Origin of the sequence: Streptomyces sp. NBC_00358, from assembly GCF_036099295.1 — a bacterium.
Classification (GTDB): Bacteria; Actinomycetota; Actinomycetes; order Streptomycetales; family Streptomycetaceae; genus Streptomyces.
Window position 1 is genome coordinate 4,021,472 of sequence record NZ_CP107976.1, and the last position, 230,686, is coordinate 4,252,157.

The window sequence follows — 230,686 nt, forward strand, 5'->3', positions numbered from 1 at the left end:
TCGAAAGCGGCCTGGGTGAAGACCACGTCGTCCGAGACGAGAACGTCGTACGTGTTGAGCTGGCCCGGCTCCAGGATGTGGACCTGGGGCAGGTTGCGCGCGGAAAGCAGCGCGGCCTCGTCGGAGCGCTCGATGACCAGGAGCACGTTCTTACGCTCGCTGACCTTGCCGAGGAAGCTCTTCGCGGCCTTGGTGGAGGGGGTCTCGCCCTCGATCACGCCGGTGATGACGTGGATGCGAGCGTTGCGGGCCCGGTCGGTGAGGGCGTGGCGCAGGGCCGCGGCCTTCATCTTCTTCGGGGTCCGCTGCGAGTAGTCACGCGGGGTGGGGCCGTGGACGACGCCACCGCCGGCGAACTGCGGCGCGCGGGTCGAACCCTGACGGGCGCGGCCGGTGCCCTTCTGGCGGTAAGGCTTGCGGCCACCACCACGGACCTCGCCACGACGCTTGACCTTGTGCGTGCCCTGACGGGCCGCGGCCAGCTGCGCGACGACAACCTGGTGAAGCAGCGGGATGCTGATCTTCTCTACATCGAAGATCTCGGCCGGGAGCTCTACGGTCCCGGCGGTGTCGCCGGAGGGCGACAGAATGTCAATGGTGCTCATGTCCTCAGGCCCCCTTGGCCGCGGTACGGACCAGGACGAGGCCGCCGTTCGGACCGGGGATCGCTCCCTTGATGAGGAGCAGGCCCTTCTCCGCGTCAACGGCGTGAACGGTCAGGTTCTGGGTGGTGACCCGCTCGTTGCCCATGCGGCCCGCCATGCGGACGCCCTTGAACACACGGCCCGGGGTGGCACAGCCACCGATGGAGCCGGGGGAGCGGTGCTTGCGCTGGACACCGTGACCGGCGCCGAGGCCCTTGAAGTTGTGACGCTTCATGACACCGGCGAAGCCCTTGCCCTTGCTCTTGCCGGTCACGTCCACCTTGATGCCGGCCTCGAACACCTCAGCGGTGATCTCCTGGCCGAGGGTGTACTCGCTGGCGTCAGCGGTACGGATCTCGACGAGGTGGCGGCGGGGAGTGACGTCGGCCTTGGCGAAGTGACCCTTGAGGGGCTTGTTCACCTTGCGAGGGTCGATCTCGCCGAAGGCGATCTGGACCGACTCGTAGCCGTCGATGTCGTTCGTACGGACCTGGGTCACGACGTTCGGGCCGGCCTTGACGACGGTGACGGGAACAACACGGTTGTTCTCGTCCCACACCTGCGTCATGCCGAGCTTCTCGCCCAGGATTCCCTTGATCTGCTTAGCCATTCTCAGATCACCGATCCCTAGAGCTTGATCTCGATGTCGACACCGGCCGGGAGGTCGAGTCGCATCAAAGAGTCAACGGTCTTGGGCGTGGGGTCGAGGATGTCGATGAGGCGCTTGTGCGTGCGCATCTCGAAGTGCTCGCGAGAATCCTTGTACTTGTGCGGCGACTTGATGACGCAGTACACGTTCTTCTCAGTGGGCAGCGGCACCGGGCCCGCGACCGACGCACCAGTGCGCGTCACCGTCTCGACGATCTTCTTCGCCGACGAATCGATGACCTCGTGGTCGTAGGCCTTGAGCCGAATGCGGATCTTCTGTCCCGCCATGGCTACTCAGTAGTCCTTTGTCTCGGTTAAAACGCTCTGGTACCCGGGGGTTCGCGTCCTGGCCTCCGACCCACGCGGTCGGGTGTGTCGCGCTCCTGGCGACAGGGATATCCGTCACGGATTTCCCTGCGAGGGACGCGGCTCCGCCCGAAAGCAACCGCAGGACCGGGGGTGAGAACACCCACCGGGTGCCTGGTCTGCACCCCGCTGACACTTCCCGGAAGATTCCCGTACGTCCGCCCCAGCGCTGCCTCACGACAGATTGGGCGACGAGTACTGTGGGACTCGCTTCCAGTCCTCCCGACGGGAGGCGCGCAGCATCGGCACTCGACCGAGCAACCCCGCTAGTCTGCCATACCGGACGGGGGGCTGGCCAATCGAGCCGGAGATCGTACCCCTAAGGTGACGAAGGTCAAACCCCGGCACGACCTGGATCCCGGGACCGGTCCCGCCTGGGCCCCGCACCCGCCCCGAGCCTTTACGGGTGCCGGAGGAACGAGTGCGTGGGGACCCCGCCGCACGAGGTCACCGAGACCGCTGAACATCTCGTCGCCGAACCGGCAGCGCACACCGCCACCCACGGCCGGCTCCCGGCGGGGACTTCCGACTCGCCCTCCACGTCACCGCCGGCGTCCTGCGGATCGAGGTGGCGGGCACGCGCGGTGACGACCTCCCGTGCCCCCCAACTCCCGTCCACCGAGGCTGCATCGGGGCATGGACTCCTCCTGGTCGAGGCTCTCGCCGACCGCTGGGGCGTCGAACGCGGTCCCGTCCCTCGTAAAACCGTCCGGGCCGAACCGGGACTTCAGAAACCGGAGCATGACGAACCGTGCTCCGGTGCGACCAGCGGTCTTTTCCAAGAACGACGGGGAGAAAGAACCCCCACCAAGCCCCACCCCTCCCGCCCGTCGCGGCGGGCCTGTCGCGCCCGTCGCGCACATCACTCCCCCGAGTGAATATGCCCAACTCGACTGGATTTGGGAGGGGTTGCCTGCCCTACGCTCGGCGCGACACAGCACAACCGCAGACCTGCGGCAGAAAAGGCGACGGCCCCCGCCGGGAGTAGCAATCCCTGCGAGGGCCTGACCACCGAGGAAGAGGAAAGCTTCCCGATGGACACCGAAAACCCTAGCGCGCCTCCGCGCGCCCAGTCCCGTATCCCGGGCAAGAACCACCCTCACAGGCGCGCTCATTCCGGCGTCGTGCACGACAACGCCCGCCACACCGCCCGCTTCACGGTGATCGGCAACCACCTCGCACAGCACCCGGAACTCTCCGGACTCGCGATCGGACTCGGCGTCCACATCCAGTCCCTCCCCGCGGGCGCCCCCGTCGACATCAAGACCCTGGCCGCCCGCTTCCCCGAGGGCGCGACCCGTATCGCCGCCGCGCTGCGAGAGCTCGAAGCCCACGGCTACCTGCGCCGCGTCCGCGAGCGCGTCCCAGGCGGCCGGATCGTCACCCGCACGGTCTCCTGCAACCAGCCCGGCCACCGGGCGACGACCCCCGACACCGCCAGGAAACCCGCACGACGGCCCGCCCCGGACGACCGCCCGGCCGCCAAGAAACTCCCGCCGGTCCCCGAGCCCACACACTCCACCCCAGCCCTCCTCCGGACAGCCACCGACCTTCTCGCCGGTCTCCGCCGCGAGGACCCCCGTCTCCTCCTCTCGGCCACCGACGCCGACCGCCTCGCCCCCGGCGTCGCCGCCTGGCTCGAACGCGACCTCACCCCCACCGCCGTACGCGATGCCCTGACCACGGACCTCCCGCGGGGCCCCCTGCGCCGCCCGGCAGCCCTTCTCGCCCACCGCCTCGCAGCCCAGTTGCCGCCACCGCCCCCGTTCCGCGCCCCCGTGTCGCCGCCGCCCGTCCGGCACCCGCTCCGGAACTGCGACGGCTGCGACCGCTCGTTCCGAGGTCCGGAAGGAGCGATCAGGTGCGGCGACTGCCGCCGGGCTTCCGCACGCCCTCCGGCACCTTCGGATTCGAGGTAGCGATGTATGGAGGCGATGTATGGAGGCGATGTATGGAGCATTGGGTACCTTTGTATGAAGCACATCTCAGGGAGGTGTTCCATGTCCGCCACCCAGATCGACATCGACGACGACGCCCTCGCGGAAGCGATGAAGCTGTCCAACGCCAAGACCAAGAAGGAAATGGTCAACCTGGCGCTGCGGGAGTACGCCGAGCGCCGACGGCGCACCGAAGCCCGGCTGCGCCACCTGGAGAGGGCCCAGCAGTGGGACGAGGACGGGTTCTGGGCACGGCACTCGGCGGAAAAGGGCCCCTTGAACGGCGGCCACGCGGACAAGGACACCGCCTGACCGTGATCCGCTACCTTGCCGACTCGACCGCCGTGTGGCGGCTTCAGCGTGATCGCAAGCTCAACGATCTCTGGGCACACGAGATCGACGAGGGAGCCATCGGATCGTGCGCCGCACAGCGGACGGAGTTCCTGCAGTCGGCCCGGAACCTCGACGAGTTCGACCACATGACGGAGATGTTCGCCGACCTGCACCCGGACGTCACGGTCCCGAAGAACGCCTGGCGTTGGATCGAGGCCGCCCAGTACCGGCTCGCGCAACGAGGGCAGCACCAGAGCCTGTCCACCGTCGACTGGCTGGTCTGCGCCACGGCCGCTCACCACGGCGTCACCGTCCTGCACGACGACCAGGACTTCCGAGCCGCCGCCCGCGTCCTCACGGACATGGTGGAACGAAGCGTGTTCGCACCGGCGGGATGACCGCCGGGACAGCATCCGGGCCCTCGCCCGACGAACGCGTTCGCCACATCCGCCGCGAACACGGGCGTGAACACGCTCACGGCGGCGTGGCCTTCGCGGTAAGGCCTCTGCCGGCCGGCAGTTGGCGCCCGGCCCGACAACCGACGTCCAGCTGACGTCTCTTCCCCTCAACGCCGTCGGCGCAGGGCCTTCCGTGCGTCACTGATCGCGTACGAGCACTCCAGCCGCCAGGTCTCCAGCTTGTCCAGCACCTTGGACACGACCTTCCACCACTTGAGCCACAGCGGCAGATCCCGGAACGGCACGTAGTCGAGGGTGTCGGCGACGGCGTTCACGGCGATGCTCATGCGACCGGGGCCTTCCGCCCGCAGCGCCGCGTACAGCTCCGGCGTCAACGCGCCGTTGAGCCGGGCGGCGACACCGGCCGCGGTGAACGCGAACCCGCGCTGAGCCCGGTCAGGCAACCCCGTCGCCCTGATGATCCGAGGCGACGCCTCCTCCAGCGAACAATTGAAGGCCAGCCCGATCACCGCGGTCCCGAGATGCCCCTCACCTCGCTCGAACGCGGCGTCCACCTCAGCGGGGTCGTCGATACCTATCAGACCCTCGCCGGATTCCCAATCATGGCCGGACGTCATACCGATCCTTCACAACTCCCCCTGAAACCGGCACCCGCAGTAATCCTCCGAGCCGCCGATGAATCAATCCCACGGATCACGCACTGGCCTGCGCTTCCACCACTCTGCGAGTTCCGCCTCGGGTCAATGAAAGACGTCGTCCCCGAAGGGCTGGGCGTGTGTGCCCCATTCGAAGCTGTAGCTGTCGCTCCCGGCATGGGGGACAGCACGCAGACCAAGGTCGGGGAGGTTGAATTCGCTCCGAACCCAGCCGTCCATCGCCAGTGCAGCCACTTCCGAACGGAAGTGAGCCAGAGGAAAAGTGAGCGAGCTGACCCGCACGATCAACCCATCAGGGTAACGTGCCGCCAACTCGTATGAATGGACCGCCAATCCGAAGGACAGCCAGGCCGAATCGCGCCAGTTGATCCTGCTCGGCGGCACCATCCACACGTTGCGGTTGACCTGGAGGCAAAAGTCTCCCTCACCGATGTGGGGGCCGTACTCCGCTGCCACTTCAGCGGCCAGACCGCCGGACGGGCTCGCGAGGCGGTATTTGAACGTGCTCATCACTCTCACCCTAGAACTTCAATAGATGGAACACAGATTTGCTGAAGATGTTCTCTGCCTGCCCCATCCCGGTGGGGGCCCGCACATAGTCGTAGTCATGTGGAGCTCCATCTCCCCAGAGTCTGCTGTGCTTGTTCGCGAATTCAGTCGCGGCATCCTCGCCGATTTCGTGCAGGTCTATCTTCTTGAGGTTGGCGAAGTCACCCGCGCTGATCCTGAACGGCATGACCTCCACTTCGGCTCCACGTGATCGAAGCCGCTCAGCGTAGCGGTCGGCGTCTGCGCGCAACTCCCACGAGTAGACACCTTCCCCGTAGTGGCCCCGGTTCTCTGCGGCGGGCCACGGGGTGCCGTCCCCTCGTAGGCGAACTGCGTTCTCGGCATCCTGAACGCTGTAGAACTCGTGGTAATCGGGAGCCAGTCCCAGGCTGTCGGACCGAGTGTGCGGCGTGCTCACGTACGTGACCGGGTTGGGCGCCGGTTCGAGACCGAGTGGATCCGGCGACAGGTACCGTGCCGTTTCGGGGTCGTAGTGCCGGAAGTAGTTGTAGTGCAGGCCGGTTTCCACGTCGAAGTACTGACCCGGAAAGCGCAGCGGGGTATACGCCGTGCAGTCGGCCGACCAGGCCGTCCGTCCCCACAGGGTGCTTCGTGTCCGCCACGCGACCTCGCCCTCCTCGTCGACAAGCTCGCTCGGCGTACCGACGAGATCCGTGACGATGGCGAAGAAGCGCGAATCGATCTCCTTCTGCGGGACCTCCGCGGCACGGATACGTTCCGTCTGTGCAATCGGGTGAAGACCCTGGTGGTCCCAAGTGAGAGTGACCGAGTTCGGCAGCCCCTCACCGGCGGTGGTCTGCTCGCAGAGGGTGGTGCCGTCCCAGGTGAAGTCGGTTCGCTCGACAACCGTTTCACCGTCATCGGCCATGCGGAGTTTGGTCGTGCGGCGACCCATCGGGTCGTAGGTATAGCGCCACAACGTGCCGTCCGGGGTAAGGACGGACGTCAGGCGGTCTTCAGCGTCCCAGGTGTAGCGCCAGGTGTCCGGCTTGCGGGACAGTCGGGGTTTCTGGCGCAGCGTGATACGCCCCAGCCGGTCGTGCTCGTAACGAACCTGCCCCGCCCGTGTGACCTGCGTACCGGAGTATTCACGCGATCCTGTCGCCTCGTGGCTGGGGTGGGTGGCGGGCCATGCTGCATCTGTTTGATTGCCGACCTCGTCGTAGGCGTACGACTCCGTCCAGTTCTTCGCGTGCACCGAGGTCACCCGGCCTGTCACGTCCAGGTCGAAACTGCGGGGGCCGGCCAGCTGGTCGTCGATGCCGAGGAGATGACCGTCCTCGCGGTAGCCGTACGTCCGACGTTGCACCGACCGGCCGTCCGCCGCCGTGACGGACTGCGCCGTGAGCCGGCCCATGACGTCGAAGGAATGCAGAAGAGTGGCGAAGCCGCCGGTTCGACGCGTCAGTTCACGCCCCACCGCGTCATAGCCGAACTCAACGGTGCGGCCCGAGGTGATCAAGTCGGTGCGCCGCCCAGCAGCGTCGTACGCCCAGCTGCTAACGGCTCCCGTAGGCGTTTTCCGTCCGATGCGGCGGCCGAGGTCGTCGTACGAGTAGGTGAGGGTGCGGGCACCCACGGTCTCGGACTTCAGCCGACCGAGGTCGTCGCGGAGGAGCGTCACGGCTATGTCGGGGCCCGCGGCCCGGGCCAGTTGCCCGGTCTGGTCATAGACGAAGGTCGTCACGTGACCGTTCACGTCCTTGCGGGTGATCTGACCGAGGGAATTCCGCTCGTACTCGATCGTCTGACCGAGAGCATTCGTGCGCGAGCGGAGCTGGCCTGCCGCGTCGTGGCGGTAGGTCAACGTCCGGTCGTCGAAGTCCGTCTCGGATATCAGGCGGCCCGCAGGGTCGTAGGTGTAGCTCCATTTCAGGCCTTGCGGATTGATGACCTGAGCGAGGCGCAGTTCGGTGTCGTACTCGAATGCGTGGCGTACCCCGTCCGGACCGATGCGCGCGGACAGCAGGTCGAAATGGGTGTATTCGTAGCGAGAGACGGCACCTGCCGCGTCGGTGTAAGTGGTGCGGTTGCCCTCACCGTCGTAGGTCCAGGACTCCTGCGTTCCGTCAGCGCCGACGCGATGTGCGAGATACCCCTCGGTCGTCCACTTCAGACGGGTGGTGGCTCCCATACCGTCCATGACCTCAGCGGGTCTCCCAAAGGCGTCTCGTTCACAACGAGTCACCGCACCGAGTGGATCGGTGACCGTGAGAGGGAGTCCGAGCGCGTTGCAGGTGACCGTCGTGACGTTGCCCAACGGATCTGTGACCGAGGCGAGATTCCCGGCGTCGCTGTACGTGTAGCGAGTTCTGAGGCCGTGCCGATCGGTGACCGACAGGCGGTTGCCCCGTTCGTCGTACCCGTGACGGCGGACTTCGCCGTCGGGGCTCACCACCTCGACCGGAAGCGCGAGTTCGTTGTACATGACCCGGGCCTTGCCGCCGTCCGGGCGAGTGATCTCGGTGGGTTGGCCGTTCGCGTTGCGCGCTACATACGTGGTGCGACCGAGTTCATCGGTGTGCGACACCACGTGATGGCGGGCGTCGTACGTGGTGCGGACCATGCCGTCCAGGGCATCGATCTCGGCGACGACTTGGCATTCGGCATTGACCACGAATCGCGAGTCGTTGCCTTTGGCGTCGGTGAGGGTGGTGATGTGGCAGTCGGGCCAGGCGGGGTCGGTTCCGTCGTAGTCGAGGGTGACAGTGAGGTGGCCGCCCTCACCGCCCTCCGCGACGCACCGGTCTTGGTCGTCGTAGCTGTAGGAGTAGCTCCGCTGGTTGCTGTCTGTCCATGAGGTCACGCGGAGGCGCTCGTCGCACGTGAAGTTGAGCGAGTACCCGGTTGCGTTGGTGACGGTGGTCAGGGCTCCGTCTGTATAGCCGTACGTCCTGATGACCATGTCGGAGCCGTCCTCGGCAGCACCCGCCAGGCTGAGAGCAGTGAGGCGCCCGGCATCCGTCGCGAACTTGAGGTGATAGCCACCGGAGTGGCGAATGGCGAGCGGGGTGCCCTGCTCGTTGTAGTCGAAGTTGATCGTGTTGTGGTTGCGGTCGACGATGCGTGCAAGCAGGGCGATGCCGTCGGCACGGCGGGTGAAGTGGCGAGCTTCGCCGGTCAACGGGTCATCGATGCGGTAGCCGCCGTCCTCCAGGAGAGTCAGCGGTCGGCAGGGGCCGGTCTCGGGCAGGACGGAGCTGTTCACGTCCACGGGGTGGGAGTAGACCAGCAACAGGCCGTCCTCGGTGACGAAGACGACGCCGTCCTGATCGATTTCAAGGCGTTGGTCGATGGTGGAGGCCCACGTGGGACCGAACCACCAGCCGCAGCGATAGTCGGAGGCGACCCGGCGGGTGAAGGCCAAGGGGAGCGCGCCGGGCAGAGTGACGTCGTTCTGGGGCAGGAACATCGTGCCGGTGGCCATGTCCACTGGGTCACTGCCCTTGGAGCGCACCACGTTCTTGAGCCGGTTGTAGGCGCCCTTCGCACCGTCCGCGAGCATGCCGCGGGCGTTCTTGCCCAGGCCGCGCACAGCGAGCCCCATGCCTTTGAGGCCGAACTTCAGCCCCTTCATCGCGGCAAGGCCGCCCTTCAGGCCCTTGGCCAGCCCGCCGAGGGTGGTGATCCCCTTCATCATGGGTATGCAGTCCAGCGCCGCGAAGCCCACATCCCATAGGGACGCCTGGCCCTTCGCGTATTTGTTCAGCGTGTCGGCGAGAACGACGAGGGCGGCGACCAGCACGATCGCGCCGAGGATCGGCCCTCCGATGATCATCGCGATGATCCCGACCACGGCGACGACGACCTTGCAGACCGCGACGATGGTGTCCCAGTTGTCGGAGAACCAGTCCCCGACCTCTTCCCACCACTTCCGGTTGTGAATACCGGCGTCCGACGCCTCGTCGATCTTCGACTTCGCGTCCCGCGCCGCCTCCTCCCGCATCTTGCGGGCGTCCGCGGCCATCTTCTTCGCCGCGTCCAGCGCACTGTTCGCGTTCGTCACATCCGACTGAGCCGAGGTCTGCGCCGACTTCGCGTGCTGGGCGTCCCGGGTCGCGGCCCGCACCTTCGCCTCGTCCGGCTTCTCGGTGTCCTTGCTGCCGGTCGGATCGTCCTTGTACTTGTCCGCTTCCTTGCCGGCCTTCGTCACCCACGAATCGGCCGACGACAGACGGGACTTGGCGGAGGTCAGGTCGGACTGGGCCTCGCGGCCCTTGGCGAGGGCCTTGTCCGCCAGCGTCTGGGCGCGCTCCAGTTTCGGCCAGTAGTCGGCGAGCGCGTCCCCCGCCATCTCGTACGACTTCTTCAGCTTCCTGAGCTGCTTCGGCACAGCCGAGAACTCGTCCTGGAACGCCTTCGCCGACTTCCCCGCCCACTGCAGGACGGTGTCCTCGGCCGCCATCCCCTTGATCAGACGCAACGCGTCCGAGACGTCGTCCGCGAAGTCGTGCAGGTTCTTGGCCAGGTGGCGCACCCGGTCCGGGTCCCCGGGAGTGGGGTCCTTGTCCAGGTCCAGGACATGCCAATCCGTCGGCCGATTCCCCGCCACGCCGCAACCCCCGTCACGTTCGCCTCAGTAACTCTCGTACGCATCAGCGAATTTACCCGAGGACGAGGACAGGGCGTGGATCAAGACCTCACCGGGCCGGGCAACCAAATCAGCTGCCCCGTACACCACTTCAGCGTGCAGCCGACCCGCGCTGTGCGCGGTCGCAGCCGAGCCGCATCGTCCACGGAGGGCAACCGGACCTCTGGAGCCCTTGTCTAACGGATCCCCTCGACGAGCTTCTCCAGCGCCCGGTCCGCGGTTTCCGCCAGCAGCGTGACGGTGTCCATGCCGATGTAGACCGCACCGTTCGGGGCGACGCCCAGGTAGCTGTTGCGGCGGTCGGACTCCCCGATGGGGTAGAGATCGACGCCGGCCTCTTCGCTGAGCACGTCGAAGACTTCGGCGTCCCACTCGGCCACGGTCGGGTCGAACCTGAACCCCATCCGGGCCATGGTTCTTCCAGGTCCTCGCTCGTCGCTCTCCAGCCCACCGAACTCGGCGAGAAACCTCCGAGCACCCTCGTGCATCTCGAAGCCCCCGCGCTCGCCGAGACTGCGGCCCCACGCGTCGGTGGGCACCGAGCGGCCCGGAAACCAGCCAGCCCTCCGCAAAACGCGATCCGTCTCCGCAGACCACCGCGAGCTGATCTCCGGACTCACGCCTGCGTGGCGTACGGGAGGAAGGCTGCCCATGCGGTGGGAGCGAAGGTGAGGTGCGGGCCCTGGGGGTTCTTGGAGTCGCGGAGGTGGATCGTGGTGGGGGTGGGGGCTATCTCGACGCAGTCGTTTCCGTTGCTGCTGTCGCTGTAGCTGCTCTTGAACCACTCCAACGCGACTTCGACGCAGTCACCAGCCTCGCTGCTGCTGCTGTAGCTGCTCTTGAACCACTCCAGCTCGGAAGCTGCCTCGACCGAGGTCCCGTGGGTCATGTCTCTCCCAACATTTGCTCGATGAAGGCCAGCGACTCCCTCGGGGTGAGAGCTTGGGCCCGGATCATGCCATACCGCAGTTCGAGGATCCGCAGGTCTTTCGGGTCCGAGACAGGGCGGCCGTTGAACGCGCCGTCGGAACGCCCGACTGCCGTACCGTCGCCGAACTTCAGTACCTCGATCAGCCCCTGCATCCCGGCATGATCCTCTCGGTCGGTCGGCATGACTTGAAGGGAGACACTCCTCAACTCGCCTACTTCCAGAAGGTGTTCGAGCTGTCGGCGCAGCTTCATCTTCCCTCCGATCGGGCGTCGAAGCGTCACCTCTTCCTGAATGAAGCTGAACGCTGGGGCAGGCGACCGCTCGTAGATCACCTTCCGGCTCATGCGCGCGACGGTCTCACGTTCCACCACTTCCGGCGGGTACGTGGGCTGGCGCGTCTCGAACAGCGCCTGCGCATACTCCGCCGTCTGCAACAACCCATGGATGTTGTGGTTGCTGTACAGCAGCAGCTCGACCGCCCGCTCCTCCAGCATCTTCAGCTCGCGCACCTTCTTCGGGTAGCGGGCCTTCTCCATGTCCTCCTTGAACGCCTTGAGACGGCCGCCGGCGTTCAGGACCTCGTCCGCCCGGTCCAGGAAGTCCGCCCGCGGAATCCGCGCCCCGCGCTCCACCTTGCGGACCAGGTCCTCCCCGTACCCGATCGCCCGCCCGAACTCGACCACCCGCAACCCTGCGGCCTCGCGCCAGAGCCTGACCTGGCGGCCGGTCGACTCCACCACCGCAGCGATCTCGTCCTCGGGGCTGACGTCCCACCCTGGCTCGTCCGCGCTCTCGCCGTTCATGCCCACCCACCTCCAACGCCCACCGTTCCCGTACGGCACTCGGGACAGCCGGGACAGAGCAGGACAGCGACCGGACAATCCCTGTACGCACAGGCGTCATCGCAGCTCACGGTAGCCAGAGTTCGCCACGCTGAGTGACATGAACCGAGAAACCGGCCACTCCGGCGAACAACTCGTCGAGCCCGTCCGGAACTTCAGTGTGCTGCTGTCCCCCACGCCACGCGGCGCCCGTCTGGCCCGGCTGCTCGCCGTCGAGCAACTCCGTTCTTGGGAGCTCCCATTGAGCCCGGCCGATCAGATCGTCGCCGAGCTCGCGGCCAACGCGGCGACCCACGGGCACGTGCCGGGGCGGGACTTCCGGCTGACCCTGTACGTCGTCGGCGACACCCTCCGTGTCGAGGTGACCGACACGCGGGGCGACCGGCTTCCCCGGGCCCGCGCGACAGACCCCGGCGCCGAACGCGGCCGTGGTCTGCTCCTCGTGGCGGCCCTCGCCGGACGATGGGGCGCGACGCCCGGACCCGCCCCTCGCAAGACCGTCTGGGCCGAACTCGCCCTCCCCGCCGCCGGATCGCGGATCCCAACGTCCCGGTGATCGGCGTCCCGGCCCCGCGCGACATCAAAAGCTTGTAAATCCGGGGGAAGAAAAACCCTCCCAACCCAACCTGTCCACCTGCGGATAGCGCATCACTCGCAAAGGTGAGGATTGCTGACTGAGCTGGATTTTGCGCCCGTCGAGGGGCATATGCTCGCCGCGACAGCGTACGAGTGCCCCAGGGCATCACGGCGTCACTCCAGCGCGCTGTCACCACAGCAATCGCAGACATGCGACGGCCCCCGGCCGGGACTGGCATCCCGATCGAGGGCCTGACCAACGAGGAAGAAAGAGCTTCCCGATGGGTTCCCAAAACCTTAGCGCGCCCTCGTGCGCCCAGCACCGCGTTCCACGGGGTGTCACCCACGTCAACGTCCGCCATTCCGCCCGTTTCACAGTGGTCGGCAACCACCTCGCCCAGCACCGCGAGCTGACCCTCACGGCGATCGGGCTCGCCCTGCACATCCAGTCGCTGGCCGAGGGCGCCCGCGTGGACATCAAGTCGCTCGCCGCGCGTCTGCCCGAGGGAGAGGTGCGGATCGCGGCGGCCCTGCGGGAGTTGGAGGCGCACGGCTACCTTTCCCGCAGGCGGGAGCGGCTACCGAGCGGGCGGATCGTCACGTACACGGTGTCGTACAACCAGCCCCGCGGGCTCGTCGAGCCGGCGGTGCGGTCGCCTGCGTCCGGCCCCGTGCACGTGCCCGAACTCCCGCCCGGCCCCGGACCGGTTCATGAGTCGGCCCCCGTCCAGGCTCCCTCTCCCGGCCCGGAGCCAGGACCAGCGCCCGCGCCGAACTCCGCCACCGTGAGCCCCGTCCCGCAGGCGCCCCCATCCGAGGCCGCGCCCACACCCCAATCCACGCCAGGACGGGCACCGGCACCGGCACCGGCACCGGCACCGGCACGTCGTCTCCCCACCCCCGACACCGACAACCCGGACCGGGACCGCGCGGCCACCGCCCTCCTCGCGGGCCTGCACCGCGAGGACCCGCGCCTGCTGCTCGCGGAACGCGATGTGCACCGTCTCGCCCCAGCCGTAGTCGCCTGGCTGGAACGCGGCGCCGCCCCCGAGGCCGTACGCCTCACCCTGACGGGCGGGCTCCCCCGCGAACGCCTGCACCACCCGGCGTCCCTCCTGGCCCACCGACTCACCAAACTGCTCCCACCGCGCCTGCCCGCCATCGCCCCACCTAGCGCGCGATCACACCCACAGCGCTCGCAGCCGCAGCCGCTCCAGAACTGCGACGGCTGCGACCGCGCCTTCCGCGCCCCGGACCCCGGCCGCTGCCGCGACTGCCGATCCGTTCCCCTGGAGGCCGCCTAGCATGAAGGTGACGATCCTTGCCCCCGGGCACAGACGAGGAGCGAGCGCCATGACCATCGCCCCGGACGACGCGCAGCAGGGCGCCTCCCACCTGTACCGGACCATGAGGGGCTTCGTTCAGTCCATGGATGACACCCTCCCCGGCAAATTCGAGATCACCAGGGAAGGGATCGTCCACGACATGATGTCGCCGGGAGGGCCGCACGAGGTCACGGCAGCGCATATCAGCCGTCGGCTGGAGAAGGTCATGCCGGACGAGCTACTGGCCCACAACGGCACCCCGGACGTGGAGAACGAACCCGAAGGCATCATGCGCCACCCCGACGTCATGGTGATCGCCTGGACCGATCTGGACACCGAGGCCTCGATCGATCCACGCGCCGTTATCGCCGCCGTCGAGGTCGTCTCCCGTTCCAACCCGGACAACGACTGGGTCGGCAAGATGCGTGACTACCCGCTGATCGGCATCCCCGTCTACGCCGTCTTCGACCCCCGCACCGGCACGGGCGCCGTCCTCGGCGACATCCACGCCACTCCCGAGGGCCCGCGTTACGCGACCCGCAAGGACTTCGTCTACGGCGAGGACGTCACCATCGCCGAGTGGACCATCTCGACCCGGAACCTGCCGCGCTACAGGAGCTAGCCCGGCCGACGAACGGCACGCCCCCGGCCTGGCGGCCGTACCTCCGGGAAGCCCCCTTCGGCAGGTGGGCGACCTCTCCCCCGTAACCTCACCCCATGGCCCGCACCACTCCACCCCGCCCCCTCGAAGTCGCCGTCCTCTTCCCCGAGTTGGTGCCGCTGGCCCGTACCGCGGTCCGACTGCATCCTCGTCCTGGCGCGCCCGCCGTCGCCGACAGTTCGATCGGTGGCCCCCTGCTGTGGCCCGCCGACGAGCCCTGGCCCACGTGCCCGGATCACGCCGGACCCCGGCACCGCGGTGTCGCCCCCGACGACGTACTGCTGAGCCGGCGTATCCTCGCCGAGGCCTGGGCCCGGCCGCGGGCCGAGGGCACCGACCTGCTCACCCCCGACGAGCAGGTGATCGTCGACCGTGGTTCCGACTCCGGCTCCACGCGCATCGCGCAGGACGGCCCGGTCCCACTGGTCCCCGTGGTCCAGCTCTACGCCGCCGACGTCCCGGAACTGCCCCGTCCCGCCGGTACCGACCTGCTCCAGCTCCTGTGGTGTCCCTACAACCACGCCCCGGACTACCTCCCCGCGGTCCAACTGCTCTGGCGGGCCTCCGCCGATGTCACCGAGCCCCTCGCCGTCGTCCCTCGACCGTCGGTCATCGGCCGCGCCGACTACCTCCCCGCGCCCTGCGTCCTGCACCCGGAGGCGGTCACGGAGTACCCGGCCCCGCACGAACTGCCGGAGGACCTGGCCGAACGGATCGAGGAGTGGGAGGTGGGACAGAACCCGCAGGAGCGGGAGGACATCGACGTCGTGGACTACCAGTACGACCTCAGCCTCGCCCCCGGCTGCAAACTCGGGGGCCACGCGCCCTGGAGCTTCAGCGATCCGTTCCCGATGGCCTGTTCCGAGTGCGGCGCGGACGTACGCCCGCTGCTCACGATCGACGGCGCCGAATGGGACGGCGGCGCCGGGAGCTGGCGCCCGGTCGAGGACGCCGGCTACGACGGTCTGCACTTCCTCGGGCCGGCCTGTGCCACCCAGTTGACCATCGGACGCGGCTACGACCTGCAGATCTACGGGTGCACGGCGTCGTACGACCACCCCCATCTGCAGAACATGCAGTGACGGCCCCCGCCGCGCGCCCCATCGGCGCCGGCGAGTGACGGGCACGACGAAAGGGCCCGTACGACCGAAGTCGTACGGGCCCTCTCTGGAGCTCTGGAAGGAGCTACCAGGTCATGCGGTCAACAATTACTTGTTGATCTTGATGACCTGGCCGGCGCCCACGGTCCGGCCACCCTCACGGATGGCGAACTTCAGGCCCTCTTCCATGGCGACGGGCTGGATGAGCGTAACGGTCATCTCAGTGTTGTCGCCCGGCATGACCATCTCCGTGCCCTCGGGGAGGGTCACAACACCGGTCACGTCAGTCGTACGGAAGTAGAACTGCGGACGGTAGTTGTTGAAGAACGGCGTGTGGCGGCCACCCTCGTCCTTGGACAGGATGTAGGCCTGGGCCTCGAACTCGGTGTGCGGCGTGACCGAACCGGGCTTGATGATGACCTGGCCGCGCTCGACGTCCTCGCGCTTGATGCCACGGAGGAGCAGACCGACGTTCTCACCGGCCTGGCCCTCGTCGAGCAGCTTGCGGAACATCTCGATGCCGGTGACCGTGGTGGTGGTCTTGTCCTGCTTGATGCCGATGATGTCAACGGTCTCGTTGACCTTCAGGACACCACGCTCGATACGGCCGGTGACGACCGTACCGCGACCGGTGATCGTGAAGACGTCCTCGACGGGCATGAGGAACGGCTTCTCGGTGTCACGCGGCGGGGTCGGGATCGCCTCGTCGACGGCGGCCATGAGGTCCAGAACGGTCTGGCCCCACTCCTTGTCGCCCTCGAGCGCCTTGAGCGCCGAGACCTTGACGACCGGAAGGTCGTCGCCCGGGAACTCGTACTCGGAGAGGAGCTCACGGACCTCGAGCTCGACGAGCTCCAGGATCTCCTCGTCGTCCACCATGTCGGCCTTGTTCAGGGCGACGACGATGTACGGAACGCCGACCTGGCGGGCCAGGAGCACGTGCTCCTTGGTCTGCGGCATCGGGCCGTCGGTCGCGGCGACGACGAGGATGGCGCCGTCCATCTGCGCCGCACCCGTGATCATGTTCTTGATGTAGTCCGCGTGACCGGGGCAGTCGACGTGGGCGTAGTGACGGCCCTCCGTCTGGTACTCGACGTGCGCGATCGAGATCGTGATACCGCGCTGGCGCTCTTCGGGAGCCTTGTCGATCTGGTCGAAGGCCGAGGCCTCGTTCAGGTCCGGGTACGCGTCGTGCAGCACCTTGGTAATGGCGGCCGTGAGGGTCGTCTTACCGTGGTCGATGTGACCGATGGTGCCGATGTTGACGTGCGGCTTAGTCCGCTCGAACTTTGCCTTCGCCACTGGGGTCCTCCTGCGGAGTGGTTCTGGTACGCCTTACTCATCGGCGCCAGGTGATCTTTGCTGGGATGCCGCCCGCCGGGGTTTTCCCTCCCGGGTCAGCCCCGGCGGTCGGTGTCAAGCCTAAAGCGTGCAAACGGGGTGTGTTACTCGCCCTTGGCCTTCGCGATGATCTCCTCGGCGACGTTCCTGGGAACCTCGGCGTAGGAGTCGAACTGCATCGAGTAGCTTGCGCGACCCGACGTCTTGCTGCGGAGGTCTCCGACGTAGCCGAACATCTCCGAGAGGGGCACGAGGCCCTTCACGACGCGAGCGCCGCTGCGCTCCTCCATGGCCTGGATCTGGCCACGGCGGGAGTTGAGGTCGCCGATGACATCACCCATCGACTCCTCGGGCGTGGTGACCTCGACGGCCATCATCGGCTCAAGAAGCACGGGGGACGCCTTGCGCGCGGCCTCCTTGAAGGCCTGCGAACCGGCGATCTTGAAGGCGAGCTCGGAGGAGTCGACCTCGTGGTAGCCACCGTCGAGAAGAATGACGCGGACGCCCGTCATCTCGTAGCCGGCCAGGATGCCGAACTGCATGGCCTCCTGCGCACCGGCGTCCACCGACGGGATGTACTCCCGCGGGATACGGCCACCGGTGACCTTGTTCACGAACTCGTACGCCGGACCATCGGTCTCGGTGATGGGCTCGATCGCGATCTGCACCTTGGCGAACTGACCGGTACCACCGGTCTGCTTCTTGTGGGTGTAGTCGTGACGCTCGACGGTCTTGCGGATCGTCTCGCGGTACGCGACCTGCGGCTTGCCGACGTTGGCTTCGACCCTGAACTCGCGCTTCATACGGTCGACCAGCACCTCGAGGTGCAGCTCGCCCATACCGCCGAGGATGGTCTGGCCCGTCTCCTCGTCCGAGTGAACGTGGAAGGAGGGGTCCTCCTCCGCGAGACGCTGGATGGCTACACCCAGCTTCTCCTGGTCACCCTTGGACTTGGGCTCGATGGCGACCTGAATGACCGGCGCCGGGAAGTCCATGGACTCCAGGATGACCGGGTTCTTGTCGTCACACAGCGTCTCACCGGTGGTGGTCTGCTTCAGGCCCATGACGGCGACGATGTCGCCGGCGCCCACCGCCTCGATCTCCTCACGCTTGTTCGCGTGCATGCGGTAGATCTTGCCGATGCGCTCCTTCTTGCCCTTGACGGAGTTCAGCACCGCGGTGCCAGTCTCCAGGCGGCCCGAGTAGACCCGGACGAAGGTGAGCTTGCCCAGGTGCGGGTCGCTCATGATCTTGAACGCGAGCGCGGACAGCGGCTCGTCGACGGACGGCTTGCGCTTGACGACGACCTCGGGGTCCTTCACGTCGTGGCCCTCGATGGCCTCGACGTCAAGCGGGGTCGGCAGGTAGCGCACGACCGCGTCGAGCAGGGGCTGGACGCCCTTGTTCTTGAACGCGGTGCCACAGAACACCGGGGTGACCGTGACGTCCTTGGACTTGCCGGACGCGATGGTGACGCGACGGATCGCGGCGTACAGCTGCTCCTCGGTGGGCTCCTGGCCCTCCAGGAACATCTCCATGATCTCGTCGTCGTGCTCCGCGACGGTCTCGACCAGCTGACCGCGGTACAGCTCAGCGGCCTCGACGTGCGTGGCCGGGATGTCGACGACGTCGTACATCTCGCCCTTGGCCGCCTCGGCGGACCACACGAGCGCCTTCATGCGGACCAGGTCCACAACGCCCTTGAAGTCCATCTCGGCACCGATCGGGAGCTGCATGATGATCGGGACAGCGCCGAGGCGGTCCTTGATCATGTCCACGCAGCGGTGGAACTCGGCGCCGGTACGGTCCAGCTTGTTCACGAAGCAGATGCGCGGCACGCCGTAACGGTCGGCCTGACGCCACACCGTCTCGGACTGCGGCTCGACACCGGCGACACCGTCGAACACCGTGACGGCACCGTCGAGGACGCGGAGCGAACGCTCCACCTCGACCGTGAAGTCGACGTGCCCCGGGGTGTCGATGATGTTGATCGTGTAGTCGTTGTCCTCAAGCGGCCAGTGACAGGTGGTGGCAGCAGAGGTGATCGTGATGCCACGCTCCTGCTCCTGCTCCATCCAGTCCATGGTGGCGGCGCCGTCGTGGACTTCACCGATCTTGTAGCTGACGCCGGTGTAGAAGAGGATCCGCTCAGTGGTGGTCGTCTTGCCCGCGTCGATGTGAGCCATGATCCCAATGTTGCGGACCCTGGCCAGGTCAAGTGAAGTGGTAGCCATAAGGCTTCAGTCTTCTCTCGGTCTCGATGTGGGTAACGACTACCAGCGGTAGTGCGCGAAGGCCTTGTTGGACTCGGCCATCTTGTGGGTGTCCTCACGCTTCTTCACAGCGGCACCAAGGCCGTTGGAGGCGTCGAGAAGCTCGTTGAGCAGACGCTCGGTCATGGTCTTCTCGCGACGGGCGCGGGAGTAACCGACGAGCCAGCGCAGCGCGAGCGTGTTGGCGCGACCGGGCTTGACCTCGATCGGAACCTGGTACGTCGCACCACCGACACGGCGGGACTTGACTTCGAGCGTGGGCTTGATGTTCTCCAGCGCGCGCTTCAGCGTGATGATCGGGTCGTTGCCCGTCTTCTCACGCAGACCCTCCATGGCGCCGTAGACGATGCGCTCGGCGGTGGAGCGCTTGCCGTTCATCAGCACCTTGTTGATGAGGGAGGTCACCAGAGGGGAACCGTAGACCGGGTCGATGATGACCGGGCGCTTCGGGGCGGGGCCCTTACGAGGCATTTTCTACTTCTCCTTCTTGGCGCCGTAGCGGCTGCGGGCCTGCTTGCGGTTCTTGACACCCTGGGTGTCAAGCGATCCTCGGATGATCTTGTAGCGAACACCCGGCAGGTCCTTCACACGGCCGCCGCGCACGAGCACAATGGAGTGCTCCTGCAGGTTGTGTCCCTCACCCGGAATGTAAGCCGTGACCTCGATCCCGCTGGTCAGACGCACACGCGCGACCTTACGCAGGGCCGAGTTCGGCTTCTTCGGGGTGGTCGTGAACACACGCGTGCAGACGCCACGACGCTGGGGCGAACCCTCGAGTGCGGGCGTCTTGTTCTTCTCGACCTTGTCCTGCCGGCCCTTCCGGACCAGCTGCTGGATCGTAGGCACTACTTCTCCGGTTTCTGTGTGCCGAATGGTGAAGCTAACCTGGAACGCCACCGACCCACGCGGTCGGGTGTGTCGAACACTGCAGACTCTCGCCGTAAGGCGAAAAGGGCGCAGATTGCGGTGGCCGCTTACGGCTCTCCTTGCGGTCTGAAGGCACGCACGAGAGCCAGGGCACACCCCAGGCACAAGGTAGGAGCTTACCTACCTCACGGACGTCGGTCAAAACAAATGCCGTGGTGCCCGACACGCCGGACTTCTCCCGGTCCATTCTCGGGGCTCTTCACGCCTTGCGCAGCTTCTTGCCGGATCGGCGGCGAAAGTCCCGATTCCGAGCGCGCCGCGCACACAGGGTGAGTACGTTGACCGGTTGCTGCGCATCGGTCACTGTGCGTCGGCCGCGGGGCCGATCGGGGGACGGGGGATGGACTCATGGCGGCTGCACCCTCGGCCGGGGACGAGAGCCTGGACGACCGGGTGCCGTTCCTGGCACGTCTGGAGAGCGAGGACCGCTCGGCGCTGCTGTCGCTGGGGCGCGAGCTGTCCTTCACGCCCCGGATGGTCCTCCTGCACCAGAGCGAGCCCTCCTCGCACGTCCTGATCGTGACGCACGGCTGGACGAAGGTGACGGCGTCCGCCGCCAACGGCTACGAGGCGCTGCTCGCGCTGCGGGGCCCCGGCGACATCGTCGGCGAGTCCGCCGCGCTCACCGGCCGGCCGCGTTCCGCGACGGTGACGGCCCTGGAACCCGTCCGCACGGTCGCGGTGGTACGTGACCACTTCACCGGCTTCCTCGCCCGCTCCCCCGCGGTCTCCCTCGCCCTCCTCGGCCTCACCTCGGACCGCACGCGCGCGGCCGACCGGCGCCGCCTGGAGTTCGCCTCCATGAGCGTCCGCGAGCGCTTCGCGGCCCTCCTCCTCGACCTGGCCCGCACGAACGGCCGCCGTACGGAGGAGGGCATCGAACTCTCCGTCCCGCTGAGCAAGCAGGAGCTGGCGGGCTCGGTGGGGGCGTCGCGGGAGATGGTCCAGCGCCTCCTGAAGGAACTCCGGGAACGGGACGCGGTACTGACGGGCCGGCGGACGATGGTGATCCTGCGGATGGACGTCCTGCGCCGCATCGCCCGCGGCTGACCCCCGCCCCGGACGAACGCCGGCCCCTTGTGGGGCGTCGCGGACCTCCGGGCCCTTCGCCCCGGACACCTGGGGCTCCCGTGACCGGGGATCGCTTCTGTGCACACGGTCACACTTTGAGTGGGACATCCGCCCTCACACCCGGCCCACCGGTGACGCCAGCCTGCTTGCCAGGCGAGGCCCCCACCGAAAGGCGACCATGACCGACCCCGTGAGCCGGACGATCCTCCTGCTCGACATCGAGAAGTACAGCGACCGGGACGACGTCGAGCAGGCCTACCTGCGCAGGATGCTGTACGACATCACGGACCGCGCGCTGGAGAGCGCCGGCATCGACGAACGGCTGCGCCTGCGGGCGGACCGCGGCGACTCGGTGATGGAACTGATCGACGCCAACGCCCCGGTCACGGCCCTGCTGCGCGCCCTGCTCACCGAGGTGCCCGCCCAGCTCCGCGCGGTCAACCGGGCAGCGTCCAGTTCCGCCCAGATCCGGCTGCGCGGCGTCGTCGCCACCGGATACGTAGCGGTCGACGCGTACGACGGCTGGGTCGGCTCCGACCTCAACCACGCCTGCCGGCTCCTCGACGCCCGGTTGCTGCGCGCGGCCCTGCGGGAGCGGCCGGACGACTTCGCCCTGTGCGTCTCGGAGAGCGTGCACGCCGGGATCGTGCGGCACGGCCACCCGGGCATCCCGGCGACCGGCTTCCACCCGGTGACGGTGGACAGCAAGAACGGCCCCCTGCGGGCCTGGCTGCACGGCCCGGTGCCGCACGGGGCGGACGACCACGGCGAAAGAGGGGAAGCCCAGGCGCCGGGCGGCTCGGGGGAGCGCCCGGCGCCGGGGGCCGGGGCCTCCGGCGCGCCCGAAGAGCCCGGCGCGGCTCCCGGGAACGTCGTCTTCAACTTCGGCGGGGGCTCCCCCAGCTTCGGCGGCAGCCTGGTCGCGGGGGATCAGCACGGGGTGTCCGGCGGCCAGGTCACCGGGGACGTCCACCTGGGCAGGAACGGGGGTGAGCCCGCGTGACCGTGCCGCCGCCCACGACACGGGGCGCCTTCGACGACGTACGACCGCCGGAGCGGCAGTGGGCCGACGGGCCGCACCCGGACTCCGGGACGGGCACCGACCCGGACGAGCCCGAGGAGCGGACCCAGGAGGCCAGGGCCGCGCAGCGCGAACTCGTCGCGCACACTCCGGGATTCATCTTCAGCGAGGCCGCGTCCTTCGGCGGCAGCCTGGTCGGCGGGGCCCAGCACGGGGTGTCGGCGGGCGGCTCGGCCCGTGATGTGTTCCTGGGCGGCAAGACGGAGATCCACCACCACGGGACGGCGTCCGCCTCGGCGGCGTACGTCTCCGGGGAGATCCCCGGCCCGCTGCTCGACGCGCTCGCCGGAGTGTTCGCCGAGGGCCCCGCCTTCGCCGCCGCCCTGGCCCGGCTGCGCGAGGAACGCGTCCTCGTCCTGGCCGGCGCCCACTCCACCGGCCGCTACGCCGCCGCGCTGATGCTCCTGCACCGCCTGGGCGTTCCCGCCGTGCACGCCCTGTCCGCCGAGACCGGCCCGGCGAACCTGGCCGGCCGGCTCACCGCGCCCGGCGGCCACGTGCTGCGGGATCTGCCGCTGAGCCGCAACCGCCCGCTGCGGGACACCCACCTGTACGCGGCCCGCGACCGGCTGGGGAGGACGGACGGGTACCTGGTGGTGACCGTCGAGAACTCCCCGTTCCTGCCGGGGGTCACCCCCTGTGCCTGGGAACCGCCGGACGCGGCCGTGGTGCTGGCCGCCCACCTGGCCGACCTGCGGGAAGAACCGGAAGACATCGCCGGCCTGCTCGCCCTCGGCCCCGTCCGCGACTTCCTCGCGCGGGGCGCCCACCGACCCGCCGAGGTGGCCCGGTTCGCCGCGGAGGTCGCCCGGTACGACGGCGGAGAGGAGGCGGCGGCCCGCCTGTCCGACTTCGGGCACGCGGCCGTCGAGCAGCAGTGCCGGGAGTGGCTCAGCGACCCCGAGGCCACCCTGCGCGACAAGGCGTTCCTCATCTCGCTCGCCGTCTTCGACCAGGCCCCGTACGTGCTCGCCGCCGAACTCGCCGACCGGCTGTACGTGCACTTCCAGCGGCTCCAGCATCCCGAACAGCCGCCGGAGATCCCGGTCTTCGGACTGTCCGCCGAGACCCGGCTGGAGCGGGCACGGGCCGGTGGCGAGGTCCGGGAGGAGGCCACCGAATGGGGCTCGGTGCCGCAGTTCACGGCCTCCTTCAAGAAGGAGAACACCCCTCGGCTGCTGCTCGGCGAGGTCTGGACGGGCCATCCGTCGGCACGCCCCGCGCTGGTCTCCTGGCTGAAGGAGCTGGCCCGCGACAGACGTCCGGTCGTACGGACCCGGGCGTCCGCCGCCGCAGCCCTGCTGGCCCGCGCCGACCTGCCCTCGGCGATGGCACTGCTGATCGACGGCTGGGCGGTGTCGAAGGCCTTCGGCTCCCGGGTCACCGCCGCGAACACGCTCACGCTCGCCCAGCTCCTCGACGCGCCCGTCGTCCTGCGCCTGCTCACCCAGTGGTGCACGGACACCCACTGGGCCCGCCGCTGGACCGCGATCCGCGCCTTCGGCCTGCTCGCCCCGCTGCGCCCGGACCTCGCGGCCCCGGCGCTGAGCGCGCTCGCCGCCCGCGCCCGCGCCGGGAGCAGCAGCAAGACCGAGGTGAACAACCTGATCGACTCGACGGCCCTGCTGCTCTCGGTGGGTGCCCGGCGCGGCGAGATGCTCTCCGAGCTGGTGCGCCTGCTCCACCACGACACGGCCTCGCTCCGGGCGCTCGCGCTGGCCGCGTTCGTGCGCGCCTGCGACAACGCCGAGGAGGGCGCGCTCGTCGAGTGGTACGCGGACACCGGCATGTACGAGCAGGACTCGGCCCGTGACCTGGCCGCCCTGTGGCGGACCGCGCTCGGCGACCGCGGGCACACCCGGGGCGCCCTGGACGCCCTGCACACCTGGGTGCGGCTGGCCGAGCGCCGCGCGGACGTCGCGCTGGCCCTGGAGCTGCTGCTGCCCGCGCTGGTCGTCACGGCGGACGACCGCAAACGCCTGAGGTACGAGCTGGTCAACCTGCGCGCCCCCGACGACGGCCCGCGCCCACCGGTGGCCGACCGCCTGCTCGGCCTCCTGATCCCCTCCTGATCCCCTCCACCCCAGATCCATCGAGGAGTTGAACCATGGCGGAGTTCCGCCGTCAGCCGGAGTGGCAGCAGGACGCCAACCGGCACACCGCGCTGATCGACCCGGTGCTCACCGTGCGGCCGATCGCGCGCTTCGACTACACCGTCCGCCGCGCGGTCAACGCGATCGACCACGCGCTGGTCTTCGTCACCGCGAAGGGCGAGTACGACGTCTACACCCCGCCGCACCGGCCCAGCCGCGCGGACGCGGCCACCCGCCGCTACACCTCCGTGTACGAGGTGGACATGGGCAGCCACCCCGTCCAGCTCGTCCTGGAGATGCCGAGCGACGACGACGCCTTCTCCTTCGGCGCCACGGCCGATCTGACCTGGCGGGTCGCGGACCCGGTCGCCTACGTGGCGAGCGGCGAGCGGGACGTGCCGACCCGGCTCACCCGTGAACTGCACCAGCTCGCGCGGCCGGTGAGCCGCGCCTTCTCCATCGAGGACAGTCCGGCCGCCGAGCGCGCGGTCCAGCGGGCCGTGGAGAGCGGCGGTTTCGCGGCGGGCATCGGGCTCGCCGTGACCTGTGCCGTACGGCTGCGGCTGGACGACGAGGCGATCGCGCACCGGCGAAGGCAGCGGAGCCTGCGCTACGAGTCCGACATGCTCGACCCCGAGCACGAGTTCCGGCTGCGGCTGGCCCGGCAGCAGCACGAACTGGAGATCCTGCGCCAGCAACAGGACCACCGCCTGATCACCGAGAAGATCAACTTCTACCAGTACCACCTCCAGCACGGAGGCGTCGCCGCCTGGGCCCTGCACCTCTCCCAGCACCCCGAGGACACCAAGATGGTCATCGGGTCCATCCAGAAGGACCAGTTGTCCCTCATCAGGGGCCAGCTCCAGGTCCTCGCCGGGGACACGCTGGAGGACTTCCAGAAGGCGGAGTCGGCCCGATCGACCCTGCGGGCCGTCGACGAGCTGATCCAGCAGCAGACGCCTCCGGCGCCGCCCGGCGGGCAGGGGGCACTGCCCGCCGGGGCGACGCCCGGAGCCCCGCAGACGCCGCCCCAGCCGCCTTATCCGGGCCAGTCTCCGTACCCCGGCCCCTCACCCGAGCCGCCGTACTCCGGACAGACACCGTACGGCGACCGGCCTCCGTACGATTCCGGCCGTCCTCCGTACGCCGGCGACCGGCCCCCGTACGCCGGGCAGCCCCCGCACGCGGAGGGTCAGCCGTTCTCCGCGGGACCTCCGTCGTACGCGGGACAGCCGTCCCACACCGGCGGTCACGTGCCGTACGCCGGGCAGCCCCCTCACGCGGGCGCTCAGCTGCCGTACACCGGCGGCCCGGACACGGGGCCCGGCACCGCTCCGCCGCCGTACGACGGCGCCACCTCGTACGGACCAGCGCCCTCCGCGTCGCCCTACGCCACCCCCGGACCGGCTCCCGCCGTGCCTCCGGTGCCGGGCGGCCCCGACGGCACCCGGGCCGTCGTACCGTCCGCCGCACCCTCACCGGACGCTCCGCGGGGCGAGCCCGCGTGACCACACCCGGCCCGGCGCCATCGGCACCCGCCGTCCCACCGCCGAAGGCCGCCGCTCACCGGCCGGCGTCCCCGCACAGCCACCAGCCACACCCGGCCCTCCCGGGCCGCCTGACAACTCACGGAGCCCGCATGTCCCAGCCCCCAGGCCCGTCCCCCGAGCCCCCGTACCCGGGAGCCGCCGATCCGCCCCCCTACCCGTACCTGGGGTCCTCCGCTCCCCCACCGCAGTACCCCGGAGGGCCGGGGCCGGGCGGGCCGGGACCCCAGTACCCGGGATCGGGAGGCCCCGCGCCGCACTACCCCGGAGGGCCGGGGTCCGGCGGACCAGGACCGCTGTATCCGGGAGCGGAAGGTCCCGCGCCCCAGTACCCGGGGGCGGCCGGACAGCCCCCTCAGTACCCCGGCGGGCCGGGGCCGCAGTACCCGGGGACGGCGGGACACCCGCCCCAGTACCCGGGTGCCGGAAGTCCGGGTCCCCGGTACCCGGACCCCGGTGCGTCGCCCTCGGGGCATCAGCAGGCGGCCCACCAGCAGACGGCGGCTCCCCCGCAGTACCCGGGGGCCGACCCGCGGTACCCGGGTCAGCCGCAGCCCCAGCCCCAGCCCCAACCGGCGGCGTTCGTCCCGCGGCCCGCCGTCGCGCCCGACGACCTCGACTACCGCCACCAGGGCTCCCGCGTTCATCTGGCGAGCCATCAGCGGGGTGCCGACGCCACCGCCATCGGGCAGCTCGCGACGCAGGTCCCGGGGGCCCTCGTGAGCCTCGCCGTGGTGTCGGCCCTCGCGCTGGGGCTGCTCGGCACGGTCATGGGCTGGCTCGCCGTGGTCGCCTGGCTGGCCTCCGGCGCGCTCGTCTTCCACCGGCCCACCGAGCTGCGCTTCGCCCGGTACGTGCTCAAGCTGCGGACGCCGCTGGCCGAGGAGCGGAACCGGCTGGAGCCGATCTGGCGCGAGGTCACCGCCCGGGCGGGGATCGAGGCGGACACCTACGAGCTGATGGTGGAGAACAGCGACGACCTGAACGCGGTCGCCGTCGCCGGCCATGTCGTCGGCGTCACCACCTACTCCCTCAACCGGATTCCCAGCAGCAACCTCGCCGCCGTACTCGCCCATGAGCTCGGCCACCACACCGGGGGTCACGCCTGGGCCGGTCTCCTCGGCTACTGGTACTCGCTGCCCGGCCGGCTCGCCTGGGCGTTCACCCGCGGGATGGCCAGGGTCGCGCTCGCCGTCGCCGGGGTCTTCTCGGCGGCCGCGACCGGGCTGCTGGTCCTCTTCATGGGCATGTTCGTGATCACCGGGTTCCTCGTCGCCTGGTACATCACCATCCCGCTGGTCATCGCGCCGTACCTCCTCGCCTACGCGGGGCGCCTCGGCGAACTGCGGGCCGATCAGCAGGCCGCGGCCCTCGGCTTCGCGCCCGAGATGGCCCAGGTCCTGCAGCACTTCCAGGCCGAGGAGGACGCCGCGAAGGCCGCTGCCGTCAGCCGGGGCAAGAAGCTCCAGGAGCCCGGCGGCCTCGCCAAGCTGCTCTCCACCCACCCCGACAACTACACGCGACTGCGCGCCCTGGAGCCGTACCTCCGGCTCCCGCGCTAGGTCGAGATCCCGCGCGGTCCGGGACCCGGGAACGCCGAAGGGCGGTCACCCCCAGTGGGGATGACCGCCCTTCGTACTACTGCCTACTGCCTACTGCCTACTGGTTGTACGGACCGTAGTCGTAGTCCTCCAGCGGGACGGCCTGGCCGGAGCCGGTGCCGAACGGCGAGTAGTCGATGTCGTCGTAGCCGACGGCCGAGTACATCGCGGCCTTGGCTTCCTCGGTCGGCTCGACCCGGATGTTGCGGTAGCGGGACAGACCCGTACCGGCCGGGATGAGCTTACCGATGATGACGTTCTCCTTGAGGCCGATCAGGGAGTCGGACTTGGCGTTGATCGCCGCGTCCGTCAGAACCCTGGTCGTCTCCTGGAAGGACGCCGCCGACAGCCACGACTCGGTCGCCAGCGAGGCCTTGGTGATACCCATCAGCTGCGGACGGCCGGAGGCCGGGTGGCCGCCTTCCTGGACCACACGACGGTTCTCGGTCTCGAACTTCGAACGCTCGACCAGCTCGCCGGGCAGCAGCTCCGCGTCGCCCGACTCGATGATCGTCACACGGCGCAGCATCTGCCGGATGATGATCTCGATGTGCTTGTCGTGGATCGACACACCCTGCGAGTTGTAGACCTTCTGGACCTCGCCGACCAGGTGGACCTGGACGGCACGCTGACCCAGGATGCGCAGCACGTCGTGCGGGTTGGTGGCACCCACGGTGAGCTTCTGGCCCACCTCGACGTGCTCGCCCTCGGACACCAGGACCCGGGCACGCTTGGAGATCGGGAACGCCGTCTCCTCGCTGCCGTCGTCCGGGGTGACCACGAGCTTCTTGGTCTTCTCGGTCTCCTCGATCCGCACGCGGCCGGAGGCCTCGGAGATCGGGGCGACACCCTTCGGCGTACGAGCCTCGAAGAGCTCGACGACACGGGGCAGACCCTGGGTGATGTCGTCACCGGCCACACCACCGGTGTGGAAGGTACGCATCGTCAGCTGGGTACCGGGCTCACCGATGGACTGGGCGGCGATGATGCCGACCGCCTCACCGATGTCGACCAGCTTGCCGGTGGCCAGCGAGCGGCCGTAGCACATGGCGCAGGTGCCGACGGCGGACTCACAGGTCAGGACCGAACGGGTCTTGACCTCCTCGATGCCGTGCTTGACGAGCTCGTCGATGAGGACGTCGCCGAGGTCGGTGTTGGCCGGGGCCAGCACCTTGCCGTCGACGGTGATGTCCTCGGCCAGCGCACGTGCGTACACGCTGGTCTCGACGTTCTCCGTCTTGCGCAGCACGCCGTCCTCGCCGCGCTGGGCGATGGCCAGACGCAGACCACGGTCGGTGCCGCAGTCCTCCTCGCGGATGATGACGTCCTGCGAGACGTCGACCAGACGACGGGTGAGGTAACCCGAGTCGGCGGTACGCAGGGCGGTGTCGGCCAGACCCTTACGGGCACCGTGGGTGGAGATGAAGTACTCCAGCACGGACAGACCTTCACGGAAGGACGCCTTGATGGGACGCGGGATCGTCTCGTTCTTGGCGTTGGACACCAGACCACGCATACCGGCGATCTGACGCATCTGCATCATGTTGCCTCGGGCGCCCGAGTTCACCATCATCGAGACCGGGTTGGTCTTCGGGAAGTTCGCGTTCATCGCCTCGGCAACCTCGTTGGTCGCCTTGGTCCAGATCGCGATGAGCTCCTGCGTGCGCTCTTCCTTGGTGATCAGACCGCGCTCGTACTGCTTCTGGACCTTCTCGTCCAGGTCCTCGTAGCCCTTGACGATCGCGCGCTTCGCATCCGGAACGACGATGTCGGAGATGGCCACGGTGACGCCGGAGCGGGTCGCCCAGAAGAAGCCGGCCGCCTTCAGGTTGTCGAGCGTCGCCGCCACGATGACCTTGGGGTAGCGCTCGGCGAGGTCGTTGACGATCTCGGAGAGCTGCTTCTTGCCGACCTCGTAGTCGACGAACGGGTAGTCCTCGGGCAGCAGCTCGTTGAAGAGCGCGCGGCCCAGAGTCGTCCGCAGGCGGAAGGTGTCACCCTGCTGCCACTCCGGGTCGCCCTCCTCCTGCGCCGGCGGGGTCCAGCCGCGCGGCGGGATGGTGCCCACCGGGAAGCGGATGTCCACGCGCGACTGGAGCGAGAGCTCCTTGGCGTCGAACGCCATGATCGCCTCGGCCACGGAGGCGAAGGAGCGGTCCTCGCCCTTCACGTTCCGCAGGTCGCCGTCGGTGGTCAGGAAGAACAGACCGAGGACCATGTCCTGGGTCGGCATCGTGACCGGGCGGCCGTCGGCCGGCTTGAGGATGTTGTTCGAGGACAGCATCAGGATGCGGGCCTCGGCCTGCGCCTCCGCGGAGAGCGGAAGGTGCACGGCCATCTGGTCACCGTCGAAGTCCGCGTTGAACGCGGTGCAGACGAGCGGGTGGATCTGGATGGCCTTGCCCTCGACCAGCTGGGGCTCGAAGGCCTGGATGCCGAGGCGGTGCAGCGTGGGCGCACGGTTCAGCAGAACCGGGTGCTCGGCGATGACCTCTTCGAGGACGTCGTACACGACCGTGCGGCCGCGCTCGACCATCCGCTTGGCGCTCTTGATGTTCTGCGCGTGGTTCAGGTCGACCAGGCGCTTCATCACGAACGGCTTGAAGAGCTCCAGCGCCATGGCCTTGGGCAGACCACACTGGTGCAGCTTCAGCTGCGGACCGACGACGATCACGGAACGCGCGGAGTAGTCCACACGCTTGCCGAGCAGGTTCTGACGGAATCGACCCTGCTTGCCCTTGAGCATGTCGGACAGCGACTTCAGCGGACGGTTGCCGGGGCCCGTCACCGGGCGGCCACGACGGCCGTTGTCGAAGAGCGCGTCGACGGCCTCCTGGAGCATGCGCTTCTCGTTGTTCACGATGATCTCGGGGGCACCGAGGTCGAGAAGGCGCTTCAGGCGGTTGTTGCGGTTGATCACACGGCGGTACAGGTCGTTCAGGTCGGAGGTCGCGAAGCGGCCACCGTCGAGCTGCACCATCGGGCGAAGGTCCGGCGGGATGACCGGGACGCAGTCGAGCACCATGCCCTTGGGGCTGTTGCTGGTCTGCAGGAACGCGGAGACGACCTTGAGGCGCTTGAGCGCACGGGTCTTCTTCTGGCCCTTGCCGGTCCGGATGATCTCGCGGAGGCGCTCGGCCTCCTCGTCCAGGTCGAAGGACTCCAGGCGCTTCTGCAGCGCCGCGGCACCCATCGAACCGTCGAAGTACGTGCCGAAGCGGTCACGCAGCTCGCGGTAGAGGAGCTCGTCGCCCTCCAGGTCCTGGACCTTGAGGTTCTTGAAGCGGGTCCACACCTCGTCGAGACGGTCGATCTCGCGCTGCGCACGGTCGCGCAGCTGCTTCATCTCACGCTCGGCACCCTCGCGCACCTTGCGGCGCACGTCGGCCTTGGCGCCCTCGGCCTCCAGCTCGGCCAGGTCGGTCTCGAGCTTCTTGGCGCGGGCTTCGAGGTCGGCGTCGCGGCGGTTCTCGACCTGCTGGCGCTCGACGGAGACGTGGGCCTCCAGCGAGGGCAGGTCGCGGGTGCGGCGCTCCTCGTCGACGTACGTGATCATGTACGCGGCGAAGTAGATGACCTTCTCAAGGTCCTTCGGGGCGAGGTCGAGCAGGTAGCCCAGCCGCGACGGAACGCCCTTGAAGTACCAGATGTGGGTGACGGGAGCGGCCAGCTCGATGTGGCCCATCCGCTCACGACGCACCTTGGCGCGAGTGACCTCGACGCCGCAGCGCTCACAGATGATGCCCTTGAAGCGGACACGCTTGTACTTACCGCAGTAGCACTCCCAGTCCCGGGTCGGACCGAAGATCTTCTCGCAGAAGAGTCCGTCCTTTTCGGGCTTGAGCGTGCGGTAGTTGATGGTCTCGGGCTTCTTGACCTCGCCGTGGCTCCACTGACGGATGTCGTCAGCGGTGGCCAGACCGATCCGGAGCTCATCGAAGAAGTTGACGTCGAGCACTATGCGTCAATCCCTCTCAGGGTTGTAAGTCTTAGGGGTCTGATACGGGGGTCCTGGGGCCGGCAGGCCTTCTTCACCTTTTCCACAGGTGGCAGAAGGCCCGCCGAACTCCCGTCAGACCTCTTCGACGCTGCTCGGCTCGCGCCGGGACAGGTCGATGCCGAGCTCCTCCGCCGCGCGGAAGACGTCCTCGTCGGTGTCACGCATTTCGATGGACATACCGTCGCTGGACAGCACCTCCACGTTGAGGCAGAGAGACTGCATCTCCTTGATGAGCACCTTGAAGGACTCGGGGATGCCGGGCTCGGGGATGTTCTCGCCCTTGACGATGGCCTCGTAGACCTTCACGCGGCCGGTGACGTCGTCGGACTTGATCGTCAGCAGCTCCTGGAGGGCGTAAGCGGCGCCGTACGCCTCCAGCGCCCACACCTCCATCTCACCGAAGCGCTGGCCACCGAACTGAGCCTTACCACCCAGCGGCTGCTGGGTGATCATCGAGTACGGACCGGTCGAGCGGGCGTGGAGCTTGTCGTCGACCAGGTGGTGGAGCTTGAGGATGTACATGTACCCGATCGAAACCGGGTCCGGGAACGGCTCACCGGAGCGGCCGTCGAACAGCCTCGCCTTGCCGGACGGGAGGACCAGACGGTCACCGTCGCGGTTGGGCAGGGTGTGCTCGAAGAGACCCGCGAGCTCGTCCTCACGCGCACCGTCGAACACCGGGGTGGCGACGTTGGTGCCCGGGGCGACCTGGTCGGCACCGATGGCCTGCAGGCGCTGGGCCCAGTCGTCCGCGAGACCGGAGACGTCCCAGCCGCGGCTGGCGAGCCAGCCGAGGTGGATCTCCAGGACCTGTCCCGGGTTCATTCGGGACGGGACACCGAGCGGGTTGAGGATGATGTCGACCGGGGTGCCGTCCTCCAGGAACGGCATGTCCTCGATCGGCAGGATCTTCGAGATGACACCCTTGTTGCCGTGGCGGCCGGCGAGCTTGTCACCGTCCGTGATCTTGCGCTTCTGCGCCACGTAGACACGAACCAGCTGGTTCACGCCCGGCGGCAGCTCGTCGCCCTCTTCACGGTCGAAGACGCGGACACCGATGACCTTGCCGATCTCGCCGTGCGGGACCTTCAGGGAGGTGTCGCGGACCTCACGGGCCTTCTCACCGAAGATCGCGCGCAGCAGGCGCTCCTCCGGCGTCAGCTCGGTCTCGCCCTTGGGCGTGACCTTGCCGACGAGGATGTCGCCGGCGACGACCTCGGCACCGATACGGATGATGCCGCGCTCGTCGAGGTCGGCGAGGACCTCCTCGGAGACGTTCGGGATGTCCCGGGTGATCTCCTCGGGGCCGAGCTTGGTGTCACGGGCGTCGACCTCGTGCTCCTCGATGTGGATCGAGGAGAGGACGTCGTCCTGCACGAGGCGCTGCGACAGGATGATCGCGTCCTCGTAGTTGTGACCCTCCCACGGCATGAACGCCACGAGCAGGTTCTTGCCGAGCGCCATCTCGCCGTCCTCGGTCGCGGGACCGTCGGCCAGGACCTGGCCTTCGATCACGCGGGCGCCCTCGTCCACGACAACCTTCTGGTTGACGGAGGTGCCCTGGTTCGACCGGGAGAACTTGTGCAGGCGGTACGTGGTGTACGTGCCGTCGTCGTTGGCGGTGGTGATGTAGTCCGCGGAGACCTCCTGGACCACACCGTCCTTCTCCGACTTCAGGACGTCACCGGCGTCGACCGCGCAGCGGTACTCCATGCCGGTGCCGACCAGCGGCGCCTCGGACTTGATGAGCGGAACGGCCTGGCGCATCATGTTCGCGCCCATGAGGGCACGGTTGGCGTCGTCGTGCTCCAGGAACGGGATCATCGCGGTCGCGACCGACACCATCTGGCGCGGGGAGACGTCCATGTAGTCGACGTCGTCACCGGGGACGTAGTCGACCTCTCCGCCACGACGGCGGACCAGGACGCGGGACTCCTCGAAGCGGAACTCGTCCGTCAGCGGCGCGTTGGCCTGCGCGATGACGAACCGGTCCTCTTCGTCGGCCGTCAGGTAGTCGACCTCGTCGGTGACGAAGCCGCCCGTGACCCTGCGGTACGGGGTCTCGACGAAACCGAACGCGTTGACCCGGCCGTAGGAGGCGAGCGAGCCGATCAGGCCGATGTTCGGGCCTTCAGGGGTCTCGATCGGGCACATGCGGCCGTAGTGCGACGGGTGCACGTCACGGACCTCGAAGCCGGCCCGCTCACGGGACAGACCACCCGGGCCAAGAGCCGACAGGCGGCGCTTGTGGGTGAGACCCGACAGCGGGTTGTTCTGGTCCATGAACTGCGACAGCTGGCTGGTGCCGAAGAACTCCTTGATGGAGGCGACGACCGGCCGGATGTTGATCAGGGTCTGCGGCGTGATCGCCTCGACGTCCTGAGTCGTCATGCGCTCGCGGACGACGCGCTCCATACGAGCCAGACCCGTGCGGACCTGGTTCTGGATGAGCTCGCCGACGTTGCGCAGACGACGGTTGCCGAAGTGGTCGATGTCGTCGGTCTCGACGACGATCGAGGTGCCGTTGTCACCAACGGTCTCGGTCTCACCGGCGTGCAGCTTCACCAGGTACTTGATCGACGAGATGATGTCCTCGACGGTCAGGATCCCGGCGTCGAGCGGGGCGGTGCCGGCCAGCTTCTTGTTGACCTTGTACCGGCCGACCTTGGCGAGGTCGTAGCGCTTCGGGTTGAAGTAGAGGTTCTCCAGAAGCGTCTGCGCGGCCTCACGGGTCGGCGGCTCGCCCGGACGCAGCTTGCGGTAGATGTCCAGCAGCGCGTCGTCCTGGCCCTGGGTGTGGTCCTTCTCCAGGGTGGCGCGCATGGACTCGTACTCGCCGAACTCCTCGAGGATCTGCTCGGTGGTCCAGCCGAGAGCCTTCAGGAGAACGGTGACGGACTGCTTGCGCTTGCGGTCGATGCGGACACCGACCATGTCGCGCTTGTCGATCTCCATCTCCAGCCAGGCACCCCGGGACGGGATGACCTTGGCGGAGAAGATGTCCTTGTCGGACGTCTTGTCGATGGAGGAGTCGAAGTAGACACCCGGCGAGCGGACCAGCTGCGACACGACGACACGCTCGGTGCCGTTGATGACGAAGGTGCCCTTGTTGGTCATGAGCGGGAAGTCGCCCATGAAGACCGTCTGGGACTTGATCTCGCCGGTCTCGTTGTTGGTGAACTCGGCGGTGACGAAGAGCGGGGCCGCGTACGTGAAGTCGCGGTCCTTGCACTCGTCGATGGAGTTCTTCGGGGGCTCGAAGCGGTGGTCGCGGAACGTCAGGGACATCGACCCGCTGAAGTCCTCGATCGGGGAGATCTCCTCGAAGATCTCCTCCAGACCGGACTTGGTGGGGACGTCCTGTCCGCTGTCCAGAGCCGCCTCGACACGAGCCTTCCACGCGTCGTTGCCGAGCAGCCAGTCGAAGCTCTCGGTTTGCAGCGCAAGAAGGTTCGGAACCTCGAGGGGCTCCTTGATCTTTGCAAAGGAGATGCGCAGCGGGGCGGTGCTGGCGCCGTTGTTCATATTCGCGGTCGAGGCAGTGCGCGAGGCGGCCAAGAGGGGGTCCTTCCGAGGGCTCGGACTCACTACGCGCGTACCGGTCCCATGTCGGACAAAGCGTCGGGCCGATCCCGATCCAGCCGAATAAAGGCCAGGTCAGGGTCAATCCAACCGTCGATGCTCACACACGGGTATGCCCCTGGTGACGGGCAGGAGGCAGCTAACAGGCAGCGCAAAGGGTCAGTGTAGCCACTAGGCCCACTGATGTCCAGTCCCGGTTTCGGGAGACCCTCATTGTTGTCAACACCTGCGGCAAGCCACGCCCTCAATGCACATCGATACTGCCCTCTTCGTCAGCGATCCATGCCTCGGATACGGATCGTTGTGACGACGCGTCCTGAGAATTGCGCGCTGCGTGCCGTTCGTCAAGGCCCCCCAAGCCCAAAGCAAGTGCCGCGATCGTCACGTGCGGCCCGTCTTGCAACCCGTCCCTCTGCCTGTCACAGGGTGGCCGGAGGCACAACGAAGATCACCATACTCGTCGCGGCCTGCAGCGCAAGGCTGCCGCTTCGGGGACCCCCAGGAACGCCGAAGAGCGACCACCCAGTTGGGTGATCGCTCTTCGGTGCGTCAGCGTTACAGCGCTACTTGAGCGACTGTCACAGCTTCACAGGAGTCCTCGGGGGACTCGTCGAGTTACTTGACCTCGACGGAGGCGCCGGCGCCCTTGAGGGACTCGGCAGCCTTCTCGGCGGCCTCCTTGGCGACCTTCTCGAGGACGGGCTTCGGAGCGCCGTCGACGAGGTCCTTGGCCTCCTTCAGGCCCAGCGAGGTGAGCTCACGCACGACCTTGATGACCTGGATCTTCTTCTCGCCGGCACCCGTGAGGATGACGTCGAACTCGTCCTGCTCCTCGACGGCCTCGACGGCGGCGGGGCCGACCGGGGCAGCGGCGACCGCGGCGGCGGCGGTGACGTCGAACTTCTCCTCGAAGGCCTTCACGAACTCGGAGAGCTCGATGAGGGTGAGGTTCTCGAACTGCGCGAGCAGCTCTTCCTGGGACAGCTTCGCCATGATGGCGTCCTTCCACTAATTCGGCAGGTGCCGGGATGTACTGGTGAGGCGGGCGTACGTTCGGCCCGCTACGACCGTCGCCTCAGGCGGCGGTCAATGCGCGAGCCGAATTACTCGGCACCGCCCTGCTCGGCCTGCTTGACACGAAGCGCCTCCGCGGTGCGGACGAACTTCGAGGGGAGCGCCTGGAAGAGACGAGCAGTCTGCGTCTGCTTGCCCTTGAAGGCACCCGCCAGCTTGGCGAGCAGAACCTCGCGGGACTCGAGGTCCGCAAGCTTCTTGATCTCGTCGGCGGACAGCGCCTTGCCGTCAAGGACACCGCCCTTGATGACGAGGTTCGGGTTGTCCTTGGCGAAGTCACGAAGACCCTTCGCCGACGTCACCGGGTCACCGGTGATGAAGGCGACCGCCGTCGGACCGTTGAACAGGTCGTCGAGCGTAGAGATCCCGGCCTCGTTGGCCGCAATCTTGGTCAGCGTGTTCTTCACCACGGCGTACTGGGCGTCTTCACCGAGCGAACGGCGCAGCGTCTTGAGCTGCGCCACGGTGAGACCCCGGTACTCGGTCAGCACGGCGGCGTTCGAGCTGCGGAACTGGTCCGCGAGCTCGGCTACCGCGGCAGCCTTGTCGGGCCTTGCCATAGAGCGTCGGCCTCCTTCCGGGTGATGAGGACCGCTCAGAAGGGACTGACAAAACGAAACGCCCCGGCGCAGGCGCACGGGGCGTAGCTCAACCGGATTCCTCCGCACGCTGGGCGTGCGAACTCCGGGAACACATCCACGAACACCTACGCGGGTCGTCCGCAGTTTCAGCGGATCCTTCGGTCACCACGCCCTCTTACGAGCACGAGGCAACGACCAGCGGTCTTTGGCTTCTTGAGGAGACTACGTGAAGTGGACGTCGCCAAGCAAATCCGCCCGGAGGGGGCAGCCCAGGGGGCACCGCGCGGGTCAGTTCTCCTTGAGGCCCTTCATCATCTCGGCGAGGTCTGCGGTGTCCTTGGCGGGCGGGGCCTGCACGGTCACAGGCTTGTTGTAGTCGAGGAAGGTGACGGTCATGTCGAGCGGACCCTTGTCGGCGGTCCCGCGCATACGGAACTGCTTGGTGTGGTCGGCTCCGTCGATCCACATGTCCATCGTCAGCGAGTCGACGCCCATCTTCGCGTACTGGTCCAGGCTCTTCTCGCGCGCCTCGCGCGTGGTGCCGTTCTCGCCCTTGAGGGACTTGCGGAAGTCGTCGAGGGCGACCGTCCCCTTGTAGTGCGTGGTCCGCACACCGCCCACGGTCTCGGCCCCGATCTTCTTCACGTCCTTGGAGCCGGTGAGGAAGGCGGACTCGGCGGCCGGGTTCCTGTCGGCCGTGCCGGCGCCCAACTGGTCGGCGTTCAACTCCTTGTCCGCGCCCATCGCGGACATGTCGAACTTGATCCAGTGCTTGCCGCCCATGTCCTTGGCGGCCTCGGCTCCCCCGCCTATGTACATCGCCTTGCCCACGAGCCGGATCTCGACCGGGCCGTCGGCGGCCTGGTCCCCGCTGGTCATCTTCATGCTCATGGCGAGCGGCTTCATGCTCATCGCCACCTCACCGCCGACCTTGCCCTGCTCGGGGACCTTGCCGGTCATCCGGTAGCGCAGGGAGGTGATGCCCTCGGTCTTCTTCGCCGCCTTCGCCACGGCCGCGGCGGGTGTGAGCGCGGGTGACTCCTCCGGAGCGCCCTTCGTACAGCCCACCGCGCCCCCGCCGAGCACCAGCGCCGCGAGTGCCGCGCCGGCCGCCCGGTGCCTCACCGAGTCGTTCACAGAAAGTCTCAAGATTCCCCCCAAGGAACAGATGAGCGATACACAGGTGCGACGCGAGCGTATCCAAAAGGGCTCAAGTGATCATCCGAGTTTCCCGGGGTGCGAGTGAGTACGGCGGCGAGCGCCGGAACGGGGGCCGGAGCGGGCGTAGGCGGGAACCGGCGCGGGCGTCGCGGAGCTCAGGAGCTAGGAGCTCGTGCCGGAACCGGTCGACGTGTCGCCGCTGCCGGGCGTCACGCCCTGCTTCTTCAGGAGGTCCGTGAAGTCCTCGGTGTCACCGGCCGGTGGCGCCGCGGCGGAGACCTTCACCCCGTAGTCGCTGTAGTACGTCGTGGCGGACATCGTGCCGCCCGTCATCTCGGCCTTGGAGACCGCCTTGACGAGCAGGTCCTTGCCGTCGACCCAGATGTCGACGGTCTCCGTGGTGATGCCGGCCGTGGTGAACTGCTTCTTCATGTCCGCGAGTTGACGCGCGGTGAGATGAGAGCTCCGGGCCGCGAAGTCGGCGACGTCCACCGTGCCCGCGTAGTGCGTGGTCCTCGCGCCGCGGACCGTCTCCTCGCCGACCTTCCTGACGTCGCCGGACGCCAGCAGGAGCTTCACCGACTGGTTCGGCGAGCTGTTCTGCGCCTGGTCCTTCAGGAGCGCTCCGGAGCCGCCCCCGAACTTCGCCAGGTCGTCGTACCCGTACCTGAGCCAGTGCTTGCCGCCCGCCTGCCGGGCGAACGTGTCGCCCATCCTGGCGTAGTAGGCGTCGGGCAGATAGCGGGCCTCCATGGAGGTGCTGCCCATCTTGCGCATCGTGTCGGCCATCGTGCCGCCGGTGTACGTGATCGTCAGGTCGCCGGTCAGACCGTTGCCCCAGCCCATGACGCCACCCGACTTCATGGACATCAGCGAGCCCATGGTCGTCGTGGACTCGACCCGGGCGGAGTCCGCCCCGTCGGTGGACCTCTCGGCGGACCGCAGCGCCGCGATGGGGCTCACCCGTGTCGCGCTCTTGTGGCCGGCCTTGTCGTTCTTGCCCGAACTCCCGGAAGAACCTGAGGAGTTGCAGGCCGTCACCCCCGCCAGCGCCGCCGTCAGCGCGATCGAGAGGGTCACGCGGCGCACCATGGTGCTGTTCATTCGTCCCACCCCTATGCGAATTCTGTGGACTGCACGCTAGCGCGGCCCACTGACACCCGTATCCGGATTCGGCCCCGGGACGATCGCCCCGGAAATCCCTCCGGACATGAGGACGGGCCCCGCACCTCGAAAGGTTGCGGGGCCCGTTCAGATACGCGTGCGCGACGCGGTCACCGGGGTGAGCTGGAGGCTCAGACGGCGGCCGGGTCCTCCTCGACGAGGAGGTTGCGGGTGCGGTTGGGGTCGACAAGGATGCCGGGGCCGATCGTCGAGCTGATCGCGGCCTTCTTGATGTAGCGACCCTTGGCGGCCGACGGCTTCAGACGAAGGATCTCGTCGAGCGCGGCGCCGTAGTTCTCCACCAGCTTGGTGTCGTCGAAGGACACCTTGCCGATGATGAAGTGCAGGTTCGAGTGCTTGTCGACGCGGAACTCGATCTTGCCACCCTTGATCTCGGTGACAGCCTTGGCGACGTCGGGGGTCACGGTGCCGGTCTTGGGGTTCGGCATGAGACCACGGGGACCGAGCACGCGGCCGAGGCGGCCGACCTTGCCCATGAGGTCCGGGGTGGCGACGACGGCGTCGAAGTCCAGACGGCCCTTCGCGACCTCGTCGATCAGTTCGTCGGAGCCGACGATGTCGGCGCCCGCGGCCTCCGCGGCCGCAGCACGGTCACCGGTCGCGAAGACCAGGACCCGGGCGGTCTTGCCGGTGCCGTGCGGCAGGTTCACGGTGCCACGGACCATCTGGTCGGCCTTGCGCGGGTCGACACCCAGGCGGAAGGCGACCTCGACGGTGCCGTCGAACTTGCTCGTGGAGGTCTCCTTGGCGAGACGGACGGCCTCGAGCGGGGCGTAGAGCTTCTCCCGGTCGACCTTGGCGTCCGCAGCGCGGAGAGACTTGCTGCGCTTGCTCACTACTGCTCCTGATGTGTTCTGAGGAGTCGTGGTACGGGCCGAGCAGGCCCTGCCACGTGCGGCCGAGGCCGCATGGTTCCTACGAAGGTGGGTGTCAGCCCTCGACCGTGATGCCCATGGAACGGGCGGTGCCGGCGATGATCTTCGCGGCGGCGTCCAGGTCGTTGGCGTTGAGGTCGGGCATCTTGGTCGTGGCGATCTCGCGGACCTGCGCCTGGGTGATCTTGGCGACCTTGGTCTTGTGCGGCTCGCCGGAGCCCTTCTCGACACCCGCGGCCTTGAGGATCATCTTCGCGGCCGGCGGAGTCTTGGTCACGAAGGTGAAGGAGCGGTCTTCGTAGACCGTGATCTCCACCGGGATGACCCAGCCACGCTGCGACTCGGTCGCGGCGTTGTAGGCCTTGCAGAACTCCATGATGTTGACGCCGTGCTGACCGAGCGCGGGGCCGACCGGCGGGGCCGGGTTCGCCGCACCGGCGTTGATCTGGAGCTTGATAAGCCCCGTGACCTTCTTCTTCTTGGGAGGCATTCCGGGTCCTCTTTCGTTTTCGCCTTCCTACGTCCGAGTCGCCCCGGACGGCTGCCTTCAACCGAGGTGATGATCCGGATGGAGGCATACCGCACAACGATAACGGGTATCTGTGCGCGGCTAAAAACCGAGCAGGTCAGACAGGCTGTGACAGCCCGTCTGACCTGTTCGGAAGACGTACGTCCAGAAGGTGCTAGTTCTTCTGGATCTGGTCGAAGGAAAGCTCGACCGGAGTCTCGCGGCCGAAGATCTCGACGAGGCCCTTGACCTTCTTCGAGTCGGCGTTGATCTCGTTGATGGTGGCCTGCAGCGTGGCGAACGGGCCGTCCGTGACGGTGACCGAGTCGCCGACCTCGAAGTCCAGCACCTGGACCTCGACCTTGCGCTGCGGAGCGGGCCTGCCCTCGGCCTCTGCGGCCTCGCGGGCGGCCTTCTCCTCGGCCTCCGGGGCGAGCATCTTGACGATCTCGTCCAGGGTCAGCGGGTACGGGTCGTAGGCGTTGCCCACGAAGCCGGTGACGCCGGGAGTGTTGCGGACGACACCCCAGGACTCGTTCGTCAGGTCCATGCGGACCAGGACGTAGCCCGGGAGCTTGTTCTGCTTGATCGTCTTGCGCTCGCCGTTCTTGATCTGCGCGACCTCTTCCTGCGGCACCTCGGCCTGGAAGATGAAGTCCTCGACGTTCAGCGAAACGGCACGCTGTTCGAGGTTGGTCTTCACGCGGTTCTCGTAACCGGCGTACGTGTGGATGACGTACCACTCGCCGGGGAGCATGCGCAGTTCGTCGCGCAGGGCGGTCACGGGGTCGACGGGCTCGGCCACTTCTTCGGCCTCGGCCTCGTCGGCCTGGTCGTCGGTCTCGTCGTCGGTCTCGTCGGCGGTCTCGTCGGCGAGCGCCTCAGTGGGCTCGTCCTCGTCCTCGACGTCCGCACCGGACTCGTCCTCGACGTGCAGGGCCGCGTCCTCGGCGGGCTCGCCGGCGGCGGCATCGGCAGCCTCGAACTCGTCCACGACGTCCGCTCCCTCGACGATCTCGAGCTCGTCGTCAACGGACTCGACCGACTCGGTGGCGTCGTTCAGGTTCGGGTCAGACACGGTGGCTGCTTCTTCCTGGATACATGGGGGTGGAACACGCGAAAGGGGCGCCGGTGACGGCGCCCTTCGCTCTCGGCTCAGCCGAAGACGTACTTGGCGGCGTGGTTGAGCCCATAGTCAATCACGGTCACCAGGCCGATCATGATGACGACGAACACAATCACCACTGTGGTGTAAGTCGTCAGCTGATTGCGAGTCGGCCAGACAACCTTGCGGAGTTCCGCGATGATCTGGCGGTAGAAAGTGCCAAGGCGCTTCAGCGGGCCCTTCTTGGCGCGCTTACCACCCTTGCGGGCCTTCTTTTTGGACTCCGGCGCCTCGGCATCAGGCATGTCGATGGAGCCCACGGCGTCCGTCACTCGTCCTCACCTGATTCCCGGGTCGTGACCGTGCCGCGCCCGGTTGAGCCGCACGGCGGTGCATTGCAGTACGTACATGCGCACACATCCTGGCGAAAGGTGTGTGTAGCAGGGCCGGAGGGACTTGAACCCCCAACCGCTGGTTTTGGAGACCAGTGCTCTACCAATTGAGCTACGACCCTTTGATTTCCCCCAACGTACCGCATCCGACCGGGTGCTCGGTGTGCACCGGTTGAGTGCGGCCGGTGAAGGCCAACGAGGTGAGAGTGTACGTGGTCCGGAGCCGGTCGTCGAACAGAAAGTGTCCGTACGGGCTTCCTCCGCTGAAGATCGACTGGTGGGGCGCGCGGATCCGGACGGATGTTCTGCCGTTGTTCAGTCTGTGAAACCCGCGTGCCGGGGGCGTTTCCAGTCTGAAACGATGGGTCCCATGAGCCCTGCAACCCCTCCCACCGAGCGCCGGGTCTCCGCCCGAGTCGGCGCGATCTCCGAGTCCGCCACCCTCGCCGTGGACGCCAAGGCCAAGGCACTCAAGGCCGCCGGACGTCCGGTGATCGGTTTCGGCGCCGGTGAGCCCGACTTCCCCACCCCGGACTACATCGTCCAGGCCGCCATCGAGGCCTGCTCGAACCCCAAGTACCACCGCTACACGCCGGCCGGCGGGCTCCCCGAGCTGAAGGCCGCGATCGCCGCGAAGACGCTGCGCGACTCCGGCTACGAGGTGGAGGCCGCCCAGGTCCTCGTCACCAACGGCGGCAAGCAGGCCATCTACGAGGCCTTCGCCGCGATCCTCGACCCGGGCGACGAGGTCATCGTCCCGGCGCCGTACTGGACGACCTACCCGGAGTCCATCCGTCTCGCGGGCGGTGTCCCGGTGGACGTCGTCGCCGACGAGACCACCGGCTACCGCGTCTCGGTCGAGCAGCTGGAGGCCGCCCGCACCGAGAACACCAAGGTGCTGCTCTTCGTCTCCCCGTCCAACCCGACGGGCGCGGTCTACACCCGCGAGCAGATCGAGGAGATCGGCCGCTGGGCCGCCGAGAAGGGCCTGTGGGTCCTGACCGACGAGATCTACGAGCACCTGGTCTACGGGGACGCGGAGTTCCACTCCCTGCCCGTGGTGGTGCCCGAGCTGCGCGACAAGTGCATCGTCGTCAACGGCGTCGCGAAGACGTACGCGATGACCGGCTGGCGCGTGGGCTGGGTCATCGGCCCGAAGGACGTCATCAAGGCCGCGACCAACCTGCAGTCGCACGCCACGTCCAACGTCTCGAACGTGGCCCAGGTCGCCGCGCTCGCCGCCGTCTCCGGCGACCTCACGGCCGTCGCGGAGATGCGCGAGGCCTTCGACCGCCGTCGCAAGACCATCGTGCGCATGCTGAACGAGATCGACGGCGTGCTCTGCCCCGAGCCCGAGGGCGCCTTCTACGCGTACCCCTCGGTGAAGGCACTGCTCGGCAAGGAGATCCGCGGCAAGCGCCCCGCGGACACGGTCGAGCTGGCCGCGCTCATCCTGGAGGAGTCCGAGGTCGCGGTCGTCCCGGGCGAGGCCTTCGGCACCCCCGGCTACCTGCGGCTGTCGTACGCCCTCGGTGACGAGGACCTCGTCGAGGGCGTCAGCCGGATCCAGAAGCTGCTGGCCGAGGCGACGGACTGACCTTCCCCGTCCTCCGGCGCCCCCGGGCACCGGTGACCTGATCAGGCTCCACGCGCGCGTGCGGGGGCCGGCCACTCTCAGGAGTGGCCGGCCCCCGCTCGTTCGTTCGGACAAGCCCCCGATCGGCGAAAGCGCTACCGGCACGACATCCCCGTACGGCAAGATCCTCGGATGGAGCGTGTACGTGATGTGAGTGAACTGCCGAAGGCCCATCTGCACCTGCACTTCACCGGGTCGATGCGGTCCACGACCCTGCTGGAACTGGCCGACAAGTACGGCGTACGGCTGCCGGACGCGCTGACCAGCGGGGAACCGCCGAAACTGCGGGCGACCGACGAGCGCGGCTGGTTCCGCTTCCAGCGCCTGTACGACGCCGCGCGGGCGTGTCTGAGAGAGCCCGAGGACATCCAGCGCCTGGTGCGTGAGGCCGCCGAGGAGGACCTGAAGGACGGCTCGGGGTGGCTGGAGATCCAGGTCGACCCGACGTCGTACGCCCCGCGCCTGGGCGGTCTGATCGCGGCCCTGGAGGTCATCCTGGACGCGGTCGACTCGGCCGTGCGGGAGACCGGACTCGGGATGCGCGTCCTGGTGGCCGCCAACCGGATGAAGCACCCGCTGGACGCCCGCACGCTGGCCCGGCTCGCCGTCCGGTACGCGGACCGGGGGATCGTCGGTTTCGGGCTCTCCAACGACGAGCGACGGGGCATGGCGCGGGACTTCGACCGGGCCTTCGCCATCGCCCGCGAGGGCGGGCTGCTGTCCGCGCCGCACGGCGGCGAGCTGACCGGCCCCGCCTCGGTCCGCGACTGCCTGGACGATCTGCACGCCTCACGGATCGGCCACGGGGTGCGGGCCGCCGAGGACCCGCGGCTGCTGAAGCGTCTCGCGGACCGCGGGGTGACCTGTGAGGTCTGTCCCGCCTCGAACGTCGCCCTCGGCGTCTACGAGAAGCACGCCGATGTACCCCTGCGAACTCTGTTCGACGCCGGTGTGCCGATGGCCCTCGGCGCGGACGACCCGCTGCTCTTCGGATCCCGGCTCGCCGCCCAGTACGAGATCGCCCGCCGTCACCACGGCTTCACCGACCCGGAACTGGCCGAGCTGGCCCGCCAGTCCATCCGCGCCTCGGCCGCGCCGGAGGACGTCCGGGCGAAGCTGCTGGCCGGCGTCGACGCCTGGCTGGCCTCCTAGACCCGCCCTAGCCGGCCTGAGGGTCCGTCGGGCCGGCCCCGCTCCTGGGCGCGATCCCGGCGAGCAGGGTGCGGGCGAGCGCCGGGGCGAAGGTGTCCAGGGGCGGCGGCGTGCCCTCCTGGGTGGCGTCGTAGGCGAACGCCCGCTGCGCGCAGGCCCCGAGGAGGAGGGACGCGGCGGCGTAGGTGTCGGTGTCCTGCTGGATGCGCCCCGCCCGCTGCTCCGCCAGCAGATACGCGGCGACGCCCCGGATGGGCATGTGCGGGCCCGCGCCCATCGCCCGCATGGCGTCGTCGTGGCGGCGCTTGAGCTGCGTCTCCGCGTACAAGGAGGCGGCGATCGGGAAACTCTGCTCGTAGAAGAGAGCCGCCTGGCGGGCGATCGCGGTGAGGTTCTCCTCCAGGGAGTGCTCCCCCGGCTCGGCCGTCAGCCGGTCCAGGAGGGGACCCAGCCGGGGCAGCCTCTCCTGGAGGACCCGGATGAACAGCTCTTCCTTGCTCGCGAAGTACTTGTAGAGAGCGGCCTCGGAGCAGCCGGCCGCCCTGGCGATCTCCTTGGTGGTGGCGCGGGAGAGGCCGAGGGTGAGCATGAGCTCGTGCGCCGCGTCGAGGATGCGGATCCTGGCCGGCTTCGACGGCGTGGGCTCCGTGGCGGATTTCTGCTGCATGGGGCCCAAGGATTCCATGGCGCATCCTCACGGGGTTGACGGGTGGGTGAGTACTTACTCACTCTAGAAGAAGCACAGGTGAGTGAACACTCACCCACCCCATCTCCCTCTCATGCGGAGCACGTCATGAAACTCACCGTTCTCGGTGCCACCGGAGGCATCGGCCAGGAGATCGTCCGCCAGGCCCTGGGCGTCGGCCACCAGGTCACGGCCGTCGTACGGGATCCCGCGCGGCTCACCGTCACGGGCGCGGGTCTGGAGGTGTTCCGCGCGGATCTCACCGACCCGAAGGCACTGCGGCCCGCCGTCGCGGGCCGGGACGCGGTCCTGTCCGGTCTCGGCGCGCGCAGCCGCAAGGACGCCGGGGTCGCGGCCCGGCTCACCCGTACGGTGCTGGGCGCACTGGAGGCGGAGCAGGTGCGGCGGCTGCTGGTGGTCAGCGCGAGTCCGGTCGGCCCCGGCGCCGCGGACGACACCCGCGTCGACCGCGCCATGCGGCGGCTGATCTCCAGCATCCTGAAGGACGTCTACGCCGACTTGAGGGAGATGGAGGGCGAACTGGCGGCCAGTGCCACGGACTGGACCGTGGTCCGTCCGCCCCGGCTCCAGAACAAGCCGCTGACCGGCTCGTATCGCACGGTCGTCGGCGGCTTCCCGCCCAAGGGCCGCTTCATCGCGCGCGCCGACGTGGCGCACGCGATGCTGGCGATGATCGACGACCCCGCGACCGTGAAGCAGGGCGTGGGCGTCGCCTACTAGGGCGCGCCTTCAACGGCCCCGCGGCCCCCTAGAGGCCGGCGTTCACCGTCACCGGCTCGTTGACCAGGGTGACCCCGAAGGCGTCGTGGACACCGGCGACGACTTCCCGGGCCAGTGCGAGAAGGTCCTCCGTGGTGGCCCCGCCCCGGTTGGTCAGGGCCAGCGTGTGCTTGGTGGAGATGCGGGCGGGCCCGGTTCCGTAGCCCTTGGTGAAGCCGGACTTGTCGATCAGCCAGGCCGCGGAGGTCTTGGTGTGGCCCTCGCCGGCCGGGTACGCCGGAGGCGCGGCGTCGGCGCCGAGCCGCTCCTTCACGCGCGCGTGGAACGCGGCGAACGCCTCGTCCGTGAGGATCGGGTTGGTGAAGAACGACCCGGCGGACCAGGTGTCGTGGTCCTCGGGGTCGAGCACCATGCCTTTGCCCGCACGCAGCTTCAGGACGGTCTCGCGGGCGGCGCCCAGGGGAACCCGGTCGCCGGGCTCCACACCGAGCGTGCGGGCCGTCTCGGCGTACTTGACCGGCGCCGACAGCCCCTGCGCGTCCTCCAGCTCGAAGCGCACCCGCAGCACCACATGGCGCTCGGGGTCGGCCTTGAAGCGGCTGTGGCGGTACGAGAAGGAACAGTCGGCGTTGGTCAGCGTGACCGTCTCGCGCGTCTTCCGGTCGTAGGCGATCACCTCGGTGATCGTCGACGACACCTCCTGGCCGTACGCGCCCACGTTCTGGATCGGGGTCGCGCCCGCGGACCCGGGGATGCCGGCGAGGCACTCGATCCCGGCGAGCCCGGCCTCGACGGTGCGGGCGACCGCGTCGGTCCACACCTCGCCCGCGGCCAGCTCCAGCCTCGTACCGTCGAGCGAGAAGCCCTTCGTGGCGATGCGCAGGGCTGTCCCGGCGAAGCCCTTGTCGCCGATGACCAGGTTCGATCCACCGCCGATGAGCAGCAGCGGCGTACCGGCGTCGTCGGCCTCGCGCACGGCGGCGATCACCTCGGCGTCGGTCGTGGCGGTGATCAGCCGGGCGGCCGGGCCACCGAGCCGGAAGGTGGTCAGCGGGGCGAGCGGGGCATCGTGGAGTTCCTGCACGGGCCCAAGACTACGAGAAGGGGCGGGGACGCCCGTCCACCGGTGCGCCGCGGACACGGGAACGGCCCCGCCGACGGGCGGGGCCGTTCCTGTCCGGGGGACCGGACCGAGGCGTCTTTCCTGAGGGTTCGACCGGGAGATCGGGAGAGCGGCCTTCTCTCTCGCTCCCCGTGTCAGCGGGAGGCGGTTTCGAGGGAGGCGCTCTCGGGAGAGGCGGCCACGGGCCGGCCGGCCCGAGGAGAGCCGCCTTCGGGCGAGCCGCCGTCGAACGGGTCCGACTCGGGCGAGTCGCCTTCGAGGGCGTGCGCCGGGGTCTCCCCCGGCTCGGTGCGCGCCGCCCGCCGGGCGGTCGGGATGACCAGGGCCGCGACACCCGCGAGGGCGACGACCGAGGCACCGACCACGAGTGCGGGCCGCAGTCCGTCGATGAAGGTCTGGGCGGTCGCGTATCCGCCCTGGGCCGAGAAGATCGAGGACATCACCGCGATGCCGAGCGCCCCGCCCACCTCGCGCAGCGCGTTGTTGGCACCGGAGGCGATGCCCTGCTCCTGCGGCCGGACGCTGGACATGACCAGGTTGGAGGCCGGGGCGAAGTAGAGGGACATCCCGATACCGCTGATGATCAGCGCGGGCAGCTGGGAGGCGTACGAGGCGTCGGCGGCGACCACGGAGGCGTAGTACGCGAGCCCGGCGGCCTGCAGGAAGAGCCCGGTGGCCACGACGGGGCGTCCGCCGACGCGGTCCGACAGGTAGCCCGCGATGGGCGCGACGAGCATCGGCATACCGGTCCAGGGGAGCATCCGCAGCCCCGCCTCGGTCGGCGAGTAGCCGAGCACGCCCTGCATGTACTGGCTGAGCAGGAAGATCGAGCCGAACATCCCGAGGAACATCAGCAGGCTGGCCGCGTTGATCCCGGCGAAGGCGCGGGAGCGGAAGAGCCGCATGGGGAGCATCGGGTTCTTGGCCCGGGTGCCGTGGATGACGAAGCCGGCGAGCAGGGCCGCGCCGGCGAACAGGCCGGTCAGGACGAACGGGCTGGTCCAGCCGTCGGCGGGCCCGCGGACCAGACCGTAGACGATTCCGAAGAGGCCGCCGCTGGCGAGCAGCGTCCCCGGGAAGTCGAGGCGTGCGCCGGCGCCGAACGACTCGGACAGCCGCAGCCGGGCGAGCGGGAGCACGGCGAGACCCAGCGGCACGTTCAGCCAGAAGATCCAGTGCCAGGAGACGTGTTCGGTGAGGCTGCCGCCGATGAGGGGCCCGGAAGCGACCGCGAGTCCGTTGACGGCGCCCCAGATCCCGTACGCCATCCCGCGCTTGGCGACGGGGACCGCGGCGGTCAGCAGAGTCAGGGTCAGCGGCATCATGATCGCCGCACCGACGCCCTGGACCGCGCGGGCGGCGATCAGCGAGTCGATACCCGGCGCCATGGCCGCGGCGGCGGAGGCACCCGTGAAGACGCTCAGACCGACGAGGAAGAGCCGACGGCGGCCGAACCGGTCACCGAGCGCCGCGCCGAACATCAGCAGGACGGCGAAGGTGAGCGTGTAGGCGCTCACGGTCCATTCCAGGTCGCCCAGCGCTCCCCCGAGGTCCTTGCGGATGGAGGGCAGGGCGGTGGTGACGACGAGGTTGTCGAGGGCCGCCATGAATCCGGCGACGCTGGTGATGACGAGGGCCCATCCGGCTCCACCGCGCCGCTTGTCCGGCGCCCCGGCCGACTTCGCGGTCGACACCCCGGCCGGGTCGACCGGTCCCACCAGTTCCACCGGCGCCTCCTGTGCCACCGGTCGGTCCTGCTCTGCCGGTCCGTTCTGCTGTGTCCGTGCCGTCCGCTGTGTCATCGCTCCCCCAGAGGATGATGTGGTCATTGGTTAGTTATTAATGACTAACTTTCGCGGGCAGGGAAAGGCACGGAACTCCGCCCTCCCGCCGCCCTACTTCTCCAGCCGGCCCGTGACCCGCGCCGACGGATAGAGCCCTTCCCAGACCCGGTGCTCGGGCGGGAACCCCATCGACACCAGGCAGTTGATGAGCATGCCGTACGCCATGAAGGTCGCCGTGTCGTCGACCTGCGCGCCGAGCGGCACGTGCACCGTGTCCCAGAGCCGCATCCAGCCGGCCCGCACCGCTTCGCCGAGCTCGTGGTCGCCCGCCTCCTCGGCCGCAGCCACCGCGACGTACATCTGCATCTGCATGAGCAGCCGCTCCGGGTGCTCCGCGATGACCTTCACGTAGGCGTTCGCCATGGAGTGCAGGGCCTCCTCGCCCTCCAGTCCGTCGGAGGCGTCCTCCATCGTGCGCCGCGCGAGCTCCATGCAGTGCTCGGCGGCCGCCAGGAAGATCGCCTTCTTGCCCGGGAAGAGCCGGAAGAGGTACGGCTGCGAGACACCCACACGCTTGGCGATCGCCTCGGTGGACGTGCCGTAGTAGCCGCCCCGGGCGAACTCGCTCATCGCCGCGCGGATGACGCTCTCGCGCCGCTCCTCTGCGCTCATCCTGACCATGCGACTAAGTTAGTGCTCAATCACTAACTAAGTCAAGGAGTGCAGAACGTCGGCCGCCGGAGACGGGTAAGGGGCGTCCGCAATGGGCGGACGCCCCTTACCCGAGCCCTCGAAGCAGGCCTCGACCGGTGCTGCGAACGGCCGCTCAGGCCAGCCGTACGACCGCCCGCGACATCCCCAGCACCTTCTGTCCGGCGCTGGTGGCCGTGAGGTCGACGCGGACGGTGTTGTCGTCGAGCTTGGCCGCGACCTTGCCGCTGACCTCGATCGTGGCGCCCTTGTCGTCGTTCGGGACGACGACGGGCTTGGTGAAGCGGACGCTGTACTCGACGACGGAGCCCGGGTCGCCCGCCCAGTCGGTCACCACGCGGATCGCCTCGGCCATGGTGAACATTCCGTGCGCGATGACGTCGGGAAGGCCCACCTCGACCGCGAACTTCTCGTTCCAGTGGATCGGGTTGAAGTCCCCGGAGGCCCCCGCGTACTGCACGAGCGTGGCACGCGTCACGGAGAACGTCTGCGCCGGCAGCTCGGTGCCGACCTCGACGTCCGCGTAAGAGATCTTCGCCGCCATGTCAGGCCACCTCCGCCGCGCGGGACACGAGCTTCGTGACGGCCGTCACGACGTGCTCACCCGCCTCGTCGTGGACCTCGCCACGGATGTCCAGGATGTCGTTGCCCGCCAGGGACTTGATCGACTCGATGGTCGAGGTGACCGTGAGCCGGTCGCCCGCGCGTACCGGGCGCGTGTAGGCGAACTTCTGGTCGCCGTGCACGACCCGGCTGTAGTCGAGGCCCAGTTGCGGGTCCTGGACGACCTGGCCGGCGGCCTTGAACGTGATGGCGAACACAAAGGTGGGCGGGGCGATCACGTCGGGGTGACCGAGAGCACGTGCGGCCTCGGGGTCCGTGTACGCAGGGTTGCTGTCCCCCACGGCCTCCGCGAACTCGCGGATCTTCTCCCGGCCGACCTCATAGGGGTCGGTGGGCGGGTAGGACCGCCCTACGAAGGACTGGTCGAGCGCCATGGGCTCGGCACCTCCTGGTTGTCGTCGCACTGGTTGTCACAGCTGGAGCGACCTTCTTAGCCGGACGGCCTATCTTCGCTCTACGTCACGGGGTCCACGCATGACGCCTGGCCCGCGCCGGACATCGGTTCCACAACGACGCGAGGCCGCCCCCCGTGAAGGGGACGGCCTCGTGTACGAGCCTGAAAACTACTATCGCGTTTCGCGGTGCGCGGTGTGCGCGTTGCAACGCGGGCAGTGCTTCTTCATCTCCAGTCGGTCCGGGTCGTTACGCCGGTTCTTCTTGGTGATGTAGTTCCGCTCCTTGCACTCCACGCAGGCCAGCGTGATCTTGGGGCGGACGTCGGTGGCAGCCACAGGAGTGCTCCTTGACGAACGGATGGGACATTAACGCATAGAAGAGTAGCCGATCGAAGGACCGACCCCGCAATCGGCTACTGTCAGTAGCGGTGACCGGACTTGAACCGGTGACACAGCGATTATGAGCCGCTTGCTCTACCGACTGAGCTACACCGCTGAGATGCGATCGGCCCCGTCTTGCGACGGGAACCTCTCACACCAGAGCCCCAATACGGAATCGAACCGTAGACCTTCTCCTTACCATGGAGACGCTCTACCGACTGAGCTATTGGGGCGAGCGATGAAGACATTACACGGTCCGCCACCGATCGCCCAAATCCGTTTCGCGGCACCCGCCCCGGCCTGACCCCAGGCCTTTCCCCGGGCGTTCCCAGGCCCCTCACAGGCCCCTCGGACCTCCTGGATCACACGGGGTGACGGGCCGCGGCCGGCCGACCGCGGGCGAGTCGGCGGCCGTGTCTGTGAGTGGCCGACGGCCCCCGCCCGCCCGCGGACCACACCGGTACGACTATTGCGCTCCTCCCCGACGTCGACGGGTCGCCGCCCTAGGCTCGACCCACGCTGCGTGATCTTGTGTCCCCACGCTCCGCAGTCGTCCCTCCCGCAGCCGCCCCCGAGCCCCAGGAGCGCGATGCCCGACAGTCAGCAGCAGCCGCCCCACTCCTCGTCGGGACGGACCGACACGGCCGCTCTCCTGCTGTGCGGGGCGCGGCTCACCGACGGCCGGACCGTGGACGTACGACTGGGCGGCGGGCGGATCGAAGCGGTCGGTACCGCCGGAAGCCTGGCGGCGGGTGCCTCGGGGGTTCTCGCCGCCAGGGTGGACCTCGACGGTTACCTGCTGTTGCCGGCCCCCGCCGAGGCCCACGCGCACTGCGACACGGCCCTGACCGCCGACGGCGACGGCCCGCTCACCTACGACGACCAGGAGATCCAGCGCCGGGCCACCGAGGCGGCTCTGCTGCAACTCGGGCACGGCGCCACGGCGTTGCGGTCCCATGTGCGCGTCGGCGACGTGCAGGGGCTGGACGCGCTGGCCGCGGTGCTCCAGGTCCGCCGGTCGTTGCGGGGGCTCGCCGAACTGACGACGGTGGCCATGCCACGGGTACTGACCGGGGCGGCCGGCGTCGACGGGCTCGCGATGCTGCGGGACGCCCTGAAGATGGGCGCTTCCGTGGTGGGCGGCTGCCCGGACGCCGACCCCGATCCGACGGGATACGTGGAGGCGGTCCTGGAGATCGCCTCCGAGCACGGCTGTCCGGTCGACCTGCACACGGACGCCTCCGATCCAGCCCGGCTCGCCCGGCTCGCCGCGGTGGCGGGCGGGCTGCGGCCCGGGGTGACGCTCGGCCCGTGTGGTGGGCTCGGCCGGCTGCCCACCGAGGTGGCCTCCCGCGCCGCGGACCAACTCGCCGCGGCCGGAGTGACGGTGGTGTGTCTGCCGCAGGGTGGCTGCGGCTCGGCCGACCGGCGCGGCACCGCCCCCGTACGGCTGCTGCGGGCGGCCGGCGTACGGGTGGTGGCGGGCAGTGGTGCCCTGCGCGACGTGTCCAACCCGGTGGGGCGCGGGGACCCGCTGGAGGCCGCCTACTTGCTGGCCTCACGATGGGGCCTGCGTCCCGAGGACGCGTACGACATGGTGAGTTGTGGCGCCCGAGCGGCTCTGGGGCTGCCCGAGGTACGCGTGGAGGCGGGATTCCCGGCCGAGTTGCTCGCTGTCCGAGGAGACCGGCTCGCGGGGGCGCTGTCCCTCGCGTACAGCCGGATCGTGGTCCACCGCGGGCGGGTGGTCGCACGGACCAGCGCGGTGCGTGAGTACTGCAACTCGGCGGCCGAGTCCGGGCTGGAACTGCCTCGGCAGGGACGGGGAGAGCTGTCGTAAGGACTCCGGGCGCGACGGTGCTTCACGGCTCCACGCGCGCGTGGAGCACCGTCGTACGGGCTCCACGCACCTCCGACGAGCGCGAGCTTGCCGTGGGCGTCCGTGCGGTACCCGGTCACGGTCGAGTTGCCGGTGTTCCCGCCGGTCGCACCGCCGATTCCGGCCCCGACCCCGGCCCGGCCCCGGGAGGGGAGCCTGCCTTGGTCGGACAGGACGGCCTCCCCCGGGGGCCCGGAGGGTTCCGCACGGGCCTGGAAGGGTTCCGCAGCGGCCTGGAAGGCTTCCCCGAGGGTTTGGCGGCTCTCTAGAACCCGACGCCGCCCAGGAGGCCACCGCCCAGCGGGCTGCCGCCGGGAACCTTGCCTGCCGGGATCTCGGTGGCTCCGGACGGCGCGCTGACGTCGCCGGCCTTCGAGAACTTCAGGACAAGAGGCAGCTTGGCCTTCTTCGGATTGTCGGCGAGGACGGCCAGGTCGACCCTGATCTGCCGGAGGTCGCCGTTCTTCAGGGTGAAGTCGACGGCGATCTTCTTGTTCGGAGCGTCCTTGAGCTCCTTCGCCGAGGGGAAGTCCGCACCCGCCGGAAGGTCGCCCCGCAGCGGACGGAGCTTGTCGAAGACACCGGTGAGCAGGCGGCGGACATTGCCCGTGGCGACGACGTGCTCGGCGCCGCCGGCGCCGTCCCTCGTCCGGAAGGTGACCTCGCGGCCGACGACATCCCGTACGGCGTCGAGAACCTTCTTCTGGGTCTTGGCGTCGAGGTCACCGGCCCCCTTCGAGGCACCGCCGACCGCCTTGCGCGAACCCTCCAGCTCCTTGGTGTCGATCTTCACCCAGTCGCCTTCGAGGACCTGCTTCATCTCCTTCGCGCTCGGGGGGAGCTCGTCGGCCGACGGCATGGGAACGCCCATCGCCTCACCGAAGGCCTTCATGTCGGCGCGGTAGTAAGTGAAGTCGCCGATGATCCGGTACTCGGCCAGAACGCCGCCGGTCCCCGTGATCTTCATGCTCGTCCCGACGAGGTCCTTCTGGCCCGAATCCGCCAGCGGCTTCCTGGACTTGACGGAGACGTCGACGCGCAGCCCGCTGACGACCTTCGCGAACTCCGGCGGAAGGGACTCGTCGGGACCGGCTCCGCCCGCCAGTGCGCCGATCGTGTCGGCATCGGCGTCGAGGTCCAACTGGAAGGCGAGGGACTTCTGTTCGCCGAGCCGGTCGACGGCGTGGTCCACCTTCTGGCCGGCCGTGAGGTTCTGGACCGTTCCGCAGGCGGCCGCCCCGGCCAGGAGGACAGTGGTGCAGCCGACCGCGGTGACGGTGTTGCGTATGGCGGTGATGATGGTCTCCTCATACGACGCCGTACGGACCCGTACGGCGTTGCTTCGCTCTGGTGTTCACTCGGTTTCACCCGCTCTTCAGGCGTTCTCGCGGGCAATCGCCTGTACGTCCACAGTGATCACCCAGGTGACTCATGAGTCGTCCACAGGGTTGTGCGGCGAACGCGGTCATCCGGGCGTACGGTCGGAAACATGCGCATTGTCATCGCTGGTGGTCATGGTCAGATCGCGCTGCGGCTGGAGCGGCTGCTCTCCGCGCGAGGGGACGAGGTCGCGGGGATCATCCGCCGCGCCGAGCAGGGCGACGATCTGCGGGCGGCCGGCGCCGAGCCGGTCCTGTGCGATCTGGAGTCGGCGTCGGTGGAGGAGGTCGCCGCGCACCTGCAGGGCGCGGACGCGGCCGTCTTCGCGGCGGGCGCGGGACCGGGCAGCGGGGTCGACCGCAAGCAGACGGTGGACAAGGGCGCCGCGATCCTGTTCGCGGACGCCGCGGAGCGCGCGGGCGTACGCCGGCACGTGGTCGTCTCCTCCATGGGCGCGGACCCGGCCCACCCGGGCGACGACATCTTCGACGCCTATCTGCGCGCCAAGGGCGAGGCCGACGAGTACGTGCGCGGCCGTACGGGCCTGGACTGGACGATCGTGCGTCCCGGCAGCCTGATCGACGACGCCGGGACCGGCCTCGTGCGCCTGGAGGCCTCCACCGGCCGCGGCATGATCCCCCGCGACGACGTCGCCGCGGTCCTCGCCGAACTGGTCGACACCCCGGCCACCGCCGGTCTGACCCTGGAGGCGGTCAGCGGCTCGACCCCGGTCTCCGTAGCAGTGAAGTCGGTGGCGGGGAACTAGAGGCTGCCTCTTGGGAGAGCCGGGGGCTGCCGCCGCGAGAGACCGGAGGCCGCTCGGGGCGGTTCAGAACAGCGGGAGCTGGCCGGGGAATTCCGGGACGACGTAACCGTCCAGCGCGGGCTGGGCGGCTCCGAGCTGCGCCTGGCGGCGCGAACCGGGGCACGAGACCAGTTCCCCGCTCCCCCGCACGCCGGGCGGATCGTGCCGAGCGAACCGTCCCGCGACGACGGCGATCTCCCGGCGGCACTCCGGGCAGTTCCTGCGACGCGATGACATGGGATCAGTGTGCACCGGGGTCCGCGACGGACGGCCGACGTGCCCCCGAGGCCGACGCGGCCGGCTTCGGGACGACCGGCGAACCGCCCGTTTCGCACCCTCCGTCCCCCCGCAAAGCGGAGGACGAAAGGTCGCAGGTGACGTTTGTATGTACCCCGTATGGAATCCCAGCCTCCAGAAGGTAAGGTCCGACCACCCTTTCTTAAGAGAACGTCAAGAGAACATCCCTGCGCACCCGACTCCGCCCCTCCGATCTCGCCGGGCAGCGAGTCCGTGCCCGGGGATGTTCGAGTTGTTGGAGCCCACGAATGTCAGCATCGCCTCGGGCCGGTCGGTTGCGCACCGCAGCGGCACGCCTTCTTCTCCCCACGGTGCTCGCCCTGTCGTTCGCCGTACAGGCAGTAGCTGCTCTTCTTCCCAGCGTTCCCCTGCTCGTGGCCGCCACCGTTGTCGGGCTTGCGGCGGACGCCGCCCTGCACCGGTGGCAGCGGAACACGGCCAGCGCTCTCGGGAAGCTGCACGCGACCGTGTTCGTGCGTCAAGTCGTCCGGGACTTCCTGCTGGTGGCCGCCCTGATCCGCGTCGAGGACCAGGACTACGAGACCAGGTACCTGGCTCTCGTCTGCGGTCTGCTGCTCTGCTACGCCCTGCATTTCGCGTGCCAGGCACTGGCGATCGCCGTACGCCGGACCCGCACCCTGCCCGTGGTGACCCGGAACATCGACGCCTCGCCGCTGCGGCTGAGCCCCGCTCTCCCGGACCTGCTGATGCAGCGCGCCGGACAGCGGCTCCTCTTCTTCGGCCTGCCCTCGATGGCCGGTCTGCTGACCACCGCGGTGACCGGCTCGGCCCGGTGGGCCGCCGCGGGAATCGGCCTGTCCGCCGTCTTCGGGACGGTGGCGCTCGGCATGCTGCTGCTCCGGCTGCTGCCGGCACGCAGGCCGGTGGACAGCGAGCAGGCGCTGGAGTGGTTCGAATCCTGGCTCGCGGAGTACCAGCCGACGGTGGGCATGTACTTCTCCGGCGGCACCAGCTCCGCCTACCAGGCGAACATGTGGCTGGAGCCGCTGGCCCGGATCGAGGGCCGTCCGCTGATCGTGCTGCGCGAGCGCTTCATGGTGAAGCACATCGCGTCCACCGACATCCCGATCGTGTGCCTGCCGAAGGTCGCCGACCTGATGAGGCTGGAGCACTCCGAGCTGAAGATGCTGATCCACCCGTCGAACTCGGGGAAGACCTCGCAGGTGCTGCGGATCCCCAGCATCAAGCACGCGTTCGTCAACCACGGCGAGAGCGACAAGCTGTCGAGCTGCAATCCGTACGCGAAGGCGTACGACGAGGTGTGGGTGGCCGGTCCCGCGGCACGCGAGCGGTACGCCCTGGCGGACGTGGGCATCGACGACAGGGACGTCGTGGAGATCGGACGCCCGCAGCTCGAGACGATCCAGCCCTACGCCGGTGCGCCCACGGGCCTCTACACCACGGTTCTCTACGCCCCCACGTGGGAGGGCTGGGACGGCAACCCGGGCAACACCTCGATCATCGAGGCCGGCGAGAACATGGTCCGCACCCTGCTGGCCGATCCGGGCGTCCGACTCCTCTACAAGCCGCACCCGTTGACCGGCTCGGTCGAACCCCGCGCGGGAGCCGCGGACGTCCGCATCCAGGAGATGATCCGCGCCGCGAACCTTCGCCGTGCCCAGGAACACTCCACGGAGGGACCCGCGCCCTCCGCGGCCGCGGAACTGGCCCGCTGCACCGCCGAACTCGACCGGCTGACCACGTCCTCGTTCCGTTCGGGCGCGGACGACGTGGAGCGGATGATGCTGCAGACGGTCTCCGAACCCGACCGGGCCGCGGCCGTGGCCGCCGCGACCGCCGCTTGGGAGGCCGCGTACTGGGCCTCGTTCCCCGCATGGGAGCACCAGATCGTCGTCGGGGCGCGGCCGACCGTCTACGCCTGCTTCAACGCGGCCGATCTGCTGGTCAGCGATGTCTCCAGCGTCATCTCCGACTACCTGGCGAGCGAGAAGCCGTACGCCGTCGCCAACACCAGCGGTCTTGCCGAGCAGGACTTCCGTGACGCCTTCCCCACCGTGCGGGCGGGCGCCGTCCTCGCGTCGGACGGCTCCGGCATAGCGGCCCTTCTGGAGTCCGTGCGCCACCCCGAGAAGGACACCTACGCCGAGGACCGCAGCGAGCTCAAGCTGCACCTGCTGGGCCCCTCGGACCCGCCCTCGGCGGTCCGCTTCAACGAGGCCGCCCGTGCGCTGTGCGCGGCGGCCGACAAACACCGGGCGGGCATGGCGCTGCGAGCGCTCCCGGCCATCCCGGCACAGCGAGCCGAGACGGTGCTGGACAGCGAACCCGTCAAGGGCTGATCCCTCGGACCGTGTTCGCCGGAGTTCCCGGAACGGGCGGCCGCCGCACAGCGTGTGTGCGGCGGCCGCCCGTTCCACGGGACAGTCCGCACCTCGCCCCGAAGTCCCGTTCCGTCCCCGTATCCGGACGCCACAGCGTGAATCAAGTCACCGCTTTTCGACCCCGGACACACCACCGCCCCAAACACGAAAAGACCCCCTCCGATCTACGTTTCCGCAGATCGGAGGGGGTCACTTTCATGTGGCGGCGCCAGGGTTCGAACCTGGGTAGGCTAAGCCGGCAGATTTACAGTCTGCTCCCTTTGGCCACTCGGGCACACCGCCGGGGTTGCTGCCGGTGAGTTCCGCTTTTGTGCGGTGCTCCTTGGCAACGACGTAAACGATACCCGATGCCCGGGGATGCTTCGCCACCCAATTGATCGACGCTTGGGGGGAAGGGGGTGGCTAGGCTTATGCGGATGCGGCCGGATGCCTACGCCGGGCTCGACGGCCGTCCCTACGCACCCGATACAAGGAGCCACAGGACATGGCCGACTCCAGTTTCGACATCGTCTCGAAGGTCGAGCGGCAGGAGGTCGACAACGCCCTCAACCAGACCGCCAAGGAGATCTCGCAGCGCTACGACTTCAAGAACGTCGGCGCCTCCATCTCCTGGTCCGGCGAGAAGATCCTCATGGAGGCGAACGCCGAGGAGCGGGTGAAGGCCATCCTCGACGTGTTCGAGACCAAGCTGATCAAGCGGGGCATCTCGCTGAAGGCGCTGGACGCCGGTGAGCCCCAGCTCTCCGGCAAGGAGTACAAGATCTTCGCGACGATCGAGGAGGGCATCTCCCAGGACAACGCGAAGAAGGTGGCGAAGATCATTCGCGACGAGGGCCCCAAGGGTGTGAAGGCCCAGGTGCAGGGCGACGAGCTGCGTGTCAGCTCGAAGAGCCGTGACGACCTGCAGGCCGTACAGGCTCTCCTCAAGGGCAAGGACTTCGACTTCGCCCTGCAGTACGTGAACTACCGGTAGAACACCTGGTAAGCGCGGCACGACGAGCGCCGGCCGGCGAGCCGCGTGCTTCGCCCGATCCGCTTCGGGCGGCGGGTGTCGCGGCCGGTTTCGTCGCGGGGCGGGCGGTTGCCCGGGTCGCCCCGCACGCACCCACGACGGGCCGAAGCCGTCGCCGAAGGAACGAGGAAAGGTGGGCACCTCGCAGTGCCCGCCCTTCTCGGCCGTCGGCCGCGGTCCCGGGGGTACGCGCTCAGCGGCGCGAGTCGCCGAACAGGACGCGGTAGAGGATCAGCAGCACGAGCGAACCTCCGATGGCGGCGGCCCAAGTGGCCCCGTCGTAGAAGTGCTTGCTGATGGGGTGGTCCAGCCAGCGGGCCGATATCCAGCCGCCGACGAACGCGCCCACCACGCCGATGACGGTCGTTCCGATGAAGCCTCCCGGGTCGCGCCCGGGGAGCAGGAACTTGGCGATGGCGCCGGCCAGCAGCCCCAGAATGATCCAGCTGATGATGCCCATGTCCTGAGCCTGCCCCTCCGTGGTGTCTCCACGCTGTCCCGACCCTGTGATTTCGGCCGGGGCGGGCCCTGCCCGAGCTGTCCGTCTCCGGTGCGGGGCCACGCGTGGATCGGTGTGGTGTCGATGCCGTGTCGATGAACAGGACGTCCCCGCGGCTCCCGTCGGTTGCGCTGATCAGTAGGGTGCGGCCCATGACACAGCCCGGTCCCGCGTTGCGCCGCACCCTGGGGGTGGGAGACGCCGTGCTCATCGGGCTCGGCTCGATGATCGGTGCCGGGATCTTCGTCGCGCTCGGCCCCGCGGCGCGGGCCGCCGGGTCCGGGCTCCTGCTCGGACTCGCGGTCGCCGCCGTCGTCGCCTACTGCAACGCGATGTCCTCGGCACGGCTCGCCGCCCTGTACCCCGCGTCCGGCGGTACGTACGTCTACGGGCGTGAGCGGCTCGGCGCCTTCTGGGGCTGTCTGGCGGGATGGTCGTTCGTCGTCGGCAAGACAGCCTCCTGCGCGGCCATGGCGCTCACCGTGGGGGTGTACGTATGGCCTGCGCAGGCCCACGCGGTGGCGGTCGCGGCCGTGGTGGCGCTGACCGCCGTGAACTACGGCGGCCTGCAGAAATCGGCCCGGCTGACTCGGGCGATCGTGGCGGTGGTGCTGGCGGTCCTCGCTTCCGTGGTCGTCGGCTGTCTCGGCTCGGACGTCTCCGACGCCGGGCGGCTGGGCATCGGGCTGTCGTCCGGCGCGGGCGGCGTGCTTCAGGCGGCCGGTCTGCTGTTCTTCGCGTTCGCCGGGTACGCGCGGATCGCGACACTCGCCGAGGAGGTAAGGGATCCGGCGCGCACCATTCCGCGCGCGATCCAGTCGGCTCTGGGCATCACGCTCGTGGTGTACGTGATCGTCGCTGTCGCCGTCCTCTCGGTGCTCGGAGCGGCCGGGCTGGGGGCGGCCCCGGCGCCGTTGGCCCTCGCTGTCCGGGCGGCCGGGCTGCCGGAGCTCGTTCCCCTGGTGCGGGTGGGGGCCGCGGTGGCCGCGCTCGGTTCTCTGCTCGCCCTGATCCTGGGTGTCTCCCGGACCACGCTGGCCATGGCCCGCGACCGTCATCTGCCGGGTGCCCTGGCCGCCGTGCATCCGCGCTCCCGCGTCCCGCACCGGGCCGAACTGGCCGTGGGCGTGCTGGTCGCCGCGCTGGCCGCGACCGTCGATGTGCGGGGCGCGATCGGCTTCTCCTCCTTCGGTGTACTGGCGTACTACGCGGTCGCCAACGCCGCCGCCTGGACATTGGATTCGGCCGCGGTGGCGCGGGTCCTGCCGGCGCTGGGACTCCTCGGCTGCGTGACGCTGGCGTTCTCCCTGCCGGCGATTTCCGTGCTGGTCGGCGCGGCGGTCCTGGCGGTGGGGGCCGCGGCCTACGGCGTACGGCTGCGGGCGGCTTCGCGCTAGCGGGTCAGGAGGCGCGCGTCACCGTCGTACGGATCCGGAAGGCGGGCCAAAGAGGAAGGTCCGCGCCGTCGTTGGACTCTTCGTACCAGCCCGTGCCGTCGAGCCAGACCCGCAGCCAGGTCGCGAGGTCGGGTGCGTCCACGTACCAGGCGTGGCCGGCCTCGTCGGCGTTCGGCTCGTAGAGGAGGACGGTGCCGTCGGGACTCTGGCAGTCCACGCACGCGTACATCCCGCAGCCCCAGTGGGATATCGGCAGGACGCCCTCGGGCCACGGCCACTCGGGGTCCTTGCGCCCGCTCTCGCGGCTGGCGAGATACTGCGGAACGACCGCGGGCTCGCCCGACGGCGGGCCGTCGAGCAGGGGCAGCAGGCCGTATTCCGGACCGAATCCGCCGTCCCCTATCCGCAGGTAGAGCGAGGCGAGCAGTGCGGGCAGCGGGAAGCCCAGGACGGCCTCGGCGCGGGCGACCTCAGCCGTGCCCACGGGCGCGGGCAGCGAAGGCCAGCCCCACGGGCGGGTGTTACGGGCCTCCGTGGCGACCCGCACCAGCAACTGCTCGATTCCGGTCATGGGTTCATCATGCAGCGCCCCACCGACAATCGGGGAGCCTGTGGACAACCCTCACGCCGCCCTACCGGCCCGACGCGACTAGCGCGACGCGAACGGCTCGTCCGTGCGCACGATTTCGCGACCCAGCGGGAACAGCGAGACCGGGATGAGCTTGAAGTTGGCGATGCCGAACGGGATGCCGATGATCGTGATGCACATGGCGATCCCGGTGACGATGTGGGTCAGCGCGAGCCACCAGCCCGCGAGGACCAGCCACAGGACGTTGCCGACACAGGACGGCGCGCCTGCGTCGTGGCGCTCCACCGTCGTATAGCCGAACGGCCACAGGGCGTAGACGCCGATACGGAACGCGGCGATCCCGAACGGGATGCCGATGATGGTGATGCACAGGAGAAGACCCGCGGCCAGGTATCCGAGGAACAGCCAGAAGCCGCTCAGGACGAGCCAAATGACGTTCAGGATTGTCTTCATTGCTGACGGCCTGCCATCTGCTCGAGCCGGGCGATGCGCTCCGCCATCGGCGGATGCGTAGAGAACATCTTCGACATTCCCTGTCCCGGGCGGAAAGGGTTCGCGATCATCATGTGGCTCGCGGTCTCGATGCGCGGCTCGGGAGGCAGCGGCAGCTGCTTCGTACCGGCGTCGAGTTTGCGGAGCGCGCTCGCGAGGGCGAGGGGATCGCCGGTGAGCTGGGCACCGGACGCGTCCGCCTCGTACTCCCTGGAGCGGCTGATGGCGAGCTGGATGAGGGAAGCGGCGAGCGGGCCCAGAATCATGACCAGGAGCATCCCGAGAATGCCGGGACCGTCGTCGTCGTTGGACCGGCCGACCGGGATCAGCCAGGCGAAGTTGACCAGGAACATGATCACGGAGGCGAGGGCGCCGGCCACCGACGAGATCAGGATGTCGCGGTTGTAGACGTGACTGAGTTCGTGGCCGATGACACCGCGCAGCTCGCGCTCGTCCAGGATGCGCAGGATCCCCTCGGTGCAGCACACGGCCGCGTTGCGCGGGTTGCGGCCCGTCGCGAACGCGTTCGGCGCCACCGTCGGTGAGATGTACAGGCGCGGCATGGGCTGGCGGGCCTGGGTGGAGAGGTCGCGGACCATGCGGTACAGGGCCGGGGCCTCGAACTCACTCACCGGGCGGGCACGCATCGCGCGTAGAGCCAGTTTGTCGCTGTTCCAGTACGCGTACGCGTTCGTCGCGATCGCGATGAACAGGGCGACGATCAGGCCGGTACGCCCGAAGAAGCTGCCGATGACGATGATGAGTGCGGACAGTCCCCCGAGGAGTACGGCTGTCCTGAGCCCATTGTGCCGGCGGTGCACGGTAGCCCTCCAAGTCGTGCGGCAGGGGAACCCTTTGCTTGCTGATGCTCTGCTTCCACTCTTCAGTGGACCCTTCCGTACTGGTCAACGCCAGACGGAGGGCACTAGTTCCCTTGTGCGCACTGCCCGGCGCGTGGGCCGTCCGGGTGATTCGAGCGGTGGTCCGCACGCGCGCGTGCCCCTCGTGACAGACACGCACGTGTGCCGCCGGACGGGCGAGGGGACCGGTTGGACCGGGCGGAGGAGCCGGTTCGGTCCGGGTGACGGCACCGGCGTCCGGGTGGCTGAACCGTCGTCGGTTCAGAAGAGAACGGTCTCCGAGAAGCGGAGGATCAACTGGGGTGCCCCGGACAGGACGACACCGAGGACGGCCGTCAGCGCGATGGCCGCGGTGAGCGGCACCGGCGTGCGGTGCGTGCCCGGCTCGCCTTCGGGTGCGCGGAAGAGCAGGGTCGTCCACTGGAGGTAGTAGAAGAGCGCGATCACCACGTTGACGGCCATGACGACGGCCAGCCAGCCGAGCCCGGCGCCGACGGCCGCGGAGAAGACGGTCACCTTGGCGAACAGGCCGATGATGCCCGGCGGCAGACCGGCGAGGCAGAGCAGGAAGAAGCCGAGAACCAGCGCGGAGAGGGGGCTCTCGGCGTACAGGCCCCGGTAGTCGCTGATGCGGTTCAGGGGGCTTCTGCGGGCCACGAGCGCGGCCACGGCGAAGGCGCCGAGGTTCACGGCCGCGTACATGAGGGCGTACGCGACGGTGGAGCCGATGGCTTTCCCGGCGTCCTTGGAGTAGGCGGCGGCCGCGATCGGGACGAGGAGGTAGCCGGCCTGTCCGACGGAGGACCAGGCGAGCAGCCGTACCGCGCTGTACGCGCGCGTGGACCGCTGCCGCAGCGCGCCGACGTTCCCGACCGTCATGGTGAGAGCCGCCAGCGCCGCCAGCGCCGGGCCCCAGACGTCCGCGTACGAGGGAAAGGCGATGACGGTGACGAGGATCAGCCCGGAGAAGCCGACCGCCTTGCCGACCACCGACAGGTAGGCGGCGATCGGCAGGGGCGCCCCTACGTAGGTGTCGGGAACCCAGAAGTGGAAGGGCACGGCGGCCGTCTTGAAGGCGAAGCCGACGAGGGTGAGGACGACACCCGTCTGGGCGAGGGTGTGGAACTGGCCGTCGACGTGCTGGATCCGGTCCGCGACCTGGGTGAGGTAGAGGGTGCCGGTGGTCGCGTAGACGAAGCTGATGCCCATCAGGCTCACCGCGGTCGCGGTGACGGAGGACAGGAAGAACTTCAGGGCCGCTTCCGATGACTTCTTGTCGCCGCGTTTGATGCCGACGAGCGCGAAGGCGGGCAGTGAGGCCACTTCCAGGGCGACGATGAGCGTCGCGAGGTCGCGGGAGGCGGGCAGCAGCGCGGCGCCTGCTGCCGAGGAGAGCAGTAGGAACCAGTACTCCCCTTCGGGGAGTTGCCTGTCTGCGTCCTTCAGGGCGGTGACCGAGAGGAGGGCGACGAGGAGCGCGCCGCCGAGGACGAGGAGCTGGATGACCAGGGTGAAGCGGTCCGCCACGTAACTGCAGGTGTCCGCCTCGCCCGTCAGGCAGAACGTGGACCGGTCGCCGTCCATGAGGGGCAGCAGCAACAGCGCGGACGCGGCGAGGCCCGCCACGGAGACCCAGCCGAGCACGGCCTTCCTCGTGTCGCCGATGAAGAGGTCCGCGACGAGCACGACGAGTCCGACGACGGCCGCGAGGGTCGGCGGCGCGATGGCGAGCCAGTCGACGGACTGGACCAGGGAACTCATCGGGTGCCTCCTGCGAGGAGCTGCTGTACGGCCGGGTCGGTCAGGCCGAGCAGGGCCCGGGGCCACAGACCGGCGATGACGGTGAGGGCGACGAGCGGCGACCAGGCGGCGAACTCGTAGGTCTGGACGTCGGCGAGCTTCGGCGACTCCTGCGGTGCCGCGCCCATGCAGACGCGGCGGACCACGATGAGCATGTACGCGGCGGTGAGCAGGGTGCCGAACGCGGCGATCGTCATGAAGGTCAGATAGGCGGGACGGCTGAGGCCGGCGGCGGGCTCGAACGCGCCGAACATCGCCAGCATCTCGCCCCAGAACCCGGCGAGCCCGGGCAGCCCGAGCGAGGCGACCGCGGCGAAGGCCAGCAGGCCGCCGAGGCGCGGGGCCTTGCCGTACAGCGCGGCGCCCGTCTCCTCGGCGAGGGTGTCGAGGCCGGTGGTGCCCGTGCGGTCCTTCAGCGCTCCGACGAGGAAGAAGAGGAGGCCGGTGATGAGGCCGTGGGCGATGTTGGCGAACAGCGCGCCGTTCACGCCGGTCGGGGTCATCGTCGAGATGCCGAGCAGGACGAAGCCCATGTGACCGACGGAGGAGTAGGCGATGAGCCGCTTGAGGTCGCCCTTCGCGCCCTGTTTGGCGAGGGCCAGGCAGGCCAGGGAGCCGTAGATGATCCCGACCACGGCGAAGGCGGCGAGGTAGGGCGCGAAGGTCCGGAAGCCGTCCGGTGCGACGGGCAGCAGGATCCGGACGAACCCGTACGTTCCCATCTTCAGCATGACGCCGGCGAGCAGGACGGAGCCGACGGTCGGCGCGGCGGTGTGGGCATCGGGCAGCCAGCTGTGCAGCGGCCACATCGGCGTCTTGACCGCGAGCCCGATCCCGATCGCCAGAACGGCGATGACCTGCACGGATGTGCTCAGCGACCGGCCGTTGTCAGTGGCGAGTGCCACCATGTCGAATGTGCCCGCCTTGATTCCGATCAGGAGCAGGCCGAGCAGCATGACGACCGAACCGAGCAGGGTGTAGAGGATGAACTTCCAGGCCGCGGCCTGGCGTTGGGCACCACCCCAGCGGGCGATGAGGAAGTACATCGGGATCAGGACGGTCTCGAACGCGAGGAAGAACAGCAGCAGATCGAGGACGGCGAAGGTCGCGAGCGTGCCGGACTCGAGGACGAGCAGCAGCGCGACGAATGCCTTCGGGGTCGGGCCCGCGGGCATCTTGAAGTAGGAGTACAGCGCGCAGAGGAAGGTCAGCAGCGCGGTCAGGACCAGAAGGGGGAGGGAAATGCCGTCGACGCCGAGGTGGATCCGCACGTGGAGTGCGGGGATCCAGCTGATGTCCGTCGTGGCCTGCATCTTCGACGGGTGGTCGTGGTCGAAGCCGAGCGCGAGGACGATCGCGGCGATGAGGACCACGCCCGTGACGATCACGCCGTGCCGCAGCACCGCCTGCTCGGGCGACTTCCCCTTCAGTCCGGGCGGGGCCGGCAGAAGGGCGGCGGCGGCCCCGATGAGCGGTCCGACGACGATCAACGCGAGAAGAATCTGCATCACGGATTCACTGATATCGATCACGCCTGCTCACGCTCCCGTGGCGACGAGGAGGGCGGCGACCACCAGGACGACGGTGCCGGCGAGCAGCGCGCTCACATAGGTCTGCGCATTGCCGGTCTGGGCACGCCGTACTGCCGTGCCGAGCCAGCGGGGTAGGGCGCCCGCGCCGCGTACGTAGGTGTCGACGACCTCTCGGTCGAGGAACCGGACGAGCGAGGCTCCGGCCTGGACCGGGCGGACGAACAGCACGGTGTACACGGCGTCGAGGTGGAAGCCGACGGCCGCGTGGCGGTGCAGCGGGCCGAGCAGCAGTCGGCCCGGGTCCGCGGGGTCGGGGGCGTAGGCCACGTCTCCGAAGGCGGGTTCGTGACCGGCGATTGCCTCGGCCTCGACCTGTCCGGCATCGGCGCCGGGATGGGCCGCGACCGCGCCCATCGGGACGCGGGTCGCCAGGACCGTGGTGTGCCGCCAGGCTCCGTAGGTGACGATCCCGCCGACCAGGGCGAGTCCTGTGCCGAGTACCGAGGTGGTGAGCACCGGTGTCAGGTCGCGGCCGTCGAACCAGTCGGGCAGCGGGCCGAAGGCCAGACCGAACGCGAGCGAGGGGATGGCGAGCACCCACAGCACGGCCGTCATGGTGATCGGCTGCCTGCCGTGGTCGGGGGCCTGGGTTCCGTGGCCCCGGAAGGCCAGCAGCCACAGCCGGGTCGCGTACGCGGCGGTGAGGACGGCGGTGACCAGGCCGGTGACCAGGACGATCCAGCCCGCGGCGCCGGGGGCCTGCTCGGTGTGACCGGTGGCGACGTGCTCCGCGGCGCCGAGGACGGCTTCCTTGGAGAAGAAGCCGCTGAAGGGAGGGATCGCGGCGAGCGCGAGCAGCGCCACGGTCATCGTCCAGTAGGCGTCGGGAACACGGTGGCGCAGGTCCTTCATCCGGGACATGACGGCCAGCGAGTTGGTGCCGGAGGCGTGGATGATCACGCCGGCGGCGAGGAACAGCAGCGCCTTGAAGGCGCCGTGCGCGAGGAGGTGGAAGACGGCGGCACCGCGGTCGCCGACGGCGAGGGCGCCGGCCATGTAGCCGAGCTGACCGATCGTCGAGTAGGCGAGGACGCGCTTGATGTCGTCCTGGGCGAGCGCCGCGAGTCCCGAACCGACCATCGTGACACCGGCCATGACGGCGAGGACGACCATCGCGGCCGCGGAGGCCTGGAAGACGGGGAGGAGCCGGGCGACGAAGTAGATGCCGGCGGCGACCATCGTCGCGGCGTGGATCAGCGCGGAGACGGGTGTGGGGCCCGCCATCGCGTCGGGCAGCCAGGTGTGGAGCGGGAACAGCGCCGACTTGCCCGCCACTCCGGCGAGCAGCAGCAGGGCGACCAGGGTCGGGTGGTGGAGTCCGCCGCCCGCCACGGTGCCGAGGACCCTGGTGATCCGGAAGGAGTCGGCGTCGGTCGCCAGCGCGAACAGGCCGATGAGGAAGGGGACGTCGCCGAGTTTGGTGACCAGGAAGGCCTTGAGCGAGGCGGCGCGGGCCTCGGGTGTCTCCCAGTAGTGGCCGACCAGGAAGTACGAGCAGATGCCCATGACCTCCCAGCCGACCAGGAGCACCATCAGGTCGCCCGAGTAGACGACGAGCAGCATCGCGGAGGTGAACAGCGAGACGAGAGCGGCGTACGAGGGGTAGCGCGGGTCGTCGCGCAGGTAGCCCGTCGAGTAGATCTGCACGCAGGTGGCGACGACCCCGACGAGTACGGCGACGAGGGCGGCGAAGCCGTCGATGTGCAGGCCGAGTTCGATGGGGACCGAGCCGGTCGGGGTGAGTTCGGTGTGCGAGTCGATGGCCTGGCCGCCGCCCTGGTGCACCGCGACCGTCACGGCGAGGACGAGCGAGGCGAGGGTCGGCAGGACGGCGAGCGGGCGGACGAAGCCCGGGGCCGTGCGGCCGAGGAGGAGTCCGGCGGCGGCGGCGAGGAACGGGAGGAGGGGGACGAGGACGGCGAGGGTGGTCGTGGTCACGCGGTGGCCTCAGCCTTCTCGGCCGCGGGGGCGTCGGGGTCGTCGGGGCCGTGGCCCTCGGCGGTGTCGCGGAGCTTGTCGATGTCGGAGGTGCCGCGGTTGCGGTACACGGCGAGGACGATCGCCAGGCCGATGCCGATCTCGGCGGCGGCGATGGCGATGGTGAACAGGGTCAGTGCCTGGCCGGAGTGCAGGGTGTCGCGGGCGGCCCTGGAGAGCCAGACGTCGAAGGCGACGAGGTTCAGGTTGACGGCGTTGAGCATCAGCTCGACCGACATCAGGACGAGGATCGCGTTGCGGCGCGCGAGGACTCCGTACAGGCCCGTGCAGAACAGGAGGGCGGCGAGCACGGCGGGATAGGCGAGGTGCATCAGCGGGCACCTTCCGTGTCGTCCGTGGCTCGCTTGCCGTCACGGCTTCCGGGGACGCGCGGGGTGGTGGCCGTGGTCACGGCGGATGCGTCCGCGTTGGCCTTACGGGAGAGGACGATCGCGCCGACCAGTGCGGCGAGGAGGAGGACGGAGAGCGCTTCGAAGGGGAGGACCCAGTTCTGGAAGAGGCTCGCTCCGGTCACCTCGGTGGAACCGGCGGCGGTGCCGTTCAGATCGACCCAGGTCGTCCGGAAGGCGTCGACGACGACCCAGACCAAGGCGCCGGCCGAGGCGACGGCGACCGTCAGGGCTGCCCAGCGGTTGCCGGAGTCGGCGTCCGGGGAGCGGCCGATCGGGGCCCTGGTGAGCATCAGACCGAACAGAAGGAGGACGACGACGGAACCGACGTAGATGAGGACCTGCACCCAGGCGATGAACTCGGCCGTCAGCAGCAGGTATTCGACGGCGAGGCCGCCGAGGGCCACCACCAGCCACAGTGCGGCGTGCACCAGTTGCTTGGTGGTGACGGTGACGATCGCGGCGCCGAAGGTGGCCAGGCCGACGAGGAGGAACGCGATCTCGACGCCGGTCGGGGACAGGAAGCCGTGGTGGTCGGCGGCGCCGGTGGCGGCCGCGCGGGCGGCCGTGGCCGTGGCTGCTGCGAAGGTCACGACTGGCCCTCCTTCGGACCGGAGGGGGGCGTGGCCGGGGGCTCCGGCTCCCCGGACGGAACAGCCTGTTCGCCCGGCGCGGAGTCGGACCGCGGCGCCTGAGTCCTACCGGCGGGCGCTGTCTCGTCCCGAGCGGCCTGGGCCGCCTCGGCCTGGGCCGCCTCGGCCTGTGCTGCCTCGGCCTTGGCTGTCTGCTCGGCGGCGAGTTTGTCGGCGGTCTTGCGGGCGGCGGCGATCTCCTTGGGTTCCTCGGCGCCGGGGTCCAGGGCGGGCGGGGCCGGGACGGTCCACATCCACTCGCGGAGCTTGTCGCGTTCGTGGGTGAGTTCGTGGATGTCGGTCTCCGCGTACTCGAACTCCGGGGTCCAGAACAGCGCGTCGAACGGACAGACCTCGATGCAGATACCGCAGTACATGCACAGGGAGAAGTCGATGGCGAAGCGGTCGAGGACGTTGCGGCTGCGCTCGCGGCCGCCCGGGGCGGCGGGCGGGACCGTCTCCTTGTGGGAGTCGATGTAGATGCACCAGTCCGGGCACTCGCGGGCGCACAGCATGCAGACCGTGCAGTTCTCCTCGAAGAGGGCGATGACTCCGCGGGTGCGGGGCGGGAGTTCGGGCTGGACGTCCGGGTACTGCGCGGTGACGGTCTTCTTCGTCATCGTGCGGAGGGTGACGGCCAGGCCCTTGGCGAGGCCGGAGCCAGGAATGGGGGCCATGGTTACGCGATCACCACCTTGACGATGCCGGTGAGGGCGATCTGGGCGAGGGAGAGGGGGACGAGGAGGGTCCAGGAGAGTCTCTGGAGCTGGTCCTCGCGCAGGCGGGGATAGGTGACACGGAGCCAGATGACGACGAAGGCGAGGATCGCGCTCTTCAGGAGGGTCCAGACCCAGCCGAGGCCGTCGGCGCCCCAGGGGCCGTGCCAGCCGCCCAGGAAGAGGACGGTGGTCAGACCGCACAGGACGACGATTCCGGCGTACTCGGCGAGCAGGAACAGGGCGAAACGCAGTCCCGTGTACTCGGTGTACGCGCCGAAGATGATCTCGGAGTCGGCGACGGGCATGTCGAAGGGGGGCCGTTGGAGTTCGGCGAGGCCGGCGGTGAAGAACACGACGGCGCCGACGATCTGCCAGGGCAGCCACCACCACTGGAAGGCGTCCACGATGCCCGGGAGCGAGACCGTTCCGGCGGCCATCGCGACCGAGGCCGCGGTCAGGAGCATCGGGAGCTCGTACGCGAGGAGTTGGGCTGCGGTGCGCAGGCCTCCGAGGAGGGAGAACTTGTTGGCCGACGCCCAGCCCGCCATGAGCGAGCCGAGGACGCCCACGCCCATGACGGCGAGGACGAAGAAGATGCCCGCGTCGACGACCTCGCCGACCGCGCCCTCACCCGGGCCGATCGGGATGACAAGGAGCACGAGGAGATAAGGGAGGAGCGCCACGGCGGGGGCGAGCTGGAAGATGCGCCGGTCCGCGCCCGTGGGGACGATGTCTTCCTTCTGGGCGAACTTGACGCCGTCCGCGACGAGTTGGGCCCAGCCGTGGAAGCCGCCCGCGTACATCGGGCCGAGCCGGCCCTGCATGTGGGCCATCACCTTGTGCTCGGTCTGACCGACGATCAGGGGGAATGTCAGGAACACGACGAAGACGACGAGGAGGCGGAGGGCGACGTCGAGAGCGTCGTTCACTGCGTACCTCCGGAGGGGTCGTCGGGCGCGGGGGCGGTGTTCGGGTCGGGCGGGGAGTCCGGGTCGGGAGTGGGGTCGGACTCCGGGGCTGCGGACTCCGTGTCGGCGCCGGACTTCGAGTCGCCGCCGGACTTCGCCCTCGCCTCTCGGTCCGGCTCCGACTCCGACTCCGACTCCGGCTCCGGCTCCGGCTCCGGCTCGTCGAACGCGGGCTTCGCCTGGTGCCAAGGAGCGTCGGAGTCGCGCGCTGCGGTCGGCCTCCCGGCGGACCTCGTCGCCGAGTCGGACCGAGCTGCCTGAGCTGCCTGAGCTGAACTCGCCGGAGCGGTCGGTTCGGACGGGACCGTCGGCTCGGAGGGAGCCGTCGGTTCCGAAGCCGGCGTCGGTCGCGAGGCGGGCGTCGCTTCCGTTGAAGGGGCCGGGTCCGTTGAAGGGGTCGGGTCCGGCGGGGTCGGCGGCTGGGCCCGTTGGGTCGCGGAGCCCTGGCTCGCGCTGCGGGCTCGGCGTGCGGGCCGCGCGGCCTCCGTGCCGGAGGGGGCACCCGCCGTGTCGGAGGGCGCACCCGGGCCCGTAACGCCCGTGCCCGCGGCCGCTGGTGCGGCAGACGCCTGGCTGGCGGAACCCTCCCCCGCCGTGCGGGCCCTGCGTACCGGGCGGTCGCCGGCCGGACGGGCCGCACCGCGGGCGGGGCGGGACGGGGCCGGGGGGAGCTGGCCCTTGAGGGGGCCCCACTCGTTGGGGTCGGGGACGCCGGGCGGAAGCATCTGGCGGCGCTTCGGGCCGCCGTGCTCGGACTCGCCGGGTTCCTTCGCACCGGGCCAGGCCTTGGCGACACGGGCGGCCAGGACGAAGTCCTTGCGGAGGGGGTGGCCCTCGAAGCCCTCCGGCAGGAGCAGGGGGTCGAGGCCGGGGTGTCCCTCGAACGTCACCCCGAACATCTCGTGGGTCTCGCGCTCGTGCCAGGCGGCGCCCGCGTACACGGAGACGGCCGAGGGGAGGACCGGGGCCGTGTGCGGGACGGTCGTACGGACGAGGAGGCGGCGTACCGGGGACAGGGCCACGACGTGGGCCGAGACGAGGAAGCCCGATCCGGGTTCGTCGACGGCGCTCAGCCAGTCGAAGTAGGTGCAGCCCAGTGTGTCGCGTGCCGTTTCCAGGGCCGCGATCCAGGAGGCCGGCGGTACGTCGACCGTGAGGACCTCGTACGACTCCTCGGCCGTGGCGTCGGGGCCGAACAGGTCTTCGGCGGGGCCGGGAAGCCAGCCGACGGTCATCGGTCCTCCCCACCGGGGGTGGAGTCCGCCTCGGGAGCGGTGGATTCGTTCCCGGGGGCGGTGGATTCGTTCCCGGGAGCGGTGGATTCGTTCCCGGGGGCGGCCGTAGCCGCTTCGGACGCGGCCGGCTGCTCAGTGGGTGACGCCGGTGACTGCTCCGTGGCGGACGCCGGTGGCTTCACCAGGCCGCTCTGGAGCGCGGCGGCCGACGGGCGCGGCGCGTCGGACCCGTACCGCTCCCCCAGCGATTCCCGGGCGATCTTCTCCTGGAGCTTGAGGATGCCCTGGAGCAGAGCCTCGGGGCGGGGCGGGCAGCCGGGGACGTAGACGTCGACGGGGATGATCTGGTCGACGCCCTTGGTGACCGAGTAGGAGTCCCAGTAGGGGCCGCCGCAGTTGGAGCAGGCGCCGAAGGAGATGACGTACTTCGGTTCGGGCATCTGCTCGTACAGGCGCTTGACGGCGGGTGCCATCTTGTCCGTGACCGTGCCCGACACGACCATCAGGTCGGCCTGGCGGGGGCCTGGAGCGAACGGGATCACACCGAGGCGGATGAAGTCGTGGCGGGCCATCGACGCGGCGATGAACTCGATCGCGCAGCAGGCGAGGCCGAAGTTGAAGACCCAGAGCGAGTAGCGGCGGCCCCAGTTCAGGACCACCTTCATGGGCTCGGGTGCGAGGCGGGCGAGCGCGCCGAGCCTCTTCGGCTCGGGCAGCGGCACCGGCTGTTGCGGGGCGGAGGGGTTCACGTCCATGTCAGGACGCCCTTCTTGTATGCGTACAGCAGGCCCACGGCCAGGAAGCCGAGGAAGATGAACATCTCGACGAGCGTCGCCGCGCCGTAGCCGGGAGCGGCGAAGACCGTGGCCCAGGGGAAGAGGAAGATCGAGTCGACGGCGAAGATGACGTAGAGGAAGGCGTACACGTAGTAGCGGACCTGGGTGTGGGCCCAGCCCTCGCCGACGGGGTCGACGCCGCACTCGTACGTCAGGAGTTTCTCGGGGGTGGGGACCACGGGCCGCAGCAGGCGGCCGGCCCCGAAGGCGACGGCGACGAACAGCACGCCCACGACGGCGAGCAGCCCGACGACCGAGTAGGACTGGAAGTAGTCCGCCGCGACGACGGTTCCGGTCGCCGTGACAACGGTCGGTTCCGGCACGTCAGCCCCTCACTCCCTGACCTCGTTGCACCCCGTCGTACGCCGTCGCGCACTCTGTGATGCGCCATGTTCGACGATCTGTACGGACGGGAGTCTAGGGCCTGCTAAAGAGAGCGTAAGCAGCCCGTCACGCCTCGACCATCCCTCGACCACCGGTGACGCGTTCACGTCTCACGGTGTGAACGCGCCAGCGGCGCCGCCTCGCCGACACGTCCGGCTCCGCCGCGCCGACACGTCCGCCATCACTTCGCCGCCGCGCCCGGTCCTCAATCTCGCCGCCACGTCCGGTCCTCGCCTCGCCGCCACGCGCCCGTCCCCTCCGGGGGTGGGGTTTTCCCCAGTGCATCGCGGCGGCCCACCTCATGGCGCGGCGGCGCGCCGCCGGGCAGGCTAGCGGATATGACCGAACGCATCGCGCCCAGCAGTCCGCCGGACGAACCGTCCGACGGTGACCGGCCGCCCCCCGCGGGGCTCGCATTCGACCGGCGGACCTGGCTGGAGATCGCCCATCTCCTGGCGAACCTGCCGGCTTCGATCATCGGATTCGTGTACGTGGTGACGATGCTCGCCACGGGCGCGGGGCTCGCGGTGACGGTCGTCGGGCTGCCGCTGCTCGCGGCCGGGCTGCGGGGTTCGCGGCAACTGGGCAAGGCGGAGCGGGGGCGGGCGCGGCGGCTGTTGGGGCTGCGGATCGACGAGCCGAGCCCGTTGCCGGTGCGCCGGACCGGCTTCTTCGGCTGGCTGTGGTCGAGCCTGAAGGACCCGGTGGGCTGGCGGGCGGTGCTGTACGACTTGATACGGCTGCCGTGGGGCATCGCCACCTTCGTGGTGACGCTCGTGTCGCTGTTCGTGCTGTGGCCCGTACTGCCGTTCATCGCGCGGGGTCTGACGAACGTGGACCGGGCGATGGTGCGCGGACTGCTGTCGCCCTCGGACGAGTTGGAGCGGCGCATCGCCGAACTGGAGTCGGACCGCGGGGTCGTGGTCGACACGGCCGCCGCCGACCTGCGCCGTATCGAGCGCGATCTGCACGACGGGGCGCAGGCCCGGCTCGTCAATCTCGCGATGGGGCTCGGCCTGGCGAAGGAGAAGCTCCTGGAGGACCCCGAAGTCGCGGCGTCGATGGTCGACGAGGCGCACGGCGAGGTGAAGCTCGCCCTTCAGGAGCTGCGCGATCTGGCCCGCGGCATCCACCCGGCGGTCCTCACCGACCGGGGGCTGGACGCCGCCCTGTCCGCGATCGCCTCGCGGTGCACCGTCCCGGTGAAGGTGACCTCCGAACTGGAGACACGGCCGGCCGCCGCCATCGAGGGCATCGCGTACTTCACCGTCTCCGAGCTGCTCCAGAACGTCAGCAAGCACAGCGGGGCGAGGTCCGCGGCCGTCGACGTCTGGCGGTCTGACGAGCGCTTGCTCATCCAGGTCCGGGACGACGGCCGCGGCGGGGCCGGTCTCGACGGCGGTACGGGTATGGCGGGGCTCGCCGACCGGCTCGGCGCGGTGGACGGCCTGTTCGTCGTCGACTCCCCGGAGGGCGGCCCGACGGTCATCACGGCCGAACTGCCTTGGCGGGACCGGCAGAACGAGCCCGCGCGGTAGCCGCTCAACGAGCCCCCAACATCAGGACAGCGAGCAGAGATAGAGATACAGAGGGCAGAGGGCGGAGCACATAGGGCAACGGGCCGCGCAGGTCGGAGAGCCGAGCAGACAGAGGGCCGGGCAGGGCGGTACGGACGGCCGGGGACCACAGCGGTCAGGGCCGCGCGCCCGGTTCACTCGATGGAGACCTCCGACTGGACGCTCCCGCCCTGGAGACCTCCGGCTGAGCACCTCGGCCGGAGGTCTTCAATGGAGCCCCGGGCCGAGGTCCCCGGGGCGAAGATCCCCAGGGCGGGGGTCCCGGGGCCGAGGCCCCCGGGGCGAAGATCCCGGCATGCGGCCCGGTCCAGCAGTCCCTGCCCGGGTCCGCGGTGTGAGGCTGGTAGGGAAAACCCCCCGTTCAAGACGCCGATCCGCTCCATGTCAGGCCGGCGTCCCGGGCGGCAGGCTTGAGGGAGCAGCCGACGCGCGGAACGAGTCGAGGCACGGAACCGGTCGAGGCGCGGAACGCGACGGTCGAGGCGCGGGACGAGACGAGAGAACGGACGAACCGATGGCCACGGAGTACGGACACGGATACGGGCACCGGAGCGGGCCCGGATTCGACGGGGCGGGTGCCGGCGAGCGGCGGCACCGCCTTCCGGCCGCGCTGCGGGCGCCGATCGAGGCCCGTAGCTGGCGCGAGTTCGGCTATGTGATGCTGGGCCTGCCGCTCGGGATCATGATGTTCACGTTCGCCGTCACGATGGTCTCGCTCGGCGCCGGCCTGCTGATCACCTTCCTGGGCGTCCCGGTGCTCGCCGCCGCGCTCGCCGGGTGCCGCGGCTTCGGCTCGTTGGAGCGGGCGCGGGCGCGCGGCCTGCTCGGTGTCGAGACGGCCGAGCCCGAGCCGCTGCGGATGAAGAAGCACGGGCCGATGGCGTGGATGGGTGCCGTGCTCAAGAGCGGCACGTCCTGGCGGCACCTGTTGTACGCGGTCGTCCAGTTCCCGTGGTCGGTGTTCTCCTTCGTCGTGGCCCTGACCTTCTGGACGTACGGGTGGGCGCTGCTGACGTATCCGCTGTGGTTCTGGGTCTTCCCGGTGTACGCCGGGCAGGGCGGCCTCCAGCTGTACGGCGACGGGTCGCACTCGGTGTATCTGGACAACCCGTTCGAGATCACGGTGACCGCGCTGGTGGGACTGCTCTTCACGCTGGCGACCCCGTGGATCGTGCGGGCGCTGACGACCGTGGACCGGCTGATGGTGCACGGCCTGCTCGGCCCCTCGCGGCTGGCCACGCGGGTGGTGGAGCTGGAGTCCGACCGGGGGGTCGTGGTCGACACGGCCGCCGCCGACCTGCGCCGTATCGAGCGCGATCTGCACGACGGGGCGCAGGCCCGGCTCGTCGCGCTGGCGATGGATCTGGGGCTCGCCAAGGAGAAGCTGGCCGAGGACCCCGAGGCCGCGGCTCGGATGGTGGGTGAGGCGCACGGCGAGGTCAAGACGGCGTTGCAGGAGCTGCGGGACCTCGCGCGCGGTATCCATCCGGCGGTGCTGACCGACCGCGGGCTCGACGCCGCGCTGTCCTCGGTGGCCTCGCGGTGCACCGTGCCGGTGATGGTGGAGGTGGATCTGCCGGCGAGGCCGGCGCCCGCGATCGAGGGGATCGCCTACTTCACCGTCTCCGAGCTGCTGCAGAACATCAGCAAGCACTCGCGGGCGACGCGGGCGACCGTGGATGTGTGGCGGGTCGAGAACCGGCTGATGATCCAGGTCGGCGACAACGGGATCGGCGGCGCCGACGCGTCCGAGGGGTCGGGCCTGGCGGGGCTCGCCGAACGGCTCGACGCGGTGGACGGAATTCTGGTGGTCGACTCTCCGGTGGCCGGACCCACCCGGATCACGGCGGAGCTGCCCTGGCGACGCTGAGACCCCCGGCACCGCCGGTACCCCGCCGGGGCACACCCCGGCAGGCCTGGTCAGCGACCGGACCGCCCGCAGACCGCCTGCGGCCCGGTCCGGCCCGGTCGCTGCCCGGTCCGGCCGGGGTACCGGGGCTCCCGGCCCACGCGCCCCAGCCGGCGGCGGCACGGCCCCGAGTGACCGCGTCCCTGTCGGGACCCGCCCCGGCCTGGAACACCCAGGGGCAGGACGCCCGCCACACGTACCCCCGTGGGATGCCCCCTTGCCCCGGCACCCGGTGCGCGGCACCCGGTGCGCGGCACGCGCCCAGGACCCGGGGTCTGCCGGCGCCCCGGAGCAGGGAACTCCGCTCGCCGAGCGGGTCCCCTCTTCACGTCGCTCGGGCGCGTCACGGTCCGAATGCTGGAATGCTGGGGTCTGTCGTACGAGCGGGAACGAACCCGGCGCGGTCGGGGACGCCCGGGGTGGGTTCTGGGGGGCCGAGGAATCGTGGAGGACAGGGTGCGGGTCGTCATCGCCGAGGATTCAGTGCTGCTCAGGGAGGGCCTGACCCGGTTGCTGACCGACCGAGGGCACGACGTCGTGGCGGGGGTCGGGGACGGCGAGGCGCTGATCAAGACCATCACCGAGTTCGCGGCGCAGGACGCGCTGCCGGACGTCGTGGTCGCGGACGTACGGATGCCGCCGACGCACACCGACGAAGGGGTGCGGGCGGCCGTGCAACTGCGCAAGGCCCATCCGGGACTCGGTGTGCTCGTGCTGTCACAGTACGTCGAGGAGCGCTACGCCACCGAACTGCTGGCCGGTTCGAGTCGCGGCGTCGGCTATCTGCTCAAGGACCGGGTCGCCGACGTGCGCGAGTTCGTGGACGCGGTGGTGCGGGTGGCCCAGGGGGGTACCGCGCTCGACCCGGAGGTCGTGGCGCAGTTGCTCGGCCGCAGCCGCAAGCAGGACGTGCTGGCCGGACTGACGCCGAGGGAGCGGGAGGTCCTCGGGCTCATGGCCGAGGGCCGGACCAACTCGGCCGTCGCCCGTCAGCTCGTGGTCAGCGACGGCGCCGTCGAAAAGCACGTCAGCAACATCTTCCAGAAGCTGGGGCTGTCACAAAGTGACGGGGATCACCGGCGTGTTCTGGCCGTCCTCACATACCTGAACTCATGACGAACTGACAGTGTGTCAGTTGTCGGACAGAACCGAGGGGTGGGCCGGGAGCGTCATTCGGAGAAAGGACCGGGGGCGGGAAAAATCGTGACAAGTCATGGTGTCAGGGCGTCTCAAAACGGTGTCCATCATACGAATGGCCGAAGGAAGGCGACCCTTACCGACGTAGGGTTGAAAAAGGAAGGGTCTGCGGGAAGACCACTCCCGGACAGCCGCCTCAAAGGAGGTCCAGTTCAGTGACGAGCAAGGTCAGCAGCCCAACGGAACAGGCCGACGAAGCCGTCGTAGGAGAACAGCGCAAACCGCCGGGGGCGAAGGACGTCCGTCGGCTCGACCGGGTCATCATCCGGTTCGCGGGGGACTCCGGCGACGGTATGCAACTCACCGGCGACCGCTTCACATCGGAGACTGCCTCCTTCGGCAACGACCTCTCGACCCTGCCGAACTTCCCTGCCGAGATCCGCGCGCCCGCAGGCACCCTGCCGGGCGTTTCGTCTTTCCAACTGCACTTCGCCGACCACGACATCCTCACGCCGGGCGACGCGCCCAACGTCCTCGTGGCCATGAACCCGGCGGCCCTGAAGGCGAACATCGCCGATGTGCCGCGCGGTGCCGAGATCATCGTCAACACCGACGAGTTCACCAAACGGGCGATGCAGAAGGTCGGCTACGCGGCCAACCCGCTGGAGGACGGCTCGCTGGACGGCTACAACGTCCATCCCGTCCCGCTCACGACGATGACCGTCGAGGCGCTCAAGGAGTTCGAGCTCTCCCGCAAGGAGGCCGAGCGCTCCAAGAACATGTTCGCGCTGGGTCTGCTGTCGTGGATGTACCACCGTCCGACCGAGGGCACCGAGAAGTTCCTGCGGACCAAGTTCGCCAAGAAGCCCGAGATCGCCGCCGCCAACCTCGCCGCGTTCCGCGCCGGCTGGAACTTCGGTGAGACGACCGAGGACTTCGCCGTCTCCTACGAGGTGGCGCCGGCGTCGCAGACCTTCCCGACCGGCACGTACCGGAACATCTCCGGGAACCTCGCCCTGTCGTACGGCCTGATCGCCGCCTCCCAGCAGGCCGATCTGCCGCTCTACCTGGGCTCCTATCCCATCACCCCGGCCTCCGACATCCTGCATGAGCTGAGCAAGCACAAGAACTTCGGAGTGCGCACCTTCCAGGCCGAGGACGAGATCGCGGGCATCGGCGCGGCACTCGGGGCGGCGTTCGGCGGCTCGCTCGCGGTGACGACGACGTCCGGTCCCGGTGTGGCGCTGAAGTCGGAGACGATCGGACTCGCCGTCTCCCTCGAACTGCCCCTGCTCGTCATCGACATCCAGCGCGGCGGACCGTCGACCGGTCTGCCGACCAAGACCGAGCAGGCCGACCTGCTCCAGGCGATGTACGGGCGCAACGGCGAGGCCCCGGTCCCGATCGTCGCCCCGCGCACCCCGGCCGACTGCTTCGAGGCGGCGATGGAGGCGGCCCGGATCGCGCTGACGTACCGGACACCCGTCCTGCTGCTGTCCGACGGCTACCTGGCCAACGGCTCCGAGCCGTGGCGCGTCCCGGAGACCGACGAACTCCCTGATCTGCGCGTGCAGTTCGCCCAGGGACCCAACCACACCCTGGACGACGGCACCGAGGTCTTCTGGCCCTACAAGCGCGACCCGGGGACCCTCGCCCGCCCCTGGGCCGTCCCCGGAACGCCCGGCCTCGAACACCGCATCGGCGGTATCGAGAAGCAGGACGGCAGCGGGAACATCTCGTACGACCCGGCCAACCACGACTTCATGGTCCGCACCCGCCAGGCCAAGATCGACGGCATCGACGTCCCCGACCTGGAGGTCGACGACCCCACCGCGGGCACCGACGCCGCGGCCGACACCCTTGTCCTCGGCTGGGGTTCGACGTACGGGCCGATCACCGCGGCGGTCCGCCGGCTGCGCACCGCCGGGGAGCACATCGCGCAGGCCCATCTGCGTCACCTCAACCCCTTCCCGCGGAATCTGGGCGCGGTGCTGAGGCGTTACGACAAGGTGGTGATCCCCGAGATGAACCTCGGTCAGCTCGCCACCCTCGTCCGGGCGAGGTATCTGGTGGACGCGCACTCGTACAACCAGGTCAACGGCATGCCGTTCAAGGCTGAGCAGCTCGCCACGGCTCTCAAGGAGGCCATCGATGGCTGACACGTCAACGGAAGGCTCGGGCACGATCGAGGCGCTCACCCTGGTCCCCAAGGCCGAGGCCAGGCAGTCCATGAAGGACTTCAAGTCCGACCAGGAAGTGCGCTGGTGCCCCGGCTGCGGTGACTACGCGATCCTCGCCGCCGTCCAGGGCTTCATGCCCGAACTCGGCCTGGCGAAGGAGAACATCGTCTTCGTCTCGGGCATCGGCTGCTCGTCCCGCTTCCCGTACTACATGAACACCTACGGGATGCACTCCATCCACGGCCGCGCCCCGGCCATCGCGACCGGGCTCGCCTCCTCGCGCCGCGACCTGTCCGTGTGGGTCGTCACCGGTGACGGCGACGCGCTGTCCATCGGCGGCAACCACCTGATCCACGCCCTGCGCCGCAATGTGAACCTGAAGATCCTGCTCTTCAACAACCGCATCTACGGCCTGACCAAGGGCCAGTACTCCCCGACCTCCGAGGTCGGCAAGATCACCAAGTCGACCCCGATGGGCTCCCTGGACGCGCCCTTCAACCCGGTGTCGCTGGCGATCGGCGCCGAGGCGTCCTTCGTGGCCCGGACCGTGGACTCGGACCGCAAGCACCTCACCGACGTGCTGCGCCAGGCCGCCGCCCACCCCGGCACGGCGCTGGTGGAGATCTACCAGAACTGCAACATCTTCAACGACGGCGCCTTCGAGGTCCTCAAGGACAGGCAGCAGGCCGAGGAAGCCGTCATCCGCCTCGAACACGGACAGCCCATCCGCTTCGGCACCGACGGCGCCCGCGGCGTGGTCCGCGACCAGCGCACCGGCGACCTCGAAGTGGTCACCGTGACCCCCGACAACGTCTCCCGGATCCTCGTCCACGACGCGCACACCGCGTCCCCGACGACGGCGTTCGCGCTGTCCCGGCTCGCCGACCCCGACACCCTGCACCACACGCCCATCGGGGTGTTCCGCTCGGTGGACCGGCCGGTCTACGACACACAGATGGCCGACCAGCTCGACGCCGCCATCGTGCAGAACGGCAAGGGCGACCTCGCCGCGCTCCTCGCCGGCGGCGACACCTGGACGGTCGTCGGCTGAGACCGTCCGGGGCGGATTCCGTCTGCGGGCGGTCACCGTCCGGGGGCGGTCTCCGTCTGCGGGCAGCTTCCGTCCAGGACGGCTTCCGCCTACGGGCGGCTTCCGCAGAGGTTTCTACGAGGCCCGGGCCCTGAGTGCCCGGGCCTCGTCGTACGCGCCGCGGGCGCGGTCGACGTCGGCCATGCGCTCATTGGTCCACAGTGCCAGCGACCGCACCTGCTCGGCGGCCTCGCGGCCCAGCTCGGTGAGGGAGTAGTCGACGCGCGGCGGGATGACCGGCTTGGCGTCGCGATGGACGAGCCCGTCACGCTCCAGGGTCTGCAGGGTCTGGGTGAGCATCTTCTCGCTGACCCCTCTCCCGAAGCTGTCGATCGCCCGGCGCAGCTCGCCGAAGCGGTACGAACGCTCCAGGAGCTCGATCAGGACGAGGACACCCCAGCGGCTGGTGACGTGTTCCAGGACCAGTCGGTACGGACACATCGCCTCGGCGGCTTCGTACCCGTCCGCTGCCTTGTTGCTTACGGTCATGCCAGTATCTTACTTCAAGGTGGGTACTTTCCATTAGTTAGTGCAGCTCCTAGGGTGAGTGACAACCGCACCCCACAAGGAGATGTACGTCATGAGCATCGTCGTCACCGGAGCCACCGGACACCTCGGCCGCCACGTCGTCGAGCAACTGCTGGAGAAGGTCCCCGCCGAGCAGATCACCGCCGTCGTGCGGGACGAGTCCAAGGCCGCCGACCTCGCGGCCCGCGGCGTCCGGCTCTCGGTCGCCGACTACAACACGCCGGAGACCTTCGACGGACTGTTCGCGGCCGGCGACAAGGTGCTGCTGATCTCGGGCAACGAGTTCGACAAGGGCCGCGTCGAGCAGCACCGGGTCGTCATCGACGCGGCCGGGGCGGCCGGCGTCTCCCTGCTCGCCTACACCAGCGCCCCCGGCAGCCTGACGGCCGCGCTGGCCGACGACCACCGTGCCACCGAGGAGGTCCTGCTCGCCTCCGGACTGCCCTACACGCTGCTGCGCAACGGCTGGTACCACGAGAACTACACCGAGAACCTCGCCCCCGTCCTCGCGCACAGCGCCGTCGTCCAGGCCGCCGGCGAGGGCCGCGTCGCCTCCGCCTCGCGCGCCGACTACGCGGCCGCCGCGGTCGCGGTGCTGACCGGCGAGGGGCACGAGAACGCCACGTACGAGCTGAGTGGCGACGAGGCGTGGGGCTTCGCCGAGTACGCCGCCGAGCTGAGCCGGCAGACCGGCAGGGAGATCGCCTACACCTCCGTCCCCCTGGAGACCTTCACCGGCATCCTCGTCGGCGCCGGGCTGCCCGAGGCCTTCGCCGGGATCCTCGCGGGCGTCGACGCGTCCATCGAGAAGGGCGAGCTGGCCGTCACCACCGGCGACCTATCCCGCCTGACCGGCCGTCCGACCACGCCGATCGCCGAGTCCGTCGCGGTGGCGCTGAAGGGCTGACGCCCGCGCGGACACCGGGTGCCGGTCCCACGCGCCTCACCTGTCATGACCGTATGACGGTACGGACATGACAGGCGAGGGTGTGCGGAGCTACCTTCTTTCATGCTGCACGGATTTCCCCCGCACGGGGCCCGGAACGCAGGGGCGCGATGGGCGTCCGAGGTCGTGGAAGAAGGAGACGCAGGTGGCCGGGAAGTCGAGAAGCGAGCAGCGCACAGGTCTGCTGAACGGCTTCGCGGCGTACGGGATGTGGGGGCTCGTCCCCCTCTTCTGGCCGCTGATGAAGCCCGCCGGGGCGGTCGAGATCCTCGCCCACCGGATGGTGTGGTCGCTGGCGGTCGTCGGGGTCGCCCTGCTGGTCATGCGGCGCTGGGCCTGGGCGGGCGAACTGCTGCGGCAGCCGCGCAAGCTGGCGCTGATCACGGTCGCGGCGGCGGTCATCACCGTCAACTGGGGCGTCTACATCTGGGCGGTCAACTCCGAGCACGTGGTGGAGGCCTCGCTCGGCTACTTCATCAACCCCCTGGTCACCATCGCGATGGGCGTGCTGCTCCTCAAGGAGCGGCTGCGTCCGGTGCAGTGGGTCGCGGTGGGCGTCGGCCTGTCGGCCGTCCTCGTCCTGACGATCGGCGCCGGCCGGCCGCCGTGGATCTCCCTCTGCCTCGCCTTCTCCTTCGCCACGTACGGCCTGGTGAAGAAGAAGGTCAACCTCGGCGGCCTGGAGTCGCTCGCCGCCGAGAGCGCGATCCAGTTCCTGCCGGCGCTGGCGTACCTGGTCTGGCTGGGCTCGCGGGGCGACGCCACGTTCACCACGCAGGGGCCGGGGCACGCCTCACTGCTCGCGGCGACCGGCGTGGTGACGGCGGTCCCCCTGATCTGCTTCGGCGCCGCCGCGATCCGCGTGCCGCTGTCCACCCTGGGCCTGCTCCAGTACATGGCCCCCGTCTTCCAGTTCCTCCTCGGCATCTTCTACTTCCACGAGGCCATGCCGGTCGAGCGGTGGGCCGGGTTCGCGCTGGTGTGGCTGGCGCTGTCGCTCCTGACGTTCGACGCGCTGCGCGCCGCGCGGCGAGGTGCGCGGGCCCTGAGGGCATCGGCCCTCGCGAGCGGGTCCGTGACCGCGACCGCGGCTGACGCCGTGGGCAGCACCGCTGTCGTCGGCACCACCACCGACGCCGCGGTGGTCGCTGTCGACGCCGTGGGCTCCGCCGCCGAGGCGGCCGGAATCACCTCCCTCGCCCCGGGCGGCACCCCGACCGGTTCGCACAGCACCTCGTAACGGGCGGCCTCGTACGAACAGCAGCGTCGTACGAACGGAGGGGCGGCCCGGCGATTCCGTTGGCCGTCCGGTCGCGGAGCCACTATGAGTGACTCCATGACGCCGACTCCCGCGCCCGCACCCGTCCACTGGAAACTCGTCATCGACTCCGCCGATCCGCACGCGCAGGCCGACTTCTGGTCCGCCGCGCTCGGTTACGAGGTCGAGGACAACAGCGCCTTCATCGAGCGGCTGCTGAGCGTGGGCGCCCTGCCCTCCGAGGCCGCCGTCGACTTCCACGGCCGCCCGGCCTTCCGGGACCTGATCGCCGTACGGCACCCCGACGACCCGTACGACGAGGAACGCGGCACGGGTCTCGGGCGGCGCCTGCTCTTCCAGCGGGTTCCGGAGCCCAAGACCGGCAAGAACCGGCTCCACCTGGACCTGCACCCGGGCGAGGGACGGCGCGCCGAGGAGGTCGGGCGCCTGACGTCGCTGGGGGCGAGCGTGCTGCGGGAGGTGAAGGAACCGGCGGGCGAGTGGGTGGTGATGGCGGACCCCGAGGGGAACGAGTTCTGCGTCAACTGACGCGGGTGCTCCCGCTTCCCCGCCCTGTACCCGCACCATCGCTCGGCCTCTCGCCTTCGCCGGCTCCGTTCTCCTCCTCCGCGCCCCCGGCTCCGCTCGTCACTCGCCCTGGGCGCGGGGAGGCCGGGCGTAGGGGGTGTCCGCGGCCACGCGGGCGCGTTCCGCGAGGCGGCCCATACGGGTGCGGGCCGATTCGAGCTGTTCGAGGTCGTCGGCGGCGGGACCGCCCTCGGCCGTGAGCTCGGTCCACACGCCGATCAGATCGCGCCCGAGGTGCAGCCCCTGGATGGGGTCGCGGACGGCGCGCCAGGCGGCAGCCGCGCTCTGGACGTTGCCGTAGGCGGCCCCCGTGTCCCGGTGGCGTCGGCGGACCCTCGCGAGATCGAGGGACAGATGGAACGACCTCAGTGCGTCACCGGCCAAGTAGGCGATGTACGCGGTCAGTTCGCGCAGTTTCAGTACCTCGGGGTGCTCCTGGCCGAGCGACTGCGCCGCCTCCGCGACGGCTCGCTCCGCCATCCCCGCGGCGGCCTCGATGCGGCCCATCTTCACGGCCTCGTTGATCCGGGCGACCGGCTCCGCGAGGAACGCCGACGCGGCGTCACGTTCCGGGGCGGGCTCCTGTCCACTCGGCGCGAGCACCGCCTCGGCGACGGCGTCGAAGCCGCGCACCGGAGTCGGCTTCGGATCCGGTTCCCGGTCCGCGGCCAGCAGCGACAGGGCGTCCATCGCGGAAGCCGGCTTCCGCTCGAAAGCGGCCGCCTTCGGCTCGGGCACGGGCTGCCACTCGGGAGCGGCGGCCTCGGGCCCCGGTGCGGGCACCGGATCGGGGGCAGGAATCGGGTCGGGGACGGGCTTCCGTCCGGGCGCGGGCTTCTGCTCAGCGGCAGGACCGGACAGCGGCAGGACCGGCCCGAACTCTCCGGTCGGGGCGGGCGTCGCGGTGCCCGCCGACTCCGGTACCGCCCGCAGCACATGCGTCGGCGCGGCCCCGGGCAACGGCCTCGGTTCCGGTACCGCCCGGAGCACGAAGGTGGACGGCGTGGGCGTACCGGGCGCGGCGGACTCGGCCGCGGGCACCGGGTCCGGGCCGGGAGCGGTGCCGGGCGGTGCCGTGGGCGGGAGCGCCGGTGCCGCTTCAGACCCGCGCACGGGGGCCGACGGCCTCCCGCTCTCCGTTCCCGGGATCGGCCGCGCCTGCGGCTGCGGCTGCGGTTCCGGGATCGGCCGCGGCTGCGGCTGCGGTTCCGGGATCGGCCGCGACTGTGGCTGCGGTTCCGGGATCGGCCGCGCCTGTAGCTGCGGTTCCGGGATCAGCCGCGACTGTGCCTGCGGTTCCGGGATCAGCCGCGGCTGCGGTTCCGGGATCGGCTGCGGCTGTACTTCGGGGATCGGCTGCGGTTCCGGCACCGCGCGCAGGACGTACGTCGCCTTGTCCCGGCGCGGGGCACCCGGCGTCTCCGGAGCCTGCGCCGACACCTCGGCGGACGGCGGGGCGGGCGGAAGCGGCGGAGCCGGCGGCTGTGGGCGGTGTTCCTGGGGCGGGGACTGGGCGAAGTCGCGGGAGGAGCGTTCGGACCGGGCGTCGGCCGAGGGGTGCCCGTGTTCCCGGGCAGAAAGGTGCGGGCGGCGGTCGACCCTCTGCTCGTGCGACTGCACGGGCAGTCGCACCGCCTGCTGCACGGGCGGTGCGGGCGGTGCCACCTGTACGGGTTCCGCCGTGTACTGGCTGGAGCCGTCGACGTACACCTGGAGCGGCACGACGTAGCCGATGCGCTCGTCGTGGATGGTGGCGAGGACCGGATGGCCGGTGGCCAGGGCGAGACGGTGGAGGTAGTTCAGGATCGCGCCCTGGACCGTCTGACCGGGCGTGGCCACGACCGGCATCCCGCCGACCGTGGCACCGCTCTGGGCCCCGGTGGCGTGGACCGCGTCCGCCGACGCCGGTACGTGGACCTCGATCGGCGTCATCCCGGTGGTCGGCTGCCCCCCGGCACCGGCCGCCGAGCGCTGCCGCTTGAGTTCCCGCTTCTGTTCGCGGCTGAGTCGAGACATCGGTTCCCTCACGAAGGGGTGGACGGGTACGAGGACAGGGACGGGGACGGCGACAAGGACGAAGGCGAGGGCGAGGACGGTGCCGGGAGGGTCGGCGGGGCCGCCGCCTCCACGGTCGTCGCCTCGGAGATGTGCCAGGGACGGCCGCCACCCGCCCGGGTGAGTCTGAGATAGACGTTCGCTCGGGGGCCCGTACCCGTCCAGCCGTCGCGGCCGTGGGCCGTGCCCTCCACGAAGAGGGCGCGGTAGGCCAGGACGGCCGTGTCGGCGGGGCCGTCGGCGTCGTCGTCCGCGGTCACGTCCACCGTGGTCCATGCCCGGTGGCCGGCCCAGGTGTTCCACTCCTCGCCCGGCCCGCTCGCGGGGTGGTACGACCGCTCGGCCGCGGCCTTGGACGCGGTGAACCAGCGGGCGGAGCGCAGCACGGCGTCGTGCGGACCGTAGTCGTACTTCGTGTCATAGCCGTACGCCACCTCCGCCCACGCCTCCGATACTTCCGTCGCGTCCGTCCCGTCGACACCCGACGGGCTCGGCACATGCGCGTCCGCGCCCAGCGGCCTGCCCGACGGGATGGGTGCCTTCGGTGCCACGGACGGCACCGCGGAGGGCGACGAACCCGGCGCACCCACGACATCACGATGGTCCCGCAGGCCACAGCCCGTCAACGCCAGTACCCCGGTCGCGGACACGACCGCCAGCGCGGCGAACGTCCTCATCCTCGCCTCCCTCCTCATTTCAGCCCCAGCCAGGGTGCCGGATCCACGTACTTGCCGTTCACCTGGACCTCGAAGTGCGCGTGCGGTCCGGTCGAGAGGCCGGTGGAACCCACCTCGCCGACCTTCTGTCCGACCCGCACGTGCTGGCCGACGCTCACGCTGAGGCTGCGCATGTGGTTGTAGGTGGTCGAGACGCGGTCGCCGCCGATGGTCCCGTGGGAGATGACCACCCGGTTGCCGTAACCGTTGGACCAGCCCGCGAAGGTGACCGTGCCGTCCCGGGCCGCCCTGAAGGGCGTACCCAACGCGGCCCCGAAGTCGATGCCGGTGTGCAGCTTGTAGACGTGCAGGATCGGGTGCATGCGCATGCCGAACGGCGAGGTGACGGGCGGGTTGCCGGCGATCGGCATCGCCATCCGCTGCCCGTCGGGGATCCTGCCCGGCGGATCGTCCACCGACTCGTACTTGGGGATCAGGGACTTGATACGGGCGACGTAGTTCTGGGTCTCGGTGTACGGGGGCATGCCGTGGTACTGGTGCACCGCGCCCGGCCCCGCGTTGTAGGCCGCGAGGGCGAGGTCGAGGGTCTCGCCGCTCGCCTCGCCGCGGTTCTTGTATCCCTCGACCGTCTTGGCGAGGGCACAGTCGTAACGGCCCTGGGCCATGATCGCGTCACCGGGATCGAATGGTGAGGCCCGGCCGTTGCCGTCGTCGTCCCTGCCCCAGTTCGGCCAGGTCCCCGGCATGAACTGCGACAGCCCTTCGGCGCCGACCGGAGACCGGGCGTCGGGGTTCCAGCCCGACTCCGCCTCGATCTGCGCGGCGATGACCGCCGGCTTGATGACATCGCACAGGGCCCCCGCCTTGAGCACCCAGGGCACGTAACTCTGAGGTACGGCACCGTCCTTCAGCCCGCCGCCCCCACCCGGCCCCGGATCCTCCTCGCTCGACGCCCCGCTCACCGCGACCATCATGACCAGCGGCATGATCACCGCGGCGAGACAGCCGCCGACCACCCAGGTCATGGTGGATCCACCCCCGTTGGACATCGGCTCCCCTCAGCCTCAGGTTCCGGTCGTGTACATGCAGTCGAGTCTCTCGGCTCCCACCCGATTCCCGCGTCACCACGGCGTCACAGACTCGTCCCAGGAACTCACGCCCCGTTACCCAACTCGGCCGGGCGCCGGGAGGATCGGGGCACCGACGAGGGAAGAGAGCACCCATGCAGGGGATCGAGGGGGTGGCGATGCGAGCGAACCAGGGGGTGGCCGTGCGCGCGGACGAAGGAACTCCGGCGCCCGGGAACGACGGCGCGGCGCCGCGCGGAAGCGAGCCGCGGGGACCGGGCGGGCCCGAGATATGGATACGCGGACCGGTCCGCGAACCGGAACAGCCGCGGCAGCAGCACGAGGCGAGTCATCAACTCGTCGCGAGTCCACGGCAGTTCTCCTGGGTCGCCACTCACGGCGGAGCCGGCGCCTCCACGCTCGCCACCGTTTTCGGCGGTCATGACGCGGGCCGGGACTGGCCCCGTCCGGACCGGGGCGATCCCGCCTCGGTGCTCCTCGTCGGGCGTACGCACGCGGCGGGCCTGGACGCCGTCTCGCACACCCTCGACATCTTCCGGCGGGGCGACGCGCCGCCCGGACTCGACCTCGACGCCATCGTCCTGGTCGCGGACGCCCCGGGCCGGCTGCCGCGTCAACTCACCCAGCGCGTCAAGGTGATCAACTCGGTCATCGACGTCTACCGCGTGCCGTGGATGCCTGCCTGGCGCACCGGTGACCTCGCCGGACCGCTGCCGCGCGAGGCCGCCCCGCTGGCCCGGCTGACCGGGAGGACCGCGCCGTGACCGCCCTGCACGCATTCGCCGCCGGAGCACTGGCCGAGGGGCCGCCCGCCGGTGTCGCCGCCCAGCTCGACTTCGTCCTCGGCATCATCGCGTGGCTCGTCACCGCCGCCGGTGTGGCGGGCCTGATGATCGTGGGCTCGCGAATGGCTCTCGCCGTCAAGACCGGTGACGTGGAAGAGCACTTGAGCCAGTTCCTGATGGTCATGGGAGCCTGCGTCATCGGCGCCACGGCAGGACCGATCGTCGGCTTCGTACTCTGAACGACCCACCGTCCGCCACCCGTTGATCGCCGAAGATCCCTCCGAGGCACCCTCACACCTGAGGGTGCCTCAGTCGTTTTCCCGGGCCTCTCACCTCGTCCTTTATGACGGTCTCTTCCCGTCTGTCACGGACACGTCACCGACAGGTGCTGGATTCCCACATCACTTGGCTCCAGCTCACAGAAGTCGCCAAGCTCACTGTGCGACCAGGAACCCGGGGTGTCCCACGGTCCTCCGTCGCCCTCAAGTACCGCTCACAGCAAGCACGTACCGCACGCACCGCACGTACCGCTCGCACCGAGCAAGTGCCGCTCGCAGGAGGCCTGTTCCGCACGCGTTCAGCGCGTGTCCGCGGGCAGCCGACCACATCGGGGAGAAGCAATGTTCAAGGCGATAGCAGCCCAGGCCCACCAGTACGTCTACCTGGCGGACGGAAAGATCCCCGACCCCAACCGCGACGCGCCGGGCGCGCTGACCGGCAAGGTCGACACCGTCCTCGGCATCCTCGCCTGGGCCGGCACCGCGGCGGGTGTCGCGGGCGTGCTCATCACCGGCGCCATGATGGCGATCTCGATGCGCCGCGGCGAGGGCTCGGAGCACATGGGCCGCCTCGGCATGGTGCTCGGCGGCTGTGTCCTGGTGGCCACCGCGGGCCCCGTCGTCACCTTCGTCTTCGCCTGACCACACCTCGTCAGAACCTGAAGCGAAGGGAGCGCAACCATGCTGAACTCCGGTCGCCCCCAAGGGGGCAGCGGGGAGTGGGAACAGCCGTTCTGGCAGCAGCGGGGCTGGATCCTGTCGGCCGGGTTCCTGCTGGTGCTGCTCGTGCTCGCCGGTTTCACGATGGTCAGCGGAGGCGGCGGGCGGCCGGCCGCCGCGTCGGGCGGCCCCGGTCACGGCCCCACCCCGTCCGCCGACGCGGACCGCGGCGGTGGCAGGCCGGACGCCCGCCCCGCCGGCTGCCGCACCGACGACAGCGACCAGGCCAAGCCCACCCGGGCCCCGAAGGACTTCACCTGGAAGGCCGACGGCACGGGCCTGGTCCCGGTGTCGAGGACCGTGGGCCCGCTCACCTTCCACGGACCCGTCTGGTCCTGCTACGCCCGCACGCCGATGGGCTCCGTCATGGCCGCCCACGCCATCACCGACCACCTGAGCTACCCGGGCTGGCGCGAGGTCGTCGACCGGCAGGTCGTCCCCGGCGCGGGCCGCGACGCGCTCGTCGAGAGCCGTGCCGCGGCGGGCGACAAGCCCACCTCGGGCGCGCCCGACGGAGGCGGCTACGCGGGCTTCACGGTCCTGTCGTACGACAAGGAGAAGTCGACGGTGATGTTCGTGGTGCGGGTCCCCGGCAAGGACGCCTACGGCACCGCCTCGGTGACCCTGCGCTGGCTGGACGGCGACTGGAAGCTCGCGCCCGACGCCGACGGGACCGTCTATTCGGGCATGTCGCAGATCAGCGGCACCAAGGGCTTCGTCACCTGGGAGGCGTGAGATGGCTTGTTCCTGGCGGGTGTACGACTGTGTGATCGACGAGGTCGGGACACAGTTCACCGACGGTGCCGTGGTGGCCTTCGCCAAGGCGATCGGCGACGCGGCCTCGGAAGTGCTCAAGGCGCTCAACGGCGTCTGGATGAACGTCGACGTGAACGACCCCTCCAAGCCCATCGGTCTGATCGACCAGCAGGTCGACTGGATCGTCGGATACGTGGCCGTGGCCTCGCTGCTGGTGGCGGCGATCCGTATGGCGCTGGAACGCAAGGGCCAGCCGATGAAGCAGGCGTTCCTCGGGATGTGGAAGGTCATCCTCGTCGGCGCGGTCGCGGTGCCGGTCGTCCAGGCGCTCACCAAGGCCTCCGACCTGTACGCACAGCATGTGTACGAGAAGTCCGACCTCGGCGACACCGCGTCGACGATGCTCGGTGTGCTGACCCTCAACCAGCCGGGCCTCGTCCTCATCTTCGGCCTGCTCGTGATGCTGTCGAGCTTCGTGCAGATCTGTCTGATGTACATCCGCATCGGCGTCATGATCATGCTCGTCGGCACGCTGCCGCTGGCCGCCGTCTCCTCGATGACCGGGTGGGGCGAGGGCTGGTGGAAGAAGCACGTCGGCTGGCTCGCGGCCTGGCTCCTGTACAAACCGGCGGCGGCCCTCATCATCTACTCGGCCACGTCGATGACCCAGGACACCAAGAACCTCGACCAGACCATCGCCGGTCTGGGCATGCTGATCATGGCGGTGTTCGCCCTGCCGGCCCTGCTCAAACTGATCGTTCCGGCGACCGCGGCACTGGGCGGCACCTCGGGCGGCACGGTCGCCCTCAACGCGACCAACAACGTCGCGACCGGCGCCGTCAGCATCGCCGCGGGCGGCGGCGGAGGCGGGGGCGGCGCGGCCGGTCCGCAGGGCTCGCCCTCCGCGGGCGCCGGAGCTCCGGTGGGCGGTGGCGCGGGCGGTGCCGGTGCCACCGGCGGATCGGGAGCCGCGGGCGGGGCGGGAGCCGCGGCGGCCGGGGGTGGTGCCGTGGCAGCGGGCGCGGCCACGGGCGGCGCGACCCTCGCCGTACAGGCCGCCGCGGTCGCCGTGCAGACCGGTGTCGCCGCGGCGAGCGAGGTGGCCAACTCCCTCGGCGACAACGACGGGATGAAGGGCCACAACCAATAGGCCACCAGGCCGTGAGCCCAGGACCCCGGGAGCCCTGGAGCCCTGGAGCCCGGGACGCAACCTCCTCGGCCCGCCGGGCCCGTCCGCGGACGTCCGCGAACAGCGGTGAGCAACCGCGAACAGCCGCCGCGGCACAGCGGTCCGGAACCACGGCGGCACAGCGGTCCGGAACCACGGCGGTCCGGACCCGCCGCGGCTCCGCGGGCCGCCGCCGCCCCGGACTCCGACCCCCACGACGTACGTATCCAGCGCTTCGAGCCGGAAGAAGGAACCCCATGTCCACCGACGCCATGACGCGTCCCACGTACGGGAACTGGCGCAGGCCCCGCCGTCCCGGGCTCGGTCCGCTGGGTCTGCTCGGTACCGTCGTCGCCTTCGGCGGACTGCTGGTGGCGCTGCTGGCGTCGCTGGTCTCGCTGTCCGCCGCGATCGTCGTCCTGGTGCCGGTCGGGCTCTTCCTCGCCCCGCTGGCGCTGCGCACGGTCGACGGCCGCAACGTCTACCAGGTCCTCGCGATCCGCGTCGGCTGGACGCGGCGCAAGGCCAACGGCTCGCACACCTACCTCTCCGGGCCGCTGTCCCGGCGCCCCGGCGGCCGCTACCAGCCGCCAGGGCTGCTGGCGCGCACCCGGATGTACGAGGGCCGCGACGCCTACAACCGTTCCTTCGGCGTGCTGCACCACCCGGGCCGCGGCCTGTACACCGTGGTGCTGGCCTGTGAGCCGGACGGCGGTTCGCTGGTCGACCCCGCCCAGGTCGACATCTGGGTGGCCTCCTGGGGCGACTGGCTGGCGCGGCTCTCGCACGAGCCCGGCCTGCGCGGCGCCCAGGTGGTCGTGGAGACCGCCCCCGACACCGGGACCCGGCTCGCGGCCGAGGTGCTCCCCCGGATCGCGCCGGACGCGCCGGCCGCCGCGCGGGCCGTGATGGAGGAGGTCGTCGAGCGCTATCCGTCGGCGTCCTCCGAGATGCACACGTACATCGCCCTGACCTACGGACCGACGGGCGGGCCCAAGCGCGGCACGGACGAGATCGTCACCGATCTGTCGATGCGGCTGCCCGGACTGCTGTCCGGGCTGGTCGCGGCGGGCGGCGGCAGCGCCTATCCGCTGGCCGCCGACCGGCTCGCCGAGATCGTCCGGGTGGCGTACGACCCCGCCATCGCGCCCGCCGTGCTCAGCGCCCGCGCCGAGCACGCCGAGACCGGGGTGGAGTGGGGCGACGCGGGTCCGGCCGCGGCCGTCGAGACCGTCACCGCGTACAAGCACGACTCGGGTGTCTCGCGCACCTGGATGCTGACGCTCGCGCCGCGCGGCACGGTCCGCTCCAGTGTCCTGCGCGGACTCCTGGAGCCGGCCCCGGGCACCCGGCGCAAGCGGGTCTCCCTGATCTACCGTCCCATCGACCCGGCGACCTCCGCGCGCATCGTCGAGTCCGACCGGCGCACCGCGCACTTCATGGCGGGCTCACGGCGCGGTCTCGTCCAGGCGCGGGCCAGTTCGGAGATGCAGGCCGCCGAGCAGACCGCGGCCGAGGAGGCGGCGGGTGCCGGGCTGGTGGAGTTCTCGCTGATGGTGACGGTCACCGTGGACGACGAGGAGCACTTGCAGGACGCGGGCATCACCGTGCGCAACCTCCAGGCCTCGTCCCGCATCCTGATGCGCCCCGCGGACCGGATGCAGGCCTCGGCCTTCACCTGCACGCTGCCGGTCGGCCTGCTCCCGTGGGAGCACACGCTCGTTCCGTACCAGATCAGGGAGGCGCTGTGAGCAGGCAGTCGACGCGGAGGGTTCCGGGGATTCCGGCCACCGCCCCGCCCCGCGGCTGGTACGGCCCCGCGGGCGGCCAGGTCGGGCATGTCGACCCGCCCGCGCTGTGGCGCGCGACCACCGTGCAGGCCTGCGGGCTCTGGCCGTTCGCGGCCGGCTCCGGCGCGCCGATGACCGGAGTGCCGCTCGGCCAGCACCTGCACACCGGGGCGACGGTCTGCGGCGACCCCATCTCCTGGTTCACCAGGGCCCGTTACATCTCCAACCCGTCGCTCTTCATGCTGGGCATGCCCGGCCTCGGCAAGTCGACCCTGGTCAACCGCATGCTGATCGGGATGTCCGCGACCGGCATCACACCGCTGGTCCTCGGCGACCTGAAGCCCGACTACGCCGACACCGTACGGGCGTTGGGCGGCCAGGTGATCTCCATCGGGCGCGGGGTCGGCGGCATCAACGTCCTCGACCCGGGCGCGATGGGTGAGGCGGCGGCCCGGATCGGGGGCGAGCGCGGCCGGATCCTCGCGGCGGAGGCGCACGGCCGGGTGCTGAACATGGTCGCGGCGCTGATCACCATCGTGCGCGGGCGGCCGATGGACGACCACGAGCAGTCGGTGCTGTCCGCCTGTCTGCACCATCTCGCGGAGCGTACGAAGCCGGGGCGGGCGCCGATCCTGCCGGATCTGCTGAACGTGCTGGACGAGGGCCCGGACCGGGTCCGCGCGGTGACCCTGGACCGCGGCGACGTGGCCCGCTACCAGGAGGCCGTCGACCCGCTGCACCGCTCGCTGCTCGGCGTGCTCGACGGGCCGCTCGGCGACACCTTCGCCACCGAGACGTCGACCCGGATCGACCCCGACGCGCCCGCCGTGTGCGTGGACATCTCCCGGATCGGCGAGGCGGACACCCAGCTCACGGCCGCCGCGATGCTCGCGGCCTGGTCGGACGGACTCGGCACGGTGGCCGCCGCGCACGCGCTCGCGGACGCCGGGCTCGCCCCGCAGCGCTGGTTCTTCACCGTCCTCGACGAACTGTGGCGCCCGCTGCGGGCCGCCTCGGGCATCGTGGAACGGATCGACGCGCTGACCCGGCTGAACCGTTCGCTGGGGCTCGGCGACGCGAAGATCACCCACACCCTGAAGGACGCCGAGGCCCTCGGCAGCGAGTCCGACCGCGCCAAGGCGCGCGGCTTCGTGGAGCGGGCGGGCATGGTCGTCTGCGCCGGTCTCCCCCGCTCGGAGATGCGGGAACTCGGCGAGATCGTCGGCATGTCGGAACGCGAGATCGAGCTCGTGTCGTCCTGGTCGTCGCCGCCCGGCTGGGCCAGCAGCGGCGGCAACGAGGAGCCGCCCGGACGCGGACGCTTCCTGATCAAGGTGGGCGGGCGCCCCGGCATCCCGATCAAGGTGTCCATCACCGACACCGAACGCGCCCTGCACAACACGAACACCCGCTGGTCGGAGGCGGGCAAGCCGTCTCTGCACAAGAATCCCGGCGCACATTCCAGCCAGTTCGGGGGAAGTTCCAGCCCGTCCGGCGTTTGAGGACCCGCGCGGAGCGCGGCGGGGGGCCGGGGGCGCCGCCCCGGGATGGGACGGGCAGGGGCGGCGGGGGCGAGAAACATCCAACGGGGGGAGCAGAGATGAGCAGCACACGCGGGACAGGACCCGGAACCGGGGAGGACCTCCTCCCCTGGATCGTGCCGGGCGCGGCCTTCCTCGTAGGCATCACCTTCTTCGGCGCGTGGCTGGGCGGAACCCTGGGCGCGGCGGTGAGCGGCGCCGGCTGGCACCCGCCGCCGTTCGCCCTGTCCACCCTCGCCACCCTGGTGAAGAAGGGTCCCGGCCCGGTGTGGCCGACGGCCTCACCGACCGCGCTCACCGCGGGCATGGCCACGGTCTTCGGCACCGTCGTGGCCGTGATCGTCGTACTGATCACGCTCGTACGGCGCCGGTTCACCGCGCCCACCGGTCTCGCCGGCCGCAAGGAACTGGCCGGCCTCCTGCCCAAGGGCGCCGCGCGGCGGGCACGCCGGCTCCGGCCGGGGCTGGCCAAACTGGGGAAGGTCACCCCGGACGACACCGGGAACCTGATCGGCGACCTGGCACCCCGCGGCCCCGAACTCCGTTCCAGCTACGAGGACGTCGAGCTCGACCTGATGGCGCCCCGCGCGGGCAAGTCCACCGGTATCGCCGTGCCGCGCGTCCTGCGGGCCCGCGGCAGCGTGCTGCTGACCTCGAACAAGGCGGACGTGTACAGCGTGACCCGCGCGGAACGTGAACGCGTGGGCCGGGTCTGGACGTTCGACCCCCAGGGCATCGCCCACACCCCGCGCGCCCTGTGGTGGGACATGCTCGCCGACGCCGCCACGATCGAGGGCGCCCGCCGGCTGGCCGGGCACTTCGTCGGCGCGGTCAACGACGACGCGTCCCGCCGGGACTTCTGGATCTCGGCCGCCCAGAACACCCTCACCGCCCTCTTCCACGCGGCCCACCTCGGCGAGCGGCGGATCGCCGAGGTGCTCGGCTGGCTGGCCGACCCCGCCGACCGCACCCCTGTCGACCTGCTGCGCGACGCCGGGATGACGGCCCTCGCGGACCAGTTGCAGGGCACGGTGCAGGGCGCGGTGGAGACCCGGGACGGCATCTACGAGACCGCCCGGCAGTGTGCGGCCTGTCTGCTCGACCCCTCGATCGCGGCGTGGGTGACCCCGGACCCGGCGCTGCCGCAGTTCTTCCCCGACCGGCACGTCCTGTCCCGCGACACGCTCTATCTGCTCTCCAAGGACGGCGGCGGCTCGGCGGCCGGTGTCGTCGCGGCGGCCGCGGACTCCGTGCTGCGCGCGGGGGTCGTCGCCGCCGAACGGATGGGCGGACGCCTCGAACCGCCGATGACGGCGGTCCTCGACGAGGCGGCGAACGTCTGCCGGATCTCCGATCTCCCCGACCTGTACTCGCACTTCGGCTCCCGGGGCATCAACATCGCGACGCTGCTCCAGAGTTACCGGCAGGGCTCGCGGGTGTGGGGTGAGGCCGGCATGGACGCGCTCTGGTCGGCCGCCACCATCAAGCTGCTCGGCGCGGGCCTGGACGACGCCGACTTCGTGGAGAAGGTCTCCCGGCTGGTCGGCGACCACGACGTGTCGACGGTCAGCTGGTCCAAGGGCAGGGACGGGCGGTCCCGGTCGACCTCGTACCGCCTGGAACGCATCCTGCCCGCCGACCGCATTCGCGCGCTGCCCAAGGGCACCGCCCTGCTCCTGGCCACCGGCATCAGGCCCGCCCTGGTCCGGCTCCGCCCCTGGTACGCCGAACCGGGCGCCGACCGTATCGCGACGGCGGCCCAGGCCGAGGTGAGGGCCATCACCACCCGCGCCGCCGAGCGGATCACGACGCGATGACTTCCCGCCGCCGCGGACGACCGCGACTCCATCGACTCCATGACATCCGCCGCAGCGAACGCGACTCCATGGCGTCCGCCGCGGCAGCGAACGCGACCCGATGACGACCGCCGCAGAAGAGAGCGTGCCCCAGTGACATCCGCCGCCGAAAGGAAGTCCCCTCGATGACGACCGCCGCAGCCGAGCGGGAGCCCGCCGCCGGTCCTCCTTTCATCCTGTGTCTCGACGGCCCCGAGTACGCCGAGGAGATGAGTCGACTGGCCATCTGGGTCAGCGACCTGCTCCTCCCCGTCTACGGCCGTGAGGTCACCTCGCAACAGCCCTGGTGCCCCCGCTGGTGGGAACACCCGGAGGCCGTCGCCCGACTGCACGGACTGTGGCTGGCCTGGCAGGAGCACACCGACCCGGCGGCGGGCGGATCCGCACCCGCCGTCTGGCACCGCGACCACCTCGGCGCCGTGCTGGCGGAACTCCGGGCCCCCGGTGGTCCGTTCGCGGGATGCAAGGCGGGCAGCCACCGCCCGAAGACGCCGCCCGCGGTCGAGTCGTACGAGGACGCGGTCGCCGCGTCCCGGCAGCCCGACCCGGACCCCGACCAGGACCCCGACCCGTACGAGACCAGTCTCTGGTAGACGAGAAGGAATCCGCCCATGAACGACACCCCCGCACCCGGCGCCCGCGCCGCCGACTCGGCCCCCTCCCTGCGCGCCTACCTCGGTCTCTACGCCGCCGGCTTCGTGGAGCGCGAGCGGATGATCGCGACCGTCGCCGACTGGCCCTTCGAGGCGGAGGAAGGCCTGGACGAGGGCCATCCCGAGCCGACCCACCAGGACAACACCCTCTCGGTGCTCGCCGCGGCGCGACTGCTCGGGCAGGTCACCCGCGAGGACGTGGAGGAGATCCAGCGCAGGATCGACGGCCGGCCGGACGGCCCGGCGGAGGAGGCCGAGCGGCGGCCATGACCACGGGCGAGCGGCCGGAGGCGGGGCTGAGACCTGAATACCGCGCGCTGTACCGGGAGTTGCAGACCCGGATGTCACCCGGCGGCGATCTCGCGCCGGGCGACGGGGACACGTTCGGGCAGTTCCGGCACGGTGCGCTGTGGACACCGGAGCGCGAGCGGATGCACGCCGCCGTCCTGGAGGAGTTCACGGCCCGCTGCGCGGGCCTGCCGCGCGACGGGCACGCCGCGCTGCTCACCGCCGGAGCGCCCGGCGCCGGAAAGGGCGGCGCGCTGCGCGGACTCGCCCGGTGGCAGGGGCAGGACGACGAACTGGGCCGCGCCCTGAACCGGGTGCACGGCATCGACGTACGCGACTATGTGGTCCTGGACCCGGACGACTTCAAGGTGGCGCTCTTCGAGCACGGCGGACTGCCTCGACTTCCGCCGCATGCGCTTGAGTTGTCGGGCGGGCGAAGGCTCTCGCCGTCCGAGACGGCCTCGCTCACGCACCGCGAGTCGGCGTTTCTGCAAGGGGCCTTCGAGCAGTGGGCGCGCGCCGAGGGCTACAACCTCCTCTACGACGCGACCCTGCGCGACCAGCGCTGGAACGAGAAGCTCCTCGGTGATCTGCGCGCCGACGGCTACACCAGGCGCGTCCTGCTCTCGGTCGAGGTCCCCGTCGGGCAGTGCCTCGCGCAGAACGCCGGCCGCTGGCAGCACGGCCGCACGGAGTTCGACGCGGGGCGCGACCGGTACGGCGGCCGGATGGCCCCCGAGGCCATGATCGAGGACCTGTACGCGCGGAGCACGTCGGGGCGGGGCTTCTCCGTCGGCCGCGAGAACGCGGAGAAGCTGGTCGGGAACGGACTGGCCACCGCGCTGATCACCTCCGAGCGGGGCACGTTCACCGCCGGACGCGGATCGGGCACGACGGCGGCCCCGGTGTCCGGGCTCGGCGCCTCACCCGAGCACCGGCAGGGCGACGCCACCGTCCGGGTCACCACCGCGGCACGCCTGCGGTCGGGCGGCGGGAGCTCCGCCCCGGCCGCCGGACGGACGCCGGCCAACCGCGGTACGCCGACCGCACCCGGCACCGCGCCCCCGGCCGCTCCGGCCGTGCCGGGCGCCGCGCCCCGGCCCCCTCGGACACCGTGAGGCGCCCCGGGCAGGCCCTATGCGCCGGGCGGCGGCCCGAACTGGTCGACGCCCTCCAGGATGCGGCGCTTGCGCTCGATGTTCTCCAGGAGTCCGGCCCGCTCGAAGCGGCGCGGGTTCCTGTCGTACACCTCGCGGCCGCGCTCCGAGGTGAACAGCTCCTCGGGGACGCGATCGGCGTCCGCCGGAAGGAACTTGAGGACCTCCTCCACCGCGGCGAGCGCGAAGGCGGAGCCCTCGCGGTGCCCGCGGTGCTCGGCGGGCGGTGTGTGCAGCAGCCGCAGCCCCGCCTCCGTGGCGACCTGGTCGCTGACCCACAGGAACTCCCCGGGGTCGATGATCCGCGAGGGCTCGGCGCCGCCGAACACCGGTGGCGCGGGCGGGAGTTCGTCGGTGAGCCGGAACGCGAAGGAGCGGGTGCGACCGCACCGGGGACAGACTCCCTCGTACACCGCGACCAGGACACCGTCCCGCTCGTCGAGACGGTGCCCGCGCTCGAAGCTCTCCGCTCCGCACGCGCACGCGTGCAGGTCCATGTAGAGGTGCGCTTCCTGCGTCGAACGGGCGATCAGCATGCCGAGATCCTACGTGCCACGAGGCCGGTCAAGGGGGAAAGTGTCAGTGGACCAGGAACCGCTCGACCGCGGGGACGCCGGACGCTCCGACCGGGCGGAAGCCCGGACAGACGCCGGGCGGGACGCCCGTCCGGACACTCCGGCCGCTGGTCCGGTGCCGGGTGCCGAGCGGGGTACGGAGGGGGGTGGGGAGCGGGGTGGGGAGCCGATCGTCATCACCGCGACCGACATCGCGGGCAGCCGTTTCGTGTCGGGCACCGGCACCGCGCCCGATCCCGGACGGCAGGCGGCCGTCGTCGCGCAGGCGGAGAGCACCCTGCCGATGGTGGTGCGGAGTCTCTACGGGGAGCGGCTGCGCTCGGTCGAGCTGCGGCCCGGCTCCGCGGGCGACCGCTTCTTCGCGCTCACCGACGACCGGGGCAGGGATCTCACCCTGCGCCTGGACGCCGTTCCGCTGCCCTCCGGCACGGTCGCCCGGACGCACGTCAACACCACCTCGGACCAGCACGTCGTCCAGCTCTCCGACCGGATGGACCCGCGCCAGGTCGGCCGGGCGCTGAGCCACGAGGTCGGTGAACTGCTCGCGGTGCGCGACCGGGCGACGCGTGCCGCCGCCGGTGATCCCGAGGTGGCGGGCATCGCGCCGAACCACGACGACCTGCTGGCCCGCGGCCGGTTCGGGAGCACGGAGCGACGACCGGGCCTCACCGAGGAGGACCTCGGCCGGGTCGGTGAGCTGAACTACCTGGCCGCCCGCATGAACGACCCGACCCTCGACGCCACTCAACGGGCGGAAACGCGTGGGGAGTTGTCCGCGCTCATCGACCACAGCGGACTACGGCCGCAGGCTCCGGCCGGATCGGAGCGGTACGCCCCGGAACTCCGGGCCGCCGACATCCGGCGCGATGTCATCGACCAGCACCTGACCCCGATGGCGACCGACGCGCTGCGTGAACTGGCCGTCCCCGTCGAGCGGTTGGGCGCCGCGGACAGGGCCGAGCTGCGGGAGTTCCGGTCGCGGGCCGACCATGCCCAGCCCCTCGGGGCGTCCGCCGGCACTCCTCCCCTTCCCGGGTTTCGGCCCGACGGCTCCCCCGTCCCCCGCGAGGAACTCGCCGCGGCCGCCGCCCGGGCGGCCGAGCTGCGCACCCGGACCGCCGCCGCCACCCTGGACCAGTTGCGCGCGGAGATCGCCACGACCGGCGCGTGGCCCACCCGCCAGGTCGTCATCGGCGGTGGTGCCAGCCTCGTCGGACGCGACCCCCAGTCCCTGCTCGTCGACGCGCGCGGCCGCTGGCACCTGGACCCGGGCCAGGGCATCGTCCAGTCCCCCGACCAGGTACGGGACATGCGTACGACCGGGCTCGGCGACGCCCACCAGTTCGCCGATCCGACCGCGCGGGTGCCGCGCGACGCGGTACGCCTGTGGGAGGACCAGCTCGCCGTACGCGGACCGGTCGTCGACGGGACCGCGCGGCTGGTCCCGGCGGGAGACGGCCATCTGTACGCGCACATCCGGCCGGGCGACGGCTCCCCGGACCTCTATGTGAAGGTCCGGGGCACCCCGACCGTCGCCACCGGACTGCCGCCGGAGATGGTGCCGGGCGTCGACCGCCGGGACGTGGTGAACCTGTCGGAGGCCCTGGACGCCGTACGCGGGCAACTGCCCGCCGACTCCCCCGCGCACGCCCGCCTGACCGGGACGGCCGGCGCGCGGGAGACCCTCCGGATCCTGCGGGAGGAGGGTGTGCTGGACGGGCTGCGCTCGGGCAGCGGGGCACGCGCCGCGCTCCGGACGCTCGACGCGACCGCCCAGTGGGAGCACGCGCGGGCCACCGCGCCCGGACGGGTCTTCATCGGGGACGAGGTCGCGGAGAACCGTTTCGACGCGAGCGCGGCGGGCGGTCCGAAGACCTGGCTGATCGCCGGCGCCGGCGGCACGGGGGTGGCCAACGCCGAGATCATCCTGGAGGCCGACCCGGAGGCCCGGGTCACCGTCTACGGACCGAATCTTCCGCCGGCGCTGGAGAACCAGGTGCAGTTCACCGCGATGCGCGAGCGGTTCGTCGAGGCGTACGGGGGTGACGGCCGGCTGACCATCGACATCCACCCCGACAACCGGGTCGGTGCCGTGCGGATGGACACCGGGCCCGACGGGAAACCGCGGTTCCGGGAGGGGCAGGTGGAGGCGGAGGCGTACGTGGCCAGCCTCGGGCGGACCGCTCCGATGCCGGAGGCCCTCCAGGAACTGAGCGAGCGGACCCGGGCCGGGGGCGGGCGGGTGCGCGGGGACCTGATGTTCGACCAGGACCGGCAGTACCTGGGCTACGGCGTCACCTTCGAGACGGAGGGCGGGCAGCGCCGTGTCGAGGTGACCGGCGCTGCCTCGCAGCTACTGCCCCGCGATGTCTTCCCCCGCGACACCCAGGCCGCGCTGGGCGCCATGGCCGCCCGCCAGGTTCCGTCCCAGAGCGGCAACGCGGCCCCGGGCTTCGCTCCTACGGCCCAGCAGGCCGCCCGGCTGGCCGAGGCCCGCCGTGACGGGACGGTGGAACGGCACGCTTCGGTTCCGGAGAGCTGGCGCAGGCCGGCGGTGGCGGCGGCGACCGGTACGGCGGCGACGTCCCCGGGGGCCGTCTCGGGGCCGGCCACAGGTGCGGCCGGTGCGGCCGTCAACCCCGCCGCTGACGCCGCGCGGCTGCGGTCCGGACGCCGTTCGGGCTCTCCGGGCGGACCCGTTCCCGGTGCGGCGCCGGGTACCGGTGCTGTGCCCGGGCCCGGCTCGCGGGGGCAGGTTCCTCGCCGGCCGCGGCCTCCGCGACCTGGGCGGTGAGCAGGCGGCCCGGGGGGGGTGCCGGGTGCGTGGTGGGTCGGGGCCGTACTAAGTAGTGGTCGGTGGTCGGGCCGTGCTGGTGGTGGTCGGGCCCGTGCCGCTCGACGCCACGCTCGCGGCGACCGACATCGCCCGCCTACGCGGTGATGTCCTTGGCCGTGAACCTCGCCCAGGCCGCCGACCCGAACACGGCGACGTACAGCCCTTGAAGGCCGAGGTTGTGGACCAGGTCGTCCCAGTAGACGGGGTCGCGCATGAGGTCGGCGAAGGACAGCCAGTAGTGGGAGAAGAAATAGGGCTGGAGCGCGTGCAGTTGGGGGATCTGGTCGAGGATCTGGACGGTGATGAGGAGGCCGACCGTCGTCGCCATGGCCGCGATGCCGCTGTTGGTGAGAGTGGAGACGAACAGGCCGAGCGCGGCGACGCCGGTCAGTGACGCGGCGACGACGAGGGCGATGAGCAGCGCGCGGCCGAGTCCCTCCGTGAAGGTGATGCGGGTTCCGGAGATGGTGGTCAGCTCACCCAGCGGGAACAGCAGGGCGCCGACGGTCAGCGCCGATACCGCCACCACCAGGGTCGCGACCAGACAGAACGTCATCGTCGTCGCGTATTTCGTGAGCAGCAGCCGGGTGCGCCCGGCGGGCGCGACGAGGAGATAGCGCAGGGTGCCGGAGTTGGCCTCGCCGGCGATCGCGTCGCCCGCGATGACGCCGATCGCCATCGGCAGGAAGAACGGGAGGGTCGCGGCCAGCGCGGTGAACACCATGAACAGGCCGTTGTTGGTGATCTGCGCGATGAACGCGGGGCCCCCGCCGCCATCGCGGCCCCCGTCCGGGCCGCCTCCCGTCTCGATCCTGACGGCGATGCCGATGAGGACCGGCACGGCCGCCAGCACACCGAGCAGGGCGATCGTCCGCCAGCGGCGGAAGGTGGTGACGAGTTCGTTGCGGAAGAGTCCCAGTGTCCAGAACGGGCTCGGCACCCGCTCTGGCCTCTGCTCCGCCGTCGCTCCCGCACGCATCGTCGTCCGGTCCACCCGTTCGCCTCCCGGCCCGGCTGCCGTCGCAGTCGACGTCGACGCTGCCGCTGCCGCTGCCGCTGCCGCTGCCGTTCCGGCGTACGCCCCCGACCGGGTCCCGGCGCCGGTGTCCGCCTCCGCGCCCGTGCCGACGCCTGCGTCCGTGCCGGTGCCGGTGTCCGTGCCGGGGCCGGTGCCTGCCTCCGCGCCCGTGCCCGTGCCCGTGCCCGCGCCCGTGCCGGTGCCTGTGCCGGTGCCTGTGCCGGGGCCGGGGCCCGTGCCGGTGTCTGCCTCCACGTCCGTCGCCGTGTCCGTCGCCGAGTTCGGCAGATCCTCAGCCCGCGACATCGAAACCTTCCCCTGTCAGTGCCACGAACGCGTCCTCCAGCGAGGCGCGTTCGACCCCGAAGCCGCGGACCCGGACGCCCGCCGTGACCAACGCGGCGTTCAGTTCGGCCAGTTCGCGGTCGGGCGGCTCCGCGGTCACTCCCGTCTCGGTCATGACGAGATCGGCGACCCCCTGCTCCTTGAGGACCCGCGCCGCGTCCCCCGCGTCCGGCGTGGTCACCACCAGTCGGCCCCGCGCGCCCGCCGCGAGGTCGGCCACCGGGCCCTGGACGATGAGCCGTCCCTGGGCCATCACGGCCGCATGGGTGCAGACCTGCTCGATCTCGTCGAGGAGGTGCGAGGAGAGGAAGACGGTCGTGCCGTCGGAGGCCAACTCCCGCACCAGCGAGCGGATCTCGCGCATGCCCTGGGGATCGAGACCGTTGGTCGGCTCGTCCAGGACGAGCAGCCGCCGGGGCTGGAGCAGTGCGGCCGCGAGACCGAGCCGCTGCTTCATGCCCAGGGAGTACGCCTTCGCCCTCTTGCCCGCCGCGGCGGTCAGCCCGACCCGGTCGAGGGCGTGCGCGACGCGTGTCCGCCGGGTACGGGGATCTGCCGTCGGGTCGGCGGCGTCGTACCGGACGAGGTTGTCCCGCCCGGAGAGGAAGCCGTAGAGCGCGGGCCCCTCGATCAGCGCCCCTACGTGCGGGAGCACGGCCCGCGCGGACCGGGGCATGGGCCGCCCCAGCACACGGGCCGTGCCCGAGGTCGGCTCGATCAGGCCCATCAGCATGCGGATGGTGGTGGTCTTGCCCGAGCCGTTCGGCCCCAGGAAGCCGAAGACGCTGCCCGTCGGCACGGTCAGGTCCAGGCCGTCGACGGCGAGCTGTCCGCCGCGGTACCGCTTGCTCAGCGCGCGGGTGGCGATCGCCGCGTCCTCGGCGGACACGGCGCCCACACCTCCCGCTCCACGCGCGGACAGCTCCTCCATGGGCTCCCTCGGTTCGGCTCTCCTGGGGTCTACCGGGCCGCGTCGGCCGCCTTGACCAGCGCGGCCTTGGTGACGGCACCGGCGTACACCTTGCCGTCGTCCGTGATCAGCGCGTTGACCAGGCGGGTCGAGAAGACCGTACCCGAGCCGAACTTGCCGGTGACGTGGTCGCCGAGGGAGTTCAGGAAGCCGTCGACGTTGCTGTTGCCGGTCTTGCCGGACGCGCCGGACGGCATGCCCTTGCCACCGGTGCTGAACACGGCGATGGAGTTCCAGCCCTTGCCGATGGTCTTCAGACCGTCGAGGCCCTTGGCCGTTCCCTCGTGGCCCTTCGGCAGCGTCTTGTCCAGGCGCTTCGGTCCGTCGCCCTTCGCTCCCTTCGACTCGCCGCTCTTCGCGCCCTTCGACTCGCCGCCCTCGGTGACCTTCGCGCCCTTCGGCGGGGTGAAGGCGAACGTGGACGCGGCCGGCCGTGCGAAGTCCACCTGGGTGAAGCCCGCGTCCACGACGGCCGCGCCACCGCTCGCCGGGGTCAGCGTGAACTTCAGCGGCAGCCCCGTCTTCGCGTCCACCGCGATGCTGATCGCGCCGACCGTGGAACCGGACTGCCTGGGCTTGATGAGCAGCTTGTAGGCGTCGCGGCCCGCGACATGGGCGGTGCCGTCGACGGTCACGGAGGTCGTGTCGTCCACGGACTTGAGGGCCTCGTCGGCGAAGTCCTTGGGAGTGGCCGGGACATCCCGCGGCGCCTTCCCCTTGGTGCCCTCGTCGGCACGCCCGGACTCGGCGGACGTCGCGTGGTAGACCTCGTTCGACTTGCTGTCGTACCCCCACACGTCCTTGCCGTCGTGGATGACGCTGTACTCGGCGGCGTTGTCCAGCAGGGAGACCTTGCCCTTGTCCGGGCCGTCGGCCGCGACCCGCAGCGTATGCGTGCCCGAGGCCAGTTCGAGCAGCTTGGACTGCGGGTCGGCGGAGGAGCCGCCGTGGCTCCCGGCGGCTCCGGACAGGAGGCCGCTCTCCAGGCCGCCCAGGTCGGGCAGTCCGAGGTCGGTGCTGATCTTCACGGTGCCGGACAGCTGCTGGACGTCCGACTTGGCGATCTTCTCGATGAGTTGCTGAGCGGTGATCTTCGGCAGGTCGGGGTCCCCGGAGTCGGCGAGCGCCGGGACGAGCCCGATCGTCACCGCCGCGACCCCCACCACCGCGACCGGAACGACGTACCGTGCGGCCTTGCGTCGCCCGGCCCGCAGGTCGTCGGCGTCGTCGGCCTCTGCGGCCCTCACGCTGTCGTCGGATTCGTACGGTGCCATGTGTGCCTTACCTCCGTCGTCGGCGGCGGCCCTGCCCTCGTTTCCCGCTCCACCCCTAAGCCGCCATTCTCACCCGAACCGGTGAGGAGTGGTGTTCTCCATCTGACCAAAAAGACCGGATGGAATCGTCAACCCCCGGGCTCAACTCCGCGTAGTCCTGCGGTATGACGCGAGAGGGCGGTACCTCCCCCGACCCGTAGGGGTCGCCCCTTTCCTGGCCCGTGTCACCCGGAAGACATCAAATACCTCGGTCATTCGAGTAAAAACCGGTGCGAATGCGTACTTACGGGTGGCAGCGATCGGATCGCACAGCTCTCCAGGGATCGAAGGATCGAGGGATCGCCATGGTTGCCATGAGGCACGTCACGGGATACGCCGCCACGGGCGCCGCCGTCCTGGCGCTCACGCTCGCCGGATGCGGCGGAGGGGGCGGCGGAAGCGGGAGCAGTAGCAGCAGCAGCGGGACCAGCACCCCACAGAGCAGCGGCTCGGCGCAGCACGCCGGCACGGGATCGGCGACATCGATGCTGACCACCGCCAATGTCGCGAAACTGGGCACGGTCGTGACCGACGGCAAGGGGTACGTCCTGTACCGCTTCGACGCGGACTCGGTGAACCCGACCAAGGTGAGCTGTTACAGCACCTGCGCCGCGCTCTGGCCCGCGGCCACGACCACCAGCCAGAGCTCGGTGACCACGAAGGGCATCGACAAGAGCCTGGTCTCCACGGTGAAGCGCAACGACGGAAGCACCCAGATCACCCTCGCCGGCTGGCCCCTCTACCGGTACGCCAAGGACGACGCGCCGAAGGAACCGTACGGTCAGGGAGTGGACGGAACATGGTGGGCCGTCACCCCCAGCGGAGCGAAGATCACCACCCCCGCCTCGACGTCATCGACACCGGCTCCGGCCACCACGAGCACGGGAGGCGGCGGAGGGTACTGACAGCCGCTCCGGCCACCACGGGCACGGGAGGCCTCGGAGGCCCGCGCCGACAGCTCGGACCGGCCCGGCGAACCACATGACCGGTCTCGGTCGTCTGCCGGAATCCACGGGACGGCCGAGGCCGGCCCGTGCGGCCGGTGATCCACTTGCCGGGCTCCCACCCGGGCCGCGTCCGGTGATCCGCACGTAGGACTTCCACCCGGGCCGCGTCCGGTGATCCGCGAGTCGGCGTCTCAGCCGGCCCGGTGAACCACCGCGTCCACCAGCTCGACCAGCGCGGCCTTCGCGTCGCACTCGCGCAGCGGGGCCAGCGCGGCCCGCGCCTCCTCCGCGTAGCGCACGGTGTCCCGGCGCGCCTGCTCCAGCGCCGGGTGCTCCCGCAGCCGGGCCAGCGCCTCCGCGTGCCGCGCGTCGTCCGTCAGGTCGGAGTCCAGCAGCTCGCACAGCGCGATGTCCTCGGCGAGCCCCAGCCGCTCCGCGCGCTCCCGCAGCCTCAGCACCGGCAGCGTGGCGATGCCCTCGCGCAGATCCGTCCCCGGCGTCTTGCCGGACTCGTGCGAGTCGGACGCGATGTCGAGGACGTCGTCCGCGAGCTGGAAGGCGACGCCCAGCCGCTCGCCGTACTGCGTCAGCACGTCCACGACCGTCTCGTCGGCCCCGGACATCATCGCGCCGAACCGGCACGCGACGGCGACCAGGGACCCGGTCTTGCCGCCGAGCACATCGAGGTAGTGGTCGACCGGGTCGCGGCCGTCGCGCGGCCCCGCGGTCTCCAGGATCTGGCCGGTCACGAGCCGCTCGAACGCCTCGGCCTGGATCCGGACGGCCTCGGGCCCGAGATCGGCCAGGATGTAGGAGGCTCGGGCGAACAGGAAGTCACCGGTCAGGACGGCCAGCGAGTTGCCCCAGCGCACGTTGGCGCTGTCCACCCCGCGCCGGACCTCGGCCTCGTCCATGACGTCGTCGTGGTACAGCGTGGCGAGGTGGGTCAGCTCGACGACGACGGCCGAGGGCACGACACCCGGCGCGTAGGGGTCACCGAACTGTGCGGCGAGCATCACGAGCAGCGGCCGGAACCGCTTCCCGCCGGCCCGCACGAGATGCTGGGCGGCTTCCGTGATGAAGGGGACCTCGCTCTTGGTGGCTTCGAGCAAACCCTCCTCGACAGCCGCCAATCCGGCCTGGACATCGGCTTCGAGAGCCTGGTCCCGCACGCTCAGCCCGAACGGCCCGACGACGGTCACGAGAGGTTCTCCTGTCTGCTGACGATCACATGGCGAACTCGGTCGATCATTCGGTCGATGACACGGTTTGTCGATGTGTCGCTGCCATCACTCAAGTCAGCGTATCCGGTCACGTTTCGATCACCACGAGCGCCCACCGTCCCCCGGCCGACTTCGCTCCGCCAGCAGGTATGCGGGAGTACACCCGGAAGGCACACGGGAAGCACCTGCGTGCCCCAACGGCGGGTACCCCGACTCACGGGTGCCATCCGATCACCGGCGGTATGTTCATGATCAGGCGATGTGGGCCGAGATGGATCGATATGAATTGATGTGCGGCTATATATACCGAAGGGGTGATCGTGTCCCACAGCTCCGCCGAGCCCGAGCCGGGGCCGGTCGCGACCGTCCCCGTCCCCCCTGTCGTACCCGCGCCGCACGATGCACCCGTCCCCTGAGGTGACGCTCATGCACATCCGTACGTCCTTCCCCCACGAAACCACTCATGAGGACGTCCTCGTCCCCCTCTCGGACGGCACACGTCTGTACGCCCGGATCTGGCGCCCGCTGACCGAGGAGCCCGTACCGGCGCTCCTGGAGTACCTCCCGTACGGCCTGACCGACTGGACGGCCCCCCGCGACCGCCAGCGCCACCCCTGGTACGCCGGCCACGGCTACGCCTCCGTCCGCGTGGACGTGCGCGGACACGGAAACTCGGAGGGCACGCCGAGGGACGAGCACGCCGGGACCGAGCCCGCCGACGGGGTGGAAGTGGTCGAGTGGCTGGCCGCCCAGCCGTGGTGCACCGGCAGGATCGGCATGTTCGGGACCGCGTGGGGAGGCTTCAACGCGCTTCGGATCGCGGCCCGCGCGCCCGAGCCGCTCAAGGCCGTCGTCACGGTCTGCTCGACGGACGACCGCTATGACAACGACGCGCACTACGCCGGAGGTTCCGTCCTGGCCGCCGGTATGCACGCCTCGGCGGCCACCCTGCTCGCCTTCGCCGCCCGCCCGCCGGACCCGGTCCACGTGGGCGAGGTGATGTGGCGCGACATGTGGGTGAAGCGGCTCGAAGCCGTCGACCCCTCTGTCCACACCTGGCTCGCCCACCAGACCTGGGACGCGTACTGGCGCCACGACAGCGCCCGGGAGGACCTCGGCGCCGTCCGCGCGGCGGTCCTCGCGGTCGGCGGCTGGCACGACCCGTACCGCGACACGGTGCTGCGCCTGGTCGAGCACCTGCCACCGGATCGCGTACGAGGTCTCATCGGTCCCTGGTCGCACCAGTACCCGGACCGGGGCCTGCCGCCCGGACCGGCGATCGGCTTCCTCCAGGAGACGCTGCGCTGGTGGGACCACTGGCTCCGGGACGAGAAGACGGACGCGCTCTCCGTCCCCCTTCTGCGCTCGTACGTGATGGACGCACACCCTCCGGCGACCGTGTACGGAGAGATCCCCGGCCGCTGGGTGGGCGACCCGGGCTGGCCCTCACCCTCGGTGACCCCGGTCGCGTACGCGCTCCAGGGCGCCCCCGTGCCGGTGCGGTCCCCTCAGCACACGGGGGTCGACGCGGGCCGTTTCCTGCCCTCCGGCCATGACGCCGACCTCCCGCCGGACCAGCGGGAGGAGGACGCCAGGTCGGCCTGCTTCGAGTTCGAGGTCGCGGAGGAGACCTGGGTGCTGGGCCACCCTCGGGTCAATCTGCGACTGACGTCCGGGTCACCCCGGGGCCAGGTGATCGCCCGGCTGTGCGACGTGGGCCCGGACGGAGCGTCCACGCTCGTCTCCCGAGGCGCCCTGAACCTGTCCGCGCGCCAGGGCCTCGACCGGACCGTTCCCTGGAAACCCGGCACCGCGGAGAACGTCGCGTTCGACCTGAACGCCATCGGCTACGCCTTCCCGGCGGGTCACCGCATCCGCCTCGGCGTCTCCTCCGCGTACTGGCCGTGGATCTGGCCCCAGCCGGGCTCGGAGGCGGGCTTCACCCTGGACGCGATCGGCAGCACGCTCGAACTCCCCGTACGGGCACGGGAGTCGGACCCTTCGATCGCGTTCGGCGAACCGGAGGAGTCCGAACCTCTCGGCGCGACCGTCTCCGCGACCCTGGACGAACCCCGCCCGGAACGCCTGGTGCTGCGTGACGTGGCCGCGGGCACCTGGCGCCTGGAGGTGGACCCGGGCCACGGCGGTACCCGGGTGTACCCCGACGGCCTCGAATGCACGGAGGACGCGCTGGAGACGTACACGATCGACGAGTCGGACCCGTTGTCCGCCCGTGCCCGCTCGACCTGGTCGATCCGACTGCACCGCCCCGACCTGCCGTGGGACGCCCGCGTCGAGACGGCCTCCGCCATCACCTGCGACGCACAGGACTTCATCACGACCGACGAGGTCGTCTGCAAGGACGGCGACGAGGTCGTCTTCCACCGGACCTGGGAGAAGCGGATCCCGCGCACGGCCGGCTGACGGGCCCGCCGACAGTACTGCCGACAGGACTGGCGACAGGGGTGCCGACAGGGGGCCGACAAGGCCTACGGGGGCGGGAGTTCGCCCTCGCGGGCCTCCTGCGCGCCGCGCATTCCCATGCCCGCGCGTCACGCGCGCACACCGAACCCCCTTACCCCGGGCGGCACTTCAACACGCGCCCGGCCGACACCCCGGCTCGGAACCGGCCGCACCCCTGACGCCTGCCGTACCCCGCATCCCCGCACACCCCCGCACATCACGCGCATCCCGCGCCGAATCCTCTGCCGATTCCCTGCGCGAAGAGCCGTCCGACGCCCGCCCGGGGGCCCGGCACCCACCCGCCACCGGAAGATCGAATGCCCGAATTACCCGGCATGCCGCCTTGATGACCCTTGGTCTCGTGAATTGAGTCACCAGCGAACCGGGGAGCCCTCGCCCGCCGCCTTCCGGCCAACCCGTTCGCCAAAGGCAAGTTGAGGATCCAATTCCGGCGCAATCGGACTTATTCCCCGTGCCCTAACCAGGCGAAAGCGATCTTCGCAGCCAAATCTGGCCTTGTTCCGGACATGTGCTCTCGCATACGTTCTCGTCGATCCCGGGCGGATCGCCGAATCCTGCCGCCGCCCGGAAACCCACCCACCCACGCACGGCAGGAGCGGGGGAACCACAGGTAAGCCGCCGATCCGGACACACCGGACCGGCTAGGGGTGAAGCCGCGCCCAGAACGCGGCCGGGCATCTCCCGCCCGAACCCGACAGCTCACCTCGCAGGCGTCGGAGAGGAAATTCGTCATGCCCGTACGAGGCAAGCACCGCCGCACGAAGACCAACGTCATCACCCGGGGCATGATCGCCGCCGGAACGGGCGGCATCGCCCTCGCCCTCCCGCTCGTGAGCGCCACCGGCGCCCAGGCCGCGACCCCGGCGCAGGCTCCCCAGCTCACGAAGGCCGCCCACACCGCGGTCGTCCCCAACGTCCAGCTCCTCACCTACAAGGTGGTCGCGGGCGACACCCTTTCGAAGGTTGCGCAGAAGCACCCGACGAGCGGTGGCTGGAAGAAGCTGTACACGGCGAACCGCGCGGTCATCGGCGACAACCCCTCCCTGATCCGCCCCGGTCTGAAGCTGACCGTGGGCACGAAGACGCTGAAGTCGACCGTCGTGCGCACGACCGCGAACGCGACCCCGGCCGTCGCCAAGTCCACGGTGACCACCGCCACGCAGGCCTCCGCCAAGACGTACGCCAACAACCTCGACGGCTGGATCAAGCAGTCCCTGGACGTCATGGCCAAGGCGGGCATACCGGGCAGCTACGACGGCATCCACCGCAACGTGATGCGCGAGTCCTCCGGCAACCCCAACGCCATCAACAACTGGGACTCCAACGCCGCCGCTGGCATCCCCTCCAAGGGTCTGCTCCAGGTCATCGACCCCACGTTCCAGGCCTTCCACGTCCCGGGCACGTCGATGAACATCTACGACCCGGTCGCGAACATCACCGCGGCCTGCAACTACGCGGCCAAGACCTACGGCTCCATCGACAACGTCAACGGCGCCTACTGATCGCACCCCCGCTTCCCCCTCGCCCGCCGGCGGCACCTTTCGAGGTCCGCCGGCGGGCGCGTTGCCGCCGCTAGAAACCGAAGAGACGCTCCAGGACCACCGCGATGCCGTCGTCCTCGTTCGACAGGGTGACCTCGTCGGCCACCGCCTTCAGTTCCGGGTGGGCGTTGGCCATCGCCACGCCGCGCGCGGCCCAGTCGAACATCGGGATGTCATTGGGCATGTCACCGAAGGCGAGCGTCCCCGCCGGGGTGAGTCCGAGGTGCGTGGCGGCGAGAGCGAGTCCCGTCGCCTTGGTCACACCACATGGCTGGAGTTCGACGGTGCCGGGCCCGGACATGGTGACCGTCGCCAGTGAACCGACCACACCCCGCGCCGCGGACGCCAACTCGTCGTCCGACAACGACGGGTGGCGGAGCAGGACCTTGCTGATCGGCTCCGTCCAGAGGTCGTCCCGGCGCGGCACCCGCACCGCCGGCAGCGTCGGATGCGGCATCACGTACCCCGGCTCGATGAGCGTCAGGCCGTCCACACCGTCCTGGTCCACCGCCGCGTAGAGCAGTCCGACCTCCGCCTCGATCTTGCCGAGCGCCGTCTCCGCCAGTTCCCTGTCCAGGGTCACCGACCAGAGCATGCGGTCCGCCCCGGCGTCGTACAGCTGCGCCCCCTGTCCGCACACCGCCAGTCCCTCACCGCCGAGTTCGTCGAGGAGCGGTCGCACGCGCGGGGCGGGGCGGCCCGTCACCACGAGATGCTGGGCACCCGCCTGGATCACCTTCGCCAACGCGGCCCGGGACCGGTCGGAGAGTGTGTCGTCGCCGCGCAGCAGCGTTCCGTCCAGGTCAGTGGCGATGAGTGAATATGCAGTCGGAGCGGCCATGATCCGAAGAATACGGATCGAACGACTCATCGGCCCGGCGTGAACCGGACGACGTCCGGTATCCCGTCAGCAACGCCGTTCACCGTACGGTGGCAAGCGCGTTGCGACCGCTTCGGATCACGCAGGGTCCGCTTCCGCCCACACCGACTTTCCCGCACACGACCGACCACAACACCCCAACACGCCCGGCGGCAAGGAGACTCGGTGTCCGGCCGCCTCGAAGTCGGCTCGCACCACGACGGTGGCCGCCGACGAGTACGGACCCGCCCGACACCAAGTCAGAGGAGACACATGCCCGTTGAGCCGATCGAGTCCGCCGGGCCCGCTGAGTCCCTCGGGTCCGCCGGGTCTGCCGAGTCCGCCGTCTCGGCCTGGTCCGCTGTTCAGCCTCCTGGACCGTCCCACCCGGTGACCCCGTTCCGCCAACACCTGCGCACCGCAGGCGAAGCCGTGATCCGGCGCTTCCCGGACTCCCTGCGGTCCGAGATCTACGCCCTCTCCTTCCGCATCTGGCGGATCGACGGCGACGAGCGCCATCCGTATGTGGCCATCGGCTACAACACCGAGACCCAGTACGGCCGGGAGACCTACCCGGAGGACCCGGGCGAGGCTCGCTGGAACTACGCCCTGTGGCTGCTGGACGGTTTCGAGATGCTGGGCAACGTCCCCGAGGACCCGGCCGGCAGCCCGCTGTACGTCGACGAGGTCAAGGAGTTGGGGATCTGGTTCGACGGTGACTACGACTTCTACGCGATGGATCTGCCGGAGGAAGCCGAAGCCGAACTGGACGCCAAGTCCGACCTTCTCCAACTGCACTTCCACGACTGCGTCATCGACCTCACCCGGCACCTCCACACCGACGGCATCCTCACGGAGATCTTCGGCCGCGATCTCCCCGTCGTGGTCTTCGACATGGACTTCCCCGGGTGGGAGATCGAGGCCACGGAGGCCGCCAACCCACCCGCTTCGATCGTGGACTTCATGGCCTGGCAGCGGGAAGCAGCCGACGAAGGCGCGACGAGGACCGAGGAGTTCCTCGCCGAAGAACTCTGACTACCGAGGCGACCCCCGCGGCTGCGGCTGCGGCTGCGGCTGCGGCTGCGGCTGCGGCTGCGGCTGCGGCAACCGTGGCGACCGGCCAGACAGCCGGCCAGACAGCGAGCCAGCCGGCTGGCATGCCACGTCATGCCACGCTGCTCCCCGAACCTGCCCAGACAGCCGGGTGCGCCACCGAGAGGCAGGGAGGGGAGCGGACTCAAGCCCAGCCATCCCCTCCCCCCGGTCTCAGCCCGAACCCCCGAACCCGGACGCCCAGTCCCCTCGGAAGGCAGGCCGGAGCCGCCCACCGGGCGAGGCACCACGCCCCCGAGGCAGGACCGAACCGACCTACCTCCGAGACGCCGGCTTCCGAAGGACCGATGGCCGGAGAGCCAGGGCCGGAGACCCGAGGGCGCGGCCGAGAGGTCGGCGTCGGAGGGCCGGGACCGGGGCCGTAGCCCCGGGTCGGACGCCTGGGCGGCCACGCCCTGTCGGCCCGGCCCTGCCACGGCTCACCCGTGCGCGGCCACCAGGTGCCCGGCCAGCCGTGGCGAGGCGAACTCGGTCCCGCACACGAACCGCATCACCGGCCCGTACGAAGCGGCCGCCGGCAGACCCGTGAAGTACAGCCCGGGAACCGAGGACCGGTACCCCGCGCCCAGCTTCGGTGTACCGCGGCTCACCGCCAGCTCCGCGCGGAGCTCGTGCCCGAGGAAGTCCATCGCGGCGATGTCGACGCGATAGCCCGTCGCGGCGATCACATGATCGGCGGAGAGCTCGTCCACCCGCCCGCCATGGGTCTGCACCGTGAGAACGGGGCTCCCCTCGGGGGCCGCGGCGCCGACGATCCACTGGACCTCGCGGACCGTGACCTTTCCCTCGAAACGGTCCCGGAGCCACCAGGCACCGAGCGGACCGAGCACCCGTCGGACCAGGTAGTGCCGGGCCTGGGCGGGCAGATAGCGGTAGGGCTGCGGGTAGTAGCTCAGGGCCCACAGGGACCAGGCACGCCCGAACGGCGACTCGGGGCGCAGCGCGGGCTGCTTCCACGGCGGCGCGCCGAAATCGACGGCACCCTTGCCCCGGGACACCACCAGCACCTGCGCGCCGACCTCGGCCGCGAGCGCCGCCGTCTCCAGAGCGGACTGGCCCGCGCCGACGACTATCAGTTCCTTGCCGGAGAAGCGGCTCAGGTCGTGCTGCTGCGAGCTGTGCGAGAGCGGGCCGGTCGGTGCGGGACCGTCGGGCGCCGCACCCGCGAGCTCGGGAGGCAGATGGGCCAGACCGGACAGGCCGGTGGCCACCACGACCGCCCGCGCCGTGAACGACTCCCCCGAGTCCAGCTTGAGTTCGAACCCGTCGGACGGGCCCGCCCCCTCCCGGCCGCCCTTGCGGTCGATCGACACGACCCGCACCCGCTCCAGGTCGGGCAGCAGCTTCTGCTGGAACCACTCCCCGTACGCGATGAACGTATCGACCGGGATGATGTCCTCGTCCGTGACCAGGCGCGGTATCCCCGCCGCGCCGCAGTAGTCGGCGAGCGTGTGTCCGGGCTGCGGGGCGTCGATGCTGGAGGCCGCCGGCGTCGACTTGAGGAGCATTCCCTCGGGCATGTGGTCGCGCCAGCTGACCATGGGCTCGCCGAAGACACGTACGGGCACACCACGCGCCCGCAGATGGGCTGCGGTGGACAGGCCGAACGGGCCCGCACCGATGACTGCTACCGGATGAATCACGAAGTCCCTCCCCAGGACGTATGACGCCTACTTCGCGGTGGAACTGCTGTTACTGCCACGGCGGTTGGTCCGCCACAGCTGATAGAGATGCTTCGCGCCCGGCCGCACGAAGCGTGCCAGCATCGTGAAGAACGGCCGCAGGTCGTCACCCGCGAGCCACGCCAGTTCCGTACCGCTCGCGCGGGTCGGCGCGTGCGGGGTCGTATAGCCGCTGCGCCGGTACGCGAGCAGAGCCGGCAGGTCGATGTTCTCCACGATGTACCGGTGACCGGCCCGCTGTTCCCCTTCGGGAACGGCACGCCCGGTCAGGTCCAAGTGCATGGCACGGACGACGTCCACCCCCGACTCGCTCTCGAAGAGCCGGAATTGCGCGCCCATGCGCGGGTTGAAATCGAGAAGCTTGTACTGACCGTCGCGACGGTCGAATCGCAGGTCGAGGTCGATGATTCCGCTGAAGCCGATCTGTTTTATGAAACGCGCGGCGAGGTCCGCGAGTTCCGGATTGTCGACGACGTACGCGTTCGCCGTCATGCCCGCGTGCGGCGGCCAGGAGCGGACCTTCACACCCGTGAACATCGCGAGCGGCGCGGAGTCCGCGTCGAAGTACGCGTGCACGATCCAGTCCTCCGCCTCCTCCCTCGGCAGGTACTCCTGGAGGATCACTCCGGGCCTCGGACCCCAGTCCCGGGCGAGGGCGAGCAGCCCGTCACGGGTGGCGATCCTCGTCGTGCCGTTCACCGCGGGACGGCTTCGGCGCACGAACGCCTCGCGGTTCTTGGCGACGACGGGGAAGCGGGCCTTCTCGGCGAACTCCTCGATCTCGTCGTACGACTGCGGAAAGGCGGCCTCCGGGCTGGGGATGCCGTGCTCCACGCACAGTTCGTGGAGCCCCTGCTTGCTGGCCAGCCGACGTGGCAGTTCGGCGTCCACACGCGGGAAGAGAAAGCGGTCGGCCAGTTCATCCTGGTTCTCGGCGATCAGCACGGCGGCCTCCTCGTCCGTCGGGACGAGGACCGTGGGACGGCCGATCCGCCGGCCGATCCGCAGCAACCCCTCGACAAGCCGCCCGGGTTCCTCCGTCCCCGTGGTCGGCCAGACGAAGGCGCGTCGCAGATAGCGTGAGCTCGCCGCCGGTGTGTAACGGTCCTCTGTGATCGCGTACATCGGAATGCCGAGTCGGCCCAGACTCCGTATGGCGCCCACACCGCCGTGATGCAGCGGGTAGTCGCCGAACTTCACGATGAGGCCCGGCACTTCCCGGTCGGCGTCGACAGGCACACCCCTGGAACTCCTGGCCATGGGTCCCCCCACATGTCCCCCCTACGGACCGGACCCACCCCGTCCGTGTCCCCCAAAGGACGCTAAGCCGGAATTACCGCGTCCGACAAGGCTAATTCGGACATTGCAAACTCTTTAGGCCCTGCCACAGCATGGTCACTCCCCCGTAACGTGTGCCCCGACCACATGAAACGCGTGGATCGCATGGATCACATGGCGAGTACGAATCCGAAAGCGAGGCACCCACCGATGCCCCCCTTCGATGTCCCCGAGGGCGATCCCTTCGGCCCGCACAACCTGCCGTACGGCGTGTTCTCCCCGACCGACCCGGCCGGCGCCCCCGAACGACGTGTCGGCGTAAGGCTGGGCGACCACGTCCTCGACGCGGGCGCCGCAGCCCGAGCGCTCGGCTCCCCGTACGCCGGGCTGCTCGCGCAGCCGACCCTCGACCCGCTGCTCGCCGCGGGCCGCACCGCCTGGTCGGACGTCCGGCGTGCGCTCACGGCCTGGGTGACCGTCCCGGCCCACCGGGAGACCCTCGCCCCCCATCTCCATCCGCTCTCCGACGTGACGCTGCACCTCCCGTTCACCGTCGCGGACTACGTGGACTTCTACGCCTCCGAGAACCACGCCCGGAACGTCGGCCAGATCTTCCGCCCCGACGCCGAGGACTCCCTCACGCCCAACTGGAAGCATCTGCCGATCGGCTATCACGGCCGCGCCGGCACGGTCGTCGTCTCCGGCACGGATGTCGTACGCCCGTCGGGCCAGCGCAAGGCCCCGGCGGACGCCGCCCCGGTCTTCGGCCCCTCGGTCCGCCTGGACATCGAGGCGGAGGTCGGCTTCGTGGTCGGCACCCCCTCGGAGCAGGGCCGGCCCGTGCGGCTGAGCGACTACCGCGATCACGTCTTCGGCGTCTGCCTCCTCAACGACTGGTCGGCACGCGACATCCAGGCCTGGGAGTACGTCCCCCTCGGCCCCTTCCTCGGCAAGTCGTTCGCCACGTCCGTGTCGGCGTGGATCACCCCGCTCGACGCCCTCGACGAGGCCCGCGTCGTGTCTCCCGCCCGCACGCACCCCCTCCTCCCCTACCTCGACGACGCCACCGAGGACCCGGGCGGCTACGACCTCCGGATCTCCGTCGCCATCAACGGTCATGTCGTCTCCGAACCACCCTTCTCGACCATGTACTGGACGGCCGCCCAGCAGCTCGCCCACATGACGGTCAACGGCGCTTCCCTGCGCACCGGCGACCTGTACGGATCCGGCACCGTCAGCGGTCCCTCCGAGGGCGAGCGCGGCTCCCTGCTCGAACTCACCTGGAACGGGCGCGACGCCCTCGAACTCCCCGACGGCAAGCGCACGTTCCTGGAGGACGGTGACGAGGTCACCCTGACGGCCTGGGCCCCCGGGCCGAGCGGGACCCGGGTGGGCCTCGGCGAGGTCCGGGGCCGCATCACGCAGGCCGTCCCTCAGTAGGAGTCCCACGACGGGGACGAGGTCCGTGTCACGGTGGCCAGGATCCTGGCCACCGTGCCCGCGCCGAAGCAGCCGCGAACACCCACGGGGACCGGCCGCCCTGCACTCTCCCCCGAACCACTGGGCCGCCCGCCGTCCCACGCCACACGGACGAGGGCACCCGGACGAGGGCACCCGGTTCACTGCCCGGTACCGCTCGGCCGCCCGGTGTCCCCTCCTCCGCGCCGATGGGCCGCCGATGGGCAGATGGGCCGCCCTCTCCGCCACCCGGTACGGACGGGCCGCCCGCTTCCCGTCCGGTACCGATCGGCCGCCCTCAACCGTCCGGCCCCCGCCGTCCGGTACGACCCGACCGTTCGGTGCCGCTACATCCAGTCCTCGGGCTCCGGCTCCTGGTCCAGCTCGGGCCAGTCCGGGTCCGGGCCCTGATCGGCCGCCGGAGCCGACGCGGCCGCGGGTCCGCCGTCGGCCGGCGGTGCCGCGGGCGTGCCGCCGCCCAGCGAGGCGAGCACCGCGACGACGCCCTCCCCGTAGGTCGCCAGCTTCTTCTCGCCCACCCCGCTGATGCCGCCCAGGTCCTTCACCGAGGTGGGCCACACCGTGGCGATCTCCCGCAGCGTGGCGTCGTGGAAGATGACGTACGCCGGGACGCCCTGCTCACGCGCCTGCTCGCCACGCCAGGAACGCAGCGCCTCGAACGCGGGGACGAGCTCGGCGGGCAGCTCGGCCGCGGCCGCCTTGGCCTTGCGCTCACCCCTGGGAGCCGACGACCGGGAAGCGGCCGGCTTCGGCGCCTCCTTGCGCAGCGGCACATCGCGCTCGCGCCGCAGCACGGTCCCGCTGCCCTCGGTCAACGCCAGCGTGCCGTACTCGCCCTCGACCGCGATCAGCCCCTGGGCCAGCAACTGCCGTACGACACCACGCCATTCGGACTCCGCCAGCTCCTCGCCGATCCCGAACACGGAAAGCTGGTCGTGGTCGAACTGGATGACCTTGGCGGTCTTCCGGCCCAGCAGGATGTCGACGATCTGCCCCGCGCCGAACTTCTGCCCCCGCTCACGCTGCAGGCGCACCACCGTGGACAGCAGCTTCTGCGCCGCGACCGTGCCGTCCCAGGTCTCCGGGGGCGTCAGGCAGGTGTCGCAGTTGCCGCAGGCCGGGGTGTTCGGGTCCTGGCCGAAGTAGGCGAGGAGCTGGGAGCGCCGGCACTGGGCCGTCTCGCACAGGGCGAGCATCGAGTCCAGATGGGCGGCGGCCCGGCGTCTGAACGCCTCGTCGCCCTCCGAGCCCTGGATCATCTTGCGCTGCTGGACCACGTCCTGAAGGCCGTACGCCATCCACGCCGTGGACGGGAGTCCGTCACGGCCTGCGCGGCCCGTCTCCTGGTAGTAGCCCTCGACCGACTTCGGCAGGTCGAGGTGGGCGACGAACCGGACGTCCGGCTTGTCGATACCCATGCCGAAGGCGATCGTGGCGACCACGACCAGGCCCTCCTCCCGCAGGAAGCGGGACTGGTGCGCCGCACGCGTGCCCGAGTCCAGACCCGCGTGGTACGGCACCGCCTCGATGCCGTTGCGGGAGAGGAACTCGGCCGTCTTGTCCACCGAGTTGCGCGAGAGGCAGTACACGATCCCCGCGTCGCCCGCGTGCTCCTCGCGCAGGAAGGACAGCAACTGCTTCTTCGGGTCGGCCTTGGGAACGATCCGGTACTGGATGTTGGGCCGGTCGAAGCTCGCCTCGAAGTGGCGGGCCGTGGGCATGCCCAGACGCTGGGTGATCTCCTTGTGCGTCGCGCGCGTGGCCGTGGCCGTCAGCGCGATGCGCGGGACGTCCGGCCAGCGCTCACCGAGCAGCGAGAGCGCCAGATAGTCGGGACGGAAGTCATGGCCCCACTGGGCCACACAGTGCGCCTCGTCGATCGCGAAGACGGAGATCTTCGCGCGGGAGAGCAGGTCCAGCGTGTTGTCCAGACGCAGCCGCTCCGGTGCCAGATAGAGCAGGTCGAGTTCCCCGGCCAGGAACTCCGCCTCGACCACGCGCCGCTCGTCGAAGTCCTGCGTGGAGTTCATGAACCCGGCGCGCACGCCCAGCGCACGCAGCGCGTCCACCTGGTCCTGCATGAGCGCGATGAGCGGCGAGACCACAATGCCCGTACCCGGTCTGACCAGGGACGGAATCTGGTAGCAGAGAGACTTTCCGCCACCGGTCGGCATCAGGACGACGGCGTCTCCGCCCGCCACCACATGCTCGATGATCGCTTCCTGTTCGCCGCGGAAGGCGTCGTACCCGAAGACCCGGTGGAGAGCGGCCAGTGCCTCGCTCCCGCCCAGCGTCTCCGTCGCGTCCGCTTCGGTCATCACACCCGTCCCGCCCATCGTTCTGTCCCCCGTACGTCGCGCCTCGACCACTGCGTCCCACGATAGGGGTCCGCACCGACAGTCCGAGAGTTGTCCACAGGCTGCGGGGGACCGGCTTCCCTACGCACCGGCGCCCGGCCCGGCTCACTCCCCTGCGCGGCGCGCCCCACCCGTGTTCAACCCGTTGGCCCCGCTTGCATGGCGGGGCTCCGTGGCCGAGGCCCATGCTGCTCGGGCGGGAGGAGGGGGCCCGCCACCCACGGACCCATGTCGTCCGTACGCCTCTCTCGCGTCTCTAGGAGCCCTCGCATGTCCCAGCGTCCCCTCAGGACCGTCATCACCCTCGTGACAGCCGCCGCCGCGTCGCTCGCCCTGTCCGCCGTCCCCGCCCCGGCCGCGGACGGCCCGGCCGACTCGAAGACCGTCCGGGACCTGACCACGGCGTACCTGGCCAGCGTCAAGTACCTCGACGAGAAGGTCGCCCTCGCCGACGGATACGTCCCCCATCAGTGCTCCTCGGATCCCGCGGGGCACGGCAGCATGGGCTACCACTACTTCAACGAGTCCCGCTACGGCTCGCTCGACCCGGCCAAGCCCTCGGCCCTCCTCTTCGAGGACGGCAAGGACGGGAAGCGCAAGCTGGCCGGGGTGGAGTGGATCGTGCTGGACTCGGACCAGAACATGAAGACCACGAAGGACCGGCCCTCCATGTTCGGCGGCCATAAGTTCGACGGTCCGATGCCGGGCCACTACCCCGGCATGCCGATCCACTACGACCTGCACGTCTGGCTCTGGAAGCACAACCCCAGCGGGCTGTTCAACCGGTGGAACCCCCGGGTGAAGTGCCCGGCCGCCCCGACCCACCCCGGCTCGACCGCCCCGACCCACCCGGGCTCGACCAGCGCCGCTCACTCCGGCTCGACCGGTACAACCCACTCCGGTTCGTCGGGCACGGTCCGTCCCACCCACTGAGAACGGCTCGGGCCCCGCTCCCGTGAAGGGAGCGGGGCCCGAGCCGCGCAAGGGCCGGCGAGGCCCGCTCAGCGCACGAAGACCCCGGCCTGGCTCGCCAGGTTCAGGAAGTACTGCGGCGCCACACCGAGCACCAGGGTGACCGCCACGCCCACCGCGATGGCGGTCGTGGTCAGCGCCGACGGCACGGCCACCGTCGGCCCCTCGGGCTTCGGCTCACTGAAGAACATCAGCACGATCACGCGGATGTAGAAGAACGCCGCGATCGCCGACGAGATCACACCGACCACGACCAGTGTTCCCGCGCCGCCCTCGGCCGCCGCCTTGAACACGGCGAACTTTCCGGCGAATCCCGAGGTCAGCGGGATGCCCGCGAAGGACAGCAGGAAGACCGCGAACACCGCGGCCACCAGCGGGGACCTGCGTCCGAGACCCGCCCACTTGGAGAGGTGCGTGGCCTCGCCGCCCGCGTCCCGGACCAGCGTGACGACCGCGAAGGCACCGATCGTGACGAAGGAGTACGCGGCCAGGTAGAAGAGGACCGACGAGACGCCGTCCGGCGAGGTCGCGATGACACCCGCGAGGATGAACCCCGCGTGCGCGATCGACGAGTACGCCAGGAGCCGCTTGATGTCGGTCTGGGTGATCGCGACGATCGCGCCGCCCAGCATGGTGACGATCGCCACGGCCCACATGACCGGCCGCCAGTCCCAGCGCAGCCCCGGCAGGACGACGTAGAGCAGGCGCAGCAGCGCTCCGAACGCGGCCACCTTCGTCGCCGCCGCCATGAAGCCGGTGACCGGGGTCGGCGCGCCCTGGTAGACGTCCGGTGTCCACATGTGGAAGGGCACAGCGCCGACCTTGAAGAGCAGGCCCATGACGATCAGGGCCATTCCGATGAGCAGCAGTACGTCGTTGCCCATGGTGCCGGCGAGCGCCGGGTCGACGTTCGTGACCGTGCCGTCGACGACGTGCGCGATCGTCGCGTACGACACCGAGCCCGCGTAGCCGTACAGCAGGGCGATGCCGAAGAGGGTGAACGCGGAGGCGAAGGCGCCGAGCAGGAAGTACTTGACCGCCGCCTCCTGCGACATGAGCCGCTTGCGGCGGGCCACGGCGCACAGGAGGTACAGCGGGAGCGAGAAGACCTCCAGCGCGATGAACAGGGTCAGCAGGTCGTTGGCCGACGGGAAGACCAGCATGCCGCTGATGGCGAAGAGCAGCAGCGGGAACACCTCGGTGGTGGTGAACCCGGCCTTCACGGCGGCCTTCTCGCTGTCGCTGCCGGGCACCGAGGCGGCCTGGGCCGCGAAGGAGTCGACCCGGTTTCCGTGTGCCTCCGGATCGAGGCGCCGCTCGGCGAAGGTGAAGACGCCGAGGATGCCGGCCAGCAGGATCGTGCCCTGGAGGAACAGGGACGGTCCGTCGACCGCGATCGCGCCCATCGCCGCGATGTGCGCCTTTGTCGTGCCGTATCCGCCCGCCGCGAGCGCGACGACCGCGGCGAACGCCGCGACCAGCGCGACGACGGCGACGAACACCTGTGCGTAGTAACGGGACTTGCGCGGCACGAAGGCCTCGACCAGGACTCCGATGACCGCCGCGCCGATAACGATCAAGGTGGGCGACAATTGCCCGTATTCGATCTTCGGCGCGTTGATCTTGGAGATGGGCTCGGCTGCGGTTGCCGCCGTTGTCCACAGGCTGTGGACGGCTGATGCGCTCACTTGGCCGCCTCCACCGCGGGCTGGGGGTCCGTCTTGTGTACATCTGACATGGTCTGCTTGACCGCCGGGTTGACGATGTCGGTGACCGGCTTCGGGTAGACGCCCAGGAAGATCAGCAGAGCGATCAGCGGGGCGACCACCAGGAGCTCGCGCACCCTGAGGTCAGGCATCTCGGCCACCTCCGCCTTGACCGGGCCCGTCATCGTCCGCTGGTACAGGACGAGGGTGTAGAGCGCGGCGAGGACGATGCCGAAGGTGGCGACGATGCCGACGGCCGGGTAGCGCTCGAACGCGCCCACCAGGACCAGGAATTCACTCACGAAGGGCGCGAGACCGGGGAGCGACAGCGTCGCGAGGCCGCCGATCAGGAAGGTGCCCGCGAGCACCGGGGCGACTTTCTGCACCCCTCCGTAGTCGGCGATCAGACGCGAGCCGCGCCGCGAGATCAGGAAGCCCGCCACCAGCATCAGGGCGGCTGTCGAGATCCCGTGGTTGACCATGTACAGCGTCGCGCCCGACTGGCCCTGACTGGTCATCGCGAAGATGCCCAGGATGATGAACCCGAAGTGCGAGATCGACGCGTAGGCGACCAGTCGCTTGATGTCCCGCTGTCCGACCGCCAGCAGCGCCCCGTAGATGATGCTGATCAGGGCCAGGACGAGGATCACGGGCGTCGCCCACTTGCTGGCCTCCGGGAAGAGCTGGAGGCAGAAGCGGAGCATCGCGAAGGTGCCGACCTTGTCGACGACCGCCGTGATCAGCACGGCGACCGGGGCAGTGGCCTCACCCATGGCGTTGGGCAGCCAGGTGTGCAGCGGCCACAGGGGCGCCTTCACGGCGAAGGCGAAGAAGAAGCCGAGGAAGAGCCACCGCTCGGTGCTGGTCGCCATGTGCAGCGATCCGTTGGCCCGCGCCTGGACGATCTCCTGGAGCGAGAAGCTCCCGGCCACCACATAGAGGCCGATCACGGCGGCCAGCATGATCAGGCCGCCGACCAGGTTGTAGAGAAGGAACTTCACCGCGGCGTACGAGCGTTGGGTCGCCGCCGCCTCGTCCCCGTGTTCGTGGGCACGGTCCCCGAAGCCGCCGATGAGGAAGTACATCGGGATCAGCATGGCTTCGAAGAAGATGTAGAAGAGGAAGACGTCGGTGGCCTCGAAGGAGATGATCACCATCGCCTCGACGGCCAGGATCAGGGCGAAGAAGCCCTGGGTCGGACGCCAGCGCTTGCTGCCGGTCTCGTGCGGGTCGGCGTCGTGCCAGCCCGCCAGGATCACGAACGGCATCAGCAGCGCGGTGAGCGCGACGAGCGCCACCCCGATGCCGTCGACGCCCAACTGGTAGCGCACCCCGAAGTCCGCGATCCAGGCGTGGGACTCGGTGAGCTGGTAGCGGGCGCCACCGGGGTCGAACCGCACCAGGGTGACCGCGGCGAGCACCAGGGTGCCTAGGGAGACGAACAGCGCCAGCCATTTGGCGGCGACGCGCTGCGCGGCCGGCACGGCGGCCGTGGCGATCGCCCCGAGGGCCGGGAGCGCCGCCGTCGCTGTCAGCAGAGGAAAGGACATCGGTATCAGACCGCCCTCATCAGCAGGGTCGCGGCGACGAGGATCGCCGCACCGCCGAACATCGAGACCGCGTAACTGCGCGCATAGCCGTTCTGCAGCTTGCGCAGCCGCCCGGAGAGGCCGCCCACCGAGGCAGCCGTCCCGTTGACGACTCCGTCGACCAGGGTGTGGTCGACGTACACCAGGGAGCGGGTGAGGTGCTCACCGCCGCGTACCAGCACGACATGGTTGAAGTCGTCCTGGAGCAGGTCGCGCCGGGCGGCGCGGGTGAGCAGGGAGCCACGCGGGGCGACGACCGGTACGGAGCTGCGGCCGTACTGGAGGTAGGCGATGCCGGCGCCGACGACCAGGAGCACCATCGTGGCCAGGGTGACCGTGAGGGCGCTCACGGGCGAGTCGCCTTCCGAGTGCCCGGTCACCGGCTCCAGCCAGTGCAGGAAGCGGTCGCCGATGCTGAAGTAGGCACCCGCGAAGACCGAGCCGAAGGCCAGCACGATCATCGGGATCGTCATGGACCGGGGAGACTCGTGCGGGTGCGGCTCATGGCCCTCCGCATCGGGCTGCCAGCGCTTCTCCCCGAAGAAGGTCATGATCATCACGCGCGTCATGTAGTACGCGGTGATCGCGGCGCCCAGCAGGGCCACGCCGCCGAGGATCCAGCCCTCGGTGCCGCCCTTGGCGAAGGCCGCCTCGATGATCTTGTCCTTGGAGAAGAAGCCGGACAGGAAGGGGAAGCCGATGATCGCGAGATAGCCGAGACCGAAGGTCACGAACGTGATCGGCATGTACTTCCTGAGGCCGCCGAACTTCCTCATGTCGACCTCGTCGTTCATGCCGTGCATGACCGAACCGGCGCCGAGGAAGAGCCCGGCCTTGAAGAAGCCGTGCGTCACCAGGTGCATGATCGCCCAGACGTAGCCGATGGGGCCGAGACCCGCAGCCAGCACCATGTAGCCGATCTGCGACATGGTCGAGCCGGCGAGCGCCTTCTTGATGTCGTCCTTCGCGCAACCGACGATCGCACCGAACAGGAGCGTGACCCCGCCCACGACGGTGACGACGAGCTGTGCGTCGGGTGCCGCGTTGAAGACGGCGGCCGAACGCACGATCAGGTACACACCCGCGGTCACCATGGTGGCGGCGTGAATGAGGGCCGAGACCGGGGTCGGGCCCTCCATCGCGTCCCCGAGCCAGGACTGCAGCGGCACCTGGGCGGACTTGCCGCAGGCGGCGAGCAGCAGCATCAGCGCGATGGCCGTGAGCTTGCCCTGGGTGGCGTCCCCGGCGATCCCCGCGTGCCCCTCGGTGCCGAGCAGGGGCCCGAAGGCGAAGGTCCCGAAGGTCGTGAACATCAGCATGATGCCGATGGACAGGCCCATGTCGCCCACGCGGTTGACCAGGAACGCCTTCTTGGCGGCGGTGGCCGCGCTGGGCTTGTGCTGCCAGAAGCCGATCAGCAGGTACGAGGCGAGACCGACGCCCTCCCAGCCGACGTACAGCAGGAGGTAGTTGTCGGCGAGGACGAGCAGCAGCATCGCCGCCAGGAACAGGTTCAGATAGCCGAAGAAGCGGCGGCGGCGCTCGTCGTGCTCCATGTACCCGATCGAGTACAGGTGGATCAGCGAGCCGACGCCGGTGATCAGCAGGACGAACGTCATCGACAACTGGTCGAGCTGGAAGCCGACGTCCGCGCGGAAGTTTCCGACGGCGATCCAGCTGTACAGATGCTGCGTGAAGGTCCGGTCGTCCGGACTCTTCCCCAGCATGTCGGCGAAGAGCACGGCGGCGATCACGAAGGAGCCGGCCGCGAACGCGGTGCCGATCCACTGGCCGACGGCGTCGAGCCGACGCCCGCCGCACAGCAGGACGACCGCTCCGAGCAGAGGCGCCGCTACCAGCAGCGCAATCAGGTTCTCCACGATTCAGCGACCCCTTACAGCTTCATCAGGCTGGCGTCGTCGACCGAGGCCGAGTGGCGGGAACGGAACAGCGACACGATGATCGCGAGCCCGACCACGACCTCCGCGGCGGCGACGACCATCGTGAAGAAGGCGATGATCTGGCCGTCGAGATTGCCGTGCATCCGGGAGAAGGCGACGAAGGTGAGGTTGCAGGCGTTGAGCATGAGCTCGATGCACATGAACACCACGATCGCGTTCCGCCTGATCAGCACACCGGTGGCGCCGATCGTGAACAACAGAGCGGCGAGATAGAGGTAGTTGACCGGATTCACTTGGACGCCTCCTCCGTCTTCGTGCGCTCCAGGCGCTCCTCGGCACGCTGCTCCAGCGCCTTCAGATCGCTCAGCGCCTCGGCCGACACGTCACGGATCTGCCCGCGGTCGCGCAGCGTCTTGCTGACGGTCAGCTCGGACGGAGTGCCGTCGGGGAGCAGGCCCGCGATGTCCACCGCGTTGTGCCGGGCGTAGACGCCGGGCGCCGGCAGCGGCGGTACGTGCTTGCCCTCGCGCACGCGCTGCTCGGAGAGCTCGCGCTGGGTCTTGGGCCGCTCGGTGCGCTCGCGGTGCGTCAGCACCATGGCGCCGACGGCGGCCGTGATGAGCAGGGCGCCGGTGATCTCGAAGGCGAACACGTACTTCGTGAAGATGAGGGCGGCGAGGCCCTCCACGTTGCCGTTCGCGTTCGCCTTCGCCAGGCCGTCGAAGTCCTTGATGGACGCGTTGCCGATTCCGGCGAACAGCAGGACCCCGAAGCCGAGCCCGCAGACCAGGGCCAGCCAGCGCTGCCCCTTGATGGTCTCCTTCAGCGAGTCCGCCGCGGTGACACCGACGAGCATGACGACGAAGAGGAAGAGCATCATGATCGCGCCGGTGTAGACGACGATCTGGACGATGCCCAGGAAGTACGCGCCGTTGGCGAGGTAGAACACCGCCAGGATGATCATGGTCCCGGCGAGGCACAGCGCGCTGTGCACGGCCTTCCTCATGAAGACGGTGCACAGGGCGCCGATCACCGCGACGGTGCCGAGGACCCAGAACTGGAAGGCCTCTCCGGTGGAGGTGGAGTAAGCGGCCAGGCCGGTCATGCCTCCGCCCCCTCTCCGGAAGCCGTGCCCGACGGACTCGCCGAGGGGTGCGACTCGCCCTTGGAGACCGCCACCTGGCGTTCGGTGCCGGGCGCGGCCTCGGTCACCAGACCCCGGTAGTAGTCCTGCTCGTCCGTGCCCGGGAAGATCGAGTGCGGCGTCTCGACCATGCCTTCCTCGAGTCCGGCGAGCAGTTGCTCCTTGGTGTAGATGAGGTTGGCGCGGCTGCTGTCGGCGAGCTCGAACTCGTTCGTCATCGTCAGCGCGCGCGTGGGGCACGCCTCGATGCACAGACCGCACAGGATGCAGCGGGCGTAGTTGATCTGGTAGACGCGGCCGTACCGCTCGCCCGGGGAGTAGCGCTCCTCCTCGGTGTTGTCCGCGCCCTCCACATAGATGGCGTCCGCGGGGCAGGCCCAGGCGCACAGCTCGCAGCCGACGCACTTCTCCAGGCCGTCCGGATGGCGGTTGAGCTGATGCCGGCCGTGGAACCGCGGCGCGGTGGTCTTCTGCTGCTCCGGGTACTGCTCGGTCAGCCGCTTCTTGAACATGGCCTTGAAGGTCACGCCGAAACCGGCGACGGGGTTCTGGAAACCCGGTTTGGTCTCCTTCGGCTCCTCAGCCATCGGACCCCTCCTTTCCGTCACGAGATCCGGCAACAGAACCGTCACTCGCAGTATCGGACCCGCCACTGACAATCAGCTCCCGCTCACGGCGCGGGCGGCGCCGCGGTACCGGCGGCAACTCCTGGCCGGGCAGCGGGGGCACGGGGAATCCACCGGCCATCGGGTCGAAGGCGGCGGGCTCGGCGGGCGTCTCCTGGGCTCCCTGCTTGTCGCGGAAGATGTCCGCCACGAACGAAAGCAACAGGAGGACCAGGACTCCTCCGCCGACGTACAGGGCGATGTTCGCGAAGGCGACGTGCTCGTTGCGCAGCGTCCGTACCGTCGCGACGAGCATCAGCCAGACCACGGAGACCGGGATGAGGACCTTCCAGCCGAGCTTCATCAGCTGGTCGTAGCGGACACGCGGCAGCGTGCCGCGCAGCCAGATGAAGAAGAACAGCAGCAACTGCACCTTCACCACGAACCAGAGCATCGGCCACCAGCCGTGGTTGGCGCCCTCCCAGAAGCTGCTGATCGGCCACGGGGCCCGCCAGCCGCCCAGGAAGAGCGTCGTCGCCACGGCCGAGACCGTCACCATGTTCACGTACTCGGCGAGCATGAACAGCGCGAACTTGATCGACGAGTACTCGGTGTTGAAGCCGCCGACGAGGTCGCCCTCGGACTCCGGCATGTCGAAGGGGGCCCGGTTGGTCTCACCGATCATCGTCACGATGTAGATGAGGAACGAGACCGGCAGCAGGACGATGTACCAGCGGTCGTGCTGCTGCTCGACGATCGTCGAGGTCGACATCGACCCGGAGTAGAGGAACACCGAGGCGAACGCGGCACCCATGGCGATCTCGTACGAGATCATCTGCGCGCAGGACCGCAGTCCGCCGAGCAGCGGATAGGTGGATCCGGAACTCCAGCCGGCGAGCACGATTCCGTAGATGCCCACCGAGGCCACGGCGAGGATGTAAAGCATCGCGATCGGCAGGTCGGTGAGCTGCATCGTGGTGCGCTGGCCGAAGATCGAGACCTCGTCGTCCGCGGGCCCGAAGGGGATCACGGCGATCGCCATGAAGGCCGGGATGGCCGCGACGATCGGTGCGAGGACGTAGACCACCTTGTCCGCGCGCTTGACGATGAGGTCTTCCTTGAGCATCAGCTTCACGCCGTCGGCGAGCGACTGGAGCATTCCCCAGGGCCCGTGCCGGTTGGGGCCGATGCGCAACTGCATCCAGGCGACGACCTTGCGCTCCCACACGATGGAGAAGAGCACGGTCACCATGAGGAAGGCGAAGCAGAACACCGCCTTGACGACGACCAGCCACCAGGGGTCGTGGCCGAACATCGAGAGGTCTTCGGCTGCGAGGTACGGCGTCATGCCTCCACCTCCTTGGGGGCCTCGGCGGCGATCGTCGCCGGGCCGATGCGGACGAGTGCGCCGGGCAGCGCCCCGGTGTCGGAGGCGATGCCCCCGCCGGTCGAGTTCAGCGGGAGCCAGACCACGCGGTCGGGCATCTCGGTGATCCGCAGGGGGAGTTCGGCCACTCCGGTGGGACCCGTCACGGCGAGGACGTCGCCGTCCTTGACCCCGGCCTCGGCGGCCGTGGCGGCCGACACGCGCGCGTGTGCGGCGTGCCGGGTCCCGGCGAGCGCGTCGTCACCCTCCTGGAGACGCCCCTGGTCGAGCAGCAGCCGGTGTCCGGCCAGTACGGCCTCGCCGGCGGCCGGGCGGGGCAACTGCACCCCGGTCTCCAGGGGTTCGGTGGCATGCGGCCCGTCCCAGGCGCCGAGCCGGTCGAGTTCCCCGCGCGTGGTACGCAGATCCGGCAGCCCCAGGTGTACGTCCATGGCGTCGGCCAGCATCTGCAGGACGCGCGCGTCGGTGGGGGCCAGGCGCCGGGTCATCTGGTCGGGCTTGAGCGCCGCCTCGAAGGGGCGGACCCTGCCTTCCCAGTTGAGGAAGCTTCCGGCCTTCTCGGCGACCGCCGCGACCGGCAGCACGACGTCCGCCTGCTCGGTGACCTCACTGGGCCGCAGTTCGAGCGACACCAGGAAGCCCACCTCGGACAGTGCCGCACGCGCGCGTGCCGGGTCGGGAAGGTCCGCGACCTCCACGCCCGCGACGACGAGTGCCCGCAGTTCACCGCCGGCGGCCGCCTCCACGATCTGGCCGGTGTCGCGGCCGTGGCGGTGCGGGAGTTCGGAGACGCCCCAGGCGACCGCGACCTCGTCCCGCGCGCGCGGGTCGGTGGCCGGGCGTCCACCCGGCAGCAGCGACGGAAGCGCGCCCGCCTCGATCGCGCCGCGCTCCCCGGCCCGGCGCGGGATCCACACCAGTCGGGCGCCGGTGGCGGTGGCGGCCCGCACGGCGGCGGTCAGCCCGCCCGCCACGGCGGCCAGCCGCTCGCCGACGGCGATCACCGCGCCCTCGGCGCGCAGTGCCTCGGCCGCCTTGGCGCCGTCACCCTCCAGGCCGACGCCGCTCGCGAGCGCGTCCAGCCACTCGGTCTCGGTGCCGGGCGCGGCAGGCAACAGCGTGCCACCCGCCTTCTCCAGGCCGCGTGTGGCGTGCGTGGCGAGGGCGAAGGTCTTCTGACCGTGCCCACGCCACGCCTTGCGGAGCCGCAGGAAGACGCCGGGAGCCTCCTCCTCGGACTCGAAGCCCGCCAGCAGGACGGCGGGCGCCTTCTCCAGAGAGGTGTACGTGACACCCGTACCGTCGAGGTCCCGGCCGCGTCCGGCGACCCGGGCGGCCAGGAAGTCGGCCTCCTCGGAGCTGTGCACGCGCGCGCGGAAGTCGATGTCGTTCGTCTCGAGGGCCACGCGCGCGAACTTGCTGTACGCGTAGGCGTCCTCGACGGTGAGCCGGCCACCGGTGAGGACACCGGCCCGGCCGCGGGCCGCCGTCAGCCCCTGCGCGGCTGCCTCCAGGGCCTCCGGCCAGGAAGCGGGTTCCAGGACGCCTTCGGCGTTGCGTACCAGGGGCGTGTCGAGGCGGTCGCGCTGCTGCGCGTACCGGAACCCGAACCGCCCCTTGTCGCAGAGCCACTCCTCGTTGACCTCGGGGTCCGGCGCCGCGAGGCGTCGCATCACCTTGCCGCGCCGGTGGTCGGTTCGCGTCGCGCAGCCGCCGGAGCAGTGTTCGCACACGGAGTGCGAGGAGATGAGGTCGAAGGGGCGCGAGCGGAAGCGATACGCCGCCGAGGTGAGCGCGCCCACCGGACAGATCTGGATCGTGTTGCCGGAGAAGTACGACTCGAACTTGTCGCCGTCACCGGTGCCGACCTGCTGGAGCGCGCCCCGCTCGATCAGCTCGATCATGGGGTCGCCCGCGATCTGGTTGGAGAAGCGGGTGCAGCGGGCGCACAGCACGCAGCGCTCGCGGTCGAGCAGCACCTGCGTTGAGATCGGGACCGGCTTCTCGTACGTCCTCTTCCTGCCCTCGAACCGGGACTCGGCCTGGCCGTGCGACATCGCCTGGTTCTGCAGGGGGCACTCGCCGCCCTTGTCGCAGACCGGGCAGTCCAGCGGGTGGTTGATGAGCAGCAGCTCCATCACACCGTGCTGGGCCTTCTCGGCGACCGGCGAGGTGAGATGAGTCTTGACGACCATCCCGTCCGTACAGGTGATCGTGCAGGACGCCATGGGCTTGCGCTGGCCCTCGACCTCGACGATGCACTGGCGGCAGGCGCCGGCCGGGTCGAGGAGCGGGTGGTCGCAGAACCGGGGGATCTCGATGCCGAGTTGTTCGGCGGCCCGGATGACCAGGGTGCCCTTGGGCACGCTCATCTCGACGCCGTCGATCGTCAGCGAGACGAGATCCTCCGGCGGGACCGCCGCTTCCCCGCCTCCGGAGGGAGCGCTGGTGGTCACTGTCATGCGTTCACCTCCGTGTGCTTGTCCGCCCAGGCCGTGGAGCGGGCGGGGTCGAAGGGGCAGCCGCGGCCCGTGATGTGCTGCTCGTACTCCTCGCGGAAGTACTTGAGCGAGGAGAAGATCGGCGAGGCGGCACCGTCGCCGAGGGCGCAGAAGGACTTGCCGTTGATGTTGTCGGCGATGTCGTTGAGCTTGTCGAGGTCCGCCATGGCGCCCTTGCCGGCCTCGATGTCACGCAGCAACTGCACGAGCCAGTACGTTCCTTCACGGCATGGCGTGCACTTGCCGCAGGACTCGTGGGCGTAGAACTCGGTCCAGCGGGTCACGGCGCGGACGACGCAGGTCGTCTCGTCGAAGCACTGGAGTGCTTTCGTGCCGAGCATGGAACCCGCGGCGCCCACTCCTTCGTAGTCAAGAGGGACGTCGAGATGCTCGTCGGTGAACATCGGGGTCGAGGAGCCGCCCGGCGTCCAGAACTTCAGCCGGTGACCGGGGCGCATCCCGCCGCTCATGTCGAGGAGTTGGCGCAGCGTGATGCCGAGCGGTGCCTCGTACTGGCCGGGGCTGGCGACATGGCCGCTGAGCGAGTAGAGCGTGAAGCCCGGAGACTTCTCGCTGCCCATCGACCTGAACCATTCCTTGCCTTTTTGGAGAATGGCGGGAACTGACGCGATCGACTCGACGTTATTTACAACAGTTGGACACGCATAGAGGCCCGCGACAGCAGGGAAAGGGGGACGGAGCCGCGGTTGGCCACGGCGGCCTTCGAGCGAGTCGAGCAGCGCGGTCTCCTCACCGCAGATGTACGCGCCGGCGCCCGCGTGCACGGTGAGCTGGAGGTCGAGCCCGCTGCCCAGGATGTTCTCGCCGAGGTAGCCCGCCGCGTAGGCCTCACGTACGGCCTCGTGCAACCGCCGCAATACGGGGACCACTTCACCGCGAAGATAGATGAAGGCATGCGAAGACCTGATGGCATAGCACGCGATCACAATGCCCTCGATGAGGCTGTGCGGGTTCGCGAAGAGGAGCGGGATGTCCTTACAGGTTCCCGGCTCCGATTCGTCGGCGTTGACAACTAGATAGTGAGGTTTGCCATCTCCCTGAGGAATGAACTGCCATTTCATTCCCGTCGGGAAGCCGGCTCCGCCCCGGCCCCGCAGTCCGGAGTCCTTGACGTACGCGATCAGGTCGTCCGGCGACATGGCGAGTGCCTTGCGCAGGCCCTCGTACCCCTCGTGCCTTCGGTAGACGTCCAGCGACCAGGACCTGTCCTCGTCCCAGAAGGCCGACAGCACGGGTGCGAGCAGCTTTTCGGGACTTGTTTCGTTGATCTCGGCTGCCAAGGTCATCACTCCCCCTCCTCTGCGACAGGACCCGCCGGGTGGGACGGGTCGGAGGCCGACGTGTCCTGCGGCGCGTCGTGCGAGCTCGGGTGCTCGGCGGGCCGCTGCTTGTGCGGCGCTCCTCCGCCGCGCGGATGCACCACGCGCGCGGGAGCACTCTCGCCCTTGGCCAGGCGCAGCCCCACCAGTGACGCGTGGCCCGCGCTCCCACCGGCTTCCACCGCGCCCTCGCGCTCGTCGGGGAAGCCCGCGAGGATCCGGGCGGTGTCCTTGAAGGTGCACAGACGGGCACCTCGGGTCGGGTCGACGTCGGCGCCCGCGCGCAGGTCGTCGACGAGACGCTTCGCCGAGTCCACGGTCTGGTTGTCGAAGAACTCCCAGTTGACCATCACGACCGGCGCGAAGTCGCAGGCCGCGTTGCACTCGATGTGCTCCAGGGTGACCTTGCCGTCACCGGTGGTCTCTCCGTTGCCGACGCCCAGGTGGTCCTGGAGGGCCTCGAAGATGGCGTCGCCGCCCATGACGGCGCACAGGGTGTTGGTGCAGACACCCACCTGGTAGTCACCGCTCGGCTTGCGCCGGTACATCGAGTAGAAGGTCGCGACCGCGGTGACCTCGGCCGTCGTCAGACCCAGTACCTCCGCGCAGAACCGCTGTCCCGTGCGCGTGACGTGGCCCTCCTGCGACTGCACGAGATGCAGCAACGGAAGGAGTGCCGAGCGGGAGTCGGGGTAGCGGGCGATGATCTCGCGCGCGTCCGCCTCCAGTCGGGCCCGGACATCGGCCGGGTAGTCGGGCGCGGGCAGTTGGGGCATGCCCAGACTGACGCCCTCGGGGGTGGTGGTCATCGGTCGACGCCTCCCATCACGGGGTCGATGGACGCGACGGCCACGATGACGTCGGCGACCTGGCCGCCCTCGCACATGGCCGCCATGGCCTGCAGGTTGGTGAAGGACGGGTCCCGGAAGTGGACCCGGTAAGGGCGGGTGCCTCCGTCGGAGACGACGTGCACCCCGAGCTCGCCCTTGGGCGACTCGACCGCCGCGTACGCCTGTCCCGGCGGCACGCGGAATCCCTCGGTCACCAGCTTGAAGTGGTGGATCAGGGCCTCCATGGAGGTGCCCATGATCTTCTTGATGTGGTCGAGCGAGTTGCCGAGACCGTCGGGGCCGAGCGAGAGCTGGGCGGGCCAGGCGATCTTCTTGTCGGCGACCATGACCGGGCCGGGCTGCAGCCGGTCCAGACACTGCTCGATGATCCGCAGCGACTGGCGCATCTCCTCCAGGCGGATCAGGAAGCGCCCGTAGGAGTCGCAGGTGTCGGCTGTCGGGACCTCGAAGTCATAGGTCTCGTAGCCGCAGTACGGCTGCGCCTTCCGCAGGTCGTGCGGCAGGCCCGCCGAGCGCAGGATCGGACCGGTGGCGCCGAGGGCCATGGAGCCGGCCAGGTCGAGGTAGCCGACGTCCTGCATGCGGGCCTTGAAGATGGGGTTCCCGGTGGCGAGCTTGTCGTACTCGGGGAGGTTCTTCGTCATCTTCTTCACGAACTCGCGGATCTGGTCCACCGCGCCCGGGGGCAGGTCCTGGGCGAGTCCGCCGGGGCGGATGTACGCGTGGTTCATCCGCAGGCCGGTGATCAGTTCGTAGATGTCGAGGATGAGCTCACGGTCGCGGAACCCGTAGATCATGATCGTGGTCGCGCCCAGCTCCATGCCTCCGGTGGCGATGCACACCAAATGGGAGGAGAGTCGGTTCAGCTCCATCAGGAGCACGCGGATGATCGTGGCACGGTCGGTGATCTGGTCAGTGATGCCGAGGAGTTTCTCGACGGCGAGGCAGTACGCGGTCTCGTTGAAGAACGGCGTCAGGTAGTCCATGCGCGTCACGAACGTGGTGCCCTGCGTCCACGTGCGGAACTCGAGGTTCTTCTCGATGCCGGTGTGGAGGTAGCCGATGCCGCAGCGGGCCTCGGTGACCGTCTCGCCGTCGATCTCCAGGATGAGCCGGAGCACGCCGTGGGTGGACGGGTGCTGCGGGCCCATGTTGACGATGATGCGCTCGTCGTCGGACTTGGCCGCCGACTGCGCGATCTCGTCCCAGTCGCCGCCGGTGACCGTATATACGGTGCCCTCGGTCGTCTCGCGGGGCGAAGCGGCTGATGCCCCGGAAGGGGTCTGCGTGCTCATGAGTACGACCTCCGCTGGTCCGGAGCCGGGATCTGGGCGCCCTTGTACTCGACGGGGATGCCGCCGAGGGGGTAGTCCTTGCGCTGCGGGAAGCCTTGCCAGTCGTCCGGCATCATGATCCGCGTCAGCGCCGGGTGGCCGTCGAAGATCAGCCCGAAGAAGTCGTACGTCTCGCGCTCGTGCCAGTCGTTCGTCGGATAGACCGTGACGAGCGAGGGAACGTGCGGGTCCGCGTCGGGAGCGCTGACCTCCAGGCGGATCAGCCGGTTGTGGGTGATCGAGCGCAGGTGGTAGACGGCGTGCAGCTCGCGGCCCTTGTCGTGCAGGTAGTGGACACCGGAGACGCCGGTGCACAGCTCGAACCGGAGGGCCGGGTCGTCCCGCAGGGTCTGGGCGACGCGGAGCAGGTACTCGCGTTCGATGTGGAAGGTGATCTCGTCGCGGTCGACGACCGTCTTGTCGATCACGTTCTCCGGGACGAGTCCCTGTTCCTCCAGGGCGCCCTCCAGCTCGTCGGCCACCTCGTCGAACCAGCCGCCGTAGGGGCGGGAGGCCGCGCCGGGCAGTCGGATCGAGCGGACCAGGCCGCCGTATCCGGAGGTGTCGCCGCCGTTCTGGGCGCCGAACATGCCGCGCTGGACGCGGATCTCCTCGCCCTTGTCGCCTCGCTGACCGGGAAGGTTGGAGGCGCCGAGGTCTTTCTCGGGGTTGACCCCGTTGCCGTTCGCGTCGCTCACCGCAGCAGGCCCTTCATCTCGATGATGGGAAGCGCCTTGAGCGCCGCTTCCTCCGCCTCGCGGGCCGCTTCCTCGGCGTTCACGCCGAGCTTGGAGGTCTGGATCTTCTGGTGGAGCTTGAGAATCGCGTCCATCAGCATCTCGGGCCGCGGCGGACATCCGGGCAAATAGATGTCGACCGGGACGATGTGGTCGACGCCCTGCACAATGGCGTAGTTGTTGAACATTCCGCCCGATGAAGCACAAACCCCCATGGAAATGACCCACTTGGGGTTGGGCATCTGGTCATAGACCTGTCGCAGCACCGGCGCCATCTTCTGGCTCACCCGGCCGGCCACGATCATCAGGTCGGCCTGGCGGGGTGATCCGCGGAAGACCTCCATACCGAAGCGCGCCAGGTCGTAGCGCCCGGCGCCGGTCGTCATCATCTCGATGGCGCAGCAGGCGAGTCCGAATGTCGCGGGGAAGACGGACGCCTTGCGCACCCAGCCCGCGGCCTGCTCGACGGTGGTCAGCAGGAATCCGCTCGGCAGCTTTTCTTCGAGTCCCATGTCTTAAAGGCCCCTCAGTCCCATTCCAGGCCGCCGCGCCGCCATACGTACGCGTACGCCACGAAGACGGTGAGCACGAAGAGCAGCATCTCCACGAGCCCGAAAACACCCAGGGCGTCGAAGGTGACGGCCCAGGGGTAGAGGAAGACGATCTCGATGTCGAAGACGATGAAGAGCATCGCCGTCAGGTAGTACTTGATGGGAAAACGCCCGCCGCCAACCGGCGTGGGGGTCGGCTCGATGCCGCACTCGTACGCATCGAGCTTGGCGCGGTTGTACCGCTTCGGACCGATCAGCGTGGCCATGACCACGGAGAAGATCGCAAAGCCTGCCCCGAGGGCTCCCAGTACGAGGATCGGCGCATACGCGTTCACGCTCCTCGCTCCTCTCAGTCGGCACTGACTGGTGGCGGTTCGACGAGCCTGCGCCCCTGCCTCACCAGCACCGCGAACCTCACCCGTCCCGGCGAAGATCGCGGACATGTGAAGCAGGTCACAAGCCCAACTGCCTCGCATCTTATGCCCGGCGGTCTGTGATCTGCGACACGGGGTATTGCACAAGCTTTGTGATCTCCACCACCTGACGAACGATCATGAAGTCGGATGAGCAGTGATCTTCATACGCGAAGCGTCAGGTCGATCACCAGACGTGACATTTTCGCTCATCGCCGCAGGCCCGGAGGGGCGTCTCAATATCAAGAGACTTCCGCTGCATGCAAATTGGCGCTGGGCACACCCCCTTGATAGAGGACCGCGTTCACACTTCAGAGGGCATCCGAGGACGGATGTGGACACGTGCACGCGTTCACGAGCGGGGGCGACCGCCCGGCGGCCTGGCTCCACGCGCGGGACGCGACCGCCCGGGTGACCGTTCCGTGACCTGCGCCACATCTACCTATGGGTCAGATAAGCCGGGCTTGGCCATCCGCTTCAACCGGTGGTAGGTGGCGGGCAATTCGGACGTAATGCTGAAAGGCCATGATCACGGCCCTGGTGGACAGTGTCCGCAATGCCCGTTACGGCGTCAATAAAGAGTGACGCGCGGCCAATTCGGCCGTGGATTGAACAACTGTGGCGCACCACACGTTTCTTGAAGGTATGGAGGAGCCCCTGGTACCGCTAGTACCCATGTCCCACACCGCACACATACGAAGCCACCGGAAGCCCCGTCGCAACGCTCCGTCGCTCGCGATGCGCGCCGGAGTCGCCGGTGGCGTCCTCAGCACCCTGGCAGTGGCCGGGGCAGCGGGTTCGGCGAACGCTGCCGAGCCCGTGACACAGACCCTCGAACTGCCGACCCTGACGGCCGACCTGGCCACCCAGGTCGCGCAGTCCGCGGACGCCACGCAGCAGACCGCGGCCAACTACGAGCTGCAGGCGGAGCGCGACGCGGCCGCCGCCAAGGCCGCCAAGCAGGCCAAGGCCGACCTGGCCGACGCCAAGAAGAAGGCGGAGGCCAAGACGAAGGCCGAGGCCGCACGGAAGGCCGCCGCGGCCCAGGCCGTCTCGCGCTCCTCGGCGCGGACCACCCTGTCCGCGAGCACCTCCACGAACGTCGCCGCCCCCGCCAGCGGCAGCGTCGCGACCGTGATCGCGTTCCTCAAGGCCCAGGTCGGCGACGCGTACGTCATGGGCGGCACCGGGCCCAACGCGTGGGACTGCTCCGGGCTCGTGCAGGCCGCGTTCAAGCAGGTCGGCGTCGACCTGCCGCGCGTCTCCCAGGACCAGTCGGTGTCCGGTACGCCGGTTTCGCTGTCCAATGTCCAGGTCGGCGACATCCTGTACTGGGGTTCGGCCGGTTCGGCGTACCACGTCGGTGTGTACATCGGTAACGGGCAGTACCTGGACGCGGCCAACCCCGGCAAGGGCGTCGTGATTCAGGACCTTTCGGGCTACCCGGCGACGGGCGCGGTGCGCGTGCTCTGACCCGCGGGTGTCTTCCGGAGGGCCGCTTCCTGTGCGGGGAGCGGTCCTTCGGGCTGTTCGGAAGCCGGTTCTCCGGGCCGTTCCGGCCCGCCGGGCGACGGCATGCGCAAGGGTGGGAGCCGGCGCCGGAGGACGGCGGACCGCCGTCGGCCGCGGTGCCCGCGCATCCGAAGGAGACAGCGATGCCCCGTGTGTTCGTACAGGGAAGCCCCGTCGACGCGTACCCGCGCCTCGGTCCGGAGGCCCGACGCGGAACGGTCCGGCGGATCACCGAGGTCGGGGAAGAGGTCCTGCACCGGCCCTGCCGCGATGTGACCGAGTTCGGTCCCGACCTCGCCGCGCTCATCGACGACATGTTCCTGACCATGTACGTCGCCGACGGTGCCGGACTCGCCGCGAACCAGGTCGGCGTGGATCTGCGGCTCTTCGTCTACGACTGCCCGGACGACGACGGCGTCCGGCACGTCGGCCACATCGCCAATCCGGTCCTGGAGCGACTCGCGCCCGCGGGCCGGCGCCTCCTGGACGAGGGCGAGGGGTGTCTGTCCGTCCCAGGGGCCGTCGTGGACGTACCCCGCCCCGACCGGGCCGTCGTACGGGGCGTGGACAAGGACGGGAACCCGTTCGTCATCGAGGGGACGGGGTACTTCGCGCGCTGTCTGGAGCACGAGAGCGACCACCTCGACGGACACGTCTACCTGGACCGGCTCTCCCGGCGGGAGCGGAAGGACGCGCTGCGGCAGGTGGCCGAGCGGCGCGAGCGGGTGGTGGCCCGTCGCGCCGCCAAGGAGTCGGAGCTGTCCCGGTGACCGCTCGGGCGGTCCGTCCGGTCAGGCCTTCGGGGCCACCTTCGACAGACCGTTGATGATGCGGTCCATCGCGTCGCCGCCCGTCGGGTCGGTGAGGTTCGCGAGCATCTTCAGCGTGAACTTCATCAGCATCGGGTGGCTCAGACCACGCTGGGTGGCGATCTTCATGACCTTCGGGTTGCCGATGAGCTTCACGAAGGCGCGGCCGAGGGTGTAGTAGCCGCCGTAGGTGTCCTTGAGAACGCGCGGGTAGCGCTGCAGGGCGAGTTCACGCTGGCCGGGCGTGGCCCGCGCGTGGGCCTGGACGATGACGTCGGCGACGATCTGGCCGGACTCCATGGCGTAGGCGATGCCCTCGCCGTTGAAGGGGTTCACCAGACCGCCGGCGTCACCCACCAGCAGCAGGCCCTTGGTGTAGTGGGGTTGACGGTTGAAGGCCATCGGGAGGGCGGCACCACGGATCGGGCCGGTCATGTTCTCCGGGGTGTAGCCCCAGTCCTCCGGCATCGAGGCGCACCAGGCCTTCAGGACCTCGCGCCAGTCCAGCTCCTTGAAGGAGCCGGAGGTGTTGAGGACACCGAGGCCGACGTTCGAGGTGCCGTCGCCCATACCGAAGATCCACCCGTAGCCGGGCAGCAGACGGTCCTCGGCTCCCCGGCGGTCCCACAGCTCCAGCCACGACTCCAGGTAGTCGTCCTCGTGACGCGGCGAGGTGAAGTACGTACGGACGGCGACGCCCATCGGACGGTCCTCGCGGCGGTGCAGGCCCATCGCGAGGGAGAGGCGGCTGGAGTTGCCGTCCGCCGCCACCACCAGCGGGGCGTGGAAGGTCACCTCCCGCTTCTCCTTGGAGTCGGCGTCGCCCAGCTTCGCGTGCACGCCGGTGATCCGTCCGGTGCGGTCGTCGACGATCGGTGCGCCGACATTGCAGCGCTCGTGCAGCCGGGCGCCCGCCTTCTGCGCCTGCCGCGCCAGTTGCTCGTCGAAGTCGTCCCGCTTGCGGACGAGCCCGTAGTCGGGGAAGGAGGCGAGATCCGGCCAGTCGAGCTGGAGACGTACACCGCCGCCGATGATGCGCAGGCCCTTGTTGCGGAGCCAGCCGGCTTCCTCGGAGATGTCGATGCCCATCGACACCAACTGCTTGGTGGCGCGCGGGGTCAGCCCGTCACCGCAGACCTTCTCGCGCGGGAAGGCGGTCTTCTCCAGGAGCAGGACGTCGAGCCCCGCCTTCGCCAGGTAGTAGGCGGTGGTGGAACCGGCTGGCCCGGCCCCGACGACGATGACGTCGGCGGTGTTTTCGGAGAGGGGTTGGGGCTCGGTCACGGCGGGGTCTCCCCAAGACTCGAAATCAACGTGCCGACGGGCACTGGACATGGGCAGTCTATGCAGCGGTACCGATCACCTGGCTGAAGGGCTGCCCCGTGAACCGAGCTCTCCCCGCTGTACGACTGCGCGTTCCCACCGACGAGGACGCTCTCGCCTGGCACCGGGTCTTCGACGACCCGGAGGTCATGGAGTTCCACGGGGGCCGCGCGGCGGAGCGGTCCGTCTACGAGGAGCTGACGGCACGCCAGCGGCGGCACGACGCTGAGCGCGGGTTCTGCCTGTGGACGATGGTCGGCCCCGGGGACGAGGTACTGGGCTTCACGGGCGCGCAGCCGTGGCCGCACGCCTGGGGGCCGGCCGGGCAGATCGAGATCGGCTGGCGGCTGGGGCGGGCGCACTGGGGCAAGGGATATGTCACGGCGGCGGCGCGGACCACCCTGGAGCGGGTCCGCGCGGCGGGCGTCACGGACGTCGTCGCGATGGTCGACGCGGCCAACACCCGTTCCATCGCGGTGACACAACGGCTCGGCATGGAGCTCGCCGAGCGGTTCACGCTGCCCTCCTCGGCGCAGGAGGGCCACCGCTACCGGCTGGCTCTCTGAAGAAGTCCGGGACCGGCCCGCCGTGCGGAGTCCGCCGGATCCCCGCACGGCTTCCGGAAGCACCCGGCCCAGGCTTACGCTTCCGGTACCGCTGGGGGTGACGTCTGTGCGCATGACACCCAAGACACCCGAAGTGCGCGTACCGCGGCTCGTCGGTCTGATGGCCGTGGACGCGCGTGAGACGGCAGAGGCGCGCGGTGTGCTGCTCGCCGCGCCCGACCGGCCCGACTTCCATCGGACGGTCGTCGACTACGTCGTACGGCAGTTTCCGCAGCCCGGGGCCGAAGTGCCGCGCGGAGCGGTCGTCACCGTGTGGTTCGACCTCGGCGACGCGGAGGGCGGTGCCCGAGTGCGCGAACCGCGGCCGCCCCGCCCGCCGTCGGGCGGACTGCGCCGCGAACTCGACGAGCCCGGCGACCCGTTCGAGTTGCTCAGGTAGCCAGGCTTCCGGCAGAGAGGCGGGCGGGAACCCACGACGGCGCACAGCCCTGGCCCCCGGGGCCTCCGGGAGCCACGAGGATCGGGCCGCCGGGCGCGAGGATCGGGCCGGGGGCTCAGGCCTGCTTGTAGCCCCGGTGGAGGGCGACGATGCCGCCCGTCAGGTTGCGCCAGGCCACCTTCGACCAGCCGGCCTTCTGCAGCCGCTCGGCCAGTTCCGCCTGGGTCGGCCACGCTCGGATGGACTCGGCGAGATAGACGTACGCGTCGGGGTTGGAGGAGGCGGCACGGGCGACCGGGGGCAGCGCGCGCATCAGGTACTCGGTGTAGACCGTGCGGAACGGCGCCCAGGTGGGGTGCGAGAACTCGCAGATCACGACGCGCCCGCCGGGCTTCGTCACCCGGTACAGCTCGCGGAGCGCGGTGTCGGTGTCCTGCACGTTGCGCAGCCCGAAGGAGATCGTCACGGCGTCGAACGTGTCGTCCTTGAACGGCAGTCTGGTCGCGTCACCGGCCGTCAGCGGCAGCCAGGGGTGGTTCCGCTTGCCGACGCGGAGCATCCCGAGCGAGAAGTCGCAGGGGACGACGTACGCGCCGGTGCGGGCGAAGGGGAGGGACGAGGTCGCGGTACCGGCGGCGAGGTCCAGGACCTTCTGTGCGGGGCGCGCGTCGACCGCCTTCGCGACCTCCTTGCGCCACACCCGGTCCTGGCCGAGCGACAGCAGGTCGTTCGTCAGGTCGTACCGTTCCGCCACGTCGTCGAACATCGAGGCGACTTCGTGCGGCTGCTTGTCCAGGGATGCGCGGGTCACGGTCCCATTGTGGCAGTACGGGCCGGAGGACTCTCCGGCGCCCGGCCGCAGAATCGGGCGCGGTCGCGGGCGCCCGCCCCGGGCCTGGTTCCTCGCGCGGGTCGAAGGCCGCCTTCCGCACACGTGGAAGAGCGCCGCACCCGTCCCCGTGAACCGTGGGGAGGGTGCGGCGCTGCCCGGCGGCGCGGGTGTCCACCGCCCGCCGATCGGGGTCCGCGGCCGGCCGTGGGCCACCGCGGGCACTACGACGGACTACGGCGTACTACGACGGGCTACGGGGTCTCGGTGAACAGCGCGACGACCCTGTGGTCGGCGTTCATGGTGATCCGGTAGCTCGGCGTGGTGACGTTCTGGAGTACGCCGTCGACCTCCCAGCCGGCGAACTGGAATCCGCCGTTGGGGGTGGCGGTGACGGTGACCACCGAACCGGGGTCGTACGGGCCGTACTCGCTGGGCTTGACGCTGCCTCCGGCGACGGGGCTGGTGGCCAGGTCGAGAGAGACACGGTTGGTGACGGTCGAGGCGCGGTAGCCGGCCAGGAACTCGGCGGCCTGTGTCGCGACGGCGGCGTTGTTGTTGTCCGCGTCACCGAGGGCCTGGCCGTTGAGCAGGTTCTCCGTGTTGGAGTACTGGTTGACGACCTGGCACCGCAGGGTGCAGGCGCTGGAGTAGGCCATGATCGTGTGGTGCCGCTGGTCGGGGGTGACCCAGCCGTAGTTGAAGGTGCCCACGGGAGTCGTTCCCCCCTGGTTCACCACCGTCTTGCGGTCGTGCATCAGACCGAAGTTGTGGCCGATCTCGTGCGCGAGGTTCTCCCACCCGGTGATGGAGTAGGCGCTGGTGACCGAGAAGGCGTCGTTGTCGGTCGCCGGGCCCGCCGGGTTGGGCAGGTCGGCCTGCCCGGAGCTGTCCTCCGGGGGGATGGCGGCGACGAGCGCCACCAGGTCGGCGCCGAATGCCTCCCGCTGGGCGGCGGCCGTGGCGCCGAGGGTCAGGTTCGCGGGGTTGCTGATCCTGCTCAGCAGGGTTCCGGCGTTCTCGCGGGGCACGCCCGTGGCCTGGGTCTGGTACGAGTGGACGACGTGGACGCTGGCAGGCACCCCGCTCGTCGCGAGCGCCCTGTTGAGCTGGTTCACGCCGTAGTTGATCCGGCCCTGGACCGCCCCGACGCTGCCGAGTTCGGTGACGGTGGCCGGGGTGTAGGCGACGACGATGTCGATGGCCGCGGGGTTGTCGGGGGTGGCGACCCGCAGACCCGGCTTGTGGGGCTTGTGGGACCTGCTCGGCGGCAGGGTCACCGTGTCGACACCCTGTCCGCTCGGGGGCAGCTTCAGGGTGTCGATCTCCTGGAGCAGGTATCGGCCCGGACGCTTGGCCAACGGCGAGTACTGGTACTCGAGAGAGCCGACCTCGATCTCGCCGGAGAGGGTGACCGGCCCGGCGGTGCAGGCTCCGATGACGGACACGGCGATGGTGTTCTCGGGATGTCCGGGGTCGTGACCGGCCCAGAACACCGTGCCGTCCGCCTCCAGGCTCTTGAAGTCCTCGACCGCCGTGAAGCCCTTGCCGTGGGCGAAGAGGGGGAACGTGCGGCGCTCGGGCTTCCCGTCCTGCTCCTCACGGCACAGCGAACGGAACTCCCGGGGATCCGTTCGCTGCACGGCGCTGCGCTTCACCCAGGGCTCGTGGCCGTGTCCTCCGACGGCTCCGGCTGCGGCAGGGGTGTTCACGGCCAGTGCGAGGGCGGCGGTGAGGGCGGTCGCCGCGGTGGAGGCGGCGAACAGGGAACGACGCATGAGAAACGTCAGCCTCTCTGTGGGGGTTTCTCCCCATGCTCCGTAACCAAGATCGCGGCCGGGATGTTGTACACGTCCCCGCGCGGCCAACCGGGGCCAGGTTCACTCGGATACCGGCCCGGCCGGGCCCGGTCGGCCCCTCCCGGCATGCGGCCGCCGGGGCCGGCCCGCGTCGGCGGCGCGTCGGGCCGTCGTCACGGCAGAAGCCTGGGCTTCTTACGGGCGGCCACGTCCTCCACCCAGCCGAACAGCGGGATCGCGATCCAGATCAGCACCCAGCCGATGGCGAACATGAACCACTGGCTCTCCAGCGGCAGCCACTTCTCGAAGGCCGGCACCTTCCAGAACTGGTCGATCAGCGGGACCGCCAGAACCAGCGCGATCTCGTGCCAGAGGTAGATCGTCACCGCCCGCCCATTGAAGATCGTCACCGTCCGGTCGAGCCGCTTGAAGCGGGCGAGCCAGGCGAAGTCGACGTCGTAGTACGCCTTGAAATACATGAGCAGCGCCACGAAGCCCGCCGACCAGAAGGCCTGCGCGAGCGGGACCTCGTCCAGGTCGTAGGTGCCGAACTCCGCCTGGTGCGCGAGGGCGTACCAGCCGCCGTACGCGAGGGCGGCCAGGGCTGCGAGGACCACCGCGGCCGGCTTCAGCCGCTGGAGAACGCCCTCGCGGTGCGCGAAGCCGACGAGCCAGCAGAAGAGGTAGGTGGCGAGGTCCGTCAGGGCGCTGCCGAAGCGGTCGTACGACGGCTGCCAGCCGTACTGGAAGACCACGATCGGGACGAGGGAGAGGAGCAGGACCGGAATCGGGGCCTTGCGGAAGACCTTCAGGAGCAGGGGGGAGAGCAGGACGAACCAGAGGTACGTGCGCAGGTACCAGAGGATCTCCCAGGCCTCTACGCCCCATTGGTTGCCCGGCGGATCGCCGACCGGGACGATCCAGAACACGATCTGCCAGCCCGGCATCCAGCCGTGGATCATCATCGCCACCACGACGAAGACGCCCCAGAACCAGAACGGCGGCAGCAGTCGCCTCATCCGGCTTCCGACCACCTTGAGCGCGGGGCGTTCCAGGGACTTGGCCATCAGCGTGCCGGCGAGCGCGAACATCACGCCCATCGACGGGAAGACCATGCCCGCCCAGGCCCAGCCGAAGGTGTGGTAGGTGACCACGCGGACCAGGGCGACGGCGCGCAGGGCGTCGAAATAGCGGTCGCGGCTCCCCGATCTCCCCTTCGGGGCAGGCTCGGCCGTCCCGACCCGCTCGGCCGCCTCAGGCGGACCGGGGACCGAGGTACCTGAATCGGCCCGAGAGGCCGCCTCAGGCTCCCCGCCATCGACAGCCGGGCGCACCGCCGTCGTGAACGCCCCCGGCTCCTCGGGCACGTACGGCCACTGATCCTCGTACGGAGTCGGCTGCGGGTACGGAGTCGGCTGCGCGTAGTGCTGCGGGTACCCGGAGTCCTCCCCACCGTACTCCGGATAGCCCTGGTATCCCTGGTGTCCCCCGTACCCCTGGTTTCCCGGGTGGGCCTCATATCCCGGATACGCCTGCTGTCCGTACTGTCCCTGCTGTTCCGCGCCCCAGGTCATCTAGCTCACTCCTGCCGGGGTTCCGACCTCGCCCGTGCGTTTGAGCTTCTGCCAGCGGAGGCGACCGCCGGTCAGGGCCGTGACGCAGGAGTGGATCAGAACCAGATACATCATCTGGCGGTACGCGAGTTGCTGCAGCGGCAGCATCGCGAGGTAGCGGTACTTCTCCCGGTCGAGCCGGAACGCGTAGGCGGCGCAGATCAGTTGGACCGCGAGGACGGCCAGCCAGGCGAGGAGCGCGGCCCGGAAGTCGACGAAGATCATCGAGTAGGCGGTGAACACGTCGATGAGCGGCGCGAACACCGGCGTGACGATCTGGAAGAGCACCACCAGCGGCATGCCCACCCGGCCGAAGCGGCCCGAAGGACCGCTGTCCGTCAGGGACTTGCGGTGCTTCCACAGCGCCTGCATGGTTCCGTAGCTCCAGCGGTAGCGCTGCGACCAAAGCTGCTTGAGCGAACCGGGCGCCTCCGTCCATGCCTTGGCGTGCTCCTGGTAGACGACCCGCCACCCCGCCCGGTGCAGGGCGATGGTGATGTCGGTGTCCTCGGCGAGCGTGTCCTCGCTCATTCCGCCGGCCTCCAGCACCGCGTCCCGGCGGAACCCGCCGATCGCGCCGGGGATGGTGGGCATGCAGCGCAGCAGGTCGTACATGCGGCGGTCGAGGTTGAAGCCCATCACGTACTCGATGTGCTGCCAGGCGCCGATCAGGGTGTCGCGATTGCCGACCTTGGCGTTGCCCGCGACCGCTCCGATCCCCGGGTCGGCGAAGGGCTGCACGAGCTGGTGCACGGCGTCCGGCTCGAAGACGGTGTCGCCGTCCATCATCACGACGATGTCGTGACGGGCTTCGCGGACACCGTTGTTGAGCGCGGCGGGCTTGCCCGCGTTCTCCTGCCGGATGACGCGGACGTTCGGCATCCCGAGCGACTCGGCGATCTCGGACGTGTTGTCCTCGGAACCGTCGTCGACCACGATGATCTCGATCGGATGCGTGCTTCTCGCCAGCGACTTCAGGGTGTTGGCGATGCACTCCTTCTCGTTGTACGCGGGCACGATCACGGTCACCGGCCGGGTGACCGTGGGCCCCCAGCTGAACTTCCCGCCCCGGCTGCTTCTGCGGTCGCGGTTGCGGTTGCGGTTTCGCTGCCGGTAGTGACGGCGGGCGAGGACCAGCATCATCCCGAACCGGCCCATGACGGCGACGCCGACGACGACGAGGAACCAGGACAGCGCCGGTACGACCCACTCGGCGACCGCCACGGCGTAGACGAGCGCCTTGCCCTCGTAGAGGGTCGCGCCGGTGGCCTTCCGCTGGGCGGCCTGCGCGGCTCCGCCCGTGGTGCCGTTCGTGGTGCCGCCGGCCGCCGAACCGGGTGCCGTCTGCCGCCCGTTCGCCCGTTGCCCGCTCCCCTGCTGCCCGTTCCCCTGCTGCCCGTTCCCCTGCTGCCCTGGAGGCAGGGTCGAGCCGGTGGCTGAACCGGTGGCCGAACCCGTGGCCGTTCCGGTGCCGCCGGTCCGGGACCCGGCCTGGGCGGCGGCCCGGCCCAGTTCGGCCTGGGCGCCGCTGACCGTGGTGAAGGTGTAGCCCTTCGCCTTCATCTTCTTGATGTAGGCGCCGAGCGCCGCGACCGTCTGCGAGCGGTCGCCGCCCGCGTCGTGCATGAGGACGATGGCGCCCTTGTTCTTCTTCGGCGTCGCCCACTGGACGATCTTCGAGACGCCCGGCTTCTTCCAGTCGTCGCTGTCGGTGTCGACGAAGACGCTGGTGTAGCCGAGGCCGCCGAGCTCCTTGTAGACGGGCCAGCTGTAGTTGTCGACGGCGCTGATCTCCGACGAGTACGGGGCACGGAACAGCGTGGTGGTGATGCCGGCCGCGCCCGCGAGGGCCAACTGTGTCTGCTTCAGCTCGCGTTGGAGGCGTGCGGTGCTCTGGTACGAGAGGTCGACATGGGTGAACGTGTGGATGCCGACCTCGTTGCCCTGGTCCACCAGGGTCTTCACCACGTCCGGGTAGCGGGAGACCATCGAGCCGACCAGGAAGAAGGTGGCCTCGACGTCGTTCTCCTCCAGGACCTTGAGGACTTCGGGCGTCCAGTTCGCGGTGGGCCCGTCGTCGAAGGTCAGCACGATGGTCTTCTTCGGCACGGACTGCGTCTTCGCGACCCCGCCGGAGAAGCTCAGGATGGGCCCGCCGTCGAGGATCTTCTGGGGGACCTTGTCGTAGGCCGCGCCGTCGCGCACCCGTGCGTCGTTGCCGATCTCGGAGCGCAGATAGCCGTCGAGCAGCATCACACTGGTGAGCGCCAGCAGGAGGAGCAGGGCGAGGATGACACGTGGTTTCTGCAGCGCCGCGGCCTTGCCGGCGGCCCGCTCCATAGTGGAGGGGGCACGCCTGCGGCCACGCGTGGGCGTCGTCGTCATGAGTGTGGGCACCTCCCCGTCAGTTGGCGCCGGTGGAGGCGGACGCCCCCGCGGTTGTCGCGGCCCCGGAGGAGCGCGCGGACCCGGTGGGCCGGCCCGACCGCGGGGTGCCGGTGGGCGCTCCGTCCGGGGCCCCGCCGGGGATGCCGCTGGGAGCGATGCCGCCCTGCTGCAGGCCGTAGCCACCGCCGGGTACGGAACCGGCCCGGCCGCCGTCGAAGGGGAGGAGCGAGGACGGCGTCAGCGAGGTGCCCCAGCCCATGAAGGCCATACCGAGCACGACGGCGTAGCCGAGGCAGACGACGCCGACGAGCATGCCGATTCTGCTGAGCAGGCGGGCGCGGCGCCCGGAGTTGTCAACGAACACGGGGCCGTCCACGGCCCCGCTACCGCGTTTGCGGCGGTGGCCGCGCACCTGGGCTTGGTTTTCGATGGCGGACTCGGATTGCATTCCCCAGACGGTAGGACGCGTTTATGTGTCAAAAACTCTGCTTACCGTGTGAACGGCCCATGAGGGATGCCTCAGACTGTATTTTCACTATGAGAATCAAAGAACGCCCGCACAGCTCAGCCCTGATGGATATGGAAGTTATGCACCATTTCAAAGCCCGAAACATCCCCTTTGTCGCCACTCTCCCTCTCGTTTCTCATGCGTGATCCTCATTCGGCATTCCGGTCGGGATGTGACACATTTCCAGTCGGGAAACGACCGTTTGTTTCCGTGCTGAGACAGAAATCACGAGAGCTCACGAGAGCGGGTGCGTGCACAATGCGGAGTTTCCTGAAGCCGGCCGCCGGGGTCGCCTTCCTGGTGTCGCTGGCCTGTGCGGGGTGCTCCGCGGGCAGCGGTGACGCCCCGGACACGGCGTCCGGGGGGCCCGGCGGGACGACGGCCGCGGCGGCGGCACCGAACGCGGGCGCGGCGAAGTCCTCGGGCACCGCGTACGCCCCGTACGTCAGTGCCACGACCCCCGTCGGCACCGACTCGGCGGGATCGCCGGCCACCTACAACCTGGCCTTCGTGATCTCCGACGGGAGCGGTTGCGTACCGAAGTGGGACGGGATGTACGCCATCGGCGACGCGGCCGTGAAGTCCCGGATCTCGGCCCTCAGGAAGTCCGGCGCGAGTGTCCGGGTGTCGTTCGGCGGCGCGGACGGCAAGGAACTGGCGTCGACGTGCGACAACGCGACCGACCTCGCGGCGGCCTACGGCGCGGCGCTGGACGCGGCCGGCTCCGCACAGGCGGACTTCGACGTCGAGGGCGTCCAGTTGAGCGACTCCGGTTCGGTCGCGCTGCGTTCCGAGGCCATCGCGCTGCTCCAGAAGAAGCGCCCCGGCCTGACGGTGTCCTTCACCCTGCCGGTGATGCCGTCCGGCCTCGACGCCGACGGCCTGGCCTTGCTGGAATCCGCCAACGACCACTCCGTGGACGTCTCCACCGTCAACATCATGACCATGAACTACGGCAGTTCGTTCACGGACGACATGGGCGGCTACGCGATCACGTCCGCCGAGGCGACCCACGACCAGTTGAAGAAGGTGTTCGGACTGTCGAGCGGCGGCGCCTGGCGGGGGCTCGCGCTCACCTCGATGATCGGCGTGAACGACGTGCACAACGAGACGTTCGGCCTCTCGGACGCGGCGCGGGTAAGGGCGTTCGCCGAGAAGAAGGGGGTGGCCTGGGTGTCGATGTGGGCGTCGTTCCGGGACCAGCAGTGCGAGAAGGGCAGCGCCACGGCCGGTGACGCGTCGACCGACTGCAGTGGCGTGAAGCAGAGTTCGGGGGCGTTCGCGAAGGCGTTGGCCGGCTGATCCGACGGCACGTGCCGTGATCAGCGGGCGCGGTACACCAGTCGCCCGCCGATCACGGTCGCCACGCAGGTCCCCGCACCGCGCCGGACCAGTTCGTCGCGGTCCGCCACGTCGAACACGGCGAACCGGGCGGGGCCGCCCGGCACCAGCCCCGGCAGCAGGATCAGCGGGGTCGGGGACAGCGACGCCGGCCCCACGAGCGGGTCCGGCCGCCGCCCCACCGCGAGACCGACCCTGCGCACCGCGTCGACCACGACTCGCGACCGCAGGTCACCGGCCACCGCCACCGTGCCGTGCGCCAGCAACCGCTGGATCCCGCGCCGCGCGCTCGCGCCGACGCGTGCGGGATCGGCGCGGAAGATCCGCTTGGCCCGCTCCCCGCCGATGGGCTCCGTGCCGAAGCCTTCGGCCTCGCGCGGGTCCGGGTGGTACACGGCCTCCAGGAGCTCCGGGCCGTACGGGTTGAGCAGTCCCGGCGTCAGGATGCCGGGCCAGCGGCGCACCCTCGCATCCGGGTGGGCGGCGGCCAGTTCCTCGTACGGGCCGACGGCGGCGACGGCTGCCCCGTCGACCAGGACCGAGGTCCCGGCCGACTGCTCGGCTACGTGAAGTGTCAGCACAGTGGGATCAGTTGGACGCGAGCAGCTTCAGCTCGGGGTGGGCCGTGCCACCCTCGATCGCCGTCGAGGAGATGTGGGACATGACGCGCTCGTCGACCGGGTCGTCCGCCGGGTCGTCGTGGACGACGATGTGCTCGTACGTCGTGGTCCGCTGGGCCGGGACACGGCCCGCCTTGCGGATCAGGTCGATGATCTCCATGCGGTTGGAGCGGTGCTTCGCGCCGGCGGAGGAGACGACGTTCTCCTCCAGCATGATCGAGCCGAGGTCGTCCGCGCCGTAGTGCAGGGAGAGCTGGCCGACCTCCTTGCCGGTGGTCAGCCAGGAGCCCTGGATGTGGGCGACGTTGTCGAGGAACAGGCGGGCGATCGCGATCATCCGCAGGTACTCGAAGAGGGTCGCCTGCGTACGGCCCTTCAGGTGGTTGTTCTCGGGCTGGTAGGTGTACGGGATGAAGGCGCGGAAGCCGCCCGTCCGGTCCTGTACGTCACGGATCATCCGCAGGTGCTCGATGCGCTCGGCGTTGGTCTCGCCGGTGCCCATCAGCATGGTGGACGTCGACTCGACGCCCAGTCCGTGCGAGATCTCCATGATCTCCAGCCACCGCTCGCCGGACTCCTTGAGGGGGGCGATCGCCTTGCGGGGGCGGGCCGGGAGGAGTTCGGCGCCGGCGCCCGCGAAGGAGTCGAGGCCGGCGGTGTGGATCCGCTGGATGGCCTCCTCCACCGACACCTTGGAGATGCGGGCCATGTGCTCGACCTCGGACGCGCCGAGGGAGTGGATGACCAGCTCGGGGTAGGCGGCCTTGATCGCGGCGAAGTGCTTCTCGTAGTACTCGACGCCGTAGTCCGGGTGGTGTCCGCCCTGGAACATGATCTGGGTGCCGCCCAGCTCGACGGTCTCCGCGCAGCGGCGCAGGATGTCGTCGAGGTCGCGCGTCCAGCCCTTGGCGGTGTCCTTGGGGGCCGCGTAGAACGCGCAGAACTTGCACGCCGTGACGCACACGTTCGTGTAGTTGATGTTGCGCTCGATGATGTACGTCGCGATGTGCTCGGTACCCGCGTACCTGCGGCGGCGCACGGCGTCGGCGGCTGCGCCGAGCGCGTGCAGCGGGGCGTCGCGGTAGAGGACGAGCGCCTCTTCCGGAGTGATCCGCCCACCCTCGGCGGCGCGGTCCAGCACGGACTGAAGGTCGGCCTTCTCGGTCACCGGGAGCGTCCCTTTCGTAAGGGTTGTGGACAGACTCGACCACCCTACGCCAGCCCGTCGCGCGGGCCGACGTCAGGCCGCGTAAGCCCCGATCAGAATTCCCACGTACGCCCCCGCGATCAGGAACGGGCCGAAGGGGATCGACGTCTTGCGCCCCGCGCGCCGCATGACGACCAGCCCCAGCCCGTACAGCCCGCCGAACAGGAACCCGGCGAAGGTCCCCAGGACCACCACGCTCCACCCGTACCAGCCGAGCACCGCGCCGAGACCGAGGGCCAGTTTCACATCGCCGAACCCCATGCCGTTCGGGTTGACGAGGAACAGCACGAAGTAGCCGCCGCCCAGGGCGAGCGACCCGAACAGCGCCGTCGCCCACTCCCCCGCGTGCTCGGGCAGGACGGCGGCCACCCCGAGCAGCACGAGCGCGGCCGCCGCGAGCGGCAGGGTCAGCGCGTCCGGCAGTCGCTGCACCCGGAAGTCCACGACCGCGAGCAGGACGCCGAGCGGCGCGAGCAGCAGCCAGACGGCCAGCTCCGGACGCGTACCGGTCGCGAGGGCGAGCCCGGCACAGAGCAGGGCGGTGACCGGCGACACGAGGAGGACGCCGGGGCCGTACCGGGTACCTCCGGGCGATCGGGCGGGGCCGAGCCACCCGCGCGCGGCCCCGGTGATCGGCAGCCCCTCGGGACAGCGGTCCCGCCACGGCTCGTCCGGCTCCACGGCGAACCGGTACGCGGGCCGGGGCACCAGCAGCCCGGCCGCCGCGCCCCAGAGGGCACCGGCGACGACGAGCCAGAGGTCGAGATCCACGCGTTCCCCCAGGAAGGTCCAGTACGACGACCGCGAAGGCCGCGCCACCACCAACCGGCCGGTGACCGGCCCCGGAAGGGGTCCGGCCGCCGAGCCGGTGACGTCAGCCCAGCGCTGCCGTGCCGCTTCGCCAGGCCGGCAGCAGTTCGTCGAGCAGCGCCTCCGTCCGGGGCGGCAGCCCGCGCGCCCCGCTGCGGGCGACCAGATCGGCGGCGAGCCGCTTCAACCGGTCGTCGTCCCCCGTCGCGTGCGTCGCGCGCAGCAGTTCGTTCCACAGCCGCTCGTCCCGCGGCGCCGAGTTCATCGAGGCGTTCAACGCCTCGATCGCCCTCTCCGCCCGGTCCTTCTCCAGGTGGAACGCGCAGAGGGCCAGACCGATGTCCGCGACGAGCAGCGGCAGTTGGGCGTCGATGATCTCGTGGGTGAGCCAGCCGTAGCGCCCCTCGGGGCGGTCGGCGAGCAGCGGACCGCGGACCAGGACGAGCGCGTCGGTGAGCAACCGCCCGCGCACCACACGGCTGTTGACGCCCTTGCCCTGCGTCGCCTCGTGGTAGAGGGAGCGCAGTACGTCCAGGTCGGAGACGACGGACTTGGCGAGCGTGAGCCGCCCGGTCCCGTCGGTGCCGAGGCGGGGTGTGCCGTCGGGGTCGTTGCCGAGCCAGCCGCGCAACCGCTCGACGAGCGCGTCGCGCACGTCCTCGGTGACACCCCGAGGCCACAGCGCGGAGGACAGCACGCGCGGGTGCACCCCTTCACGGTGCAGCAGGAGCAGCGCGAGGGCCTCGTGCAGCAGCGGACTGCGTTCGCCGTCGGGCGTCTCCAGGCCGATGATCTCGTACGGGCCGACAAGCCGCGCGTAGACGGCGGGCCGCCCCTGCTCGCTGACGTCGACGAGGAACGGCGGGGAGTTCGTCGGCCCGTCGGGGCCGCGGTCCGGGTCCGACTCCACGAAGAGCTCCACGACCGCCTGCTGCTGCGCGACGGGCAACATCTGCGCGTCGAGTTCGAGGCCGAGCAGCGGCGCGAGCAGTTTGCCCTCCCGAGTGATCTCCATCTCCCAGGCGGCGCCGGGCAGTTCACCGGACTCGGTTCCGACGAGGTAGCCGATCCCCAACCGTCCCGCGTCCGCGGCCAGTTCGGCGAGCCTGACGGCATCCTCGGCGGACGGTTCGACGGCGAGGAGGACCAGGTGCGGGGCCCAACGGGTGTGCTGGGCGGGCCCGGTGCGGCCGGTGAGCACGGAGTCGTGACCGGCGGCGCCCAGCGCGCCCCGGCGCTGCCGTGTCTCCGCCTCCATCGTCTCGACGAGCGCCTCGACGTCGTCGAGATGGCGCAGCCGGTTGGGCGCGAGCGGGGTCAGGTCCTCGCCGAAGCCGACGAGCGTGATCGTCATCCGGTCCGACCAGCCGTTGGTGGCCAGCTCGGCGGCGACGGAGGCGAAGACCCCGGCCCGGTCGGCCGCGCTTCCGCTCAGCGAGACGATGCCGGGCACCGCTTCCAGGTTGAGCAGCAGCCGCGAGTCGTCCATGGTGCCGAGGCTCACGAGACCGGGGTACGGAGCGGCGGTGTCGACCTCTTCGTACCGCTCGGCGTCCGCCCGTGCCAGCATCCAGAATGTCTGGTCCTGGCCGAGCTGCCACGGCGCGGGCGGCTTTCCGGCCGGCTGGGCGAGCTGGAGGTGCAGATCGCCGTTGCCGCCGAGCCAGGCCGCGTAGACCGTCGGCAGCGGGCGGGACTCGGCGGCGAGAGCGCCCGCGAGTCCGCGCAGCGACAGATCGAGGAGGCGTACGCCCTCGGGGTCGGCGCCGACGAGCAGCGCGTCCTGGGCGTCCGCGGCGGACCCGGTCGGAACCGGCGGCTCCATACCGCGCCGCCCGCCGACCGCGCCGAGCGCCGACTGCCACAGGGCCTGCCGCCGGCGTCGGCCGAGAGCGCCGAGGAGGCCGGCGGCGAGCAGGGGCGCGCCGACGAGTGCCTCGGGCAGCCCGAACCCGCTCTGCCCGGAGGCCTGCGAGCCCTGCCCGTCCCCCTGGTCGTGTCCGCCCTGTCCGTTCCGCTCGCCCTGTTCGTTCTGTCCGTTCCGGGCGTCCGATCCGGCTTCGGAGGTGGCGTGTTCCCCCTGCGGGCTGCCGTCGGCACCGCGCTCGGCGCCGGACCGCTGCTGGGGCACGTGAAGGTGCGCGGTGTCCCGATCGCCCTGGCCGCTCCGCCGGTCGGTGCCACCGGCCTGCTTGCCGCTGTTCTGCGTGCCGCCGGCCTGCTGGTGGTCACCGGTCCTGGAGTAGTCGTGGATCTGCTGCTGGACCTGCTGCGGAACCCGGGGCGTCGCGTCGGGCATCTCGACGAGTTCGCCGCCGTGGGCGTCGCCCGGCATCTCCATGATCCAGCCGGGCCGGATCAGACTGGCCTCGGACAGCTTCGACCCGTCGGGCTGCGTCCGGTCCTTGTTGAGCTGGTAGATCTCCTTGTACCGGCGCCCGTCACCGAGGTGCCGCTGGGCGATCTCCCAGAGGGAGTCGTGGTGCCGGCCCTCGGGGGGCTGGATGCGGTAGTACTTCGTGTCGCCGTGCTGGGCGGACGCGCCGCCGTCCGGCGAGGACGCCGCCTGGGACGCGGCGTTGGCGGCCTGCTCGGCGACCGCGGCGGCCACACCGGCGGCGGCCTGCTCCCGCTGCTGCCCGAACAGTCCGCCGGGCGTCTGCTGGGCGGTCGCGACGGAACCGTGCTGGTTGCCATCCAGGCTCTGGCCGAGCTGCGACAGGCCCGGCGTGAAGCTCGCGGCGGCGGCACCGACGAGCAGGAGCGCCGCGACGAGCTGACGGGCCAGCAACTGGCTCGGCCCGGCGCCCGGTACGCGGTTCGGCAGCCCGACACCGGACAGCGCGGCCTTCATCTCGACGAGCACGCACGCGGTGAACTGCGCCCACGCGAACCACACGAGGACCGTCAGCACATGGATGAACGTGCCGACGGTGATCTCCTGCTGGAGCCAGTCCCACGAGGGCGCTCCGTGCGGCAGCGGCCATCCCACCTCGACGACCAGCGCGCCGGGCACACCGACGAGCAGCACCAGCAGGGCGACGAGCGCCCCGAACGCCTTCACGAAGTCCCCGAACGTCCGGCGGCGCCGGGGCAGGGGCTGCGGCGTCCGATTCCTCGGAGCCGGCGAACCGCCCGTCGAACTGGAAGTGGTGCGTCGCGCCATGGCGGGTGTCCTGGGGTCGTGGGCCGTGTGGGAAAAGCGTGAGTTCGGGGGTGAACCGAGCCTACTGAGAGTTTAAGGAGGGTGTCGAAGACCGGGCAGGGGGCAAGGACCGACGGCCGCCCGATTCGTCACCGACCGCCCCGTAGAGCCGAGTTGCGGCCTCGCCCGACGTTCCCCCCAGCCCGCCGCCCTTCACACGTTCACAACACTCGCGGGACCTCCCTCACGATCCCTGCACAATCGCCCTGTCGGCTCCTGAGACAGCCTTGAACGGGCCCCTGATGGCTTCGCTCTTCCTGACCGCATGGCGTACACGCCTCGCTCACCACAACGGCGTCTCTGCCACGGGGAATCCATCTGCATGGCAATCGACTACGACCTCGACATCGCGACGCGATCGTCCTCGGCCGAAGTTGCGGCCCACCTCGCCGAGATCGGCCGGGAAGCCGGCCTGTTCGACGAATCGATCACGGGCGAACGGTTGGCGGACAAGGGGACGTTCGACCACACGGGGCTGGGGACCTGCTTCGCCTGGGGATCGACGAGGCCCGAGTCGACGAACTGTGCGTAGACCGCCGCGCTTTCGGAATCGACGGTCCGCCGGGCGGTAGCCAGCCCTTCTGTCCGTCGTGATCAACGACTAGGCCGCGGCCAGGTCGCACCACACGTACTTGCCGATGTCGCCGCCCTGCCGCAGGGGATGCCAGCCCCAGTCGTCGGCGCAGGCTCGCACGAGGACGAGACCCCGGCCCGCTTCCTCATCGCCGGAGGCCATCGCCACGTCGTACGGCGGCGGCACCGGGCTCGCGTCCCACGCACCGATCCGCAGCACCCCGCCCCGCCAGTGCAGCCGCAGGGCAGCCGGGCCCTTCGTATGCCGTACCGCGTTGGAGACCAGCTCCGCCGCCAGCAACTCGGCGACGTCCGCGAGGCGGATCAGCCCGTGAAGGGTGAGGATCAGACGGACGGTACGGCGGCAGACGGTCACCGCGCGGGCGTCCTGGGGGATGTGCAGGGCGTAGGTCCAGGGTTCGGTTTCGGGCATGCGTGAACTCCGTTCGTGACATGAGGAGTTGATGGCAGTCGTCGATTCCGGGCGGTGGCAGTGCCACAGCCGTCACAGCCGGACGGAGTGGTGCGCTTCCGAGGTCCCGGGGTATCGCAGCGTGTGCGTTGCGTCACCGACGGTAGACTTATTTATTTAGGTTCCACAAGGCGATCGCGTAATCTGCCTCCGAACGGGTCGCGCTCGCAGGCGCATTGAGAGGGGAACCCGATGGCATTGAGGCGCGACGCAACGGCACGCCAGACGCGCCTGGCGGCCGAACTGCGCAGACTCCGCGAGGCGGCAGGCCTCGCGTCACGAGAAGCGGCAACCCTGCTCGGCGTAAGTCCCGCGCAGATCAGTCAGATCGAGACGGCCCTCGCCGGCGTGAGCGAGAAGCGGCTACGCCGACTTGCGGCGCACTACGTCTGCACGGACGAGGAGTTCGTGGACGCCTTGGCCGCCATGGCGACTGACCGGACGCACGGCTGGTGGGAGCAGTATCGCGGCCTGCTGCCCACGCCGTTCCTCGACCTCGCCGAACTGGAACATCACGCGACCTTTCTGCGGGAGGCCCAGTTCCTGTACATCCCCGGACTCCTCCAGACGGAGGACTACGCTCGCGCGGTCTTCTCCTATCGGGTACCCGAACTTCCCGCTGAAGAGATCGAGTTGCGCGTGCGGCACCGGATACAACGCAAGGTGATCCTCAAAGGCCGGGCACCGACGCGGTACGACGGTGTCGTCCACGAGGCGGCGCTGCGCATCATGGTCGGCGACCGCGCGACCGCCCGGGCCCAACTCGCCCACCTGCTCGAACTCTCCGAAGCTGACCACATCACCGTGCGTGTCATCCCCTTCGACCTGGAGGGGTTCGGCGGCGCCACGAGTGCCATGGCGTACGCGGGAGGTTCCGTGTCGAAGCTGGACACCGTGGTACGCGACGCCCCCCAGGGCGCGGCCTTCATCGACTCCGAAGCCCAACTCAACGCCTATCGCACGCTCTTCCGTAAGGTGGTGGCTGTGTCGCTGGGCGCCGACCGGACTCGCGACTTCATCCACAGGTTGACGAAGGAGCTGTGAGAGCCCCGTGAGCACCCCCGCCGACTGGCAGAAGTCGTCCTATTCAGGCCCCGGTGACGGGGACTCCTGCGTCGAACTCGCCTCCACCCCCGCCACCCTCCACCTCCGCGAGTCCGACGACCCCGCCACCGTCCTCTCCATCACCCCGGCCTCCGTCGGCCACCTCCTCAAGGCCATACGCACCGGGGCGGTCGCCGCGCCCCGGACGACGTAACAGCTCTTCGTCAGAGCCCCGTTCGGCGTTCCACCACCGCCGATCAACGCGGCACCTTCACACGTACGCTCCAGCGGAAGCTCACACGTCCTACGCCCACGCAGGCGACGCGCCGACCTCGCACGGCAACCTGGCGGCCGTAAAACATGTCATGTACGCTCCACGACCACTCAGAGTTGATCATCTGTTTGAGTATTCAGGGGGCAGTACATGGGGACGCGTGTGTTCAGATCGGGCGCCAAGGCGCTGCTCGCGGTGGTCGCGGCTTGCGGGATGCTGCTGGCCGCCAACGGGCCGGCGATGGCGGCCGACGTCTGGAAGTACTACCCGGACGGCGACGGCTGGGACATCGAGCTGGTGCGCAACGGCACCACCAGCGGATACGGGAACTTCAATGCCGACCCGCAGGGTGTTGTGAACCCCATCCCCGGTGACGCGTTCAGGGCCTGCGACACCAATGCCGATGGCAAGGGGATCGAGACCCAGCGGAAGCTCAGTGGTGGGTCGTGGACCGTCATGGCCAGCACGCGGGGCCACAGCGTGGTGGGCGACAGCTACTGCACGATCTGGGAGACGGACAACATGAAGGAGGAGACTCTGCTGCAGGTCCGGGTGTGCATCGTGGAGGGGGACGCCTCGACGTGCTCGGAGGCGCGGTACTCCTACGCCTGACTGGTGTCCAGGAACCCTGGCAGGAACGAGGCAGGCCCACGGCGCTTCACAGTGGCGAGGGCCTGCCTCAGGCAGGTGCCCTTACGGCAGGAGTGACAGAGGGCCTGTGGGCACGGTCACGATCGTCGCCCTTCCCGAAATCGGCTCCTCCGCCCGGACGTTCGGCATCGAGGACGTACCCGTCGCCCAGGGCGACACCCGTACGCTTCGTATGACCCGGACATCAGAGCTCCAGGAGGGGGAACCGACATGGGCGGTGGCGGCAAGAGCGACCTCGCGCTCCCGCTGAGCGAGCTGGAGGACTACGGCAGCCGGCTGCGGGACATCAAGACCCGGCTGAACCACACGAAGAAGCTCTTCGCGTCGTATCAGGACGACCTGGGCGACCACACCGTCTACGACGCGCTCGACGACTTCGAGTCCGGCTGGGAGGACGGCCGCGAGGACATCGGCCAGGCCCTCGACGCCCTCGCGAAGATGTCCGACGCCGTGGTCCGCGAGTTCAAGAAGCTCGACGACGACCTGGCCAAGCAAGTGCGGGACGGCGTGAAGCAGGAGGACCCCAAGGGGGGTCAGGCGGGCGCGGCCAAGTAGCGGCCGCCTTCAGCCAACCCCGTCTCCGGCAGGGCCCCGTTCTCAGCCCACCTCGTTCTGAGCCACCGCACTGCCGTGGACGACCACGTCACCGCCGTAGAACATGCCGGTGAAGACCGGCGAGTAGGTGAGCTGGACCTCGACCTCCACCTGTTCCGCGTCGGCGGTCACACAGTGGGTGGCGGCGATGTCGGCGCCGGACATGCCCATCTCGCGGGCGAACGCCTTCACGCGGGCGCCGCAGTTCTCGAAGTTGATGGGCGCCGGGCCGTTCCGGTTCTCGTAGAGGGATTCGAGGTCGATGTCCTGGGCGGCGTAACGGGCCGCCTGCTCGGCGATGTCCGCGGCCCGCTCCCGCTTGGAGATCGACATGCCGCCGTCGATGACGAAGGCCGAGAGCGACAGGAACACGAGCGCGAAGATGATGACCGCGCCGGCGCCCGAGCCCCGGTCGTCCAGGCGTGCGCGGCGCACCGCGGCCCAGCCGCTTACCGCAGAGGGCATCCTCATGCCGTCCTCCGGAACGGGTCGAGCGGTGAACTGAAGCTGGCCTGCAGCGTGGTGGGCACGTCGAGGCCGAGCATCGCGAGACCGCGCACCTCACAGCTCACCTCGACGGTGAAGAGCGTGTCCGCCACGAAGCCCGCGCTGGTCTGTGTCACGGTCACCGGGCCCGAGCAGATGTCTCCGAGGTCGGCCTCGGCGGCCTTCCTCGCCTCGGCCATGGCGGTCGCGTGGTCCTTCTGGATCGACCCGGCCCGCGCGGCGTCCCTGGCGGCTCCGTCCAACGCGCCCCGCCCGTCCACCAGTTGCCCGAAGGCAACCAGCACCAGGATGAAGAGGATCATCACCGGGGCGAGGATGACCACCTCGATGGTGGACAGCCCCCGGTCGCGCCGACGGCCGGACACGCGATGCCGGAGGGCGGCGAACAGGGCTTCTCCTCCCATCAGTTCTTCTCCTTCACGAACCGCTCCACGGGGCCCGACGACTGCGCGTGCACCTTCAGATCCAGCCCCGGAAAGACCGCGGGGACCCTCGCCGTGATCTCGACGCCCACCGTGTTCGGCTCCGGCTGGAGCATCTTCACGTCCGGGGACAGCACCAGCTTCGGGCCGAGCTGGCGGATGTAGCTGTCGACGACGTCACCCGCCTCGCCGCGCCAGGCGCCGGGCTGCGCGTCGGCCGTGGCGCGGGCCTTGCGGGCGCCCGCCTGGGCCGCCGCCTGGGCCACATGGTCCGCGAAGAAGTACAGCGCGAACTGCACCGTCGCGAAGATCATGAAGAAGAGCACCGGAGTGAGCAGCACGAACTCGATCGCGGTCATGCCGGAGTCACCGCGGGCGGAGGCTGCCTCCACCCTGCGGCGCACCCAACGACGTACCCCTCGGTGTTCGCGCACTCGCATCCCCGTACGTACTCAGCAGGTCTTGCCGGCGTCGGTGCCCCTGATGCAGTTGCCGACCTTGTTGGCGCCGTCGCTCAGCGCGGCGTTGATGATCGCGGCGACCACGCCGACGATGGCCACGACGACGGCGGAGATGATGACCCACTCGACCGCGGACGCACCCCGGTCGAGTTCTCCGGAGCGGGCACGCTGCACCCGGCCCTGGAGGAAGGTGATCAGGAAGTCCACCCCCGGGATCCCGGTGCTGAAGTTCCGTCCGTTCATGGTGAGTTGTCCTCTCGAAGGATAGTGGTTGTCGGCCTGAGGCACTTCTGGCACTTCTGCGACTTCTGCGACTTCTGGCACTGCGGGCGATCAGACCTGGAACACGCGCATCGCCGCCGGGAAGATCAGGAACACCAGGAAGCCCGCGCACAGCAGCAGTTGGGCGACCAGCATCGACTGCGACTTCTCGCCCGCGCTGCCCTCGATCTCGGAGAGTTCGCGGTGGCGCATCGTCTCGGCGCGCGAGGCGAGCGACTCGCGCACCTTCGCGCCGTCGTCGGCGACCAGCGCCAAGGAGGCCGACAGGTCCTTGAGCTCCTCGACGCCGAGTTCCTCGCCGAGCGAGCCGAGCGCCTGCCACTGGCTGATGCCGGTGATGCGGGCGTCGTTGAGTGCGTTGCGGATGCGCTGCGTGGCCCAGCCGTCGGAGATCTCGGCGGCCGCCATCAACGCCTCGGGCAGCCCGCGGCCGCCGGCCAGGCTCATCGACACCAGGTCCAGATAGGCGCCGATCACGCGCCGCAGGTCGCGCCGCCTGTCGACCGCGTCCCGGCGCACCTCCACATCGGGGAGGAAGAAGAAGACGATCGCGAAGAGCAGCGCCAGCCAGACCGGGATGATCGGACTGCGGCCGACGCCCAGCGTCCAGACGACGGCGAAGAGGAACGGCCCGAAGAAGACACCGGCCGCGGCCAGCAGCACCTTCGTCGCGAGAAACCTCTCCCAACTCCGGTCCAGGACCGCCAGATCGGCCCGGAGCGAGCGCTGCTCCCAGCCCTGCTGGAGATAGAACTCGGCGACACGGGCGCCCACTTGGGCACGCAGGCCGCCGAACCGCCCGGTGTCCTGCTGTCCGCGGTGCGCGGACTCGTACGCCGCCCCGCGGGCCCGCATCGCGTCGATGCGGGCGACCTGCGCGACCGCGCTGCGCTTCGACGGCATGAGCGCGCGGACGAGCGCGTAGACACCCAGGCCGAGGACTGCGCCGATCAGGATCGGCATGGTCAGGTTCATCGGTGTACCGCCTCATCCCCGGAAGCCGGCGTACGGGGGCGTACGAACCGCACGGACGATTCGTCCCGCACCAGGAACCGTTCCGGTGTCTCGATCGTGGACAGCTTGCGCAGCCACCAGAACCCGAGGCCGAACAGACCGCAGACACCGGCGAGTACGAGCTGTCCGACCGCCGTGCCGTACGGCTCGACGAACTGACGGTTGAAGACCGACAGTCCGAGGACGAACGCGATGGACACCGCGACGACGATCTGCACGGAACGGCGGGTGGAGGCTCGCTGGGCCATCACCCGCTGCCGCATGTCGACCTCCTCGCGCGCCGACTTGGCCAGCGCGCCCAGCACTTGGCGCAGACCGGGGCCGCGGAGGCGCGCGTTGAGGATCAGCGCGGCCACGATGATGTCCGCGGACGCGTCGTCGATCTCGTCGGCCAACTGCTGCAGGGCGTCGGGCAGCGGTGTCCGGGACCGCAGCCGGTCCACCAGCGCGTCGAGATGCGGCCGCAGTACGGGGGCGGAGGCGCGCGCCGAGGCGGGGATGGCCTGCTCCAGGCCGACCGCGCCGGCGATGGTGTCGCGCAGCGACTCGGTCCAGGACGCCAGCGCCTCCACCCGGCGCATCGCTGCCCGCTCCTCCGAGGCGCCGCCGAAGAGCTTGTCCCAGAAGAAGACGAGGATGCCGGCCGCGATTCCGGCTACGGCCCAGCGGGTGAGGAGGAGGACGACAAGACCGGCGATGGCGGCGATCGAACCGCGTTGCCCGGCGAACCGGATCAGCTCACCCGCGCGCTCGCTCGCCTTCTGCTTCTCGTGCTCGGGCTTCGCCGGCAGTCCGCGCACGGCGACGGCGAACAGTGCCAGGCCGCCGCCGACGGCGATGCCGCACGCGAGGGCGTAGAGCACCGGCAGGGAGAACAGTCCGCCCATGGAGCCCAGCGAGTCGAGCGCCGCGAGCGAGGTCCTGCCCGTTCCGGTCTCCCCCGTCATTCCGGACGCCGGGCCGGAGCCGAGGCCCGTTGCCAGGTGGGGCAGCCCGCCCGACGCCATGCCCGATGCCAGGTCGGACGTGACGTCGGACGTGAGGCCCGAGGCCCCCGGCGTCATCCCGGATGTCATGTGCTGGGTCATCGTCGTCACCAATTCCCGCTGCCGGGCAGCCGGTAGCCCTGCACGACGAGTTCGTCGAGGCAGGCGATGGGCGCGTGCGGGACGATCCGGCCGTCCGGGGCCTCGGCGAAGACCTCGCTGGACAGCACCCGCCCGTCGACGCCGTTGACCTCGCGCACGGAGGTCACCATGCGCTGGAGCCGGCCACCGGACTCGTAGTCGTTGCGCCGCTGGATGAAGACCACGAAGTTCACCGCGCCCGCGATGAGCATTTGGCTGGCCTCGATGGGCAGCCGCTCGGTCGCCTGGAGCGCGTACGTGGAGATGCGGTTGAAGACCTCGCTGGAACTGTTCGCGTGGATCGTGGAGAGCGAGCCGTCGTTGCCCTGCGACATGGCGTTGAGCATCGTCACGATCTCGTCGCCGAGGACCTCGCCGACGATGACGCGCGAGGGGTTCATGCGCAGCGACCGGCGGACCAACTCAGCCATGGTGATGGCGCCTTGGTCCTCCGAGTTGGGCAGGCGCTCCTCGAAGGCCACCACGTTCGGGTGCAGGTCGGCGAAGGCGTCGAGGCCGAGTTCCAGGGCACGTTCGACGGTGATGAGCCGCTCGTGCGGCGGGATCTCGTTGGCGAGGGCGCGCAGCAGTGTCGTCTTGCCCGCGTTGGTGGCGCCCGCGATCATGATGTTCTTGCGGGCCCGGACGGCGCAGGCGAGGAAGTGCGCGACCTCGGGGGTCAGCGTCCCGTTGCCCACCAGGTCGGACATGAAGACCTTGCCCATCCGCGCGCGGCGGATCGACAGGGCCGGCCGGCGGGTCACGTCCATGACGGCGGAGAGCCGGGAACCGTCGGGCAGCCGCAGGTCGAGCTGCGGGTTGGCGGAGTCGAAGGGCCGCGACGACAGACCGGAGTACGCGCCGAGTACCTGGATCAGTTCGACGAGTTCCTCGTCGGTCTCGGCGACGGGGTCGCCCTTGGCCTCCCGGCCGTCCGCGTAGCCGATGAAGACCTGGTCGTACCCGTTGATGTCGATGTTCTCGACTTCCGGGTCGTCGAGCAGCGGCTGGAGCCGGCCGACGCCGAACAGCGCGGCGTGCACGGCGGCCGCGTACTGCTCCTCGGTCTCGGCGTCGAGCGGGGTGCGGCCGAGGTTGATCTCGGTGCGCGCGTGGTCCTCGAGTATCTGGGCGATGACGGCGCGGGCGTAGTGCCGCTCGTCCTCGTTGGACATCGGGGTGACACCGCGGACCTGGTCCTCGCGGCGCTGTTCGGAGATGCGGTCGCCGGCGTCCTGCCGGAACCGCTTGACCAACTGGTGGTCGACGGCGGTCATCGGCCGGCTCCGGCAGCGGGCTGCCCGTGTGCCCCGTGGGGTCCGTGGGGTCCGTCGGCGGGTACGGACCAGGTGGCGCCGTACTGCTGGTACAGATCCGCGGTCACCTTGCGGGCCGAGCGGATGAGCAGCGACTTGTCGAGTCGGCCGCGTCTGCGTCCGGCCAACTGGGCGGCGCCCGCCGGGTCGTCGGCGAGCGTGCCGACGACGCGGGCACCGGTCCGGGCGGCCACGAGCATGTCGTTGACCTGGTGGACGAGCCTGGCGGAGTCACCCGGGTCGGCGACGAGTACGACGCCGATGAAGGGTGTGGCCAGTCCGCCGGCACCGCGCGGGCCGCCGTGCAGCTTGGCGGAGAGCGCGGCGGCGCGGTCGCGGACCCGCGCGATGGCCTCGGGCTCGGTGCGCGAGAGCAGGAGCACCAGGGCGGCGTGCGGGAAGAGTTCGACGGCCGGGGTGTCCCCGCTGATCCGTCCGCAGTCTGCGATGACGTCGGCGGGCGCGTTCGGGGAGTCGGCGAGCTGGGCGAACGCCCGGCCGAGGGTGGGCCAGAGTCCGGCGAGTCCGGCGGCCTGCTCGGCGATCCCGAGGCCGACGAGGACTTCGAGTCCGCCGCTCAACGGCTGTACGTGGTCCCAGAGTTGGTCGGGAACGAGGCCGCGCCGGGCGGTCGCCGCGATCGACAGCATGCCGGTGTTGGGGTTCAGCGGGCCGCCGTGGGCCGCCGCGCTGCGGTACACGAGGTCGCCGCCGGCCGGGTCGGTCTCGGCGAGCAGGACCCGCCGGGGCCAGACCGCGGAGAGCGCCACCGCTGCGGTGGTGACGCCGGGGGAACCCTTGTCTGCGGCGAGGGCGATGAGCGCCATGTCCGTCTACTCACTCGCCTCTAGTTGCCGGGGACGATGACGAGGGCGACCTGACCGGCCGAGGCGGCATCGGCGACGGACGCGGCCTGACTGCTGTCCAGGATGAGGGTGACCGGCAGATTGGTGCTGCTGATCGTGCTGTCCTGCTGATTCTGGACGTAACTGACCTTCGCCCGCTCGACGATGAGGCCGCTGCCCGCGCTCGAAGAGCTCGACCCCGAGGAGTTCGTCGCACCGCGACCGCCGCTGGAGGTGCTGTCGCCGACGCGGTAGACGGCCACCGTGTCACCGGCCTTGATGCGCGCGGGGTACTGACCCTCCTTGAGGGAGACGCCCACGGAGGCCTTGCCGGCGGGCAGGGCGGCGCCATGGGCGAACATCTCGCCGACGATCACGGTCCCCTTGTAGATCGGGGACCTGGCCTTGAGCTTCTTGAGCTCTTCGCGCTGGTCCCACTTGACGTAGTCGATGGAGGGGTCGTCCGCGACCAGCACCGAGGCCACGTGATCTCCAACCGAGTCACCGGCCTGGACGTCACTCGTCACCTTGACGACCTCGATACGGTCCCCGGCGCGCAGCACCAGCATCGTGGCGCCGAGCGCGCCGACGAGGATGAGGAGCACGGCGAGAGCGGCCAGCGCGGGTTTGCGCTCGCGAGGCGGCGTGGGAAGACGCTCACCCATCGCCGGGTGAGCCGACGTGGCGGAACGGTTGTTACCCGGCCCCGTACGCTCTTGGATCTTCACGCAACCGCTCCCCGTACACCCAAGAAAATGTCTGTCAATTCACTCGCCAAGCAGGACACTTCACCCCCACGCCCCTTTCCGGGACGTACCGCCCGACCTGGCCGAACAGTCGACGCCGGAGCGAGTGTCAAGCCATGGCACCGTATCAGCCGCACATAAGCCCCTCAAGGCGCGCCAAGGCCCCTGAAGCGCACCCGACTCGACGTTATCGACGCGCAACGGGAGGCGCCCGGTTCCCTGTTGGGCCCGGCGATCCGCGGACCCACCGATCTGTGCGGCAGCGAATCTCTGACGTGCACATTCCCGACACTCCGTCACCGGGTGTGCACGATGCCTGCACGAGGTGCTTACGGGTGGGGCGCGAGAGGTGTGATCTTTCAGCCACACGGGGGACCCGCACCACACGCCGACGACGACGCCGCCGAGACCCCGCACGGTGCGCGCCCACCAGTGCGGGCGCCCCGCGGGCCGCATCGATCCGATGACTCGGGCCGACCCTCGCGGACGGAACGGGTCCGGTCAGCCGGCGAAGCGGAACGTCGAGGTGACGGCGTCGAAGATGTCGAAGAAGGAGTCGGCGAGGTCGAGGATCTGGCTGCTGCCGGATACCAGGGCGACCTTGCCCGCCTGACTGGGCACGGGGATGAACGTCTGCATGAGCACGGCCCGGATCGTGCGCTGGAGGCTGTCGTCGGGTACGACGATGTCCTCGATGCCGTACGTCCGCGCGGCGGGACCGACGCCGGGTATCTCCACGGTGGTCACCTTGCGCCAGGCGTCCCCCTCCTTCTTCGCCTCCCGCTCGGCCAGTTGGCCCGCGATGGCCTGAGGGTCGGTGGCGAGCGGCTCGCCGGTCTGCGAACGGCCGCCGACGATCGAGACGGTGACCGAGCCGGTGATCGGGGTCTCACCGCCGAAGGACTCCGCCATGCAGCCGCAGTACAGGGCACCGGACTTCCAGGCGTGGGCCGCGGCCTTGCGCAGGAAGGCGGTATACGTGTCGCGGTACTGGGCCAACTCCGGGTGCCGTTCGACCCGTTCACTCACCATCCGCCGGATCGAGTCGTCCCGCGACTCCGGCCGCACGTCGAACTCCCACCACGATTCCGGCACCTTGATACGGAACCCGCCGCGCTCGACGGTGAGTGTCTCCATGTAGCGGGCCATGCTGTGTCCCCCGGGTTCGTCGTTCGCCGTTCGTCCGCACGTACGGCCCGAACCGGTCTGTTCGACACGTTCGGCCCGGGTCAGCCTACGAGGTGGGGGTGCGCCGGGGGCAGGAGGAGCGGGACGGGTACGGCGGGCGTTGGGGGGCGACCGGGGGGACGGTCGTGCGGGCGGCCCGGTGCGGGCGACCGCGGCGTAACTCGCGCGAAGAGGACGCCCTCTTGATCCGTAGGAGGGCTGCTCACGACGGACGCACGCCTCGCGGCGAACAGTCAGGCAGGGGAAGCCGGTTGACGTGAGCGACGACACGATCGAGCCAGAGGGGACGCGGACTTTCCCACCCTTCACCCCAGAACATCCACATTCCCGGAGAGCTCCCTCCTGGCGAAACCAGGAGCCCCACGGATACCGTCATTGCCCTTGACCGACCTCGCTCAACCGATGTCCCACGGGGAGTCCACTGTGAAGCGCCGCTCTTTGCCCGTTGCTGCCGCGTTCGCCGCGACAACAGCCCTGCTGCTCACGGCCTGCGGCGGCGGAGGTGACAACTCGAAGGGGAACGACAAGATTGCGGGGGCGGACACGGGGGGTACGAAGCCGTCGGTTTCGCCTGGCGCGAGCGCGTCGGACAACATCACACGTCCCGATATCACGCTTCCGGGTGACGTCATCGACGATTTCCAGAGCTGGAAGACGGGGGACTCGACCAAGGACACCGTCCTCGCCGACGCCGGCCGTGCGCAGACGGCCACCAACTACGCGATCATCAAGGGGAATCCGGACGAGCCGGCCCTTGCCTACTACCGGCAGGGCGATGCCCTCGTCAGCGGAGCCCGGTGGGTCAAGTCGTACGTGGACGCCGGAATCACCTACACCGGCACCGTGCGGTACTTCGATCCGAAAGTGACTCTCTACGGCGGCACATCGGCGGGCGTCACGTTCTGCACCGACGAGACCAAGGCGTTCAACAAGAACCGCAAGACGAAGAAGGTCGACAGAACACCTGCTGACAACGACGCTTACGTCTACTACAACACGCACCTGAAGAAGGCCAAGAACGGTGTCTGGCAGACCACCGAGCTCGTCTCCGACAGGGGGAACTCCAAGTGCACGCCGTGAAGTCCCTCCGGAGGGGGCTGATCACCGGCACCCTTACGACTGCCTGCGTTCTCATTTCCGGTCCGGCGTTCGCTACACGTGGTCCCGGAGGTTCCGACGGAGATGTGAGGACGTCCGCCAAACAGTCCGGGCACACCCTGGAATCACGCATCACCTACTCCGGCGATACAGGCGGGCGCAGTGGCGCGTCTTCCGGGAACGTCACGCCCGTGGGTAATTGGACGCCTCCGGCCTGCTGGTACGAGCCGGTCTCAGCGGCGGAGTTCCAGAAGAAGGTCGAAGGCGAATACGACGAGGTCGTCAACGACCCTCAGCAACCCAACTACGCCAAGTCGGCGACGGGCCAGTTCCGCGACATCTACAAGGACGGCAAGTACAAGGACTACAACCTCGACAAGGCGGATGAGGGCAACTGGTGGGTATCCGTCCAGAATCCGAACCGGCTGGATGATCCTGCTGCTTTCACCTGCAGCGAGCTGCCCTTCTGGGTCGTGAACGGTGAAACTCCTGCGGTGAAGAACGCGGTCACCCCGCAGGTCCTGGCAGAGCTCGCCTACAACAGGATCACGCTCCCCGACACCAAAGTCACCCTCGCTCCCGAAGACATCACCAAGGTCAACCTCCCGACCTGGGCATGGCTCGACAAGGCCACGTTCAAGAAGGTGTCCGTTACCGCGGCACTCGACGTCGCCGGGCTCAACATCTCGGCGACGACCACCGCGAAGCCCGTCTCGCTCAGACTGGAGCCGGGTACGAGCGACGCCGAGACCTATCCGGCCTCGGGCGAATGTCAGTTGAACGGCGACGACTCGATCGGGGCGCCCTACGCCAAGGGCAAGGCCGGGCAGACACCGCCGTGCGGGATCAAGTACCTGCGCTCGTCGGGCGACGGAACGTACAAGCTCCGGGCGACCATCACCTGGGCCGTCAGCTGGACCGGCACCGGCGGAACCGGCGGCGACCTCCCCGACGGCACCTTCGGAACCACCCAGGACATCACCGTCCAGGAGATCCAGGCCGTCAACCGGTAGCGGCACCACCAATTCCGCCACCGTACAACGAAGATCGGTACCGATGACGACCTGGCGACCTGATGCGAAAGAGACCCTGATCGCACGGTCCGCGGTGAGCTTCGCCACGGGCGCCGCCACCCCCGTGGCGAACATGCGCTGGTTCCGGGACACCGAGCGGACGGACATCCAGGCGGAGCTGTCCGGCTGGCCCGAAGGCTCCCGCTTCACCGTCCGCGGCAAGGCCGAACGCCGACTGCGCAGCGGGGCGAAGTTCGGAGCGAGCGCGCTGCTCGTGGCGACGCTGGGCGTCCTCGAATCCCTGGCCGGCTCGGGCAGCACGGGCAACGTCGCGACACTCGGAAGTCCGGAGGAGCCGGAGAACGAGGTCGAGGACTTCCCGGTCATCTGGGCGGCGCCCGGCACCCTCGCTCGTACGCTCCCGTGGCAACTCGACCCGGCGCGCCGCCCCGAGACGGACCGCACGCATCTCGTCGTCACGGACCAGCGCGTCCTCGTCCTGGGACTGCTGAACGACAAGAACGATCCGTTCGACGAGGTCCTGTGGGAGACCGAACGGTCGAACATCGCAGGCGCCGCCCGCAAGAAGTTCAGCCGGCACGACACGGACTTCACCATGACCTTCGCCGATGGATCCTGGTGTCGGCTGGCGGCATGGAGCGGCAACGGCCGCGACGCCGTCACCCGTGCCCTGGAGAATCCACTTCCCTTGATGGACCCGGACGACCTCACACCGGGGCAGAGTCGAGCCGTACGGAAGCTCCTCGAAGGCTCGGGCCCTGGAGGAACCCTGCTGATATATCGGCGCCCGAGCGGCAACGTCTACGTCACCTACCGGCTCGACGACCGCGTCGATCCCACGTACGGAATCGGCAGTGCCGCCTTCAAGCTGATGGACGCGGACGGCGAGAACGCCCGATTCCAAGCAGGCGACATGTGACCGAAGTGGACCTGCCCGACGGTCCCGCGGTGTCATCGGACTCTCTCCTTCGCCGATCCGGCCGCCGAATCACGACGCCTGAAGGGTCCCGCGCAGCGACTTCGGCCGTCCTGTTCGCCCCAGCGCCACGGCGCCGGCCGGAGCCAGCGCCAGAAGAGCCGCGGCGCTCAGGGCCACGACGGCGCCCGCCGTACCCCCGATCTCGGACCCGGTGCCGAGAAACGGCCGGTAATGCCCGGCCGGATCGACTACGGCGGTGTCCCTGAGGCCGACGCGGTCAACGCAGTCCTTCCTGTCGCCGAGCACTCGGTGGACGGAACCGTCCCGCAGTCGGACCCGGCAGTACGTCTCCTGGGTTCCGTGGGCCCACTGATGGAGCGGCGTGGCGATCGTCACCGGCTGCTCGACCCCGCGAAGCCTCAAATACCACTGCTGGGTACCGAAGGAGCCGGCGATCACCAGGGCGACGTACGCCGCCACCGTGGTCCACCGCAGGGCGAGCCCGCCGCGGGACTCCCGCGTTCTGAACGCCGCGAACAGGACGGCGAGCCCCCAGACCGCTCCCACCAGCAACGCCGTCTCGTGGAGCACCAGGGTGGAGAGCTCGGTCAGGACCACTCCCGCGACCGCCGCCACGAACAGCAGCACCCACGGCCGTACGGCGGCCCGCTCCGCCGGACCCTCGTCGTCCCCGGGCCGCCGCGGGCTCGGATCGACGTTGAACTCGGACAGCACGCCGCGCACTTGCCGCATGCCGCCGTCCCGGGCGGCCATCCGGCGCAGCTCCGGGAGCCCCATGCCGATCTGCTCCAGCGTCCGCCGCCCGTCCTCGGGAAGCCGCGCGAACAGGTCGCCGACGGACTCCTCTTCGTCGTTCACCATTTGGTCCTTTGTCCCACGGAGCGGCCCGCATTGTTCCTGCCACTGTTGGTGGCCCCCTTGCTCAAATCAACCACCTTCGGGCCAAGTCCAGTTGCCGCTCCGAAGACATGGATCACATGATCCAGCGCAGTGAACCCGCGATCGAGGTGCACAGCCTCTCCATGGGACCGACGACGCCGGTGAGGGGTACGACGAACCCGAGGACCAGACATCCCGTTGTTCCCGGCATCTGGATGTACAGATCCAGGGTGGTCCGCGTGCGGATTCGGACGGTTTCACCGGCCGGGAGAGAGACGAGCGAGACCTCGGCACCGCGCCCGTTCCGGTGCTCCATCTCGGCGAACGAGGCCAGGAGATCCTTGGGTGTCGGTGAGCCGGGACGGGGCAGCAACGCCACGATGAGCGATACGGGCATGAGGCTGCCGTCGTCCAACTCCGGCCGCAGAAAGAACTCCAGGGCGCCACTCGCCACCGCGCACTCAGCAGTGTTGCGCAGGCTGGCCCAGGCCTCCTGTTTGACCTCCGCCGGTACGTTCCTGCCCTCCGCCTGACGGTCCACGAACGTCTTCAGCTGTCCGCGCCAGCGGTCCTGGCCCAGATCGACCCTGAACCAGTCACGGGGAACGAGCAGTCGGTAGTCCTTGGGAACAGCCGATACGTCCGGTCCGGTCGTCATCCTGGCACCACCACCGGCTCGCCCTCGGTGTCGAACAGGCGCAAGCTCTTCACGACACCGGCGAACATGGACGAAAACACGTCCCACCCATCGGGCGTGGGGGTCCCCATCTCCAGTACCACAGCAGTCCCGTTCGTCAGCGGTACCTGGACCTGGATGAAGGAGGTCCGGACCGTCTCGTCCTGGCCCGACGCCGTGAGGCTGCCGTCCAGACTTCCCTTCCGGTCTCCGATGCAGCAGACAGCCGGGCCGCAGGGCAGCTCAATCTCACTGACCTGCCCGATACCGAGGTGACGCAGTGAAGACCCCATGAATCCGGCCGGGTCCGGTCCTGCCTGAGTGTCGAGGTCGATCATGCTCACGGTCACCGTGGCCGTGCACCGAGCGCCCTCCACTTCGGTCAGAACGAAGCCCGCGTACTGAACTCCGGCTTCCACGAAGGAGTCGTAGTGAGCGGCGCACATGACGGCCCACTGCAGTTGCACGTCGAAGTCCGCTTCCGGCATCGCGCTGCGCGCGAGTTCCATCAACTGTTCGGCGGTCGCGTCCAGATCCTCGGCATCCAGCGGGATCTCGAAGAAGCCGTCAGGCATGATCCACCGGATGTCGATGCCGTTCTCGTCGACCGAACCCCGGAGTTCACCCTCAACTGACATCTCGGTCACGACCTGCCTTCCCCATCAGGAAAACGCACTTCATCAGCGTCTGGACGGTACGTGGCGGCGAAGGGGTACGGACCGTAGTGCGGATAGTGCGCCGGAATGTCCGCTCCCCCTTTGCGGGCGACATGGGCCACGTCACGGTATTTCCGAGCCCTCGCCCGCAGATTCTGCCGCGCGGGGTCTCCCCAATGCGTGGCCGCGGCTCGAATCCACAGAGCCAGCAAAGCAATCACCGCCGCTCCGGCCACAGCAAGATAGACCAGCTGAGATCTGCTCGACTCCCAGTACTGCGCCACGCCGCCCCAGTACACAGCGGCGCCGAAGCCGACGCATGCGAGCGGAACCCCGGTTCGGAGGCCGGCGTTGAACATCTCCCGCTCGTCCTGATGCCGAAGCCGTAGCATCTGGAGAACAGCCCCGTCGTCCAGAAGGTCGAAGGCAACCTCCCGGCTCGCGTCCTCCGCCAGCCTCCGTGCCTCGGGAACCGCGGCTATGACGTCGCCCGGCACGAGCCGAGCCGGCTCCCCGCCTCTGCGGCCGATGAACTCCCACTCCCCCAGATCACTTGAGTCACTCACGTGTGCCGTGCTCCTCTCGTACGGTGCCCACTGCGGACACAGGGCTATGCGGCCAGCGCGGCATGGAAGGGCTTCGGCGAGGGGCCGGGGGAAGGTCTCGGTGTGGGCATGGGCGCCGGTGAGGGGTTCTGGGCAGGTGGCTGATATCCCGTCGCCCCGCCGTTCTCCCCGCTGAACATCCGGTGCAGCGCGCTCGCGAGGCCCGTTCCCTTGATTGCGGCCGTGATCTCCTTGCCACCCATGGGGACGAACTTCTCCGGAAGCCCCGAAATGCCCAGCTTCTGGCCCAGCTTGAGCCCACTGGCCAAGGTCTTGTTCGTCAACGTCACGCTCAGGCCATTGAGGAAATTGTGGCCGATCCCGTCCACAGCGGCGACGCCTCTGAACGACCCAAAGGTGCCGAGTTTTCCGAACGCCCGCAATTTCGCGACGCCCTTGAGGCCCACCAGGGCCCGGAAGCCCTTGAGGGACCCAAGTCCAGGAAGGATGCCCAGCGCGTCGGTCCCCAGCTTCAACCAGTTGACCTTCCCGCCCCTCACGGACATGTCGTATGCGTGGCCGGCCAGAGCTGCGGCGCTGGAGAGGACGGCGAGCGTCGCGAAGATCGGTACCAGGAACTCCAGGGGCGGGACGAACGCGCAGACGACCGCCAGCACCGAGAGAATCGCCGAGAGATTGGAGAACGTGTCCGCCCAGTCGGCGAGCCAGTTCATGAATCCGCCGGGATCCCGGACGGCATCGTGGTGGACGACGTTCCTGATGTGCCGCGCCGCACGATCCCCGGCATCGTCGAAGATGTCGCGGGCGTCCTTCACTTCCTTCCGCGCCCGGCCGATCCTGCCCAGCGCTTCGTTCTGCTTCTTCTTCCAGCGTTCGTACTCCGGCCTGTCCGCCTCCGGGATCTCTGTGACCAGGTACTTCTCCGTGAACTTCTTCACCTCCCGCTCCGCCATGTCGTGGTCGCCCTTGGCATCCCGGTAGTCCGCGAGCGCCTTGTCGGCCTTCTGCTGCGCTCGGTGCAGCTCTCCGGCGAACTCCGCCGACTCTCCGTCGACGACCTTCTCACCGAGCGCGTTCGCAGCCTCGTCATACCGTTCGAACGCCTTCTTCAGCCGGTCACCCGCGCCGTCGGCCACTTCGTTGAAGGCCCGTCCGGCATCGCTGTCCCACCCCTCCACGGACGACAACGCCTTGATGACTCTCGCCTGTTCATCGATCATGTCGGCCGTCTTGCGCAACTTGCGGCCAAGCGCGGCCACTTCATGAGGGTCGCCCGGCGTCGGGTCCTCGTCCCACAGGGGCGGCCAGTCACTCGATCGCCTGCTCACTGCTTTCCGCTCCCTTTCGCTCCCGAAATGGCCTTCGCCAGTTCGTGGTCGATCTCCTCGTATTTCTGAGCCGCGACCGATGTCGCTTCGGCGAGTTTCTTTATTTCCTTCATGAGCGCCTTGCGCGTCTTCTTCCAAGTGCTGCCGAAATCATCGAAGGCATCCTTCAAACCACCGTGTCCGAGTGCGTCGTTGTAGCCGTCCGCCGGATTTCCGTGCTGCTCGAATTCACGGTGGATCTTGCCCAGTGAACGTGAACAGTCCTTGATCAGGTCCAGGTCGTAGGCGGTTCTGTCGCCCATGGATGAATTCCCCCATCGTGAACATGAGACACTGCTGCGAAACTTCGCCCCGCAGTCAGCGAGGAAGGTGAGGCGCGTTGTCCAGGAGCAGCGACCGCACAGCACGCGACCGCCTCGGCGTAGCTCCGGACGCCGGTGCGTGGTGCGCGATAGGCCGGATTCCAGAGCCTCCCCGGGACGTACACCAGGCCGCCGGTGGCGGCCCCTTGCGGCCTGCGTTCCTGCGACCGCTCGGGATGCTCGGCGCGGTACTCGTCGCGCCGTTCATGCCCATCGCCATGCTGTTCAGCCTTCTCGCCTCCGGCGAGGAGGCCCTCAAGCGCCTCCTGTCGACGAAGGAGGAACGCGACCGTGCCCGCGCCGGGGACCTGGACATCGACAGGCGGGACGCGGCCATCGCCGAGCAGGGTCTCGACACCACCTTCGACGGCGACTGGAACAAGGCCGCCGGCCAGTTCTTGTTGCGCTGGTACGGCCATTCCTCCCACCATCAACGTTTCGTCGTGGTGGCGGAGGGCCGCATCGTGCTGGCGGCCCCACCCAAGCGCGTGTCCGTCCGGAGAGAGGACCGCATGCGTGTCGTCGCCGAGATCCCCGCGGGTACGGCGGTCATCGAGGACCCCTTGCCCTCGCACGACAACCGCAAGTTGCGTATCCGCTTCATGGACGGCTCCTGGCTGATGCTGACCACTGAAGAGCAGCGCAGCGAACTTCACATGCACCTGATGCGGCAGTCGCGGGCCGGGGAGTCCGGAGTCTCCGACGTCTGAAACGACGGTGCGATGGGACACGGCCTGTGCCCCATCGCACTCAAGCGGCACGCCGACCGCGAACCGCCCTAGCCCTTGACACCCTTGGCCAGCTGGTCATCAAGGTCCTCGTACGCCTTCGCGGCGTCCTCCAGGAACTTGGCCATGCCCTTGAGGCCCTCAAGGGTGTCCTTCATGCCCTTGGTGAACTCCTTGAAGGAGTCGTCGAAGGCCTGGGAGCCCTTGGACGTCGTGTAGCCGTCGGCGACGAGGCCGTCGATGTAGGTGTCGAGGCCGTGGAGCTTGTCCTCCATCTTCTCCTTCTCGTGGCCGAGTCGCTTAGCAGCGTGCCGCATCTTCTCGTAAGTGATGTCCGCGTCTTTGCCGCCGGCCATGTGGCGTCCTCCATGCTTCAACTCGCCGCAGGGCCAACCCCCGTGGCTCCTGATGCGGATGGTGCGATCGTCCGCATCGAGCAAGCAGCTTACTTACGGCGCTTGCAGCAGCACACCCCGGTTCTGTCACGAGCCCGCACCAAGGGCGGTGCACGGGACGGGCCTTCGTGGTTCCCTCACACGGGCCGTTGCCTGCGGGAAGCGGTGAGCGGCTATCGTCGAGAACACTGTGGCCCGCGTTCCGGAAGCGGCCTCGGGTGTCTGGGGGAGGACGAGCGTGCGGTTGACTCTGACCGTCGTCGACCCGCTCGGCGGCGCGACCGCCGACGTGGTTCTCGATGCGGATCCCGAGTCCTCGGTGGGGGACATCGCCAAGGAACTGGCGGAGCACGTCGGTCACGGCGGTGGCGCGCAGATCATCCCCCTGGGGCATCACCAGGGGGCCGCCGGCGGTGGCGCGCCCGTCGCGTACGTCGACGGGTATCCCGTCGATCCGGCCGCCACCATCGGCACCTCACCGCTGCGCGAGGGCGCCGTCGTCAGCCTGCACGATCCCGCCGGCTGCCTGCCCGGCGAGCCGACCGGGCTCGTCGAACTGCGGGTGGCCGGCGGTCCCGCGGCCGGTTCCGTGCACCGGCTCGGGATCGGGCGGTACGACATCGGCGCCGGGGCGTCGGCGTACATCCGCGTCGATGATCCCGAACTCCCGGACAGAGCCCTGACGTTGTCAGTTGCAACGGACGGAACATGCCGGCTCTCCGTGCACGGGAAGAAGCCGGAGAGGGGGGACAAGGGCGAGAAGGGGACTAAGGGGGGCGTCACTCTCGACGGCGAGTCCTTCGCGGAGCGCGAGGACGACGAGTGGCCGCTCGGCAGTCAGGTCGGCGTCGGCAACACCCTTTTCCAGTTGGACCGTTACAGCGCTCCCGACGCCGCACTCAAGTGGTCGGACGACGGCGCCGGGCTGGACTACAACCGGCCGCCGCGGCTGCATCCGCCGGAGCGGGAGACGAAGTTCCGGCTGCCGAACCCCGTACGGGACTACGAAGCCCGGCCGCTGCCCTGGCTGATGGCGCTGACGCCGCTGGTCAGTGCCGTCGTGATGGCGCTGGTCTTCGGCCGCTGGTACTACATGATCATGGCTCTGCTGAGCCCGCTCATCATGTTCGGCAACTTCTTCATGGACAAGAAGCAGGGGCGCAAGTCCCATGCCAAGCAGGTGAAGGAGTACAACGAGCACAAGGCGCGGATCGAGACGGACGCCCAGGAGGCGCTGCTCGCCGAGCGCCTCGACCGGCGCCGGGCGATCCCCGATCCGGCGACCGTGCTGTCGCTGGGCACCGGACCGCGCACCCGGCTGTGGGAGCGGCGGCGCACCGACGCGGACCATCTGCTGCTGCGGGTCGGCACGGGACAACTGCCCTCCGAGGTCGTGCTCGACGACCCTGAGCAGGACGACCACAAGCGCCAGGTCACCTGGACCATCGAGGACGCCCCGGTCGCCCTCCCGCTGGGGGAGCGCGGCGTCATCGGCATCGCGGGGCCCGGTGACTCGGCCCAAGCCCTTGGCCGTTGGGCCGTCGCGCAGACCGCGGTGCTGCACAGCCCGCTGGACGTCCAGTTCTACGTCCTGACGGAGAACAGCGGCCAGGACGACTGGGACTGGGTGCGCTGGCTGCCGCACAGCAGGCCCGCCGGCGCCCAGGACACGAACGTTCTCATCGGCACGGACGCCGAGACCGTCGGCGCCCGTATCGGCGAGCTGACCCAACTCCTCGACGCCCGGCAGAAGTCGGCCAAGCAGAACGGCAACAAGGCCTCCTTCGGCGACCCGGACATCGTCGTCGTCTGGGACGGCTCCCGGCGGCTGCGGTCCATGCCGGGGGTGGTGCGGCTGCTGCGCGAAGGCCCGGCCATGTCCATGTACGCGATCTGTCTGGACGCCGAGGAGCGGTTCCTGCCCGGCGAGTGCCAGGCCATCGTCATCGCGGAACCCAGGCCCGAGGAGCACGCGAGTACGCGGGAACCGGTACGGATCGCTCCGGCCGCACCGGGCGGCTTCCCCTCCTTCCACGCCTGGCACGCCACCGAGGCCGACGACTCCGCCACCGGTGCGCGCGACGCGCTCGAACTGCGGCTGCGCGTCCAGCAGACGGGCATCGCGCGCGTACGGGACGTACGGCCCGACTTCGTGTCGGCGGCCTGGTGCTCCCGGCTCGCCCGTGCCCTGTCCGCGCTGCGCGACATCAGCGGCGAGACCGAGGACTCGGCGCTCCCGGGTGCCAGCCGGCTGCTCGACGTGCTGCAACTGGAGCCGCCGACCGGCGACGCGATCTCCGCGCGCTGGCGGATGGGCGGCCAGTCCACGACGGCCGTCATCGGTGAGTCGTACGACGGCCCGTTCGGCATAGACATGCGGCGCGACGGCCCGCACGGTCTGATCGCCGGTACGACGGGTTCCGGCAAGTCGGAGCTGCTCCAGACCATCGTGGCGTCGCTCGCCGTGGCCAACACCCCCGAGAACATGACGTTCGTCCTCGTCGACTACAAGGGCGGCTCGGCGTTCAAGGACTGCGTCCAACTCCCGCACACCGTCGGGATGGTGACCGACCTCGACGCCCATCTCGTCGAGCGCGCACTGGAGTCGCTGGGCGCGGAGCTCAAGCGGCGCGAGCACATCCTCGCCGCGGCCGACGCCAAGGACATCGAGGACTACCAGGACCTCGTACGCCGTGACCCCGCGCACGCGTCCGTGCCCCGACTCCTCATCGTCATCGACGAGTTCGCCTCCATGGTGCGCGACCTGCCCGACTTCGTGACCGGTCTGGTGAACATCGCCCAGCGAGGCCGGTCCCTCGGCATCCACCTGCTGCTCGCCACCCAGCGCCCCAGCGGTGTCGTCTCGCCGGAGATCCGGGCCAACACCAACCTCCGTATCGCCCTGCGGGTGACCGACGGCGGCGAGTCGAGCGATGTCATCGACTCCCCCGAGGCCGGGCACATCTCCAAGAACACACCGGGCCGCGCGTACGTCCGTCTCGGGCACGCCTCGCTCGTCCCGTTCCAGTCCGGACGCGTCGGCGGCCGCCGGCCCGGTGCCGCCGATCCCGCGGCGCTCGCGCCCTGGGCCGGACCGCTGGGCTGGGCGGACCTCGGGCGGGCCGCCCTGGTCAAGCCCAAGGCCGAGCAGCGCGAGGAGGAGGAGATCACCGACCTCAAGGTGCTGGTCGACGCGGTGCGCGAGGCCAACCGGGCCCTCGGGATCCCGCCCCAGCACAGCCCCTGGCTGCCCGCCCTCTCCGAGACCCTGCTGCTCGACGAGATCCAGGTGCCCGCGTTCGCGGGCGGGCCCGGGAAGCTGCAGCCTGCCCCGTACGGCGTCGAGGACCTGCCCGCCGACCAGGCCCGCCGCCCGGTCGTGGTGGACTTCGCCTCCTTCGGGCATCTGCTCATCGGCGGTGCGCCGCGCAGTGGCCGCTCGCAGATCCTGCGGACGATCGCGGGCTCGCTGGCCCGTACGCACTCGGCGGCCGACGTCCATCTGTACGGCATCGACTGCGGCAACGGCGCGCTCAACGCGCTGACCCGGCTGCCGCACTGCGGCGCCGTCGTCAGCCGCAACCAGACCGAACGCGTGGTCCGCCTCATCGCCCGCCTCAAGGGTGAACTCGGCAGGCGCCAGGACCTGTTGGCCGACAAGGGTTTCGCGGACATCGGCGAGCAGCGGGCCGCGGAGCCGGAGAGCGAGCGGCTCCCGCACATCGTGGTGCTGCTCGACCGGTGGGAGGGCTGGCTGCCGACGCTCGGCGAGTACGACCACGGCGATCTGACCGACCAGCTCACCGCGATGATGCGGGAGGGCGCGAGCGTCGGCCTGCACATGGTGATGACGGGTGACCGCCAGATCCTCTCCACCCGGATCGGCTCGCTCACCGAGGACAAGTACGCCCTGCGGCTCGCCGACCGCTCCGACTTCTCGCTGATCGGCGTCAACGCCCGCAAGATCCCCGAGGAGATCCCGCCCGGCCGCGGCTACCGCAACGAGCACGGCACCGAGACCCAGTTCGCCCTGCTCACCGAGGACTCCACCGGACAGGGCCAGGCCGCCGCGCTGGCCGCGATCGGCGAGGCGGCCGCGCTCCGCGACGCCGGACTCCCGCGCGCCCGGCGCCCGTTCAGGGTCGACGTGCTGCCCACCCGGATCGGCTTCACCGACGCGTGGGAGATGCGCGACCCGGACGCCTCCCGCTCCAGGCTGTGGAGCCTGGTGGGCATCGGCGGTGACGACATCATGGGCTTCGGCCCCGACCTCTCCAAGGGCGTGCCGACGTTCGTCGTCGCGGGCCCGGCCAAGTCCGGCCGCAGCACCACCCTGTTGAACATGGCCCGGTCGTATCTGGCCCAGGGCGTACGGCTGGTGATCGCGGCGCCACGCCCGTCGCCGCTGCGTGAACTGGACGGCCAGGAGGGCGTGTTGAAGGTCTTCGACGAGGACGACATCGAGAGCGACGAGTTGCGCGAGGCCATCGACTCGGCGACGCCCGAGGAGCCGATCGTGGTGCTGGTCGACGACGGCGAGGTCCTGGAGGACTGCGACGCCGAGACGGTCTTCAAGCGGATCGTGCAGCGCGGTGCCGAACGCGGCCTCGGACTGGTCATCGCCGGTGACGAGGAGGACGTGTGCAGCGGGTTCTCCGGCTGGCAGGTCGAGATGAAGAAGGGCCGCCGGGGCATCCTGCTCTCTCCGCAGGACTCCTCCGCGGGTGAGCTGATCGGCATCCGTACGAACCGGAGCATGGTCGGCGGACCGGTCGCCCCCGGCAAGGGCCTGCTGCACCTCGGCGACGGGGAGCCACTGACGGTGACGACACCGGTGTGAGCCGTCGGGGCAACCCGGCTGAAGAACTGCGAGAGAAGGAGAGAGCGGGCGGGTGAGCGGATCGGCGAAGCCCGGACGGCGGAAGGCCGCCGGGGCGGCCCTGCGCTACGAGCATGTGCGGCAGCGGCCGTCGGCGTGGGCGCAGGCGAGGGGGAAGGTGTCCGGAAGGGAGTCGCGGGGCGGCTGTCTCATCCTTCTGGCCGCGGCGGCCGCGATCATCGGGTTCGCGCTCACGGTCATGACCTTGGGGACCGAACTCTGGGGCTCCGCGGCCCCGGCCTGGCCGGGCCGGGGCTACGGCTTCGCGGCCGTCGTCGGGGCCGCCGGTCCCCTCGGTCTGGCCGCCGGGATCGCGGCCCTCGGCCGGACGCGGTGGAGGACGAACCCGCTGCGCTCGCTCGGCTGGGTGCTCGCCTCGCTGCCCGGAGCCGCCGCCTCCTTCGTGTGGGTGGTGGTCGCCTTCGCGGGCCTCCGCCCCAAGCACAGGCGCAACTGGGACTCCGACTGCTACAGCCGGGGCAACCCCTGCTGGGTGCATGTCGAGTACCCCTGGGTCTGGGCCGTCGGCCTGCTCTCGACGGTGCTCGTCTCCGCCGTGCTGATGACCGTCCTTTTCAGGATCGACAAGGCCCGCCGGAACACGGCGGCCGGCTGAACCGGAGGCCCGGCCGGACACCGTCCGGTCAGCCCACCTTCGTCATCCTGGCCACCGGATCCCCCGCCTCGGCGTTGTCCGTGTCGTAGGTGAGGTCACCGCCGACGGGTGTCAGCCGGACCTCGTGCCTGCCCTTGGTGCAGACGTCCCGGTTGGCCTCCGAGGCCACGCTCGTGGCGACGAGCTGCTTCCTCGTGACCTTCTTGAGGATGAGGACGTCGTCGCAGATGCCGCCGATCTGGTCGGTCTGCCGGAAGGTGCCCAACTCCTGTCCGACGGCCGCCTGATGGACGGTGACCCGGAAGGTTCCCATGGGCAGGGCGCCGTTGAGGGCGAGGCCGTCGCCCTCCCACGTGCCGAGGTAGGACGCCGGGATCGTGGACGACTGCCCGCCCGGACCGGAGGCGCTCACGGTCGGGGCCGGTTCGGGGGCGCTCGCCGTGGAACCCGGTTCCGGAGTGCTCGCGCCCACCGACGGCCCGGTGGCGGGGGCACTCCGGCTCCCGCTCGCGGACGGACGCCCGCCCGCCGCGCCGCCCTCGTCGGTCGTGCCGCCGCCCGGCAGCAGGTCGAAGAGGAACGCGGAGCCCACCGTCGCCGCCGCCAGCGCCCCGGCGACCGCCAGCGCGAGCGTGCAACTCAGCCTGCGGCCACGCCCGTCGGCCCCGGGCGCGGAGGTCGCCGCCACGCTGACGGAGACCTTGCCGGGACGGTCGTACGGCCGCTGTTCCGGCGCCCCTTCACGGTGTACGACGTCCTGGGGCCCGGCGGTGGCCCCGCTCTCGCGTTGCCCGGGTACGTACGGGGGCATCTGAGGCGGCGGCCCGAAGCCCTGCGGAGGCGGGCCGAAGCCCCCGCCCGTCCCGGACACCCCGGCGGCCCCAATCACCCCACCAGAGACCGCCCCGCCGAAGGCCGCCGCACCGGACCCCGGCTCGCCTGACGTCACCTCTCCGGACGTCACTTCTGCGGACCCGGTGCCGCTCCCGGTCGCCCGGCCGGCGTCCACCGAGGCGCTGCTGAACCCCACCGGGCCGGAGTGCGGAGCCTCCCCCGCTCCCGTCGCCTCAAGATTCAGCAGTTGTACGGCACTTCGGCTCACCCGCTCGACCAGGGAGCCCGGCAGCCAGCCGGCCGACACCAGCCGGGCGGCGCCCTGCGGCGCGAGCCGGACGGCGACCTCGCCCGGAGTGGGCCGCGCCGAGGGCTCCTTGGCCAGGCAGGCCGCCACCAGCTCACGCAACTCGCCTTCCAGCAGGTCGAGTCGTGGTTCCTCGTGCACCACCTTGTAGAGGAGGGAGGCGGAGGAGTCGCCGGGGAACGGAGGCTCCCCGGTGGCGCCGTACGCGAGGACCGCGCCGAGCGAGAAGACGTCCGCGGCTCCCGTGGCGCCCCTGCCGAGGATCTGCTCGGGGGACATGTATCCGGGGGAGCCGACCGAGACGCCGGTCGAGGTCAGGGAGGCGGTGCCGTCCGTGGCCCGCGCGATGCCGAAGTCGATCAGGAGCGGGCCGTCGAGGGTGAGCAGCACGTTGGAGGGTTTGACGTCGCGGTGGACGAGGCCCAGCGCGTGGACCGCGGTGAGCGCCTCGGCGAGTCCGGCGCCGAGGACGCGTACGCAGTGGCCCGGAAGCGGTCCGCCGTCCGCGACGGCGGCCGTCAGCGAGGGACCGGCCGCGTAACCGGTGGCGACCCAGGGGACCGGCGCCTCGGGGTCCGCGTCCAGGACGGGGGCCGTCCACGCGCCGCCCACCCGCCGCGCGGCCTCGACCTCACGGCGGAAGCGGGCACGGAACTCCTCGTCCAGCGCGAAGTGCGGATGCACGATCTTGACCGCGACCGTACGCCCGCCCGCGCTGCGTCCCAGATACACGCGCCCCATGCCGCCGGACCCCAGTCGGCCGAGCAGCCGGTAGGGCCCCACGACCGTGGGTTCGTCGGCTCCGAGCGGCTGCATGGCACTCACGGCTCACCCCTCCCCCGTACACACTGCCCAGCAGCGTAGTGCCGTGCGCGCCCGGAGCCGCGTGACTGTCGTCCCTGTCTGCCGGCCCGTACCCCCGGCCCCGTGCCGCAGGGGGTCTCAGGGCTGGAGGAGCCGTACGTCGACGTCCGACGGGAACCCGGTGGTCGAGCCGACCCGGCGCGCGAACTCCCGTACGGCCGCCAGTTGCGGGCCTCCGAAACGGAAGTCGAGTGTCGTGAAGTACTGCTCCAGGACGGCCTCGTCGAAGGCCTCCCACCGGGCCGCCTGCTCGGCGACCTTGGAGACCTCGTCGAGGGAGAGGTCGCGGGAGGCGAGGAAGGCCTGGTGCACCTTGCGGGTGACGAGAGGCTCGCGCTCCAGGTAGTCGCGCCGGGCCGCCCACACGGCGAAGACGAACGGCAGGCCCGTCCACTCCTTCCACAGCGCGCCGAGGTCGTGCACCTGGAGACCGAACTTCGGACCGTCGAGCAGATTGGCGCGCAGCGCCGCGTCACCGATGAGGACGGCGGCGTCGGCCTCCTGCATCATCAGGCTGAGGTCGGGCGGGCAGGTGTAGTACGAGGGCTGGACCCCGACCTTCTCGGCCAGCAGCAACTGGGCGAGCCGCACGGAGGTGCGCGAGGTCGAACCGAGGGCGACGCGGGCGCCGTCCAGTTGGTCGAGGGGAACCTGAGAGACGATCACGCAGGACATCACGGGGCCGTCGCAGCCGACCGCGATGTCCGGGAAGGCGACGAGGTCGTCGGCGTGCTTGAGGAACTCGACGAGCGTGATGGGCCCGATGTCGAGGTCCCCTCGCACCAACTGCTCGCTGAGCTTCTCAGGGGTGTCCTTGGTGAGCTCGAAGTCGAGGAGAGTGCCCGTTCTCGCGAGCCCCCAGTACAGGGGCAGGCAGTTCAGGAACTGGATGTGGCCGACGCGCGGCCGGGTGCGAGAATTGTCCACATCGCGAGGCTAGCCCCCAGGCGCCGCGGCGCCCGCTCCAGGGTCGGCGTGTGCTGGTGGAAACCGTCCCGACGCCTCATGTCAACGGATGTGACACCTCGGAGTCGGCGCACGTCAGACCCCCCGCCCGCGGCGGGCCACCCGTCCGGATGACGTGATCTTCGCCTCTATTGCTTTCGGGTGCCTGCGTGCTAGGCTCGCCGCAAGTTGCAGTTTGGTTTCCCTTGCAGTACAGAGCCTGCGGAGCATGTGACCGCGGGCTCTCGTCGTTTTCAGACGTATGCAGTTGTTTACACAATCGCAGGTTCTGGAGCAGGGCAACCCTTTGGGCCCAAGGAGGGCTTATGGCTACCGGAACCGTGAAGTGGTTCAACGCCGAAAAGGGCTTTGGTTTCATTGCCCAGGAAGGCGGCGGCCCGGACGTCTTCGTCCACTACTCCGCGATCAACGCGAACGGTTTCCGTTCGCTCGAAGAGAACCAGTCGGTTTCCTTCGACGTCACGCAGGGTCCGAAGGGCCCGCAGGCGGAGAACGTCACCCCGCTCTAAGCCTTCGGCTCCATGAGCCCAATGCTTTGATCCGGAACGGATAGCAGCACCCAAGGAGCCCCGCGCCAGCCGGTCGCGGGGCTCCTGCCTTTTCCCCTTCTCCGCGCGGGCCCGCCTACGTCGCGTACAGGGCCTCTATCTCCCTGCTGAAGTCCTTCTCGATCGCCGCGCGCCGCAGCTTCATGGAGGGCGTCAGGTGGCCCGCCTCCTCGGTGAAGTCGACGGGCAGGACGGTGAAGCGGCGGATGGATTCGGGGCGCGAGACGAGTTTGTTGGCCTCGTCGACGGCGCGTTGCAGGATGGCCAGCAACTCGGGGTCGTCCATGACGAGTTCGGCGGGTACGGGGTGCCTGCCGTTCATCCGGCGCCAGTGGGTGATGCCGTCGGGGTCGAGGGTGAAGAGGGCGGAGACGAACGGGCGCCGGTCACCCAGGACCATGCACTGGGCGATCAGCGGATGGGAGCGGAGCCAGTCCTGCAGGGGCGCCGGGGCGACGTTCTTGCCGCCCGCGGTGATCAGGATCTCCTTCTTGCGGCCGGTGATGGCGAGGTAGCCGTCGGCGTCCAGTTCGCCGATGTCACCGGTCGCGAACCAGCCGTCCGGGGCCGCGTCGACGACACCGCCCGCGTGCGGGTCCCAGTAGCCGCGGAAGACCTGTCCGCCGCACAGCAGCACCTCCCCGTCGGCGGCGATCCGCACCCGGGTGCCGGGCAGGGGCCGGCCCACCGTGCCGAGGCGCGGCTTCTGCGGGGGTGTGACGGTCGCGGCGGCCGTGGTCTCCGTCAGGCCGTACCCCTCGAAGATCTCGATTCCGGCTCCCGCGTAGAAGGCGGCGAGCCGCCGGCCGAGCGGGGAGCCGCCGCAGATGGCGTGCCGGACCCTGCCGCCGAGGGCATTGCGGATACGGCGGTAGACCAGGGGGTCGTAGAGGGCGCGGGCCGCGCGCAGGCCCCGGCCCGGACCGGGGCCGGTGCCGTGCTGCTTGGCCTCGACGGCCTCGCCGTACTTCTGGGCGATCCGCGCCGCCCGGTCGAAGGACGAGCCGCGGCCCATCCGTTCGGCGGTGGCGCGGCCGGTGTTGAAGACCTTCTCCAGGACGTACGGGATGGCGAGCAGGAAGGTCGGTTTGAAGGAGGCCAGGTCCGCGAGGAGTTCCTCGGTCTGGAGGCTCGGGGCATGGCCGAGCTTGACCCGTGCGCGCAGACAGGCCACGGCCACCATGCGGCCGAAGACGTGCGAGAGGGGGAGGAAGAGAAGGGTGGAGGCGGGGTCCTGGGTGCGGGCCTTGAAGATGGGGTAGAGCAGTTCCACGGCGTTGTCGACCTCGGCGAAGAAGTTGCCGTGGGTCAGGACGCAGCCCTTGGGGCGGCCGGTGGTGCCCGAGGTGTAGATGATGGTGGCGAGCGTGTCCGGGCCCAGTACCCCGCGGCGTACGGAGACTTCCTGTTCCGGGACGTCACGGCCGAGTTCCGCGAGGCGCTCCACATGGCCCTTCTCGAAGACCCACATGTGCCGCAGATCGGGGATGTGCTCCCGTTCGGGCCCGAGCGAGGCGGCCTGCGCGACGGACTCCACGGCGAGCGCGACGGCCCCCGAGTCCTGGAGGATCCAGCGGGTCTGGAAGACGGAGGAGGTCGGGTAGACCGGCACGGTGACCAGGCCCGCGGCCCAGGCGGCGAAGTCGAGGAGGGTCCACTCGTACGTCGTCCGGGACATGATGGCGATCCGGTCGCCCGGCACGAGCCCTTCCGCGATCAGCCCCTTGGCCACCGCCAGGACCTGTTCGGCGAACTCGGCGGCGGTCACGTCCGTCCAGCCCTCCCCGTCCGGCGTCCTCCGGCTGAGGACCGGCTCCAGCGGGGCGGCGACCGCGTTGTCGAACGGGATGTCCGCGAGGGAGCCGTGCGTCACCTGGCCCACGATCGGCGGCACCGCGACCTCGCGCACGACACCGTCCAGCCGCCTGATCTCGGGCTCCGGGAGGGGAGGGACGGAGTCGGGGGAGTACGGGCTGGACACGGGGCGGCTCCTTGTCGGCCGGAGGCCGGGGCGGGTGCAAGGCGTGCTCGGGCGCAGGAGCGCGGGGCGCGCATCCTCATACGGCCCTGAGGTGAGGGGAGTTCAGGGGTCTGTGCAACCCGGTGAAACGGGGATCCTACGGTGCCGAAGTGTGGGGTTTGTAGCGCTTTGAGGCAGGCAAAGTGCGGGTTACCGGGGGTAGCTGTGGCCTCCCGGGCCGGTCGGCCCGAGGGCCCGCACCCGGACCGATCCACCCGGCCACCCGGGGCGGCCCCGGCACCTCCTACGGGTGATTGCGGTGACTCGCCTCGACCCGCCCCTCGCTCTGACATACCCTTACCCCGGGTAACTTACTCCCGAGTAAATTCGTGTCCGAGCCGGGACACCGAGAGCCGCACCCTCCCCACCCGCCTGGAGACGCCGATGCGCACGCAGCCTCCCGTCCGCCCCGAGCCCCGGACCCGCACCCTCGCCGCCCCTCCCTCCCTCACCCCGCTGCTGGCCCGCGGCGCCCTGCTCTCCCCCCTCAAGCGCCCGCGCCCGGACGCCTCCGCCCCCGCCACCCGGCTCGCCCTCTCCGGCGTACGGGTCGACCTCGCCCACCTCGCCACCTACGAGCGGGTGTGCGGGTTCGCGACCGGCGCGGACGCCCTGCCGGTCACCTATCCCCATGTGCTCGCCTTTCCGCTGGCGATGCGGATCATGGCGGGGCGCGCCTTCCCGCTGCCGCTGCTCGGACTGGTGCACACGTCGATCGAGATCACCCGGTACGAGGAGACCGCCGCCACCTCGGAGTACGAACTCGGGGTCCAGGTGGAGAAGCTGGCGCCGCATCGACGGGGTACGCAGGCGACCGTACTGACCGAGGCGCGGGCCCACGGCGAACTCGTATGGGAGTCGAGAAGCACGTACCTCGCCCGGCACCGACCCCGGGACCGGAACCCGGGCCAGGACGAGAACCGGGGCCAGGACGAAGACCGGGTCCGGGACCCACAGCACGCGCCGCCGGCCGACCCGGCGACCACCCCGGCGGCCCCCTCGCCCGAGGGGCCGAAGCCGCTGCCGGCCGTCGCCGACTGGTGTCTCGCCCGGGACGTCGGCCGTCGCTACGGCGCCGTCTCCGGCGATCGCAACCCCATCCATCTGCACCCGCTGACCGCCCGCCTCTTCGGCTTCCCGCGCGCCATCGCGCACGGCATGTGGACCGTCGCCCGCTGCCTCGCGGAGTACGGGCCGCGGCAATCGGTGCGAGTCCGGGCCGAGTTCAGGGCGCCGGTGCTGCTCCCGGGGACGGTGACCTACGCGGCGCGCGGCTCGTCGTTCGAACTCCGCTCGGGCGACCGGGTCCATCTGACGGGCGACGTACGGCCGCAAGGCCCGCGAGGCGCGTGAACTTCGGGCGAACACCGTATGGCGGAAGTCCCCGCCGCAGGCCTCGGCTTTCTTCAACTCCCAGGTGGGAAAGCCGCGTTGACAAAGCTCTCACAGTCGGCACCCAGCGACCCAAGGTGCTTTCAAGCGGCCCCTCATCCCACGCTCAGACGCCCTTCCTAGCCTCGGTCCACTCCCCCGGACCTCCGCCAGGAAGGGCCCCTGAACCATGCCCCCCAGACGTATCGCCGTACTCGCCGACTCCGACACCCGCTGGAAGTGGGGCGCGTCCGTCGCCCGGCAGATCGCGCCCGGACACGCCCTCGACGCGGTCTTCCTGCGCACCCGGGCCACCCCGACGGAACGCCAGCTGACGGAGATCGGGATCGTGCCGGACACCCGGCGCGAGGTCACGGCGGCCGAACTGGTCGACGACGAGGAACTCGCGGCGGCCGACGTGCTCGTCCTCGCCACCGCGGGTGGTACGACACTCGCGCTCACCCACAGCCTGGGGATCGCGTGGGAGGGCCGGGAGCGCCGGCCGGTCACGGTCACGGGGTACGTCGGGGTCGTGTACGAGAAGATGATCGACGGGCTGATGACCCGGGCCGGCACCGATCTCGTGCTCGCCAACAGCGCGTACGACGCGGACCGGTTCCGTTCCGCCTTCGCGAGTGTCGGCGTCGATCCGGACTCGGTGGTGGAGTGCGCGCTGCCCTTCCTGGGCGGGGAACCGTACGCGCCGTCCACGGAACGGCCCTTCACCCTCACGTTCGCCGTCCAGCCGTCGGTGCCCAAGGGCCGGGAGTCCCGGCTCGGGCTGCTGGAACGGGCGGCGGGTCACGCGCGACGGCATCCCGACCGGCTGGTGCTGATGAAACTGCGCAGCCTGCCGGGCGAGCACACCACACACGTCGAGGCCGATCCGTACCAGGTGCTCGTCGGGAGACTGGCCGAGCCGGCCCCGGCCAACCTGCGGCTGGTCTACGGCAACATGGGCGAAGTCCTCGACAGCACCGACCTGTTGGTGACCGTCAGCTCGACGGCCGCCCTGGAGTCGATGCACCGCGGCATCCCGACCGCGATCCTCACCGACTTCGGGGTCCGCGAGGCCCACGGCAACCACTACTTCGTGCACTCCGGCTGCCTGGCGTCCTGGGACGACCTGGACGCGGGCGCGCTGCCCCGTGTCGACCCGGCGTGGGCGGCCCGGCAGGGCATCGGCAAGAGCGACCCGTACGGCGCGGCCCGCGCCCGGATCGCCGCGCTGGACGCGGCGGGACGGCTGCCCGCGCTGCGCCCGTACTACTCGCCGCGCCGCGCGGGGACGTATCTCGGCGGCATCCTGGAGCGCAACGGCCTCGACGAGAAGGGCAGGCCGCTGGCGCCCGCGCAGGACCGGGGCGGAGCGGGCCCGCTGCGGACGGTGGTCCGCAGGGCCGCACGCGGCGGCGCCAGGTCCCTCTACCGTGTGGGCCGCGAGCGGGTCGCCCCGGCGCTTCGCCGCTGGGGCCGACCCTGACCCCACCCGGCCACCGCGGACGATCTCCCGGACCCGCCAGGCGCCGAACCCGGCCGACGGCCGACGGCCGGGTGCGCGGTGCGGGGTGCGGGGTGCCGGGTGCCGGACCCCAGTACAAAACGGGTGCCATGCCCCCGAGCCGGCCCCGGTCAGACCTCCGCGGTGGTCTGGGGCGGGATCGCCGCGGCCGGCGGGGACCACGGGCGGCCCTGCATGAGGGTGCCGAGTCCCGCCCAGGCGAAGTTCATCAGGGTGGCGGCGGCCTGCCGGGCCGAGACTCCCGGAGTGGCATTGGCCCAGGCGGCCAGCGACTCGGCGGCGCCGACCAGCGCCTCCGCGAGCCCGGCGACCTCCCGGGCGGGCAACGACGGGTCGCGGTGCGCCTCCCGGGCGGCGACGACGATCAACTGCGTGACGAACTGGACCAGTTCCTCGCGCATCGCGAAGACCTCGGCCGCGAAGGGCTCGCCGTGCGTACGGGCCTGGAGGTGCAGGACCGCCCAGCCGTCCGGGTTCTCCGCGGTGTGCGAGAAGAACGCCCGCAGCCCTTCCCAGAGTTGCCGGTCCGCAGGCAGTCCGGGCCGGACACCGGCACGGACGGCGGCGGTGAGCGCCTTGGCCTCACGCCGGATGCACGCGGTGAACAGGTCTTCCTTCGAGTTCAGGTACAGGTACACCAACGGCTTGGACACGCCCGCGAGTTCGGCGATCTCGTCCATCGACGCGGCCCGGTACCCACGCTGCCCGAAGGTCCGTACGGCCGCGTCCAGCATCTGCTGTTCGCGTACCGCACGCGGCATCCGCTTGTTCTTCACAGCACCCATGCGCCCAGCCTACGAGGGGCCGGGGCGCGGCCGGGCGCGCAGGAGTGTCAGGAGGCCTGGTTCGGGGCCCCTTGGGGGGTCTCGCCCAGGACGTCGTCCTCCTGGCTGCGGTTGCGCTCCAGGTTGGCCCTGGCACGGTCGACCCGGGCGACGACCTGGGCGGAGGCGCGGTCGCGCTCTCCCCGCAGGACGACGAAACTGATCGGCGCGGAGATCACCAGGGCGAGCAGGACGACCCACATGTAGTTGGAGTCGCCGAGGCCGCGCGGGGCGATGCCCGAGTAGACGAGGCCCCAGACGACCCCGAGGCAGCCCACGAAGATCCCGAGGCGCATCAGTGTGTAGCGGAACATCTCAATCCACTCTTCCCGTTCCGAACGTTCCCAAAGAACTCCGTCCAGTGAAGCACGCCAGGACGGCGATCTTGCAGGGGGGCCTCAGTCGCGGGGCGCCGCGGTTCCTGGGTCGCGGAGGGCCAGCGGCAGCAGCATCGTGATGTCGTCCCGCTCGTCGCCGGGCGCGACGCGGATCGCCGCGGGCACCCTGCCGACCTCCTTGTAGCCGCAGGAGGCGTAGAAGCGTTCCAGGCCCTCCCCGCCGCGGCAGGTCAGCCGGATCGCCTCGATGCCGTCGAGCGAGCCCGCGGCCTCCTCGGCCGCCGCGAGCAGGTCCCGGCCGTACCCCTTGCCCTGGTGACGGGGGTGCACCATCACGGTGTAGAGCCACACCCAGTGCTTCATCAGCCGGTGGGTGTTGTACGTGAGGAAGGCGGTCGCGGCGACGCCGCCCTCCTCGTCCCGGCCGACCAGCAGCCGGGTGCGGCCCTCCGCCATCGCGGCGAAGTGCTTCACGAGTTCGGGGCGGACGTCACCGGCGGCCACCGGCGGCACGAAGCCGACCGAGCCGCCCGTGTTCGAGACGTCCACCCAGAGGGCGACCACCCCGTCCCGCAGGACAGGGGTGACCGCCGGGTCCAGCTCGAAGCGCAGCGCCACGTCAGACCCGCATGGCCTGCGGCGACTCGCGGCGCTCCGGGTCCGGGCCGTCGTACTCGCGGATGATCTCGTAGCGCGTGTTCCGCTCGACGGGCCGGAAGCCGGCGTCCCGGATCAGGTCGAGGAGGTCGTCGCGGGTCAGCTTGTTCGGGGTGCCGTAGTTGTCGGCGTCGTGCGTGATCTTGTACTCGACGACCGAGCCGTCCATGTCGTCCGCGCCGTGCTGGAGGGCGAGCTGGGCGGTCTGCACACCGTGCATGACCCAGAAGACCTTGACGTGCGGGACGTTGTCGAACAGCAGCCGGGAGACCGCGAAGGTCTTCAGCGCCTCGGCGCCGGTCGCCATCTGGGTGCGGGCCTGGAGACGGTTCCTGACCTTGCCGTCCTTCATGTCCACGAAGTCGTGCTGGTAGCGCAGCGGGATGAAGACCTGGAAGCCGCCGGTCTCGTCCTGGAGCTCACGCAGCCGCAGCACGTGGTCGACGCGGTGGCGGGGCTCCTCGATGTGCCCGTACAGCATCGTGCACGGGGTCTTGAGACCCTTCTCGTGCGCGAGGCGGTGGATGCGCGACCAGTCCTCCCAGTGGGTGCGGTGGTCGACGATGTGCTGCCGGACCTCCCAGTCGAAGATCTCCGCGCCGCCGCCGGTCAGCGACTCCAGACCGGCCTCGATCAGCTCGTCGAGGATCTCCGAGGCCGACAGCCCCGAGATGGTCTCGAAGTGATGGATCTCGGTGGCGGTGAACGCCTTGAGCGAGACCTCCGGGAGCGCCTTCTTCAGCTCGCTGAGCGAACGCGGGTAGTAGCGCCACGGCAGGTTCGGGTGCAGTCCGTTGACGATGTGCAGCTCGGTGAGGTTCTCGCCCTCCATCGTCTTGGCGAGCCGGACGGCCTCCTCGATGCGCATCGTGTACGCGTCCTTCTCGCCCGGCTTGCGCTGGAACGAGCAGTACGCGCAGGACGCGGTGCACACGTTCGTCATGTTGAGGTGACGGTTGACGTTGAAGTGGACGACGTCGCCGTTCTTCCGCGTGCGCACCTCGTGCGCGAGTCCGCCGAGCCACGCCAGGTCGTCCGACTCGTACAGCGCGATGCCGTCCTCGCGGCTGAGCCGCTCACCGGCCCGGACCTTGTCCTCCAGCTCGCGCTTGAGCCCGACATCCATGCGATTACCTCTCCCTGTGACGAAACGCTGCCAACCGTACTCCCCCGCCTTCCGGCGGAAGGCCCCCCATCAGGGCCTTCGCGTCCGGGGTGTCCCTACTCCTCCTCGGGCAGCTCTCCGACCCGGTTCTCCCACTTCGTGGAGAGCACGATCGTCGTACGGGTACGGGAGACGCCCTTGGTCCCGGACAGACGCCGGATGGTCTTCTCCAGTCCGTCGACATCGCTCGACCGCACCTTGAGCATGAACGAGTCGTCGCCCGCGATGAACCAGCAGTCCTCGATCTCGCTGAGGTCGCGCAGCCGCCGGGCCACGTCCTCGTGGTCGGCCGCGTCGGAGAGCGAGATGCCGATCAGGGCGGTGACGCCGAGGCCGAGCGAGGCCGAGTCGACCGTCGCGCGGTACCCGATGATGACGCCGGCCGCCTCCAGCCGGTTGATGCGGTCGGTGACACTGGGTCCCGACAGACCGACGAGGCGCCCCAGCTCCGCGTAGGAGGCCCGGCCGTTCTCCCTGAGGGCCTGGATGAGCTGCCTGTCCACCGCGTCCATGCGATCGAAGCCTTCCGCTGAAAAGGTCTTGAGACGTCTGAGCCGTCTTGAAGATGTCGAGATGTCGTGAAGTCTTGAGATGTCGTGAAGTCTTGAGGTGTCCGAACGGTCCGCGCGTTCTGAAGTGCCTGCGACGCCCGGTGTGTGCCGGGTGCTTCCGTCAGGTGGTGTCGCCCCGGGAGCCGCTCCCGAGCTCACCCTTCCAGCGGCGGTACAGGGCGTGTTCGACGCCCGCCGCGTCGAGGACCCGCCCGGCGACGAAGTCCACCAGGTCCTGGATGTGCGTGGCTCCCGCGTAGAACGCCGGCGAGGCGGGCAGCACGGTCGCGCCCGCGTCGTCCAGGGAGACCAGGTGACGCAGCGTCTGCCCGTTCAGGGGGGTCTCCCGTACGGCGACGACCAGTCTGCGCCCCTCCTTGAGCGTGACGCTCGCGGCCCGCTGGAGCAGGTCCTTGGAGAGGCCGAGGGCGACTCCGGCCACACACGCGGTGGACGCGGGCACGATGAGCATGCCCTGGGCCGGGTACGAGCCCGACGAGGGCCCCGCCGCCAGGTCGCCCGCGCTCCAGTGCCGTACGCCGTCGAGATGTTCCCCGGGGACGTCGAAGGTGCCGGGCTTGCCGTCGGCGCCCCGCTCCAGCCACGCGCGCAGATCGTCCCGCCAGTGGGCGTCGCGGAACGGGAGGCCGGTCTCGTCGAGCAGCGTGAGCCGTGAGGCCCGGCTGACGACCAGGTCGACGCTCTCCCCCGCTTCCAGCAGCGAACGCAGCACCGCGGCCGCGTACGGCGTACCGGACGCGCCGGACACCCCCACGATCCAAGGCCGGCGCTGCGTCTGTCCTGGCTTCATGATGTCGAGCCTATCCGGCCACCGCCCATGTTCAGACCGTGAGCCCGCGCACCAGCAGATCGAGCAGGGCACACACGAACAGGGCGATGCCGATGAAGCCGTTGACCTGGAAGAACGCCCGGTTCAGCCGGGTCAGGTCGTGCGGCTTCACGATCGAGTGCTCGTAGAGGAACGCGCCCGTGACGATGACCAGGCCCAGCCAGAAGAACGCGCCCGCGCCGGTCGCCGCCCCGTACCAGACGAAGAGCGCTGTCGTCACCGCGTGGCAGCCTCGCGCACCCCGGATCGCCGCCGGGATGCCGAACCGCGCCGGCACCGACATCACACCGATCTCGCGGTCGGTCTCGACGTCCTGGCAGGCGTAGATCAGGTCGAAGCCGCCGATCCACACGCCCACCGCGAGACCGAGGACGACGGCGTCCCAGGACCAGGTGCCGGTGACCGCGATCCAGGCGCCGATCGGGCCCATCGCCTGGGCGAGACCCAGGATGGCCTGCGGGAAGTTCGTGAACCGCTTGCCGTACGGGTAGACGACCATCGGGATGACCGCGATGGGCGCCAGCGCCAGGCAGAGCGGGTTGAGCAGGGCGGCGGCCGCCAGGAAGACGACCAGGGCCACCAGCGCGCCCGTCCAGGCGTGCTTGACGCTCATCGCCCCGGTGACCAGTTCACGATGGGCCGTACGGGGGTTGCGGGCGTCGATCTCGCGGTCGATGATCCGGTTCGCCGCCATGGCGAAGGTGCGCAGGCCCACCATCGCGATGGTGACCAGGAGCAGCTTTCCCCAGTGGATGTTCTTGTCTGCCTCGAACATCGCCGTGAGCGCCGCGATGTAGGCGAAGGGCAGCGCGAACACCGAGTGCTCGATCATGACGAGGCGCAGGAACGCCTTGGTGCGGCCCGGCTGCGGAAGCGCCGCGGAAGCTGAACTCACAGCCCGTACTCCTTCCAGCGGCGGTCGACCTTCGCCGCCGTCTCCGGGTCGGACAGCACCATCTCGGGCCAGCCGCCGTCCCGGGTGTAGCCCTCCTCGGGCCACTTCCTCGTCGCGTCGATGCCCGCCTTGCCGCCCCAGAACTGCTGGTACGAGGCGTGGTCGAGGTGGTCGACCGGGCCTTCGACGACGGTGAGGTCACGCCCGTAGTCCGTGTTGCCCAGCGCCCGCCAGGCCACCTCGTGCAGATCGTGGACGTCGCAGTCCGCGTCGACGACGATGATGAGCTTCGTCAGGGACATCATGTGCGCGCCCCAGACGGCGTGCATCACCTTCTGGGCGTGCTTCGGGTACTTCTTGTCGATCGCGACGATCGCACAGTTGTGGAAACCGCCCGCTTCGGGCAGGTGGTAGTCCACGATGTCCGGCACGATGATCTTCAGCAGGGGCAGGAAGAACCGTTCCGTCGCCCGGCCGAGGGGTCCGTCCTCCGTGGGGGGCCGGCCCACCACGATGGACTGGAGCAGCGGCCGCTTGCGCATCGTCACGCAGTCGATGGTCAGCGCCGGGAACGGCTCCTGCGGGGTGTAGAACCCGGTGTGGTCGCCGAACGGCCCCTCGGGCAGCATCTCGCCCGGCTCCAGCCAGCCTTCGAGGACGACCTCGGCGTTCGCGGGCACCTGGAGCGGCACGGTCTTGCAGTCGACCATCTCGATCCGCTTGCCCTGGAGGAACCCGGCGAAGAGGTACTCGTCGATGTCACCGGGCAGCGGGGCGGTGGAGGCGTACGTCACGGCGGGCGGACACCCGAAGGCGATCGCGACGGGCAGCCGCTCACCCCTGCGGGCGGCGACCTGGTAGTGGTTGCGGCTGTCCTTGTGGATCTGCCAGTGCATGCCGATGGTGCGCTTGTCGTGGCGCTGGAGCCGGTAGAGGCCGAGATTGCGGATGCCGGACTCGGGGTCCTTGGTGTGGGTGAGTCCGAGGTTGAAGAAGGAGCCGCCGTCCTCGGGCCAGGTGAACAGGGCGGGCAGGGCGTCGAGGTCGACGTCGTCGCCCCGCAGCACCACCTCCTGCACCGGCGCGTCCTTGACCTTCTTCGGCGGCACGTGTGCCATCGCGCCGAGCTTGCCGAAGGCCTCGCGCACCCCGACGAAGCCGTGCGGCAGCTCAGGCCGGAGCAGTCCGCCGATCTTCTCGGAGATCTCGGCGTACGACTTCAGGCCGAGCGCCTTCAGCAGTCGCCGGTCGGTGCCGAAGACGTTCATCGCGAGCGGCATCGCCGACCCGCGCACGTTCTCGAAGAGCAGCGCGGGGCCGCCCGCCTTCTGCACCCGGTCGACGATCTCTCCGACCTCCAGGTACGGATCCACCTCGGCCTTGATGCGCTTGAGGTCACCCTCGCGCTCCAGCGCCCTCAGCAGGGAGCGAAGATCGTCGTAAGCCATGTGTTCAAGTATCGGCCACCCGCTACCCTGTGCCCGTCACCGGGGGCCCGTGCCGCCCCGTCGTCGCTCACCGGGGGATCGTTCGGCCATGATCAGATATGTATGGGTCCTGCTGGTTCTCGGGCTGTGGATCTACGCCTTCATCGACTGCCTGAACACGCCGGAGAAGGAGGTCAGGGGCCTGCCCAAGGTGGTCTGGGTCATCATCATCCTGCTCTTCGGCGAGGTGCTGGTCGGTCCGGTCGCCTGGCTCGTCGCGGGCCGTGACCGCCGGGGTCCGGCGGGCGGCGCCACCCCCTCCGAGTGGCACCGCAGCCACCGGACGGCGTTCGTCGCTCCCGACGACAACCCCGAGTTCCTCGCCTCCCTCAAGGCCGAGAACCGCAAGGACGAGACCGTTCTGAAAGACTGGGAGGCCGACCTGCGGCGCCGCGAGGACGAGCTGAGGCGGCGCGAGGAGCAGAGCAGGTCCGACGAAGAGTCCTGACATGGAACTGCGCCTGCTGGTCACCTTCGAGAAGGTCGCGACCGTCCTGAGCTTCACCCGGGCCGCGACCGAACTGGCGTACGCGCAGTCCAGCGTCACCAGCCAGATCCGCGCCCTGGAGACCTCCCTCGGTACGGAGCTCTTCGACCGGCTGGGCAGCAGGATCCGGCTGACCGAGGCAGGCGAACGGCTGCTCCCCTACGCCCGGCAGATCATCGAGCTGACCGACGAGGCGCGGGCCGCGGTCGTCGGCGCCGAGGAGCCCTCCGGCACGCTCACCGTCGGCACGATGGAGTCCCTCACCTCGTACCGGCTGCTGCCGCTCCTGGAGTTCTTCCACCACCGCCATCCCCGGGTGCGGCTGTCGCTGCGCACGACCATCGGAGACGAGACCCGCCGGGCGCTGCGCCAGGGCACGTACGACGTCGGCTTCCTGATGGAGGAGGAGACCGAGCACGCGGGACTGGAGGTCGCGGTGCTGGCGGTGGAGCCGCTGGCGCTGGTCGCCGCACCCGGCGATCCGCTCGCCGGCACGGCTCCGGCCACCGCCGACCTCGCGGGCCGGTCGCTGCTCGCCACCGAACCCGGCTGCGCCTACCGGGACTTGTTCGAGCGCGAGCTCAACTCCCGCACGGCTGAAGGTTCCTCCGTCGATTTCACGGAGTTCGGCACGATCGAGGCGACCAAACGGGCCGCGGCGGCCGGCCTCGGCATCGCGCTGCTGCCGGAGGTGACGGTCGCCGCGGAACTGGCGCGGGGCGAGCTCGTACGACTGCGCTGGGAACCGCCGTTCACGCTTCGGACGCAACTGGCGTGGCGGGCCGGGAAGCGGCTTCCGGCGCATGCGCGGCTGTTCGTGGAGCGGGCGCGGCAACTGGTGTCCGAGGAGTCCGGCCCGCCCGGGGAAGCGTGACCTTCAGGCTGGCCGTCACGATCAGCGGGACGCCGAGGGCCTGGACGAGACCGATGTGGTGGCCGTACACCGCCCAGTCCATGACCATCGCGACGGCCGGGTAGGTGAAGGCGAGCACGGCGATCTTCGCGGTCGGGAGCTTGGCGTACGCGGCGTACATCAGGACGTACATCAGCCCCGTGTGGACGACTCCGAGCCCGATCAGCCAGCCCCAGTCCGCGCCGGTCCCGCGCATCGCGCCGAAGTCGGCGAAGGGAAGCAGCAGCGGGATGCCGACGAGGACCTGGACGAGCGCGACGAGATGCGGCCGGACGCCGGTGACGCGCTTGGTGACCAGCGTGGCCAGCCCGTAGAGGAGCGCGGCCAGGAGGGCCTGTCCGACGCCGGTGAGGTACGCGCCGCCGTGCGCGAAGTCGGCCGGGGTGACCCCCGAGACGAGGACCAGACCGGCGAAGGCGAGCCCGATCCAGCCGGCCTTGGCGGCGGTGATCCGTTCGCGGAACAGCAGGGCGCCCAGCAGCACCACGTAGAACGGCTGGGTGTGGTAGACGACGGTCGCCACGGAGATCGAGGTGTTCCTGTACGCCTGGAAGAGCAGGACCCAGTTGAAGACGATGAACACCCCGCCGAGCGCGGCGAGTCCGAGCGTGCGCGGGGTGAAGCCGTGGCCCCGGAAGTATCCCCGGGCCAGCGCGTAGCCGCCGAGGGCGAGCGCCCCGAACAGGACGCGGAAGAACACGACGTTGAAGGGTGAGGCGCCGGACTCGACGACGAAGACGCCGAGGGTGCCGGAGAGCATCATCGCGGCGGTGAGCTGGACGGCGCCCTTGTTCTCGGGGTTCGCGACTGCGGTGGCTGAGGTCATGCCCCGAAGGTAGGAGCGGGGACCGGGGCCGGGCCACGGGCCAGTGGGGCGTCCTGCCGATGCCCCCATCGGCACCGCCGATGCGGGCAGGCGGGCGGCCGGGCGGGCAGGCAGGCAGGCAGGCAGGCAGGCAGGCAGGCAGGCAGGCAGGCAGCGTCAGGCTCCGGCCTGGAGGCGGAGGCCCGCCAGGGTCAGGTCCAGCCCGGCGAGGAACTGCTCCTTGTCGTCGTGCCCGTCGAACTCGTCGACGATGTCGTGCACGAACGGGAACTCCTCGGCGTCGAGCGCACGCCACGTCTCGGTGTAGCGACCGAGGAACTCGTCGCGGTCCACGAAGCCGTCGAGCACCTCCTGGGGCGGCTCCTGCCCCATGTCCGCGGCGTTGCCGACCACGACGCCCACGATCGCCGACACGGCGTGGAACCGTTGCAGCGGCGTGAGGTCGAGTCGAAGAGTCCGCTGTCCCAGCTTCTCGAAAAGCCGCAACGAGTTGCCCTGGACGTCGGTGCGGCGCATGAAGTGCGCGCCCAGCCACGGCCGGTCCACGATCGCGTCGAACAGAGTGACGGCCATCACGCGCAGGTCGTCGATCGGGTCGTCGCTGCCGCTCTGCCCCTCGACGGCGGCCAGCACCCCGCCGAGCACGTGGTCGATGGCGCGGTCGAGCAGGTCGTCCTTGCCCGAGACGTACCAGTAGATGCTGCCGACGCCGGTGCCGAGCCGGTTCGCGAGGGCGCGGAGCGTCAGCGCCGGCTCGCCCGCCTCGTCGAGCAGGGCCACGGCCGCCGTGAGAACGGCCTCGATGGAGTGCGAGGCACGTTGACGTCCTCGGGAAGGACGATCGGCGGGTCGTGATCGCGGGCCTGTCATGGCATCCATCCAATCACAGCTTGCGCAATTATCGAACCTCGTTCTATTGTCGAACATCGTTCCATTGCAGAACGCTGTTCCATTACCGAACGTTGTTCGACAGTCGACGGCGTTCCGAGAGGAGGCCCGCCATGACCACCACCGCCATAGCGCCCGCCGCGTCGCGCACCTATCCGTCCCTGCGCGCGGCATGGATTCCCCTGGCCGCGCTCTGCCTGGCCTTCTTCGTCGAGATGGTCGACAACACACTGCTCTCGATCGCGCTGCCCACGATCGGCCGGGACCTCGACAGCGGAACGACCGCGCTGCAGTGGGTCACCGGCGGGTACTCGCTGACGTTCGGCGGCCTGCTGCTGACGGCGGGGTCGATGGCCGACCGGCTCGGGCGCCGCCGTGTGCTGCTGGTCGGCCTGGCGGTGTTCGGGCTGCTGAGCCTGGCCGTCGTCGCGGTCACCACCGCGGGGCAGCTCATCACCTTGCGGGCCGGCCTCGGCATCGCCGCGGCGGCGATGGCCCCCATCACCAACTCGCTGGTCTTCCGGCTGTTCGACGACAAGGCGCTGCGGATGCGCGCGATGACCCTGATGATCGTCGTCGGCATGTCCGGCTTCGTCCTCGGCCCGCTGCTGGGCGGCACCGCCCTGGCCCACTTCCAGTGGCAGTGGCTCCTGGTCGTCAACGCCCCGATCGCGCTGATCGCGGCCATCGGCGTCCGCCTCGGCGTCCCGGCCGACCGGCCGCAGGACCTGACCCACGACAAGCTCGATCTGCCGGGCGCCGGCCTGAGCGTCGCCACCATCGGCCTCGCCTGCTACTCGCTGACCAGCGGCGTCGAGCACGGCTGGCTCTCCGCGACCACACTCGCCTCGGTCCTCGGCGCCATCGCCGCGGGGATCGCGTTCGTGTGGCACGAGCGCCGCAGCGCGTCGCCGATGCTGGACCTGCGCCTCTTCTCCAACGGCACCGTCCGCGGCGCGGCCATCGCACAGATCGGCTCGGCCATCGCGATGGCCGCCGTGATGTTCGGCCTGATCCTCCACTTCCAGTACGCCTACGGGTGGAGCCCCGTACGGGCCGGCCTGGCGAACCTGCCGATCATCGTGACCATGATCGTCGCGACTCCCCTGTCCGAGTGGCTCGCGAAAAGGTTCGGCCACCGCGTCGCCTGCCTGGTCGGCGCGGCCTGCCTGGCCGGATCGCTGGCCGGCCTGTCCTGGGGTGTCGACCGCGGCTACGGCGCCATCGCGGTCTGCATGGTCGTGATGACCGTCGGACTGCGCACCGTCATGACGATCTGCGCCATCGCGCTCGTCGACGCGATGCCGGACAACCGGACGTCGATCGGCACGGCGCTCAACGACACCGCCCAGGAGGTCGGAAGCAGCATCGGCACCGCCGTGGTCGGCACCCTCATCGCCGCGCTGGTCACCACCCGGCTGCCCGCGGGCACCTGGGGCGACGCCCTGGTGACCTCGTTCTTCCACGGCGAGCGGATCACCTACGCCGTGCTGGCGGTCGTCGTCGGCCTGATCGCTGGCGGCGGCGCACTCACGCTCACCGACTCCCACGCCACCGAGGAGCCCGCCTGAGACTCCGCGCCGAGGGCGTCGCGTACCACCGCGCACGGCCGGCACCCCCGCCGAGACCTCTCAGCGGGGCGGTTCCGCGCGCAGGACGAGGGCGAGGAGGCCCGGGAAGCGGGCGTCGAACTCCGGCCGGCGCAGCCGGTTGACCCGCTTGGGGCCCTCGTCGCGCTGTTCGACGAGACCGGCGCCGCGCAGCACAGAGAAGTGATGGCTGAGCGCCGCCTTGCCGACGGGTACGTCGAAACTGCCGCAACTGCGGCTCCACTCCGCGGACTCCGCCAGCGCCCGGACGAGCTGGAGCCGGACGGGGTCGGCGAGGGCGGCGAGGGCGGTCGCCACGGGGACCTCGTCGGGGTGGGTGTGCTCGGGCGCGGCCCGATGACTGGTGCGCTCCGCCACGCCGGCCTCCCTGGTGCTTCCCTGATCCGCTTGCCGAGTGTTCGATGAAAACCATACACTCCTGAGTGTTCGCTTTTCATTGAACAGTCTGGTCGGCGACCGGTCCGCGCGGGCCGTCGGCTGTCCAGCCGAGTACCAGCCAGGAGTGAGCCATGCGTACGGTCGAGTTCCAGGAGTACGGCGGTCCCGAGGTCCTGCGGGTCGTGGAGGCGAAGGTCCCCGAACCGGGCCCCGGGCAGGTGAGCATCGACGTGGCCTACGCGGGCGTGAACTTCGCCGACCTGCTGGCCAGGTCGGCGGGCTACCGCGTACCGCGCCTGCCCTTCGTACCGGGTCTGGAGGTCTCGGGCCGGATCCGGGCGGTGGGCCCGGACGTCACGGGGCTGCGGGCGGGCCAGGAGGTCGCGGCGCTGACGGAGGGCGGGGCGTACGCGGACGTCACCGTCGCCGACGCCGTCACCGTCTTCCCGCTGCCCGACGGGGTCGGCCTGCGCACCGGCGCCACCCTCCCCACCGTCCTGCCCACGGCGTACGGGCTGCTGCACGCCGTGGGCCGGCTCCAGCCCGGCGAGACGGTGCTCGTCCAGAGCGCGGCGGGCGGCGTGGGCACGGTGCTCGGCCGGTTGGCGAAGGCGGCCGGGGCCGGCGCGGTCTACGGCGTCGTGTCCAGCGAGGCGAAGGCCGCGTACGCCCTCGGCCACGGCTACGACGAGGTGTTCGTGGGTTCCTTCGAGGACGAGGTCCGCGCCGCGACCGCCGGCCGCGGGGTGGACCTGGCCCTGGACCCGGTGGGCGGCGAGACCTTCCGGCGCAGCCTCGCCTCCCTGGCCCTCTTCGGCCGCCTGGTCGCCTTCGGCAACGCGAGCTCGGCGGATCCCTGGGCGGTGGGCCAGCCGGAACTCAACCCCACCGGCCTGTCGGTCGGCGGGTTCTCGATCCTCGGCCTGGCCGCGACGGCCCCCGCCGCCCTCCGCGACCTCGCCTCGCGCGCCTTCGAGTCGGTGGCCGACGGCACCGTGAGCCTGCCGGTGACCGCGGAGTTCGCCCTGGAGGAGGCCGGGGAGGCGCACGCGCTGATGGGATCGCGGACCAGCACCGGAAAGCTGCTGCTGCGGGTGGCGCGTTCCGATCGGTCCCGCCCGTGACTGTCGGACCCCCGGTCTAGTCTTCGCCGCCATGACGACTCGCCTCCAGGCCACCCGTTCCTCCTACGACACCGTCGCCGCCGACTACGCGGAGCTGCTCAAGGACGAGTTGGGCAGCAGACCGCTGGACATGGCGATGCTGGCGGCGTTCGCCGAGCGGGTGCGGGCCGGCGGGGGCGGGCCCGTGGCGGACCTCGGGTGCGGGCCCGGACGGGTGACCGTCCACCTGGAAGAACTCGGGCTCGACGCGTTCGGGATCGACCTGTCGCCCGGGATGGTCACGGTGGCCCGCCGGGCACATCCCCACCTGCGCTTCGAGGTGGGCACGATGACCGGCCTCGACCTGCCGGACGGCACCCTCGCCGGAGCACTCGTCTGGTACTCGACGGTGCACACGCCGATCGACGAACTCCCGGTGATGTTGGCCGAGTTCCGCCGCGTCCTGGCGCCCGGCGGTCATCTGCTCATCGCCTTCAAGGTCGGCGCCGAACAGGTCCGGCTGGAGCACGCGTACGGCCATGACGTGGATCTCGACGTCCACCGCTTCCCGCCCGAACGCGTCGCCGAACTCCTGCGGAAGGAAGGCCTGTTCGAGGTCGCCCGTCTCGTCCGCGAGGCCGACGAACAGGAGAGGACACCGCAGGCGTTCCTGCTGGCCCGCAGGCCGGAGAGCGACTGACCTTCGCCGTCCCTGGGCGAACCCCGTGCGGCGGGAGGGTGTTCCCCCGCGTTGCCCCCGTGTTCCCGCCGCACGAGACTGGAGTCCCGCGGGAGAGTGGGGACCATGGAGCGCATCGATCAAGCACAGGCCCGCGCGTGGCTCGCCACCGCACTGGCGGAGGCCCGCGCGGGGCTCGCCGAGGGCGGCATCCCCATCGGGGCGGCGCTGTACGGCGCGGACGGCACCGTTCTCGGCCGCGGCCGCAACCGCCGCGTCCAGGACGACGACCCCTCGACGCACGCCGAGACGGCCGCCTTCCGCGACGCGGGACGGCAGCGGACGTATCGCGGCACGACCATGGTGACCACCCTGTCGCCGTGCTGGTACTGCAGCGGTCTGGTCCGGCAGTTCGGCATCTCCCGGGTCGTCGTGGGCGAGGCGGCCACCTTCCACGGCGGCCACGACTGGCTCGCCCGGCACGGCGTACAGATCGTGCTGCTCGACGATCCCGAATGCACCGCCCTGATGCGGGACTTCATCAAGGACAACCCGGTCCTGTGGAACGAGGACATCGGTGAGTGACCCGAGCGCGGGGGCGCTTCCCGAGGAACCGTCCGGTCGCACGAACCCGGCAGGTCCCGAGGGTTCGGCCGGTCCCGAGGGTTCGGCCGGTCCCGAGGGTTCGGCCGGTCCCGAAAGTCCGGACGGTCCCGAAAGTCCGGACGGTCCCGAGGGTTCGGCGAATCCGGCGGGGTCGGCCCTTTCCCGGGAACCCGCCGGCACCCGCCCCGGTACGGCGGCCGGTCCGACCGGTCCCGGCGCCGGCCCGGTGCCGGCCCGCATCCCCACCGTCGACCTCCGCCCCTGGCTCTCCGGGGACCCCGGGGCCCGCGCCGCCGTCGCCCGCACCGTCGACGACGCGCTGCGGACCGCCGGTTTCCTGCTCGTCACCGGCCACGGCGTGGACCCCGCGCTGCGCCGTCGACTGCGGGAGGCCGCCCGCGCGTTCTTCGCGCTGCCCGCCGGGAGGAAGCAGCCGTACGCCGCCCGGGTCGGCGGGCGCGGCTGGCTCGGGCCGGGTGCCGAGGCCAACGGCTACGCGGAGGGCACCGAGACCCCGCCGGACCTCAAGGAGTCGCTGACGTTCGCGACGAGCGAGCCGTTCGAGGACCCGGAGACCAACACGGAGTGGTACGCGCCGAACGTCTGGCCCGCCGAGACCCCGGAGCTGCGCGCGCTCTGCGAGGAGTACCTGGCGGCGATGGGCGTGCTGGAGAACCATCTGCTGGAGTTGCTCGGCGGGGCGCTCGGCCTCCGGCCCGACTTCTTCACCCGGCACATGGGCCACCCGACGTACGGCTTCAACATCAACTGGTATCCGGGCACGGAGGTCGTCGGCGAGCCGCTGCCGGGCCAGTTCCGCATCGGGCCGCACACCGACTTCGGCACCGTCACCATCCTCGACCGGCAGGCGGGCAAGGGCGGGCTCCAGGTCTTCACGGACGAGGACGGCTGGCGGGACGCCCCCTTCGACCCGGCCGCCTTCACGGTCAACATCGGTGATCTCATGGCCCGTTGGACCGGCGACCGGTGGCGTTCCGGACGGCACCGGGTGCTCCCGCCACCGGCCGACGCTCCCGCCGAGGAGCTGATCTCGCTGGTGTACTTCGGCGAGTGCACGCCGGGGACGCTGGTCGAGTCGGTGCCCGCCCCCGTGGGCCGTGTCGCGTACGAACCCGTCGACTCCCACACCTATCTGCGCCAGAAGCTCGATTCGATCACGGTCGACTGAACAGCGGAGCTTTTCCGCGGGCGAACGGACACCGGGCGGACACCGATCGACCTATCCCGAACCAACTGCCCCTTCTTCATCTTTTGTTGATACACCTCACAACAGCACATAGGACCGGACCGCGGACCAGGGGGAGATGCGGTGCACACAGAGCTGCACGGCCGGGGAGCGCTGTTCGACGACGACCCGCCCGGACTCGCGTCACGACTGGTCGGTCTGCGTCCGCACCAGCTCGGCGCCACACCGTACGAACACCCCGCGCAGCCGCCCTTCGTGGTCTTCGCGGGCGGCCGGGGGCAGGGCAAGACCGCGGTGCTCCGCGCCCTGCGCGACGCCTATCGCGGGCACACCCCCATCGCTCTGGTCGACGGCGAGGAACAGCGGTTCACCGCGCCGCCCCCGGAGCGTCCGGCGGGGTCCTGGTCGCCGGTCGGAGAGGCGCTCACCACGGCCGCGGAACAGCTCGCCGAACCGGTGAAGGGCGCCGGGCGGATCGGCTTCCCGCGGCTGTCGTCCGGGCTGCTCGCGGTGGCGGCCGCCGGCTGGAGCGACCGCGAGGTCCCGCGCATCCGGCGGGAGGCCGAGCGCATCCTGCTGCTCAACGAGACCGACTCCTGGCTGTCGGGATTCGCGGGACGCGGGATGAGCAGGGTGGTCTCCAAACTCGCCGCGTCGATGAACGGGTCGGGTCCGGTGGTGGAGCCGATCATCGAGGCGACCCTGGAGGCGTTCACCGAAGGCGTCTCCACGGCCCACCGCCGACTGCGCAGGGCCGCCACCTGGTACCGGGACTACCCGAACGCGGAAGGCAGCCCCAAGCTCGCGCTGATCCTGCTCTCCCGGCACTTCCGGGCCGGCGGCGAATCCCGCAGGCACGCCGAACGGCATCTCGTACGGGCGCTGCTGGCCGACCTCGACGAGGCGTACGCGGGGGTCGTGCAGCGCTCGCACCGGCGCGGACGCCCGGTCCTGCTGATCGACAACGTCCAGGAACCCGCGGGCCTCGGACTCCTGGAGCCGGTTCTGCGCGACCGCGCCGACGGCATCGCGGACCAGGTCGTGTTCTTCGCCGCGCTGCGGGGCTACGCCCATCCGGCGCTGCGCAACGCGGGCCGGCTCGCCCTGCCCGAGGCGGCCCGGGAGACCGGCTGGCGGCCCGGCACCTCGCCGTCCTCGCGGGCGCTGCTCCTCTCGCTGCCGCCGCTGTCCCCCGAGGACACCCCGCGCGTCGACGAAGGCCGGCCCCGGTGACTGGGGGTCACCGGGGCCGGCCTTGGTGCTTCGGGGCGGGTCAGACGCCCGCGTAGGAGTGCTTGCCTCCGACGAAGATGTTGACGCCGTAGTAGTTGAACAGCCAGCAGCCGAAGGCGATCAGGGCGATGTAGGCGGCCTTGCGGCCCTTCCAGCCGGCCGTGGCGCGCGCGTGCAGGTGGCAGGCGTAGGCGACCCAGGTGATGAACGCCCAGGTCTCCTTGGGGTCCCAGCCCCAGTAGCGGCCCCAGGCGTCGCCCGCCCAGATCGCGCCCGCGATGATCGTGAACGTCCACAGCGGGAAGACGGCGGCGTTCACGCGGTAGGAGAACTTGTCGAGCGAGGCCGCGGCGGGCAGCCGCTCCATGACGGAGGTGGCGAACCGTCCGGGCTGTCCGCCGTTCACGAGCTTGTTCTCGTACGAGTCCTTGAAGAGGTACAGGATCGTGCCGACGGCGCCCACGTAGAAGACGGCGCCGCACAGGATCGCGGTCGACACGTGGATGTACAGCCAGTACGAGTGCAGCGCGGGGACCAGTTGGTCGCTCGCGGTGTACAGGACGGTGACGGCGAGACCGAGATCGAGGAGGACCGTGGTGATCAGCGGGAGGCCGAGCCAGCGGACGTCCTTCTTGAGCGCGAGCAGGACCAGGAAGACCGCGACGGCGACGGTGGAGAAGGTGATGTTGAACTCGTACATGTTGCCCCACGGCGCCCGGCCCACGGACATCGCGCGGGCGAGCACACCGGCCGCCTCGACGGCCCACGCCAGCACGCTGAGGGACACGGCGATACGCCCGTAGAGGTCACCCTGCTCGTCCCCGCCGTGCGCACCGGGCCCGTCGGGCACGTCGCGCGCGCCCGCGGCGGACCGGGTGACGACCTTCGGCCGCTCCAGCACGGCGGTTCCGCCGGCCTTCTGCACGGTGACCTCGGGGGCCGCCCCGGCCGCCTTGGCACCGTCCGCGGTGAGCGCGTTGGCGGTGCGGGCGACCTTGCTGCGGCTGCCGAAGAGCCACTCGGCGATGAAGGCGAAGAAGGCCAGGGTGTAGACGGCCATCGCGGAGTAGATCAGCGTGTTGCTGATGTTGGCGAGGTGTTCGTTGGTCGCGGTGGCCAGATCGGTCACGGCGCCAAGGTCGTGTGCGGTGGCGAGCGTCACTGCTTCTTGGACCCTTCAGCGGCGGGTACGGGGGGTTCGGCGTCGGCGTCGGTGGGTGCCGCGTCTTCGTCGGGCTTGGTGGGTGCCTGTTCGTGCACGAGCGCGGCCAGGTCGCCGAGCTCCTCGGGAAGCTTCGCGGACTCGCTGCGGCCGAGCCCGGCCATCTCGACGACGGTGACGCCGTCAGGGCCGGTGGTCGCCCGCACCCAGACACGGCGGCGCTGGATGAACAGCGAACCGGCGAGTCCGAAGATCGCGGTGAACGCCCCGGCCAGCGCCCAGACACTGCCGGGCTGCTGGGTGACCTGGAAGTTCGCCCACTCCTTGATGTCCTTGTCGAAGGTGATCGACCCGGCGCCGCCCGGAAGCGTCATCGTCTCGCCGGGACGCAGCCGCGCCTTGACGATCGCGCCCTTGGCGTCCTTGAACTGCTTCATGTGGGTGGTTTCGAGCTGGTACACGTTCTGCGGCAGGCCCGCGTCGACCCCGAGGCTTCCGTGGAAGCCGCTCAGCGCGAGCACCGGATAGTCGAGCGCGGGGAACTGGGAGAACATGTCGCCCTTGCCCGCCCCGGCGAACGTCGGCACGAAGAAGGCGGAGAAGCCGAGCTGTTCGCTCTTGCCCTGCGCGTTCCTGTAGCCGTCCATGACCTTGACGGCGCCCTGCGAGGTGACGTTGGAGTCGAGCGGCAGCAGCGGCACGGCGTCGTGGAAGACGACCTTGCCCTTGCCGTCCCGGACGGTCACGGTGGGCGCGTAGCCGTGGGCGGTGAGATAGACCTTCGTGTCACCGATCACCAGCGGCTCGTTGACCTTGATGAGCGTCTTGCGCTCCTTGCCGTAGGCACCCTCGCTGTAGGTGACGGCCGCCTGGTACCTGCGGGGCGTGCCCTTGTTGGGGCCGGTCCGCTCGTAGGTGCCGGTGAAGTTCTTCAGATCGAAGCTGAACGGGGTCAGGTCGTCGGTGCTGAAGAGGTTGCCGGACTTGAAGTCGTCGTAGGACAGGAGCGTGTTGGAGAAGCCGTCGCCCTCGACGATCAGCTTGTCGCCCTCGGACTTGAAGAGCTGGCCCCAGGCGAAGGCGACGAGCATCACGATCAGCGCCATGTGGAACAGCAGGTTGCCGGTCTCGCGCAGATAGCCCTTCTCCGCGGCTACGGCGTCCTTGTCGACGTGCGCCCTGAACCGCTTCTGCCTGAGCACCTTCAGCGCGATCTCGCGGACCTGCTCGGGTTCCGCCGCGGTGCGCCAGGTCGCGTACGCGGGCAGCCGGGTCAGCCGCTTGGGGGCGCCCGGCGGACGGCCGCGCAACTGCCCGACGAACTGCCAGGTGCGGGGCACGATGCAGCCGATGAGCGAGACGAACAGCAGGATGTAGATCGAGGAGAACCACACCGAGCTGTACACGTGGAACAGCCCGAGCTTGTCGTAGACGGGTCCGAGGACGCTGTGCGCGGCCTTGAAGGCCGCCACCTTCTGGGCGTCGGTGCCGGACTGCGGGATCAGCGATCCGGGGATGGCGCCGAGCGACAGCAGGAAGAGCAGGATCAGGGCGACCCGCATCGACGTGAGCTGGCGCCAGAACCAGCGGGCCCAGCCCGTCACTTCACGGGCGGTCCAGGCGAGCCACCCCGCGGCGCCGGGCTTGCGGGTGCCGCCGAAGGAGCCGGGCACCACCGTCTCCACGGGCGCGGTGGACAGCTGCGACCCGGCCTCGCCGAGTTCGCCGTCGGCACTCACCCCGATGTGCCGCTTGGCGCCCACCGGGTCCGGCGCGCCGTCGTCCTCCGAAGTCGCGGGGGACTCGGACGTGTTGCCGGTGTCGGTCGTGCTCATGGATCAGATCCCTACCGTGAAGCCGTCGGACCAGGTCTGCATCTGCTGCACGATGCCGTCCCAGGCACCGGTGAGCAGCAGCAGGCCGGTCACGATCATCATTCCGCCGCCGATCCGCATCACCCAGGTGTAGTGCCGCTTCACCCAGCCGAACGCGCCGAGCGCCTTGCGGAAGGCGACGGCGGCGAGGACGAAGGGCACTCCCAGACCGAGGCAGTACGCGACGGTCAGTATGGCCCCGCGCCCGGCGCTCGCCTGGTCCATGGAGAGCACGGTGACGGAGGTGAGTGTCGGGCCCAGACAGGGCGTCCAGCCGATACCGAAGAGCGCGCCCAGTATCGGGGCGCCCGCGAGCCCTGTCACCGGGCGCCGGTGGAAGCGGAACTCGCGCTGGGTGAGCCAGGGCATCAGCCCCATGAAGAACACGCCCATCGCGATCATCAGGGCGCCGAGGACCTTGCTGAGGACGCCGTTGTACTCGTGCAGCGTCGAGCCGAAGTACCCGAACAGGGCCCCGCCGGAGACGAACACGGCGGTGAACCCGAGCACGAACAGACTGGCCCCCGCGACCATCCGCCCTCGTCTGGCCTCGGCCAGGTCCGTGCCGCTGACCCCGGTGACGTACGACAGATAGCCAGGTACGAGCGGCAGGACGCACGGCGAGAAGAAGGAGACGAGCCCGCCGAGCACGGCGATCGGCAGCGCGAGCAGCAGGGCGCCGCTGTAGACCGTGGTGTTCATACCGGTCGGGGCGGCGAGGTTCACGGACGTCTGGAGAAGGGACACGCCGGTCACTTCTCCGCGAGTACGGGGTCGAGCATCTCGTGCAGCGTGTCCACGCTGAGCGCCTGCAGCGTGCGGGCCGCGATCTTCCCGTTCCGGTCGATGATGATCGTGGAGGGGATCGTCTGCGGGTTGAGCGTGCCCTTCTTGAAGCGGAGCATCAGCTTGCCCGTCCGGTCGTACAGGCTGGGGTACGGGACGTCCTGCTGCTTCTCGAAGGCCCTGGCCAGGTCGGTGCTGGGGTCACGGGTGTTGATGCCGACGAACTGCACACCCTGCCCGGCGGTCTCCTTGGCGACCTTGACCAGGTTCGGGGTCTCGGCGCGGCACGGCGGGCACCAGGAGCCCCAGATGTTGAGGACGACGACCTTGCCCTTGTAGTCCGCGACGTCGAGCCGCTTGCCGTCGATGGTCGTGCCCGAGAGGTCCGGCGCGGTGTCGCGGGACCCCTTGGCGACGGTGGAGATGCCGTCCTTGCCGGAGACGTAGTTGCTGTTGCCCGCGCCGCCGGAGGTGCCCCCGGAGGTGCACGCGGACAGCACGAGCGCGGCGACGGCGGCCCCTGCGGTGAACAGGGCGGCACGGGTGCGGTTCGGGCGCTGGTCTGCGCGGCAGGCGGCACTCATGTGAAAAGTTTCGCATGCCCGTTTCGGGGATCTTCCGCACCCCCCTTGCGGGTGGAAACCCGCATTTCAGGCGGCCTGTCCCCGGAGGAAGGAGTGCCAGCCCCCGTCCGGCTGCTCCGCGACCTCCATGGACTGGAGTTTCGCCAGCACCTCGGGCCGCTGCACGTCCAGCCAGTCCACGAACTGGCGGAAGGAGACCATGCGCACGTCGGAGCCCTTTTCCTTCTCCCGGGCGATGTGGGTGAACACGTGCTCGACGGCGTCCATGTAGATGCCGCCGTTCCACTCCTCGAAGTGGTTGCCGATGAAGAAGGGGGCACGATTCGTCTCGTATGCCCGCTTGAATCCCGCCACGTACGACGCGGACGCCTGGGTGCGCCAGCCCGGGTAGTTGTACGAGGGTGCCCGGGTGGAGGCGACCGACTGGTTGGCGAGGATGTTGTAGTCCATCGAGAGGACCTCGAAGCGGTGCCCGGGGAAGGGCATCGCCTGCAGCGGCAGGTCCCACAGCCCCTCCTTCTTCTGCGGCCAGCGCTGGACACCGCCGGGCGAGGAGGCGTCGTAGCGCCACCCGAGCTCCTTGGCGGCGGGCAGCAGGTTGTTCTGGCCGAGCAGACACGGAGTGCGGGCGCCGATGAGCTCCTTCTCGTAGTCGAAGGGCAGCGGGGGCAGGTCGGTCCAGCCCGTATTGGTGCGCCACTCGGTGACGAAGGACTTGGCCTGGTCGATCTCGCTGCGCCACTGCCGGGCCGTCCAGTTGCCGACGGAGCCGGAGCCGCCGCAGAAGTGGCCGTTGAAGTGGGTGCCGATCTCGTGGCCGTCGAGCCAGGCCTGACGGACCAGCTTCAGGGTGGACCGGACGTGTTCGTCGCTCAGGTAGCCGATGTCCGAGGCGCCGCGGGGGTTGTTGGGCGGGTCGTACGCGCGCTTCTTCGACTCGGGCAGCAGATAGAGCCCGGAGAGGAAGAACGTCATGTGCGCGTCGTTCTCCTTGGCGAGCCGGAGAAAGCGGTCGAACAGACCGGTGCCGACCTCTCCTGCGCCGTCCCAGGAGAAGACCACGAACTGCGGCGGGGTCTCGCCAGGTTCCAGCGGCACGGGGGCCTGGGGCTGGCGCGGCTGCTTGCCGGTGTACGCGGTCGAACCGTCGCCGATGGGACGCAGGGTCGGCTTCTTCGGGGCGCCCGGCACGCCGGTGCCGGCGGTGGGGGAAGCGCCGGGATGACCCGAGGCGTCCTTCCCCGTCGTGGTGCCGCACGCGGCAAGTCCCATCGCGGCCGCGGCGCCCGCACCGAGGCCGATCATTCCCCTCCGGCTGACGTCCCGCATACGGTCCTCATTTCATCGCACCCTCTCAGCTGGCTCTCAGCTGGCATCCCATGAGAGGGCACGATGAAGTCGAAGGTTCCGTCTAACGCGCTCAGATTTATATGATTTTACGAAGATACGACCATTTGGCCCGGATTATCGATGCTGCCCGCCGGACCCCGGGCATGCCCGTCAGGCGCCGAACGCCTTGCCCTTGCCCTTCACCGGCTTGGCGCCCGCGAGGAGATGCGCCGGAACCAGGTCACGCGCGGGCTCGGTGTAACCCACCGACACGATCTTGTCGCCTCGGTAGGTGAAAGTCGTCAAGGAGGCCAGCGTGCACTGCCGTTTGCGCGGGTCGTGCCACAGCCGGCGCTTCTCCGCGTAGCTGCGGACGATCCAGATCGGCAGCTGATGGCTCACCAGCACCGCCTCGTGGCCGCGCGCGGCGTCCTTGGCGGCGTCCAGCGCCCCCATCATCCGCACGACCTGGTCGACGTACGGCTCGCCCCAGGACGGCTTGAAGGGGTTGACGAGGTGCTTCCAGTTCTCCGGCCGCCGCAGCGCGCCGTCCCCGACACCGAAGGTCTTGCCCTGGAAGACGTTGTCGGCCTCGATGAGCCGCCCGTCGGTCGCCAGGTCGAGCCCGTGGGCCTTCGCGATCGGAGTGGCCGTCTCCTGCGCCCGCTCCAGCGGCGAGGCCACGACATGCGTGACATCGCGCGAGGTGAGGTGCTCGGCCACCCGGTCGGCCATCCGCCGGCCGAGCTCGGACAGGTGGTACCCGGGGAGCCGCCCGTAGAGCACCCCGTCCGGGTTGGCGACCTCGCCGTGCCGCATCAGGTGGACGACGGTGATGTCGTCGCCGCTGCCGCCGGTCTCGCCGGTCGTACCGAGGGTCTCGCTCATGCCGTGGCCTCCGCCGCTGCCCGCGCCGCCGCCGGAAGGGCGTCGGCGATCCGCTGAATCGCCTGGTCGTCATGGGCCGTCGACACGAACCACGACTCGAACGACGACGGCGGCAGATACACGCCCTGCGCCAGCATCGAGTGGAAGAACGCGGTGTAGCGGAAGGACTCCTGCGCCTTCGCGCCCTCGTAGTCGCGCACCTCACGTCCCGTGAAGAACACGGAGAACATGTTGGAGGCGCTCTGCAGGCGGTGGGTCACACCCTCCTTCGTGAGCGCCTCGGTCACCAGCGTCCGGATCCGCTCCGACACCGCGTCGACCTTGTCGTACGCGGCCTCGTCGAGCAGCCGCAACTGCGCGAGCCCGGCGGCCGTGGCGACGGGATTGCCCGAGAGCGTGCCCGCCTGGTACACCGGCCCGGCGGGCGCGAGGTGCGCCATCACGTCCTCCCGGCCACCGAACGCGGCGGCCGGGAAGCCGCCGCCCATCACCTTGCCGAAGGTCATCAGGTCGGGGCGGACGCCGTCGATGCCGTACCAGCCGGCCCTGCTGGTGCGGAAGCCGGTCATGACCTCGTCGGAGACGAAGAGGGCGCCGTTCTTCGCGCAGGCGTCCTTGAGTCCCTGGTTGAAGCCGGGCGCGGGCGGCACCACACCCATGTTTCCGGGCGAGGCCTCGGTGATCACACAGGCGATCTCACCGGGGTGCGCGTGGAAGGCGGCCTGTACGGCTTCGAGGTCGTTGTAGGGCAGCACGATGGTGTCGGCGGCCTGGGCGCCGGTCACACCGGGCGTGTCGGGCAGCGCGAAGGTCGCCAGCCCGCTGCCCGCCGCGGCGAGGAGCGAGTCGACATGCCCGTGGTAGCAGCCGGCGAACTTGATCACCTTCGACCGCCGGGTGAACCCGCGCGCCAGCCGGATGGCCGACATCGTCGCCTCGGTGCCGCTGGAGACCAGCCGGACCTGCTCGACGGGCTCGACGCGGGCGACGATCTCCTCGGCGAGGACGACCTCTCCCTCACCGGGCGTGCCGAAGGACGTACCGCGCGAGACGGCTTCCTGAACGGCGGCGATGACCTGGGGGTGGGAGTGCCCGAGGATCATCGGACCCCAGGAACAGACGAGGTCGACATACTCACGGCCGTCGGCGTCGGTCAGGTACGGACCGGTACCGGACACCATGAACCGGGGCGTACCGCCCACGGCGCGGAAGGCCCGCACCGGAGAGTTCACGCCACCTGGTGTGACGGCCGCCGCACGGTCGAACAGCGACTGCGAGGCTGGGGCTGCATAGGGATAAGGCAGTTCGGTCATGACCTGCGACGTCTCCGACTCCGGGGGGCTAGTGACCTCCTCAGGGTAGGCCAGGGGTCCAGGAGAGCCGTGCGGGGAAGAACGGGGGGCCGTGAACGGATGAACCCGGCCCGACGTACGGCTCCTCAGAGGAATGATCCCGGCCATCGTGGGGCGGGTGTGACGGAGCCCGTTACGACAACCGGGTCCCTTCCCCCGGCCATCTGCGAAACTGGGGCTACGAACGGACAGCTCACATGAACGACGGTGTTCAGGGGCCGCGAAGATCCCGCGGACAGGTGTTTCGGCGCACGTTTCGGCGTGCGACCGTGGGGGAGGTCACTGTCACGATGATCGGGTTGCGTGGCGGGGGTCGCGCGACTTAGAAAAGCAGTCGGGTGGAGATATGCATCGCGGTGGCGGACTGGGCGAGGGGACCGATGACCTCAACCCTCGGCGTGCCCGGCGGGGGAAGCACCGACGCGAGGCGGAGGAAGCGGCCGGCACAAGAGCTGGACAGGCACAGGGGTCGCAGAGCGAACCCCAGCGGATCGATCGCGCGGTCGAACGACTGCGAGCGGAGAGCGGGAATGGTGGCCGGGTGGGGGTGACGTACAAATACTTCGGCGCGCCGGACGGCGCGACGGCGGCCCGGGTCCCGATCTCGATGCGCCCCGAGGAACTCGGCGGCGACGAGCTCGGCATGAACGGCATGTTCACCAAGATCAAGCCGGAGACGATGGCCGCGATGGTCCTCACCGGCATAGAAGGCGTCCCCCTGCACAAGGTGCCGCCGCTCGAACTGGTCGTCCTGCATCCCGACTACGCCGTGGTCAAGCTCCCGATGACCGTCGTCGACCCGTTGCGCGGGATAGGCGAGGAGGCCGTCGGAGCGGCGGCCTTCATCTGGTCCACCGTCCCCGACCGGGGCGGCCCGCGCGACGCCTTCAACGTCTACCAGTTGCTGCACGAATGGCAGGACTTCTCCCACCGCCTGCACGAGGCGGGGCATCAGCCTTATTGCCTGGTGTGGCCCTGAGCACTGAGCACTGAGCACTGAGCACTGAGCCGATCATGCGTCGGCTCCGGCTCCGGCCCGGGATCTCGCTCGGCTCGGGCTCGCCGGACTCATGTCCGGGCTCGGGCTCGCGTGGGCTCGCGTGGGCTCCGCTCAGGTCCGCCGGACCGTGACCGGCGTCGAGCCGCATCTCCGGGACCCCGGCGGACGCTCCTATATCCCGCCCGCGACCCGGAGTACCGCGCCCGTCGTGTACGAGGCGTCGTCCGACAGGAGCCAGGCCACCGCGCCGGAGATCTCCTCCGGCCTGCCCGCGCGGCCCATGGGGACGACGGCGGCCACCCGGGCCGGACGCTGCGGGTCCTCGTGGAAGTCGGTCCAGACGGTGCCCGGGGCGACACAGTTCACCCGGATCCCGGCAGCGGCCACCTCCTTGGACAGACCGACGGTCAGGGCGTCGACGGCCGCCTTCGCGGCGGCGTAGTGGACGTACTGGCCGGGACTGCCGAGGGTCGCCGCGGCGGACGAGATGTTGACGATCGCTCCCCCGCCGGACGCGGTCATCTCCCGTACCGCGCGGCGCGCGCAGAGCAGATAGCCGAGGACGTTGACCGCGAGGGCGTCCCGCATGCCCTCGGGGTCGGCGTCAGCCAGCGGTCCGTTGGGTCCGCTGACACCGGCGTTGTTCACCAGGCCGGTGACCGGGCCGAGTTCGGCCGCCGCGTCGAAGAGTCCGTCGACCGCGGCGGGGTCGGAGGTGTCCACGGCCACCGGCAGACAGCGTCGGCCCGCGTCCATCACGGCTTCCGCCACCGTCTCGGCCGCCGTGCGATCGGACCGGTAGCCGATGACGACGTCGTGGCCCTCCAGAGCCAGCCGCCGGCACACGGCGGCGCCGATACCGCGGCTGCCGCCGGTCACCACCGTGATCTTCCGACCGTCACCCATGATCGCCCCTCTCGCCCGCACAGCCGATCAGTGTGCCAGGCGGGAAGCCTGGCCAGGAGCGAGGCCTCCCGGGTCAGGACGGAGGCCGGAGGTCGGGAGGGGGCCGGAGGGCAGCGGAGCCCCGGAGCCGGGGAGGTGACCGGGAGCCGGGGAGGTGACCAGGAGGGCGATGCGGCGGGCGAATCTACAGGCACCTTGAGGCGTCGGAAGACACGACTCGCCGATGAGTCATCCATGACTCTCCAAAGGACAAAAGCCTCTGGGACAACGGGATCTGACGCCGGGCCGTACCTGCCACGCATCAGGGCGGGCAGACGAGTCGCCGCCGATCGGGTCATGCGCGAGGCGCCGCCCAGGACCGAAAACCATCGGGCTCGCACGGTGAATCAGCAGGTCAGAGATGCCGGTCCGGCGCCGGGCGGCCATCGGGGCGGCCGGCCGGCGGGGCCTCGGCCGTCGGCCGGGCGCGCTTCCCAAGTGGTGCGCGGAGCAGTTCGGCTTGACGGTGGATCACGTCGGGCCGGGTTCTTTTCCGCTGACAAGAGGTCAGCTGCCCGATCCCGACGGAAGGACTCGACAATGCGATCTGCCCGCATGCTCCTCGCTACCGCGACGGCCACCGCCGCCCTCGCGATCGCCGCCCCCGGCGCGCACGCCGTCTCGGCCGGCGACTGGGACCACGGCGACTCCTCGTCCTCGTCCTCCTCTTCTTCCTCGTCTTCCTCTTCCTCCAGCAAGGAGCACGAGGACTCCGGCTACGGCAAGGAGCACGAGGACTCCGGCTACGGCAAGGAGCACGACCAGGACAGCAGCGACCACGGCAAGGACACCTGGCACCACGAGAAGCCCGAGGGCGGCATGCACACCGGCGGCGGTGCGCTGATGTCCGTCAAGACCGACGACTCGTCCAAGGGCGACAAGAAGTACGACCCGGAGACCTACAAGGACAAGGGCTCGTCCAGCTCCGACAGCGGCAGCGGCTCCTGGGACTCCGGTCAGGACAAGGGCTCGTGGGACTCGAGCAGCAAGGAGGAGGACAAGCCGCACGGCGGCATGCACACCGGTGGCGGCGGTCTCGCCACCTCGTCGGGCATCACGGCCGGCGGAATCGGCGTCCTGGGTCTCGCGGCCGCGGGCGTCTACATGCTGCGCCGTAGAAGCGCTCAGGGTGGTGTGGCCTGACCATGCCTGACGACATAGCGGTCCGGGCCGCCACCCACGCCCCCGTGGCGGCCCGGCCGGTCTCCCCACCCAGCCCGACTCCCCCTCCGCTCTCCCCCTGCTCTCCCTCGCCTTCCTTGCCCCTCTTGCCTCCCTCGCCTCTCTTGCGCTTCTCCTTCCGTTCTTGCTGAGCCCCGCTTCCGCGTCCCCGCTGTCTCGCTGTCCCCGCCCAGTCCGTTCCGCTGCCCCGACCCGATGAGGTGGTACCCGATGGCAGCCCGGTTGTCCTCTCCCGCTGAGACCCCGTACCCGTCGCCCGACCGGACGGCCCGGCGTCGTACGACGTGGATCGTGTGGTGCGCCGGGATCGCGGTCCTGCTGGCCACGAACCTGTCGCACCGGGCCGACGGCCCGTCCGGTCCCTCCCCCACCACGCGTGCCGCCGCGGCCCCCGCGCCCTCGCACGGGGCCGCGGCCTCGCCCTCGAACGACCGCCCGGCCACGAAGCATCTCCCGTGGTCCGAGCCGACCCGGCTGCTCATCCCGAAGATCTCGGTGGACGCGCCCTTCACCGAACTCGCCATCGACGACACGGGCAAGCTCCAGCCCCCGCCCGCGGGCGACACGAACCTGGTCGGCTGGTACGCCAAGGGCGTCTCCCCCGGTGAGGTGGGTGCGGCGATCATCGCCGGGCACGTCGACACGACGACCTCCGCCGCCGTGTTCGCCGGTCTCGGCGACCTGAAGAAGGGCGACAAGTTCAGTGTCGAGCGGTCGGACGGACGCACGGCGTCGTTCGTCGTCGACAGCGCGGAGACCTTCGCGAAGAACGACTTCCCCGACGACCGGGTGTACGCCGACACTCCGGACGCCGAGGTCCGCCTCATCACCTGTGCCGGCACCTACGACCGAACCGTCAAGGACTACACCGACAACCTGGTGGTCTTCGCCCACCTGGTCTGACCCTTCGCAACCCCATCAGCCCCGTCGACGCCGTCAGCCCTTCTCCACAAGTGCCTTGAGCGCGATGTTGAGTTCGAGGACGTTGACGCGGGGTTCGCCGATGAAGCCGAGGGTCCGGCCGTCGGTGTGCTCGTCGACCAGTTTCCGTACCTGGGCGACGGGCAGACCGTTCTTCTCCGCGACGCGGTGCACCTGGATGTCCGCGTACTGCGGCGAGATGTCCGGGTCGAGGCCGGACCCCGAGGAGGTGACCGCCTCGGCGGGCACGTCCTCGGGCCCGACCGTGTAGCCGGGGACCGAGTTGTCCTTGATGACGGCCTTCTTGGCGGCGGTCACCCAGTCGATCAAGTCCTTGTTGTCCCCGGACCGGTTGGTCGCGCCGGACAGGATCAGCTCGTACCGGGTGTTGACGCTGTTGGTCCCGAGCCCGTTCTGCGGGCGGCCCTGGAACCACTTCAGGTCGGGCTCCGGGGTCTGTCGGCCCTTCTTCAGCGGCAGGTTGTAGGCCTGCCCGATGAGCGAGGAGCCGACGACCTTGCCGTCCGCCTTGATCTCCGAGCCGTTGGCCTGGTGCGAGAACAGGCTCTGGGCGACCCCGGTGACGGCGAGCGGGTACAGCACCCCCGTCACCAGGGTCAGCACGAGCAGCGCCCGCAGGCCTGCCCACAGCAACCGGGCTGTGTTCGTAACCGAGTTGTTCATAGCCGATCAGCACGCTTTCGAGGAGTTACAGCCCGGGGACGAGGGAGATGAGCAGGTCGATGATCTTGATACCGATGAAGGGCGCCACCAGGCCGCCGAGGCCGTAGACCCCGAGGTTGCGGCGGAGCAACTTGTCGGCGCTGACCGGGCGGTACTGCACGCCTCGCAGGGCGAGCGGGACCAGCGCGATGATGATCAGCGCGTTGAAGATGACGGCGGAGAGGATCGCGGAGTCGGGCGAGGACAGGTGCATGACGTTGAGCTTGTCCAGGCCCGGATAGACCGCGGCGAACAGCGCCGGGATGATCGCGAAGTACTTGGCGACGTCGTTGGCGATGGAGAACGTCGTCAACGCGCCCCGGGTGATCAGCAGTTGCTTGCCGATCTCGACGATCTCGATGAGCTTGGTGGGGTTGGAGTCCAGGTCCACCATGTTCCCGGCCTCCTTGGCGGCCGAGGTGCCGGTGTTCATGGCCACGCCCACGTCCGCCTGCGCCAGCGCGGGGGCGTCGTTGGTGCCGTCGCCGGTCATCGCGACGAGCTTGCCGCCCGCCTGCTCCCGCTTGATGAGGGCCATCTTGTCCTCGGGGGTCGCCTCCGCGAGGAAGTCGTCGACGCCCGCCTCCTCGGCGATCGCCTTGGCCGTCAGCGGGTTGTCGCCCGTGATCATGATGGTCTTGATGCCCATGCGGCGCAGTTCGTCGAACCGTTCGCGCATGCCGTCCTTGACGACGTCCTTGAGGTGGATGACGCCCAGGACCCGGGCACCCCCGCCGTCATGGACGGCCACCAGCAGCGGGGTGCCGCCCGCCTCGGAGATCCGGTCGGCGAGGGTGCCGGCGTCCGCGGACACCTCACCGCCCTGTTCCTCGACCCAGGTGACGACCGAACCGGCCGCGCCCTTGCGGATCTTCCGGCCGTCGACGTCCACACCCGACATGCGGGTCTGGGCGGTGAAGGCGATCCATTCGGCGCCCGCGAGTTCGCCCTGGTGGCGTTCGCGCAGCCCGTACTTCTCCTTCGCCAGTACGACGATGGAGCGGCCCTCGGGTGTCTCGTCGGCCAGCGAGGAGAGCTGGGCGGCGTCGGCGACCTCGGCCTCGGTCGTCCCGGTCACCGGGACGAACTCGGAGGCCTGCCGGTTGCCGAGGGTGATGGTGCCGGTCTTGTCGAGGAGCAGGGTGGAGACGTCACCGGCGGCCTCGACGGCCCTTCCGGACATGGCGAGTACGTTGCGCTGGACCAGGCGGTCCATGCCCGCGATGCCGATCGCGGAGAGCAGGGCGCCGATGGTGGTCGGGATCAGGCAGACAAGCAGGGCCACCAGGACGACCATCGTCAGGTGGGTGCCCGCGTAGTCCGCGAACGGCGGCAGGGTGGCCACCGCGAGCAGGAACACGATCGTCAGGGACGCGAGGAGGATGTTCAGCGCGATCTCGTTGGGCGTCTTCTGCCGGGCCGCGCCCTCGACCAGGGCGATCATCCGGTCGATGAACGTCTCCCCCGGCTTCGTCGTGATCTTGATGACGACACGGTCGGAGAGCACCTTCGTGCCGCCGGTGACGGCGGACCGGTCGCCGCCGGACTCCCGGATGACCGGGGCCGACTCGCCGGTGATGGCCGACTCGTCGACGGACGCGACCCCCTCGACCACGTCACCGTCGCCGGGGATGATGTCGCCCGCCTCGCAGACGACCAGGTCACCGATCCTCAGCTCGGTTCCGGGCACCCGCTCCTCGGACCTGCCGTCCTCGGAGAGCCGGCGCGCGACCGTGTCCGTCTTGGCCTTCCTGAGGGTGTCCGCCTGGGCCTTGCCTCGCCCCTCGGCCACCGCCTCCGCCAGGTTGGCGAAGACGACGGTGAGCCACAGCCAGGCGCTGATCGCCCAGCCGAACCAGTCGCCCGGGTCCTTGAACGAGAAGACCGTCGTCAGCACGGAGCCGACGAGGACGACGAACATCACGGGCGACTTGACCATCACCCGCGGGTCGAGCTTGCGGAACGCGTCCGGCAGCGACCTGAGAAGCTGCCCGGGGTCGAACAGACCCGCCCCGACCCTTCCTTCGTCCTGGTGGCCGGTCGGCACGTCGCTGTGCGGCGCCCGCGTGGGAACAGTCGTGGACACGGCGTCCTCTTGGTTGTCCGTACGAGTGGTCATGACGGGGTCCTCCGCACGCGTGGTCATGACGCCAGCCCCTCGGCCAGCGGACCCAGCGCCAGGGCCGGGAAGTAGGTCAGACCGGTGATGATCAGGACCGCGCCCACCAGCAGACCCGTGAACAGCGGCTTCTCCGTGCGCAGGGTGCCGGCGGTGGCCGGGACGGGCTGCTGCCGGGCGAGCGAACCCGCCAGCGCCAGCACGAACACCATCGGCAGGAAGCGGCCCAGCAGCATGGCCAGCCCGATCGTGGTGTTGAACCACTGCGTGTCGGCGTTCAGGCCCGCGAAGGCCGAGCCGTTGTTGTTGGCGCCCGAGGTGTAGGCGTAGAGGATCTCGGAGAACCCGTGCGCGCCGGAGTTGGTCATCGAGTGGCCCGGGGTGGGCAGGGCCATCGCGGCGGCGGTGAAGACGAGCACCAGCGCCGGGGTGATCAGGATGTAGCACGCGGCGAACTTGATCTCGCGGGTGCCGATCTTCTTGCCCAGGTACTCCGGTGTACGCCCGACCATCAGACCGGCGATGAACACCGCGATGACCGCCATGATCAGCATGCCGTAGAGACCGGACCCTGTACCGCCGGGCGCGATCTCGCCGAGCTGCATGCCCAGCATGGTGATACCGCCGCCGAGTCCGGTGAACGAGGAGTGGAAGGAGTCCACCGCGCCCGTCGACGTCAGCGTCGTGGCCACCGCGAAGATCGACGAGGCACCGACACCGAAGCGGGTCTCCTTGCCCTCCATCGCCCCGCCGGCGATGTCGAACGCCGGACCGTGGTGGTGGAACTCGGTGGCCATCATCAGCGCGGTGAAGCCGATCCAGATGGTGACCATCGTCGCGAGGATCGCGTAGCCCTGGCGGACCGAGCCGACCATCACGCCGAAGGTGCGGGTCAGTGCGAACGGGATCACCAGCAGCAGGAAGATCTCGAAGAGGTTCGAGAACGGCGTCGGGTTCTCGAAGGGGTGCGCGGAGTTGGCGTTGAAGTAGCCGCCGCCGTTGGTGCCCACCTCCTTGATCGCCTCCTGCGAGGCGACCGCGCCGCCGTTCCACTGCTGCGAACCACCGAAGAACTGGCCGACCTCGTGGATGCCGGAGAAGTTCTGGATCGCGCCGCACGCCACCAGGACGACCGCGGCGACGACGGACAGCGGCAGCAGGATGCGCACCACCCCGCGCACCAGATCGGACCAGAAGTTGCCGAGCTCACCGGTCCGCGAGCGGGCGAAGCCACGCACCAGGGCCACGGCCACCGCCATGCCGACGGCCGCGGAGACGAAGTTCTGCACGGCCAGACCGGCGGTCTGCACGACGTGGCCCATGGCCTGCTCGCCGTAGTACGACTGCCAGTTGGTGTTCGTCACGAACGAGGCGGCCGTGTTGAACGCCTGGTCCGGGTCGATCGCCGTGAAGCCCAGCGAGCCGGGCAGATGACCCTGCAGACGCTGAAGGAGATAGAGGAAGAGGACGCTGACGGTGGAGAAGGCAAGGACACCGCGCAGATAGGCGGGCCAGCGCATCTGCGTGTCCGGGTCGGCACCGATGCCCTTGTAGATCCACTTCTCGACGCGCAGGTGCTTGTCGGAGGAGTAGACCCGGGCCATGTAGTCGCCGAGGGGACGGTAGGCGAGTGCCAGCGCCGCTATGAGGGCCAGCAACTGGAGCACGCCGGCGAGAACGGGACTCATGACGGGGCTCAGAACCTCTCCGGGAAGACCAGGGCGAGGACGAGATAGCCCAGCAGGGCGACGGCCACGACCAGGCCGACGATGTTCTCGGCGGTCACAGCTTCGTCACCCCCTTGGCGACGAGGGCCACCAGCGCGAACACCGCGATCGTGGTGACGACGAAGGCCACGTCGGCCATCGGAACTCCTAGACAGGTTCGGAATTGAACTGACGGTTAGAGCAAAACGCCTCACCGTCCGGATCCGGCCACCGTTGACGCCCCCCATACGGGACACGGCCCGCCTTTGACGCATCCCTTACGAGTCGGGGCGGCCGGAACCGGAGGCACCCGTCAGGACAGCCGGAACCGCAGGCGGCAGATCACCGCGTCCGTGTCCCGGCGCACCGCGTGCGCCACCACGGCACCCCGCTGGTTCTGCAGCAGCCGCTGCCACAGACGCTCGGGCTCGACCTCCGGGATCAGCACGGTGACCCGGGTGCCCGGCGCGGCGGTCTCACGCACGTACGCGGCGATCGGGCGCCCCAGAGAGCGGTCCCCGGAGGTGACCCGGACGAGGGGGACGCCCGGGTTCCACAGCTCCCAGGCCGCCTCCAGGGCCGCCACCTGAGCACGGTCCTCGGGGTCCCGGTGGCACACGGTCACCGCGCGCACCTCGTCGCCGAGCGAGCCGGCGGCGTTGAGCGCCTCGCAGGTGAGCCGGGACAGGTTCGACACCGGGACGATCACGACGGAGCGGTCGCGGTGCGGCCGCTCCGGGATGCGGCCGAGGCCGAGCCGCTCGCCGATCCGCGCGTACGCCCGGTGCACGGTCTCGAAGGCGGCCACCAGCAGCGGGAGCGCGATCACGATCAGCCAGGCGCCGTCCGCGAACTTGCCGCCGGTCACGACGACGGCGGAGACACCGGTGAGCAAGGCGCCGCATCCGTTGAGGACGGCCTTGCCCCGCCATCCGCTCCCCCGCTCCTCGCGCCAGTGCCGGACCATGCCGACCTGGGCGATCGTGAAGCCGATGAAGACACCGATGGCGAAGAGCGGCACGAGGGTGTTGGTGTCGCCGCCGGAGAAGACCAGCAGGCCCGCCGAGACGAGAGCCAGCGCGAGCACCCCGTGCCGGTGCACCTGGCGGTCGGCCTTGAGGGCGAAGACGTGCGGCAGGTAGTTGTCCCGGGCGAGGAGCTTCAGCAGGACGGGAAGCCCGCCGAAGGAAGTGTTCGCGGACAGGGCGAGCAGAAGCATCGTCGCGAACTGGACGACGTAGAAAGCCCAGTTGTGGCCCAGGGAGGCGTCCGCGAGCTGCGCCAGGACGGTGACGCCTTCGACCGGCTGGAGATGGAAGCGCGAGATCAGCACGGACAGGCCGATGAGCATCGCGCCGAGCACCGCGCCGAGGGCGACCTCCGCGCGCTGGGCCCGCCTCGCGCGCGGCACACGGAAGGACGGCACGGCGTTGGCGAGGGCCTCGACACCGGTGAGGGCGCTGCACCCGGAGGCGAAGGCCTTCAGCAGGAGCAGGGCGCCGACCGAGGTGGCGTTGTCGGCGAGGACGGAGGCGTGTCCTTCGGCGGCGGCGGTGCTGGCCGGGCCGGACCGGAAGAGGCCGACGACGACGATCCCGAAGACCGAGCCGACGAATACGACGGTCGGCACGATGAAGGCCCGCGCGGACTCGACGATGCCGCGCAGGTTCACGCCCGTGATCAGCGCGAGCACGGCGAGGCAGATCCACAGCCGGTCGTCGTAGAGCCCGGGGAAGGCCGAGGTCAGGGCGGCCACCCCGGCCGTGACGGCGACGGCCGCGTTGAGTACGTAGTCCAGGACCAGCGAGGCCGCGGCCACCAGGCTCGTACGGGCGCCGAGGTGGGTCCTGGCGACCGCGTACGAGCCACCGCCGTCCGGGAACGCGGCGATCACCTGCCGGTAGGAGGCGACGAGCACGGCGAGCAGGGCGGCGATGGCGAGGGTGACCGGCAGGGTGAAACCGAGGCCGTGCGCACCGGCGGCCGCGAGCACCAGGACGATCGCCTCGGGGCCGTACGCCACCGACGCCATCGCGTCCAGGGACAGGGCGGCCAGGCCGGTGACGGCGGTGAGCCGGTGGCGCTCGCCGGTATCCGGAGGGTCGTCGTCGGCGGGGGCGGCACCGGGGGTGGCGGTCAGGACGGACATGGGGCGGCTGCTCCTCGTCTCGGGGCGCGGCCCCTCACGGGCCCTCGCCTGAGGAGCCGCACACGCGGGAAGGCGGTGTGCGGCTGCGCCCAGGTTGTTCCCCGCTCCGGGCCCGCGTGATCACCCCTTGCGGGATCTTCGCGTCGATCTCCTCCTCCATGACGCAACGTTGACGCCATGGCTCATCAAAGACCCGTCAAGGCACACCGCTTCCGGTTCCGCCGTTCACTACCGTCGGAGGTATGGAAAGCCGCGACGGTCCGTGCGAGGCGGCCGAGGTACCCCCGCCCGCCGAGGAGGTCGCGCACGACCTTCTCTGGGCCCAGGACCTGCGCAGCTCGCTGCGCTGCGCGGGCGCGCTCCTCGCCCTCCTCGTACTGATCGACGGGGCCGCCGGCACCCTCACCGACCTGCGCGCCCTGCTGTGGTTCGCCCTCGCGGCGCTGCTCTTCCTCGTCCTGTGCCCCGTCCGGATCGCCGCGGGCGAGGGCTGGCTGACGTCGAGCGGACCGCTCGGCACCCGCCGGGTGCGGACCGACCGACTGGTGTCCGTGCGCTGCCTGGACGGCGTCGGGCAGCGGCTCGTGCTGCGCGACGCCTCCGGCGCGCGCGTCGAGGTCGACCCGCGGGTCCTGGTCGCCAGCCCCGCGCTGTGGCACCGGCTGGACGAGGACGCCCGCGTCTCCGCGCTGCGCGGCTCCCTCACCTGCGGGGAGACGGCGCTGCGCCGGATCTCGGAGCGCATCGACCGTGAGACGGCGAGGACGGTGTTCAAGGTGTCGGGACTGGACTGAGTGTCGGGGCCGCCCGCTCCTCGTCCCCGGGCTTAACCTCCGCCCGTGCTCAACGTGACGGAGATCCTCAAACGCCTGGTGATCGGCCGGGCGATGCGCAGCGAGGAACTGCACTCGACGCTGCTGCCCAAGCGCCTGGCCCTGCCGATCTTCGCCTCCGACCCGCTGTCGTCCGTGGCGTACGCGACACAGGAGATCCTTCTCGTCCTCACCCTCGGCGGACTGGCGTATCTGCACTTCACGCCGTGGATCGCGGGCGCGGTGGTGGCGCTGATGGCCGTCGTGGTGCTGTCGTACCGGCAGGTGGTGCACGCCTATCCGAGCGGGGGCGGTTCCTTCGAGGTCGCGTCGACGAACCTGGGCCCCTCGGCCGGACTGGTCGTCGCCGCGTCGCTCCTGGTCGACTACGTCATGACGGTCGCCGTCTCCGTCGCCTCCGGCGTCGACAACATCATCTCGGCGATCCCCGGGCTCGCCCACGAACGCGTCCCGATGGCGCTCGTCTTCGTGGCCCTCCTCGCGGCCGTCAACCTGCGGGGGGTGCGCGAGTCGGGGCGGGCCTTCGCCGCGCCGACGTATCTGTTCATCGGCGGTGTGCTGGTCATGGTGGTCACCGGCATGATCCGGTACGCCCTCGGGGACGCGCCGGTCGCCGAGAGCGCCGCCTACGGTGTCACGCCGGACCCCGCCGACGCGCACCTGACGGGCCTGGCCCTGGTGATGCTGGTGCTGCGCGCGTTCTCCTCCGGGTGCACGGCGCTGACCGGCGTGGAGGCGATCTCCAACGGCGTCCCGGCGTTCCGCAAGCCCAAGGCGACCAACGCGGCCACCACCCTGGCGGCGATGGGCAGCCTCGCGATCGTCATGTTCGCCGGTGTCACCACGCTGGCGCTGGTCTCGAAAGTGCACATCACCGACGACTCGTGCCGGCTCACCGGGTTGAGCGGCGACTGCGCCTCCTACACACAGCGCACGGTCATCGCACAGGTCGCGGCGGCCGTGTTCGGCGGGGAGCACAGCTTCGGCTTCTACTTCATCCAGGCGGCGACGGCTCTCGTCCTGGTCCTGGCCGCGAACACGGCCTTCAACGGCTTCCCCTCACTGTCCTCGATCCTCGCCCAACACCGCTATCTGCCCCATCAGTTGCACAACCGGGGCGACCGACTGGCCTTCTCCAACGGCATCCTGGCCCTCGCGATCGTCGCGGGCCTGTTGCTGTGGGGCTACAAGGCCAACGTCACCAGCCTCATCCACCTCTACATCCTCGGCGTGTTCACCTCCTTCACCCTCTCCCAGCTCGGCATGGTGCGGCACTGGAACCGGGAACTGCGCGGCGAACCCGACGTGACCGTGCGCCGTCGTCACCACACGGCGCGCCTGATCAACGCGGTGGGCTCGGTCGTCACCGGACTCGTCCTCCTCATCGTCCTGACCACCAAGTTCACCCAGGGCGCGTGGCTGGCCGTCCTCGCGGCGGCCGTGCTGTGGGTGACGATGCGCGCGATCCGGCGCCACTACGACAGCACCGCGGCGGAGCTGGCGGTGACCGACCCGCACGGTGAACTCGCCCCGCCCAGCCGGGTGTTCGCGATCGTGCTCGTGTCCACGCTGCACAAGCCGACGCTGCGGGCCCTCGCCTACGCGCACGCCACCCGTCCCGACCGGTTGGAGGCACTGACTGTCTCCGTCGACCCGGCCGAGACGACCGAGCTGCGCAGGCGCTGGGAGGAGTACGGCATCGACGTACCGCTGAAGATCGTCGACTCCCCCTACCGCGAGATCACCAAGCCGGTCGTCGGGTACGTCCGCGCGGTGCGCCGCGAAAGCCCGCGCGACATCGTCGCCGTCTTCGTCCCCGAGTACGTCGTCGGCCACTGGTGGGAGAACCTCCTCCACAACCAGTCCGCGCTGTGGCTCAAGAACCGGCTGCTCTTCACCCCGGGTGTGATGGTGACGAGCGTGCCCTGGCAACTCACCTCCTCCGCCCATGCCGACCGGCCGGCCGGTCGGGCACCGGGGTCCGTCCGCCGGGGAGAGCCGCCGGTGCCTCCGCGGCCACGGAGCCGATAGCCACGCTCCGCCCCCTGGCGTACTCGTGATGCGCGACCGGCCGGTCTTAACGCAAGCTTGACGCCTGGGGCCCCGTGACGCGTGGGCCCAGGGATCACTCTCTGCATACGCTGATGGGCGCCGTCTCCTCGATGGCCGGAACCGTTCGAAGAGCCGTACGTCAGGAGAGTCACCGATGGCCAGCACCGAGCCCGCACCGCCGAGCCGCTTGCGGGCGTGGATGCTGGAAGGCCTGTCCGACATGGGCAAGACCAAGGGCCGCCGGCTGCCCGGCCCGGCGGCGCCCGCGCCCGTGCACAAGGGGCAGCGCTGGTGGCGCGTCATGTGCCTGACCGGTGTCGACTACTTCTCCACCCTCGGCTACCAGCCGGGCATCGCCGCCCTCGCGGCCGGACTGCTGTCCCCCGTGGCGACCGTCGTGCTCGTCATCGTCACCCTGGCGGGCGCACTGCCCGTCTACCGCCGCGTCGCCGAGGAGAGCCCGCACGGCGAGGGCTCCATCGCGATGCTGGAACGCCTGCTCTCCTTCTGGAAGGGCAAGCTGTTCGTCCTCACCCTGCTGGGCTTCGCCGCCACCGACTTCCTGATCACCATCACCCTCTCGGCGGCCGACGCCTCCACCCACCTGGTGGAGAACCCGCATCTGAACAGCGCGCTGCACGACAAGCAGATGGTGATCACCCTGTTCCTGGTGGCCCTGCTGGGCGCGGTCTTCCTCAAGGGCTTCCTGGAGGCGATCGGCGTAGCGGTGGTGCTCGTCGGCATCTACCTCGGGCTCAACGTCGTGGTCGCCGTGGCGGGAGTCTGGGAGGTCGCCACCCACGAGCACCTCGTCACCGACTGGTCCACCGCGCTGACCGCCGAACACGGGAACGTCCTGGCCATGATCGGGGTGTCCCTG

At 70.0% G+C, this 230,686-nt stretch carries 206 protein-coding genes, 4 tRNA genes, 1 pseudogene and 1 riboswitch (2 of these 212 cut by a window edge); of the genes and pseudogenes, 79 read left to right on the forward strand and 132 right to left on the reverse strand.

Translation table 11 applies throughout. The features are described 5' to 3' along the window. The 3 genes in view from rplD to rpsJ are tightly spaced (at most 17 nt apart) and all read right to left on the reverse strand, a layout consistent with a single transcriptional unit that may run on beyond the window. Positions 1-605: the 5' portion of a 50S ribosomal protein L4 gene (rplD, locus tag OHT01_RS16830; RefSeq protein ID WP_037627000.1), read on the reverse strand. 52 nt of this gene lie to the left of the window's left edge; 605 of the gene's 657 nt are visible here — the first part of the coding sequence; its start codon is at positions 603-605; its stop codon lies off the left edge, out of view. Between the two features lie 4 nt (positions 606-609). Continuing rightward, entirely contained in the window at positions 610-1,254 is a 645-nt protein-coding gene (rplC, locus tag OHT01_RS16835; RefSeq protein WP_328553961.1) for a 50S ribosomal protein L3, read from the reverse strand. A 17-nt stretch (positions 1,255-1,271) separates the two neighbouring features. Then, the gene (rpsJ, locus tag OHT01_RS16840; RefSeq protein ID WP_003948644.1) at positions 1,272-1,580 is read right to left on the reverse strand and encodes a 30S ribosomal protein S10; all 309 of its coding nucleotides are present in this window, start codon (positions 1,578-1,580) and stop codon (positions 1,272-1,274) included. A gap of 1,112 nt (positions 1,581-2,692) precedes the next feature. Between rpsJ and OHT01_RS16850 the strand changes: the two genes are divergently transcribed. The 3 genes from OHT01_RS16850 to OHT01_RS16860 all read left to right on the forward strand — a co-directional run bounded on the left by OHT01_RS16850 (position 2,693) and on the right by OHT01_RS16860 (position 4,326). Then, positions 2,693-3,577, forward strand: coding sequence for a helix-turn-helix domain-containing protein (locus OHT01_RS16850; protein ID WP_328553962.1), 885 nt, complete (start codon positions 2,693-2,695; stop codon positions 3,575-3,577). An 81-nt stretch (positions 3,578-3,658) separates the two neighbouring features. Continuing rightward, positions 3,659-3,907: a type II toxin-antitoxin system VapB family antitoxin gene (locus OHT01_RS16855; RefSeq protein ID WP_328553963.1), complete on the forward strand. Its 249-nt coding sequence runs from the start codon at positions 3,659-3,661 to the stop codon at positions 3,905-3,907. 2 nt (positions 3,908-3,909) lie between these two features. Continuing rightward, positions 3,910-4,326, forward strand: a complete 417-nt coding sequence (locus tag OHT01_RS16860; RefSeq protein ID WP_328553964.1) for a PIN domain-containing protein — start codon at positions 3,910-3,912, stop codon at positions 4,324-4,326. A gap of 167 nt (positions 4,327-4,493) precedes the next feature. On the opposite strand, the gene OHT01_RS16865 is transcribed toward OHT01_RS16860, so the two are convergent. The 6 genes from OHT01_RS16865 to OHT01_RS16890 all read right to left on the reverse strand — a co-directional run bounded on the left by OHT01_RS16865 (position 4,494) and on the right by OHT01_RS16890 (position 11,898). After that, positions 4,494-4,964, reverse strand: coding sequence for a hypothetical protein (locus tag OHT01_RS16865; RefSeq protein ID WP_328553965.1), 471 nt, complete (start codon positions 4,962-4,964; stop codon positions 4,494-4,496). A 123-nt stretch (positions 4,965-5,087) separates the two neighbouring features. Further along, the gene (locus OHT01_RS16870) at positions 5,088-5,513 is read right to left on the reverse strand and encodes a hypothetical protein (protein WP_328553966.1); all 426 of its coding nucleotides are present in this window, start codon (positions 5,511-5,513) and stop codon (positions 5,088-5,090) included. A gap of 10 nt (positions 5,514-5,523) precedes the next feature. After that, complete coding sequence (locus OHT01_RS16875) at positions 5,524-10,125, reverse strand: DUF6531 domain-containing protein (protein WP_328553967.1); 4,602 nt, start codon at positions 10,123-10,125, stop codon at positions 5,524-5,526. Between the two features lie 215 nt (positions 10,126-10,340). Then, positions 10,341-10,817 carry an SUKH-3 domain-containing protein gene (locus OHT01_RS16880; protein ID WP_328553968.1) on the reverse strand — a complete coding sequence of 159 codons (477 nt, stop codon included), beginning with the start codon at positions 10,815-10,817 and terminating at the stop codon, positions 10,341-10,343. Continuing rightward, the gene (locus OHT01_RS16885) at positions 10,781-11,053 is read right to left on the reverse strand and encodes a DUF397 domain-containing protein (protein WP_328553969.1); all 273 of its coding nucleotides are present in this window, start codon (positions 11,051-11,053) and stop codon (positions 10,781-10,783) included. The genes OHT01_RS16880 and OHT01_RS16885 overlap by 37 nt, the downstream gene beginning before the upstream one ends. After that, positions 11,050-11,898: a helix-turn-helix domain-containing protein gene (locus tag OHT01_RS16890; protein WP_328553970.1), complete on the reverse strand. Its 849-nt coding sequence runs from the start codon at positions 11,896-11,898 to the stop codon at positions 11,050-11,052. Before OHT01_RS16890 ends, OHT01_RS16885 begins: the two co-directional genes overlap by 4 nt. A 139-nt stretch (positions 11,899-12,037) precedes the next feature. Here OHT01_RS16890 and OHT01_RS16895 point away from each other — a divergent pair, with 139 nt between their 5' ends. From OHT01_RS16895 to OHT01_RS16910, 4 genes are all read left to right on the forward strand, one after another. Next, positions 12,038-12,493, forward strand: a complete 456-nt coding sequence (locus tag OHT01_RS16895; RefSeq protein ID WP_328553971.1) for an ATP-binding protein — start codon at positions 12,038-12,040, stop codon at positions 12,491-12,493. 301 nt (positions 12,494-12,794) lie between these two features. Next, a complete protein-coding gene (locus OHT01_RS16900; RefSeq protein WP_328553972.1) occupies positions 12,795-13,817 on the forward strand; it encodes a helix-turn-helix domain-containing protein in 1,023 nt (340 codons plus the stop codon). A 49-nt stretch (positions 13,818-13,866) separates the two neighbouring features. Next, positions 13,867-14,460: a Uma2 family endonuclease gene (locus OHT01_RS16905; protein WP_328553973.1), complete on the forward strand. Its 594-nt coding sequence runs from the start codon at positions 13,867-13,869 to the stop codon at positions 14,458-14,460. A gap of 95 nt (positions 14,461-14,555) precedes the next feature. Beyond that, positions 14,556-15,581 (forward strand): hypothetical protein, encoded by a 1,026-nt coding sequence (locus OHT01_RS16910; protein WP_328553974.1) that lies wholly within the window; start codon positions 14,556-14,558, stop codon positions 15,579-15,581. A gap of 126 nt (positions 15,582-15,707) precedes the next feature. Here OHT01_RS16910 and tuf read toward each other — a convergent pair whose 3' ends face one another. The 4 genes from tuf to rpsL all read right to left on the reverse strand — a co-directional run bounded on the left by tuf (position 15,708) and on the right by rpsL (position 20,059). Then, on the reverse strand, positions 15,708-16,901 hold the full coding sequence (gene tuf / locus OHT01_RS16915) for an elongation factor Tu (RefSeq protein ID WP_261705315.1): 1,194 nt from the start codon (positions 16,899-16,901) through the stop codon (positions 15,708-15,710). 143 nt (positions 16,902-17,044) lie between these two features. Continuing rightward, complete coding sequence (gene fusA, locus OHT01_RS16920; protein ID WP_328553975.1) at positions 17,045-19,174, reverse strand: elongation factor G; 2,130 nt, start codon at positions 19,172-19,174, stop codon at positions 17,045-17,047. Between the two features lie 39 nt (positions 19,175-19,213). Beyond that, the gene (gene rpsG / locus OHT01_RS16925; protein ID WP_181650348.1) at positions 19,214-19,684 is read right to left on the reverse strand and encodes a 30S ribosomal protein S7; all 471 of its coding nucleotides are present in this window, start codon (positions 19,682-19,684) and stop codon (positions 19,214-19,216) included. A 3-nt stretch (positions 19,685-19,687) separates the two neighbouring features. Next, positions 19,688-20,059 (reverse strand): 30S ribosomal protein S12, encoded by a 372-nt coding sequence (rpsL, locus tag OHT01_RS16930; protein ID WP_003948652.1) that lies wholly within the window; start codon positions 20,057-20,059, stop codon positions 19,688-19,690. A gap of 429 nt (positions 20,060-20,488) precedes the next feature. Here rpsL and OHT01_RS16935 point away from each other — a divergent pair, with 429 nt between their 5' ends. From OHT01_RS16935 to OHT01_RS16955, 5 genes are all read left to right on the forward strand, one after another. Continuing rightward, positions 20,489-21,190 (forward strand): Crp/Fnr family transcriptional regulator, encoded by a 702-nt coding sequence (locus tag OHT01_RS16935; RefSeq protein WP_328553976.1) that lies wholly within the window; start codon positions 20,489-20,491, stop codon positions 21,188-21,190. A 199-nt stretch (positions 21,191-21,389) separates the two neighbouring features. Continuing rightward, positions 21,390-22,214: a hypothetical protein gene (locus tag OHT01_RS16940; protein WP_328553977.1), complete on the forward strand. Its 825-nt coding sequence runs from the start codon at positions 21,390-21,392 to the stop codon at positions 22,212-22,214. Beyond that, positions 22,211-24,364, forward strand: a complete 2,154-nt coding sequence (locus OHT01_RS16945; RefSeq protein ID WP_328553978.1) for a hypothetical protein — start codon at positions 22,211-22,213, stop codon at positions 24,362-24,364. The genes OHT01_RS16940 and OHT01_RS16945 overlap by 4 nt, the downstream gene beginning before the upstream one ends. Before the next feature lie 35 nt (positions 24,365-24,399). Then, entirely contained in the window at positions 24,400-25,893 is a 1,494-nt protein-coding gene (locus OHT01_RS16950; protein ID WP_328553979.1) for a PE-PGRS family protein, read from the forward strand. Between the two features lie 131 nt (positions 25,894-26,024). Then, positions 26,025-27,494: a M48 family metalloprotease gene (locus tag OHT01_RS16955; RefSeq protein WP_328553980.1), complete on the forward strand. Its 1,470-nt coding sequence runs from the start codon at positions 26,025-26,027 to the stop codon at positions 27,492-27,494. 97 nt (positions 27,495-27,591) lie between these two features. On the opposite strand, the gene OHT01_RS16960 is transcribed toward OHT01_RS16955, so the two are convergent. The 11 genes from OHT01_RS16960 to OHT01_RS17010 form a co-directional block, all read right to left on the reverse strand. Next, the gene (locus OHT01_RS16960) at positions 27,592-31,491 is read right to left on the reverse strand and encodes a DNA-directed RNA polymerase subunit beta' (protein WP_328553981.1); all 3,900 of its coding nucleotides are present in this window, start codon (positions 31,489-31,491) and stop codon (positions 27,592-27,594) included. Positions 31,492-31,605: 114 nt separating this feature from the next. Next, complete coding sequence (gene rpoB / locus OHT01_RS16965; protein WP_328553982.1) at positions 31,606-35,091, reverse strand: DNA-directed RNA polymerase subunit beta; 3,486 nt, start codon at positions 35,089-35,091, stop codon at positions 31,606-31,608. Between the two features lie 639 nt (positions 35,092-35,730). Next, positions 35,731-36,108, reverse strand: a complete 378-nt coding sequence (rplL, locus tag OHT01_RS16970; RefSeq protein WP_328553983.1) for a 50S ribosomal protein L7/L12 — start codon at positions 36,106-36,108, stop codon at positions 35,731-35,733. Between the two features lie 110 nt (positions 36,109-36,218). Beyond that, positions 36,219-36,749 (reverse strand): 50S ribosomal protein L10, encoded by a 531-nt coding sequence (gene rplJ, locus OHT01_RS16975; RefSeq protein ID WP_326786081.1) that lies wholly within the window; start codon positions 36,747-36,749, stop codon positions 36,219-36,221. 309 nt (positions 36,750-37,058) lie between these two features. Continuing rightward, a complete protein-coding gene (locus OHT01_RS16980) occupies positions 37,059-37,907 on the reverse strand; it encodes a DUF1396 domain-containing protein (protein WP_443043531.1) in 849 nt (282 codons plus the stop codon). A gap of 186 nt (positions 37,908-38,093) precedes the next feature. Further along, positions 38,094-39,035: a hypothetical protein gene (locus OHT01_RS16985; protein ID WP_328553985.1), complete on the reverse strand. Its 942-nt coding sequence runs from the start codon at positions 39,033-39,035 to the stop codon at positions 38,094-38,096. A 191-nt stretch (positions 39,036-39,226) separates the two neighbouring features. Then, positions 39,227-39,952, reverse strand: coding sequence for a 50S ribosomal protein L1 (gene rplA / locus OHT01_RS16990; protein ID WP_261705302.1), 726 nt, complete (start codon positions 39,950-39,952; stop codon positions 39,227-39,229). A 94-nt stretch (positions 39,953-40,046) separates the two neighbouring features. After that, positions 40,047-40,481: a 50S ribosomal protein L11 gene (gene rplK / locus OHT01_RS16995; RefSeq protein ID WP_261705301.1), complete on the reverse strand. Its 435-nt coding sequence runs from the start codon at positions 40,479-40,481 to the stop codon at positions 40,047-40,049. A gap of 193 nt (positions 40,482-40,674) precedes the next feature. Continuing rightward, a complete protein-coding gene (nusG, locus tag OHT01_RS17000) occupies positions 40,675-41,577 on the reverse strand; it encodes a transcription termination/antitermination protein NusG (RefSeq protein WP_328553986.1) in 903 nt (300 codons plus the stop codon). 77 nt (positions 41,578-41,654) lie between these two features. Next, positions 41,655-41,936 carry a preprotein translocase subunit SecE gene (gene secE / locus OHT01_RS17005; RefSeq protein WP_328553987.1) on the reverse strand — a complete coding sequence of 94 codons (282 nt, stop codon included), beginning with the start codon at positions 41,934-41,936 and terminating at the stop codon, positions 41,655-41,657. Positions 41,937-42,045: 109 nt separating this feature from the next. After that, positions 42,046-42,118, reverse strand: a tRNA-Trp gene (locus OHT01_RS17010). Between the two features lie 248 nt (positions 42,119-42,366). Between OHT01_RS17010 and OHT01_RS17015 the strand changes: the two genes are divergently transcribed. Beyond that, the gene (locus OHT01_RS17015; protein ID WP_328553988.1) at positions 42,367-43,593 is read left to right on the forward strand and encodes a pyridoxal phosphate-dependent aminotransferase; all 1,227 of its coding nucleotides are present in this window, start codon (positions 42,367-42,369) and stop codon (positions 43,591-43,593) included. Between the two features lie 171 nt (positions 43,594-43,764). Next, complete coding sequence (locus OHT01_RS17020) at positions 43,765-44,784, forward strand: adenosine deaminase (protein WP_328553989.1); 1,020 nt, start codon at positions 43,765-43,767, stop codon at positions 44,782-44,784. Between the two features lie 7 nt (positions 44,785-44,791). Here OHT01_RS17020 and OHT01_RS17025 read toward each other — a convergent pair whose 3' ends face one another. Continuing rightward, positions 44,792-45,451, reverse strand: coding sequence for a TetR/AcrR family transcriptional regulator (locus tag OHT01_RS17025; RefSeq protein ID WP_328553990.1), 660 nt, complete (start codon positions 45,449-45,451; stop codon positions 44,792-44,794). 126 nt (positions 45,452-45,577) lie between these two features. Here OHT01_RS17025 and OHT01_RS17030 point away from each other — a divergent pair, with 126 nt between their 5' ends. Beyond that, positions 45,578-46,210, forward strand: a complete 633-nt coding sequence (locus OHT01_RS17030; RefSeq protein ID WP_328553991.1) for an NAD(P)-dependent oxidoreductase — start codon at positions 45,578-45,580, stop codon at positions 46,208-46,210. A 28-nt stretch (positions 46,211-46,238) separates the two neighbouring features. Here OHT01_RS17030 and OHT01_RS17035 read toward each other — a convergent pair whose 3' ends face one another. From OHT01_RS17035 to OHT01_RS17070, 8 genes are all read right to left on the reverse strand, one after another. Then, the gene (locus OHT01_RS17035; RefSeq protein ID WP_328553992.1) at positions 46,239-47,294 is read right to left on the reverse strand and encodes a UDP-N-acetylmuramate dehydrogenase; all 1,056 of its coding nucleotides are present in this window, start codon (positions 47,292-47,294) and stop codon (positions 46,239-46,241) included. A 173-nt stretch (positions 47,295-47,467) separates the two neighbouring features. Continuing rightward, a complete protein-coding gene (locus OHT01_RS17040; protein ID WP_443043532.1) occupies positions 47,468-48,940 on the reverse strand; it encodes a DHA2 family efflux MFS transporter permease subunit in 1,473 nt (490 codons plus the stop codon). Positions 48,941-49,228: 288 nt separating this feature from the next. Then, positions 49,229-49,798: a TetR/AcrR family transcriptional regulator gene (locus tag OHT01_RS17045; RefSeq protein ID WP_328553993.1), complete on the reverse strand. Its 570-nt coding sequence runs from the start codon at positions 49,796-49,798 to the stop codon at positions 49,229-49,231. 145 nt (positions 49,799-49,943) lie between these two features. Then, entirely contained in the window at positions 49,944-50,372 is a 429-nt protein-coding gene (locus OHT01_RS17050) for a MaoC family dehydratase (RefSeq protein ID WP_328553994.1), read from the reverse strand. A 1-nt stretch (position 50,373) separates the two neighbouring features. Next, positions 50,374-50,826, reverse strand: a complete 453-nt coding sequence (locus tag OHT01_RS17055; RefSeq protein WP_328553995.1) for a MaoC family dehydratase N-terminal domain-containing protein — start codon at positions 50,824-50,826, stop codon at positions 50,374-50,376. Between the two features lie 192 nt (positions 50,827-51,018). Further along, on the reverse strand, positions 51,019-51,183 hold the full coding sequence (rpmG, locus tag OHT01_RS17060; RefSeq protein WP_004571794.1) for a 50S ribosomal protein L33: 165 nt from the start codon (positions 51,181-51,183) through the stop codon (positions 51,019-51,021). A gap of 87 nt (positions 51,184-51,270) precedes the next feature. After that, positions 51,271-51,343, reverse strand: a tRNA-Met gene (locus OHT01_RS17065). 45 nt (positions 51,344-51,388) lie between these two features. Next, a tRNA-Thr gene (locus OHT01_RS17070) sits at positions 51,389-51,461 on the reverse strand. Positions 51,462-51,817: 356 nt separating this feature from the next. Between OHT01_RS17070 and OHT01_RS17075 the strand changes: the two genes are divergently transcribed. Further along, a complete protein-coding gene (locus OHT01_RS17075) occupies positions 51,818-53,068 on the forward strand; it encodes an amidohydrolase family protein (RefSeq protein WP_328553996.1) in 1,251 nt (416 codons plus the stop codon). 304 nt (positions 53,069-53,372) lie between these two features. Here OHT01_RS17075 and OHT01_RS17080 read toward each other — a convergent pair whose 3' ends face one another. Beyond that, positions 53,373-54,299, reverse strand: coding sequence for a hypothetical protein (locus tag OHT01_RS17080; protein WP_328553997.1), 927 nt, complete (start codon positions 54,297-54,299; stop codon positions 53,373-53,375). A 297-nt stretch (positions 54,300-54,596) separates the two neighbouring features. Between OHT01_RS17080 and OHT01_RS17085 the strand changes: the two genes are divergently transcribed. Further along, positions 54,597-55,253: an SDR family oxidoreductase gene (locus OHT01_RS17085; protein ID WP_328553998.1), complete on the forward strand. Its 657-nt coding sequence runs from the start codon at positions 54,597-54,599 to the stop codon at positions 55,251-55,253. Positions 55,254-55,316: 63 nt separating this feature from the next. Here OHT01_RS17085 and OHT01_RS17090 read toward each other — a convergent pair whose 3' ends face one another. Beyond that, positions 55,317-55,529, reverse strand: a complete 213-nt coding sequence (locus tag OHT01_RS17090) for a hypothetical protein (RefSeq protein ID WP_328553999.1) — start codon at positions 55,527-55,529, stop codon at positions 55,317-55,319. A 308-nt stretch (positions 55,530-55,837) separates the two neighbouring features. On the opposite strand from OHT01_RS17090, the gene OHT01_RS17095 reads away from it, so the two are divergent. Then, a complete protein-coding gene (locus OHT01_RS17095; protein ID WP_328554000.1) occupies positions 55,838-57,910 on the forward strand; it encodes a hypothetical protein in 2,073 nt (690 codons plus the stop codon). A gap of 242 nt (positions 57,911-58,152) precedes the next feature. Here OHT01_RS17095 and OHT01_RS17100 read toward each other — a convergent pair. Then, positions 58,153-58,234: transfer RNA gene (locus tag OHT01_RS17100), tRNA-Tyr, on the reverse strand. A 202-nt stretch (positions 58,235-58,436) separates the two neighbouring features. Here OHT01_RS17100 and OHT01_RS17105 point away from each other — a divergent pair. Next, on the forward strand, positions 58,437-58,925 hold the full coding sequence (locus OHT01_RS17105; RefSeq protein WP_328554001.1) for a YajQ family cyclic di-GMP-binding protein: 489 nt from the start codon (positions 58,437-58,439) through the stop codon (positions 58,923-58,925). Positions 58,926-59,157: 232 nt separating this feature from the next. Here OHT01_RS17105 and OHT01_RS17110 read toward each other — a convergent pair whose 3' ends face one another. Further along, on the reverse strand, positions 59,158-59,424 hold the full coding sequence (locus tag OHT01_RS17110; protein ID WP_328554002.1) for a GlsB/YeaQ/YmgE family stress response membrane protein: 267 nt from the start codon (positions 59,422-59,424) through the stop codon (positions 59,158-59,160). A 191-nt stretch (positions 59,425-59,615) separates the two neighbouring features. On the opposite strand from OHT01_RS17110, the gene OHT01_RS17115 reads away from it, so the two are divergent. Then, positions 59,616-60,860, forward strand: a complete 1,245-nt coding sequence (locus tag OHT01_RS17115) for an APC family permease (RefSeq protein WP_328554003.1) — start codon at positions 59,616-59,618, stop codon at positions 60,858-60,860. Between the two features lie 4 nt (positions 60,861-60,864). On the opposite strand, the gene OHT01_RS17120 is transcribed toward OHT01_RS17115, so the two are convergent. The 13 genes from OHT01_RS17120 to OHT01_RS17180 form a co-directional block, all read right to left on the reverse strand. After that, the gene (locus OHT01_RS17120) at positions 60,865-61,431 is read right to left on the reverse strand and encodes an SMI1/KNR4 family protein (RefSeq protein WP_328554004.1); all 567 of its coding nucleotides are present in this window, start codon (positions 61,429-61,431) and stop codon (positions 60,865-60,867) included. Between the two features lie 78 nt (positions 61,432-61,509). Continuing rightward, a complete protein-coding gene (locus OHT01_RS17125) occupies positions 61,510-61,902 on the reverse strand; it encodes a YccF domain-containing protein (protein WP_328554005.1) in 393 nt (130 codons plus the stop codon). Continuing rightward, positions 61,899-62,762 (reverse strand): zinc metalloprotease HtpX, encoded by an 864-nt coding sequence (htpX, locus tag OHT01_RS17130; protein ID WP_328554006.1) that lies wholly within the window; start codon positions 62,760-62,762, stop codon positions 61,899-61,901. The genes OHT01_RS17125 and htpX overlap by 4 nt, the downstream gene beginning before the upstream one ends. Before the next feature lie 300 nt (positions 62,763-63,062). Next, entirely contained in the window at positions 63,063-64,562 is a 1,500-nt protein-coding gene (locus OHT01_RS17135) for an NADH-quinone oxidoreductase subunit N (RefSeq protein WP_328554007.1), read from the reverse strand. After that, positions 64,559-66,133 (reverse strand): complex I subunit 4 family protein, encoded by a 1,575-nt coding sequence (locus OHT01_RS17140; RefSeq protein ID WP_328554008.1) that lies wholly within the window; start codon positions 66,131-66,133, stop codon positions 64,559-64,561. The genes OHT01_RS17135 and OHT01_RS17140 overlap by 4 nt, the downstream gene beginning before the upstream one ends. Before the next feature lie 6 nt (positions 66,134-66,139). Next, complete coding sequence (locus OHT01_RS17145) at positions 66,140-68,131, reverse strand: NADH-quinone oxidoreductase subunit 5 family protein (RefSeq protein WP_328554009.1); 1,992 nt, start codon at positions 68,129-68,131, stop codon at positions 66,140-66,142. After that, positions 68,128-68,502: an NADH-quinone oxidoreductase subunit NuoK gene (gene nuoK / locus OHT01_RS17150; RefSeq protein WP_103548373.1), complete on the reverse strand. Its 375-nt coding sequence runs from the start codon at positions 68,500-68,502 to the stop codon at positions 68,128-68,130. Before nuoK (OHT01_RS17150) ends, OHT01_RS17145 begins: the two co-directional genes overlap by 4 nt. Next, positions 68,502-69,173, reverse strand: a complete 672-nt coding sequence (locus tag OHT01_RS17155) for an NADH-quinone oxidoreductase subunit J family protein (RefSeq protein ID WP_328554010.1) — start codon at positions 69,171-69,173, stop codon at positions 68,502-68,504. The genes nuoK (OHT01_RS17150) and OHT01_RS17155 overlap by 1 nt, the downstream gene beginning before the upstream one ends. Next, complete coding sequence (locus tag OHT01_RS17160) at positions 69,170-69,889, reverse strand: NuoI/complex I 23 kDa subunit family protein (protein ID WP_328554011.1); 720 nt, start codon at positions 69,887-69,889, stop codon at positions 69,170-69,172. The genes OHT01_RS17155 and OHT01_RS17160 overlap by 4 nt, the downstream gene beginning before the upstream one ends. A 2-nt stretch (positions 69,890-69,891) precedes the next feature. Next, positions 69,892-70,860 (reverse strand): complex I subunit 1/NuoH family protein, encoded by a 969-nt coding sequence (locus tag OHT01_RS17165; RefSeq protein ID WP_328554012.1) that lies wholly within the window; start codon positions 70,858-70,860, stop codon positions 69,892-69,894. Beyond that, positions 70,857-72,134 (reverse strand): NADH-quinone oxidoreductase subunit C, encoded by a 1,278-nt coding sequence (locus OHT01_RS17170; RefSeq protein WP_328554013.1) that lies wholly within the window; start codon positions 72,132-72,134, stop codon positions 70,857-70,859. The genes OHT01_RS17165 and OHT01_RS17170 overlap by 4 nt, the downstream gene beginning before the upstream one ends. Then, positions 72,131-72,889, reverse strand: coding sequence for an NADH-quinone oxidoreductase subunit B (locus OHT01_RS17175; RefSeq protein ID WP_328554014.1), 759 nt, complete (start codon positions 72,887-72,889; stop codon positions 72,131-72,133). The genes OHT01_RS17170 and OHT01_RS17175 overlap by 4 nt, the downstream gene beginning before the upstream one ends. Continuing rightward, positions 72,880-73,293 (reverse strand): NADH-quinone oxidoreductase subunit A, encoded by a 414-nt coding sequence (locus tag OHT01_RS17180; protein ID WP_326786120.1) that lies wholly within the window; start codon positions 73,291-73,293, stop codon positions 72,880-72,882. The genes OHT01_RS17175 and OHT01_RS17180 overlap by 10 nt, the downstream gene beginning before the upstream one ends. Before the next feature lie 399 nt (positions 73,294-73,692). Here OHT01_RS17180 and OHT01_RS17185 point away from each other — a divergent pair, with 399 nt between their 5' ends. The 5 genes from OHT01_RS17185 (at position 73,693) to OHT01_RS17205 (ending at position 81,208) form a co-directional block, all read left to right on the forward strand. Further along, complete coding sequence (locus OHT01_RS17185) at positions 73,693-74,892, forward strand: sensor histidine kinase (RefSeq protein WP_328554015.1); 1,200 nt, start codon at positions 73,693-73,695, stop codon at positions 74,890-74,892. A gap of 553 nt (positions 74,893-75,445) precedes the next feature. Next, complete coding sequence (locus OHT01_RS17190; RefSeq protein ID WP_328554016.1) at positions 75,446-76,801, forward strand: sensor histidine kinase; 1,356 nt, start codon at positions 75,446-75,448, stop codon at positions 76,799-76,801. 495 nt (positions 76,802-77,296) lie between these two features. Next, a complete protein-coding gene (locus OHT01_RS17195; RefSeq protein ID WP_328558150.1) occupies positions 77,297-77,956 on the forward strand; it encodes a response regulator transcription factor in 660 nt (219 codons plus the stop codon). Positions 77,957-78,192: 236 nt separating this feature from the next. Next, on the forward strand, positions 78,193-80,136 hold the full coding sequence (locus OHT01_RS17200) for a 2-oxoacid:acceptor oxidoreductase subunit alpha (RefSeq protein WP_328554017.1): 1,944 nt from the start codon (positions 78,193-78,195) through the stop codon (positions 80,134-80,136). Further along, complete coding sequence (locus OHT01_RS17205) at positions 80,129-81,208, forward strand: 2-oxoacid:ferredoxin oxidoreductase subunit beta (protein WP_328554018.1); 1,080 nt, start codon at positions 80,129-80,131, stop codon at positions 81,206-81,208. Before OHT01_RS17200 ends, OHT01_RS17205 begins: the two co-directional genes overlap by 8 nt. Before the next feature lie 114 nt (positions 81,209-81,322). Here OHT01_RS17205 and OHT01_RS17210 read toward each other — a convergent pair whose 3' ends face one another. Further along, entirely contained in the window at positions 81,323-81,736 is a 414-nt protein-coding gene (locus tag OHT01_RS17210; RefSeq protein WP_328554019.1) for a winged helix-turn-helix transcriptional regulator, read from the reverse strand. A gap of 91 nt (positions 81,737-81,827) precedes the next feature. Between OHT01_RS17210 and OHT01_RS17215 the strand changes: the two genes are divergently transcribed. From OHT01_RS17215 to OHT01_RS17225, 3 genes are all read left to right on the forward strand, one after another. Then, a complete protein-coding gene (locus tag OHT01_RS17215; protein WP_328554020.1) occupies positions 81,828-82,682 on the forward strand; it encodes an SDR family oxidoreductase in 855 nt (284 codons plus the stop codon). A gap of 184 nt (positions 82,683-82,866) precedes the next feature. Beyond that, entirely contained in the window at positions 82,867-83,961 is a 1,095-nt protein-coding gene (gene rarD, locus OHT01_RS17220; RefSeq protein WP_328554021.1) for an EamA family transporter RarD, read from the forward strand. An 84-nt stretch (positions 83,962-84,045) separates the two neighbouring features. Beyond that, positions 84,046-84,528, forward strand: a complete 483-nt coding sequence (locus OHT01_RS17225; RefSeq protein ID WP_328554022.1) for a VOC family protein — start codon at positions 84,046-84,048, stop codon at positions 84,526-84,528. Between the two features lie 99 nt (positions 84,529-84,627). Here the strand turns inward: OHT01_RS17225 and OHT01_RS17230 are convergent, their stop codons facing one another. From OHT01_RS17230 to OHT01_RS17240, 3 genes are read right to left on the reverse strand one after another with little or no spacing between them, the layout of a single operon-like run. Next, positions 84,628-86,583: a hypothetical protein gene (locus OHT01_RS17230; RefSeq protein WP_328554023.1), complete on the reverse strand. Its 1,956-nt coding sequence runs from the start codon at positions 86,581-86,583 to the stop codon at positions 84,628-84,630. Positions 86,584-86,591: 8 nt separating this feature from the next. Next, the gene (locus tag OHT01_RS17235) at positions 86,592-87,299 is read right to left on the reverse strand and encodes a hypothetical protein (RefSeq protein WP_328554024.1); all 708 of its coding nucleotides are present in this window, start codon (positions 87,297-87,299) and stop codon (positions 86,592-86,594) included. A 14-nt stretch (positions 87,300-87,313) separates the two neighbouring features. Then, positions 87,314-88,324 (reverse strand): peptidoglycan DD-metalloendopeptidase family protein, encoded by a 1,011-nt coding sequence (locus OHT01_RS17240; RefSeq protein WP_328554025.1) that lies wholly within the window; start codon positions 88,322-88,324, stop codon positions 87,314-87,316. A gap of 221 nt (positions 88,325-88,545) precedes the next feature. Between OHT01_RS17240 and OHT01_RS17245 the strand changes: the two genes are divergently transcribed. The 11 genes from OHT01_RS17245 to OHT01_RS17295 all read left to right on the forward strand — a co-directional run bounded on the left by OHT01_RS17245 (position 88,546) and on the right by OHT01_RS17295 (position 99,340). Further along, entirely contained in the window at positions 88,546-89,151 is a 606-nt protein-coding gene (locus OHT01_RS17245) for a hypothetical protein (RefSeq protein WP_328554026.1), read from the forward strand. Then, complete coding sequence (locus OHT01_RS17250) at positions 89,148-89,411, forward strand: hypothetical protein (RefSeq protein WP_328554027.1); 264 nt, start codon at positions 89,148-89,150, stop codon at positions 89,409-89,411. Before OHT01_RS17245 ends, OHT01_RS17250 begins: the two co-directional genes overlap by 4 nt. Before the next feature lie 381 nt (positions 89,412-89,792). Further along, positions 89,793-90,092, forward strand: coding sequence for a hypothetical protein (locus tag OHT01_RS17255; protein WP_328554028.1), 300 nt, complete (start codon positions 89,793-89,795; stop codon positions 90,090-90,092). Between the two features lie 39 nt (positions 90,093-90,131). Then, the gene (locus tag OHT01_RS17260; RefSeq protein WP_328554029.1) at positions 90,132-90,905 is read left to right on the forward strand and encodes a hypothetical protein; all 774 of its coding nucleotides are present in this window, start codon (positions 90,132-90,134) and stop codon (positions 90,903-90,905) included. A 1-nt stretch (position 90,906) separates the two neighbouring features. After that, positions 90,907-92,076 (forward strand): hypothetical protein, encoded by a 1,170-nt coding sequence (locus tag OHT01_RS17265; RefSeq protein ID WP_328554030.1) that lies wholly within the window; start codon positions 90,907-90,909, stop codon positions 92,074-92,076. 275 nt (positions 92,077-92,351) lie between these two features. Then, a complete protein-coding gene (locus OHT01_RS17270) occupies positions 92,352-93,845 on the forward strand; it encodes an SCO6880 family protein (RefSeq protein ID WP_328554031.1) in 1,494 nt (497 codons plus the stop codon). After that, positions 93,842-95,386, forward strand: coding sequence for an ATP/GTP-binding protein (locus tag OHT01_RS17275; protein WP_328554032.1), 1,545 nt, complete (start codon positions 93,842-93,844; stop codon positions 95,384-95,386). Before OHT01_RS17270 ends, OHT01_RS17275 begins: the two co-directional genes overlap by 4 nt. Positions 95,387-95,484: 98 nt before the next feature. Then, a complete protein-coding gene (locus OHT01_RS17280) occupies positions 95,485-97,242 on the forward strand; it encodes a TraM recognition domain-containing protein (RefSeq protein ID WP_328554033.1) in 1,758 nt (585 codons plus the stop codon). A gap of 164 nt (positions 97,243-97,406) precedes the next feature. After that, positions 97,407-97,874 carry a DUF4913 domain-containing protein gene (locus OHT01_RS17285; RefSeq protein WP_328554034.1) on the forward strand — a complete coding sequence of 156 codons (468 nt, stop codon included), beginning with the start codon at positions 97,407-97,409 and terminating at the stop codon, positions 97,872-97,874. 18 nt (positions 97,875-97,892) lie between these two features. Then, positions 97,893-98,204: a hypothetical protein gene (locus OHT01_RS17290; protein WP_328554035.1), complete on the forward strand. Its 312-nt coding sequence runs from the start codon at positions 97,893-97,895 to the stop codon at positions 98,202-98,204. Further along, the gene (locus tag OHT01_RS17295) at positions 98,201-99,340 is read left to right on the forward strand and encodes a zeta toxin family protein (protein ID WP_328554036.1); all 1,140 of its coding nucleotides are present in this window, start codon (positions 98,201-98,203) and stop codon (positions 99,338-99,340) included. The genes OHT01_RS17290 and OHT01_RS17295 overlap by 4 nt, the downstream gene beginning before the upstream one ends. A 17-nt stretch (positions 99,341-99,357) precedes the next feature. On the opposite strand, the gene OHT01_RS17300 is transcribed toward OHT01_RS17295, so the two are convergent. After that, positions 99,358-99,915 (reverse strand): hypothetical protein, encoded by a 558-nt coding sequence (locus OHT01_RS17300; protein ID WP_328554037.1) that lies wholly within the window; start codon positions 99,913-99,915, stop codon positions 99,358-99,360. A gap of 46 nt (positions 99,916-99,961) precedes the next feature. Here OHT01_RS17300 and OHT01_RS17305 point away from each other — a divergent pair, with 46 nt between their 5' ends. Continuing rightward, positions 99,962-102,748, forward strand: coding sequence for a hypothetical protein (locus OHT01_RS17305; RefSeq protein WP_328554038.1), 2,787 nt, complete (start codon positions 99,962-99,964; stop codon positions 102,746-102,748). Positions 102,749-102,884: 136 nt separating this feature from the next. Here the strand turns inward: OHT01_RS17305 and OHT01_RS17310 are convergent, their stop codons facing one another. From OHT01_RS17310 to OHT01_RS17320, 3 genes are all read right to left on the reverse strand, one after another. Further along, positions 102,885-103,769 carry an ABC transporter permease gene (locus OHT01_RS17310; RefSeq protein WP_328558151.1) on the reverse strand — a complete coding sequence of 295 codons (885 nt, stop codon included), beginning with the start codon at positions 103,767-103,769 and terminating at the stop codon, positions 102,885-102,887. A 331-nt stretch (positions 103,770-104,100) separates the two neighbouring features. After that, positions 104,101-105,084 carry an ABC transporter ATP-binding protein gene (locus OHT01_RS17315; RefSeq protein WP_328554039.1) on the reverse strand — a complete coding sequence of 328 codons (984 nt, stop codon included), beginning with the start codon at positions 105,082-105,084 and terminating at the stop codon, positions 104,101-104,103. 29 nt (positions 105,085-105,113) lie between these two features. After that, positions 105,114-106,397 (reverse strand): LolA family protein, encoded by a 1,284-nt coding sequence (locus OHT01_RS17320; RefSeq protein WP_328554040.1) that lies wholly within the window; start codon positions 106,395-106,397, stop codon positions 105,114-105,116. Positions 106,398-106,741: 344 nt separating this feature from the next. On the opposite strand from OHT01_RS17320, the gene OHT01_RS17325 reads away from it, so the two are divergent. Beyond that, positions 106,742-107,341 carry a hypothetical protein gene (locus tag OHT01_RS17325; RefSeq protein WP_328554041.1) on the forward strand — a complete coding sequence of 200 codons (600 nt, stop codon included), beginning with the start codon at positions 106,742-106,744 and terminating at the stop codon, positions 107,339-107,341. Positions 107,342-107,574: 233 nt separating this feature from the next. On the opposite strand, the gene OHT01_RS17330 is transcribed toward OHT01_RS17325, so the two are convergent. Continuing rightward, the gene (locus OHT01_RS17330; RefSeq protein ID WP_328554042.1) at positions 107,575-108,585 is read right to left on the reverse strand and encodes a polyprenyl synthetase family protein; all 1,011 of its coding nucleotides are present in this window, start codon (positions 108,583-108,585) and stop codon (positions 107,575-107,577) included. A gap of 447 nt (positions 108,586-109,032) precedes the next feature. Here OHT01_RS17330 and OHT01_RS17335 point away from each other — a divergent pair, with 447 nt between their 5' ends. Together OHT01_RS17335 and OHT01_RS17340 are read left to right on the forward strand one after the other, a co-directional pair. After that, the gene (locus OHT01_RS17335; RefSeq protein ID WP_328554043.1) at positions 109,033-111,030 is read left to right on the forward strand and encodes a CocE/NonD family hydrolase; all 1,998 of its coding nucleotides are present in this window, start codon (positions 109,033-109,035) and stop codon (positions 111,028-111,030) included. Between the two features lie 627 nt (positions 111,031-111,657). Beyond that, positions 111,658-111,818, forward strand: a riboswitch (cyclic di-AMP (ydaO/yuaA leader). Between the two features lie 3 nt (positions 111,819-111,821). Then, positions 111,822-112,592: a transglycosylase SLT domain-containing protein gene (locus tag OHT01_RS17340; RefSeq protein WP_328554044.1), complete on the forward strand. Its 771-nt coding sequence runs from the start codon at positions 111,822-111,824 to the stop codon at positions 112,590-112,592. A gap of 70 nt (positions 112,593-112,662) precedes the next feature. On the opposite strand, the gene OHT01_RS17345 is transcribed toward OHT01_RS17340, so the two are convergent. Then, positions 112,663-113,472 carry an HAD family hydrolase gene (locus tag OHT01_RS17345; RefSeq protein ID WP_328554045.1) on the reverse strand — a complete coding sequence of 270 codons (810 nt, stop codon included), beginning with the start codon at positions 113,470-113,472 and terminating at the stop codon, positions 112,663-112,665. Between the two features lie 291 nt (positions 113,473-113,763). Here OHT01_RS17345 and OHT01_RS17350 point away from each other — a divergent pair, with 291 nt between their 5' ends. Continuing rightward, positions 113,764-114,525, forward strand: a complete 762-nt coding sequence (locus tag OHT01_RS17350) for a hypothetical protein (protein ID WP_328554046.1) — start codon at positions 113,764-113,766, stop codon at positions 114,523-114,525. A 497-nt stretch (positions 114,526-115,022) separates the two neighbouring features. On the opposite strand, the gene OHT01_RS17355 is transcribed toward OHT01_RS17350, so the two are convergent. Beyond that, positions 115,023-116,246 carry an FAD-dependent oxidoreductase gene (locus tag OHT01_RS17355; RefSeq protein WP_328554047.1) on the reverse strand — a complete coding sequence of 408 codons (1,224 nt, stop codon included), beginning with the start codon at positions 116,244-116,246 and terminating at the stop codon, positions 115,023-115,025. Between the two features lie 27 nt (positions 116,247-116,273). Continuing rightward, entirely contained in the window at positions 116,274-117,524 is a 1,251-nt protein-coding gene (locus tag OHT01_RS17360; protein ID WP_443043408.1) for a carboxylate--amine ligase, read from the reverse strand. 249 nt (positions 117,525-117,773) lie between these two features. Between OHT01_RS17360 and fahA the strand changes: the two genes are divergently transcribed. Next, complete coding sequence (fahA, locus tag OHT01_RS17365) at positions 117,774-119,003, forward strand: fumarylacetoacetase (RefSeq protein ID WP_328554049.1); 1,230 nt, start codon at positions 117,774-117,776, stop codon at positions 119,001-119,003. A 365-nt stretch (positions 119,004-119,368) separates the two neighbouring features. On the opposite strand, the gene recQ is transcribed toward fahA, so the two are convergent. After that, positions 119,369-121,378, reverse strand: a complete 2,010-nt coding sequence (gene recQ, locus OHT01_RS17370; protein ID WP_328554050.1) for a DNA helicase RecQ — start codon at positions 121,376-121,378, stop codon at positions 119,369-119,371. A gap of 291 nt (positions 121,379-121,669) precedes the next feature. Between recQ and OHT01_RS17375 the strand changes: the two genes are divergently transcribed. After that, positions 121,670-122,332 carry a hypothetical protein gene (locus OHT01_RS17375; RefSeq protein WP_328554051.1) on the forward strand — a complete coding sequence of 221 codons (663 nt, stop codon included), beginning with the start codon at positions 121,670-121,672 and terminating at the stop codon, positions 122,330-122,332. Positions 122,333-122,400: 68 nt separating this feature from the next. Here OHT01_RS17375 and nuoN read toward each other — a convergent pair whose 3' ends face one another. From nuoN to OHT01_RS17445, 14 genes are read right to left on the reverse strand one after another with little or no spacing between them, the layout of a single operon-like run. Continuing rightward, entirely contained in the window at positions 122,401-124,059 is a 1,659-nt protein-coding gene (gene nuoN / locus OHT01_RS17380; RefSeq protein WP_328554052.1) for an NADH-quinone oxidoreductase subunit NuoN, read from the reverse strand. Further along, on the reverse strand, positions 124,056-125,627 hold the full coding sequence (locus OHT01_RS17385; protein ID WP_328554053.1) for an NADH-quinone oxidoreductase subunit M: 1,572 nt from the start codon (positions 125,625-125,627) through the stop codon (positions 124,056-124,058). Before OHT01_RS17385 ends, nuoN begins: the two co-directional genes overlap by 4 nt. A 5-nt stretch (positions 125,628-125,632) precedes the next feature. Next, positions 125,633-127,546 carry an NADH-quinone oxidoreductase subunit L gene (gene nuoL / locus OHT01_RS17390; RefSeq protein WP_328554054.1) on the reverse strand — a complete coding sequence of 638 codons (1,914 nt, stop codon included), beginning with the start codon at positions 127,544-127,546 and terminating at the stop codon, positions 125,633-125,635. 14 nt (positions 127,547-127,560) lie between these two features. Then, on the reverse strand, positions 127,561-127,860 hold the full coding sequence (nuoK, locus tag OHT01_RS17395) for an NADH-quinone oxidoreductase subunit NuoK (RefSeq protein WP_261704931.1): 300 nt from the start codon (positions 127,858-127,860) through the stop codon (positions 127,561-127,563). Further along, a complete protein-coding gene (locus tag OHT01_RS17400) occupies positions 127,857-128,672 on the reverse strand; it encodes an NADH-quinone oxidoreductase subunit J (protein ID WP_328554055.1) in 816 nt (271 codons plus the stop codon). Before OHT01_RS17400 ends, nuoK (OHT01_RS17395) begins: the two co-directional genes overlap by 4 nt. After that, positions 128,669-129,298 carry an NADH-quinone oxidoreductase subunit NuoI gene (gene nuoI, locus OHT01_RS17405; RefSeq protein WP_328554056.1) on the reverse strand — a complete coding sequence of 210 codons (630 nt, stop codon included), beginning with the start codon at positions 129,296-129,298 and terminating at the stop codon, positions 128,669-128,671. The genes OHT01_RS17400 and nuoI overlap by 4 nt, the downstream gene beginning before the upstream one ends. Next, complete coding sequence (gene nuoH / locus OHT01_RS17410; protein ID WP_328554057.1) at positions 129,291-130,664, reverse strand: NADH-quinone oxidoreductase subunit NuoH; 1,374 nt, start codon at positions 130,662-130,664, stop codon at positions 129,291-129,293. The genes nuoI and nuoH overlap by 8 nt, the downstream gene beginning before the upstream one ends. After that, on the reverse strand, positions 130,661-133,165 hold the full coding sequence (locus OHT01_RS17415; protein ID WP_328554058.1) for an NADH-quinone oxidoreductase subunit G: 2,505 nt from the start codon (positions 133,163-133,165) through the stop codon (positions 130,661-130,663). The genes nuoH and OHT01_RS17415 overlap by 4 nt, the downstream gene beginning before the upstream one ends. Continuing rightward, positions 133,162-134,514, reverse strand: a complete 1,353-nt coding sequence (gene nuoF, locus OHT01_RS17420; protein WP_328554059.1) for an NADH-quinone oxidoreductase subunit NuoF — start codon at positions 134,512-134,514, stop codon at positions 133,162-133,164. The genes OHT01_RS17415 and nuoF overlap by 4 nt, the downstream gene beginning before the upstream one ends. Beyond that, on the reverse strand, positions 134,511-135,353 hold the full coding sequence (gene nuoE, locus OHT01_RS17425; protein ID WP_328554060.1) for an NADH-quinone oxidoreductase subunit NuoE: 843 nt from the start codon (positions 135,351-135,353) through the stop codon (positions 134,511-134,513). Before nuoE ends, nuoF begins: the two co-directional genes overlap by 4 nt. Next, the gene (locus tag OHT01_RS17430; protein ID WP_328554061.1) at positions 135,350-136,690 is read right to left on the reverse strand and encodes an NADH-quinone oxidoreductase subunit D; all 1,341 of its coding nucleotides are present in this window, start codon (positions 136,688-136,690) and stop codon (positions 135,350-135,352) included. The genes nuoE and OHT01_RS17430 overlap by 4 nt, the downstream gene beginning before the upstream one ends. Then, positions 136,687-137,427, reverse strand: a complete 741-nt coding sequence (locus OHT01_RS17435) for an NADH-quinone oxidoreductase subunit C (RefSeq protein ID WP_328554062.1) — start codon at positions 137,425-137,427, stop codon at positions 136,687-136,689. Before OHT01_RS17435 ends, OHT01_RS17430 begins: the two co-directional genes overlap by 4 nt. Further along, complete coding sequence (locus OHT01_RS17440) at positions 137,424-137,978, reverse strand: NuoB/complex I 20 kDa subunit family protein (protein ID WP_328554063.1); 555 nt, start codon at positions 137,976-137,978, stop codon at positions 137,424-137,426. The genes OHT01_RS17435 and OHT01_RS17440 overlap by 4 nt, the downstream gene beginning before the upstream one ends. Before the next feature lie 14 nt (positions 137,979-137,992). Beyond that, positions 137,993-138,352, reverse strand: a complete 360-nt coding sequence (locus OHT01_RS17445; RefSeq protein WP_037627175.1) for an NADH-quinone oxidoreductase subunit A — start codon at positions 138,350-138,352, stop codon at positions 137,993-137,995. A gap of 723 nt (positions 138,353-139,075) precedes the next feature. Between OHT01_RS17445 and OHT01_RS17450 the strand changes: the two genes are divergently transcribed. Together OHT01_RS17450 and def are read left to right on the forward strand one after the other, a co-directional pair. Continuing rightward, a complete protein-coding gene (locus tag OHT01_RS17450) occupies positions 139,076-139,903 on the forward strand; it encodes a C40 family peptidase (RefSeq protein WP_328554064.1) in 828 nt (275 codons plus the stop codon). Between the two features lie 182 nt (positions 139,904-140,085). After that, a complete protein-coding gene (def, locus tag OHT01_RS17455; protein ID WP_328554065.1) occupies positions 140,086-140,712 on the forward strand; it encodes a peptide deformylase in 627 nt (208 codons plus the stop codon). A 21-nt stretch (positions 140,713-140,733) separates the two neighbouring features. Here def and OHT01_RS17460 read toward each other — a convergent pair whose 3' ends face one another. Continuing rightward, positions 140,734-142,035 carry a geranylgeranyl reductase family protein gene (locus OHT01_RS17460; protein ID WP_328554066.1) on the reverse strand — a complete coding sequence of 434 codons (1,302 nt, stop codon included), beginning with the start codon at positions 142,033-142,035 and terminating at the stop codon, positions 140,734-140,736. 98 nt (positions 142,036-142,133) lie between these two features. On the opposite strand from OHT01_RS17460, the gene OHT01_RS17465 reads away from it, so the two are divergent. After that, positions 142,134-142,640: a GNAT family N-acetyltransferase gene (locus OHT01_RS17465; protein WP_328554067.1), complete on the forward strand. Its 507-nt coding sequence runs from the start codon at positions 142,134-142,136 to the stop codon at positions 142,638-142,640. Between the two features lie 112 nt (positions 142,641-142,752). Next, positions 142,753-143,079 carry a PASTA domain-containing protein gene (locus OHT01_RS17470; protein ID WP_328554068.1) on the forward strand — a complete coding sequence of 109 codons (327 nt, stop codon included), beginning with the start codon at positions 142,753-142,755 and terminating at the stop codon, positions 143,077-143,079. Positions 143,080-143,194: 115 nt separating this feature from the next. On the opposite strand, the gene OHT01_RS17475 is transcribed toward OHT01_RS17470, so the two are convergent. The 5 genes from OHT01_RS17475 to OHT01_RS17495 all read right to left on the reverse strand — a co-directional run bounded on the left by OHT01_RS17475 (position 143,195) and on the right by OHT01_RS17495 (position 150,156). Further along, positions 143,195-143,890 carry a demethylmenaquinone methyltransferase gene (locus OHT01_RS17475; RefSeq protein WP_328554069.1) on the reverse strand — a complete coding sequence of 232 codons (696 nt, stop codon included), beginning with the start codon at positions 143,888-143,890 and terminating at the stop codon, positions 143,195-143,197. A gap of 272 nt (positions 143,891-144,162) precedes the next feature. Further along, positions 144,163-145,686: an InlB B-repeat-containing protein gene (locus OHT01_RS17480; protein ID WP_328554070.1), complete on the reverse strand. Its 1,524-nt coding sequence runs from the start codon at positions 145,684-145,686 to the stop codon at positions 144,163-144,165. Positions 145,687-145,880: 194 nt separating this feature from the next. Further along, positions 145,881-147,281, reverse strand: a complete 1,401-nt coding sequence (locus OHT01_RS17485; protein WP_328554071.1) for an acyltransferase family protein — start codon at positions 147,279-147,281, stop codon at positions 145,881-145,883. Further along, positions 147,282-149,705: a bifunctional polysaccharide deacetylase/glycosyltransferase family 2 protein gene (locus OHT01_RS17490; RefSeq protein ID WP_328554072.1), complete on the reverse strand. Its 2,424-nt coding sequence runs from the start codon at positions 149,703-149,705 to the stop codon at positions 147,282-147,284. A gap of 19 nt (positions 149,706-149,724) precedes the next feature. Further along, positions 149,725-150,156, reverse strand: a complete 432-nt coding sequence (locus OHT01_RS17495; protein WP_328554073.1) for a hypothetical protein — start codon at positions 150,154-150,156, stop codon at positions 149,725-149,727. 318 nt (positions 150,157-150,474) lie between these two features. Between OHT01_RS17495 and OHT01_RS17500 the strand changes: the two genes are divergently transcribed. Then, positions 150,475-151,518 (forward strand): chitinase, encoded by a 1,044-nt coding sequence (locus OHT01_RS17500; RefSeq protein ID WP_328554074.1) that lies wholly within the window; start codon positions 150,475-150,477, stop codon positions 151,516-151,518. Positions 151,519-151,538: 20 nt separating this feature from the next. Here the strand turns inward: OHT01_RS17500 and OHT01_RS17505 are convergent, their stop codons facing one another. The 4 genes from OHT01_RS17505 to OHT01_RS17520 form a co-directional block, all read right to left on the reverse strand. Beyond that, the gene (locus OHT01_RS17505; RefSeq protein WP_328554075.1) at positions 151,539-152,138 is read right to left on the reverse strand and encodes an imidazolonepropionase-like domain-containing protein; all 600 of its coding nucleotides are present in this window, start codon (positions 152,136-152,138) and stop codon (positions 151,539-151,541) included. 7 nt (positions 152,139-152,145) lie between these two features. Beyond that, positions 152,146-153,345 carry a cyclic dehypoxanthinyl futalosine synthase gene (gene mqnC, locus OHT01_RS17510; protein WP_328554076.1) on the reverse strand — a complete coding sequence of 400 codons (1,200 nt, stop codon included), beginning with the start codon at positions 153,343-153,345 and terminating at the stop codon, positions 152,146-152,148. Between the two features lie 72 nt (positions 153,346-153,417). Continuing rightward, a complete protein-coding gene (locus OHT01_RS17515) occupies positions 153,418-154,155 on the reverse strand; it encodes an A24 family peptidase (RefSeq protein WP_328554077.1) in 738 nt (245 codons plus the stop codon). 103 nt (positions 154,156-154,258) lie between these two features. Beyond that, positions 154,259-157,360 carry a BTAD domain-containing putative transcriptional regulator gene (locus OHT01_RS17520; RefSeq protein ID WP_328554078.1) on the reverse strand — a complete coding sequence of 1,034 codons (3,102 nt, stop codon included), beginning with the start codon at positions 157,358-157,360 and terminating at the stop codon, positions 154,259-154,261. A 361-nt stretch (positions 157,361-157,721) separates the two neighbouring features. Here OHT01_RS17520 and OHT01_RS17525 point away from each other — a divergent pair, with 361 nt between their 5' ends. Further along, entirely contained in the window at positions 157,722-157,931 is a 210-nt protein-coding gene (locus OHT01_RS17525; RefSeq protein ID WP_328554079.1) for a hypothetical protein, read from the forward strand. A gap of 69 nt (positions 157,932-158,000) precedes the next feature. Here OHT01_RS17525 and OHT01_RS17530 read toward each other — a convergent pair whose 3' ends face one another. Beyond that, positions 158,001-158,405: an ATP-binding protein gene (locus tag OHT01_RS17530; protein WP_328554080.1), complete on the reverse strand. Its 405-nt coding sequence runs from the start codon at positions 158,403-158,405 to the stop codon at positions 158,001-158,003. Positions 158,406-158,636: 231 nt separating this feature from the next. Here OHT01_RS17530 and OHT01_RS17535 point away from each other — a divergent pair, with 231 nt between their 5' ends. From OHT01_RS17535 to OHT01_RS17550, 4 genes are all read left to right on the forward strand, one after another. Beyond that, positions 158,637-159,488: a helix-turn-helix domain-containing protein gene (locus tag OHT01_RS17535; RefSeq protein ID WP_328554081.1), complete on the forward strand. Its 852-nt coding sequence runs from the start codon at positions 158,637-158,639 to the stop codon at positions 159,486-159,488. Between the two features lie 7 nt (positions 159,489-159,495). After that, the gene (locus tag OHT01_RS17540; RefSeq protein ID WP_328554082.1) at positions 159,496-159,702 is read left to right on the forward strand and encodes a DUF397 domain-containing protein; all 207 of its coding nucleotides are present in this window, start codon (positions 159,496-159,498) and stop codon (positions 159,700-159,702) included. A 210-nt stretch (positions 159,703-159,912) separates the two neighbouring features. Beyond that, positions 159,913-160,374, forward strand: coding sequence for a hypothetical protein (locus OHT01_RS17545; RefSeq protein WP_328554083.1), 462 nt, complete (start codon positions 159,913-159,915; stop codon positions 160,372-160,374). A gap of 249 nt (positions 160,375-160,623) precedes the next feature. Continuing rightward, on the forward strand, positions 160,624-160,968 hold the full coding sequence (locus tag OHT01_RS17550) for a hypothetical protein (protein ID WP_328554084.1): 345 nt from the start codon (positions 160,624-160,626) through the stop codon (positions 160,966-160,968). A 42-nt stretch (positions 160,969-161,010) separates the two neighbouring features. On the opposite strand, the gene OHT01_RS17555 is transcribed toward OHT01_RS17550, so the two are convergent. The 10 genes from OHT01_RS17555 to OHT01_RS17600 form a co-directional block, all read right to left on the reverse strand. Continuing rightward, positions 161,011-161,472: a pilus assembly protein TadG-related protein gene (locus tag OHT01_RS17555; RefSeq protein ID WP_328554085.1), complete on the reverse strand. Its 462-nt coding sequence runs from the start codon at positions 161,470-161,472 to the stop codon at positions 161,011-161,013. Between the two features lie 2 nt (positions 161,473-161,474). Then, positions 161,475-161,918, reverse strand: a complete 444-nt coding sequence (locus tag OHT01_RS17560; RefSeq protein ID WP_328554086.1) for a TadE/TadG family type IV pilus assembly protein — start codon at positions 161,916-161,918, stop codon at positions 161,475-161,477. Continuing rightward, positions 161,918-162,376 carry a TadE family protein gene (locus OHT01_RS17565; RefSeq protein ID WP_328554087.1) on the reverse strand — a complete coding sequence of 153 codons (459 nt, stop codon included), beginning with the start codon at positions 162,374-162,376 and terminating at the stop codon, positions 161,918-161,920. Before OHT01_RS17565 ends, OHT01_RS17560 begins: the two co-directional genes overlap by 1 nt. A 12-nt stretch (positions 162,377-162,388) precedes the next feature. After that, positions 162,389-162,640: a hypothetical protein gene (locus tag OHT01_RS17570; RefSeq protein ID WP_328554088.1), complete on the reverse strand. Its 252-nt coding sequence runs from the start codon at positions 162,638-162,640 to the stop codon at positions 162,389-162,391. Between the two features lie 90 nt (positions 162,641-162,730). Further along, positions 162,731-163,654 (reverse strand): type II secretion system F family protein, encoded by a 924-nt coding sequence (locus OHT01_RS17575; protein ID WP_328554089.1) that lies wholly within the window; start codon positions 163,652-163,654, stop codon positions 162,731-162,733. Then, complete coding sequence (locus tag OHT01_RS17580) at positions 163,651-164,580, reverse strand: type II secretion system F family protein (protein ID WP_328558152.1); 930 nt, start codon at positions 164,578-164,580, stop codon at positions 163,651-163,653. Before OHT01_RS17580 ends, OHT01_RS17575 begins: the two co-directional genes overlap by 4 nt. A gap of 206 nt (positions 164,581-164,786) precedes the next feature. Further along, a complete protein-coding gene (locus tag OHT01_RS17585; RefSeq protein WP_328554090.1) occupies positions 164,787-166,097 on the reverse strand; it encodes a CpaF family protein in 1,311 nt (436 codons plus the stop codon). Then, positions 166,094-166,963 (reverse strand): hypothetical protein, encoded by an 870-nt coding sequence (locus OHT01_RS17590; protein ID WP_328554091.1) that lies wholly within the window; start codon positions 166,961-166,963, stop codon positions 166,094-166,096. The genes OHT01_RS17585 and OHT01_RS17590 overlap by 4 nt, the downstream gene beginning before the upstream one ends. Before the next feature lie 20 nt (positions 166,964-166,983). Next, positions 166,984-167,709, reverse strand: a complete 726-nt coding sequence (locus OHT01_RS17595) for a hypothetical protein (protein WP_328554092.1) — start codon at positions 167,707-167,709, stop codon at positions 166,984-166,986. Positions 167,710-168,228: 519 nt separating this feature from the next. After that, complete coding sequence (locus OHT01_RS17600; RefSeq protein WP_328554093.1) at positions 168,229-168,876, reverse strand: hypothetical protein; 648 nt, start codon at positions 168,874-168,876, stop codon at positions 168,229-168,231. 462 nt (positions 168,877-169,338) lie between these two features. Between OHT01_RS17600 and OHT01_RS17605 the strand changes: the two genes are divergently transcribed. The 3 genes from OHT01_RS17605 to OHT01_RS17615 all read left to right on the forward strand — a co-directional run bounded on the left by OHT01_RS17605 (position 169,339) and on the right by OHT01_RS17615 (position 171,966). Continuing rightward, positions 169,339-169,995 carry a hypothetical protein gene (locus OHT01_RS17605; protein WP_328554094.1) on the forward strand — a complete coding sequence of 219 codons (657 nt, stop codon included), beginning with the start codon at positions 169,339-169,341 and terminating at the stop codon, positions 169,993-169,995. A gap of 209 nt (positions 169,996-170,204) precedes the next feature. Continuing rightward, on the forward strand, positions 170,205-171,026 hold the full coding sequence (locus OHT01_RS17610) for a hypothetical protein (protein ID WP_405916422.1): 822 nt from the start codon (positions 170,205-170,207) through the stop codon (positions 171,024-171,026). A 43-nt stretch (positions 171,027-171,069) separates the two neighbouring features. Continuing rightward, entirely contained in the window at positions 171,070-171,966 is an 897-nt protein-coding gene (locus OHT01_RS17615; protein WP_328554095.1) for a hypothetical protein, read from the forward strand. Between the two features lie 69 nt (positions 171,967-172,035). Here OHT01_RS17615 and OHT01_RS17620 read toward each other — a convergent pair whose 3' ends face one another. The 6 genes from OHT01_RS17620 to OHT01_RS17645 all read right to left on the reverse strand — a co-directional run bounded on the left by OHT01_RS17620 (position 172,036) and on the right by OHT01_RS17645 (position 176,394). Continuing rightward, entirely contained in the window at positions 172,036-172,848 is an 813-nt protein-coding gene (locus OHT01_RS17620) for a DUF308 domain-containing protein (RefSeq protein ID WP_328554096.1), read from the reverse strand. 112 nt (positions 172,849-172,960) lie between these two features. Then, on the reverse strand, positions 172,961-173,524 hold the full coding sequence (locus tag OHT01_RS17625) for a hypothetical protein (RefSeq protein ID WP_328554097.1): 564 nt from the start codon (positions 173,522-173,524) through the stop codon (positions 172,961-172,963). Next, positions 173,521-174,180 carry a hypothetical protein gene (locus OHT01_RS17630; protein ID WP_328558154.1) on the reverse strand — a complete coding sequence of 220 codons (660 nt, stop codon included), beginning with the start codon at positions 174,178-174,180 and terminating at the stop codon, positions 173,521-173,523. Before OHT01_RS17630 ends, OHT01_RS17625 begins: the two co-directional genes overlap by 4 nt. Positions 174,181-174,185: 5 nt before the next feature. After that, positions 174,186-174,764, reverse strand: coding sequence for a hypothetical protein (locus OHT01_RS17635; protein WP_328554098.1), 579 nt, complete (start codon positions 174,762-174,764; stop codon positions 174,186-174,188). Between the two features lie 44 nt (positions 174,765-174,808). Next, complete coding sequence (locus OHT01_RS17640; protein WP_328554099.1) at positions 174,809-176,092, reverse strand: putative T7SS-secreted protein; 1,284 nt, start codon at positions 176,090-176,092, stop codon at positions 174,809-174,811. Next, a complete protein-coding gene (locus tag OHT01_RS17645) occupies positions 176,089-176,394 on the reverse strand; it encodes a hypothetical protein (RefSeq protein ID WP_328554100.1) in 306 nt (101 codons plus the stop codon). The genes OHT01_RS17640 and OHT01_RS17645 overlap by 4 nt, the downstream gene beginning before the upstream one ends. Before the next feature lie 206 nt (positions 176,395-176,600). Between OHT01_RS17645 and OHT01_RS17650 the strand changes: the two genes are divergently transcribed. Next, the gene (locus OHT01_RS17650) at positions 176,601-177,164 is read left to right on the forward strand and encodes a hypothetical protein (RefSeq protein WP_328554101.1); all 564 of its coding nucleotides are present in this window, start codon (positions 176,601-176,603) and stop codon (positions 177,162-177,164) included. Between the two features lie 68 nt (positions 177,165-177,232). Here the strand turns inward: OHT01_RS17650 and OHT01_RS17655 are convergent, their stop codons facing one another. After that, positions 177,233-177,538, reverse strand: a complete 306-nt coding sequence (locus OHT01_RS17655; RefSeq protein ID WP_328554102.1) for a WXG100 family type VII secretion target — start codon at positions 177,536-177,538, stop codon at positions 177,233-177,235. A 277-nt stretch (positions 177,539-177,815) separates the two neighbouring features. Here OHT01_RS17655 and OHT01_RS17660 point away from each other — a divergent pair, with 277 nt between their 5' ends. Further along, on the forward strand, positions 177,816-182,417 hold the full coding sequence (locus OHT01_RS17660) for an FtsK/SpoIIIE domain-containing protein (RefSeq protein ID WP_328554103.1): 4,602 nt from the start codon (positions 177,816-177,818) through the stop codon (positions 182,415-182,417). Positions 182,418-182,469: 52 nt separating this feature from the next. Beyond that, positions 182,470-183,072, forward strand: coding sequence for a hypothetical protein (locus tag OHT01_RS17665; RefSeq protein WP_328554104.1), 603 nt, complete (start codon positions 182,470-182,472; stop codon positions 183,070-183,072). Between the two features lie 28 nt (positions 183,073-183,100). Here OHT01_RS17665 and OHT01_RS17670 read toward each other — a convergent pair whose 3' ends face one another. Further along, a complete protein-coding gene (locus OHT01_RS17670; protein WP_328558155.1) occupies positions 183,101-185,029 on the reverse strand; it encodes a serine/threonine-protein kinase in 1,929 nt (642 codons plus the stop codon). Between the two features lie 126 nt (positions 185,030-185,155). After that, on the reverse strand, positions 185,156-186,004 hold the full coding sequence (locus OHT01_RS17675; RefSeq protein ID WP_328554105.1) for a menaquinone biosynthetic enzyme MqnA/MqnD family protein: 849 nt from the start codon (positions 186,002-186,004) through the stop codon (positions 185,156-185,158). A 344-nt stretch (positions 186,005-186,348) separates the two neighbouring features. On the opposite strand from OHT01_RS17675, the gene OHT01_RS17680 reads away from it, so the two are divergent. Further along, the gene (locus OHT01_RS17680; RefSeq protein ID WP_037627265.1) at positions 186,349-186,552 is read left to right on the forward strand and encodes a cold-shock protein; all 204 of its coding nucleotides are present in this window, start codon (positions 186,349-186,351) and stop codon (positions 186,550-186,552) included. 115 nt (positions 186,553-186,667) lie between these two features. On the opposite strand, the gene OHT01_RS17685 is transcribed toward OHT01_RS17680, so the two are convergent. Next, complete coding sequence (locus tag OHT01_RS17685) at positions 186,668-188,572, reverse strand: AMP-dependent synthetase/ligase (RefSeq protein WP_328554106.1); 1,905 nt, start codon at positions 188,570-188,572, stop codon at positions 186,668-186,670. A 423-nt stretch (positions 188,573-188,995) separates the two neighbouring features. Here OHT01_RS17685 and OHT01_RS17690 point away from each other — a divergent pair, with 423 nt between their 5' ends. Beyond that, positions 188,996-189,964, forward strand: coding sequence for a MaoC/PaaZ C-terminal domain-containing protein (locus OHT01_RS17690; RefSeq protein WP_328554107.1), 969 nt, complete (start codon positions 188,996-188,998; stop codon positions 189,962-189,964). Between the two features lie 208 nt (positions 189,965-190,172). Beyond that, on the forward strand, positions 190,173-191,465 hold the full coding sequence (locus OHT01_RS17695; RefSeq protein WP_328554108.1) for a DUF6716 putative glycosyltransferase: 1,293 nt from the start codon (positions 190,173-190,175) through the stop codon (positions 191,463-191,465). Between the two features lie 149 nt (positions 191,466-191,614). Here OHT01_RS17695 and OHT01_RS17700 read toward each other — a convergent pair whose 3' ends face one another. The 8 genes from OHT01_RS17700 to OHT01_RS17735 form a co-directional block, all read right to left on the reverse strand. Continuing rightward, on the reverse strand, positions 191,615-192,289 hold the full coding sequence (locus tag OHT01_RS17700; RefSeq protein ID WP_328554109.1) for a TetR/AcrR family transcriptional regulator: 675 nt from the start codon (positions 192,287-192,289) through the stop codon (positions 191,615-191,617). Positions 192,290-192,336: 47 nt separating this feature from the next. Next, positions 192,337-192,642, reverse strand: a complete 306-nt coding sequence (locus OHT01_RS17705; protein WP_328554110.1) for a DUF4229 domain-containing protein — start codon at positions 192,640-192,642, stop codon at positions 192,337-192,339. 84 nt (positions 192,643-192,726) lie between these two features. Continuing rightward, positions 192,727-193,284, reverse strand: coding sequence for a GNAT family N-acetyltransferase (locus OHT01_RS17710; RefSeq protein ID WP_328554111.1), 558 nt, complete (start codon positions 193,282-193,284; stop codon positions 192,727-192,729). A 1-nt stretch (position 193,285) separates the two neighbouring features. Continuing rightward, positions 193,286-194,449 (reverse strand): aminofutalosine synthase MqnE, encoded by a 1,164-nt coding sequence (gene mqnE / locus OHT01_RS17715; RefSeq protein WP_328554112.1) that lies wholly within the window; start codon positions 194,447-194,449, stop codon positions 193,286-193,288. 95 nt (positions 194,450-194,544) lie between these two features. Continuing rightward, positions 194,545-195,000 (reverse strand): Lrp/AsnC family transcriptional regulator, encoded by a 456-nt coding sequence (locus OHT01_RS17720; protein WP_328554113.1) that lies wholly within the window; start codon positions 194,998-195,000, stop codon positions 194,545-194,547. Between the two features lie 160 nt (positions 195,001-195,160). Then, the gene (locus OHT01_RS17725) at positions 195,161-195,850 is read right to left on the reverse strand and encodes a UbiX family flavin prenyltransferase (RefSeq protein ID WP_328554114.1); all 690 of its coding nucleotides are present in this window, start codon (positions 195,848-195,850) and stop codon (positions 195,161-195,163) included. Positions 195,851-195,881: 31 nt separating this feature from the next. After that, the gene (mqnP, locus tag OHT01_RS17730; RefSeq protein WP_328554115.1) at positions 195,882-196,784 is read right to left on the reverse strand and encodes a menaquinone biosynthesis prenyltransferase MqnP; all 903 of its coding nucleotides are present in this window, start codon (positions 196,782-196,784) and stop codon (positions 195,882-195,884) included. After that, complete coding sequence (locus OHT01_RS17735; RefSeq protein WP_328554116.1) at positions 196,781-198,232, reverse strand: menaquinone biosynthesis decarboxylase; 1,452 nt, start codon at positions 198,230-198,232, stop codon at positions 196,781-196,783. The genes mqnP and OHT01_RS17735 overlap by 4 nt, the downstream gene beginning before the upstream one ends. Before the next feature lie 88 nt (positions 198,233-198,320). Between OHT01_RS17735 and OHT01_RS17740 the strand changes: the two genes are divergently transcribed. Both OHT01_RS17740 and OHT01_RS17745 read left to right on the forward strand, forming a co-directional pair. Further along, positions 198,321-198,719 (forward strand): PLD nuclease N-terminal domain-containing protein, encoded by a 399-nt coding sequence (locus OHT01_RS17740; protein ID WP_328554117.1) that lies wholly within the window; start codon positions 198,321-198,323, stop codon positions 198,717-198,719. Position 198,720: 1 nt separating this feature from the next. Further along, positions 198,721-199,608 (forward strand): annotated as a pseudogene (locus tag OHT01_RS17745) (LysR family transcriptional regulator); the annotation flags it as partial. Here OHT01_RS17745 and OHT01_RS17750 read toward each other — a convergent pair. Together OHT01_RS17750 and OHT01_RS17755 are read right to left on the reverse strand one after the other, a co-directional pair. After that, positions 199,511-200,497, reverse strand: coding sequence for a DMT family transporter (locus OHT01_RS17750; RefSeq protein ID WP_328554118.1), 987 nt, complete (start codon positions 200,495-200,497; stop codon positions 199,511-199,513). The pseudogene OHT01_RS17745 and the gene OHT01_RS17750 overlap by 98 nt on opposite strands. Positions 200,498-200,653: 156 nt before the next feature. Next, positions 200,654-201,301: a TetR/AcrR family transcriptional regulator gene (locus OHT01_RS17755; RefSeq protein ID WP_328558156.1), complete on the reverse strand. Its 648-nt coding sequence runs from the start codon at positions 201,299-201,301 to the stop codon at positions 200,654-200,656. Between the two features lie 197 nt (positions 201,302-201,498). Between OHT01_RS17755 and OHT01_RS17760 the strand changes: the two genes are divergently transcribed. Then, on the forward strand, positions 201,499-202,956 hold the full coding sequence (locus OHT01_RS17760) for an MFS transporter (protein ID WP_328554119.1): 1,458 nt from the start codon (positions 201,499-201,501) through the stop codon (positions 202,954-202,956). A gap of 60 nt (positions 202,957-203,016) precedes the next feature. Here OHT01_RS17760 and OHT01_RS17765 read toward each other — a convergent pair whose 3' ends face one another. Continuing rightward, a complete protein-coding gene (locus OHT01_RS17765) occupies positions 203,017-203,352 on the reverse strand; it encodes an ArsR/SmtB family transcription factor (RefSeq protein ID WP_328554120.1) in 336 nt (111 codons plus the stop codon). 152 nt (positions 203,353-203,504) lie between these two features. On the opposite strand from OHT01_RS17765, the gene OHT01_RS17770 reads away from it, so the two are divergent. From OHT01_RS17770 to OHT01_RS17790, 5 genes are all read left to right on the forward strand, one after another. Then, complete coding sequence (locus tag OHT01_RS17770; protein ID WP_328554121.1) at positions 203,505-204,497, forward strand: quinone oxidoreductase family protein; 993 nt, start codon at positions 203,505-203,507, stop codon at positions 204,495-204,497. A 31-nt stretch (positions 204,498-204,528) separates the two neighbouring features. Further along, positions 204,529-205,176 carry a class I SAM-dependent DNA methyltransferase gene (locus OHT01_RS17775; protein ID WP_328554122.1) on the forward strand — a complete coding sequence of 216 codons (648 nt, stop codon included), beginning with the start codon at positions 204,529-204,531 and terminating at the stop codon, positions 205,174-205,176. Between the two features lie 105 nt (positions 205,177-205,281). After that, positions 205,282-205,740, forward strand: a complete 459-nt coding sequence (locus tag OHT01_RS17780; protein ID WP_328554123.1) for a nucleoside deaminase — start codon at positions 205,282-205,284, stop codon at positions 205,738-205,740. Positions 205,741-205,987: 247 nt separating this feature from the next. Beyond that, positions 205,988-206,950 carry an isopenicillin N synthase family dioxygenase gene (locus tag OHT01_RS17785; RefSeq protein ID WP_328554124.1) on the forward strand — a complete coding sequence of 321 codons (963 nt, stop codon included), beginning with the start codon at positions 205,988-205,990 and terminating at the stop codon, positions 206,948-206,950. Between the two features lie 141 nt (positions 206,951-207,091). Further along, complete coding sequence (locus OHT01_RS17790; RefSeq protein WP_328554125.1) at positions 207,092-208,201, forward strand: hypothetical protein; 1,110 nt, start codon at positions 207,092-207,094, stop codon at positions 208,199-208,201. 40 nt (positions 208,202-208,241) lie between these two features. On the opposite strand, the gene ccsB is transcribed toward OHT01_RS17790, so the two are convergent. The 7 genes from ccsB to hemL form a co-directional block, all read right to left on the reverse strand. After that, positions 208,242-209,330 (reverse strand): c-type cytochrome biogenesis protein CcsB, encoded by a 1,089-nt coding sequence (gene ccsB / locus OHT01_RS17795; protein ID WP_328554126.1) that lies wholly within the window; start codon positions 209,328-209,330, stop codon positions 208,242-208,244. Between the two features lie 29 nt (positions 209,331-209,359). Beyond that, positions 209,360-211,198 (reverse strand): cytochrome c biogenesis protein ResB, encoded by a 1,839-nt coding sequence (gene resB / locus OHT01_RS17800; RefSeq protein WP_328554127.1) that lies wholly within the window; start codon positions 211,196-211,198, stop codon positions 209,360-209,362. A 3-nt stretch (positions 211,199-211,201) separates the two neighbouring features. After that, positions 211,202-211,939: a cytochrome c biogenesis CcdA family protein gene (locus OHT01_RS17805; RefSeq protein ID WP_328558157.1), complete on the reverse strand. Its 738-nt coding sequence runs from the start codon at positions 211,937-211,939 to the stop codon at positions 211,202-211,204. A gap of 50 nt (positions 211,940-211,989) precedes the next feature. Next, on the reverse strand, positions 211,990-212,607 hold the full coding sequence (locus tag OHT01_RS17810; protein ID WP_328554128.1) for a TlpA family protein disulfide reductase: 618 nt from the start codon (positions 212,605-212,607) through the stop codon (positions 211,990-211,992). 66 nt (positions 212,608-212,673) lie between these two features. Beyond that, a complete protein-coding gene (locus OHT01_RS17815; RefSeq protein ID WP_328554129.1) occupies positions 212,674-213,936 on the reverse strand; it encodes a hypothetical protein in 1,263 nt (420 codons plus the stop codon). A gap of 171 nt (positions 213,937-214,107) precedes the next feature. Beyond that, positions 214,108-214,824: a histidine phosphatase family protein gene (locus OHT01_RS17820; RefSeq protein WP_328554130.1), complete on the reverse strand. Its 717-nt coding sequence runs from the start codon at positions 214,822-214,824 to the stop codon at positions 214,108-214,110. Beyond that, positions 214,821-216,137, reverse strand: coding sequence for a glutamate-1-semialdehyde 2,1-aminomutase (hemL, locus tag OHT01_RS17825; protein ID WP_328554131.1), 1,317 nt, complete (start codon positions 216,135-216,137; stop codon positions 214,821-214,823). The genes OHT01_RS17820 and hemL overlap by 4 nt, the downstream gene beginning before the upstream one ends. Positions 216,138-216,717: 580 nt before the next feature. Between hemL and OHT01_RS17830 the strand changes: the two genes are divergently transcribed. After that, positions 216,718-217,155 (forward strand): hypothetical protein, encoded by a 438-nt coding sequence (locus tag OHT01_RS17830; RefSeq protein ID WP_003974483.1) that lies wholly within the window; start codon positions 216,718-216,720, stop codon positions 217,153-217,155. A 192-nt stretch (positions 217,156-217,347) separates the two neighbouring features. On the opposite strand, the gene OHT01_RS17835 is transcribed toward OHT01_RS17830, so the two are convergent. Next, positions 217,348-218,082 carry an SDR family NAD(P)-dependent oxidoreductase gene (locus OHT01_RS17835; RefSeq protein ID WP_328554132.1) on the reverse strand — a complete coding sequence of 245 codons (735 nt, stop codon included), beginning with the start codon at positions 218,080-218,082 and terminating at the stop codon, positions 217,348-217,350. Positions 218,083-218,661: 579 nt separating this feature from the next. Between OHT01_RS17835 and OHT01_RS17840 the strand changes: the two genes are divergently transcribed. Together OHT01_RS17840 and OHT01_RS17845 are read left to right on the forward strand one after the other, a co-directional pair. Continuing rightward, positions 218,662-219,264 carry a hypothetical protein gene (locus OHT01_RS17840; protein ID WP_328554133.1) on the forward strand — a complete coding sequence of 201 codons (603 nt, stop codon included), beginning with the start codon at positions 218,662-218,664 and terminating at the stop codon, positions 219,262-219,264. Between the two features lie 249 nt (positions 219,265-219,513). Then, on the forward strand, positions 219,514-220,206 hold the full coding sequence (locus tag OHT01_RS17845) for a class F sortase (protein ID WP_328554134.1): 693 nt from the start codon (positions 219,514-219,516) through the stop codon (positions 220,204-220,206). Positions 220,207-220,239: 33 nt separating this feature from the next. On the opposite strand, the gene OHT01_RS17850 is transcribed toward OHT01_RS17845, so the two are convergent. The 5 genes from OHT01_RS17850 to OHT01_RS17870 form a co-directional block, all read right to left on the reverse strand. Then, a complete protein-coding gene (locus OHT01_RS17850; RefSeq protein ID WP_328554135.1) occupies positions 220,240-220,908 on the reverse strand; it encodes a potassium-transporting ATPase subunit C in 669 nt (222 codons plus the stop codon). 25 nt (positions 220,909-220,933) lie between these two features. Then, positions 220,934-223,066 carry a potassium-transporting ATPase subunit KdpB gene (kdpB, locus tag OHT01_RS17855; RefSeq protein ID WP_328554136.1) on the reverse strand — a complete coding sequence of 711 codons (2,133 nt, stop codon included), beginning with the start codon at positions 223,064-223,066 and terminating at the stop codon, positions 220,934-220,936. A gap of 23 nt (positions 223,067-223,089) precedes the next feature. After that, positions 223,090-224,754 (reverse strand): potassium-transporting ATPase subunit KdpA, encoded by a 1,665-nt coding sequence (kdpA, locus tag OHT01_RS17860; protein WP_328554137.1) that lies wholly within the window; start codon positions 224,752-224,754, stop codon positions 223,090-223,092. 8 nt (positions 224,755-224,762) lie between these two features. After that, positions 224,763-224,852, reverse strand: coding sequence for a K(+)-transporting ATPase subunit F (kdpF, locus tag OHT01_RS17865; protein WP_033264828.1), 90 nt, complete (start codon positions 224,850-224,852; stop codon positions 224,763-224,765). A gap of 233 nt (positions 224,853-225,085) precedes the next feature. Further along, the gene (locus OHT01_RS17870; protein WP_328554138.1) at positions 225,086-226,921 is read right to left on the reverse strand and encodes an APC family permease; all 1,836 of its coding nucleotides are present in this window, start codon (positions 226,919-226,921) and stop codon (positions 225,086-225,088) included. A 242-nt stretch (positions 226,922-227,163) separates the two neighbouring features. On the opposite strand from OHT01_RS17870, the gene OHT01_RS17875 reads away from it, so the two are divergent. The 3 genes from OHT01_RS17875 to OHT01_RS17885 form a co-directional block, all read left to right on the forward strand. Beyond that, positions 227,164-227,715, forward strand: a complete 552-nt coding sequence (locus tag OHT01_RS17875) for a hypothetical protein (RefSeq protein ID WP_328554139.1) — start codon at positions 227,164-227,166, stop codon at positions 227,713-227,715. 93 nt (positions 227,716-227,808) lie between these two features. Next, a complete protein-coding gene (locus OHT01_RS17880; protein ID WP_443043533.1) occupies positions 227,809-229,785 on the forward strand; it encodes an APC family permease in 1,977 nt (658 codons plus the stop codon). A gap of 175 nt (positions 229,786-229,960) precedes the next feature. Then, positions 229,961-230,686, forward strand: partial view of an amino acid transporter gene (locus tag OHT01_RS17885; protein WP_328554141.1) — the start only. The gene runs 1,233 nt beyond the window's last position; 726 of the gene's 1,959 nt are visible here — the first part of the coding sequence; it begins with the start codon at positions 229,961-229,963; its stop codon lies off the right edge, out of view.

Coding starts and splice junctions, on each gene's coding strand:
- OHT01_RS17535 (WP_328554081.1), top strand. CDS start 158,637: ATGGCATTGAGGCGCGACGCAACGGCACGCCAGACGCGCCTGGCGGCC.
- OHT01_RS17580 (WP_328558152.1), bottom strand. CDS start 164,580: ATGGGCGGACTGTTCTCCCTGCCGGTGCTCTACGCCCTCGCGTGCGGC.
- OHT01_RS17415 (WP_328554058.1), bottom strand. CDS start 133,165: ATGACAGTGACCACCAGCGCTCCCTCCGGAGGCGGGGAAGCGGCGGTC.
- OHT01_RS17590 (WP_328554091.1), bottom strand. CDS start 166,963: ATGGCGCTCATCGCCCTCGCCGCAGACAAGGGTTCCCCCGGCGTCACC.
- OHT01_RS17500 (WP_328554074.1), top strand. CDS start 150,475: ATGCGGAGTTTCCTGAAGCCGGCCGCCGGGGTCGCCTTCCTGGTGTCG.
- OHT01_RS17210 (WP_328554019.1), bottom strand. CDS start 81,736: ATGACCGTAAGCAACAAGGCAGCGGACGGGTACGAAGCCGCCGAGGCG.
- OHT01_RS17490 (WP_328554072.1), bottom strand. CDS start 149,705: ATGACGACGACGCCCACGCGTGGCCGCAGGCGTGCCCCCTCCACTATG.
- OHT01_RS17190 (WP_328554016.1), top strand. CDS start 75,446: ATGGCCACGGAGTACGGACACGGATACGGGCACCGGAGCGGGCCCGGA.
- OHT01_RS17770 (WP_328554121.1), top strand. CDS start 203,505: ATGCGTACGGTCGAGTTCCAGGAGTACGGCGGTCCCGAGGTCCTGCGG.
- OHT01_RS17345 (WP_328554045.1), bottom strand. CDS start 113,472: ATGGCCGCTCCGACTGCATATTCACTCATCGCCACTGACCTGGACGGA.
- OHT01_RS17325 (WP_328554041.1), top strand. CDS start 106,742: ATGGTTGCCATGAGGCACGTCACGGGATACGCCGCCACGGGCGCCGCC.
- OHT01_RS17300 (WP_328554037.1), bottom strand. CDS start 99,915: ATGCTGATCGCCCGTTCGACGCAGGAAGCGCACCTCTACATGGACCTG.
- OHT01_RS17705 (WP_328554110.1), bottom strand. CDS start 192,642: ATGTTCCGCTACACACTGATGCGCCTCGGGATCTTCGTGGGCTGCCTC.
- OHT01_RS17085 (WP_328553998.1), top strand. CDS start 54,597: ATGCGCATTGTCATCGCTGGTGGTCATGGTCAGATCGCGCTGCGGCTG.
- nuoK (WP_103548373.1), bottom strand. CDS start 68,502: ATGCACCTCGCCTATCCCGCCGTGCTCGCCGCCCTCCTGTTCTGCACG.
- nuoH (WP_328554057.1), bottom strand. CDS start 130,664: ATGACGCCGTACCTCGCAGCCGAAGACCTCTCGATGTTCGGCCACGAC.
- OHT01_RS17720 (WP_328554113.1), bottom strand. CDS start 195,000: ATGGACGCGGTGGACAGGCAGCTCATCCAGGCCCTCAGGGAGAACGGC.
- OHT01_RS17585 (WP_328554090.1), bottom strand. CDS start 166,097: ATGACCGCCGTCGACCACCAGTTGGTCAAGCGGTTCCGGCAGGACGCC.
- kdpA (WP_328554137.1), bottom strand. CDS start 224,754: ATGAGTCCCGTTCTCGCCGGCGTGCTCCAGTTGCTGGCCCTCATAGCG.
- OHT01_RS16955 (WP_328553980.1), top strand. CDS start 26,025: ATGTCCCAGCCCCCAGGCCCGTCCCCCGAGCCCCCGTACCCGGGAGCC.
- OHT01_RS16890 (WP_328553970.1), bottom strand. CDS start 11,898: ATGAACGGCGAGAGCGCGGACGAGCCAGGGTGGGACGTCAGCCCCGAG.
- OHT01_RS17245 (WP_328554026.1), top strand. CDS start 88,546: ATGCGAGCGAACCAGGGGGTGGCCGTGCGCGCGGACGAAGGAACTCCG.
- OHT01_RS17690 (WP_328554107.1), top strand. CDS start 188,996: ATGCGCACGCAGCCTCCCGTCCGCCCCGAGCCCCGGACCCGCACCCTC.
- OHT01_RS17235 (WP_328554024.1), bottom strand. CDS start 87,299: ATGAGGACGTTCGCCGCGCTGGCGGTCGTGTCCGCGACCGGGGTACTG.
- OHT01_RS17775 (WP_328554122.1), top strand. CDS start 204,529: ATGACGACTCGCCTCCAGGCCACCCGTTCCTCCTACGACACCGTCGCC.
- OHT01_RS17095 (WP_328554000.1), top strand. CDS start 55,838: ATGTCAGCATCGCCTCGGGCCGGTCGGTTGCGCACCGCAGCGGCACGC.
- OHT01_RS17045 (WP_328553993.1), bottom strand. CDS start 49,798: ATGGTCAGGATGAGCGCAGAGGAGCGGCGCGAGAGCGTCATCCGCGCG.
- hemL (WP_328554131.1), bottom strand. CDS start 216,137: ATGACCGAACTGCCTTATCCCTATGCAGCCCCAGCCTCGCAGTCGCTG.
- OHT01_RS17625 (WP_328554097.1), bottom strand. CDS start 173,524: ATGACGACCGGACCGGACGTATCGGCTGTTCCCAAGGACTACCGACTG.
- OHT01_RS17875 (WP_328554139.1), top strand. CDS start 227,164: ATGGAAAGCCGCGACGGTCCGTGCGAGGCGGCCGAGGTACCCCCGCCC.
- nuoI (WP_328554056.1), bottom strand. CDS start 129,298: ATGGCTGAGGAGCCGAAGGAGACCAAACCGGGTTTCCAGAACCCCGTC.
- OHT01_RS17670 (WP_328558155.1), bottom strand. CDS start 185,029: ATGCAGCCGCTCGGAGCCGACGAACCCACGGTCGTGGGGCCCTACCGG.
- OHT01_RS17620 (WP_328554096.1), bottom strand. CDS start 172,848: ATGGTGAACGACGAAGAGGAGTCCGTCGGCGACCTGTTCGCGCGGCTT.
- OHT01_RS17810 (WP_328554128.1), bottom strand. CDS start 212,607: ATGAGTGCCGCCTGCCGCGCAGACCAGCGCCCGAACCGCACCCGTGCC.
- OHT01_RS17315 (WP_328554039.1), bottom strand. CDS start 105,084: ATGGAGGAGCTGTCCGCGCGTGGAGCGGGAGGTGTGGGCGCCGTGTCC.
- OHT01_RS16905 (WP_328553973.1), top strand. CDS start 13,867: ATGACCATCGCCCCGGACGACGCGCAGCAGGGCGCCTCCCACCTGTAC.
- OHT01_RS16900 (WP_328553972.1), top strand. CDS start 12,795: ATGGGTTCCCAAAACCTTAGCGCGCCCTCGTGCGCCCAGCACCGCGTT.
- OHT01_RS17740 (WP_328554117.1), top strand. CDS start 198,321: ATGATCAGATATGTATGGGTCCTGCTGGTTCTCGGGCTGTGGATCTAC.
- OHT01_RS17205 (WP_328554018.1), top strand. CDS start 80,129: ATGGCTGACACGTCAACGGAAGGCTCGGGCACGATCGAGGCGCTCACC.
- OHT01_RS17105 (WP_328554001.1), top strand. CDS start 58,437: ATGGCCGACTCCAGTTTCGACATCGTCTCGAAGGTCGAGCGGCAGGAG.
- fusA (WP_328553975.1), bottom strand. CDS start 19,174: ATGGCTACCACTTCACTTGACCTGGCCAGGGTCCGCAACATTGGGATC.
- OHT01_RS17815 (WP_328554129.1), bottom strand. CDS start 213,936: ATGCGGGACGTCAGCCGGAGGGGAATGATCGGCCTCGGTGCGGGCGCC.
- OHT01_RS17055 (WP_328553995.1), bottom strand. CDS start 50,826: ATGGCGCTCGACCAGTCCTTCGTAGGGCGGTCCTACCCGCCCACCGAC.
- def (WP_328554065.1), top strand. CDS start 140,086: ATGCCCCGTGTGTTCGTACAGGGAAGCCCCGTCGACGCGTACCCGCGC.
- OHT01_RS17135 (WP_328554007.1), bottom strand. CDS start 64,562: ATGAGTTCCCTGGTCCAGTCCGTCGACTGGCTCGCCATCGCGCCGCCG.
- OHT01_RS17375 (WP_328554051.1), top strand. CDS start 121,670: ATGTCCCAGCGTCCCCTCAGGACCGTCATCACCCTCGTGACAGCCGCC.
- OHT01_RS17850 (WP_328554135.1), bottom strand. CDS start 220,908: ATGAACAACTCGGTTACGAACACAGCCCGGTTGCTGTGGGCAGGCCTG.
- rplJ (WP_326786081.1), bottom strand. CDS start 36,749: ATGGCAAGGCCCGACAAGGCTGCCGCGGTAGCCGAGCTCGCGGACCAG.
- OHT01_RS16885 (WP_328553969.1), bottom strand. CDS start 11,053: ATGACCCACGGGACCTCGGTCGAGGCAGCTTCCGAGCTGGAGTGGTTC.
- OHT01_RS17440 (WP_328554063.1), bottom strand. CDS start 137,978: ATGGGACTCGAAGAAAAGCTGCCGAGCGGATTCCTGCTGACCACCGTC.
- OHT01_RS17285 (WP_328554034.1), top strand. CDS start 97,407: ATGACGACCGCCGCAGCCGAGCGGGAGCCCGCCGCCGGTCCTCCTTTC.
- OHT01_RS17120 (WP_328554004.1), bottom strand. CDS start 61,431: ATGACCGGAATCGAGCAGTTGCTGGTGCGGGTCGCCACGGAGGCCCGT.
- OHT01_RS17230 (WP_328554023.1), bottom strand. CDS start 86,583: ATGTCTCGACTCAGCCGCGAACAGAAGCGGGAACTCAAGCGGCAGCGC.
- OHT01_RS17840 (WP_328554133.1), top strand. CDS start 218,662: ATGCGATCTGCCCGCATGCTCCTCGCTACCGCGACGGCCACCGCCGCC.
- OHT01_RS17530 (WP_328554080.1), bottom strand. CDS start 158,405: ATGCCCGAAACCGAACCCTGGACCTACGCCCTGCACATCCCCCAGGAC.
- rplL (WP_328553983.1), bottom strand. CDS start 36,108: ATGGCGAAGCTGTCCCAGGAAGAGCTGCTCGCGCAGTTCGAGAACCTC.
- OHT01_RS17310 (WP_328558151.1), bottom strand. CDS start 103,769: ATGCGTGCGGGAGCGACGGCGGAGCAGAGGCCAGAGCGGGTGCCGAGC.
- OHT01_RS17645 (WP_328554100.1), bottom strand. CDS start 176,394: ATGGGCGACAGAACCGCCTACGACCTGGACCTGATCAAGGACTGTTCA.
- OHT01_RS17550 (WP_328554084.1), top strand. CDS start 160,624: ATGGGCGGTGGCGGCAAGAGCGACCTCGCGCTCCCGCTGAGCGAGCTG.
- OHT01_RS17480 (WP_328554070.1), bottom strand. CDS start 145,686: ATGCGTCGTTCCCTGTTCGCCGCCTCCACCGCGGCGACCGCCCTCACC.
- OHT01_RS17780 (WP_328554123.1), top strand. CDS start 205,282: ATGGAGCGCATCGATCAAGCACAGGCCCGCGCGTGGCTCGCCACCGCA.
- OHT01_RS17030 (WP_328553991.1), top strand. CDS start 45,578: ATGAAACTCACCGTTCTCGGTGCCACCGGAGGCATCGGCCAGGAGATC.
- OHT01_RS16865 (WP_328553965.1), bottom strand. CDS start 4,964: ATGACGTCCGGCCATGATTGGGAATCCGGCGAGGGTCTGATAGGTATC.
- OHT01_RS17335 (WP_328554043.1), top strand. CDS start 109,033: ATGCACATCCGTACGTCCTTCCCCCACGAAACCACTCATGAGGACGTC.
- mqnE (WP_328554112.1), bottom strand. CDS start 194,449: ATGGATGTCGGGCTCAAGCGCGAGCTGGAGGACAAGGTCCGGGCCGGT.
- OHT01_RS16935 (WP_328553976.1), top strand. CDS start 20,489: ATGGCGGCTGCACCCTCGGCCGGGGACGAGAGCCTGGACGACCGGGTG.
- OHT01_RS17240 (WP_328554025.1), bottom strand. CDS start 88,324: ATGACCTGGGTGGTCGGCGGCTGTCTCGCCGCGGTGATCATGCCGCTG.
- OHT01_RS17870 (WP_328554138.1), bottom strand. CDS start 226,921: ATGTCCGTCCTGACCGCCACCCCCGGTGCCGCCCCCGCCGACGACGAC.
- OHT01_RS17655 (WP_328554102.1), bottom strand. CDS start 177,538: ATGGCCGGCGGCAAAGACGCGGACATCACTTACGAGAAGATGCGGCAC.
- OHT01_RS17495 (WP_328554073.1), bottom strand. CDS start 150,156: ATGCAATCCGAGTCCGCCATCGAAAACCAAGCCCAGGTGCGCGGCCAC.
- OHT01_RS17570 (WP_328554088.1), bottom strand. CDS start 162,640: ATGAACGGACGGAACTTCAGCACCGGGATCCCGGGGGTGGACTTCCTG.
- OHT01_RS17225 (WP_328554022.1), top strand. CDS start 84,046: ATGAGTGACTCCATGACGCCGACTCCCGCGCCCGCACCCGTCCACTGG.
- OHT01_RS17695 (WP_328554108.1), top strand. CDS start 190,173: ATGCCCCCCAGACGTATCGCCGTACTCGCCGACTCCGACACCCGCTGG.
- rpsJ (WP_003948644.1), bottom strand. CDS start 1,580: ATGGCGGGACAGAAGATCCGCATTCGGCTCAAGGCCTACGACCACGAG.
- OHT01_RS17270 (WP_328554031.1), top strand. CDS start 92,352: ATGTCCACCGACGCCATGACGCGTCCCACGTACGGGAACTGGCGCAGG.
- OHT01_RS17320 (WP_328554040.1), bottom strand. CDS start 106,397: ATGGCACCGTACGAATCCGACGACAGCGTGAGGGCCGCAGAGGCCGAC.
- rpsG (WP_181650348.1), bottom strand. CDS start 19,684: ATGCCTCGTAAGGGCCCCGCCCCGAAGCGCCCGGTCATCATCGACCCG.
- OHT01_RS17575 (WP_328554089.1), bottom strand. CDS start 163,654: ATGAACCTGACCATGCCGATCCTGATCGGCGCAGTCCTCGGCCTGGGT.
- OHT01_RS17170 (WP_328554013.1), bottom strand. CDS start 72,134: ATGACCGTCGGCTGGCTTCCCGGCCCCGCCGAAGACCTGTTCGGCCCC.
- OHT01_RS17805 (WP_328558157.1), bottom strand. CDS start 211,939: ATGAACACCACGGTCTACAGCGGCGCCCTGCTGCTCGCGCTGCCGATC.
- OHT01_RS17725 (WP_328554114.1), bottom strand. CDS start 195,850: ATGAAGCCAGGACAGACGCAGCGCCGGCCTTGGATCGTGGGGGTGTCC.
- OHT01_RS16985 (WP_328553985.1), bottom strand. CDS start 39,035: ATGAACAGCACCATGGTGCGCCGCGTGACCCTCTCGATCGCGCTGACG.
- OHT01_RS17400 (WP_328554055.1), bottom strand. CDS start 128,672: ATGACCGGCCTGGCCGCTTACTCCACCTCCACCGGAGAGGCCTTCCAG.
- OHT01_RS17185 (WP_328554015.1), top strand. CDS start 73,693: ATGACCGAACGCATCGCGCCCAGCAGTCCGCCGGACGAACCGTCCGAC.
- OHT01_RS17600 (WP_328554093.1), bottom strand. CDS start 168,876: ATGGCCCGCTACATGGAGACACTCACCGTCGAGCGCGGCGGGTTCCGT.
- OHT01_RS16910 (WP_328553974.1), top strand. CDS start 14,556: ATGGCCCGCACCACTCCACCCCGCCCCCTCGAAGTCGCCGTCCTCTTC.
- OHT01_RS17015 (WP_328553988.1), top strand. CDS start 42,367: ATGAGCCCTGCAACCCCTCCCACCGAGCGCCGGGTCTCCGCCCGAGTC.
- OHT01_RS17555 (WP_328554085.1), bottom strand. CDS start 161,472: ATGCCCTCTGCGGTAAGCGGCTGGGCCGCGGTGCGCCGCGCACGCCTG.
- OHT01_RS17040 (WP_443043532.1), bottom strand. CDS start 48,940: ATGGCGGCCCTCGACAACCTCGTCGTCACCACCGCCCTGCCCTCCATC.
- OHT01_RS17735 (WP_328554116.1), bottom strand. CDS start 198,232: ATGGCTTACGACGATCTTCGCTCCCTGCTGAGGGCGCTGGAGCGCGAG.
- OHT01_RS17290 (WP_328554035.1), top strand. CDS start 97,893: ATGAACGACACCCCCGCACCCGGCGCCCGCGCCGCCGACTCGGCCCCC.
- OHT01_RS17450 (WP_328554064.1), top strand. CDS start 139,076: ATGGAGGAGCCCCTGGTACCGCTAGTACCCATGTCCCACACCGCACAC.
- OHT01_RS17050 (WP_328553994.1), bottom strand. CDS start 50,372: ATGGCGGCGAAGATCTCTTACGCGGACGTCGAGGTCGGCACCGAGCTG.
- OHT01_RS17295 (WP_328554036.1), top strand. CDS start 98,201: ATGACCACGGGCGAGCGGCCGGAGGCGGGGCTGAGACCTGAATACCGC.
- OHT01_RS17630 (WP_328558154.1), bottom strand. CDS start 174,180: ATGTCAGTTGAGGGTGAACTCCGGGGTTCGGTCGACGAGAACGGCATC.
- OHT01_RS17090 (WP_328553999.1), bottom strand. CDS start 55,529: ATGTCATCGCGTCGCAGGAACTGCCCGGAGTGCCGCCGGGAGATCGCC.
- OHT01_RS17115 (WP_328554003.1), top strand. CDS start 59,616: ATGACACAGCCCGGTCCCGCGTTGCGCCGCACCCTGGGGGTGGGAGAC.
- OHT01_RS17025 (WP_328553990.1), bottom strand. CDS start 45,451: ATGCAGCAGAAATCCGCCACGGAGCCCACGCCGTCGAAGCCGGCCAGG.
- OHT01_RS17075 (WP_328553996.1), top strand. CDS start 51,818: ATGCCCGACAGTCAGCAGCAGCCGCCCCACTCCTCGTCGGGACGGACC.
- OHT01_RS17560 (WP_328554086.1), bottom strand. CDS start 161,918: ATGGGAGGAGAAGCCCTGTTCGCCGCCCTCCGGCATCGCGTGTCCGGC.
- kdpB (WP_328554136.1), bottom strand. CDS start 223,066: ATGACCACTCGTACGGACAACCAAGAGGACGCCGTGTCCACGACTGTT.
- OHT01_RS16880 (WP_328553968.1), bottom strand. CDS start 10,817: ATGGGCAGCCTTCCTCCCGTACGCCACGCAGGCGTGAGTCCGGAGATC.
- OHT01_RS17175 (WP_328554014.1), bottom strand. CDS start 72,889: ATGGACGTGAACCCCTCCGCCCCGCAACAGCCGGTGCCGCTGCCCGAG.
- rplK (WP_261705301.1), bottom strand. CDS start 40,481: ATGCCTCCCAAGAAGAAGAAGGTCACGGGGCTTATCAAGCTCCAGATC.
- OHT01_RS17125 (WP_328554005.1), bottom strand. CDS start 61,902: ATGAAGACAATCCTGAACGTCATTTGGCTCGTCCTGAGCGGCTTCTGG.
- OHT01_RS17470 (WP_328554068.1), top strand. CDS start 142,753: ATGACACCCAAGACACCCGAAGTGCGCGTACCGCGGCTCGTCGGTCTG.
- recQ (WP_328554050.1), bottom strand. CDS start 121,378: ATGGGCGGGACGGGTGTGATGACCGAAGCGGACGCGACGGAGACGCTG.
- rplC (WP_328553961.1), bottom strand. CDS start 1,254: ATGGCTAAGCAGATCAAGGGAATCCTGGGCGAGAAGCTCGGCATGACG.
- OHT01_RS16940 (WP_328553977.1), top strand. CDS start 21,390: ATGACCGACCCCGTGAGCCGGACGATCCTCCTGCTCGACATCGAGAAG.
- OHT01_RS17760 (WP_328554119.1), top strand. CDS start 201,499: ATGACCACCACCGCCATAGCGCCCGCCGCGTCGCGCACCTATCCGTCC.
- OHT01_RS17680 (WP_037627265.1), top strand. CDS start 186,349: ATGGCTACCGGAACCGTGAAGTGGTTCAACGCCGAAAAGGGCTTTGGT.
- OHT01_RS17215 (WP_328554020.1), top strand. CDS start 81,828: ATGAGCATCGTCGTCACCGGAGCCACCGGACACCTCGGCCGCCACGTC.
- OHT01_RS17525 (WP_328554079.1), top strand. CDS start 157,722: ATGGCAATCGACTACGACCTCGACATCGCGACGCGATCGTCCTCGGCC.
- OHT01_RS17385 (WP_328554053.1), bottom strand. CDS start 125,627: ATGTCCTTTCCTCTGCTGACAGCGACGGCGGCGCTCCCGGCCCTCGGG.
- OHT01_RS17110 (WP_328554002.1), bottom strand. CDS start 59,424: ATGGGCATCATCAGCTGGATCATTCTGGGGCTGCTGGCCGGCGCCATC.
- OHT01_RS17700 (WP_328554109.1), bottom strand. CDS start 192,289: ATGGGTGCTGTGAAGAACAAGCGGATGCCGCGTGCGGTACGCGAACAG.
- OHT01_RS17520 (WP_328554078.1), bottom strand. CDS start 157,360: ATGGCGCGACGCACCACTTCCAGTTCGACGGGCGGTTCGCCGGCTCCG.
- OHT01_RS17545 (WP_328554083.1), top strand. CDS start 159,913: ATGGGGACGCGTGTGTTCAGATCGGGCGCCAAGGCGCTGCTCGCGGTG.
- OHT01_RS17340 (WP_328554044.1), top strand. CDS start 111,822: ATGCCCGTACGAGGCAAGCACCGCCGCACGAAGACCAACGTCATCACC.
- OHT01_RS17430 (WP_328554061.1), bottom strand. CDS start 136,690: ATGAGCACGCAGACCCCTTCCGGGGCATCAGCCGCTTCGCCCCGCGAG.
- OHT01_RS17260 (WP_328554029.1), top strand. CDS start 90,132: ATGCTGAACTCCGGTCGCCCCCAAGGGGGCAGCGGGGAGTGGGAACAG.
- nuoE (WP_328554060.1), bottom strand. CDS start 135,353: ATGACCACCACCCCCGAGGGCGTCAGTCTGGGCATGCCCCAACTGCCC.
- OHT01_RS17835 (WP_328554132.1), bottom strand. CDS start 218,082: ATGGGTGACGGTCGGAAGATCACGGTGGTGACCGGCGGCAGCCGCGGT.
- OHT01_RS17820 (WP_328554130.1), bottom strand. CDS start 214,824: ATGAGCGAGACCCTCGGTACGACCGGCGAGACCGGCGGCAGCGGCGAC.
- OHT01_RS17280 (WP_328554033.1), top strand. CDS start 95,485: ATGAGCAGCACACGCGGGACAGGACCCGGAACCGGGGAGGACCTCCTC.
- OHT01_RS17160 (WP_328554011.1), bottom strand. CDS start 69,889: ATGGCCCCCATTCCTGGCTCCGGCCTCGCCAAGGGCCTGGCCGTCACC.
- OHT01_RS17615 (WP_328554095.1), top strand. CDS start 171,070: ATGACGACCTGGCGACCTGATGCGAAAGAGACCCTGATCGCACGGTCC.
- OHT01_RS16950 (WP_328553979.1), top strand. CDS start 24,400: ATGGCGGAGTTCCGCCGTCAGCCGGAGTGGCAGCAGGACGCCAACCGG.
- OHT01_RS16855 (WP_328553963.1), top strand. CDS start 3,659: ATGTCCGCCACCCAGATCGACATCGACGACGACGCCCTCGCGGAAGCG.
- OHT01_RS16870 (WP_328553966.1), bottom strand. CDS start 5,513: ATGAGCACGTTCAAATACCGCCTCGCGAGCCCGTCCGGCGGTCTGGCC.
- OHT01_RS17020 (WP_328553989.1), top strand. CDS start 43,765: ATGGAGCGTGTACGTGATGTGAGTGAACTGCCGAAGGCCCATCTGCAC.
- OHT01_RS17880 (WP_443043533.1), top strand. CDS start 227,809: ATGCGCAGCGAGGAACTGCACTCGACGCTGCTGCCCAAGCGCCTGGCC.
- OHT01_RS16850 (WP_328553962.1), top strand. CDS start 2,693: ATGGACACCGAAAACCCTAGCGCGCCTCCGCGCGCCCAGTCCCGTATC.
- OHT01_RS17255 (WP_328554028.1), top strand. CDS start 89,793: ATGTTCAAGGCGATAGCAGCCCAGGCCCACCAGTACGTCTACCTGGCG.
- OHT01_RS17750 (WP_328554118.1), bottom strand. CDS start 200,497: ATGACCTCAGCCACCGCAGTCGCGAACCCCGAGAACAAGGGCGCCGTC.
- OHT01_RS17845 (WP_328554134.1), top strand. CDS start 219,514: ATGGCAGCCCGGTTGTCCTCTCCCGCTGAGACCCCGTACCCGTCGCCC.
- OHT01_RS17350 (WP_328554046.1), top strand. CDS start 113,764: ATGCCCGTTGAGCCGATCGAGTCCGCCGGGCCCGCTGAGTCCCTCGGG.
- OHT01_RS17265 (WP_328554030.1), top strand. CDS start 90,907: ATGGCTTGTTCCTGGCGGGTGTACGACTGTGTGATCGACGAGGTCGGG.
- OHT01_RS16895 (WP_328553971.1), top strand. CDS start 12,038: ATGAACCGAGAAACCGGCCACTCCGGCGAACAACTCGTCGAGCCCGTC.
- fahA (WP_328554049.1), top strand. CDS start 117,774: ATGCCCCCCTTCGATGTCCCCGAGGGCGATCCCTTCGGCCCGCACAAC.
- OHT01_RS17565 (WP_328554087.1), bottom strand. CDS start 162,376: ATGCGAGTGCGCGAACACCGAGGGGTACGTCGTTGGGTGCGCCGCAGG.
- OHT01_RS17485 (WP_328554071.1), bottom strand. CDS start 147,281: ATGACCTGGGGCGCGGAACAGCAGGGACAGTACGGACAGCAGGCGTAT.
- resB (WP_328554127.1), bottom strand. CDS start 211,198: ATGAGCACGACCGACACCGGCAACACGTCCGAGTCCCCCGCGACTTCG.